This is a genomic window from Microbacterium phyllosphaerae (assembly GCF_017876435.1).
GTDB classification, from domain to species: domain Bacteria; phylum Actinomycetota; class Actinomycetes; order Actinomycetales; family Microbacteriaceae; genus Microbacterium; species Microbacterium phyllosphaerae.
The window spans coordinates 2051168-2275365 of sequence record NZ_JAGIOA010000001.1 but is presented as its reverse complement, the minus strand read 5'-3'; the positions used below and the strand labels follow the sequence as shown (position 1 = coordinate 2275365).

The following is a 224198-nucleotide window of genomic DNA, read 5'->3' as shown; positions in this document are numbered from 1 at the left end:
GTTCCACCGACGGGTCTGGTGTCCGAAGTGCACGCCGCTGTCGAGCAGCTGGCGGATGGTGACCACAGCCATGGTCGTCTCCTGGTTCCGGCGCGATTCTGCGCCATTGAGGTTGTCGAGTCGATCGGACGATCGAACTCCCTGGTGCCCGGCGCACACCCACCTGTTCGGTAACAGGACCTGTGGGAGTGGATGCCACGACTGAAGTCGCTCTGGGCACGCGTAGTCACCCCGAGATCGAGGTGCTCCTTCAGCATACAGGATGCTGCGGCGTCACTCACCCTGCACTGAGCAGTGGGTCCGGGGATTCCGCACATCCAGGGCGATGGTCGGAGCCGGACCGAGCGCAGCGGGGCTGCCACCGCCGATCATGATCCGATGCACGCGCGTCCTCTCCCCTTCCTCGCACTTCTGCTGCTCTGCGCACTGCCGATCGGACCCGAGATCCGGGCGGATGCGTCGGCCCCCGCCGCCGCACCTCCGCACACAACGATCGCGGCGACGTGGGTATGGCCGATCGACGGCGCGCGTTCGGTCGCCAATCCGTTTCGCGCACCCGCTCACGAGTACGGATCAGGGCACCGGGGCATCGACATCGTGACGAGCCAGGGGCGGGCCGTTCGCGCGCCTGCTGATGGCATCGTCGCGTTCCGGGGAACCGTCGTCGACCGACCGCTTCTCACGATCGAGCACGCCGGAGGATACGTGTCGACTTTCGAGCCGTTGACCTCGGACCTCTCCCCCGGAGACGTCGTGTCAGCGGGAGAGACGATCGGCACCGTGGCCGCCGGCGGGCACGCGGAGTCAGGGACCCTGCACCTCGGCGTACGTCTCGGCGGGGAGTACATCAACCCGATGACGCTGTTCGGAGAGGTGCCCCGGGCAGTGCTCCTCCCCTGCTGCGATCCATTGTGACGCTCGGCACTGCAGGCGTGTCACGCCCGTGGATGCGCCAGCCGGTATGTCGCAGTCAGCCGTTCAGCCGAGACATGAGTGTAGATCTGTGTCGTGCCGAGACTCGCGTGCCCCAGGATCTCCTGCACCGCCCGCAGGTCGGCTCCACCGTCGAGGAGGTGGGTAGCCGCCGTGTGCCTGAGGGCATGCGGACCGACGGTGTCGGCACCGACGAACGGTGCGAGCACGCGTGCGACGAGGGAGTACACGGCACGGGGACCGATCCTCCCTCCCCGTGCGCCGAGGAGAAGCGCGGGAGACGGACGAGACCCACGGGCCATGTGCACGGGGCGACCTCGGGTGAGGTACGCGCCGACGGCGTCGCGCGCCGGCACCCCGAACGGGACCACCCGCTCTTTCGATCCCTTGCCGAGCACGCGGGCTGTTCCGCGGGTGAGATCGAGATCATCGACATCGAGTCCGCAGAGCTCGGAGACGCGGATGCCGGCCCCGTAGAGCAACTCGAGGACGGCATGGTCTCGCAGTGCGTCAGGCTCCCCCGTCGCCGCGGCAGATCGCTGTGCATCGAGGAGCGCCGTCATCGCGTCCTGAGAGGCGATCGTCGGCAGCGTACGTCCGCGCTTCGGCGCAACGAGGCGCAGGCTCGGATCGTGCGCGATGATCTCCTCTTCCTGAGCCCAGCTGAAGAACGAGCGCGCCGCCGCAGCGCGCCTCGCGAGAGTCGAGCGCGCGTCACCGCGCTGCGTCGCCCGCCAGAGCCAATCGCGTAGCGTCTCGAGCGACACCTCTTCCACACCGAGCTCCCCGACTGTCTGCGCCAGATCGCGTAGGTCTGATCGATAGGCCCGAACCGTCGCCGGCGACAGCCTCCGCACCTTCTCGAGGTGATCGGTGAAGGCCTGTGCCGCGGCCGCGAACTCCATGGAGCAAGCTTGCAGGAGCGGGCTCCGGCATCGCGTCAGCCGCGCCGCCCGACTCCGCCTGCCCTCTGCCAGCCGCCCTCGACGCGCTTGACCATGCCGTCCAGCTCGAGAACACCGAGCATCGCGCTCACCTTCTCTGGAGCGACCCCCGAACGGCGACAGATCTCGCGCACAGTCAGCGCCGAGCGGCCGGTGATCGCATCGAGGAGGCGCACCTGATCGGGGTCGGATCGCATCGCCACCTCGGGAGCATCCGTCCGGCCTCCCCAGAGCTCCCGGATCTCCGCAGGGGTCGTCACGCACCGCGCGTCGTACTCACGCAGAAGTCGATGACATCCGGCGGATGCCGCTGACGTGACCGGCCCCGGCACCGCGCCGAGAGGGCGCCCCAGCGCTGCCGCGTGACCGGCGGTGTTCAGCGAACCGCTGCGCCACCCTGCCTCGACGACGACGGTCGCATGACTCACCGCCGCGATGAGCCTGTTCCGTGACAGGAAGCGCCACTTGGTGGGCGCCGTGCCGCAGGGCACCTCACTCACCACAGCGCCCGTTTCGACGATACGGCGCAGGAGCTGCTGATGCCCCTGCGGATAGGCGCGATCCACCCCGCCGGCCAGGAACGCGACCGTCCTGCCCTCGACCCCGAGTGCTGCTCGGTGAGCCGCACCGTCGATGCCGTATGCACCGCCCGACACGACGACCGCACCGCCCGCTGCCAGCTCACCCGCGAAATCGCCGGCGAGCATCTCGCCGTAGGCGCTGGCCGCACGTGCGCCCACAATGGCGACCCGCGGCTCCGCGCACAGGATCTCCGGATCGCCTCGCACCCACAGCACGGTCGGCGCATGCACGCCGAGGTCGTCGAGCGTGACCGGCCACATCGGGTCGCCCGGGAGAATGAGACGCGCATCGACATCCCCCGCACCGCTCATCGCATCCGCGACCGCCCGCGGATCTGCACGTGGCTTCCACCGCGCCTGCCCCTCCAGGAGTGTTCTCCCCCTGGTCCCGGGCCGAACCCGGCTTCCCGCTCCCACCGCGAGGTCCAGCGCGTCCCGCGCGCCCATCTCCGCGATCAATGCCCCGGCGACGCCGTCACCCGGCTCGGCGAGAACCGACCAGGCGACCCGTGCGAGCGCCTCTTCGGGATCACCGTGAGCTCGGAGCCGCTCGAGCGCGATTCGCACCTCGGGATCCTCCACGAGCGATTCGATCATGACGTGTATCCCCTCTTCAGAAACAGCGCGCGACCGACCTCGTCGCGCCCGGGCCGGTCAGCCCCTCCCAGATCCGCCATGGTCCAGGCCAGCCTCAGCACCCGGTCGTAGCCGCGAAGCGTGAGCGCACCGCGTTCGAGGGCGCGGTCGAGGGGCGCTCGCGCGTCCGCGGCCACCCGCAGGTCGGGCTGGCGCAGTCGCGCACCCGGGACCTCGGCGTTCCGCCGCCATGGCGTGCCCTGCCAGCGGGCGCACGCGCGCTCTCGAGCCTCGACCACGCGAGCGCGGGCGCGCTCACTCGTCATCGCGGAACGATCCGCGCTCATCGCACGTACTGCGGAGACCCGAGCGACGTGCAGTTCGATGTCGACCCTGTCGCGCAGCGGACCGGAGAGCCGCGTCGCGTACCGACGGATCGCGATCGACGGGCACACGCACTCCGAGCCCCGCGCTCCGTAGTTGCCGCACGGGCAGGGATTCATCGCCATGATGAGCTGGAATCTGGCGGGGAACAGAGCGGTGAGGCCGGAGCGGATCACCTCGATCGATCCCGATTCGAGCGGCTGCCGCAGGGCGTCCAGCGCGACGCGCGAGAACTCCGCGGCCTCGTCGAGAAACAGCACACCGCGGTGCGCCCGTGAGATGGCTCCGGGACGGACCACCCGTGATCCCCCACCGACGAGCGCCGCGACCGACGCACTGTGGTGCGGCGATTCGAGCGGCGGCGTCGAATCGAGGCGTCGCACCGCCTCACCGGCGAGGGAACGGATCGACGCGACCTCCAGCGCCTCATCCTCGGTGAGGCGCGGCAGGATGCCGGGCAGGCGCCGCGCGAGCATCGTCTTGCCTGCTCCCGGCGGACCGCTGAGGAGAAGGTGGTGGCCGCCGGCAGCCGCGACGATCAATGCCTCGACCGCGTCCTCCTGGCCCGCGACGTCGGCGAGGTCCAGCTCGTCGATCGGCTCAGACAGCGGACCGGCCAGCATGACAGGGTCCGACTCCATCACTTCGACGTCAGCGCCGTGCCAGACAGCCACCTGAGAGAGCGTCGCGGCCGGGCGCACCTCGATGTCGGGGACGAGCCGGGCCTCGGCTTCGTTGCCCGAGGGAACGATCACGGTCTCGAATCCCGCCCGTGCCGCCGCGAACACGGCCGGCAGGACTCCAGGAACGGGACGGAGCCTTCCGTCGAGCCCCAGTTCGCCGAGGTGCACGGTGCGCGCGACCGAGCGCTGCGAGAGTGCGCCTCCGGCGGCCAGCGACGCCACGGCGATGCTCAGATCGAATCCGGAGCCCTGCTTGGGGAGGCTCGCCGGTGAGAGGTTGACAGTGAGACGGCGACGCGGGAGATCGAGCGAACTGTTCTTGCAGGCGTTGTGCACCCGCTGAACGGCTTCTGCCAGCGACTTGTCGGGCAACCCGATGATCTTGAAGTCGGGAGTCTGGTTCGACAGGTCGGCCTCGACCTCGACCAGGTGTCCGTCGACGCCGGTCAGCGCGACCGCCCACGTGCGCGCCGTCGTCACGACAGCCCCACCAGATGCTCGAGCGTGCCCTTCGCCGGGTCCGGACCGATGATCCCGACCGCATCGATCCGGATCGTCATCCCGCGCATGAGCTGAGGGTGATCGGCGGCCCATGCGTGGGCAAGCTGCCACAGGCGGCGCAGCTTGCGGGTATCCACAGCTTCGAACGGGTGCCCGTAGGACTCGCTCCGTCGGGTCTTCACCTCGATCACCGCGATGTGCGATCCGTGAGCCGCGACGATGTCGATCTCGCCCTGAGTGCACCGCCAGTTGCGGTCGAGAACTGCATACCCGAGGTTCGTCAGGTACCGAACCGCCTGCTCTTCACCGGCTCTGCCGAGATCGTCTTTCGCTGCCATGTCGACAGCCTGTCGACCGGATGCGACCGTCGTCGTCGTGAATCCTCCGCATCCCCGACGGGCGGGGACAACCCGTCAGAAACACCGGGTGTGCAGGAGCGGTCACTCTCCGTCGAGCGACAGCTCCTGTGGCAGCTCGAACTCTCGGCGCTGGAGCTCTTCGACGTTGACGTCCTTGAAGGTGAGCACGCGCACGGCCTTCACGAAGCGGTCGGCGCGGTAGATGTCCCACACCCACACGTCCGTCATCGAGATCTCGAAGTAGAAGTCGTGCTCGGTGTCGCGACGCACGACGTTGACCTCGTTGGCCAGGTAGAACCGTCGTTCCGTCTCGACCACGTACTGGAACTGAGCGACGACGTCGCGGTACTCGCGGAACAACGCGAGCTCGAGCTCGCGGTCGTAGTCGTCGAAGGCTTCCTCATCCATGATGACTCCATCCTAGAGTCGGCGACACGTCAATGCCGCACGGAGCGTCAGAACAGGGTCGGGGCATCGGCGATCGCCCAGGAGGAGCGATGATGCGGCGAGAGACCGAGTGCCCGGATCGCATCCCGGTGCTCTAGGCTCGCGTAGCCCTTGTTCCTGTCCCACTGATAGGCCGGGTGCCCCACGTGGAGTTCCGCCATGTACGTGTCGCGCGCGACCTTCGCGATCACCGAGGCCGCAGAGACCGACGCACAGTCCCTGTCGGCCTTGATCACCGGACGAACACGAAGCGGCACCGGGTGCACGGCCGAGACGTAGTCGTGGTTGCCGTCCAGGAGCACGAGCGCATTGTCGATCGCGACGCCCTGGTCGACGATGGCCTGCACCGCGCGGGACGCGGCGAGCCCCAGTGCACGCATGATCCCGACTTCGTCGACCTCGGCCGAGCTCGCCCACCCGACGGCGGACGCCGGCACCCAGGCGGCCGCTCTCGCAGCGACCTCGGGGCGTCGTCTCTCCGTCACCAGCTTCGAGTCTCTGAGGCCGTCAGGCACACGGCGGCGCGCTCCGGCGGCATCCATCGCGGCGGCTCCGACAGCCACGGGACCGGCCAGCGCACCGCGGCCGACCTCATCGAGGGAGATGAGGAGATCGCACTCCTTCAAGAGCCGACGCTCGAGGCTGAGCGTGGGGGCGACGACGGTCATTCCGAGTCCGGAACCCCGTTGAAGCTGTCGTGATGACCGTCGATGGTGCCGATGCGATCCAGCGGCCAGGTGGTGAGGAACGCCTTGCCGACCAGATTCTCGAGCGGCACGAACCCTCCGCTCGGAAGGTCCTGGTGCGCCCGCGAGTCACGCGAACGATCACGATTGTCGCCGAGCAGCCAGAGCGAATCCTCGGGTACCACGACGTCGAACGGCTCGTTCGACGCCGCCGTGTCTCCGTCGGGAAGATTGAGGTAGTTGAGTTCGTCGATCGGTGCCCCGTTGATGGTGATCTGACCGAGTGCATTGCAGCAGACGACATGATCGCCGGGAAGCCCGATCACACGCTTCACGAGGTGATCCTGCGAGTCCGTCGCAGAGATGCCGACGACATTGAGGACCCAATCGAACGCCTGGATGAGCGGCGGCTGCGCAGGTGTCTGCGGCTGCGGGTCGAGCCAACCGCCCGGATCCTTGAAGACGACGACATCACCCCGCTCGTATCCCGTCCACCGCGGCGTGAGTTCGTCGACGAGGATGCGGTCCTTGACGATGAGCGTGCGCTCCATCGACGCCGAGGGGATGTAGAACGAGCGCACCACGAACGTCTTGACCACGAAGGAGACGAGCGCAGCGATGACGATGATCACGAGGACGTCCCGCAGGAACACGACGAGCCCGCGACGCCGTTTGATCGGGGGCGTGGACGCAGGCGCGGAATCGGTCGTCATCAAGGTTCCTTCACAGTCTCGCACCGTTCTGAGACGGCACCATCTAGGGTCGCACACGCCGGGGAAAACACAGCACCCCGAGACATCGTGTCCCGGGGTGCTGTGGAGAACCTGCGCGTCAGTTGTCGCGCTTCTCCTTGATCTTCGCCTTCTTGCCCCGCAGCTGGCGGAGGTAGTAGAGCTTCGCGCGACGCACGTCACCGCGGGTGACGACCTCGATGTGGTCGATCACCGGGGAGTGAACCGGGAAGGTACGCTCGACGCCCACCTGGAAGCTGATCTTGCGAACGGTGAAGGTCTCGCGCACGCCGTCGCCCTGGCGGCCGATGACGACGCCCTTGAAGACCTGGATACGCGAGCGGGTGCCCTCGGTGATGTTCACGTGTACGTTGACCGTGTCACCGGGGTTGAAGACGGGAACGTCGGAACGCAGCGAAGCTGCGTCGACGGCGTCGAGGATCTGCATGATCGTCTCTCTCTGCACTCGCCTCAGGTCGGATGCATGATGCTGGAAGGAACAAGAATGGGTGTGTGCTGAACGGCGCCGAAGCATCCGCGGGTTCCCCTGAGGCAGAACCGGTCACGGCACAACCACCTATTCTGCCACGGATGCCGCACATGGCCAAAACGTCGGTCGGGCCGACATCACTCCCTGGCGTCGTGCTCGCGGATGACGATGACCTCGTGTGCGCGGGTCGCGGGCGCCGGCTCGTCGACGCCGGGGACGGTCGACCACGCGATGGTCTCGCGGAAGCGCGCACCACTCCCCTTCGCCTCGCTCCACAGCTGCCAGAGCTGTAGCCAGACCAGTCCTATGCCGACGACGATCGCGGCTGTGAGAAGCCATCCGAACGCGCCGTCGATGAAGCATCCGACGGCGATCGTCAGACCGTGCCAGAGGGTGAACCCGCCGACGTCCCACCAGGACACGGCTCGATCGGCGCGCACCGACGGACGAGACCGCGTGAGGAGCGTGAGCAGGAGCTGCCCCACGAACACCGAGGGTATGGCGATGAACAGAACCCAGAGAATCGCCCAGCCGCCCTGGAACACTCCCCAGCCGACGAGAAGCCAGAGCGGCAGCAGGAACGCAGCCGGAACGAGCCACCGGAAGAACGCCTGACGCAACCACATGTCACAGATCGTACGACGCGGCGTCGGTCGTTGTCGTGGTGTTCGCTGTGAGCGCGCGGGCGTCCGGAGGCGCGCTCATCGGCGAGAATGGAAGCGACGAGAGGACACCCGATGATCGAACTGCGCACCCCTGCCGAGATCGACGAGATGCGCGCCGCCGGTCGCTTCGTGGCCGAGACCCTGGCGACGCTGCGCGACGAGACGAAGGTCGGCACCAACCTGCTGTCGATCGATCGCCGCGCGCACGAGATGATCCGGAAGGCCGGAGCCGAGTCCTGCTACATCGACTACCACCCCTCGTTCGGCGCCAGCCCCTTCGGCAAGGTGATCTGCACGTCGATCAATGACGCTGTGCTGCACGGCCTCCCCCACGACTACACGCTCCGCGACGGAGATCTGGTCTCCCTCGACTTCGCCGTGTCGGTGGACGGCTGGGTCGCCGACTCCGCCGTCTCGTTCGTCGTCGGAACACCGCGCGACGAAGACCTCCGCATCATCGAGACGACCGAGCGAGCGCTCGACGCGGCTATCGCGGCCGCCGTCGTCGGCAACCGGATCGGCGACATCTCCGCGGCCATCGCGGCAGTGTCACACGGCGAGGGATACTCGATCAACACCGACTTCGGCGGCCACGGTGTCGGCCGGATCATGCATGGCGACCCCCACGTCCCCAACGACGGACGAGCCGGTCGTGGCTTCCCGCTGCGCGAGGGTCTCGTCTTCGCGCTCGAGCCGTGGCTGCTCGAGACCACCGACGAGCTCGTCACAGACCCTGACGGCTGGACGCTGCGCAGTGTCGACGGATCGAGGGGCGCACACTCCGAGCACACGGTCGCTGTGACCGACGACGGACCCATCATCCTCACCGATCGGACGTTCCTCGGCGTCGACTGAGCCGTCGACTCGGGTCAGTCGCGTCTGTAGACGAACACGTCCGTCACGATGGGCAGGTCGAACTCGTCACGCCCACGGGTGTCGGGATCGGCGTCCAGGACGGTCTCGATGGCAGTGAACATCCGCGCACGTTCGTCGTCATCAGCGACCAGGAAGCTGCTCACCGTCGACCATCGCTTGAGGTAGTCCTCCCGACGGATTCGCTCCGCCCAGTGGATCTGCTCGTTCCGGACGTGCTCGAAACCGGGCAGCACCGCGGCTGCTGAGCTCGTCGTGCCGTCCTCGTCCGCCACCGCGGGATGAGCGATGCGATGAGCTGCCCTGTCCCAGGTGCTCGCAGGGTCGGAGTGGTTCCAGATCAGGCCGAGAGTCCCGCCGGGTGCGAGCACTCTCGCGATCTCCGCGCACGCGGGGTCCCGGTCGAACCAGTGGAAGGCCTGGGCGACGGTGACGACATCGACGGATCCGTCCGCCGCCGGAATCAGCTCGGCACTCCCCTGCATAGCCTCCACGCCCGGCAGCTTGGCCTTCAGGACGTCCAGCATCGCCGACGAGGGTTCGACCGCGACGACCTGTTCGGCCCGCTCCGGGAGCAGCTCCGTGAACTTCCCGGTGCCGGCTCCGAGATCGAGTGCTGCACGCACACGCTCGGGCAGGATCAGATCGGCCGCCGCCGCGGGAAACCCGGGCCGGTAGCGATCGTAGTCCGCACCGATGCGCTCGAACGACTTCGCAAGTACCTCGTCGACCATGCCCCGACGCTACCAGGCGACACCCGATTCGCCCCTCGCAGCACGGCTCGGCTGTGCCATTCTGGGTGCATGATTCCGCAGGATCGTCATGTGCCGCAGCGCCTCTTCCTCGTGCGACACGGGCAGACGCGATGGAATCTCGAGCACCGACTGCAGGGGCAGCTGGACTCGCCCCTCACGGATGACGGGATCCGTCAGGCGAAGAGCGTCGCCGAACGGCTCGACGGCCACGGGATCACGACAGTCTGCTCGAGCCCGCTCGGGCGGGCGCTCCGCACCGCGGTGATCATCGCCGACCGGATCGGCGCGGATCTGGTGGAGGTTCCCGAACTCGCCGAGGTGCATCACGGCGACATGGCTGGTCTGACCTGGGATGACGTCGACCAGCGATTCCCCTCTGCGCGAGCAGACAGGGCCGCCAACCGATACGGATGGGCTTTCCCTGGCGGCGAGAGCTACGCGCAGGCGAGAGCACGGGCTCGCCGGGCGCTGTCGGCGTGCGGCTGGGCCTCCGGCGGGGTCCCCGTGCTCGTGACACACGAGATGCTCGGACGGATGCTCAGAGCGGACCTACGGCGTCTCGACCCCACAGCGGCTCTGTCTCTCCGACATCCTCATGATGTCGTCTTCGAGATCGACCGAGGTGTGGAGCGGATGCTCTAGGACTCGTCGTCCGGCAGGAGGTCAGGGCGGCGGCGGCGCGTGCGCTCGAGCTGCTGGTCACGTCGCCACGAGGCGATGAGCGCGTGATTGCCGCTCAGCAGGACATCGGGAACCGATCGTTCACGCCAGACGGACGGCTTCGTGTACGAGGGGTACTCCAGCAGCCCGTCCTCATGGGACTCTTCGACCAGACTCTCCGGATTGCCGACGACGCCGGGGATCAGACGACCGATCGCCTCGATCATCGCCATCGTCGCGACCTCGCCGCCGTTGAGGACATAGTCTCCGAGGCTGATCAGCCGAACCTCGCCGAGGGACGCCGCATACTCGAACACCCGCTCGTCGATTCCCTCGTACCTGCCGCAGCCGAAGACGAGATGCTCGCGAGTGCTCAGATCACGAGCCGTCGCCTGTGTGAAGACCTCGCCCGCGGGCGACGGGAAGATGATCGTCGGTCGCTGCTCGGTCGAGGAAGGAGTCGACGATGCGAGCTCGTCGAGCGCCAGCCCCCAGGGCTCTGGCTTCATGACCATCCCGGCACCGCCCCCGTACGGGGTGTCGTCGACGGTGCGGTGACGATCGGAGGTCCAGTCGCGCAGATCACGCACCCGCAGATCGAGGATGCCGGCGCTCTGCGCCTTCCCGAGAAGGGAGAGCGTCAGTCCGTCGAAGTACGACGGGAAGATGGAGAGGACGTCGATACGCACGGAGGAACCGTACCAGCGGTCACTCGGAGGCGTCGGAGTCCGAGGACTCCTCCGCAGCCGACGACTCGGAGGAGTCGGGAAGCTCTTCGAAGAGACCTGCGGGCGGCGTCACGATGACGCGTCCTGCGCTCACATCGACCGTGGGGACGATCGCCTGGACGAAGGGAACCATGATGTCCTGATCGCCCGATCGGACGATGAGCAGATCCTGCGCGGGGAAGTGCTCCACGCGAGCCACCTTGCCGACCACGACGTCATCGCGGACGACATCGAGTCCGACGAGCTGGTGGTCGAACCAGGCGTTGTCCTCGACCTCGTCGGCATCCTGATCGATCCAGAGGATGGCGCGTACCAGACCCTCTGCAGCCTCACGGTCGTCGACATCGTTGAGGAAGACGACCGGGTTGCCGTTCATCACGCGATATTCGCGGACGACGACGGTCTTGCCGTGCCACGGAGATGCCTCGGGCACCTGCAACGTGAACTCGGCTCCCGGAGTGAAACGGCGCTCCGGATTGTCTGTGTAGAGCTCCAGCTTGAGCGCACCTTTGAGGCCATGGGCCTTCACGAGGCGCCCTACGCGCAGCTGGTTCTTGCCCTGGTTGCGATCTTTCGACACCACGTCAGTCGTCCGCGACGTCGACGCGGACGCGTCGCCCATCGGCCAGCGCGGAGATGAGCGTACGCAGTGCCTTCGCGGTGCGGCCGCCGCGCCCGATCACGCGTCCACGATCATCGGGGTGCACACGCACCTCGAGGAGATCGCCTCGCGGCGAGGTGGACGAGTTGATACGCACATCGTCCGGGTGATCGACGATCCCCTTGACGATGTGTTCGAGCGCGGCGGCGAGCACGACGGATTACTCCGAGTCGGCGGCGGGAGCCTCAGCGGCCTCCGCGTCGGCCTTGGCGGGAGCCTCCTCTGCGGGAGCCTCCACCTTCTTCTCGGCCTTGGGCTTGACGACGGACTTCTTGGACGCGTCGATCTCGAACGGAACCTTGGGCTCCTTGACCTTGAGCGTGGACTTCGCGTCCTTGTCGCCCTTGAACTTGCCCCAGTCGCCCGTGATCTTGAGGAGGGCGGCGACCTGCTCGGTCGGCTGCGCGCCGACGGAGAGCCAGTACTGCGCACGCTCGGAGTCGATCTCGATGAACGAGGGCTCCTCGGTGGGGTGGTACTTGCCGATCTCCTCGATCACGCGACCATCGCGCTTGGTCTTCGAGTCGGCGACGACGATGCGGTAGTACGGCGCACGGATCTTGCCCAGGCGCTTGAGACGAATCTTGACAGCCACGATTCTCCTGAATTGTGTGGAAGTTGACGAACCGATCGCCTGGAGAGTGGGGTGCACACCCGGCGGAAGCTCAAAGAGGGAGGACGAATGCTGGATAGAGGGTCGAGCACGTCGTCCGACCTTCTATTCTGCCAGATGAGCGGCCCAGGAGCGAAACGCGGCGACACGGCGGTTGCCGTGTCGCCGAGGCCGCGTGTCAGACTGTGCTCGTGAAGCTCGATTTCGCGCCCTCGGCGCGGTCCACCGTCGGCCTGGAGTGGGAGATCATGCTCGCCGATCCGGTGAGCGGTGATCTGGTCGGTCGTGCGCCGGAGCTCCTCTCTGCACTCGAGGCCGAGAGCGAGGACGAGCGGCACACGGTCACCGGCGAGCTGCTCACCAACACGATCGAGGTCACGAGCGGCATCGGCGATTCCGTCGCACATGCGGTGGATGACATCGCCAACGCGATCGCGGCCGTGCGATCCGCGACGGACCCCGCGGGAATCGAGCTGCTCTCCGCCGGCAGCCACCCCTTCGCCCAGTGGTACGACCAGGAGGTGACCGACAAGACCCGGTATCACACCCTGATCGAGCGGACGCAGTGGTGGGGACGCAACATGATGATCTGGGGCATCCACGTGCACATCGGGGTCGAGGATCAACGCAAGGTCATCCCGATCATCAACGCACTGTCGGGCTACCTCCCCCATCTGCAGGCGCTGGCGGCGTCGAGCCCGTTCTGGGCAGGAGAGCGCACCGGGTACGCGTCGAACCGTGCCCTCGTGTTCCAGCAGCTGCCCACCGCCGGACTCCCCTGGCCCCTGCAGGACTGGTCGGAGTACGAGTCCTACCTCGATGACATGGTCCGCACCGGTGTCATGGCCGACGCCACGGAGGTGCGGTGGGACATCCGGCCCGCGCCCCGATGGGGCACCATCGAGATCCGCGCGTGCGACGGACTGTCCACCCTTCCCGAACTCGCCGCTGTCGCCGCACTGGTGCAGGTGCTCGTCGAGCATCTTTCTCGCGAGCTGGACGAAGGCCGCACCCTTCCGCAGATGCCGGCCTGGTATCACCGCGAGAACAAGTGGCGCGCGGCGCGGTACGGCCTCGATGCGCGCGTGATCGTGGACGCGGCCGGCTCGCAGCGACCTGTGCGCGACCATCTCGCGCAGATCGTCGAAGACCTGGCCCCGGTGGCCGTCGAGCTCGGCTGCGTGCGCGAGTTCGGCAGCATCGGAACGATCCTGAACGACGGGGCGAGCTACGAACGGCAGCTGACGATCGCGAATGCGACCGGCGGAGACCTCGCGGCCGTCGTCCAGCATCTGATCCGCGAATTCCGGTCAGGACCTGAAGCGTCCACCGACGAGCCGTAGTCGCTCAGTCGTCGACGAGTCGGCGTGCGAGCCCTTCGTCAAGGACCACGTCTGTGACGAGATCGGCCGCGAACGCCGCGCGCAGGCTCACGAGCTTGGGGATGCCGGAGACGACGCACACACGTCGTGGAACGCGGCGCAGCCTGTCGAGTCCTGGTCCGGTCGCGCGCGCATTGACACGGATGTCCTTCCATGAGCCGTCCGCGCGGAAGAAGACGGTCGCGACGTCACCGATCGCGTGATCCTCACGCAGACTGCGATAGTCGTCGCGGCTGAGGTAGCCGCCGACGTAGACCCGGCTGGGCACCTCCGCCGCGGGAGAGCCGAGGCTGAACACGGCGATGTCCATCTTCGACTGCAGATCGAGCACCCGCCGCGTGCTGCGCTCGCGCCACATCGCCTCCCGTGTCGAAGGATCATCGAAGAATGCGGGCACCGGGAACTGCTGTACCTGGGCCCCGAACGCGCTGCCGAAGCGCTGCAGGATGTCGCTCGAATACTCGACGCCACTCGTCTGCGTGTTGCCCGCCCCGTTCAGCTGCACGAACGTCGTGTTGTGCGTCTCCTTCTGCGTGAGACCGCGACTGACCGCGCTGATGGTCGACCCCCAGGCGACCCCGACGATCATGTTCGAGTCGACGAACTGCGAGAGCAGTCGTCCCGCTGTCAGCGCGACACGCTCCAGCCGCTCGACCTCGCTGACGATCTCGGGGATGGGAACGACATGAGCGACGACTCGGTATCTGTCTCGGATGTGCTGCTCGAGCATCCCCAGCCGTTCGAGCGGTGAGTTGATGCGGATGTCGACGAGCCCGCTCTCCCGCGCGAAGCTCAGCAGCCGCGACACAGATGACCTGGAGGTCTTCAGCTCCTGCGCGATGACCTCCATGGTCTTGTCCTGCATGTAGTAGAGCTGCGCTGCGGTGAGCGCGGCGATCAGCTTGGAGTCGCGGGATCCCGCGTCGGACTGGCCCATGACGACCTCCTCACCCCGATCTTTGCACATATGTGCAGCGGGCTTGCGCGCCCTGGCCACATGGGTCGAAGCTGGGGGCAAGCACAGAGAAGGGTCGAAGATGATCGAGTCGACACACTCATCACCGGAACGCGCCGAAGTCCGCGCGGTCCGTGAATCCGGACGCACGAGCGTCCTCGTCATCGGAGCGGGGATCAACGGCATCTCCACGTTCCGTGACCTCGCATTGCAGGGCGTGGACGTCCTGCTCGTCGAACGCGGAGACTTCGCCTCCGGCGCGTCGGCGGCGTCGAGCCACATGATCCACGGCGGCATACGCTACCTCGAGAACGGCGAATTCCGTCTGGTCCGCGAGTCTGTCGAGGAGCGCAACGGCCTGCTCAAGATCGCGCCCCACTACGTGAAGCCGCTCGAGACGACCATCCCGATCTACTCGACCTTCTCGGGCATCCTGTCCGCTCCCCTGCGCTTCCTCACGCACAAGAGCGGCAAGCCCCAGGAGCGCGGCGCGTTCCTGATCAAGGTCGGCCTCACGATCTACGACACGTTCTCGCGCGACGGCGGCATGGTCCCCCGTCACCGGTTCCTCGGTCGCAAGCGCTCGCTCGCCGAGCTCCCCTCGCTCGACCCGAACATCAAGTACACGGCGACGTACTACGACGCGTCCATGCACGACCCCGAGCGCCTCGCACTCGACGTCCTGCAGGACGGTCGCGCCGCGCACCCGGGTGGCGCCATCGCGCTGAACTACGTCGAGGCCGTCGCCCGCGACGGTGCGAACGTCGTGCTCCGCGACCGCGAGAGCGGCACCGAGTTCACCGTCACCGCCGATGTGGTCGTCAACGCCTCCGGACCCTGGACGGACCTCACGAACGACGCTCTCGGCACCGACACGCGCTTCATGGGCGGCACCAAGGGCTCGCACATCGTCCTCGACCACCCCGAGCTCCTCGAGGCGACGCGCGGACGCGAGATCTTCTTCGAGCACTCCGACGGCCGCATCGTGCTGATCTACCCGCTCAAGGGACGCGTCCTCGTCGGTACGACCGACATCGACGCCGACCCGCGTGAGTCCCCGGTGTGCACGGAGGAGGAGATCGACTACTTCTTCGACCTCATCCACCACGTCTTCCCGCAGATCGACGTGACGCGAGAGCAGATCGTCTACAACTTCTCCGGCATCCGCCCGCTTCCCCGCCACGAGGACACGGCGCCCGGCTTCGTGTCTCGCGACTACCGCATCGAGGTCGACGAGAAGGGTGCAGCGCCTCTCGTGAGCCTGGTCGGCGGCAAGTGGACGACGTTCCGCGCACTCGGCGAGTCCCTCTCCGACGTCGTGCTCGGACTGCTCGGCCGCACCCGCACGGTCTCGACGGCAGGACGAGCGATCGGTGGAGGCCGCGACTTCCCGCGCACCGAGAAGGCCCGTCGTATCTGGATCCAGGAGAACCTCTCCGGAGCCGGTGAGCGCGCCGAGAGCCTGCTCGCCCGCTACGGAACCCGCGCAGCGCAGGTCTGGGAGTACATCGAGCAGGGCGACGACGCTCCCCTCGCCGGTGGCGACCTCTCGACGCGCGAGCTCGCCTGGATGGTGGAGAACGAGATGGTCGCGCGCCTCCAGGACGTGATCCTGCGCCGAACCAGCATCGCGTTCACCGGACACGCCGACGCGGATGTGCTCGAAGAGCTTGCCGATGCACTGGCTCCTCTGCTCGACTGGGACCGCGCACGCCACGATGCCGAACTGGATCAGACGCGCACGCTGCTGAACGAACGACATGGACTGAAGATCTCGTCCCGCGCACGCGGCTGACGAGACATCCGAACACCGCCCTCCACGCGGTGTAAATCCCAACAAGTGCCAGGGCTAAGGGGCCCTGGCACTCAAGAAAGGTCAATGAAGACATGACTGATGTGAATCTCGGTCTCTACTTCCTCTCGGAGTTCGTCGGCACCGCGATGCTGATCCTCCTCGGATGTGGTGTGGTCGCCAACGTCGCCCTCGCGAAGAACAAGGGCTTCGGCGGCGGCTTCCTGATGGTCAACTGGGGATGGGGTCTCGCGGTCTTCGTGGGTGTCCTCGCCTCGGCATACTCCGGCGCGATCCTGAACCCCGCGGTCGGTATCGGCCTCCTGGTCGCCGGCAAGATCGACTTCTCGCAGTTCGCCGTCGCAACCGGTGCCGAGCTCCTCGGCGCGATCGTCGGTGCCATCCTCACGTGGCTCGCCTACAAGCAGCACTTCGATGAGGAGCCGGAGGCCGCCAACAAGCTCGGCGTGTTCTCGACCGGCCCTGCGATCCGCTCCTACGGCTGGAACCTCGTCACCGAGGTCATCGGAACCTTCGTCCTGGTGTTCGCGGTCTTCGCGTTCGCAGACTACGGCGTCGCAGACATCGGTACCCCCGGAGGCCTCGGACCGCTCAGCGCGCTCCCGGTCGCACTCGTCGTGGTCGCCATCGGCGCGTCGCTCGGTGGACCGACCGGCTACGCCATCAACCCCGCACGTGACCTCGGACCGCGTATCGCTCACGCCATCCTGCCGATCAAGGGCAAGGGTTCCAGCGACTGGTCGTACTCCTGGGTCCCGGTCGTCGGTCCGCTCATCGGTGGTGTCCTCGCCGCCGTCGCAGCACCCGCACTGCTCAACCTCGCCTGAACCCGAACCTGACTTCAAAGGAGAACACAATGGCCGACTACATCATCGCCATAGATCAGGGCACCACCTCCAGCCGCGCGATCATCTTCGACAAGAAGGGGAGCATCATCGCGACCGGCCAGAAGGAGCACGAGCAGATCCTTCCGAAGGCCGGTTGGGTCGAGCACGACCCCGCCGAGATCTGGCGCAACGTCCAGGAGGTCATCGGTCTCGCTCTGAGCCGTGCCGACCTGACGCGTCACGACATCGCGGCCGTCGGCATCACCAACCAGCGTGAGACTGCCGTGGTCTGGGACAAGACGACGGGCAAGGCCGTCTACAACGCCATCGTCTGGCAGGACACCCGCACGCAGGAGATCGTCGACCGCCTCGCGGCCGACGGTGGCGTCGAGCGGTTCAAGCCGGTCGTGGGCCTTCCCCTCGCCACCTACTTCTCGGGCACCAAGATCGCCTGGATCCTCGAGAACGTCGAGGGTGCGCGCGAGAAGGCCGAGGCAGGAGACCTCGTCTTCGGCACGACCGACAGCTGGGTGCTGTGGAACCTCACCGGTGGCGTCGACGGCGGCGTGCACGTGACCGACGTCACCAACGCCTCGCGCACGATGTTCATGGATCTCGAGACGCTCGAGTGGCGTGACGACATCCTCGAGGCGTTCGGCGTCCCTCGCTCGATGATGCCGGAGATCCGCTCCTCCTCCGAGGTGTACGGTGCCGCAGAGGACTCGTCGCTGCTGCGCGAGACCCCGATCGCCGGCATCCTGGGCGACCAGCAGGCGGCGACGTTCGGCCAGGCAGCGTTCAACACGGGCGAGAGCAAGAACACCTACGGCACCGGCTGCTTCCTCATCTTCAACACGGGCGAAGAGATCGTCCACTCGAAGAACGGGCTGCTCACGACGGTCGGCTACAAGCTGGGCGACGGACCGACCCACTACGCGCTCGAGGGATCGATCGCCGTCACCGGATCGCTGATCCAGTGGCTCCGCGACCAGCTCGGCATCATCAGCTCGGCTCCCGAGGTCGAAGAGCTCGCCAAGCAGGTCGATGACAACGGCGGGGTCTACATCGTCCCGGCGTTCTCCGGCCTGTTCGCGCCGTACTGGCGTCCGGACGCACGTGGTGCGATCGTGGGTCTCACCCGCTACGCGAACAAGAACCACATCGCGCGCGCAGCGCTCGAGGCAGTCGCCTTCCAGACGCGCGACGTGCTCGATGCGGTCAACGCCGACGCAGGTGTCGACCTCACCGAGCTCAAGGTCGACGGCGGCATGGTTGCGAACGACGCGCTCATGCAGTTCCAGGCCGACGTACTGGGCGTTCCGGTCGTTCGACCGGTCGTCGCGGAGACCACGGCGCTCGGCGCCGCGTACGCCGCCGGACTCGCCGTCGGATTCTGGAACGGTCTGGACGACCTGTCCGCCAACTGGCAGGAAGACCGCCGCTGGGAGCCGTCGATGGAGGACGCAGAGCGCGACCGCCAGCTTCGCCTGTGGCGCAAGGCCGTCAGCAAGTCGATGGACTGGGTCGACGAGGACGTGAAGTGACCTCAGAGTTCTGAGGAGGCGGGCCCGGAGGATTCCTCCGGGCCCGTTTCGTCTTCCGTGACATCGATCATCGAGTCGATCACTTCGAGGAAGGCGATCGCGACGCCCCGCGGCGCACGGTCGTCCCACGCGACGTACTGCACGCGCGTCGGGCCGTCGGCGAGTTCGACCGCGACGGCACCCGTGGATGAGCCGACGATGACCGCGGGAGCGAGCAACGCGATCGCCAGCCCCTCCGAGACGAGTCCGAGGATCAACTCGGACGAGTCGGCTTCGAAGGCCACATCGCGGGCGACACCGGATGACGCGAACGCCGCGTCGCCCTGAGCACGCCCCGACGTGCCGGCAGGAAAGTCAGCGAACACCTCGTCGACGAGATCGACGATCCGGACGCCGGTCCGTCCGGACAGCCTGTGCGTCGGGGCGACCGCTGCCACCAGACGTTCACGGGCGAGCACCCGCACGGCGACACCCTTCGGCACGCTCCCTTCGCGCAAGCCGAGGAGCGCGATGTCGAGATCCCCCCGTCGCACCGCGTCGGCGAGCGTACCGCTGTTGCCGACGGTGAGCTCGACGCGAGCGTCGGGATGCGCCTCTCGAAAGCGGGAAACCACCCGCGGCACCGACACCGCACTTGCCGTGGGGATCACGCCGAGACGGAGCGTGCCCACGATCCGGCCGGACGCAGCAGCCGCGGCATCTCGGGCATCGTCGGCAGCGATCACGGCCTTCTTCGCGTGGACGAGGAAGGCCTCCCCCGCATCCGTCGTCCGGACGCTGCGACTCGAGCGGATGAAGAGACGTTGTCCGAGTTCGCGCTCAAGGGCGGCGATCTGGTGACTCAGTGCCGATTGCGTGACGAAGCACCGCTCCGCGGCACGGGTGAAACTCGAGGTGGATGCGACCTCGACGACGTATCGCAGCTGTTGGAGATCCACCCATCCATGATTCATCATCATGATTCGTGTGACAAGTATGTGTTGGACTCATTGGTTCGATCCGATCAGGCTGGAGACATGAACCGCGTCACCCTTCTGCTGCTCACGGCGCTCGCTCCTCTCTCGTGGGGAACGACGTACCTCGTGACGACCGAGCTGCTGCCCTCCGGTCACCCGCTCCTGGCCGGGCTCCTCCGTGCACTCCCTGCGGGGATCATCGCGCTGGTGATCGGCAGGCGCCTGCCGTCCGGGGGATGGTGGCTGAAGTCGCTGGCTCTCGGAGCCCTCAACATCGGAGCGTTCTTCCCGCTGCTGTTCCTCGCCGCCGAGCGGCTGCCGGGAGGCGTCGCCGCAGCGGTCGCGGGGGTGCAACCGATGATCATCCTCGGCATGAGCGCGCTCGTCCTGCGAGACCGGATACGACCACTCACCGCCGCCGCTGCCGTCGTGGGCGCGGGAGGCGTCGCCCTCGTCGTGCTGGGGCCCGCGGCACATCTCGATGCCCTCGGAGTCCTGGCGGCACTCGGAGGCGTGACGGCGACGGCGCTCGGCATGATCCTCACGAAGCGGTGGGGCCGCCCTGCCGGCGTCGGACCGGTCTCGTATGCGGGATGGCAGCTGACGGCGGGCGGTCTCGTCCTCCTGCCGCTCACCCTGCTGTTCGAAGGCATCCCTGCCTCGATCGACGGCGGAGCCGTGCTCGGCTACCTGTGGCTGGGCTCAGTCGGAGGGCTGCTCGCGTATACGCTCTGGTTCCGCGGCATCCAGCTGCTGCCGGTCATCGCTCCGGGGCTGCTCGCTCTGCTCTCCCCCGTGGTCGCGACGCTGCTGGGCACGCTCGTGGCCGGCGAGACCTTCACACCGCTCCAGGCACTCGGAATCGCACTGGTACTCGTCGCGCTGGTCGTGGGCCAGCTGACGGCGCTCAGGACGACGCGTCGCTCATCGACTCCGGCCCGCGAGCAGGAGTTGCAGGCGTCCCGCCCCTGACTCGCGTCAGTTCTTGCCGAAGAGCTTCTGGATCTCAGCGAGATCGGCCTCGCTGGGCGCCTTGGCGCCACCCAGACCGAAACCGGAACCGGTCGGGGTGGATGCGCTGGCGAGCCCTGCGTTCTCGGCTGCGCGCTTCGCCGGGTTGCCCGAACGGGACCCGCCCGAGGACTTGGCCTTCTTCCCACGCTTCGAGGACGCTCCCGGCTTGCCCATCCCGGGCATCGATCCCATCCCCGGGATGTTCGGGGTGCCACCACGGGCGACGGTCTTCATCATCTTCGCGGCCTGATCGAAGCGCTGCACGAGCTGGTTGACGTCGGTGACGGTCATGCCGGAGCCACGAGCGATGCGCAGACGACGTGATCCGTTGAGGACCTTGGGGTTGCGGCGCTCACCAGGGGTCATCGAGCGGATGATCGCCTCCGTGCGATCGATCTCGCGCTCGTCGAAGTCCTCGAGCTGCTGCTTCATCTGCCCCATGCCGGGGAGCATCCCCAGCATCTTCTTCATCGACCCCATCTTCTTCATCTGCTGAAGCTGGTCGAGGAAGTCCTCGAGCGTGAACTGCTCGGTGGCGAGCTTCTCGGCCATCTTGATGGCCTCTTCCTCGTCGAAGGCCTGCTGGGCCTGCTCGATGAGGGTCAGGATGTCGCCGAGGTCGAGGATGCGACTCGCCATGCGGTCGGGGTGGAACGGCTCGAGATCCTCGAGTCGCTCTCCGGTCGACGCGAAGATGATCGGGCGGCCGGTGATCGACGCCACCGAGAGTGCGGCTCCACCGCGCGCGTCGCCGTCGAGCTTCGAGAGGACGACACCGGTGAAGTCGACGCCCTCCTGGAAGGCACGGGCGGTGTTGACCGCATCCTGACCGATCATCGCGTCGATGACGAACAGGACCTCGTCGGGATCGGTCGCCTTGCGGATGTCGGACGCCTGCTTCATGAGCTCGGCGTCGACGCCGAGACGGCCGGCGGTGTCGATGATGACCACGTCGTGCTGATGGCGGCGCGCGTGCTCGACGCCGTCACGGGAGACCTTGACCGGGTCGCCCACGCCGTTGCCCGGCTGCGGGGCGTAGACGGTGGCACCGGCCTGCTCCGCCACGACCTGGAGCTGATTCACGGCGTTGGGACGCTGGAGGTCGGCGGCGACGAGGAGGGGCGTGTGCCCTTCGCCCTCGAGCTGCTTCGCGAGCTTGCCCGCGAACGTGGTCTTTCCCGAACCCTGGAGGCCGGCGAGCATGATCACCGTCGGCGCCGTCTTGGCGAACTGCAGACGACGCTGCTCGCCGCCGAGGATCTGGACCAGCTCCTCGTTGACGATCTGCACGACCTGCTGCGCCGGGTTGAGCGCCTTGTTGACCTCGTCGCCGAGGGCACGCTCGCGCACCTTGGCGGTGAACTCCTTCACGACGGAGAGCGCGACGTCGGCGTCGAGGAGTGCGCGACGGATCTCGCGTACAGTGCCGTCGACGTCGGCCGCGGTGAGCTTTCCCTTCGTGCGCAGATTGCGGAAGGTCTCGGTGAGCCGATCGGAGAGCGTGCCAAAGGTAGCCATGGTGTCACCGAGTTTACGCGAATCCCGCCCCGTTCTCCGCGCTCGGAACGGCACCGACCGCGAGTTCGGCTCTGAGCAGTTCTCTCGCGCGGGCGTACCGGCCACGCACGGTGGATGAGGGGATGCCGAGGAGCTCAGCCGCCTGCACGAGCGACAGCCGCTCCCAGTGCACCAGCCGGACGATCTCCGCGAGATCCGGATCGAGCCGCGCGATGGCGTCACGGACCTCGATCCCCTCGTCCGCGGCGGGCGCGTGGGAGGCTTCCCGCAGGTGCAGACGCAGTCGATCCGCGAGGGCCCACTTCCTGCGCTGCCCGCGCGCGTGGTTCGCCAGCGTGCCGCGAGCGACGCCGAAGAGCCACATCCGCGCACGTTCCGGCTCGTCGGGAAGGTCCGCTGATCGTCGCCAGGCGACGACCATCGTCTCGCCGAGGAGGTCGGCCGCGTCATCGGGTCCCACTCGACGCGCCAGGTAGGCGAGCAGGTCGGGCGCACTCGCCTCGAGAACCCTCGTCAGGTCACGCTCACGGCTCATTCCCCGGACCCCCAGTCCTCGCCGTCGCAGTGCACCTGACTGTGCGTGTTCGCCCCGGCGAGGGCGGCACTGTCGAAGCCGTTCTCTCTCAGCTCGGCGTAGATCAGTTCACTGACGGCCTGTTCGTGTGCGGTCCACGCGTTCAGGTCCGCCCGCCGGGGATCCGTATCCGCAGACGGGTCGGAGGCGTCGGCGGCTTCCATCGTCGCGAGGTATTTGGGGATGAGCGGTGCCGCCGCTGCTTCGACATCCGTGGTCGCGAACCAGTCATCGACGATGCCGTTGACCTGAGCGTCGGTGATCGGGTTGTGCGTGTCCATGGCGCTGAAGCGGAGCTCGCACTCACCCCAGGTCGGAGACGTGTAGGTGTACACCCGATCCGGGTCGTCCAGGCCAGGGCTCCACAGCCAGTCCGATGACGCCACCGCGACGCCGGTTCCTCCGATGAAGAGCAGCGCGAGGGCACCACTCAGGAGAGCGGTCCGACGACGGCGCCGCCGCCGCGGCAGCGTCTCGTCTCGGGCGGCGACGATCATCGCCCTGATGTCGGCCTGCGCGGGAACGACGCGTGCGGGCGCGGAACGGTCGAGCATCTCGTCGAGCGGATCGGCGGTCATGGTGTCTCCTCGGTCGGAACGGCTGTCACTACCGACCTGTCCGGCTCACGCCTTTTCGTCCGCGCGCTCACACATCCGATCGTTCGCCACTCCAGGGCAGGCGGTCGATCGCACGGACCGCCTCGGTGAACGTGTCTCCGACCGAGCCGCGTCCCGCACCGCTCTCCGCCCACGCGCGCACGGCCGCGAGCACGGCGGCGGCCCACGTCGCCGCCGCGATGTCCGCGGTGAGTGCCGCGACACCGGATCGACGGGCGAGATCCGCCAGAGCGGCCGACAGCCGCGCCTGACGCAGCGCGGCATCCTGCTCGAGCTCATCGTCGAGGCCCATCGCCGAGGAATTGGTCATGGCGAGGGCGAGACTGTCCGGTGCGAACCCTGCGACGAGGGCGGAGAGGATGCGCCTCACCTCGACACCGTCGCGGTCTTCCGGAACCGTGATGAGGTCGCCGACCGCACTCGAGATGCGATCGTCCAACCCGGACCAGAGCACGTCGCTCTTCGACGAGAAGTAGTTGAAGAAACTCGAGCGGCTCACGCCCGCCCGCTGGGTGATGTCCGCGACGGACGTGGCGTCATATCCGCGCTCGAGGAAGAGCTCGCAGGCCGCCTCGGCGAGGGTCTCGCGCGAAGACGCCTTCGGGCGCCCCGCTCGGCTCGTGCTGCTCATGGTCACACGCTACCGCGCGTCGCTCCCGCGCGCCGCGGATGCCGGAGAGGAGTATTCTTAGACGCAATCCATTTATTGAGTGAGAGCGACCTGATCATGCTCGACATCCTGACTCCCGGACTCGCCCCGAACTTCGTCGCCTACGGCGAGGGGTGGGATCTCCAGCGCCGCATCCACGCCGACGTGGTCGATGGGACCAGACCGGACACCCTGATCCTTCTCGAGCACGAAGCCGTGTACACCGCGGGCAAGCGCACCGACCCCCAGGAGAGACCGCAGGACGGCACACCGGTGATCGATGTCGATCGCGGTGGCAAAATCACGTGGCACGGACCCGGCCAGCTCGTCGGCTACCCGATCGTCCGTCTGCCCGAGCCCATGGACGTCGTCGCGCACGTCCGCCACCTCGAGCGCCTTCTGATCGACGTGCTCCGCCCCATCGGCGTCGAGGGCCACCAGGTCGAGGGCCGCAGCGGAGTGTGGGTACGCCGGCCGCTCTCGGAAGACAAGGTCGCGGCGATCGGAGTGCGGGTGCAGCAGGGAGTCACCATGCACGGCTTCGCCATCAACTGCGACAACAGCCTGTCCGGGTTCCAGGACATCATCCCCTGCGGCATCACCGATGCGGGTGTCACGACCGTGAGCGAGGTCGTGGGCGCCGACGTCTCGCCCGTAGACATCGTCGACTCGATCGTCGCCGCCTTCCTCGCCGAATACTCACCCGCCGACCACGCTGGAGTCACCGCATGACCGCCGCACCCGAGGGGCGCAAGCTCCTTCGTCTCGAGATCCGCAACGCCGAGACCCCGATCGAGCGCAAGCCCGAATGGATCAAGACGAAGGCGAAGATGGGCCCCGAGTACACCGCGCTCCACTCGCTGGTGAAGAGCGAGGATCTCCACACGGTCTGCCAGGAGGCCGGATGCCCCAACATCTTCGAGTGCTGGGAGGACAGGGAGGCGACATTCCTGATCGGCGGCTCGCAGTGCACGCGGCGCTGCGACTTCTGCCAGATCGACACCGGGAAGCCGGACGCGTATGACACGGACGAACCCCGTCGTGTCGCCGAGAGCGTCGTGCGCATGAACCTGCGCTACGCCACGGTCACGAGTGTCGCCCGAGACGACCTCCCCGACACGGGGGCCTGGCTCAACGCCGAGACCGTCCGCAAGATCCACGAGCTCAACCCGAACACGGGTGTCGAACTGCTCGCGAACGAGCACAACGCCGATCCTGCGTTCCTCGGGCAGATCTTCGACGCCCGCCCCGAGGTGTTCGCCCACAACGTCGAGACCGTGCCCCGCATCTTCAAACGCATCCGGCCGGCCTTCCGCTACGAGCGCTCGCTCGACGTGATCACGCAGGGACGCAACGCCGGACTCATCACCAAGTCGAACCTGATCCTGGGGATGGGAGAGGAGCCCGAGGAGGTCGTCCAGGCGCTGAACGACCTGCACGACGCAGGATGCGACATCATCACGATCACGCAGTACCTGCGCCCCTCGCCCCGCCATCTGCCGGTCGCGCGCTGGGTCAAGCCGGCAGAGTTCGTCGAATTCAAGGAGGAGGCGGAGCGCATCGGCTTCCTCGGCGTGCTCGCGGGGCCCCTCGTGCGCTCGTCGTACCGGGCAGGGCGGCTCTGGGCGCAGTCGATGGTGTCGAAGGGTCGCGAGATCCCGCCGCACCTGGCGCACATCGCTGAGAGCGCAGACCTCGGCTTCGCGCAGGCGGTCTGACCGGAGTCCGAGAGGACCCGCGGCGTCAGTCGGCGCTCATCACCGACTGCACGCTGCCGTCGGAACCCAGATTGACGAGCAGCACGTCGTCGGTGGTCGAGGCGTCGAGCGCGTACTCGAGCACGGCGAAGGGCTCGGATCCCCCGTGCTCGTCAGCGAGGATCGTCATGCTCATCAGTCGGAGCGAGCGGATGATGTCGACAGCGGCGTCACCGCTCACATCGACGAGGACGTCTTCGAGCTCGTCGCCGTAGGCCTCCTGCTGCTGCAGGATGTACTCGGTCACCTCGCTCGTGCGGTCGTCGACCTCCGAGAGCATCCCCCGTCGGGATGTGGCGTCGACGTTCTCGAGTCCTGCGATCAGCGATGCGGCGATGTCCAGCGCGTCTGCGGAGACGTCGTCCTGGTCGGGCGCCGTGAGGTCGACGGTGACACTCTGGTCACCGAGCTCCACCGTCTCAGACCAGAAGATCGATCCGTCCGGTCCGGAGGACAGGAGGCCGAAGTAGTCGTGTTCGATCGCCATAACGCTATGAAACCAGCCTCGTGCTCGCGGCGGTAGTCCCGTCGTCAGCCGACAAGCGACTGGACGAAGACATGGGGGGTGAAACCGGTCAGATCGTCGATGCCCTCACCCTGGCCGAGGAGCTTGACCGGGATGCCTGTGCGCTCCTGCACAGCCAGGACGAAGCCGCCCTTGGCCGAGCCGTCGAGCTTCGTCAGGACGAGGCCGGTGACGCCCGCATGCTCGAGGAACGCCTCAGCCTGCATGACGCCGTTCTGGCCGGTCGTGGCGTCGAGGACCAGCAGGACCTCGCTGATCGGCGCCTGCTTCTCGATGACCCTGCGGATCTTCGTGAGCTCGTCCATCAGACCGCCCTTGGTGTGCAGACGACCCGCGGTGTCGATGATCGCGATCTCGATGCCTTCGCGCTGCGCGTACTCGATGGTCTGGTACGCGACGGATGCCGGATCCTGACCCTCCTGCTGGGGACGGACGATGGCCGCTCCCCCGCGCTGCGCCCACGTGGCGAGCTGGTCCACGGCTGCCGCGCGGAACGTGTCCGCGGCCCCGACGACCACGCTGCGCTGGAAGCCGCGCAGGAACTTGGTGAACTTGCCGATCGTGGTGGTCTTGCCGACCCCGTTCACACCGACCACCAGCACGACGGCGGGGCGCTCTGTGAGCTTCAGCGTCGTGTCGAACTTCGCGAAGTGCTCCTCGAGGGTCTCGCGCAGCATGCGCTGGAGATCCTGCGGGTCGGTGGTCCGATAGCGATCCACCTTCTCTCGCAGTTCCTCGACGACTCGCTCGCTGATGTCGGGACCGAAGTCGGCGGTGATGAGCGCGGTCTCGAGGTCCTCCCACGTCGTCTCGTCGATCGTGGGCTTGACGAACATCCCGCGCAGCGCACGGGTGAGGGACCAGGACTTCTCCGCCATGACTCCAGCCTACGGGTAGCGCCGCGGCGGCCTGCGGCCCACGCCTACGCTCTGAGCACAACTTCCGAGCTCTGCCGACATTCGCCCCCTGCTCGGGTCAGCCGGCGACCGCGGCGCGGTCACCGACGCGCTGACCGACGACAGCGGATACGCCGTCCTGTCGCATCGAGACACCGTAGAGGGCGTCGGCGATCTCCATCGTGCGCTTCTGGTGCGTGATCACGAGAAGTTGCGAGCTCTCTCGAAGCTGCTCGAACACCGTCAGGAGTCGGCCGAGGTTGGCGTCATCGAGGGCCGCCTCGACCTCGTCGAGGATGTAGAACGGGCTCGGACGGGCCTTGAAGATGGCGACCAGCAGGGCGACGGCGGCGAGGGAACGCTCGCCGCCGGAGAGGAGAGACAGCCGCTCGATCTTCTTGCCGACGGGACGAACCGACACCTCGATGCCCGTGGTGAGCATGTTCTCGGGATCCGTCAGGGAGATGCTTCCCGCGCCGCCCGGGAAGAGCAGCGGGAAGACCTCGCCGAACGCCACCCTCGTATCCTCGAAGGCGCTCGCGAAGATCGTCTGCATCCGCTCGTCGAGGTCGGCGATGATCGTCAGCAGATCTTGGCGGGTCTGGGTCAGATCGGCCAGCTGTTCAGTGAGGAAGGCATGGCGTTGCTCGAGCGCCGCGAACTCCTCCAACGCGAGCGGGTTGACGCGGCCGAGCTGTGCGAGCTTGCGCTCCGCGTCGGCCAGTCGGCGCTGCTGGATGCGTCGATCGAAGGGGATCGCGGTGGCCTCTGCGAGATCGTCTTCGGCGTGCTCCACGCCAGGATCACGGGGAACCAGCTGGTCGGGACCATATTCCGCAACGAGAATATCTTCATCGAGCGCGAGTTCCGACGCGACGCGCTCGAGCAGGCTGTGAAGGTGGAGCTTCTTCTCATGGATCTGCAGCTCGAGTCCGTGCACACTCTCGGTGAGCCCCGCCAACCGTTCGCGGAGGGACGTCTCCTGCGCCCGCAGAGCGGTGAGCTCCTGGTTCTGTGCGGACCTCGCGGCCTCGGCCTCGGCCAGGGCGACCCGGGCCTCGGTGACCGAGCGGTCGATCGAATCCAGGATGCGCGGAAGCTCGTCGGCGACACCTGATGCCGCTTCGCGCTGCGCACGTCGGATCACCGCGCGGCGGGCGGCCTCCGCAGCAGCATCGCGCTCCTGCTCGCGCTGGCGTTCGAGGCTCGCGACCCGTGCCTGCGCCGCTCGGACCCGCTCGCGGAGAGTCTCGATCTCGAGCCGCGCGCGCACTTCACCCTCACGAGCGACTTCGAGCGACTCGAGCAGACCGTCTCGCGCTGAGGCATCCAGTACCGGTCGCGGCGCCGACACCGCAGCTTCGAGTTCCGCCTTCGCCGCCCCGGCCTTCGCCTCGGCCTCCTCGACCGCCGACTGCGCCTGCGCGAGGCCTGCTTCCAGTCGCTCGCACTCGGCGACAGCGGACTCGTGCGTCACCGTGATGCGATTGACCTGCTCGGCGTGGCTCGCGAGAGCAGCGTCGTGTTCGCGGAGCGATCGAAGAGCATCCTTCGCGTGGCGGCGGGTGCTCTCGACGACCTCGTTCGCATCCTCGCGCGCTTCTCGCAGTGAATCGACGATGACCTGCACCTCTGCGAGACGATCGTCAGCGGCATCGCGCTCGGCCGCGAGCTCGAGACGCGAACGCTCCCCTCCGGAGCCGGTGCGCAGCGTCTGGGCGGTGATCACATCGCCCCCGGTCGTGACGATGGTCGTCGTGGTGTCGCCGGTCGCGTCGAGCGCCGCACGTGCAGAGCGTGCAGCGTCAAGACTCTCGGCGATCAGGACGTGCGACAGGATCCCCAGCACTCCGTCCGGAGCGGTGACCGAATCGACCGCGGGAGTCACCCCTGCGAGCGAAGGCAGATCGACCGTGGGTCGCAGGGCATCGGCGACGACGAAGTCGACGACGCCCCTGCGCTGCTCCGCGGCCTCTTCCGCGAGAGTGAACGCGTCGGATGCCCCGTCCACGAGCACCCCCTCGGCGAGGGACCCGAGCACGGCCGCGACCGCCGCTTCGAAACCGGCTCTGACCTGGACCGCGTCGCCGACCAGACCCCGGATGCCTGCGCCTCCGGCCTTCACGATCTCTGCAGCGCCGCCCGAGATCGCGAGCGCGCTTCCGAGTGCCGCGGACTTCGCCGTGAGCGAATCGACCTCGCGTTCGGCCGCGTGCAGCCGCTCCCGCAGCGTCTCGCGCTCGGTCTCCGCTGCCGTGGCCGCCCGCTGCGCGGTCTCGTATGCGGCCGAATGCTCCGCCGCCGTGCCCTCAGGGGCCTCGGCGTCGTCGATCGACTCGAGTGCCTCAGCGGCCTCGCGGCGGCGCGCGTTAGCGGCCTCGAGAGCGTTCTCCTGACGCAGCACGGCACCGCGCACCGCGGCGAGGGCCGACGCTGCGGCATCAGCCGTGCCACGCAGTGAGCTGAGGCGCATGTCGTACTCCGAGACCAGGGCGCTCTGCTCGGCGATGTCCACATCGAGCGTGTCGAGTTCGGCCCTCGCGAGCACGACCTCTCGGCTCGCGACGGTCGCCGCCTCCTGCGCGTCACCGAGTCCCGCGGATATCTCCGTGATCTCGTCCTTGGCCTCGTCGATGGTGGCCTGCGTCACCGTCACCGCGGTCACCGCGGCGTCGTCCTCGTCGGATCCGAGGAGCGCGAGGCGCTGATTCGCGAGGGTGTAGAGCCCGCGCATCCGCTCCTGCACCTGCTCCAGGCCGAACGCGACTCCCCTCGCCTGGTCGACGGCGACCGAGTTCTGGTCCTGCTCGAGTCGGGCGATGCTTCCGCGCACCGCCTCGGCCTGGTCCGAGAGCACGAGACGCTCGGTGTGCCGCTCATGCTCGGTGCGGGTGTGATCCGCGAGCGCGGTGCGAAGCGCGACCACATCGTCGGCGAAGATCCGGGCCTTGGCATCGCGGACGACTGCCGCGATGGTCTGCGCCTCGCGTGCGATCTCGGCCTGACGTCCGAGCGGCTTGAGCTGTCGACGGATCTCCCCGGCCAGGTCGCTCAGGCGTGTGAGGTTCGTCTCCATCGCATCGAGCTTGCGGAGGGTCTTCTCCTTGCGCCGTCGGTGCTTGAGGATTCCGGCAGCCTCCTCGATGAAGCCACGACGATCCTCCGGGGATGCCTGAAGCACGGTGTCCAGACGCCCCTGGCCGACGATGACGTGCATCTCGCGGCCGAGTCCGGAGTCGCTGAGCAGCTCCTGCAGGTCGAGCAGTCGGCAGTTCTCACCGTTGATGGCGTATTCGCTGGCTCCGTTGCGGAACAGCGTCCTGCTGATGGTCACCTCGGAGAACTCGATGGGCAGCGCCCCGTCGCTGTTGTCGATCGTGAGCAGCACCTCTGCACGACCCAGGGGTCCCCTGGTCGAGGTGCCGGCGAAGATGACGTCTTCCATCTTGCCGCCGCGGAGCGTTTTGGCGCCCTGCTCGCCCATGACCCACGCCAGGGCGTCGACGACATTGGACTTACCCGAGCCGTTGGGTCCCACGATGCAGGTGACACCCGGTTCGAACACGAAACTCGTCGGCTGCGCGAAGGACTTGAACCCCTTGAGGGTCAGGCTCTTCAGATGCATGCGCGGGCCGCGCTTCCGGGGTGAATCACGCCCACACGTTACCGGAATGACGGCGCAGAACCGGCATCCCGCGCGGGTACCGAGGGAACCCGGAACGGGGTGCGACACGCCGACCCACGCCGAAGGTGCTTGACGGACACGCCCGGGCTTCGCTACCGTAACCTCCGGATCGCCACACGAAAGGAGGTTACCGATGATGATCACACTCAACGCTCAGGCCACAGGCCTCGCCGCGCCATTCGCGCCGCGTCTTGCGCACTCGGTAGCCGCCGGCGTCCGCACCACTGCGCTCTCGTAGAACCGCAGCCCGAGGACTCTGCCCTGCGTCACCCGCAGGTCGCCGCCCCGTGAGGGGCTTTCCTCAGACGCGTGTCACCGCGCCCACCCTCTGATCCGCCCTCGGATCACGGATTCCCGCCGATCCCGGCGATCGCCTTCTCGCGACCCCCGGGCTCTCGACTCCTCGCACCCGCCAGGACACCTCTCGGTGTTCTGCACAGGTGCTCGCCTCACCCATCCACATCACTCTTCTCGAAGGATCATCGTGAACACCACGCTGTACCGCAGCATCACCCACCCTCCGGATACCGAGGACCAGCTGGTCCTCCACATCCCCGCACCCGACGAACTCCAGCGCCTCGCGCTCGCTGACCGTCTCTCCCTCCGGATCGGCCTCTGGCTGCTCCAGAGGGCTCAGCGTCCTCGCCGGGAACGCCGCACCGCGTCTCCCGTGTACTCGGACGGCTCGACTCTCGAACGACGAGACCGCGCAGCCGGCGAAACGCTCGCACTGCTCACGTACGACCTGCAGCGTCAGCTGCGCTGACCTGGAGATCACGATGAGCATCCCACTCACCGATGAGGCATCGCTGCATCCGCTCGTGCTGCCGGCACGGGCGGATGCAGCGGACGCGGGCGAGTTCCGCGAACTCGCCCGCGTCCGCAACGCCGTCTACCGCGAACTCACCGGCCGCACCGAGCAGGACCTCACGCCTGAGGCACTGCTTCCTCTGCTGCGTTCCCGCAAGGAGCGCACCACCGTGGTGTGGGCCGTCAGAGTCGGCGACGAGATGGTCGGCCGCGCCGTCGTCGACATCCCCCATGAAGAGGGATCGCGCGTGGCGATCGCGTCGATCGAGATCCATCCGCGGGTCTGGGGTCGCGGGATCGGCACGGCCGCCCTGCCGCACCTCGAGGCCGTCGCGCGGGAGTACGGTCGCACCGTCATCCAGAACTGGACGGAACAGCCGGCCAGCGACGCGCCGCGCCGTGAGGCGCGCACCGGATTCGGCAGTGTGCCGGACGACCACGTCGCCCGATTCCTGACGCGTCACGGCTTCACCCTCGAGCAGGTGTACCGCGTGAGCCGTCTCGAGGTCACAGCGTCGACTCTCGATCGCGCGCGAGCGCTGCACGAGGAGGCCCGCTCGTGGTCGACGGACTACCGGGTGCTCCAGTGGATGCTCCCCACCCCGTCTGAGCACGTCGACGGCTATGCGTGGCTGAAGTCCCGCATGTCGACGGACGCCCCGTCGGGGGATCTCGAGACGGATGAGGAGTCCTGGGACGCCGAGCGCCTGATCGACGGCGAGAAGCGCATCGAGGAGATGGGCCAGACCATGCAGGTCACGGTCGCGCAGCACATCCCTACCGGTGAGCTGACCGCCTTCACCGAACTCGGGATCGGCCCGGACCTCACCGCGACCACACACCAGCACGACACCCTCGTGCTGGTCGAGCATCGGGGGCACCGCCTCGGACAGCTCGTGAAGTGCGCCGCGCTGCTCTCCTGGGGCGACGTCGCTCCGGAATCGCGCGAGGTCATCACCTACAACGCCGAGGAGAACCGTCCCATGCTCTCGATCAACGAAGCCATGGGCTTCACCGCCATCGCCTACGAAGGCGCCTGGAAGAAGGAACTGACATGACGACCGTCGCACTGACGATCTCCGCGCTGACCGTCCCGAAGTCTCTGGATGACGTCGACGGCGCGGACTTCCGCGCGTATGGGGACCTCAACCGCCAGATCTGCGACGAACTCGTCGGCCTGCCCGACATCGCGCCCGACGCCGCACAGCTTCTCGCAGGGTGGCAGGACGGCACCGACACTCTGCACACGGGGTTCGTCGCACGTCTCGGCGACGAGATCGCGGGGTTGCTCACGATCGACTACGCGCAGGAGCAGGACGCCCACGCGGCGGAGATCGACCTGATGGTGCCGGAGCGTCACTGGGGACGCGGCATCGAGGACGCCCTCCTCGACCTCGCAGAGACGGAGACACGCGCGCACGGTCGCTCGCTCATCCAAACCTGGACGCTCCACCGCCCGGTCGAGGCCGAGCGCATGATCGTTCCGCGAACCGGATGGGGACGTATCCCCGCGATTCCGCTGTCGGACGTGCTCGAAGCCCGGGGCTATGAGTTCGAGCAGGTCGAGCGCAACAGCGAGTTCGATCTGCACTCGGATCCTGCTCCACTGCGCGCGGCGCTCGAGGCGGCCCAGACTGCTGCGGGACCCGACTACCGGGTGCTGCAGTGGCTGGCACCGACACCGCCCGAACACCGCGAGGGCTTCGCGGCGATCCTGGCGCGCCTCTCGACAGATGCGCCGAGCGGCGAGATGGACTTCGTCGCCGAGGTCTGGGATGCCGAGCGCGTCGTCCGCCGAGAGAAGCGCCTGACCGGCGCCGGTCAGGCACTGTCGGTCGTCGCCGTGCAGCATGTTCCGAGCGGTGACCTCGTCGCCTACAACGAGCTGCTGATCGCGTCGGACCGCACGGGTGTGACGCATCAGCTCGGCACGCTCGTCTCGAGCGCGCACCGGGGGCACCGTCTCGGTGCGCTCGTCAAATGTGCCAACCTGCTGCACTGGCGCGAACTGATGCCCCTCTCCCCCGTGGTCTCCACTTTCAACGCGGAGGAGAACCGTCCGATGCTCGGCATCAACGAGGCGATCGGGTTCACCGCGGTCTCCTACGCGGGAGCGTGGCAGAAGCGGATCTGACCGAGATCATCCGATCGGTGTATGCGGTTCGACGCGGATCATCCGCCGGGCCGATGCACCGATCGGATCCTCTCGCGAGGCTGGAAGCATGAACGCATCCGTCCTCGACGCCCGATCCCTCACGAAGTCCTACGGCACCACTCGCGCACTCGCCGGAGTGGATCTCACCATCCATCGTGGCGAGTCCGTGGCGATCATGGGCGCATCCGGATCAGGCAAGACCACGCTGCTCCATGTGCTCGCCGGGATCATCACCCCGGATTCGGGCAGCGTGAGCTTCCACCCCTCGACCGGGAGCCCGGTCGAGCTGGCGGGACTCGGCGAATCGGCGCGCTCGCGGCTGCGACGAGAGCGGTTCGGGTTCGTCTTCCAGCAGGGCCTGCTGATCCCCGAGCTCACCGCCGTCGAGAACGTCGCGCTCGCCTCGATGATCAACGGTGTGAAGAGAGCGGATGCCGTGGCGCACGCGGCGTCGTGGCTCGCCGCACTCGGCCTCGCGGGGATGGAAGACCGCCGGATCGGTGAGCTGTCGGGCGGGCAGGCACAGCGCGTCGCGATCGCACGCGCCCAGGCCACCGGCGCCGACCTCGTGTTCGCCGACGAGCCGACCGGCGCGTTGGATTCGCACACCTCGCAGGAGGTGATGAACGCGCTGCTCTGGTCGACGACCGGGCAGGGCCGGACACTGCTCGTCGTCACCCACGATCCGGAGGTCGCCGCGCGCTGCTCGCGGATCGTGTCGGTCCGTGACGGCCGGGTCACGGCCACGGCGGTGCAGGCATGAACGCGCGCGTCCTCGCGCTCCTTCTCCGCCCCGCCAAGGGGCAGACAGCGGTGATCGCCCTCCCGACCATCGCCTTCGCCCTCGTCACGGCGCTCGTTCTCACCGTCGTGGGCGGCGCGCAGTCGTTCTGGACCTGGAACGACGGATATGGCCCGCTCTATCAAGCCCTTGCAGCGATCGCACTGGTGCTCCTCGTCGTTCCGCTCGCGAACCTCGGCGGGGCAGCGGCTCGTCTTTCGGCGAGAAGACGCGACGAGCGACTCTCGACCCTGCGCCTTCTCGGCGTCACGCCCCTGGGCGTCGGCGTCGCCACCGTCATCGAATCCATGCTGGTGGCGGCCGCAGGCGCGCTCGTCGGGATCAGCGGATACCTCGCGATCTCTCCCCTCATCGGACTCATCCCGTTCCGTGGAGCGGCACTCGGTCTCGATGCCGTGCTGCTGCCACCCGCCGGTGTCGTCGCGGTCGTCGGCGGTATCCTCGTCGTCGCCGTCGGCAGCGCTGCGCTCGGCCTCAGGAAGGTGATCATCTCGCCGCTCGGTGTGCGACTCAGGACGACCGCGTCACCCGTGCACTGGTTTCGGGCGATCATCGGCGTCTGCGTGATCGCCGTCGCCTTCGTCCTCGTGAAGATCATCCCCTCGATCGCGGGCTTGGCGACGACGATCACCGTGTTGGCGGTGCTGTTCGCGATCGCGCTGGCGATCCTCAACGTCGTCGGCCCCTGGGTGCTCAAGGTCGCCGCGTCCCGCGCGCTGCGTCGCGCCGACAGTGCTGATCGGCTGCTCGCGGCTCGGATGGTGCTCGACTCCCCCAAGGCCGCGTGGCGCCAGGTCAGCGGAATCGCGATGGCCAGTTTCATGGCGGTGTTCGCGGGTACCGGGGTCTCCCTGATGAACGTCATGGGCGGCGAAGCGGTCGACGGCGCCGACGCGGCTCTCGCGGCCGACATGCGCACCGGCCTCATCATCACGCTGGTCGGTTCATTCCTCATGGTCGCAGCATCGGTCGGGGTGAACCAGGCCGCATCCGTCCTGGATCAGGGCGAGCTCCACCGCAGTCTGCACCATCTCGGCATGCCGATGGACACGGTGGACGGCGCCCGCCGACGAGCGATCATGTCGCCACTGCTGGTCACCGCGCTCGGGTCCGCACTGTGCGCAGCCGTGCTGATCTTCCCGCTCATCGGAATCGCGCTCATCACTGCACCTGAATCGCTGCTCACCATCGCGACGGTCGTCGCCGTGGGGATCGCGCTCGTCTGGACCAGCACCCGCATCACCAGGCCGCTCCTCGCGCGGTCCTTCCACGCGGTATGAGCATGCTGTCAGCGTCGGCGCTGGCAGCGTGGACAGTAGTGGCTCGAACGGTTCATGAACGCCTCGCGGCGGATCGGCGTGCCGCACCGCGGACACGGCTGCCCGCCGCGTCCGTACGCATTGAGCGAGTGTGCGAAGTAGCCGGCCTGGCCGTTCACGTTCACGTATTGGGCGTCGAAGCTGGTGCCGCCCTCGGCCAGGGCCTTGGCCAGGACCGTCCGCACCTCGGCGAGGAGACGACTCACGGACTGTGTGGAGAGCGAGCTCGCAGGCGTCTCCGGGTGGATCCTTGCGGCCCAGAGCGATTCGTCCGCGTAGATGTTGCCCACGCCGCTGATGACCTGCTGATCGAGCAGCACCCGCTTGATCGCGCTGCTGCGCCTGCGCAGGGCGACGCGGAACCCGGCGTCGTCGAAGTGGGGATCCATCGGATCCCGTGCGATGTGCGCGACCTGCGTCGGGACGGCCGTCGGCCCGTCGACCACCAGATGGTCGACAGCGAGCGAACCGAACGTCCGCTGGTCGGCGAAGACGATCGCGAGCTCTCCGTGCAGCGGATGCTCGATGCTGATGCGGATCCGTTCGTGCCGCTCCGTGACGGCGTCCGGAGACCGCAGGAGCATCTGTCCGCTCATCCCGAGGTGCGCGATCAGCGCGGAGTCGTCGGAGTCGAGCGGGAGCCAGAGGAACTTTCCTCGGCGCGCGGCGTCGGTGAACGTGCGCCCTTCGAGACGCGCGACGAAATCGGCGGGCCCTGGGGTGTGCCGGGTGAGAGCCCGTTCATCCAGCACGCTGACGGCCGTGATGAGGGATCCGACCGCCGCAGGAGCGAGTCCCGCCCTGACGACCTCGACCTCGGGGAGCTCAGGCACGCTCGTCGAGGAAGCGCCATGCGCTGAGCGCCGCCGCCATCTCGGCCGTCTTCTTGCTGCTGCCCTTGCCTGTCATCGCGACGTCGCCGACCGTCACGGTGGCGACGAAACGGCGATCGTGGTCAGGTCCACTGGCCTCGACGGTGTACACGGGCGGGGTCGCGCCGAGACGCGCGGCGAGCTCCTGCAGACTCGTCTTCGGATCCATCGCTGCGCCGTACCGCTCGGGGTCGGCGAGCAAAGGCTCGGTGAGGCGCAGCACGAGCTCGGTCGCCGCTTCCGGACCTGCCGACAGATATGTCGCGCCGATCACGGCTTCCATGGTGTCTGCAAGGATCGAGTCCTTGTTGCGTCCGCCGGTCTGCTCCTCGCCGCGCCCGAGCAGCAGATGACTGCCCAGGTCGATGGCACGCGCCACCTCTGCGAGAGCAACGGTCGACACGACGCTCGCGCGTCGCTTAGCCAGCTCGCCCTCGTCGAGGCCGGGATGGGTCGTGAAGAGCATCACGGTCACAGCCTGACCGAGCACCGAATCGCCGAGGAACTCGAGACGTTCGTTATGCGGGATCCCGCCGTGCTCGTACGCGTAGGAGCGATGGGTGAGTGCCAACTCCAGAAGCTCCGCGTCGATATCGACGCGGAGCTTCTCTGGGAGAGGTCTCGTCCCCCCAGGGACCTTCGTCACAGTCGTGAAGTCGCGACTCAGACGTCTGCGACCTTGCGGCCCTTGTACTCGAGGAACAGCTCGGTGCCCTGCGAGTCGGTGACGACCTTCGCCTGGTGCGGGCGGCTGTAGACGACCTGGCCGTTCTCGATGGTCTTGACGAGCGCGACGGGCGCCGCCTTCCACTGCGCGCGGCGCGAGCGGGTGTTCGAACGGGATACCTTGCGCTTCGGGGGGTTACCAGCCATGACTAGCTCTCTTCTTTCTCGACGGCATGAGATTCTTCCGTGCCGTCTTGGTCTGTGATGTTCTGGAGCGCACTCCACCGAGGATCGATGGGAGCGGCCTGCTCCGTTCCGGTGCTCTCGGTCAGCCTCTCGCCCGTTTCCGGGTCGAGCCCGGGGCAATCCGGCTGACACACCGGCTGAAATGGAAGCGACAACACGGCCGCATCCCTGACTAGAGTTTCAAGATCCACGTGGTCGTCTTGAACCTCGAAGTCAGTTTCTTCCTCACCAGGATACGCGAAAAGCTCCTGGAACTCGACTTCGACGGGCCGAGCGATGTCGATCAGGCATCTTCCGCATACTCCGGAGTACTCCGCATCGGCCGTTCCGGAGACGAGAATGCCCTCGTGCACCGACTCCAGGCGCACATCCAGGTCGAGATCGGATCCTGCCTCGTACGCGACGATCCCCTCACCCCACGCCTCGCGGAGGGTCACGGAGAACTCGTGTTCGCGCATCTCGCCCGGCCTGCGGACGATGTCGCGGACGGGGAGGACGAAGGGACCATTCATTCGGGAACGCACCCCGCAATGGTACCGGCTCTGCGTCGCACCGGGCTGGTTCCGCGCTGTGCGCGACGCCTCGGCCCGGCTGCTCAGATGCCGCGCGAGCCCGTATCGAGGAACGCTGCGACCGCACGAGGGACGAACGGCGACACATCGCCCCCGAGGCCCGCGACCTGACGGACGAGAGAGCTGGACACCAGAGCGTGTGCGGGGTCGGGAAGGAGGAAGACCGTCTCGATGTCGGCGAGGTGCCGGTTGACGATCGCCATCGGCGACTCGTACGCCACGTCGATCTGCGAACGGATGCCCTTGACCAGAACCCCGGCACCGACATCGCGCGCGTAGTCGACGAGAAGACCCATGCTCCAGGAGCCCACGACGACGTTGTCACCGATGCCCTCCTCGGCGATCGACTGCTCGATCAGCGACATCCGCTGCGCGATCGGCAGCATGGCCTCTTTGCCGGGGTTGTGCACGACGAGAACATGAAGCTCGTCATACAGCTTCGCCGCGCGGCGGATCACGTCGAGGTGACCCAGGGTCGGCGGATCGAACGAACCCGGGACGACGGCGATCCGACTGCTCATGCCACCCAGCCTAGGGCACGTCGTCGGCAGCTCAGTTCTTCGCGAGAGCCGCGCGATCGTCGTCGCTCACCCGTCGCTCGATCGCCGAACGCAACCCAGCGTTCTTCTCGAGATCGGGGTCGGCGGCCAGGATGACCTCCGCGAGTTCCCGGGCCCTGACGATCAGGCCGGAGTCCTTGACGACGCGGAGCAGCTTGAGCGAGGAACGGACGCCGGCCTGTGCCGCACCGAGCACGTCGCCTTCTCCGCGCAGATCGAGGTCGACTTCGGCCAGCGCGAACCCGTCGAGCGTGGCTGCGACAGCATCGACCCTCTCGCGCGCCACGGACCCGGCTTCGGCCTCCGTGACCAGCAGGCACAGGCCGGGGACACCGCCTCTGCCGACACGCCCTCGCAGCTGGTGCAGCTGCGAGACGCCGAAGCGATCGGCATCCAGGACGATCATCGTCGAGGCGTTGGGAACGTCGACGCCGACCTCGATCACGGTCGTCGCGACGAGCAGGTCGATCTCCCCCCTGGCGAAGGCCTGCATGATCGCGTCCTTCTCGTCGGACGGCATGCGGCCATGCAGCACCGCTCGTCGCACGCCACCGAGCTTCGGGTGCGTCTCGAGGGCCTCATCGAGCTGCACCACACCCCAACGCGGACCGGATGCTCCATCCGGCGGGACGATCAGCTGCTCCCCCGCCTCCGCGGTCTTCTTCGTCGTGTCGATCGCGGCGCACACTGCGAACACCTGGCGCCCCTGGGCGATCTCCTCGGCCGCGCGCTCCCACACGCGATTGAACCACCCGGGGTGCTCGGCCAGAGGGGCGACGAACGACTCGATACCCGCTCTGCCCTTCGGCATCGTGCGGATGACTGACGTGTCGAGGTCTCCGAACACGGTCATGGCCACCGTGCGAGGGATGGGGGTGGCCGTGAGAACGAGCGCGTGCGGGCTCGAGCCCTTGGCGCGCAATGCCTCGCGCTGCTCCACGCCGAACCGGTGCTGCTCGTCGACGACCACGAGCCCGAGGTCGGCGAACGTCGTCTTCTCGCCGAGCAGCGCGTGGGTGCCGACGACGATCAGAGCCTGCCCGGAGGCCACTCGGAGTGCGGCCTTGCGACGCTCCGCAGCAGGCATCTGCCCCGTCAGCAGGGTCGGCATCACCAGCGGCCCCAGCTGAGGACCGAGCATCTTGGCGATGGATCGCAGGTGCTGCCCGGCGAGCACCTCGGTCGGGGCGATGAGCGCGGCCTGTCCCCCGGACTCGGCGACCTGCAGCATGGCCCGCAGCGCGACCAGAGTCTTACCCGAGCCCACCTCACCCTGCACGAGTCGGTTCATCGGCCAGGATCCGACCAGATCGGCGGCGACCTGCACCCCGACCGTCTGCTGATCGGGAGTGAGGTCATACGGCAGCGAGGCGTCGAAACGCTCGACCAGCCCGCCGGGCTTCGCCGGACGAGCCGTGGCCGAGAGCGCCCGGACGGCATCGCGCTGCTGCAGGAGAGCGGTCTGCAGCGTCAGCGCCTCATGCATCCGCAGCGTACGGACGGCCGGGTCGATGTCGTTCCGGGTCTGCGGACGATGGATCTGCTCGAGAGCCTCGCGCGCGGTCAGCAGCTCCTCCCGCGTGCGGACCTCCGCGGCCAGCGGCTCGGGCACCTCGCCGAGTCCGTCGAGCACACGCGCGATGAACTTCGCGATCTGCCAGGTCTGCAGACTCGATGTCGCGGGGTAGATCGGTATCAGCACGGCCGCCCGCGCGTCCGCCCGGCGTCGTGCGGCATCCTCATCGTCGAAGAGCTCATACTCCGGATGCGCGAACTGCGTCATGCCGTTGAACTCGCCGACCTTGCCCGAGAAGACACCTCGACGACCGACCGCGAGGTCTTCGGAACGCCACTTCGCCGCACCGAGATTCTTCGCGAAGAAGGTGAGGGACATCTTGCCGATGCCGTCGCCGATCACCACGTCGACCATGGCTCCGCGCCGATTCCGCATGGCCCTGGCACTGGAGGACAGCACCTCGGCGACGATCGTCACCGTCTCACCGAGGGGGAGCTCGCGGATCGGGGTGAGCTCACCCGGATCGGCGTACCGCCGCGGATAGTGAGAGAGCAGGTCGCCGACCGTCTTCATGCTGAAGGCTCGATCGAGGGTCTTCGCCGGGGTGGCGCCGAGCGCGTCCTCCAGCGACGAATCGAGCGTGAGCGACATGCTCCGAGTCTAGGAGGCCGCACCGACACGGCATGCGCCTCAGCTGTCGTATCGTGAACGGGTGACGAGGATCATCGCCGGAAAGGCACGCGGAGCTCGACTGGATGTGCCGCACGCAGGCACACGACCGACCAGCGACCGCGTGCGGGAGTCGCTGTTCGGAGCGCTGGAGTCGGCGGATGCGATCGCCGGCGCGCGCGTCCTCGACCTCTACGCCGGATCAGGCGCGCTCGGCCTCGAGACCCTCAGCCGCGGAGCGGCCAGCGCCGATCTCGTCGAGATGGGCCGAGAGGCGGCAGCCGTGGTCCGCCGCAACGTCGCCGTCCTCACCAAAGCCGGGCTGCCCACCGCCCGCGTGCATCAGAGTGCGGTGCGGGCTTTTCTGCAGCGCACGGCGGGCCCGTACGACCTCGTGTTCTCGGACCCGCCCTACGACCTCCAGGACGAGGCGATGACCGCCGATCTCGTCGCCCTCGCGCCTCTGCTCTCCCCGGACGCGCTCGTGATCATCGAGCGCGCGCGCCGTTCCACGCCGCCCGACCTCGCCGAGGCAGGGCTCGACCTGATCCGGGAGAAGACCTACGGCGACACGACGCTGTGGTGGGCTGAGCCCGCAGCGCCTGCTGGCGCGCGTCAGCCCGACGTCGAGTCCCAGTCTCGATAGGGATCCCAACCCGACACATCGGCGGGAGCGCCGTCGACGAGCAGATCGTGCTCTCCGCGCGGGGCGACTGCACCGATGACACGGAACCCCGGAGGCAGGATTCCGGCCGGGAACGTCGCCAGCAGAGCGTGGTCCTCTCCCCCGGCGAGGGCGCGCAGCGGGTCCTCACCGAGAGAGGCCGAGTCCAGGGCGATCGTCACCTCGGATGCCGCAGCCATCCGCCGTGCGTCGAGCGCGAGCCCGTCGGAGATGTCCATCATCGCCGTGGCGCCGGCCGTGGCGGCGAACGGACCGAGACCGATGGGCGGCGACGGGCGCAGCTGTGCGGCCAGAGCAGCACTCTCGCCGGCGGCCAGCGCTGCGGCATCCACCGGAACAGGCTGATCGCCCTCGCGGAACCTGCCGAAGAGCACCGCGAGGCCCTGCGCGGCGTGGCCGAGTTCGCCGGCCACCGCCACGACGTCGCCGATGCGGGCACCCGAACGGGTGACGGGAGCACGGCCTTCGAGGTCACCCAACGCGGTCACGGCGACGGTGAGCACGTCGGAGACCGTCAGATCGCCGCCGACCACCGCGCACCCCGGAGCGAGTGCGGCGCATGCCTCACGGAAGCCGTCGGCGAGCCGCTCGACGAACGAGAGTCGAAGATCACGAGGAACCGCCAGCGCCACCAGCAGAGCGGTCGGACGAGCGCCCATGGCCGCGACGTCGGCGAGATTCACCGCGGCGGCCTTCCAGCCGAGGTCGTACCCCGACGACCACGCGAGCCGGAAGTCCGGTCCGTGCACGAGGGTGTCGGTCGTGGCCACCACCGACCCGGAGGGCGCCGCGATCACCGCCGCGTCGTCGCCCGGTCCGATCAGCGCGTGCGTGGCCTGCGCGGTGCGCGCGAGGATCGCTCGCAGGATCTCCCCCTCGGACAGCTCGCCGAGGGTCGGATCGTCGTCGCGGGGTCGGGAGGGCATGCAGTCAAAGGTAGCCTGGAAGCATGCCCCGCTTTCGCCTTCTCGCCGTCATCGCGGGCTCGCTGGCCCTCGTCACGGCCCTCTCGGGATGCTCGACCACCGTCCATCTGGAACCCGCCGAGGACGCGAACGATCCCGCGTGCGCGGAGGTGTCCGTGCTGCTCCCCGATGCGGTCGGCGACCTGGACCGCGTCTGGACGGATGCTCAGGCGACCGGCGCCTGGGGAGACCCGACCCTGGTGCTCCGCTGCGGCGTCGAGCCCCCGGCGCCTTCCACCGACGTGTGCACGACGATCGGGAGCGTCGACTGGCTCGTCCTCGATCAGGAGGAAGAACGCCAGCGCCTCGTGACCTACGGCCGCGACCCCGCGGTCGAGGTGATCATCCGACGCGGCGAGGAGATCGACTTCCGCACCGTGGTGGAGAGCCTGTCGACGAGCATCCAGTCGGGTCTCGCCCCGGCCACCGCACGCTGCACCGACCGCGTACCCACGGAGGACGGCTCCGACAAGGGCTGAGCGCATCCGCTCACGGAACCGCCGACGCGCGGAGCCGGCCCCGCCGACGCCTCGAGGCATCCGCCTAGACTCGCGGCATGAATCCCAACCCTGCCGGCAGAGCATCCGTCATCGCAGCGATCATGGTCGGAGTGGGGGCGCTTCTCAGCGGCTTCGTCGGATTCCTGTTCGTGATCTGGGGCGTACCGAACCTCCCGCGCACGATGATCCTGCAGGATCCGATCGGCTTCGCCCTGCGACCCCGGCCGATCCCTCTCGCGGTCGTCGCCATGTTCCTGGCGCTCATCGTGATCGTCGCGCTCACGTGGTTCTTCGTCCGGCTCGTGGTGCGGAGTGCCCTCCCGAAACGAGGCTCCGCGGTGTTCTTCGGCACCTGGGGCGCGGTCATCATCGCATCGTGGATCGCCGGCATGGTGCGCGCGCCGTTGGCGATCTCGGCGCTCGGCATCCCGTCGGAGCAGTCCGAGATCCTGATGGTGCAGGGGTTCCAGGTCGTCACCGCTGGTGCCGCCTGGGGCCTGACCTGGGGCTGGATCACAGCGATCGTGGTCACCCTGATCCATCGGTCGGCGCCCGTCCCTGAGCACGTCGAACGGGAAGCATCGAGCAGCCACCCGGCGACGACGGCCTACCCGTACCCGCCTCAGGCAGGCCAGGCGACGCAGACGAGCACGTCGTACCCGCCCCAGCCGCCGCACGCGGGCTAGCCGTCACCCGGTCAGCGGCGGAGACCTGCCTCGATGAGCTCGGAGATGAGGTCGCCGTAGCTGAGCCCTGAAGCGACCCAGCACTTGGGGAACATCGAGATCGGCGTGAAGCCGGGCATCGTGTTCAGCTCGTTGACGACGAGTTCGCCGGAAGGGGTCAGGAACATATCGACCCGGGCGAGGCCACGCCCGTCCACGGCCTCGAACGCGCGGATCGCGGCGTCCTGGATCGCGGCGATCTCGGACTCCTCGAGCGCGGCGGGGCACACGACGTCGACACCGTCGCCGCCGAGGTACTTGCCCTCGAAGTCGTAGAAGCCGCGGGACGTGAGCACGATCTCACCGGGAAGCGACGCGCGTACGCCGTCGGCGCCCTCGAGCACAGCGACCTCGATCTCGCGACCGACCACGCCGGTCTCGATGAGGACCTTGTCGTCCTCGGCGAAGGCGATCGCCAGCGCCGCATCGAGCTCGTCCGGCTGCTCGACCTTCGACACGCCGACGCTGGATCCGGCTCTCGCGGGCTTCACGAACAGCGGCAGCCCGAGCTCCGAGGCAGCAGCCCGAACGGCAGCGGCGTCCTGCGCCCATTGCCGCGCGCGAACCGTCAGCCCCGCGGCCACGGAGAGCCCCGCGGCACGCAGCGCGATCTTCATGAAGTGCTTGTCCATGCACAGAGCGGAGTCGAGCACGCCGCCGCCGGCGTACGGGACCTCGAGCGTGTCGAAGTACCCCTGGATCGTGCCGTCCTCGCCGTGCGGGCCGTGGAGGATCGGCAGCACGATGTCGATCTCGCCGAAGCTCTCCGTACCGCCGTCGGGGCGCACGACACGCAGGGTCCGGTCGCCGCCCGGCTCTGGCCAGAGCACGCGGCTTCCGTTGTCGGCGACCTCGGGAAGATGCGCGGCATCCAGCGGGAACTTCGCCGGGTCGTCGTCTTCGAGGACGAACGCACCCTCGCGGGTGATCCCCACGGGGATCACCGCATAGCGGTCGCGATCAATCGCGCCCAGCACTCCGCCCGCCGTTGCGGAACTGATCGAATGCTCGCTGGAGCGCCCTCCGAAGAGCACCACCACCGTCTGCTTGTCCATGGTTGGTCCTCTCACCCTGAGGGGTGTCGTCGTCCGTCGTCAGGTGGGGTGCGATGTCGCGCGGGTTCATCTTCCCGTCGAGCACCATCTTCACCTGTTCGACGATGGGCATGTCCACCTCGGACTCGCGGGCGAGCTGCAGCACCGGCGCGACGGACGCGAGGCCCTCAGCGGTCTGCTGCATCTGCTTCACGACATCCTGGAAGCTGTATCCCTGACCGAGCAGGCGCCCGGCCGTGTTGTTGCGGCTGAGCGGCGACTGGCAGGTCGCGATGAGGTCGCCGAGCCCGGCGAGACCCTGCAGGGTCTCTGGCTGTGCGCCGTTGGCGACCGCGAAGTCGGTCATCTCGACGAGTCCGCGCGTGATGATCGACGCCTTCGTGTTCTCGCCGTACCCGACGCCGTCGACGATTCCGATCGCGACGGCGATGAGGTTCTTCAGCACTCCTCCGAACTCCGTGCCGATCACATCGGTGTTCACGAAGGTGCGAAAGTAGCTGTTGCGCGCGGCCCTGGCGACCTCTTCGGCCGTCTCCTGGCTGCGAGACGAGATCACTGCGGCGGTCGGCTGCTCGCGGGCGATCTCGAGCGCGAGGTTCGGGCCTGAGGCGACCGCGATGCGGTCGGGGTCGCAGCGCAGCTCCTGCTCGATGACCTGGCTCATACGGAGCCCGGTGGTGCGTTCGACGCCCTTCATCAGGCTGACGATCTTGGTGTCGCTGTCGGCGAGCAGCGGCCGCAGAGCCTTCAGATTCTCTCGCAACGACTGGCTCGGCACCGACAGGTAGACCTGATCGACGTCGCGCATCGCGATGGCCAGCTCGTGCGTGGCCGCCATCGTGCGAGGGAGGTTGATCCCCGGCAGGTAGCGCGAGTTGCGCTTCGCCTCGTCGATCTCGTGGGCGAGCTCGGCGCGGCGGGCCCACATCGTGACCTGCGCGCCTCCGTCCGCGAGGATCTTGCCGAAGGTCGTACCCCAGCTGCCTGCGCCGATGACGGCGACCCGCGGGCCTGCGGCGACGTTGCGTTTAGGAGTCAAGGCGACCCGTCTCCTTCTGTCCGTGCGACGCCGGATTCCAGCGCTCGGCCGGAGCCTTCTCGTCGCGCAGCTCCTCGAGCAGCGCGGTGATCGCGTTCATCAGACGGGTCGTGGCCTCGTTCAGCGCCGAGGCCTCTCCTGCGCGCCCGCGCAGATCGGAGACATCGATCGGGTCCCCGACCACGACATCGACCCGCTTGCGCAGCGGCCAGAGGCTCAGGCCCTTCTGATAGCGCCCCATGATCTCCTGCGTGCCCCAGTGGGCCATCGGGATCAGCGGGATGCCGTCGGCCAGCGCGAGCCGCACTGCCCCGGATTTTCCCCTCATCGGCCACATGTCAGGGTCGCGCGTGAGCGTCCCTTCGGGGTACACGATGACTCCCCGACCGTGCTCAACCAGCTCGGCGGACTGCTTGAGCGTCTGCTTGGCCGCGGATGCCGATGACGAGCGCGCCACCGGGATCATCCCGGTACGGCGAAGCACCCAGCCCAGCACGGGGACCTTGAACAGGCTCTCCTTCGCCATGAACCGAGGTGCACGCCCGATGCGCCAGACCGCGAGAGCCACGATCAGCGGATCGAACTCCGAGTAGTGGTTCGGTGCGAGAACGAAGGCCCCCTCACGCGGAAGCTTCTCCCCCCCGGTGACCCGGACCTTCGCGAGCAGCGACACCGCGGGGATGACGATCGCCGCGACGGGCCAGAAAAGGCTCGGGCGCGTGGTCTCCGTCGAACGGGAACCCATCGGCGTCACCGGATGACGTCGAAGTCGGCGCCCACGGCGTCGAGCTTTGCGAGGAACTTCTCGTACCCACGGCTGAGGATGTCGACTCCCGAGACCTTCGACTCGCCCTCGGCCGTCAGCGCCGCGATGACGTGGCTGTACCCGCCGCGCAGGTCGGGAACGACGATGTCGGCGGCGTGCAGCGGGGTCGGCCCGGTGATGACGGCCGCCTGCTCGAGGTCACGGCGCGGCACGCGACGGGGTCCGTCCTGCAGCCCGCGCGGGTGCACGACGATGTCTGCGCCCATCTTGACGAGCGCATCCGTGAACCCGAGACGGTTCTCGTACACCGTCTCGTGCACCACAGAGCGTCCCTTGGCCTGGGTGAGTGCGACGACGAGAGGCTGCTGCCAGTCGGTCATGAAGCCGGGGTGCACATCGGTCTCGACGACGACGGGCTTGAGCTCTCCGTCGCGGCGGAAGAGGATCCCGTCCTCCTGGATGTCGAACCATCCGCCTGCCTTGCGGAACACGTTGAGGAACGTGAGCATCTCCTGCTGCTTCGCTCCGCCGACGAAGATCTCGCCGTCGGTCGCGAGCGCGGCGGAGGCCCAGGATGCCGCCTCGTTGCGGTCGAAGATCGACCGGTGGTCGTAGCCGCGGAGCTTCTCGACGCCCTCGATGAGGATGACGCGGTTCGGCTCGTACGAGATGATCGCGCCCATCTTCTGCAGCACGGCGATCAGGTCCATGATCTCGGGCTCGATGGCCGCGTTGCGCAGCTCGGTGGTGCCTTCGGCCCGGACGGCCGTCAGCAGCACCTGCTCGGTCGCGCCGACGCTCGGGTACGGCAGGTGGATGTTCGCTCCGTGCAGACGAGCGCCGCCGGTCGAGAGGCGGATGCCGCTCGGCAGCTTCTCGACGATCGCGCCGAACTTGCGCAGTGCGTCGAGGTGGAAGTCGATGGGCCGGTCGCCGATGCGGCATCCGCCGAGGTCGGGGATGAATGCCTGACCGAGACGGTGCAGCAGCGGGCCGCAGAAGAGGATCGGGATGCGCGATGCACCGGCGTGGGCATCGATCTCCTCGAAGTGCGCGGACTCGACGTCGCTCGGATCGAAGACGAGAGCACCGGGCTCATCGCCGTCGGAGACGCGGACACCGTGCACCTCGAGCAGCGAGCGGACGACCGCGACGTCGCTGATGGCGGGAACGTCGCGCAGGACGCTGACGGTGTCTCCGAGCAGCGAGGCCACCATCGCCTTGGTCGCGAGGTTCTTCGCTCCCTTGACGTCGACGCGGCCGCGCAACGGGCGCCCTCCGCGAATGGCGAGGACGTCTCCGGTGAGTGGGGGGACTCCGTCCGGAAGAGCGTCGCGCACAGGTGTCGTCATTCGGAGCCTCACTTCATTCAACGGAATTCGGGGCGGGGTCGCCCTCGGCTCCCCCGCCCCGCCGTTCACTGCTGAACGGGAAGGGTCCGGGGCCGCCACGACTCGCGACGGGCCTCGAACTGCGCGATCTTGTCTTCGTTGCGCAGCGTGAGCCCGATGTCATCGAGCCCTTCGAGGAGCCGCCATCTAGTGTAATCGTCGATCCCGAGGTCAGCCTGGATCTCACCGATCGAGGCGGTTCGCGCCTCGAGGTCGACCGTGATGGATACCCCGGGATTCCGGTCGATCTCGGCCCAGATCCGCTCGAGATCCTCTTCCGAGATCGTCGCGGCGAGGAGTCCCTGCTTGCCCGAGTTGCCCCGGAAGATGTCCGCGAAACGCGGGCTGAGGACCACCGAGAAGCCGAAGTCGCGCAGTGCCCACACGGCGTGCTCGCGACTGGATCCGGTGCCGAAGTCGGGGCCCGCGACAAGGACGGATGCGCCCTGGAAGGCAGGCTGGTTGAGCACGAACTCAGGATCCTGACGCCAGCCGTGGAACAGCGCGTCCTCGAATCCGGTCTTCGTGACCCGCTTGAGGAACACGGCCGGGATGATCTGGTCGGTGTCGACGTTCGAGCGCTTCAGCGGAGCGGCGATGCCCGTGTGAGTGGTGAACTTCTCCATCAGAGTGCTCCGTTCGTTCCGGCTGCTGCGGAGGCCGTCGCAGGCACCGCATCCAGGTCGCTGGGGCTCGACAGCGTGCCGCGGATCGCGGTGGCTGCGGCGACGAGCGGCGACACCAGGTGCGTGCGTCCGCCCTTGCCCTGTCGACCCTCGAAGTTGCGGTTGGAGGTCGATGCGCATCGCTCCCCCGGTGCGAGCTGATCGGGGTTCATCCCGAGGCACATCGAGCATCCGGCGAATCGCCACTCCGCGCCGAAGTCCGTGATGATCTTGTCGAGACCCTCGGCCTCTGCCTCCAGCCGCACCCGGGCGGAGCCGGGGACGACCATGACGCGCACGCCGTCGGCCTTCTTCTTGCCTTCGACGATCGATGCGAACGCGCGGAGGTCCTCGATGCGGCTGTTCGTGCACGAGCCCATGAAGACGGCGTCGACCGGCACCTCTTTGAGGGGCGTGCCGGGCGTCAGATCCATGTACTCGAGCGCCCGCTCGGCGGCCGCGCGCTCGTTGGCGTCGGCGATCTCGGCGGGGTCGGGCACTGCGGCCGACAGGGAGCTGCCCTGGCCCGGGTTCGTGCCCCAGGTCACGAACGGCTCGAGCTCGTCGGCGTCGATGAAGACCTCGGCGTCGAACGTCGCGCCCTCGTCGGTGGGGAGCGTGCGCCAGTAGGCGACCGCGTCGTCCCAATCCTGACCCTTGGGGGCGTGCGGGCGTCCCTTCAGATACTCGAACGTCGTCTCGTCGGGGGCGACCATGCCCGCGCGGGCACCGGCCTCGATCGACATGTTGCAGATCGTCATCCGCCCCTCCATCGACAGCGCACGGATCGCGCTGCCTCGGAACTCGAGGACGTAGCCCTGGCCGCCACCGGTGGTGATCTTCGCGATCACGGCGAGGATGATGTCCTTCGCCGTGACGCCGGGACGCAGCGTGCCCTCGACGTTGATCGCCATCGTCTTGAACGGCTTCAGCGGCAGCGTCTGGGTCGCCATCACGTGTTCGACCTCGCTCGTGCCGATGCCGAACGCCATGGCCCCGAAAGCGCCGTGGGTCGAGGTGTGGGAATCACCGCAGACCACCGTGATGCCCGGCATCGTCAATCCGAGCTGCGGGCCGACGACGTGCACGATGCCCTGCTCGGCGTCACCGAGCGAGTGCAGGCGCACGCCGAACTCGGAGGCGTTGCGGCGCAGCGTCTCGATCTGCGTGCGGCTCGTCAGATCGGCGATCGGCTTGTCGATGTCCCACGTCGGAGTGTTGTGGTCCTCGGTCGCGATGGTGAGGTCGAGTCGGCGCAGTGGACGCCCCTCGGCACGCAGGCCGTCGAACGCCTGGGGGCTGGTCACCTCGTGGACCAGGTGCAGGTCGATGTAGATGAGGTCCGGCTCGCCGTTCTCGCCCTTGACGACGAGGTGGTCGTCCCAGACCTTCTCGGCGAGGGTCCGGCGGCGTGCGGGAGCAGAGTCTGCTGCGGGCATGTTCATTGCGTTTCTCCTGAAGCTGGCGGGTCGGCCCATGTTGGACTCCGCGACGAGGAGGGGCTCAGAACGAGGTCTCGTCGCGGCCGCTAAGAAGGAGCACGATCCGCATGACGTCAGATTACCACCGCTTCAGCGGACGGAGTCGCCGCGTGACACGCTACTGTCACCCGCACCTTCGAGAGGCACGCGCATGACCGACGACACCACCGGCTTCGCCACCAAGGCGGTCCACGCCGCCCGGAATCAGGGTGCGGCGTCGTCCAGGGCGACTCCGATCTATCTGACCGCCGGCTTCGAGTTCGACGACTTCGACCACGCCGCGCACCACTTCGGCACGGGCGCGGGTTTCGGCTACACACGCACCGGCAACCCGACAGTGCACGCGGTCGAGCGGCAACTCGCCGCGCTCGAGTCCGGTGCGGATGCGGTTCTCGTCGCCAGCGGCCAGGCGGCTGTCGTCACCGCCCTCCTGACGGTGGCGGGAGCCGGGGACCACATCGTCTCCTCGACGCACATCTACGAGGGCACCCGCGGGCTTCTCCTCGACAACCTCGCACGACTCGGCATCGAGGCGACCTTCATCGACGACATCGGCGACCCTGAGGCGTGGCGCCGGGAGATCCGTCCGAACACGAGGGCTCTGTTCGCCGAGTCGATCGCGAACGCCCGCAATGACATCCTCGACATCGCGGCCGTGAGCGCCGTGGCCGATGACGCCGCGATCCCGCTCATCGTCGACAACACGCTCGCCACCCCGTTCCTCGTCCGTCCGATCGAGCACGGCGCCGCGATGGTCGTGCATTCCGCATCGAAGTTCCTCGCCGGCCACGGCTCGGTCCTGGGCGGGGTCCTCATCGACGACGGTCGCTTCGACGCGGCGAAGGCGGGGCATAACGCACCGCATCTGGTGCTCCCCGGCCGCGGCGGCTTCTCCAGCGTCGCTGCGCGGCACGGCGGGAAGGCACGCATCGCGTACGCCCGCGAATCCGTCGCGCCCCGCTTCGGTGCATCGCCGTCTCCGCTCAACGCCTTCCTGATCGGCCAGGGAGCGGAGACGCTCGGTCTTCGCGTCGAGCGGCAGTCCCGCAACGCCCTCGAGGTGGCACGCTGGCTGGCCGCGCAGGATGCGGTCGAGAGCGTCGACCACGTCGGCCTCGAGACTCACCCCGATCACGCGCTCGCTCAGAGGTACCTGCACGGCGGCTACGGATCCATCTTCACGTTCACCCTCCGCGGAGGGCTCGACGCGGCACGCGACTTCGTCGAGAGCGTCGAGGTGTTCACCCACATGACGCACATCGGAGATGTCCGCTCGCTCGTGCTCCACCCGGGGACGACCAGCCATTCCCACCGCACGCAGGAGGAACGCGACGTCCTCGGCGTGCAGCCGGGAACCCTGCGTCTCTCGATCGGGATCGAAGACGTCGCGGATCTCCTCGCGGATCTCGCGCGCGTGCTCGAGCCCGCGCGAGAGGCCGTCGCGTGAGCAGGCCCCAGCACTTCGGATGGTTCCTGGCCCGCGGCTTCGGTCCGCAGGGCTGGGGATACCCGTCACTCGACTGGGACTACGACTGGACCCGCCCCGAGATCTACCAGGAGGCGGCTCGCACTCTGGAACAGGCCGGGTTCGACCTCGTCATCATCGAGGACGCGCCCTCGCTCGGCTCCCCCGAGACGCTCGATCTGCGCGTCCGCCACGCGTTCGGCGGCCCCAAGCACGATCCGCTGCTCCTTGCGCCCTACCTCTTCCAGGCCACCCGTCATCTCGGAGTCGTGCCGACCGTCAACCCCGCTGCCTACCTGCCGTACACGGCGGCGCGGCAGTTCGCGACCCTGCAGCACCTCAGCGCACACCGCCTCGGCCTCAACGTCGTCACCGACACCGGCAGCGCCCGCCACTTCTCGGCTGCCGAGCAGCTGGGTCACGACGCCGCGTACGACCGCGCCGAGGAGTGGCTCGCAGGCATCCGTGCGCTGTGGCGGAGCTGGGACGACGGCGCGCTGGTGCAGGACCGCGAGACCGACGTGTTCGCCGACGGATCGAGGCTGCGTCCCGTGCGCCATCGTGGCGAGCACTTCGCGTTCGACGGCCCGTTGAACGCGGTGCCCTTCACAGACGGCGAACCCGCGATCATCTCCCCCGGCGGATCCGGCAGAGGACTCGGCTTCGCCGGCGCGAACTCCGACGTGCAGCTCGCTCTGGCCCCTCTGGATGAGGCATCCGTGCGGGCCTATCGGGCGAAGATCCACGACGCGGCGATCGCGGCGGGCCGTTCGGCCGCCGACATCACCATCCTGTTCGCGATCCAGCCGGTCATCACATCGTCGCCGGAGGAGGCGGATCGCATCGTCGCCGCATCCGCCCATCCCGACGACGCGGCCCTGGTGCAGATCGCTCGCAAGCAGTCGAGCGATCTCGAAACCGATCTGACCACGCTCGACCTGGACCGCCCGCTCGATCTGTCGGTCTTCGGGGAGCACGTCTCGCGCGGGAGCATCCAGCGCCTGATCGGAGACCGAGGCGAGGATGCTCCGCTGCGCGCCCACCTCACGGCGCTCGCCCGCACAGGCCGGATCACCGACCGCTCGGGATTCGTCGGGACCGCCGACGAGTTCGCCGATCTCATCGAAGAGCTCGGCGACTGGGGCAACGACGGCGTGCTGCTGTGGGGCGACTTCCACCCGGTCACGCTGCATCGCACGCTCGGTGAGCTCGTGCCCGTGCTCCGACGCCGCGGCATCCTGCGCCGCGAGTACGTCGAAGGCGGCCTCCAGGCCAACCTGCGGGCGTTCTGAGCGAGCGCCCAGGGCTCACCAGCCCATCGAGCCCGGCACTCCCTTGAACGGCCCGACGACGGTCGACGTCACCCAGCCGCCGTAGAAGCCACCCGGCTGAGGGACGACGACTTCTCCACCGACCGTGCACTCGTCCATCGGTCCGGCATATACCGCGACCCGGTCGGACAGAGCCTCGAATCCGCGCGTCGGATGCGGGTAGTTCCATGCGGCGCCGGCGGCCACCACGGCGCCGCCGCGCACATCGAGATAGCGTGCCTCACCTTTGAACTCGCAGAACGACGAACCGGGGGCATCCGAGAGCGCTCCGTCGACGAAGTCGGCGATCGGCAGGTAAAACACAGGAGGATGACTCGTCTCGAGCACCCGCACCGCATCGGTCGTGTCGGCGACGAGTTCACCGCCGAGACGAATGGTGACGCGCTCGGCCACCCGCTCGACCCGCGGTGGCCGCGGATAGTCCCACACGGACTCCTGGCCGGGGGCAGGTGTGATGACGTCTGGTCTGCGCATCTGTTCACTGTACGTCTCGCGGTGTTGACTGGGGTCATGGCCGCACGACCGATGTTCCCGCTTGGCTCGGTGCTGTTCCCGCACACCCCGCTTCTGCTCCGCGTGTTCGAGCCGCGATACCTCACGATGATCGGGCAACTTCTCGACGCAGACGACCCGCAGTTCGGGGTCGTGCTCATCGAACGCGGTCACGAGGTCGGCGGTGGCGACCGGCGCAGCCAGGTCGGCACGCTCGCCCGGCTGGTGAGCGTCTCGGCCGATGCGGACGTGCTCCACATCATCGCGGTCGGCACCACTCGGTTCACGGCCGAGCAGTGGACGGACGACGCGCCCTACCCTCGGGCCGAGATCTCGCCGCTTGCCGAGCCGACGTGGAACGACGCGCTCACCCCGCTGCGCACCGAAGCGGAGGCGATCGTACGACGCGTCCTCGCGCGCGTCGACGGGCCCTGGGACCCCGACACCGAGCTCTCCGACGACCCGCTCGAAGCGGCCTGGCAGCTCGCCGCGATCGCACCGCTCGGAGAGTACGACCGATACACGCTCCTGCAGTCGACCACCGTCGGTGCCCTGCTGCGTCAGGTGATCGATCTCACGCTCGACGCCGAGCTGCTGTGGTCGGCGGGCTGAGACGACCCGCCCCTACTCGACGATCGCCGCCTTCTTCGCTGCGGACTTCTCGCGCGACGCCGCGATGAGGCTCGCGACGGTCGCGACGGTCATCGAGACGACGATGACACCGAGCGAGACGAGGTTGTCGATGTCCGGCACCCATTCGACATGCTCACCGCCGTTGATGAACGGCAGCTCGTTCTCGTGCAGCGCGTGCAGGATCAGCTTGACTCCGATGAACCCGAGGATCACCGCGATGCCGTAGTGCAGGTAGCGCAGACGATCGAGCAGGTCTCCCAGCAGGAAGTAGAGCTGTCGCAGGCCCATCAGGGCGAAGATGTTGGCCGCGAAGACCAGGAATCCGTTCGTCGTGATCTCGAAGATCGCCGGGATGGAGTCGATCGCGAAGATCAGGTCTGTCACGCCGATCGTGATGAACACGATGACCATCGGCGTCCACATCCGCTTGCCGTCGACCGTGGTGCGCAGCTTCGAGCCGTCGTAGGTCTCGCTGATGTCTATGCGGCGACGCAGCAGCCGGACGATGAAGTTCTCGCGCTTGACGTCGTCGTCGTGCTCGCCCTCGGGCATGGCCTGTTTGATCGCGGTGTAGATGAGGAACGCGCCGAAGACGTAGAAGATCGGCGAGAAGTGCTCGATGACGGCCACGCCGACGAGGATGAATGCGCCGCGCAGCACGAGCGCGATGATGATGCCGACCATCAGCACCTGCTGCTGGAGGCGTCGCGGCACCGCGAACTGCGCCATGATCAGCACGAAGACGAAGAGGTTGTCGATCGAGAGGCTGTACTCCAGCGCCCATCCGGTGATGAAATCGCCCGCATTGCGCCATCCGGCCACGTTTCCGAGGAGAACCGCGAACAACAGGGCGAGCCCGACGTAGAAGACGACCCAGAGCGTCGACTCCCTGGTCGAGGGGATGTGCGGACGAAGACGGATCAGGAGCAGGTCGCCGATCAGGATGATCGTGAGGACGATCATCGAGGTGATCTCGAACCAGACGGGGATGTCCACGGGCGCTGTGCACCTTTCGGGAGGGGTCGGAAGAACGCCGAAAGTCTCTCCCACGCACAGAGTGCGTCGCACGACCGGAGCAGCGATGTCGGTGCTCGTGATGACGGTGGATGCGCTTGCGGGATACTCCCTCTCGCATCACCGATTCTAGCGGAGCGCAGACGGACGATGGATGGCCGCATCAGCGGCATCCCATCGACGGCACCGATCTGAGACGATGGTGCATCCTTCGACACTTCCCTGGTGAGAGACACCGAACGGAAACCGGATACCGTGCAGACGACAGATCAGAGATGGGTGGCGCAGGCCGCGGCAGGCGACGAGAGCGCCTTCCGCGAGCTGTACCGCTCGCACGTCCGACCGGTCTACTGGATCGCCCATGGCCTTCTCGGCTCCCCCGCCGACGCCGAGGACGTGACCCAGGAGACCTTCGTCACCGCGTGGCGCAAGCTGCCGGGGCTCGAGCTGCAGGGAGAGTCCCTGCTCCCGTGGCTCGCGACGATCTGTCGCTTCCAGGCAGCGAACCGGCTCCGACAGCGCCTGCGCGACCGGGCGCACACCACGGATGCCGTCGACGACAGCATCCCTTCGACGATCAGCGTCGAGGAGCAGGTGATCACCGCTGCTCTGGCCGCGCGGATCGCCGCCGAGGTGGGGACCCTGAACGATCTCGACCGAGAGATCTTCAGGCTCTGCGCCACGGAAGGCTATGCCTACCAGGCCGCGGCGGAACAGCTCGGTGTGAGCCATGCCATCGTCCGGAACCGTCTCTCCCGAGTCCGCACCCGCCTGCGTGGTGCCGTGAAGGAAGCGAGCGACGCATGAACGACAACGCACCCATCGATGGCCTGCCCGAGCTCTCGGATGCCGCGGTGGCGCGCATCGAGGCCTCCGTGTTCGAGGAGATCGCGGAAGGGCGTCGGCCGGAGACGCCGACCGCGGTCCGAGCGCGAGCGCGCCGTCGCCGCTGGCTGACGGGCGCCGGCATCGCCGCCGCCTTCGTGGTGGGCGTGCTCGTGACTCCCCCGATCCTGGGCGTCATGGGCGGCAGCGCCATGAGCACGGCCGGAGGTGGCGACACGTCCTCCGGGGTCGTGATGGAGGACTCGTCCTCCGGATCCGCCGACCAGAGCGTGCCCGGGGCCGCGTCCGACTCGGCGGAGTCGTCGAGCGTGGCGCCCGGTGCCGTCGACGGCACCGATCGCGAGATCATCGCCACCGCGAACGCCACCCTCGAGGTGAAGGACATCGCAGACGCCGCAGCGGCGATCGGCGCACTCGCCGAGAAGTACGACGGCTACGTCGAGAGCACCGAGATCGGGAAGAGCATCGCCGTCGACGGCACATCCGAGTCCGCCCCCGCGGACGACGGATACGGCTGGATCAGCATCCGCGTGCCCTCCGCCGACCTCGCCACCGTGATCGAAGGACTCTCGGACTCCGGTGATCTGCTCTCCTCGTCGATCTCGAAGCAGGATGTGACCTCGACGGCGATCGATCTGCGGGCTCGGGTCGACGCCACGAAGGCCTCGGTGAAGCGACTCACCGAGTTGATGTCGCAGACCGGCACGGTCGCGGAACTGATCGAGGCCGAGGTCGCCCTGACGGATCGCCAGGCGCAGCTCGAGTCCTACGAGCAGCAGCTCGCCTCACTCGACGATCAGGTCGCCATGTCGAACCTCCAGGTCGAGCTCACCCGCACGACCCCGCCCACGACGGCCGACCCCGCCGGATTCGCCGACGGTCTCTTCGCCGGATGGAACGGCCTCGTCGTCTCGCTGAACGCGCTGGTGGTCGCGGTCGGCTTCGTGCTGCCGTGGCTCGCCCTCGCCGGCGCGGTCGTGTTGGTCGTCTGGCTCATCCGTCGAGCTCGACGCACTCGCCGCACGACCGGCGAGGCATCCACCGAGGACTGAAGAACCGCGCCGAAAGAGCCGCTTCTCCCCGCGAGAGACGGCTCTTTCGTTGATTTTCCGCGATATACAAGAAGCCTTGTGCGAATGTGGGGCCAGATCTACCGTTGCGTCCATGGAAGACATCTCGGTGATCACCGCCGTGCATCACCCCCTCCGTCGTCGCATCTACGACTACCTGCTGCTCTACGGCACATCCCAGGTCACGACGCTCGCGCGGTCGCTCGAGAGCCAGGTCGGCAGCATCAGCCACCACTTGCGCATGCTCGAGCGAGCGGGGCTCGTGGAGCGAGTTGAGGACCCCTCCGGAGACCGGCGTACCAGCTGGTGGAAGCTCGCTCGCCGGGGCTTCACCTGGTCGGCAGACGATTTCGTCGATTCTCCCGCCGACGCTCTCCTCGCCCGCGAGGCGCAGCGTCAGGGCATCCGGATGCAGATCGACCGCCTGCAGAGGTGGCAGCGGCGACACGATGACCCTGCATACGCCGCGTACGACGCGTCGAACACCGAGACGACCGCGTGGGCGTCTCCCGATGAACTCCGCGACCTGAGCGCCCGCATCCTGCGCACCCTGGAGGAATGGCGCGAGTCCGTCGATCTCGACGACGGGCAGCAGCGCACGCCGATCTTCGTCTTCGCGCACGCCTTCCCCACGACGCCATGATGTCCACGGCCGAACCCCTGCAGCTGGCGGAGCCGCCCGCGTTCCGACGCGACCGTCGTGTGCACGCCTGGATCGGTGTCAAAGCACTCTCGGATGCCGGCGACACGCTCTGGACGATCGCACTCGCCTGGACAGCCGTGCAGACCGCCTCCCCGGCGATGGCCGGTCTCATCGTCGCCGCAGGTACCGTCCCCCGCGCGATCGTCCTGCTGTTCGGTGGTGTGATCGCCGACAGGTCCGACGCGCGCAGGGTCATGATGCTGTTCACCGTGCTTCGGGTCGGTGTGCTCGTCGCCGTGGCGCTGTGGGTGCTCGCGACCCCGCCCACGGTCGGCATCCTGCTGTTCGCGGCGATCGCCTTCGGGATCTGCGACGCGTTCTACGAACCGTCCGCCGGAACCGTCGCCCGACAGCTCGTGCGAACGAGCGATCTTCCGTCCTACGGAGCACTCGCGCAGACGGCTTCGCGCCTCGGCACCATGGCGGGCGCTGCGATCGGCGGGGTCCTCGTGGCGTACGCGGGGCTCGCGGGCAGCGCAGCCGTCAACGCCTTCACATTCAGTGTCGTCGTCGCCTTCATCGCCGTCTGGCTCCGGCCGAGGTTCGTGCTGGCACGGGCCGCGAGGGAATCCGCGCTGCACGGCATCGCCCGCGGATTCGCCCACCTCGGCGCCCACCCGACGACCCGCACCCTCGTCATCGCGCTGTCAGGACTCAACCTCGCCGTCGGCCCGGCGGTGGGGATCGGGCTCGCATTGCGTGCGCACGACGCGGGATGGGGCGCCCAGGCTGTGGGGCTGTTCGAGGCGCTGCTCGGACTGGGCGCGGCGCTCGGCGCGGTCTCGGTCGTGAAGTGGCGACCGCGAAGAGAGGCGTTCGCGGGTTTCTGGGCGCTCGTCGTCCAGGGTGCCGGGATCATCGCACTCGGGTGGGGGCCGGCCTGGACGGTCGCGATCGCAGCCTTCGTCATCGGCGTGACCGCGGGCTACGCCTCGGTGCTCCTGAGCGCCACATTCTCCGCCACGGTCGACACCGCCTACCTCGGCCGGATGGGTTCGATCACCCGTCTCGGCGACGACTGCCTCATGCCACTCGCCATGGCCGGGTTCGGTCTGCTCGCCTCGAGCACGGCGGTCTGGGTGCCGTTCGCCCTCTTCGGCGGCACGATGATGGCACTCATGGCTCTGCCGTTGAGCACCGCCACGTTCCGGCGCCTCACTCTCGCACCCGGCGCCTGACACCGCGCCCGCTGCGGTTCCCCTCGCGCGGCACGGGCCGCCGCTAGAGTCGTCGGCATGAGCAGCGCCGCCACCGACTCGACGACCCGCACCGTACCTGCAGGTCGTGATCTCACCCTCGATCTGGCGCGAGTCGTGTGCGTCGTCCTGGTGGTCTTCGTGCACATCCTGTTCACGGGGGTCGGTCGCGCACCGGACGGGTCATTGCTGATCGAGCGCACCGTCGAGGCGCAGTCCTGGTTCACGGCGGCGTCGTGGATCGCGAACATCATGCCGCTGTTCTTCGTGGTCGGCGGATACGCGGCCCGCGCGGGGTGGCGATCGGCATCGGCCCGTGGAGATTCGGCGGTGGACTTCGTCCGGGTGCGTCTGCTGCGGCTCTCCCGCCCCGCGCTGCCGTTGTTCATCTTCTTCACCGTGGTCCTCGGCGCCACCCGGTTGGTCGGGATCGATCCCGACCTCGTCGACACCATCGCGATCGGCGTCGGCTCCCCGCTGTGGTTCCTCGCCGCGTACATGATCGTCCAGGCTCTCGCCCCGGCGATGATGCGGCTGCACGAGCGCTACGGCGCCTGGGTGCTCGTGGGCCTCCTCGCGGGCGCAGTGCTCGTCGACACGTTCCGGTTCACGGTCATCGGCGGGTTCCTCGGCATCCAGCCCGTCGCGGGATCGGGCTACGGACTCGGCCAGGAGCTGTTCGGCATCCCCAATATCGTCTTCGTCTGGCTGTTCGCCCAGCAGATCGGTTTCTTCCTCTTCGACGGCTGGTTCGGCGCACGCCGCTGGTGGCAGCTGCTGCTGCTCATCGCAGCGGGCTATGCGGCGCTCTGGGGGCTGGTATCGCTCGGAGGCTACTCGTGGAACATGCTCGGCAATCAATGGCCTCCCACCACAGCGATGGTCATGCTCGCGGTGATCCAGGCCGCCGCCCTGACTCTGCTGCACAGGCCCCTGACCGCCCTCATGAGGCAGAGAGCGGCTCAGGGCGTGGTCTTCCTGATCGGCTCACGTCTCATGACCGTCTATCTGTGGCATCTGCCCATGATCATGGTGCTGATCGGCATCCAGCTCGTACTCCCGATTCCGCTCCCTGCACCGGGGAGCGCGATCTGGTGGTGTACGCGGCCGCTGTTCCTCGCCGTGGTGCTCGCCGCGGTATGGGTGCTGTCGCTCTGGTTGATCCGGTTCGAGAAGGTGCCGGTCGGCGGCACGGCACGGTTCCCCTCGACCGGCGCCGTCGTCGCCGCTGTGCTGGTCTTCATCGCGCCGATCATCGCGATCACCGCGTACGGCCTCGACTTCCCGCTCGCCGCGATCGCGCTCGGATGCACCGCTCTCGCGCTGTGGCTGGCGGGCACGCGGCGGAGATCGGCCACCTGAGCGGTAGGAATCGCCCGCGGATACGACGAAAGCCCTCGGAGAACCGAGGGCTTTCGTGTGTTGTGTGACCCCAGCGGGATTCGAACCCGCGTTACCGCCGTGAGAGGGCAGCGTACTAGGCCGCTATACGATGGGGCCGTCTGGCGGAACGTTTCCGTGCCGCGACAACTGTTCAAGTATGCCACGACGATTCTCGCGCCGCCAAATCGAGCCGCGCCCTCCTCGATTCCCGGGCGTGGCGCACCGGCCAGCGGTTTGCCAGTGAGGCTCGGAAGGAGTTGACTCATCCCATGCGCGTCACGAAATTCGAACATGCGGCTCTTCGCCTCCAGCAGGGCGATGACGTCCTCCTCATCGACCCGGGTTCGTTCACGGCTCCCCTGAACGATCTCGCCGGCCTCGTCGCCGTGGTCATCACCCACGAGCACCCCGACCACTGGACCCCTGAGCACCTCGATCGCATCCTGCGCGCCGCCCCCGGCACGCCGATCTATGCGCCTGCCGGCGTCGCGAGTGCCGCCGACGGTTACGAGATCTCGGTCGTGGCGCCCGGTGACGCGGTGGACGCCGGAGCGTTCTCGCTGCGCTTCTTCGGAGGAACGCATGAGGTGATCCACTCGTCCCTCCCGACCGTCGAGAACGTCGGCGTGCTCGTGAACGGCGACTTCTACTACCCCGGAGACTCCTATGCCGTGCCGGAAGGCATCGAGGTCGGCACCCTCGCCGCTCCCCTCGGCGCTCCGTGGCTGAAGATCGGCGAGGCGATGGATTACGTGCTCGCCGTGAAGCCGCGTCGCGCGTTCGGGACGCACGACATGACGCTCTCGGTGGCCGGCAAGACCATGCATCGCCAGCGCCTGCAGTGGGCGACAGAGCAGGGCGGCGGTGAGTTCTCGGTGCTCGAGCCGGGCGACTCGCTCGACATCTGAGCATGGCGGACTCCCCCTCGGCCGAGTGGTCGCTCGACGAGGGCGGTGTACGCACTCTGCTTCGCGCCGCTGCCCCGGAACTGGCCGACCTTCCCCTGACGCTGTTCGCCGACGGGTGGGACAACTCGATGTGGCGGCTGGGATCAGAGCTCGTCGTCCGCCTCCCCCGCCGCGCCCTCGCCGTCCCGCTCATCGCGAACGAGCAGCGAGCCCTCCCCGAGATCGGTCCGGCGCTCGCGGTGCTCGGCATCCGGACTCCGATCCCCGTGATCGCGGGCGAACCGGGCGACGTCTTCCCGTGGCCGTGGTCAGTCACCCCCTGGATCGAAGGCACGAACGCCCTCCGCGCGCCGCGAGCCGAGAACGCCGCCTGGGCACCGCGACTCGCAGCGGCGCTCCAGGCCCTTCATGCCCCCGCCCCCGTCGACGCACCACTCAACCCCGTGCGCGGTCGAGCCCTGATCACTCGAGACGACGTGATGCGTCCTCGACTCGACACCCTTCCCGCACGGTCGGCCCTGCGCGGCGCCTGGGTCGACGGCCTCGCAGCACGACCGTGTGTCGAACAGGTCTGGATCCACGGGGATCTGCACCCGGGAAACCTGCTCGTGCACGAGGGACGGCTCGCCGCACTCATCGACTTCGGCGACGTCACCGTCGGCGACCCCGCCTACGATCTCGCATCGGCATGGATGCTCTTCGATGCTCCGGGGCTGGGTGCGTTCCGGGACGCCACGGATTCGCGGTACGACGATGCGACCTGGGTGCGGGCGCGAGCGTGGGCTGCCTACATCGCCCTCATCCTGCTGACGCAGAGCGACGATCGACCCGAGTACCTCGCCGTCGGGCAGTCGACCGCCGAGGCGCTGGACACCTACTGAGCCTGGGCCGCTCGCACGCGGAGGTCTCGAGCGAGATGGTCACGCTGCTCGACCACGACGCGGCGCAGGGCGGCAGGTGCCGATCCGTTCTCGGCGATCCAGGCATCCACCAGAGCGAGACTCGGCGTCGCCGGGAAGAGGCCGACGACGAGACGCCGCGCCAGTTCGATGCTCCGCCCCGCCCAGGCATCGCCGATCCGGGCGAAGTACTGCTCATCGAAGCCCGCGATCAGGTCGCGGCGCCCGCCGGCGCGGACGCCCGCGATCACCGCGTCGAGGTGGTCGTTGCTGAGCGATTCGTCGCCCCACGCCGCGGCCCACGCCTCGGCACGGACCGCTTCGTCCGGGCGCGACGCGAGAGCCCGGCGCGTGGCGGTGCGACCGCTTCCGGTGTCATCACGGTGCTGTTCGCCCGCGATCTCGTCGGTCCCGGCATGGCCGGTCGTCACGAGAGCCGTCAGCAGCTGCCATCGCAGGTCGGGATCGACGATCAACCCCTCAGGGGCGTCGCCGTCGAGGATCGCCCGGAGGTCTCCGGCACGTGCATCGTCGAAGGCCGACGCCGCCGCGAGAGCACGGGCCCACGAGAGCTGCGCGTCGCTCCCGGCATCCGCTGCGTGCAGAGCGCTCCACGCGGTCTCCACCCACCGTCGCTGCTCGTCACGCGTGACATCATCCGCGACATAGTGTCGGATCGCGAACAGCGCGTTCGCCAGAACACCGGCCAGGAGTCCGATGTTCGACTCCCGCGGCGCATGTGCTCGCACGATCGAGGTGTACCGGGTCGCCGGCAGTTCGCCGTCCCGCGTCGCGTTCCACAGGGACGACCAGATGACCGCCCGCGCGAGAGGGTCCTCGACGGCCGACAGCGAGTCCTGCACGGTCGCCAGCGAAGCCTCGTCGAGGCGCACCTTGGCGTACGTGAGATCGTCGTCGTTGAGCAGAACGAGATCGGCGTCGGGCAGGTCCACCGGAGTGCGCTCGTCGTGGATGTCGATCGCCATCTGCTCGCGGCGGATGACGCGACCTTCGACGCGGTCGTAGAACCCGACGCGCAGGCGGTGAGGGCGAGGATCGCTCTGGACGAGCACGGTCGCCCCCTCGGCATCCGTCTCGACCTCGAGCGTCGAGACACCCGTCGTCTGCAACCAGGCCCTTGACCACGCGGACATGTCGCGACCCGACACCGCGCTCAGCTCGACGAGGAAGTCGTCGAGCGTCGTGTTGCCGAACGCGTTCGCGGCGAAGTACCGCCGAGCGCCCTCGAAGAACGCGTCGTCCCCGACGAAGGCGACCAGCTGCTTGAGGACGGCTGCGCCCTTGGCATAGGTGATCCCGTCGAAATTGAGCTTGGCCGCCTCGAGATCCGTGATGTCCGCGACGATCGGATGAGTCGTCGGAAGCTGATCCTGCTGGTAGGCCCAGGCCTTGCGATTGGCGGCGAACTTCACCCACGCATCATGGAAACGTGTTGCGACCGCAGACGCGTGCGAGCCCATGTAGTCGGCGAAGGACTCCTTGAGCCACAGGTCATCCCACCACTTCATGGTCACGAGGTCGCCGAACCACATGTGGGCCATCTCATGCAGGATCGTGTTCGCGCGAGCCGCCCGCTGGGCGTCCGTCGCGGCGCCTCGCGAGAGGTACGCCTCGGTGAAGGTGACGAGCCCCGGGTTCTCCATCGCGCCGAGGTTGTACTCGGGCACGAAGATCTGGTCGTACTTGCCCCAGGGGTACGGGTAGTCGAAAGCATCCGTGAAGAAATCGAGGCCCTGACGCGTGACGTCGAGGATCTCGTGCGACTCCAGATACTGCGCCAGCGACTGTCGCACGAGCACTCCCAGCGCGATGTGCTGCTCGTCGCGCCGCCAGTCGCCGTCGACGCGGGCGTAGGGACCCGCGGCGATCGAGGTGATGTAGCTCGAGATCGGCAGCGTCGGGGCGAACTCGACGCGCTGCACGCCGACACCGACGTCGACGGCTGCTGCGGACTGGTTCGAGAGGACCTCCCACCCCGCCGGCGCATCAATCACGAACGTATAGGACGCCTTGATGTCCGGCTGCTCGAAGCACGCCATGACGCGCCGGGAGTCGGCGGGCTCGTACTGCGTGTACAGGTACGTGCGGTCGTCGACCGGATCGTGGAAGCGGTGCAGCCCCTCACCCGAACGGCTGTAGGCGCCGACGGCCTCGACGCGGACGATGTTGGCGTCCACGAGACCGTGTACAGCGATGCGGGCACCGTCGTGGACGACCTCCTGCTCGGCACCGTTGACGATGACGCGCTCCACGCTCTCGCCGATGAAGTCCAGCCAGGTCGATTCGACCGTCGAGCTGAACTCGAGCGTCGTCACCGTCGGGAACCCCGTGCGCGCCCGCTCGGGCGCTCCGGTGAGATCGAGTTCGACGCGGATGCTGCGCACGGAGATCGCGGCGGATCGCGCGGCGGTCTCCTCTCGCGTGAGGTTGGCTGTGTGCATTCCTCCATCCTGTCATCCGGGCCCGATGTCCGCGCTTCGTCACGACGCGTGAGTTGCACTATGCAACAGTGAGTTCTAGAGTTGCAGTATGCAACAGATCGAGGATGCGGACGCACGAGGGCAGGACAGCGCCACGGTGCTGAGATCCCTCCTGGCGATCACGCGACGCGGTCTGGTCGACGCCCGCTCCGGCGAGACGCACCTGTCGATCACCGACCAGTCGATCGTGATGGCCATCGCCGATGAGCCGGGGATCCGCTCGACCGACATCGCGCAGATGTTCCGCCTCAACCGCTCGACGGTGTCCCGCCAGCTCTCCTCCCTCATCGCGCTGGGACTCGTTCAGGAGATGCCCTCGACGGCAGGACGCGGACGCCCTCTCGCACTCACGCCGGACGGTGAAGACGCCTTCCGCAGGACACTCGACACGCTGCGGCACGTGATCGACACCCATCTCGCGCAGTGGTCGGACGCGGAGGTCTCGCGCTTCGCGCATGACCTCCTGCGCTTCGACCGCGGCGACGCCGCATCGTGACCACGGCCCACAAGGCCACCACAGAAGGAAGAGAAATGAAGAACATCACCGTTCTCGGCACCGGCGTCCTCGGATCGCAGATCGCGTTCCAGACCGCTTTCCACGGATTCGACGTCGTGGCCTACGACATCGATCAGGCGGCGCTCGACCGCGCAGCCGAGCGCTTCGAGGGACTCGCCGCGCGCTACGTCGCGGACGGTGTGGAGAACGCCGCCGACGGAGGCGCGCAGAGCGCGATCGGACGCATCCGGTTGACCTCGGATCTCGCGGATGCAGCTTCTGACGCAGACCTCATCATCGAAGCGGTGCCGGAGAGCCTGGAGCTCAAGCAGAGCATCTACCGGACGCTCGCCGGAGTGGCGCCGGCGACGACGATCTTCGCGACCAACTCCTCGACCCTCCTTCCCAGCGCGCTGGCCGAATCGACCGGCCGCCCCGATCGCTTCCTCGCGCTGCACTTCGCGAACGAGATCTGGTCGCACAACACCGCCGAGGTGATGGGCACACCCGACACCGCTCCCGGTGTCTACGACCAGGTCGTCGACTTCGCCGCGCAGATCGGCATGGTCCCGATCGAGATCAAGAAGGAGAAGGCGGGATACCTCCTGAACTCACTTCTCGTGCCATTCCTGGAGGCGGGCGCCGAGTTGCTCGTCGACGGGATCGCGGAACCGGAGGCGATCGACGCGACCTGGCGCATCGGCACCGGGGCACCGGCCGGGCCCTTCGAGATCTACGACATCGTGGGGCTGACGACGGCCTACAACATCTCTCGCATGGGTGGCGAGAAGCAGCAGCGCTTCGCCGAGCTGCTCAAGGAGCAGTACATCGACAAGGGCAAGCTCGGCGTCGCCACCGGGGAAGGCTTCTACACCTACCCGCGCGCGAACTGACGCGCGGTCAGCGCCCGAGCAGCCTGCGGATCGCCGTCTCGGGCGACACGGTCAGATCGAGGGTGCGGCCGCGCGCGTAGAGCCGGAAGACGCGCGGGTCGATGTAGCTCCCCCGAGCCACCGCGAGGGTGTTGCCGAGCGCCGAGGCCGTGGCCTGCACGGCCAGACGCTCGGCACGCCGTCGCTCGTTCTTCGTCTCGAGCCGACCGATCCGCGCGAGCGCATCCGCCGCGAGGATCGTGCCGTGCAGCGTGCGGAAGTCCTTCGCCGTGAACGCAGCCCCCGCGACCTCCCGCAGGTAGTCGTTCACCTCCCCCGAGGTCAGACGCACCCTGCGGCGACCCTTTCGATAGGCGAGCAGCGCGGCGCGCGGGGATCCGACCGCGAACTCCGACAGCGCTTCGGCCAGGGCGGCATCCGAGATCTCGATCGAGGCCAGCTGCTTGCTCTTGGCAGGGAAGCTCAGGGAGACGGTGCTTCCGTCGATACGCACATCGCGGCGTCGAAGCGTCGAGAGCCCTCGGCTGCCGTGCTTCACGAGGTACCGTTCCGAGCCGATCCGAAGGGCCGCATCGTCGAGGAGCCGGAACGCCACCGCGAGCGCCCGCTCGCGTGTCAGGCCGGATTCCCCGATCGCGCGCGTCACCTTCGCCCTGGCCGCGGGCAATGCCTCTGCCAGTCGCAGTGCCCGGGCGAACTTGCGCTGGTCCCGTCCCGTCCGCCACAGCGGGTGATAGAGGTACTGGCGTCGACCGGCGTCATCCGTGCCGACGGCCTGGATATGCGCGAGAGGATCGGCGGCGATCCAGACGTCCTTCCACGCCGGCGGGATCGCGAGGTCGTGGATCCGCTCACGGTCGGCCTCGGAGACGGGGTCGCCGCCCGCATCGAGGTACCTGAATCCGGAACCGGATCGACGACGCCGGATTCCCGGTTCCTCCCCCGGAACGACTCGTCTGAGCGCCATCCTCGACCTTCCTGTCCGCCAGCGTGCTGAATCGCTCGCAACGATGCCGCGGCGGCGCACGGACGTGAAGGGCATGGCGCGGGCGGGATCCGACTGGTAGGGCACGCTCTCTCGGATTGTCTGCGAACGCTCAGGTCTGCCATTCTCTTCACTATGACGATGTCACTCGAGGAGTTCCGTGAGTCCCTGACGAGACCGGATCTGCGCGGTTCCCTCGGCTTACAGCTCACCGAGGTCGAAGCGCAGCAGGTCGCCGCAGATCCGGGCTCCACGCAGAGCTGGTACGCGTACTGGCTCTCGCTCCGGCCGGCCGCGCAGACGCCTCCGCCGCCCGCATCGGATGCGCCCGCTTACGATGCGCCGCCGCCCGCTTTCGATGCGCCTCCGCCCGCCTACGAGGCGCAGCCGACCTTCGACGCGCAGCCGACCGCTCCTCTCGTCGACCCGTACGGCGCGCCGACCGCCGCACCCGTGGATCCGGCGTACGCCGCGACGGCCGCGTACCCGGGGTACGACGGCGCCGCCACCGGAAACCCGGCGTATCCCGGGTACGGACCTGTTGCAGACGGCGAGCCGGCCAAGAAGAGGAGGGTCGGCCTCTGGGTCGCCCTCTCGATCATCGGGGCACTGCTGCTGATCGCCGCGATCGTCGTCGTCGTTGCCTTCACCACAGCCCGGCACTGGACCAAGGTCGATTCCCCGGAGAAGCCCGAGACCTTCCACAGCGAAGAGTATGAGACCGGACGCTACGACGTCAGCATGGACGACGTGAACCCGTGCACGGTCAACCAGGACTGGACCGACTGCACGAACCAGATGTCCGCCACCTACACCGCGGCGTGCGCCGATGTCGAGCTCACCGAGACGGCGACACTGCTCTGCACCGAGTACAAGAGCGCGATCGACGAGATGAAGGCCCAGGACGGCGACGGGTACTACGTGGCCACGCTGGGCTCCTACGGCAACCTGCACCGCAGCGCCGAGATCGACACCCGACAGGTCTCGAACGACGACTACGAGCCAGCAGTGACCCATGAGGCCGTCTGCTACCTCGGGTTCATCGGAGAGTGCGAGTAGACACCACCGGATACGACAAAACCCCCGCTCTCGCGGGGGTTTTTGTCTTGCTGGGGTACCTGGACTCGAACCAAGAACAACGGAACCAGAAACCGCCGTGTTGCCAATTACACCATACCCCAAGGGCGAAACCTGAGCCTCGCACCGAGAGTCAAGCCTACCCGAGCCTCGCCCCGAATGCCAAAACGCCCCGGGTCGTCCGGGCGAGTCGCACTCCGATGACGAAGGCGAAGAGGGAGAGCATCCGTCGGATGCCCTCCCTCGTGCCACGCTCGGAACGACTCAGTTCGAGACGAACTCCGAGAGTGCGCGAAGGCGTCGCAGCGACTCGTCCTTGCCGAGCAGTTCCATCGACTCGAAAAGAGGGGGCGAGATCCGGCGGCCGGTGATCGCGACACGCGGCGGCCCGTAGGCGATCCGAGGCTTGAGCTCGAGCTTCTCGACCAGGGCCTCGGCGAGAGCCTCCTGGACCTTCTCCGGGGTGAACTCGGTCACCGGTTCGAGAGCAGCGACACACGCGTCGAGCACCTCTGCGGCGTTCGCGGGGAGACCCTTGAGCGCGTCGGCGTCGTAGGACACGTCGTCGGTGAACAGGAAGCCCACCATCCCGGGCACCTCGCCCAGCAGCTGCACCCTCTCCTGCACCAGCGGTGCGACGCGGAACGCCATCACGAGCTGCTCGTGCGTGGGCTCGTCGAAGAGCCCTGCAGCCGCGAGGTAGGGGATCGTGCGCTCGGCGAAGTCCTTCTCCCCCAGGGTGCGGATGTGGTCGCCGTTGATCGACTCGGCCTTCTTCTGGTCGAAGCGGGCCGGGTTCGGGTTGACGTTCACGATGTCGAACGCGTCGGTGAACTCCTCGAGGGAGAACACGTCGCGGTCGGGACCGATCGACCAGCCGAGAAGGGCCAGGTAGTTGAGCAGACCCTCGTGGATGAAGCCGCGATCGCGGTGCAGGAAGAGGTCGGCCTGCGGGTCGCGCTTGGAGAGCTTCTTGTTGCCGGTCTCCCCCAGCACCAGCGGCATGTGCGCGAAGCGCGGCACGAAGGTCGTGACGCCGGCCTCGATCAACGCCGCGTAGAGGGCGAGCTGGCGAGCCGTCGAGGGCATCAGGTCTTCGCCACGGAGCACGTGGGTGATGCCCATGAGAGCGTCGTCGACCGGGTTCACGAAGGTGTACAGCGGGATGCCGTTGGGTCGCACGACCACGAAGTCGGGGAACGATCCGGCCGGGAAGGTCACCTCGTCACGGATCAGGTCGACGTAGGTGAGGTCTTCCTCGGGCACTCGGAGACGCAGTGCGGGCTGACGTCCCTCAGCGCGGAACGCCGCTTTCTGCTCGTCGGTCAGAGTGCGATCGAAGTTGTCGTATCCGAGCTGCTTCGCACGCCCGGCCGCTTCGTTGCGGGCGTCGATCTCGTCTGCGGTCGAGTAGCTCTCGTAGAGCGCACCCGTCGCCAGCAGCTTGTCGATCACGCCGCGGTAGATGTCGTGGCGCTCGGACTGGCGATAGGGAGCGTGCGGGCCACCGACCTCGACGCCCTCGTCCCAGTCGATCTTGAGCCACGTGAGCGCATCGACGAGCTGACGGAAGCTCTCCTCGCTGTCACGGGCGGCGTCGGTGTCCTCGATGCGGAACACCATCTTCCCGCCCGTGTGACGGGCGTAGGCCCAGTTGAAGAGCGCGGTGCGGACCATGCCGACGTGCGGCAGTCCGGTCGGCGAAGGGCAGAAGCGGACGCGGACGTCGGCGCCACTGGCGGTCGTGGTGAGGGGGTGCGGAGTAGCCATATCCCTCCGATTCTAGTTGCCGGCGCGGCACGCCACAGGGGCTCACGGCGGGGCGACCAGGGACGAGACCCGGGGTCACCGTGGGTAACAGTCACTCACCCGGGGAAACAACCCGCGTTCGGCGCCGACCTGCTCCTATCGTTGCCGCAACGTAACACCGAACCCACAGACGGAAGGGCAAGAACGTGACACTCACGAATGCAGTGACGACGGGTCTCGAGGACCGATGGCAGGACGCCGCAAGACCACAGACCAGCGCAGGCTGGCTCGCCCGCGCACAGGAGGTGGCAGACATCCTCGCGGCGGATGCCGTCGAGCGCGATCGGGCGAACGCGACGCCACACGCCGAAGTCCGGCAGTTGAAGGAATCCGGACTGGTGACGCTGCTGGGCCCCCGTATCCACGGCGGCGCGGGCGAGAGCTGGGACACGGCGTACAAGGTGATCCGCACCGTCGCCAGGGGCGACGGATCGATCGGCCAGCTGCTCGGCTACCACTACCTCTGGGCGTGGGCCGCGCGGCTCGTCGCCACCGACGATCAGATCGCCTCCGTCGAGGAGCTCTACACGACGAACGACTTCCTCTTCGGAGGGGCTGTCAACCCCCGGGACTCCGACCTCGTCATCCGAGAAGACGGCGACGATCTGATCTTCTCAGGGCGTAAATCCTTCTCCACCGGCGGGCAGGTCTCGGACCTCACCGTTCTCGAAGGCATCCTCGAGGGCACTGACACACACGTCTTCGCAATCGTCCCGACCGCGCAGGAGGGGATCGTCTTCGCAGACGACTGGGACAACCTGGGGCAGCGACTCACAGAGTCCGGCTCCGTCGAGATCCGAGACGTACGCGTTCCCTGGGCCTCCGCTGCGGGATTCGTCGACAAGGAGTTCCAGCCGCTCACCTACAACACGCTGAACGTCCCGGCGATCCAGCTCGTGTTCGCAAACTTCTATCTCGGCATCGCGCAGGGTGCGCTCGAGACGGCGTCCGCGTACACGCGCACCACGACCCGCCCCTGGCCGTACGGCGGAGACGACAAGCATCACGCCACGGACGAGTGGTACCTGCTCGAGGGCTACGGCGAGCTCGCGTCGAAGCTGTGGGCCGACGAGGCCCTGCTGGATGCCGTGGGTGCGGAGATCAGTGGCGTGCTGCATGCACCCCGAGAGGATCTCACGGCGCGCCGTCGCGGTGAGATCGCTGTCCGGATCGCGGCGGGGAAGCTCCGGATCGTCGACGACGGTCTGGAGGTCGCCACGAAGGTCTACGAGCTCACTGGAGCACGTGCGTCTGCGAACACGGTCGGACTGGACATCTTCTGGCGCAATCTGCGAACGCACAGCCTCCATGATCCGATCGCGTACAAGAAGCGCGAGGTCGGGACGTTCGTGTTGAAGAACGAAGTGCCCGAGCCGACCTGGTACACCTGAGCGCTGCGACTCCCACGCCTCGGTGTCGCGCCGTCCCAGGCGGACGCGGCACCGAGGGCCGCAGGCCGCACTGCGGTGCTCCGGTGGATGCCCCTCGCGACGCGCGGATCTCAGCGGCGCGAGCGGATCGCCATCGCCGCAGAGTGCTCCAGCGGAACACGACCGTCGACGGTCCGCTGGGAGCACACCGCGTCGAAGGCCGCGCGGAAAGCACCGCGTTCCGAGCTGTCCAGCGCACGGTAGAACTGCCCGGCTCCCCCGATCCCCCCTTCTGCGGACGCCCACAGCGCGGCGACTCCGGCAGACCAGGTCCAGGTGACCTCCGACACCCGAGAGCCCGTCCAGCCCGCGTCGTCCAGCATCCGCGCGAAGCCGTCGACCGTCCGCTCGAAGTCCTTCTCCGGGGGCAGCCGGTCCCCCGCCGACGGCGTGAGCCCCGCGCGGTCGCAGACTTCGCGCCACAGCCACGTCGGCGAGTTCGTCCAGACGGTCGCCGCGACCAGGTCGGCCGACACTCGCGAGAGATCCCGTGCCGCGATCCGCGGATCGGCGACGTGGTTCAGCACGAAGTTGGCGACGACCGCATCGAAGGCCCTTTCCTGGAAAGGCAGCTGCGGCAGTGCCCCGTCGACCACGGGGATCCCGGCGTGCTCTCGCGACGCGATCTCCCTCATCGTCGACTCCGGCTCGCATCCGGTGACGCTCCAGCCGGCGCCGGCGAACGCCGCGGAGAGCGATCCGGTGCCCGAGCCCACATCGAGCAGGGTGCGCCCACGCGCTTCCCCGAGCTCGTCGAGCAGGAAGGCAGCGGTCCCGACGCACAGCGAGGCGTACGAATCGGCGTACGCGCGGCCCGTACCCGCCCAGTCCTTCATCGTGTCGCGGAACGTCCGAGGGGCGAGAGCACGACGATCGCGATCACGAGCACGGATGCGGCGATGCCGAGCCCCGCGTACTGGAAGTTCGAGAGGATCACCCCGGCCATCACAGCCCCGGCCGCAGCCGACAGGCTCATCAGCGAATCGCTCCTGCCCTGCCGTCGAGTGCGGACCTCGGGTGCACTCGATTCGGTGAGCAATGCCGCCCCGGCGACCGTCGCGGCGCTCCAGCCGAGCCCGAGCAGGATGAGCGCGACCATCACACCCCACTCCTGATCGTTCACGAACACGGCGAAGGCGAGCGCCCCGCCCAGCAGCACCTGACCGAGCAGCACCACCCGAAGCCGTCCCCAGCGATCGGCCAGGATGCCGAAGAGCGGCGACAGCGCGTACATCCCACCGACGTGCAGCGCGATCGTGATTCCGACCAGGGCGGAGACATCGGCAGGCGTCGGTGCCATGCCTTCGCTGCCGTGCGCCATGTGGGCGAGGTGCACGGGCGTCATCGCCATGACGGATGCCATCACGACGTGTGACCCTGCGATCGCGAAGATCGCGTATCGGGCGACGACCGGACGATCGGCCGCCACCCGCCCGGGCACCGCCGCCGCAGCCTTGGCGAGTCCCTGGGCCGCGAGCAGAGGATCGGGTCGCAGCGCGACGAGGTACAGAGCGAGCGCCGCGCACTGGGCGACGAAGGAGAACGCGTACGAGCCGGTCTGCGGGGGCATGCCGATGGCCTCGCCGACGATCTCTCCCGGCCCGAGCAGGAGCGGACCGGCCACGCCGCCGATCGTGGTCGCCCACACGACGATCGAGAGATCGCGCCCGCGGTGCTGCGGGGCGGCGAGATCGGTGGCGGCGAACCGCGACTGGAGGTTGCCGGCATTGCCCGCACCGATCATGAGGATACCGACGAGCAACAGGGGGAACACCCGCAGCGACGCGGCCAGGATCACCACGGCGATGCCGACGAGTGCGAACAGATTGCCCAGAGTCAGTGCACGACGCCTGCCGACCCTCGAGGCCAGGCGAGCGAGCGGGATCGCGCACAACGCGGCCCCCAGGGTGACCGATGCCGTGGCGAGACCGGAGAGCGCGTCGCTCCCCGAGAGATCGGCGGCGAGCAGAGCGCCGAGTGACACCGTCGCTCCGAAGGCGATCCCACCGAGCACCTGTCCGAGTGACAGCACCAGCACCGTGCGTCGCTGAACGGCTGCCTGCTGGGTCGCCGTCAGAGCGACGACGGTCATGATGCGCGCACGGCGTCGCGCACGGTGTTGCGCAGGATCCCCAGTCCGGTGATCTCGACCTCGACTGTGTCGCCGGCGTCGAACGTGCCGACACCCGCCGGGGTGCCCGTCAGGATGACGTCACCGGGAAGCAGGGTGAACACGGCCGACGCGTGCTCGATGATCGCCTCGACGGAGTGGATCATGTCGGTCAGCGGCGCCTTCTGGCGGACCTCCCCGTTCACGCGGGTCTCGATGGTCGCGACCGACGGGTCGAAATCCGTGCTGATGGTGGGCCCGAGGGGGCAGAACGTGTCGAACCCCTTCGCGCGTGACCACTGTCCGTCCTTGCGCTGGAGGTCGCGAGCGGTGACGTCGTTGGCGATGGTGTAGCCGAGTACATGGTCGAGCGCATCCGCCTGGGTGACGTTCTTGGCGACCTTGCCGATGACGACGGCGAGCTCACCCTCGTACTCGGTCTGGTCCGAGATCGACGGGCGCACGATCGCATCTCCGGGGCCGATCACGGCGGTGTTCGGCTTGAGGAACAGCAGCGGCTCCTCAGGAGCCACTCCCCCCATCTCGGCCGCGTGGTCGTGGTAGTTCTTACCGACGCACACGATCTTCGAGCGCGGGATCACCGGCGCGAGGATCACCGCGTCCGCGATCGGCACACGATCGCCCGTCGGCTCGTATCCGGCGAAGAGCGGATCGCCCGAGAGGACGACGAGGTCGGTGTCATCGACGATCCCGAAGAGGATGGCGTCGTCATGGCTGAATCGGGCGATCTTCATGCCACCAGCCTAGCCAGGGTGCAGAAAGACGAGACCCCGCTCTGCGCAGTGCGCACAGCGGGGTCTCGGGGCCGTTCAGCTCAGGCGTCGAGGCGCAGGAGCCAACCGTGCCTGTCTTCGCGACGTCCGTACTGGATGTCCGTCAGCTCCTCGCGCAGAGAGAGGGCGAGTTCGCCGAGGGGCTGCGCCTCGTCGAAGCCCTCACCGACGAGGGCACCGATCGGAGTCACGACGGCGGCGGTGCCGCAGGCGAACACCTCGACGATGTCGCCGGATGCCACACCCTGGCGCCACTCGTCGATCGAGATCGGTCGCTTCTCGACCGTGTAGCCGCGATCCTCGGCGAGCTGCAGCAGGGAGTCGCGCGTGATGCCCTCGAGGATGCTGTCGGACTCGGGAGTCACGACGCGGCCGTCCTTGAACACGAAGACGACGTTCATGCCGCCGAGCTCCTCGACGTTGCGCTCCTCGTTGAGGAACACGACCTGGTCGCATCCCTTCGACGAGGCCTCGCTCTGCGCCAACAGGCTCGACGCGTAGTTGCCGCCGGTCTTGGCCTTGCCGGTGCCGCCCTTGCCCGCACGCGCGTAGTCCTCGGAGAGCCAGATCCGCACGGGCTTCACGCCACCGCTGAAGTAGGCGCCCGCAGGGCTCGCGATCACGTAGTACGCGACCTTCTGGGCCGCACGCACACCGAGGAAGGCCTCCTTGGCGAACATGAAGGGGCGCAGGTACAGGCTCTGGTCCTCGCCGGACGGGACCCAGCGGCCATCGACGGCGATGATCTCGCGCAGCGACTGGATGAAGTACTCCGTCGGCAGCTCGGGCAGTGCGAGTCGGCGGGCGCTGGCCTGCAGACGCGCCGCGTTGCGGTCGGGACGGAAGGTGTGGATCGAGCCGTCGGCGTGGCGGTAGGCCTTGATGCCTTCGAAGATCTCCTGGGCGTAGTGCAGAACGGATGCGGCAGGGTCGAGCGGGATCGGTCCGTACGGCTGCACGCGAGGACGGTGCCATCCGCCCTTCGTGGACCAGCAGATGTCCACCATGTGGTCGGTGAAGACAACGCCGAATCCGGGGTTCTCGTGCACCTCGGCGACCCGACCGGGTGTCGCGGCGGTCAGGTTCTTGGTCACCGCGAACTCCAGCGGAGCCACGGCGGTCTCGGCGTCGATGGTCGTCATCTCGTCATCCATTCCTCGTGCGGCGCGCGTCCTCGCGCCTTTCCAGCCTACGCCTGTCGCTCAGAGCAGAGCGGTGATCGCGGAGCCGACCTCCGCGGTGCTGCGCGCCCCTGTGCGGGACGCGATGTCGGACTCGACGGCGGCGCTCACGCGAGCGGCCTCTCCGGTGAGTCCGAGGTGGTCGAGCAGCAGCGCGACCGAGAGGATCGCGGCGGTGGGGTCGGCCTTCTGCTGTCCCGCGATGTCGGGCGCGGATCCATGGACCGGCTCGAACATCGAGGGGAACGCGCCGTCGGGGTTGATGTTCCCCGAGGCCGCGAGTCCGATGCCGCCGGTGACCGCGCCCGCGAGGTCGGTGAGGATGTCGCCGAAGAGGTTGTCGGTGACGATCACGTCGAAACGGGAGGGGTCGGTGACCAGGAAGATCGTCGCGGCATCGACGTGCAGGTAGTCCACGGCGACGTCCGGGTGCTCGGCAGAGACCTCGTTCACGATGCGCTGCCAGATCGCGCCGGCGTGCACCAGCACGTTGGTCTTGTGCACGAGCGTGACCTTCTTGCTGCGACGCTCGGCCAGGTCGAAGGCGTAGCGCACGACGCGCTCGACGCCGAACGCCGTATTCACCGAGGTCTCGTTCGCGACCTCATGCGGTGTGCCCTTGCGGATCGCACCGCCGTTGCCGACATAAGGCCCCTCCGTGCCCTCGCGGACGACCACGAAGTCGATGTCGCCCGGGTCGGACAGAGGACCCGCGGCACCGGCGAAGAGCTTCGACGGACGCAGGTTCACGTAGTGGTCGAGCATGAAGCGGAGCTTGAGCAGCAGCCCGCGCTCGATGTTCGCGTCCTTGAGACGGGGGTCCCCAGGGGTCCCGCCCACGGCACCGAGCAGGATCGCGTCGTGGTCGGAGATCGCCTTCAGGTCGTCATCCGTCAGCGTGTCGCCCGTCTCGAGGTACCGCGCGGCACCGAGCGAGAAGCGGGTCTTGTCGAACGTCACGTCGCTCGACGCGGTGACCGCATCCAGGACCTTCTCCGCTTCGGCGACGACCTCGGGGCCGATTCCGTCACCGGGGATGACGGCCAGCTTCACGACACGCGACATGACACTCCTTGCATCGGGATGAACCGGCCAGCGCTCGGACGGATGCCGAGCGGGCCGGTTCTCCCAGCGTACTGGTCAGTGCGAGGGGGTCTTGCGCAGTGTGACGGCCGCGATGAGTCCGGCCAGCACGACCAGGCCCGCACCGATGAGCGAGGTCACCAGGACGCCCGAGCCGAAGGCCGCGGAAGCCGCATCCCACAGTGCATCGCCGAGCTGTGCCGGCAGCTCCTGCGCTGCGGTGTAGGCACCGGCGAGGGTCTCCTTCGCCGCGTGCGCCGCATCCGCGGGAATACCCGCCGGAATCACCAGGGCCCCGCGATAGAAGGCCGTGATCAGGCCACCGAGCACCGCGGTGCCGAGGACGGCGCCGAGTTCGTAGGCCGTTTCGGACACCGCGCTCGCGGCTCCCGCCTTCTCGGCGGGCGCGCTCGAGAGGATCAGCTCGTTCGAGATGGTCTCGGCCGCACCGATGCCGATTCCGAGCACCACGAAGGCGATGATCAGTGGCGCGACACCGTGATCGGAGGTCGTGAACGCGACGAGCAGGTATCCGGCGAGGGAGAAGACGAGTCCTGCCGGCACCAGGATGTGCGGGCGCACCCGACGCGAGATCGGGACGACCGAGAGTCCCGCCACGATCATCGCGATCATCCCGGGCACGAGCGCCGCCCCCGCGGTCATCGGCGAGAGGCCGAGGACCAGTTGGAGGTGCTGCGACACGAAGTAGAGGAAGCCCACGAGCGCGACGACGCTCAGAAGGTTCACCAGGATCGCACCGGAGAAGGAGCCCCGGCGGAACAGCGCCATGTCGAGCATCGGCACCTCGGCATGCAGCTGACGCCGCACGAACAGGTAGCCCATCACGATGCCGAGCAGCGCCCAGCCGCCGGCGGTGAGGCTCGGTCCTTCGACGGCGAGCGACTTGATCGCGTACACCACGGGGATCATCGCGGCCATCGACAGCACGATGCTGACGATGTCGATGCGACCGGGGTTCGGGTCACGGCTCTCGGGCACAAGCAGCGGCGCGGCGATGAGCAGCGGGATGAGCACGGGGACGGCGATCAGGAACACCGAGCCCCAGTCGAAGTGTTCGAGCAGGAATCCGCCCACGATCGGCCCGAGAGCGGATCCGGCCGAGAATGCGGACGCCCACACGGCGATCGCGAGACGACGCTGATCCCGGTTCTGGAAGATCGAACGCAGGAGGGACAGGGTCGACGGCATCAGCATCGCGCCGAAGAAGCCGAGGAGGGCACGGGCGGCGATCAGCAGGCCGGCGGTCGGCGCGAAGGCAGCCAGGGCCGACACCGCCGCGAAGCCCGTCGCGCCGATCAGCAGCATCCGCCGACGTCCGAAGCGGTCGCCGAGGGTGCCCATGGTCACGAGGAGTCCGGCCAGCACGAGCGGGTAGACGTCGATGATCCACAGCTGCTCGGCGCCGGTGGGCGCGAGCGCGATGGAGATCTCGGGGAGCGCGAAACTCAGCACCGTGTTGTCCACCGACACCAGGAGCACCGGCAGCATGAGGACGACGAGCGCCGCCCAGCCTCGGGCTCCGACGCGGGGAGCATCCGTCTCTGTCGTCGGGATCGACGCAGTACGGGTCATGGAACACCTCTCAGAGTCACGACGGCATCGTTACTAAACCGTCCAGATGGTATAGTAACAGAATCGTCACACTGCCGCGGTACTGTGATGCGAGACGAACAGAGGATCCCGATGCCCCGACCTCCCCTGGCGCGAGAACGCGTTCTCGACGCCTTCGAAGCGATCGTCATCGAAGACGGTGAACGCGCAGCCACGCTCGATGCGACGGCCAAGGTCGCCGGCGTCTCGAAGGGCGGGCTTCTGTACCACTTCGGCTCGAAAGAGGATCTGGCCGCCGGGCTGATCGAACGCCTCGACGCGCTCACGACCCTGGATCTCGACCGGATGACGACGGCCGAAGAAGGACCGGTGGCGTACTACGTGCGTACCTCCGTCATGGAGGACGATGCGTTGGATCGCGTTCTGATCGCCGCGACGCGACTCGCGCAGGGCGGCTCGGCGCCGGCAGCCGACGCGCTGCGCAGGAACCGGGACCGATGGGAGGCCACGATCCGCCCCCATGTGCGGGACACCGCGAGCCTGGACCTCGTGATGCTGCTGAGCGACGGGCTCTACTTCAACAACTCCCTCGACGTGCACGGGCCGGAACGACTGGTCCCCCGCAGCGACGAGCTCTCGGATCTGATCGCGCTGGTGCTGCGCGCGACCGCACCCTGACACCGGCCCCGAATGCAGAGAGCGGGAGGGCCGCCTTTCGGCCGCCCTCCCGCTCTGCTGACCGGGGTGTCCCCCGCTCAGACCTCGGTGATCTCGATCTGACGGAAGAGGTCCGCGTCGATGGAGCCGCGCAGGTCGTCGAGCAGGTCGTCCGGCACTGGCGAATCCAGCGTGAGCACGCTGAGCGCCTGGTCTCCTGCGCCGAGACGCGAGATCTGCATGCCGGCGATGTTGATGCCCGCTTCTCCGAACTTCTGACCGTAGACGGCGACGATTCCGGGGCGGTCGGTGTAGAGCATCACGACGTGGTGCTTCTCGATCGGCAGCTCGAGCGCGTGGTCGTTGATGGCGACCAGCTTCTCGGACTGCTTCGGGCCGGTGAGTGTTCCGGAGACCGAGAGCTGCGAGCCGTCGGAGAGAGCGCCGCTGAGGGTGATCACGTTGCGGTACTCGTCGCTCACGTCATCCTTCAGCAGGCGGACCGCGATCCCGCGCTGATCGGCGAGCAGCGGCGCGTTGACGTACGAGACCGTCTCGCTGACGATGTTCGTGAAGACGCCCTTGAGGGCAGCGAGCTTGAGCACGCTGACGTCGTAGTCGTTCAGCTCGCCGTGCACCTCGACATCGAGGCTCGTGAGCGGCGACGTCGCGAGAGCGGCGAAGATCTGGCCGAGCTTCTCGACGAGCGAGATGCCGGGGCGAACGTAGGGATCGATCACGCCTCCGGCGACGTTCACGGCATCCGGCACGAGGTCTCCGCCGAGAGCGAGGCGCACCGAGCGCGCGACCGACACGCCGGCCTTCTCCTGGGCCTCCTCGGTGCTGGCTCCGAGGTGCGGGGTGACGACGACGTTCGGAAGGTCGAGCAGCGGACGCGCCGTGCCGCCCTCTGCCGGGGGCTCGGAGGTGAAGACGTCGAGACCCGCACCGGCGATCTCGCCGGCGACGAGTGCGGCGTGAAGCGCCTCCTCATCGATGAGTCCGCCACGAGCGACGTTGACGACGAACGCCGTCGGCTTCATGGCCTTGAACTGCTCGGCGCCGATCATCCCCGTGGTCTCGGGCGTCTTCGGCATGTGGATCGTGAGGAAGTCGGACTCGGCGACGAGCTCGTCGAGAGTCAGGAGCTGGACGCCCAGCTGCTGGGCGCGGGCCGAGGTGACGTAGGGGTCATACGCGACGACACGCATGTCGAACGCGGCGAGGCGAGCGGCGACGAGCGCGCCGATCCGGCCGAGGCCCACGATTCCGACCGTCTTCTCGAAGAGCTCGGCCCCCGTGAAGGAGCTGCGCTTCCACTGACCCGCCGAGAGCGATGCGTGCGCGGCGGGGATGCGACGGGCGAGGCTGAGGATGTGCCCGACCGTGAGCTCCGCGGCGGAGACGATGTTCGACGTCGGCGCGTTGACCACCATGACACCGGCCGTCGTGGCGGCCTTGATGTCGACGTTGTCGAGTCCGACGCCCGCGCGGGCGACGACCTTCAGCTTCGGAGCGTGGGTGAGCGCCTCCTCGTCGATCTGCGTCGCGGAGCGGATGAGCACCGCGTCAGCATCGGCGAGCGATGCGAACAGCGCCTCGCGATCGGTGCCATCGACGTTGCGGACGTCGAAGTCGGGGCCGAGGGCCTCGATCGTGGCGGGTGAGAGAACTTCGGCGAGGAGCACGACGGGCTTCGGCACAGGGATCCTTCGGGGCAGCGCGACAGGGGGCCGATGCGCCGCACACCGTGGGGGCGCGATCACTCCAACTGTACCCGAGCAGCCCTGCTGCTCCGTGCCGTGTGACGCCCGAGCGTCCGTCGGACCGACTAGGACGCCGCGAGCGTCAGGCTGTATGCGAGCAGACTCAGCCAGAAGACCGCGACGATGCCGAGGCCCGCCAGGAGCACGAGAGCGAGCTCGCCCGCGGACCTCCGCCTGCCGATGAGAGAGGCGAACACGAAGACGATCGCGGGAAAGACGACACCGAAGAGCAGGGTGGCCCACCCGATACCGCTCAATCCGACCTGAGACATGGTGATCAGATGCGCGACGGCATTCCAGATCGCATACGCGTAGAAGAGCCCGGCGAGGCCGAGCACGAGCCCGGACAGCCAGCGGGGCGACGCCGCCGGAGCCGGCTGTGAGATCTGTGTTCCGGTCATAGTCCGACGGCTCCCATCGTCACGAAGGGCCAGGGCACGAGAAGCACGACACCGAGGAGCAGCGCACCCACCCGCATCCATCCCGCCTTGCCGCGAGTGAGCACCAAGCTCGCGACGAACCACAGCAAGGGCGCAGCCACGGCCAGGACGAACCACGGCAGGAACATCGCGTCGATGACGAAGAAGTTCGCGAGCGGCTTGAGCCGCAGCCCTCCGACGACCCAGCCGACGCTGTAGAGAAGATAGATGCCTCCGACGACGCCGAGGATCAGGAGCATCGCCGTGCTCAGCGGCTGCCGATCCTCTTCCGTCTCGAGATGACCGACCGTGTCGCTCCCCTTGCCCACCGCGTTCCACCCGTCGGGCAGCGAGGGGTCGCTCGTCGGGTGTTCGGCGGGCGCGGCCTGCGGCTCGGACCGCTTCGGAGCGGGCGCCTTCGAGGCCTGCTCTGCGGCGCCGACGCCCTCATCGCCGTCCCAGCTCAGGGCGTCGTCGGAATCGGAAGTCATGTCTCCAGCGTAGGACACGGCGTCCACTATGCTCGGGGGCATCTGGGCCGCAGGTGCCCGGTCTGGAGAGGATCACCGTGGCAGAGCAGAACAAGAACGTCGAGCAGAGCGCACCGAGTGGCTCCGTCGACGAGCCCGCCGCAGGGTGGAAGCCGACCGCCGCGGCGAAATCGAAAGCGACCACCTTCCGCTGGATCGCTGTCGCGCTGTGGGTCGTCGCGATCGCCGCCGAGGCCGTCGGCATCTTCTGGCTGCTCCGTCAGCGCGTGTACGTCGGAGAGGACGGCACGCTCCTGCGAGACCCCGACACCGGTCTTCTCGAGGAGCATGGGGTCACCCCGCAGTTCCCGCAGTGGGCGTTCGTCACGCTGCTCGTGCTGCTCGTCGTCATCGCCGCGCTCGCGATCACCGGCTCGATCCTGTGGAAGAAGGCCAACCGCCTGGATCCTGCGCGGAAGTCCGAGACGCTGCGGTTCTTCGTGCAGAACCAGCTCGGTGCGATCATCGCGATCGTCGCGTTCCTCCCCCTGATCATCCTCATCTTCCTCAACAAGGACATGGACAAGGGCCAGAAGGCCACCGCCGGCATCGTCGGCATCGTCCTCGCCGTGCTCGCGACGGTCATCGGCGTCGACTTCACCCCGCCCTCCGTCGAGCAGTACACCGCCGATCAGTCCGCGGTGATCCAGCTGCTCGGCAAGGACGAGGTCGTCTGGGTCGACGGCGGAGCGGTGTATCACGTGTGCGACGAGGTCTCCGACATCCAGACCGGCAGCGAGAAGCGCACCGGAACCACCGCAGAGGCCGTCGAGGCGGGCAAGAGCCGACTCACCCTCAAGTTCGCATCGGAGCTGAACACGTGCGGTCTCGCCGTACCGCTCAACGCGGACGACATCGAGGCGGCACTGCGTGAGATCCAGGGCGGCCAGGTCGACACCGTGCTGCCCGCACCCGTATGGGCGAACGGGGACGACGCCCCCGCCGTGGTGGAGGATGCTCCCGCCGCGGAGTGACTCCCCCGCTGCACGACGAAGGGCCCGGTGCGGATCGCACCGGGCCCTTCGTGTCGGATCAGCGTCAGCGAGCGGCGCTGCCGTCGACGTAGTCCTCATCCTGCTGCTTCCATGCGAAGAGCGAACGCAGCTCCTTGCCGGTGGCCTCGATGGGGTGCGTCTCCTCCTTGGCGCGCAGCGCGAGGAACTCCTCGGCGCCGTTGTCCTGGTCGTCGATGAAACGCTTCGCGAAGGCGCCGTTCTGGATGTCGGCGAGGATCGCCTTCATCGACTCCTTGACCTCGGGGGTGACGACGCGGGGGCCCGAGACGTAGTCGCCGTACTCAGCGGTATCGGAGACGGACCAACGCTGCTTGGCGATGCCACCCTCCCACATGAGGTCCACGATGAGCTTGAGCTCGTGCAGAACCTCGAAGTAGGCGATCTGCGGCTGGTAGCCCGCCTCGGTGAGCGTCTCGAAGCCGGCCTGCACGAGGTGGCTGACGCCACCGCAGAGCACTGCCTGCTCGCCGAACAGGTCGGTCTCGGTCTCTTCGGTGAACGTGGTCTTGATGACGCCGGCGCGGGTGCCACCGATGGCCTTCGCGTATGAGAGCGCGGTCGCCCAGGCGTTGCCCGATGCATCGCGCTCGACGGCGATGATGTCGGGGATGCCGCGGCCGGCGACGAACTCACGGCGCACGGTGTGACCCGGTGCCTTCGGTGCGACGAGGATGACGTCGACGCCCTCGGGAGCGTCGATGTAGCCGAAGCGGATGTTGAAGCCGTGTGCGAAGGCGAGCGTCTTGCCCTCGGTCAGGTTCGGAGCGATCGACTCGCTGTAGATCGTGCGCTGGTGCTGATCCGGCGCGAGGATCATGATGAGGTCGGCCCACTGCGTCGCCTCGGCGACGGTCTTGACCGCGAAGCCGGCCTCCTCCGCCTTCGGTGCCGACTTCGAGCCCTCCTTGAGGGCGATCGCGACCTCGACGCCCGAGTCGCGAAGGTTCTGCGCGTGCGCGTGACCCTGCGAGCCGTAGCCGACGATCGCGACCTTCTTGCCCTGGATGATCGACAGATCGGCGTCTGCGTCGTAGAAGATCTCGGTGCTCACTGGTTTCTCTCCTTGATTGGTGTTCGTGTACGTGTGTGAAGACTGGTCAGCCGCGCAGGACGCGCTCCGTGATGCTCTTGCCGCCGCGGCCGATGGCCAGCAGACCCGACTGCGCGATCTCCTTGATGCCGAAGGGCTCGAGGGCGCGAAGCAGAGCGTCGACCTTGCCCCGGTCCCCCGTGACCTCGATCACGAGGGCGTCCGACGCGTAGTCGACGACGGAGGCGCGGAACAGGTTCGCGACCTCGATCACGTTCGAGCGCGTCGCGTTGTCAGTGCGCACCTTGACGAGCATGTGCTCGCGCTGCACCGACGTCGGGAAGTCCAGCTCGACGATCTTGATGACGTTGATCAGCTTGTTGAGCTGCTTCGTCACCTGCTCGAGGGGAAGGTCCTCGAGGTCGACGACCACGGTGATGCGCGAGATGCCGGGCACCTCGGTCACGCCCACCGCGAGCGAGTCGATGTTGAAGCCGCGGCGGGCGAAGAGCCCTGCGACGCGGGTCAGCAGACCCGGGGTGTTCTCCACGAGGAGGCTCAGCACGTGAGTCGACATGGTCAGTCCTCCTCGTCGAATGCGGGCGCGTGCTCGCGGGCGTACTGGACGTAGCTGTTGCTCACGCCCTGGGGAACCATCGGCCAGACCATGGAGTCCGCGCTGACGACGAAGTCGATGACCACGGGGCGGTCGTTCGTCTCGAGAGCGAGCTTGATCGCGGCATCCACCTCCTCTTCCTTCTCCACGCGGATGGCGAGGCAGCCGTAGGCCTCCGCCAGCTTCACGAAGTCCGGGATGCGCACGGTTCCGTGCCCCGTGTTGAGGTCGGTGTTCGAGTGGCGTCCGTCATAGAACAGCGTCTGCCACTGACGCACCATGCCGAGCGAGGAGTTGTTGATGATCGCGACCTTGATCGGGATGTTGTTGATCGAGCAGGTCGCGAGCTCCTGATTCGTCATCTGGAAGCATCCGTCGCCGTCGATCGCCCACACCACACGGTCGGGCTCGGCGACCTTCGCACCCATCGCGGCGGGGACGGAGTAACCCATCGTGCCCGCTCCCCCGGAGTTCAGCCAGGCATTGGGGCGCTCGTACTTGATGAACTGCGCGGCCCACATCTGGTGCTGCCCGACACCGGCGGCGTAGATGCCCTCCGGGCCCGTCAGCTCGCCGATCCGCTGGATCACGTACTGCGGCGCGAGCAGACCGTCGGTCGTCGGAGCGTAGCCGAGGGGGAACTCGTTGCGGAGTCCGTCGAGGTACGACCACCATTCTTCGGTGTCGGGAGTGGTCGTCTCGGTCGCACTGCGGAACGCCGACTCGAGGTCGACGAGCACATCGCGCACATCGCCCACGATCGGCACGTCCGCCGTGCGGATCTTGGAGATCTCGGCGGGGTCGATGTCGACGTGCACCACCTTCGCGTTCGGGGCGAACAGCGCGGCCTTGCCGGTCACGCGGTCGTCGAAGCGGGCTCCGAGAGACACGATGAGGTCGGCCTCCTGCAGCGCGAGCACCGCAGGAACGGTGCCGTGCATACCCGGCATGCCGAGGTGCTGCTGGTGCGAGTCGGGGAACGCGCCACGGGCCATCAGCGTCGTGACCACCGGTGCATTGGTGGTCTCGGCCAGGGCGAGCAGCTCGGCCGATGCACGACCGCGGATGACGCCACCGCCGACGTACAGCACCGGCTTCTTGGCCTCGGCCAGAAGCGCGGCGGCCGCCTGGATCTGCTTGCCGTGGGCCTTGGTCACCGGACGGTAGCCGGGCAGATCGATCTTGGCCGGCCAGATGAACGGCGCCATCGCCTGCTGGGCGTCCTTGGTGATGTCCACGAGAACAGGACCCGGGCGACCCGTCGAGGCGATCTCGTAGGCGGCCGCGAGGGCGCCGGGGATCTCGGACGCGTCCTTGACGAGGAAGGAGTGCTTCGTGACCGGCATCGTGATGCCCACGATGTCGGCCTCCTGGAACGCGTCCGTGCCCATGAGCGTCGAGAACACCTGGCCGGTGATCGCGAGCAGCGGCACCGAGTCCATGTAGGCATCCGCGATCGCGGTCACGAGGTTGGTCGCGCCGGGACCGGACGTCGCGATGCAGACTCCGACCTTGCCGGACGAGGAGGCGTACCCCTCGGCGGCGTGGCCGGCGCCCTGCTCGTGACGCACCAGGATGTGCCGGAGTTCCGACGCATCCATGAGCGGGTCGTAGACGGGGAGGATGGCGCCGCCGGGCAGGCCGAAGACATCCTTCACGCCGAGGAGCTCGAGTGTGCGGACCACGGCCTCGGCCCCGGAGATCTCAGGGGCGGCGGACTTGGGCGCGGGCGGCCTCGGCACAGCCGAGACGGTGTCAGCAGTCATGACATTCCTTCTGATGGTCTGTTGGCGACGTCGGAGGCCGGGGCCGGAGCCGACGCTGATCAGCCGGTCGTCGCGCCCTCGGCGGCGGACCGCACGAGACGCGAGTACTTGGCAAGAACGCCACGGGTATAGCGCGGGGGTAGCGGCTCCCAGCCAGAGCGGCGGGAGGCGAGCTCCGCCTCGTCGACGAGTAGGTCGAGAGAGCGAGCTGCGATATCGACCCGTATCAGATCACCATCGCGCACGAAGGCGATAGGACCTGCGTCCACCGCTTCGGGTGCTATGTGGCCGATGCACAGGCCGGTTGTGCCGCCTGAGAATCGTCCGTCAGTCAAGAGTAGTACATCTTTTCCGAGCCCCGCGCCCTTGATGGCCGCGGTGATGGCGAGCATCTCGCGCATACCGGGTCCGCCCTTCGGGCCCTCGTAGCGGATGACGATGACCGTGCCGGCCTCGATCTCGCCGTTGGCGACCGCATCCATGGCCGCGCGCTCGCGCTCGAACACACGGGCAGGGCCCTCGAAGACAGCGGCGTCGAACCCCGCGGTCTTCACGACGGCGCCCTCGGGGGCGAGCGATCCGTGCAGGATCGTCAGGCCGCCGGTGGCGTGGATCGGGTTGTCGAACGTGTGGATGACCTCGCCGTCGATCGGCTGCGGGTCGAGGTCAGCGAGGTTCTCGGCGAGCGTCTTGCCGGTCACGGTGAGCGCGTCTCCGTGCAGCAGGCCCTCGTCGAGCATCGCCTTCATGATGACCGGGATGCCGCCGTGGCGGTCGACGTCGTTCATCACGTACTTGCCGAAGGGCTTCATGTCCGCGACGTGCGGGACCTTGTCGCCGATGCGGTTGAAGTCGTGCAGGCTCAGCTCGACATCGGCCTCACGGGCGATGGCGAGGAGGTGCAGCACGACGTTCGTCGAGCCGCCGAGCGCCATCGCGAGCGCGATCGCGTTCTCGAACGCCTCCTTGGTCAGGATGTCGCGCGTCGTGATGCCCTGACGGAGCAGGTTGACGACGGCCTCACCCGAACGGTGCGCGAAGTAGTCGCGACGACGATCCGCTGCGGGCGGAGCGGCCGAGCCCGGAAGACTCAGACCGAGCGCCTCGGCGACGGACGCCATGGTGTTCGCGGTGTACATGCCGCCACAGGCGCCCTCGCCCGGAGCGATCGCGCACTCGATGCGCTTGAGGTCCTCTTCGCTCATGAGGCCGGCGCGGCACGCGCCGACCGCCTCGAACGAGTCGATGATCGTGACGTCCTTCTCGGTGCCGTCCGACAGCTTGACCCACCCCGGCGCGATGGAGCCGGCGTAGAGGAACACGCTCGACAGGTCGAGTCGCGCGCTGGCCATCAGCATTCCGGGGATCGACTTGTCGCACCCGGCGAGCAGCACGGATCCGTCGAGGCGCTCAGCCATCATCACGGTCTCGACCGAGTCGGCGATGACCTCGCGCGACACGAGAGAGAAGTGCATCCCCTCGTGACCCATCGAGATGCCGTCGGAGACGGAGATCGTGCCGAACTGCAGCGGATAGCCGCCACCCGAGTGCACGCCCTCCTTGGCGCCCTGCGCCAGGCGGTCGAGGCTCAGGTTGCAGGGCGTGATCTCGTTCCAGCTGGACGCGATACCGATCTGGGGCTTGTCCCAGTCTGCGTCGCCCATGCCGACGGCACGGAGCATGCCTCGGGAGGTCGTAGCCTCGATGCCGTCGGTGACGACGCGGCTGCGGGGCTTGATGTCGATGGGCGCGCTGCTGGAGGGATCATGCGAGGACATGACGGAAGTCTATTCCCGCTGAGAGGTGCGCTCGTCCGCGAGCGCCTCCAGAAGCTGAGCCATCTCTTGTGGATTCTCCACACGGAGTACGGCGGCGCTCTCCCCCGGGCCCACTCGGACCCCGAGATCGTCGTCGCCGAGAACACGCATCGCGTCCTCATCCGTGACGTCGTCGCCGGCGAACAGGATGCCGGTCGCATCGAAGTGCTCGCGAAGAGCAGCCATAGCCGCATCCTTGCCTTCGTTCCTCGATGAGAACTCGAGAACGCGGTGCCCTGCGCGGCGGCGCCAATGCGGGAAGCGCTCGGCCACGAGAGCGTCGATCTCGGCGAAGACCTCCTTCTCGACCTCGCGCGTGGCCGTGCGGGTGTGCACGCCCATTCCGAAGGTCTTCGGCTCGAACTCCGCACCCTCGTGACGATCGATGATCGGGCGTGCCGCCGCCCACAGTTCTTCGCGGTCGCCCTCGGCCGTGTCGGCTCCGGTGGCGTCCGCATCCCCGATTCCGGGGTACCAGTACTGGGCCCCGTGCGAACCGGCCAGGGCGATGGGCGAGTCGTCGGTGTGCTCGGTGATCTCGCGGAGATCGTGCATGCTCCGACCTGAGACGTACGCGACGACCGTGTCGGGAAGAGCCGCGAGGCGGGCGACCTGAGCCGCGACCTCGGGAAGGGCGCGCGCGGCCATGGGGTCCGGAACGAGCGGCGACGCCGTGCCGTCGAAGTCGAGGGCGACGACAAGTCTCGGGGTCGCGGCGATGGCGCTCAGCGCCGCGTCAGCGGTTCCGGGGGTCCAGGTGCGGGTCACAGGGTCTCCAATCGAGGCGGGTTCCCTCCCAGTATGACCGCCGTGATCAGCGCTTGCGGACCTCGTCGAGGGCACGGAGGAACGACGACGACCACGCGTTCACGTCGTTCTCGAGCACGCGGCGTCGGAGCGACCGCATCCGCTTCCCCTGCTCCGAAGGCGTCATCGACACGGCCGTCATGATGGCGTCCTTCAGGCCGGCGATGTCGTGCGGATTCACCCTCACGGCCTGGCGCAGCTCGTCCGCCGCGCCGGTGAACTCGCTCAGCACGAGCACTCCACGGTTGTCGGCGCGAGTGGCGACGTACTCCTTCGCGACGAGATTCATGCCGTCGCGAAGCGCGGTGACGAGCATGACGTCGGCGGCGAGGTACAGCGCGACCATCTCCTCGCGCGGGTATCCCTGGTGCAGGTATCGGATCGCCGTGTGGCCCATCGTGTCGTGGTCGCCGTTGATGCGCCCGACGGCGAGTTCGATCTCGTCACGGAGGTGCACATACGCGTCGACGCGCTCACGGCTGGGGCTCGCGACCTGGACGAACGTGACGTCCTCGACGCTGAGCTGACCGTCCTCGAGCAGCTCGCCGTACGCCTTGATCCGATGCCGGATCCCCTTGGTGTAGTCGAGTCGGTCGACCCCGAGCAGGATCTTCTTCGGGTTGCCGAGGCTCTCTCTGATCTCGGCCGCCCGCGCGCGCACATCGGGGCGGGCAGCGAGCTCGAGGTACGGCGCCGTGTCGATCGAGATCGGGAAGGCGCGCGCCACCGCGGTGCGGGTGCCGCCGTCGTCGGTCGGGATCGTGACCGCCGAGCCCTTGACGTCATGACGCAGCCGACGGCGCACGGCGGTCAGGAAGTACGTGGCATCCTGCGCGCGCTGGAATCCGATGACGTCGGCGCCCAGGAGTCCTCGGAGCACCTGATCGCGCCACGGCAGCTGCGCGTACAGTCCGTGTGCGGGGAACGGGATGTGGTGGAAGTAACCGATCGTCACATCCGACCGCAGCTCGCGGATCATCTGAGGAACCAGCTGCAGCTGGTAGTCGTGCACCCACACCGTGCCGTTCGGCGCCGCGACCGCCGCGGCGGCCTCGGCGAAGCGTCGGTTCACCTTGACGTACGCCTCCCACCACTCGCGGTGGTACTGCGGCGGCGCGATCACGTCGTGGTACAGCGGCCAGATCGTGTCGTTGGCGAAGCCCTCGTAGTAGTCGGCCACCTCTTCGGCGCTGAGCGGCACCGGAACGAGATCGATGCCGTTGATCTCGAACGGGTCGAGTTCGACATCCGGCTGCCCGGGCCACCCGACCCAGGCACCGCGCGCGCTGCGCATCATGGGCTCGAGGGCGGCGACCAGACCGCCGGGCGACGTGCGCCACTCCTCGCCGCCATCGGGTCCCACGACGCGGTCGACGGGAAGTCGATTGGCGACGACGACGAAATCTGCGTCTGACATGGGTGGGGGCTCCTGACGCTGCAGTGGTGGTGCTCCTCAGGCTACAGAGGCTCAGTTCGAGGCTACGCGACGTCCGGGGATGCTCAGTCGCCAGTTGACAAGCCCCGCGGCGAACGCTACTGCCGCGGCGATGATCGGAAGGATCAGAGCGCTGCCCGTCCCGACGTTCTCGGCGAGCTCTCCGGCGACGGCCGCGCCGAGCGACTGTCCCACGACGATGCCCGAGCCGAGCATCGTCATCACTGTCGCCGAGCGCCCGAGCGGGCTGCGCGCCGCGCCGAAGCTGTACTGGGTGACGAGGGTCGGCCCGATGCCGATGCCCATGATCGCCAGCGCCACCATCATCATGGCCGGCGAGTCGACGAACAGGAGCAGCACGCTGCCGGAGAGCAGGATGCCGGAGAACACCAGCCACCGCGCCCGCAGCGAGAACCTCGCCGGAAGCCACGCGACGCCGAGCGCGAGGATCGCAGATCCGACGCCCATCACCCCGTACAGCAGGCCTGCCTGCTCGGGGGCGCCGCGGTCGGCCATGAACGACGTCAGCGAGGTCAGCATCGTGCCGAAGAAGATCCCCACACCGAGGATGCCGACGACGACGATCAGGACCTTCGGCGTGAACAGCTCGGAGACCGACGACGGTGCGCGACCGTCTCCGTCTCGGTGTACGGAGACGACCCGCGCGCTCGGATGCAGCGCGAACGCGCCGACGAACACGACGGTGAGCACGGCTGCGCCCACGAGAGGAGCCCACGGTGACAGGGCGGAGGCCAGGATGCCCACGATGAAGGGTCCGAAGACGAACACGGTCTCATCGGCCGCGGATTCGTAGGCCATCGTTCCCGACAGCGTGCGGCTGCGCACGGCCTCGGGCATCCGATCGGTGATCATCGTCACGAGCCGGGAGCGCGACATGGGTGCGACCTGAGGCGCGGTGGCCCCGATGCCGAAGGCGGAGATGAGGACGAGCGCATCAGCGGCACCCGCGTAGACGACGACGGTGAACAGCACGAGCATCGCGCCGTTCGCGATCGCGAGGATCAGGAGGACGGTGCGCTGTCCGAAGCGGTCGGCCGCCGCACCGAGCAGGGGCCCGAAGCAGGCTGTTCCGAGGCCGACGGCTGCGGAGGTGAGTCCTCCGAGCGAGAGGGAGCCTCGCGCCGAGACGACCACCGTGAGGACGCCGACGACCATCATCGCGAACGGGAGCCGGGCGACGAAGGCGATGAGGAAGTAGGGCAGACCCGCGATGCGGAGGAGACCTGGCCCCTCCGGCGTCGGACTCTGGGGATGGTGCTGAGGTGCGGGTGTCGTTGCGTGCGTCATGGCTCTCGCGCGCCCAGAGGACGCCGGGTCGGGTGCCGCCGCTGTCCGCCGGAAAGCCGGCGGCCGGTAGATACACGGATTGCGGCCGCGGACCAGCCGCGACACCCCCATGATACCGCGCCGGCTCAGGCGACGCCTGGGCATCTGCGGAACCGTCGTGCGTGACGCGGTCTGACGGGCGTGCGCGGCGCGTGACTCTCACCATGTCTGCGCCTGACAGAACCCGCACCGGGTTGTCAAGGCTGGGCGCGGCACGGCCGATGCCGGGTAGCGTGAAGGCATGAACTACCTCTCGGGTACCGGACTCATCGGCGCGATCATGACCGGGGTCACCCTGCTCCGCGGTTCCCGCGAGACGAAGATCACCTGGCGATCCGCCCTCGCGTGGCTGAGCTGGGGCATCAGCCTCGCCCTCGCCATCGGCGCCGTCATCGACACTCGGCGCGCCAGACAAGGACGCCCGGTGTCGCCCGACTCCCCCGTTTATGCGAAGCAGCAGAAGGCCTTCGAGAAAGAAGCGAAGAAGAACCCCCGGGACTTCACGCCCTCGAAGCGCTGACGCCGACGCGGCGATCAGCGGGTGAGAATCAGCGCCTCGCCCTGGCCGCCACCACCGCACAGCCCGACCGCCGCCGTGCCCCCGCCCCGGCGCGCGAGTTCGTGTGCCATGTGGACCACGAGACGGGTGCCGGATGCTCCGATCGGGTGACCGATCGCGATGCCACCGCCATGGATGTTGACGATCTCGCTCGACAACCCCAGTTCGACCTGCGACCGCGCCACCACTGCACCGAATGCCTCGTTGATCTCGACGAGGTCCAGATCTGCAAGGGTGATCCCCTGTTTCTCGCACGCGCGTTCGATGGCTCGCGCGGGCTGCGCCTGCAACGAGTTGTCCGGCCCCGCCGTCTGACCGCTCGCCCCGATGGTCACCAGCACCGGCCAGCCTTTGGTCTCGGCGACCTCGCGGGTCGTGACGACGACCGCCGAGGCGCCGTCCGAGATCTGCGACGAGTTCCCCGCGGTGATCGATCCTCCCTCGGCGAACGCCGCGCGAAGCCCACCCAGTGATTCCACCGTCGTGTCAGGTCGGATCCCCTCGTCGGCCGTCACCCTGAGGTCTTCGCCCCTGCGCTGGGGCACCGAGACCGCAACGATCTCGTCGTCGAACACCCCGGCCGTCTGCGCGGCAGCCGCCCGCTGGTGAGACAGCGCCGCCACGGCATCCTGCGCCTCTCTGGTCAGCTCGTACCGAGCGTTGTGGCGCTCCGTGGACGCACCCATGCTCTCCCGGTCGTACGCGTCGGTGAGGCCGTCGTAGGCCATGTGGTCGATCACCTCGACGGATCCGTAGGTCCAGCCGTCGCGAGAGCCCATCAGCAGGTGAGGGGCGCGGGTCATGGACTCCATCCCTGCGGCGACGACGACCTCCGCGTCGCCCGTGCGGATCATCCTTGCGGCGTCGATGATCGCTGTGAGCCCCGAGAGGCAGACCTTGTTCACTGAGTGAGCGGGCACCTCCCAGCCGATCCCCGCACCGATCGCCGCCTGGCGTGCGGCGTTCTGCCCCGAGCCCGCGGCGAGGACCTGACCGACGATCACCGCGTCGACATCGGCCGGGTCGACGCCCCCCTGCTCGAGGGCGCCGCGGATCGCGAACGCGCCCAGCTGCGGCGCCGTGAAGCTCGCGAGCTGTCCCTTCAGCCGCCCCTGCGGAGTGCGGGCGGCGGCGACGATGACGACATCCTCGCGGTCGTTGTGATCGTGTGCGGTCATGTCTGTTCCTGTCCTGTCGTTCAGCTCTGATGCAGCGCGTCGGCGATGATGAGCGGCGGTTCGGTGGCTGCCACGACCTGCTCCACGGTCACGCCCGGTGCGAGCTCGACGAGCACCAGCCCTTCCGGCGTGACGTCGATCACCGCGATGTCGGTGATGATCCGATCCACCACTCCTCTCCCGGTGAGCGGAAGGGAGCACTCATCGACGATCTTCGCCGAGCCGTCCTTGGCCACGTGCTCCATGAGCACGATCACGCGGGCCGCGCCGTGCACGAGGTCCATCGCGCCTCCGGGACCTTTCACCATCTTCCCCGGGATCATCCAGTTCGCGAGGTCGCCCGCCGCCGACACCTGCATGGCCCCGAGGATCGCGGCGTCGATCTTGCCGCCGCGGATCATCCCGAAGCTCAGCGCCGAATCGAAGAACGCCGCTCCGGGAAGGACGGTGACGGTCTCCTTGCCCGCGTTGATGAGGTCGGGGTCCACGGCATCCTCGTGAGGATACGGCCCCACACCCAGGATCCCGTTCTCCGACTGGAGCACCACCGTCACACCGGGCGGCACGTGATTCGGCACGAGCGTCGGCAGTCCGATCCCGAGGTTGACGTACAACCCGTCCTGCAGTTCGGCGGCCGCACGGGCCGCCATCTCGTCACGTGTGAGTGCCATCTCAGGCTCCTTCCGCTGCGACCGTGCGCCGCTCGATGCGCTTCGGGATGTCGCCACCCACCTCGACGATCCGGTGCACGAAGACGCCCGGAAGGTGCACGCGATCCGGGTCCAGCTCGCCGGGTTCGACCATCTGCTCGACCTGCGCGATGCAGATCCGTCCGGCCATGGCGGCCAGAGGGTTGAAGTTCCTGGCGGCCTTGTTGAAGATGAGGTTGCCGTGCCTGTCACCGGCCAGAGCGTGCACGAGCGCGAAATCGGTCGTGATCGCCTCTTCGAGCACGTAGTCACGCGGCTCTCCGTCGGTCTCGAAGGTCCGCACGTCTTTCGGAGGGGATGCCACGGCGATCGTGCCGTCCGGGTTGTAGCGTCGGGGAAGCCCGCCCTCGGCGACCTGCGTGCCCACTCCGGTCTGCGTGAAGAAGGCGGCGATCCCCGATCCGCCGGCTCGGAGCTTCTCGGCCAGCGTCCCCTGGGGCGTGAGCTCCAGCTCGAGCTCCCCCGACAGGAACTGACGTTCGAACTCCTTGTTCTCGCCGACGTACGACGACGTCATCTTCCGGATGCGGCGGGCAGCGAGCAGAACCCCCAGCCCCCAGTCATCCACTCCGCAGTTGTTGCTCACGATGCTGAGGTCGCGCGTCCCCTGCGCAAGGAGTGCCTCGATCAGGGCGATCGGGTTGCCGGAGAGCCCGAACCCGCCCACAGCCAGGGACGATCCGTCCGCGATGTCCGCGACAGCCTCAGCTGCCGATGCCCACTGTTTGTCGATCACGAGTGCCCCTTCGAAGACGTGCCTGGCTCCAGCATCCGCCCGCACGGACCCTCATCGGAAGGCAACTCTTGCGATGTGGACGCTTCACGACATAGCGTCCACATTATGGAATCCGCCCCCCGTAGCATCCCCGGCGCCCAGGCCATCGCGCGGGCCGCCTCGCTCCTGAGGCTGGTGACCGCGAGCGGCCCCGACGGCGCCTCGCTGCAAGACCTCGCCCGTTCTGCGGATCTGTCACGATCGACGGCCCATCGACTCCTGTCGGCACTGCGAGCGGAGGGCCTCGTCGACCGCGACGCCGAGAGCACGAAGTGGATGCCGGGGCCGGAACTCTTCCTGATGGGCACCGTGGCAGCCGCGCGATACGACGTGACAGCACTGGCCCGCGATCTCGTGCGCTCACTCGCGGTCAAGACCGAGGAGAGTGCGTTCCTCTCCGTGCGACGCGCGGATGAGACCGTCTGCCTGCTGCGCGAAGAGGGCTCGTTCCCCATACGCTCTTTCGTCCTGAGTGAGGGGGTGCGGTTCCCTCTCGGAGTCGCGAGCGCCGGCCTCGCGATCCTCTCCTTCCTTCCTGACCACGATGTGGACGCCTATCTGGAGAGACATCCGGACCTCGAGGCCACCTGGGGTCGCCCCCACGGGGAGCGACCGCTGCGCGCCCGCCTCGCCGAGACCAAAGAGCGAGGGTACGCCGTCAACCCCGGCCTCATCGTCGAAGGCAGCTGGGGACTGGGGGCGGCGGTGTTCGACCGGTCGGGCCGCCCCGAGTGGGCGCTGAGCCTGACGGGCGTCGGCTTCCGATTCGGCCCCGACCGGATCGCGGACCTCGGGAGGACTCTCCTGGCCCACGCGCACCAGCTCTCCGCACGGATCGCCGGCGCCCGGCGCTGACGACGACACTACATACCAACAGGTATATACTTGATGGTATGCAACGTCAGGATGTCATCCCCTCACTCGTACTCTCCGGGTACGCCCTGGGGCGGATAGCCGCCCAGGATGCCGGAAACGACGCACCCGCCGCGCAGTGGCGGGTGTTGAATCTGCTCGAGCAGTCGGGTCCGAAGAGAGTGGGCGAGCTCGCCGCCGCCGCGCGCACCACGCAGCCGGGCATGACCCGGTTGATCGGCAACCTGGAGCGCGAGAGCCTCGTGCTCCGCTCCCCCGTCGCGGAGGATTCGCGAGCGATCGCCGTGGCGATCACCGCAGACGGCTCCGCAGCGCTCAAGGCCTGGCGCGCGGAGTTCCGCGACATCCTGACTCCCCGCTTCGCCGGCCTCGACGATGACGAGTGGAGCATCCTCACCCGCGCTGCGGAGATCCTCGCAGCGCACACAGAAAACGACTCGACAGGAGCATCAGAGTGAGCACCCCCACCACCACAGTGTGGAAACAGCCGGCACAAGTGTGGGCCGTCGCCTTCGCGTGCGTCGTCGCCTTCATGGGCATCGGTCTGGTCGATCCGATCCTTCCCGCCATCGCCGAGTCGCTCCAGGCGAGCCCGTTCGAGACGGAACTGCTGTTCACGAGCTACCTCGCGGTCACCGGACTCGCCATGCTCGTCACCAGCTGGATCTCATCGCGCATCGGGGCGAAGAAGACGCTGTTGATCGGGCTCGCGCTCATCGTGGTGTTCGCTCTGTTCTGCGCGCTCAGCGGCAGCGTCGATGCCGTGATCGGATTCCGCGCCGGCTGGGGGCTCGGCAACGCCCTGTTCATCTCCACAGCCCTCGCCACCATCGTCGGGGCAGCGTCGGGCGGCAGCTCTGCCGCGATCATCCTCTATGAGGCCGCCCTCGGCCTCGGCATCGCCATCGGTCCGCTCCTCGGCGGTCTCCTCGGCGAGCAGAGCTGGCGTGCGCCCTTCTTCGGCGTGGTGGTACTGATGGCGATCGCCTTCCTCGCGGTCCTCGTGCTTCTGCGCGGTCCGGGTGAGAAGCGCTCCCCCGTGCCGTTCTCGGCTCCCTTCAAGGCTCTCGGTCGCCCCGCGCTGGCGATCCTCGCGATCGCCGCGTTCTTCTACAACATCGGGTTCTTCATCCTCCTGGCCTTCTCTCCGTTCCCGCTCGGCTTCGGCGCGATGGGCATCGGATTCACGTTCTTCGGATGGGGCCTGGCTCTCGCCATCACCAGCGTGTGGATCGCTCCGCTGCTGATGCGTCGGATGTCGCGTACGAGCGTCATCCTCGCCGTGCTGCCGTTGCTCGCGGTCGATCTGATCGTCGCCGGGTTCCTGGTCGAATCCGCGACCGCCCTCGTCGTCTGCATCGTCATCGGCGGGCTGCTCCTCGGCATCATGAACACCGTCCTCACGGAAGCGGTCATGGAAGCCACCGACCTGCCTCGCTCGGTCGCATCGTCGGCATACTCCTCGGTGCGATTCCTCGGCGGCGCGATCGCTCCGCCCCTCGCCGCAGCCCTCTGGCACGCATTCAACGCCACGATCCCCTACGTCGTCGCGGCGGTCGCCGTCCTCATCGCGGCCCTCACGGTCTTCCTCGGCCGGAAGGTCCTCTCGCACATCGACGATGAGCCCGAGGATGCCGCGATCAAAGACGCCGAAGCGATCCTGCTCGGCGACGCCGCCTGATCCGCGAGTCTGCTGCGTTCGGTACCGTGGGGCCATGAGCGACCTCCCCGAACGCAGCAGACTCGTCCAGCGGCACCTTGCGGACTCGGGCGTCGAGGCAGAGATCCGCGTCCTCCCCGACTCCGCCCGCACGGCTCCCGAAGCCGCAGCCGCGATCGGATGCGACGTCGCAGCGATCGCGAACAGTCTCGTCTTCGTGGCCGACGGGTCACCGGTACTCGTCATGACAAGCGGAGGCCACAGAGCGGATCTCGGGGCTCTCGCCCGAAGCATCGGCGCAGCCACTGTCGCCATGGCCCCGGCATCCGTCGTCCGCGAGGCAACGGGACAGGCGATCGGCGGTGTCGCGCCGGTGGGCCACCCGTCGCGATTGCGCACCTACATCGACGAAGACCTCAGGGAGCACGACGTCATCTGGGCCGCCGCAGGCCACCCGCACACGGTCATGCCGCTGACGTTCGACAGCCTGAGACTGCTCACCGGCGGCGAGGTCATCCCCGTCGCCTGAATCGGCTACTTCACGGTGACGGTGATCTCCGCGGTCTCCCGATCATTCACGTCCTCAGGCACCGAGCCTCGGAACTCGTATTCGAACCGGATCACCGTCGTGCCGGTGCCGACGGGAGCGAAGCGATACGAAAGCTCGCTCGGAGCGCCCGCTTCGCCATCCTCTCCGAGGTAGCGGGAGCGCTCGTCTCCCGGCCCCAGGACGGACGGGTCGGGCTCCTGGGTGATCACCCATTCGTCACCGACCGTGTGATTCACCTCGCCGAAGTCGACCACGAGAGATTCGCCGGGCGCGAGGCTCACGGACGACGTCGTGTAATCGACGGTCTTCTCTGCGGCCGCAGAACAGCCGCTGAGCCCCATCCCGACGGCGGCCGCGACCGCCACGACGACGAACCTCGCCACCAGTATCCGCATCGCCATCCCCTTAGCGTTTGCATCAAGCTAGCGCACGGATACCGATCTCGGCGGCATCGCCGCGGATGCGAAAAAGCCCCGATGACTGGCGAGAGTCGTCGAGGCTGATCCGTGCACCCCCTCGGACTTGAACCGAGAACCCACTGATTAAGAGTCAGTTGCTCTGCCGATTGAGCTAGAGGTGCGTGGCCCGGGAAACCCCCGGCCGAGGAATTACATTACCAGCCGATGGCGCCGGTGCGAAATCGAGGCGGACACATCGCGTCCGCCGCGCGTGTCGCCCCGTGTCCGCCCTTCTCTGAGGCCTCATCGCGGGCGGTTATCCTAAGAGCGTGACCGCCTCCCCCAGCGCCGAAGAACTCGCTCGCGACCTCGAACTGGCCCTTCGACTCGCCGATGCCGCAGATGCGCAGTCGTTGCCCCGTTTCGACAGCCCCGATCTCGAGGTCTCGACCAAGGCCGACCACTCGCACGTCACCGACGCCGACCTCGCCACCGAGCGGGCGATCCGCGAGATCCTCGCCTCGGAGCGCCCAGACGACGGGATCTCCGGCGAGGAGTTCGGCGCACAGGGCAGCACCCATCGCCAGTGGATCATCGACCCCATCGACGGCACGGCGAACTTCCTCCGCGGGGTGCCCCTGTGGGGCACCATGATCGCACTCGCCATCGACGGCGTCCCGCAGGTCGGGGTCGTCAGCATGCCGGCGCTCGGCCGTCGCTGGTGGGCGGCTGCAGGGGCAGGGGCGTGGACGGCGACGGATGCCGAGCCCCGCCGCATCCGGGCATCCGCCGTGTCGTCGCTCGACGACGCCAGCGTGAGCTTCCAGAGCATCACCCAGTGGGCCGAGTCCGGCCACCTCGAGCAGCTCCTGAAGCTCGCCGACCGCGTGTGGCGTGATCGAGCATACGGCGACATCTACGCATACATGCTGCTCGCCGAGGGGCGCATCGACATGGTCGCCGAGTTCGGCGTCAAGGAATACGACGTCGCAGCCGCCGTGCCGATCGTGCGTGAAGCCGGAGGCCGCTTCACCGGTTTCGACGGCACCGAGACGATCTCGGACCGCTCGACACTCGCGAGCAACGGCGTGCTCCACAGCGCACTGCTCGAGCTGCTCCACGGCTGAGGAAGGCCCCGATCATGAACCGCAGATCCTCCGCCGCATTCGCGGCCCTGCTGCTGACCGCAGCGCTGACGTCCTGCGCGGGCGCCCCGGAGACGGAGTCGAGCCCGACGCCGGCCGCACCGAAGCCGTCCCCCACGGCGACCGCTGAGCCCGTTGCGACGCAGCCTCCCGCGACACCGGTGGCACCGACGTGCGACACCATCGTGTCGGCGGGCACGGTGAAGGTCCTCACGGACGAGGGGTGGACCTTCGAGGAGAAGGAGTTCGTCATCGGTGATGTGACCCTCACCGACGGACTGCTCTGCTTCTGGGCCGACTACACCGTCGCCTCCGATCACGGGCAGCTCTACGGGTGGTCCGAGATCTCCGCTGAGGATGCGAGCAGCGCGCAGTCCTCGCTGCTGAAAGAGGGGTGGACGCGTGAAGACGGCCCTGACGGCATCTACATCACCGAGAACCCCCAGTACTCGATGGGTACCGATGACGACGGGTACGGCATGACCTACCTCTTCGGCGACGGCTGGGTGAAGTTCGCCGACACCCGGCAGGGATTGATCCTGATCGAATGGGCCGGCTGAGCAGGACCCGCCCGATCTCCGGCGAACCGCTGCTGATCGCGTCGCCGCGCGATCATGGCGTGGGCGCGTCGATGACCTCGTCGATCAGCTGGATTCCGCCCGTGGAGTTGACCGACTGCATGAGGTCTTCGATCCATCTCGCGTTCAGCTGAGGCTGCTCCGGCTCATCGAAGGTGAACCGGAGCGGGATGGACGGGTGGATCCAGATCGTGGATCGGCCGCCGGGCTCACCGTCGGGGTGACGCCAGGAGAGGGTGAAGCTCTCCTGCCTGCGGAGCTTCGTCGCGATGACGATCTTCAGGTGCGCGAGCGCACGGTCGTCGATATGGATCGGAACATCGGATGCTCCGTAGAACAGCGTCGCCATCCGCCCAGAATACTGGCTGACGCCGCGGGCGAGGAGGACACGCGAGCGCTCCGGTGCACGTATCCGACGCGGTGTATCGTCGCTCGCATGGAGCCCTCCCTCGCTGACATCGCGGTGGAGCTCTACGCCGCACCTCCGGCGGACTTCGTGTCGGGACGCAACGCTCACGCCGCCCGGGCCGCAGACCCTGCCGTGGCCGCTCAGATCCGGGCCCTGAAGAAACCCTCGACGGCGGCCTGGGTCGTCAACGTCTTCGCGCAGGAGCGCGCCGAGCAGCTCAGTGAGGCGCTGCAACTCGCCGAAGAGCTCCGCGAGGCGCAAGCGGATCTCGACGCGAAGGCGCTCTCGCAACTCGGACGAGACCGACGCGCCCTCACGAGCCGACTTGCGGCCGGCGCAGTCGAGCTGGCTCAAGCAGGCGGTGCCCGGGTCACGTCCTCGACCCGTGACGCAGTCGAACTGACGATCACTGCGGCCTTCTTCGACCCGGCTGCGGCTGCGGCCGTCGCTTCCGGGCGACTCATCCGTGAGCTGGAGCCCTCAGGAGACTTCGCTGACATCGCGGACAGCCTCGTCGGCGGCGGGCAGCCGTCCACGCCGAAGACCACGACCACGCCTCCCGATGAGGTCAAGGCACGCCGTGAACGTCGCGACGCCGAGCGCGCGCTGCGAGAGGCAGACACGGCGCACGAACGCGCAGTGCGGGAGGCCGCCTCGGCGGATCGCGCTCTGCGGGGCGCATCGCTGCGGGTCGAAGAACTCGATCGGCGCGAGCGCGACCTGCAAGCCGAATTGGCGGCGGTCCGGAGCGACGCGAAGCGGGCTCACGTTGACGTGCAGCGCGCGGAGAGCGAGCAGCACGGACTCGCGACGCGGGTGCGCGAGACCGAGAACGAATTGCGGACAGCGCAGAAGGCCCTCGACGACCTCGCCCGCCGCTGACGCTTTCGACGTATCAGGGCTGCGCCGGACATGAGAGAACCCCGAGGTCGGCGCGTGTGCGCCCACCTCGGGGTTCTCTCTCGTGACAGCGACCTGGTGGAGCTGGGGGGAATCGAACCCCCGTCCAACGCTGAGTCTCCACGCCTTCTCCGGGCGCAGTCTGTGCAGACGTTCTGCTCGGCTCCGACCTTTGTCACAGACACCTAAGTCGACGAGCCCAGCCTGGGAAGAGTCCCACGTGACGTCCAGACGCCATCACGCAGCAAGATTCCTAAATGACGCCAGGATCCGTATCGGAATCACATACGGCCTGACGGACTATCGGGCTCGCTTATGCAGCGAGGGCGAAGTCGTTGCGCTTGGTTTCGGCAACTATTTTTTTGCAGAGAGCGTTTACGAGATAACTCTGCATCCTCGGCCCGCTTCTCGTGGATTCACAGGCGCTGTCGAAACCGATCAGCCCCGTGGTCCTTCTCTCGAAGGAGCCGCTGTCACACTGTGGAATTTCCAACTCGGGAACCGGAGTACCCGAGCATCACAGACTACAACGTTCGCACCGTCTCCGCCATTCCTCGCCTGTCCATGCGGCTGGCGTAGAGTCGCCCCATGAGCGAAGTCACCGTCACCGTCCGCGGCGAGCACGAAGCGCGCGTCGCGCCCGAGCGCGCCACCATCCGCGTGAGCGTGCGTGCAGAGGGGCCGGAGCGTTCCTCCGTGGTCGACCAGGTGATGCGCCTCACCGAGCCGGTTCGCGACACCATCACCGCGCGCAAGGACTCGGGCACCGTGATCGACTGGACGAGCACCCGGCTCTCGGTGCGAGCCGAGCGTCCGTGGAACAACGAGGGCAAGCGACTCGCTCCGGTCTACTACGCGAGCATCGATCTGACCGCGACATTCGCCGACACATCCGAGCTGTCGCTCTGGGTGTCGGACGTCTCTCCCTGGGACGGTGTCGAGGTCGGCTGGGTGAATTGGCATCTCACGCCTGAGACGAACGCGCGCCTCGAGCGCGAGGTCGCAGCGGAGGCGGTCGGCGTGGCCGTGGCACGCGCACAGGCCTACGCCACAGCCCTCGGGCTGGGCGAGGTCGTTCCCGTCGAGATCGCCGACGTCGGACTGATCGCTCCGACACCCGCTCAGCCGTTCTCCGGCATGGCGAAGGCCCGCGGGGCCGCACTCGCGTCCGCCGACGCCGGGGGTTCGTCGATGGAGTACGAACCCGACGAGATCGTCATCTCCGCCACGGTCGAAGCGCGGTTCCTCGCGCGCTGAATCCGTCGTCAGGCGTCGGCTGCGAAGGGCGCGAGGTCGGCAGCGAGTCGCTCGGACACGCGCGCATGCACGGCCGTGCCCTCCTCGCGGTGGTCGACCGACAGAAGCATTCCGGTCTCGTGGATCGCGGCGACAAGGTCTCCCCGGTCGTACGGGACGACCGCGTGCACCTCGACCGCGGGCTTGGGCAGGGCCTCCTCGATGGCCGCTCGCAGTTCGTCGACCCCCTCGCCTGACCGCGACGAGACGAAATGAGCCTTGGGCTCGAGCCCCCGAAGCACGAGCCGCTCGCTGTCATCGATGAGATCGGCCTTGTTGAACACGACGATCTCAGGCATGTCTCGCACGCCCACGTCGCCCATCACGTCGCGCACGGTCTGCAGCTGACCCGCGGGATCGGGGTGCGCGCCGTCGACCACGTGCAGCACGACATCCGCATCGCCGACCTCTTCGAGCGTCGACCGGAACGCCTCGACGAGCTGATGCGGCAGATTGCGCACGAAGCCGACCGTGTCGGTGAGGGTGTAGACGCGACCGTCGGAGGTCTCCGAACGCCGCACCGTCGCATCCAGCGTCGCGAACAGAGCGTTCTCGACGAGCACACCGGCGCTGGTGAGCGCGTTGAGCAGACTCGACTTGCCCGCGTTGGTGTACCCCGCGATCGCGACGGACGGGATCGTGTTGCGCTTGCGTTCAGCGCGCTTCGCCTCACGCGCCGGACCGAAGTCACGGATCTGGCGGCGAAGCAGCGCCATCTTCGTGCGGATCCGACGTCGATCGATTTCGATCTTCGTCTCACCGGGGCCACGTGAGCCCATACCTGCACCGCCGGCACCGACCTGACCACCCGCCTGACGGCTCATCGAGTCACCCCAGCCGCGCAGACGCGGCAACAGGTACTCGAGCTGCGCGAGCTCGACCTGCGCCTTGCCCTCACGGCTCTTGGCGTGCTGGCTGAAGATGTCGAGGATCACGGTGGTCCGGTCGATGACCTTGACCTTGACGACGTCTTCGAGCGCACGCCGTTGGCTGGGCGCGAGTTCGGTGTCGGCGATCACCGTGTCGGCGCCGGTGGCGGCGACGATGTCCTTGAGCTCCTGGGCCTTGCCGCGTCCGATATAGGTCGCGGCGTCCGGGTGCGGGCGGCGCTGCAGCACGCCGTCGAGCACGACCGCACCTGCGGTCTCGGCGAGGGCTGCGAGCTCGCGGAGCGAGTTCTCGGCATCCTCCTGCGCACCCTGCGGGTAGACGCCCACGAGCACCACGTTCTCGAGCCGCAGCTGCCGGTACTCGACCTCTGTGACGTCTTCGAGCTCGGTGGAGAGGCCGCCGACGCGCCGCAGCGCATGACGGTCCTCGAGATCCCACTGGTCGCCGTCCGATGAGGCGTGCGACGCCGTGGCGCGGTCCTGCAGCGCCTGTGCAGCGCCGAACACGCGCGCCTCTGTGCGCTTCTCCGCATTCGCGAGCACGCGATCGACTGCTTCGTCACCTGTGGAGTGTGTCGTGGTCTCCGTCATCCGTCCCTGATCTCTGGGTTTTGTTGCGAGCCTTAACCTTAGCCCGCGCTGTCCGCTACGCTCACGGTATGGGGTCCGACCATTACTTCACCGCGGCCCCGGCAAGCCCCGAGAACCTGCGATCGATCCGTGTGACGCTCGCAGGCCGTGAGCTGGACCTCACCACCGCTGGTGGCGTCTTCAGCCCGGATCGGCTGGATGCCGGTACTGCCGTCCTTCTCTCGAACATGCCTCCCGTTCCGCCGGGAGGCCATCTTCTCGACCTCGGAAGCGGGTGGGGCCCGATCACCCTCTCGATGGCTATCGCCGCGCCGCACGCGACCGTGTGGGCCGTGGACGTGAACGAACGAGCCCTCGACCTGGTTCGGCGCAACGCAGCAGCTCTCCGTCTCAAGAATGTCAACGCATCCCTGCCCCAGGATGTTCCCTCCGACGTGACGTTCCGCTCCATCCGCTCCAACCCGCCGATCCGCGTGGGCAAGAACGAGCTGCACGGGCTCCTCGAGAAGTGGATTCCCCGCCTCGATGAGCGCAGCGACGCCTGGCTCGTCGTGCAGCGCAATCTGGGCGCGGATTCGCTGCAGCGCTGGATCGGCGCGACGTTCCAGCCCGGCTTCAGCGTCTACCGCACGACGACCGCCAAGGGATACCGGGTGCTGAAGGTCCGCAAGCACGGCACCCCTCCGACCGAGCCCATCACACTCGTCTGAGATCGGATCCCGCGCTGCTCACCACCCCAGCAGGGAGGGCAGTCCGCGCATGTCCGTGAATACGGTCGCTCCTTCGCGTTCCAGCCACTCAGCCGGAGTGAGGCCCCCGGCGTAGCCGAATACCCGCATCCCGGCAGCACGAGCCGCCTGGACTCCGAAGCGGCTGTCCTCGACCACCGCGCAGCGATCCGGCACGATTCCGAGACGGTCGGCCGCATGCAGGAAGAGATCCGGGGCCGGCTTGCCGTTCTCGACGTCATCGGCGCTGAATATCCGCCCCGCGAAACGTGGGAGCAGTCCGGTCAACCCCAGTGTCCGTCGGATCTTCGAATGCGCCCCGCTCGATGCGACGCACGTCGTCACCGAGAGCTCATCGAGCGCAGCCTCGATACCGGGCACTGGCGTGAGTTCGCGCTCGAACGCGTCGACGTACCAGGGCTGGTAGGGCGTCTCCCAGTCATCCGCGAGCGACCGCCCGAGATGCGCTTCGATCTCGGAGCGGAAGTGCGCGGAGGAACGGCCGACGAAGCGATGCAGGATCTCTTCCCGCGAGAGAGTCCACCCGAGGTCGGCGAGGACCCGGCGATCCACCTCGATCGAGAGGCGCTCGCTGTCGACGAGAACGCCGTCGCAGTCGAAGATGACCAGGTCGACGGGCTCGATCGAACGCATCAGATCAGGTCGACCTCGCCGCTGAACACCAGCTGAGCGGGTCCGGACAGAGCGACGTGCTCACCGTCCTCCGCAGGGAACATACGCACGCCGAGAGTGCCGCCCGGCACCTCGACGCGCCAGTTGTGGGGAGCCTTCTCGCCTGCCCAGTGACGGACGGCCAGAGCCGTGGCTGCCACACCGGTGCCGCAGCTGAGCGTCTCGCCGACTCCACGCTCGGACACGCGCATGGTGACGTGACCGATTCCGTCACGCACGAGCGGCTCCCCCGGGACGACGAACTCGACGTTGGCTCCCGCCGGAAGCACCGGATCGAGCGCGGGGGCACGGTGGAGTTCCAACGAGGCGAGTTCGGCCTCGGATGCGAGAGCGACCACCACGTGGGGATTCCCGACGTCGATTCCGAGTCCGGGCCGCGTCACCGCAAGGCCGTCGGTAGTGACGAGCGGATCGTCGCCCGAGAGCTTCCAGAGGCCGAGATCGACCTGGTACCCGGTCTCGCTCCGCGTGACGTCGCGGACGCCTGCGCGGGTTCCGATCGGCAGTGTGGATCCCGGTTCGATGGTCGCGAGGCCGGAGCGCACGAGGTAGTGCGCGAACACCCGGATCCCGTTGCCGCACATCTCGGCGATCGACCCGTCGGCGTTCCGGTAGTCCATGAACCACTCGGCATCGGGTTCCTCAGCGAGCGCGGCCTGTCCCTCGGCGATCGCGGCGGAGCGCACGACACGAAGGATGCCGTCGGCGCCGATGCCGAAGTGTCGGTCGCACAGCACGGCGACCTGCTCGGCACTCAGATCGAGAGCCCCGTCGGGATCGGCGATGATGACGAAATCGTTGCCGGTGCCGTGACCTTTGGTGAATGCGACCATTCGACCAGTCTAGAGATCTCCGCTATGCGTCGACGATCAGACGCTTGCCCGTGTTCGACACGGAGAACCGCTCATAACCGAGCGCGTCGTAGAAGCCCAGCACCGCGTCGTTCCCCTCTCTGACCATGAGCTGCACCTTCGGGCATCCCATCGCGAGAAGTCGACGCTCAGCCTCTCGGACGAGCGATCGGGCGACCCCACGCTGGCGATGCGATGCCGCTGTGGCCAGATAGTAGAGCCACCCGCGGTGGCCGTCATACCCGGCCATGACGGAGCCGACGATCAGCCGCTCGTCGGACTCTCGCTCCGAGCCCCTTCCCTCCGACTCCTCGACGACGAGGAAGAGCTCGGGCTGCACCGTGAGCTTGCGTTCGATGTCGAGCCGAGGGTCGTTCCACGGTCGGGTCAGGCCCGCTTCATCCCAAAGCGCGACCACCGATTCCGTGTCGGCGCGCTCGAACGCCCGTACTGCCCACTCCATGCCCCCAGTCTAGAATCGGCGCCGGATCAGTCACGAACCACCCGATACCGACCGCACATGAAGTTGCGGTTGCGCGCGACGTCGAGGAGTTCGAGGTCGAGAGACCTCGGCAGCAGCGGCGCCCCGGATCCCAGCGTCACCGGTGCGTACTGCACCCACACCTCGTCGAGCAGGCCTGCATCTGCGAACTGCCCTGCCAGGTCTCCCCCACCGACGACCCACAGATCCTTGCCGGCCGCCGCATCGAGCATGTCGGAGTGGACGTCGGCCACGTTGCCCTGGGTCACGCGGATGTCCGCCCCCTCGGGGACCTCGAGTGTCCGGTGCGAGAACACCCACGTCGGCTGGGCATACCCCCAACGCCCCTCTTCATGCCGCATGACCCACTCGTACGTCGATGCTCCCATCGCGAGCGCGCCGATCGTCTTCTCGAAGGCGGCGTACGACATCGGACCGTCTTGGTCGATGTCCTGCTTCAGGAGCCAGTCGAGAGAATGCTCATCAGTCGCGATGAATCCGTCGAGGCTGCTTGCGGTGTAGAAGTGGGTGGCCATGTACTCAGCTTCCCATCGACCACCGACATCAGGTCGCGACGCACATCCGCATCACGGTTCGAGGAGCGAGGCGGCGTCGACAGGCGGTTCATGCCAGGTCAGTTCCGGGTACCGCTTGAACCAGGAGACCTGACGACGGGCGTATCGACGGGTGAGCGCCTGCGTCTCGGCGATCGCTTCGGCGCGGGAGAGCCGTCCGTCGAGCTCGCCGAGCGCCTGAGCGTAGCCGATCGCTCGCTGGGCCGTCACGCCCCGTTCGAGTCCGTGCTCGCGGAGCCCCCGCACCTCGTCGACGAGCCCGGCCTCCCACATGCGGTCGACTCTCGCGTCGAGCCTGTCGACCAGCGTCCCACGGTCGACGTGCAGACCGATCAGGCGTGTGTCGGGCTGCCAGAGCGAGGGCTTCTCGGGGAGCGCCGCACCGTGCGTGGTGCTCCCCTGCTCGAGGACCTCCAGCGCACGGATGACGCGCCGACTGTTCTTGGGGTCGACTTTCGACGCCGTCGCCGGATCGAGGTAGCGCAGCCGCTCGAGCAGCGCACCGACTCCATCAGCGGCGAGCTCGCTCTCGAGACGCTCGCGGATCACCGGGTCGCGCGGGGGGAAGGCGAAGTCGAAGACGACGCTCGACACATACAAGCCGGAGCCGCCGACGAGGATCGCATCGCCGCCGCGCCCCTGGATGTCGGTCACGGCCGCGCGCGCAAGAGACTGGTACCAGGCGACCGCGGCCTCTTCGTCGAGTTCTCGGACGTCGAAGAGGTGGTGCGGGATACCTCGACGCTCGCCCGGAGCGAGCTTCGCCGTTCCGATGTCCATACCCCGGTAGAGCTGCATGGCATCCGCGTTGACGATCTCGGCGAGGTTGCCGCGCTGGCGGAGGGTCTCGGCGAGGTCGAGAGCGAGGTCGCTCTTACCCGTGCCTGTGGCTCCGACGATCGCCCACAGCCGCGGTGAGTGCGCCCCGCCATGCGGGACCGGAACGGTCATGTGCCGGGGAAGGGTCACACGCCGACGCGAAGCGTCGGCACGCCGAGTGAGACTGCGCGGGGTCCGTCACCCGTGGTCGCCGCCGGAACAGCGCACGAGTCCGCCTGCGCGCGATCCCATGCGTCTCCGCCGCGGGTGCGACGGATGCGCAGCGGTGCCCCGGTGGGATCGTCGGCGAGCAGATGGAACGGCGCTGCATGGGTGATCGTCACCGAGACGACGTCACCGGGCCGCGGCACAGCGGATCCGGGCGTGACCTCGAAGTGCACGAGGCGGTTGTCCTCGCCTCGTCCGGTGAGGCGGTGCGTCTCGGCATCCTTCTTTCCCTCGCCCGTGGAGACGAGCACCTCGACCTCGCGGCCCACCTGCCTCTGGTTCTCTTCCAGGGAGATGCGCTCCTGCAGCGCGATCAGGCGGTTGTAGCGCTCCTGCACCACGGCCTTGGGAATCTGGTCTTCCATGGTCGCCGCGGGCGTGCCCTCTCGGATCGAGTACTGGAAGGTGAATGCGCTCGAGAAGCGGGCCTGCTCGACCACGCGCATCGTGTCTTCGAAGTCCTCGTCGGTCTCACCGGGGAATCCGACGATGATGTCGGTGGTGATCGCCGCGTTCGGAATGCGGTCCCGCACCCGGTCGAGGATCCCGAGGAACCTCTCGCTCCGGTACGAACGCCGCATCGCCTTGAGGATCCTGTCGCTGCCGGACTGCAGCGGCATGTGCAGCTGCGGCATGACGTTCGCTGTCTCGGCCATCGCATCGATCACGTCGTCCGTGAAGGCGGCGGGGTGGGGGCTCGTGAAGCGGATGCGCTCGAGTCCTTGGATCTCTCCCGCGGCGCGCAGCAGCTTGCCGAACGCCTGACGGTCTCCGAACTCGACTCCGTAGGAGTTGACGTTCTGTCCGAGCAGGGTCACCTCGATCGCGCCGTCTTCGACCAGGAGCCGGATCTCGTTCAGGATGTCTCCCGGCCGCCGGTCCTTCTCCTTGCCGCGGAGGCTCGGAACGATGCAGAAAGTGCACGTGTTATTGCACCCGACGGAGATCGAGACCCAGCCGCTGTGAGCGGAGTCACGCTTGGTGGGGAGGGTGGACGGGAAGACTTCGAGCGATTCCAGGATCTCGAGCTCGGCGTCGCCGTTGTGGCGCGCGCGCTCGAGGAGTGCGGGGAGGGAACCCATGTTGTGTGTGCCGAAGACGACATCGACCCAGGGCGCCTTGTCGAGCACTGCCTGCTTGTCCATCTGCGCGAGGCATCCGCCGACAGCGATCTGCATGCCGTCCTTGCGACGTTTGACCGCCGCCAGCTGGCCCAGGGTGCCGTAGAGCTTCCCTGCAGCGTTGTCGCGGACCGCGCACGTGTTGATGATCACCACGTCGGCCTCAGTGCCGTCGGAGGCGCGGACGTATCCTGCGCTCTCCAGAGACCCCGAGAGTCGCTCGGAGTCGTGGACGTTCATCTGGCACCCGAAGGTGCGCACCTCGTACGAGCGGGTGCGACCGTCGGAGTCGATTGCTGCCGACGACGAGCTGATGATCGTCGGTTCACTGCGCGGGATAGTCATGATTCCCCCATTGTACGAGCGCTTCCCGAGCGGACGCCCGAGCGGTACCGACCCGGAACCCGACACCCTCGAGGCCAGACTCGTCAGTCGGAGTCGACGAAACGGACCCCGGATGTCGACCCGCCGAAAGAGGCCTCGGCGAGAGCCCTCTTCGCAGCGGTCATCGCGACCGAGCCGTTGTACCCGCGGCGGGAGAGCTGACCGACCAGGCGCCGCAACGCGGTGTCGCCGTCGAGACGAGACAGGCCCCGTGCCTTGGTGCGCGCGTACTCGAGCGCCCGCTCGGCATCGTCGTCGGGCAGCTCGTCGAGCGCCGCGTCGACCACATCACGAGGAATCCCGCGCTGGGCCAGAGCTCTCGAGAGCGCCACGCGGCCCTGACCCTTTCGCTCGACCCCCGAGGTGACGAGTTGACCGGCGAGGAGAGCATCGTCGAGATACCCCCGTCGACAGAAGTCGTCGAGGACGTCGTCGATCGCGCCCGAGTCGAGCCGCGCTCCGTCTTGCTCGTACCCTTTGAGCACCATGCGCGCTTCGGAGATCGAGAGCGATCGAGAGCGCAACTTGCGCACGAGAATCTCTTCCGCGGCTTCACGCACGCGTGCAGGATCCACGCCTCCGACCTCGCCGCCGAGATCGTCCGACGGCTGCAGTGCACGCAAGCGCGGTGCGGACCGTGCCGCGGCACCGCGAGCGGGGTGCCGGTCGCTCGGATCTCGGGAATCGGGCGTCGAGGCTTTCGTCGAGCCGAGATCACTCCACGTGGAGTTCCACGTGGAGACATCGGCTCGAGAATTCTCAGCCAGCTCCGACCCGGATCGCGCACCTGCGTCAGATGATCCGGTGACTTCGGCCAGCCCGTCGGTTCCGGCTCCGGCTCGACCAGACCCGGTGCGGTCGTCACGAGCCGGCCCACCGGCCCCTGAACCGTCGCCGGTGGAGCCCGAGCGCGCGGCAGTCCGTCCGAACAGCGGGATGACGGGGGCGAGCTGATCCCGCTCGCCCCCGCCCTCACTCATGGTTCGCTCCGGTTGCCACACACCCCAGAACCATCACGATCACGCCGGACGACGCTCAGCGAGCTCGTCAGCCGGTGCTTCGACGGCGCCGCCGATACCGAGCTTCTGCTTGATCTGCGTCTCGATCGCCAGTGCGATGTCTGGGTTCTTGAGCAGGAACGTACGCGCGTTCTCCTTGCCCTGCCCGAGCTGATCACCGTCGTAGGTGTACCAGGAACCCGACTTCTTGACGATGCCGTGCTCGACACCGAAGTCGATCAGGCTGCCCTCGCGTGAGATGCCGACACCATAGAGGATGTCGAACTCCGCCTGCTTGAAGGGCGGAGCCATCTTGTTCTTCACAACCTTGACCCTGGTGCGGTTTCCGACCGCATCGGTGCCGTCCTTGAGCGTCTCGATTCGGCGGATGTCCATGCGAACCGACGCGTAGAACTTCAGCGCCTTTCCACCCGCGGTGGTCTCGGGCGATCCGAAGAAGACACCGATCTTCTCGCGCAGCTGGTTGATGAAGATCATCGTCGTGTTCGTCTGGTTGAGTCCACCCGTGAGCTTTCGCAGCGCCTGGGACATCAGTCGAGCCTGGAGACCGACGTGCGAGTCGCCCATCTCACCCTCGATCTCGGCGCGCGGCACGAGAGCCGCCACGGAGTCGATGACGATGAGGTCGATGGCCCCGGAACGCACGAGCATGTCCGCGATCTCCAGAGCCTGCTCACCCGTGTCAGGCTGCGAGACGAGAAGGGCATCGATGTCGACGCCGAGCTTCGCCGCGTAGTCGGGGTCGAGCGCGTGCTCAGCATCGATGAAGGCCGCGATTCCGCCGGCACGCTGAGCATTAGCGATCGCGTGCAGCGTGAGCGTCGTCTTACCGGACGACTCCGGACCGTAGATCTCTACGATTCGACCACGCGGGAGGCCTCCGACGCCGAGAGCGACGTCGAGGGCGATGGAGCCGGTCGGGATCACGGCGACGGGGGCACGCTCGTCGCTGCCCAGCCGCATGACCGAGCCCTTTCCGAACTGGCGATCGATCTGTGCGAGTGCGGTCTCGAGGGACTTCTCGCGGTCAGCGGGTGATGGCATGACGGGCTCCTTATGCTCGCGTGGTGCCGCCTGTAGGCTGTCGCGGTCCTCCCGGCTGGGCGGAACTCTCCGACAAGGCGTATGGCTCTTCGGCTTGCTTCTCACCGTACGAGGGGCCTCGGACATTGAGTCGCCGGCACCGGGAAACAGGGAGAACAAGATCTCTGAACCACTTGTGCAGAAGACTACGCCGGTTTCGAACACATATTCGACAACACGCCGCTATGGCGTGTCGCGACGTCAGGCGTCGAACACGTCGAGCGGGCCGAGGGCTCACCTCTTGCGCGGCTCCAGGCGCCCGGCACCATGACGGCGTTCGGCGGGCACATCCGTCTCTGCGCAGAGGGCGAGCCAGATATCGCGAGGAGGAACTCCGTCGTCCAACGCCTGATCGGCGGTGCGTCCGGAGAGCTGTGTCAGGACGAGGTCGCTGACGAGAGACGGCCCACGGCCACCGAACTCCGCGTCGACGGCGCGGAGGAATTCACTGCGTCTCATGGAGAGGAAGCGCCCGGAGGGTTCAGTGGAGCGAGAGCTCGGGCTCGATCGAGGCGACCAGGTCGTCAGGGACGACGTCCGGGAACACCTGAATGCCCTCGAGCACGGAGATGCGGTCTCCGACCTCGCGCATGATGATCGAGATGGGAACGTCGAGCGCATCGGCCACCGAGGCGAGGATCTCGCTCGATGCCTCTTTCTGACCTCGTTCCACCTCGCTGAGGTAGCCGAGGGCGACGGATGCCTTGCTTGCAACCTGCCGGAGCGTACGCCCCTTCTGCAGGCGGAAGTCCCTCAGCACATCGCCGATTTCCTGTCGTACAAGAATCATCGGAACCTCCTCCCAGATCGTCTTCTCGAGGTCTCCCCCGATGAGATCGCCAGTCTAGTCCTACCGACCTTCACAAAATCTACCTTCGCACGCTGTGCTTTCGGTGTGAGCACATTGATGACAACGGAACTCATGCCGCGCCTATTCCCGCACGATTCGACGCAGCAGAGCGACCGCGGCATCGACGGTCTGCGCGCGGATCTCCGCGCGATCGCCGGGGAAGATGTGGGACTCGCTCACGGCTGAGGTCGGCGTCACGACCGCGATGTGCACCGTGCCGACGGGCTGACCGTCGGGGGACGCGGGCCCGGCGATGCCGGTGGTCGATACCCCCACGTCCGCAGCGCGCCCGTCCACGCTCACCGCGCGTCGCACCCCGTCTGCCATCTGCCGCGCGACCTCGGGGTGCACGGGGCCGTATGCGGCCAGTAGGTCGGCGTCCACTCCGAGAAGCGTGCGCTTCACCGGCGTCGCGTAGGCGACGACGGCGCCCAGCAGCGCGAGCGACGCCCCGGGGACGGACACGATCTCCGCCGCGAGGGCGCCACCTGTCAGAGACTCCGCGACGCCCAGCGTCCACCCGCGTTCGACGAGAGCGTCCAGTGCCCCCGATGCCGTCGTCACGACGACTGCCGAGACCCTCGGACCTGCGCGACGATGTAGTCGATGCCGCTCACCACCGTGAGGATCAGGACCACGATCATCAGGATCGCCGTCACGAGAACCCACGGCTCGAGCCCGATCACCACGTGGAGAGGGAGCAGCGCCCAGGACAGGGCGACGGCCTGCACCGCTGTCTTGATCTTGCCCATCCACGCCGCAGCGACGACGTGCTCCTTCGCGACGATCAGGCGATGGATCGTGATGCCCCACTCGCGGATCAGGATGATGATGACGAGCCACCAGCTCAGTTCGCCCAGCAGTGCGAGACCGATGAAGCCCGCCCCCGTGAGGAGCTTGTCTGCGATCGGATCCCAGAGCTTGCCGAAGTCGCTGACGATCTCGTACTTGCGCGCGAGGTAGCCGTCGACCCAGTCCGTCGAGATCGCCACGATGAAGAGGACAGCCGCGATCCAGCGCACAGTGATGTCACCGATGCCGTAGGTTCCCCCGATCAGGAGCAGGACGAGGAAGACGACCGCGAGAGGTATGCGAGCGATGGTGATCGCGTTGGGAAGCTGCCGAGGGATGGCCATCAGTCGCGTCCCGTCAATCCCCAGGCGTCTTCATCGCCATCGTCATCGGCTTCGACGACCGGAAGCCCCTGGAACTGGGCCTCGACCGGGTCATGCGGCAGGCCCGCGGCCGTCGCCGGGGCCACTGTGGGTGCTGCGGTCGGCGCGTCGTCGCCTCGGAGCTTCGCCATGACCTGCGGCAGCTGCTCGGCGGTAGCCAGCACGTCCCTTGCCTTAGACCCTTCGGAGGGCCCGACGATCTCGCGCGACTCCAGAAGGTCCATCAGGCGACCGGCCTTCGCGAAGCCCACGCGCAGCTTGCGCTGGAGCATCGACGTCGATCCGAACTGCGAAGACACGATGAGCTCGGCCGCCGCGAGCAGCAGCTCGAGATCGTCTCCGATGTCCTCGTCGACCTCCTTCTTCTTGGTCGGCTCCATCGCCTCCTGGACGTCGGCACGGTAGTCCGGCCGAGCCTGGCGGGTGACGTGCTTCACGACCGCGTCGATCTCCTTCTCGTCGACCCACGCACCCTGCAGACGGAACGGCTTCGACGAGCCCATCGGTGAGAAGAGCGCGTCACCCTGCCCGATCAGCTTGTCTGCACCTGGGCTGTCGAGGATCACTCGGCTGTCGGTGACGCTGGTCACGGCGAATGCGAGTCGGGAGGGCACATTGGCCTTGATCAGACCTGTGACGACGTCGACGCTCGGTCGCTGCGTCGCGAGCACCAGGTGGATCCCGGAGGCTCGAGCGAGCTGGGTGATGCGGACGATCGAGTCCTCGACGTCACGGGGAGCGACCATCATCAGGTCGGCGAGCTCGTCGACGACCACGAGGAGATACGGGTACGGCTTGAGCACCCGCTCGCTGCCCACGGGCAGCTCGACCTCGCCTGCACGCACTGCGCGGTTGAAATCGTCGATGTGGCGGAATCCGAACGACGCGAGGTCGTCGTACCGCATGTCCATCTCCTTCACGACCCACTGGAGTGCCTCGGCGGCCTTCTTGGGGTTCGTGATGATCGGCGTGATCAGGTGCGGAACACCCGCATAGCTCGTGAGCTCGACGCGCTTCGGGTCGATGAGGACCATCCGCACGTCCGAGGGCCGCGCGCGCATCAGCAGGCTCGTGATCATGGAGTTCACGAAGCTCGACTTACCGGAACCCGTGGAACCGGCGACGAGGAGGTGAGGCATCTTCGCGAGGTTCGCGATGACGATGTTGCCGCCGACGTCTTTTCCGACGCCGATGGTCATCGGATGCGTGCTCTTGTGCGCGGCCGGGGACCGCAGCACGTCGCCGAGCGCGACCATCTCCTTGTCGGCGTTGGGGATCTCGATGCCGATGGCGCTCTTGCCCGGGATCGGCGACAGGATGCGCACGTCGTTGGAAGCGACGGCGTACGCGAAGTTGTTGCTCAGCTGGAGGATCTTCTCGACCTTGACGCCGTGACCGACCTCGACCTCGTACTGCGTGACCGTCGGGCCCCGCGAGAAGCCGGTCACCTTCGCATCGACCTTGAACTGGCTCAGCACGCTCGTGATCTGCTCGATCACCTTGTCGGTCGCCTCGGAACGGACGACCGGGGGCGGCCCTTCGACGAGCAGCCCCGGGGACGGCAGGATGTACGGAGCGACGGGCGCCTGGGGGCCCCGCTCCCCCGGCCCGGAGGTTCCGAAGCCGTCGAGACCCGGCAGCTCGGGAACCTCGCCCGTGTCGGACCCGTCATCGAGCAGCGCAGTGGTCTGCTGACCGGCCAACGACTCCGTCACGGAGCGCACATCGGACAGCACTTCGGTCGCGGCATCGTACGGGTCTTCGACCACGACGGCCTGGTCGTAGGCGGGCGTCGGCTCGGAGGTGGTGAGGAGAGCGGTGATGTCGTCGGATCCGAGAGTCCCCTCGTCGGGGTCCTCTTCACGACCCGTCTTGTTCCGCCGCCACCAGGGCAGGACATCCGGGTCGTCGACCTTGTCGGCGTCGTCGATCGCGACCGCGTCCTTCGACGGCTTCTCGGTGCGCTCGGCATCGAACATCCACGCGTACAGGTCGCCGAGTCGCTGACCGATGCGGTTCGGCGGCGTCTTGGTGAGGATCAGCACGCTGAGCCCCGCGAGGAGCGTCAGCACGATGTAGGCGCCGACGGGCGTGAGGTACGAGAGGGGCTCGCCAACCATCCATCCGAAGAGACCGCCGGCCTCGCTCAGTGCCGGCATGCCGTCTTTCGGCTGGGCACGCACCAGCAGTCCTGCCGAGTCGGCTCGGCCGGCGGCGATGTGGCAGAAGCCCGCGAGGGTGAGCACGAAGAGGCCGAACCCGATGCCGATGCGCCCGTTGTCGTGGACGGAGGACGGATGACGGAACAGCCAACCGGCCAGCAGCAGAAGCAGCACCGGCATCACGAAGGCGACGCGGCCGACCAGCAGACCGACCGAGTAGGCGCTGATGTTCGAGGCGACCTCGTTGCCGATGAAGAACCACTCGTTGACTGCGCCGGCGATCGCGAGCAGCACGAGCAGGAACGGGAAGCCGTCACGCCGGTCGTCCTTCTCGAGGGTCTCAGGACCGAACGCACGGAAGAGTCCGCCGACGCCGTGGGCAAGACCGGCCCACGCGCGCACGGCGACGGGAGGCTTGTCGAGTTCGTCGATGTATTTCTTCGGCGCAGCCTGAGCCTTCGGAGCGGCCTGCCTCTTGGGGCGAGGCGTGGCGCTCTCGGACGCGCGCGCTGACTTCGTGGTACTCCTGGCCATGCTCTCACGTTACGACCAGAGGCCGACATTTCCCGTAATGACGCGGCATTCCGGCGTCTTCGCGCGGGTGCGGCGGCCCCCTTCAGGACGCGCGGTGCACCATGGTGTCGCGGGCATCCCCGATGTCCGTGACGACGAACCCCTCCGACCGATAGAGGGTGCGTGCGAAGTTGTCGCGTTCCACGCTCAGGCTGATCCTCGGGTGGCCCTGCTCCCCCGCGTGTGCCACCAACCGGCGCAGCAGCGTCCGGCCGACGCCGTGGGCACGCCAGATCGGCTGAACTCCGATGATGAGTTCAGGCACCGCCGTTCCCACGAAGCCGAAGCCGGGGTCATCCTGCGACAGCATCCGGTACCAGGCAGCACCGATGGGCTGCCCCTCGGTGTCGATCGCCACGAAACCCGCGTCCGCCGGCCGCATCCACCCTGCGATGTAACGTCGGTGCTCGGTCGCGGTCAGGATCTCATGGCGCGCCCGCGCTCCGCCCGAGCGCCAGTTCGCCGCCTCGACGACCATGTCGCCGAGAAAGCTCCCGTCCGCCTGCGCGGCGGGTCTGATCGAGAAGGAGTCCGACATGCACAGAGCCTACGGTGCGCGCGTTACAGCCGGGTGTCGTCCCACTGTGAACGCGCGACCGCGTGATCAGGCTTCGATGACGAGGGGGACGATCATCGGACGACGGCGGAGCTTCTGGTTGACCCAGCGTCCGATCGTGCGGCGGATGACCTGAGAGAGCGCATGCGTGTCGCGGACGCCGTTGCCGGACGCCTCCTTGAGCGCGGCGATGATCTTCGGCGTGACGTCGTCGAACACGGAGTCGTCTTCCGCGATACCTCGTGCATGGATCTCCGGGCCCGAGATGATCCGCCCGGTCTGGGCATCCACCACGACGATCACCGAGACGAAGCCCTCTTCGGCCAGGATGCGGCGGTCCTTGAGGTCGGCGTCGGTGATGGCGCCCACCGTCGAGCCGTCGACGTAGACGAAACCGAGGTCGAGCTGACCGACCACGCGGGCGTCACCGTCCTTCAGATCGATCACCGTGCCGTTCGAGGCGATGATCGTCCGTTCGGCCTCGACGCCGGTGTCCTGAGCGAGCTTCGCGTTCGCGATCAGGTGACGGTACTCGCCGTGCACGGGGAGGACGTTCTTCGGCTTGAGGATGTTGTAGCAGTAGATCAGCTCGCCTGCGGCCGCGTGCCCCGAGACATGGACCTTCGCGTTGGCCTTGTGGACCACGTTCGCGCCGAGCTTGGTCAGGCCGTCGATCACGCGGTACACGGCGTTCTCGTTGCCGGGGATCAGACTGGACGCCAGGATGACGGTGTCGCCGGGGCCGGGCTCGATCGCGTGGTCGAGGTTCGCCATGCGGCTGAGCACGGCCATCGGCTCACCCTGCGACCCCGTGGACATGTAGACGATCTTGTCGTCGGGAAGATCGCGCGCCTTCTTGTAGTCGATCAGCAGACCGCTCGGCACCTTCAGATAGCCGAGGTCCTCGGCGATCGTCATGTTGCGCAGCATGCTCCGCCCGAGCAGCGCGACGCGGCGTCCGTGCGCGTGGGCCGCGTCGAGGACCTGCTGCACTCGGTGCACGTGACTGGAGAAGCTCGCGACGATCACGCGGCGCGGAGCCTTGCCGATCACCTGGTCGAGCACCGGTCCGATCGAGCGCTCGGTCGGCGTGAAGCCGGGCACGTCCGCGTTCGTGGAGTCGACCAGGAACAGGTCGACGCCCTCCTCGCCGAGGCGCGCGAACGCACGGAGGTCGGTGATGCGGCCGTCGAGCGGCAGCTGGTCCATCTTGAAGTCACCGGTCGCCAGCACGAGGCCCGCGGGCGTGCGGATCGCGACCGCGAGCGCATCGGGGATCGAGTGGTTGACCGCGACGAACTCGAGATCGAACGGGCCGACCTGCTCGCGCTGCCCTTCCTTCACCGTGAGGGTGAAGGCCTTGATGCGGTGTTCCTTGAGCTTGGCCTCGACGAGGGCGAGCGTGAGACCCGATCCGATGACGGGGATGTCGCTCTTGAGGCGGAGCAGGTAGGGAACCGCGCCGATGTGGTCCTCGTGACCGTGCGTGAGGACCACTCCGACGATGTCGTCGAGGCGTCCCTTGATCGGCTCGAAGTCCGGCAGGATCAGATCGACGCCCGGCTGGTGCTCTTCGGGGAAGAGCACGCCGCAGTCGACGATCAGGATCTTGCCGTCGAACTCGAAGATCGTCATGTTGCGGCCGATCTCGCCGAGGCCGCCGAGCGGGGTGACCCGCAGCGTCCCCTCGTCGAGTGCTGCGGGTTCTGCGATCGGGGTGGACATGCTGTCTCCTCAGTCGGACACTCCACGCGTCCGTTCGTTCGTTGTGACGCGGCTCACCGCGCCCGGTGTCAGCGGGTCGTGCCGTGCACCTTCGGCAGGGCACCGCCCGCGGCCGCGTTGCGGTCGGGGCGGAAGTTGGAGAAGTCTGCGCCTGGAACGTCCTTCACGAGATCGAGCTCGTCCTCGATGAGGGCGGCCTCCCACTCTTCGGGACCGACGAGCGGCAGACGGACGCGCGGGCTCGAGATACGGCCGAGTCCGTGCAGGATGTACTTCGCCGCGACCGTGCCCGGCACGTGCGTCATGACGGCGCGCACCAGCGGCTCCAGGCGCTTGTGCTCCGCGGTCGCGGTCGTGAGGTCGCCGCGGTTCACCGCGTCGATGATGGTGCGGTACGGAGTCGCGGCGATGTTCGCGGTCACGCCGATCAGACCGGTCGCGCCGATCGCGAGGTGCGGAAGCACGTTCGCGTCGTCGCCCGAGAAGTACATGAGGTCGGTCTGGTTGAGCACGCGGCTCACTTCGGAGAAGTCGCCCTTGGCGTCCTTCACGGCGAGGATGTTCGGGTGCTTCGCGAGTCGCAGGATGGTCTCGTACTTGATCGGCACGCCCGTGCGTCCCGGGATGTCGTAGAGGATCACCGGGAGGTCGGTGGCGTCGGCCACCAGGCGGAAGTGGGTCAGGATGCCGGCCTGCGTGGGCTTGTTGTAGTACGGCGTGACGATCATGATGCCGTCGGCGCCGGCCTTCTCGCTGGCCTTGTACAGCTCGATCGCGTGGGCGGTCTCGTTGGATCCGCCACCCGTGATGATCTTGGCGCGACCGGCGGAGACCGACTTGCCGATCTCGACCAGCTTGAGCTTCTCGGGGTCCGTGAGGGTCGAGGTCTCGCCGGTCGTTCCCGTCACGACGATTCCGTCAGCACCTGCGGTGATGACATCATCGATGTGCTTCTCGACGGCGGGCCAATCGACTTCACCGTCGGCCGTCATCGGAGTGACGAGCGCGACGAGAACCTGTCCGAAAGGGTTGCCCGAGTGCGTCATGCCCCCAAGCGTATCGGTTCGCGTGACGCTCACGCAGACCGGGCAGCGCGGATGACATCGCCGCGGGCGATGGCGACCTTGTCCCGGAGCACCAGCCCGACGAGCTCGCCCGCCTTGGCTTCGTTCGCGCGCTTGCGGAACATCTCGATCTCGACGATCCGCGTCTGCGCCTGCACAGCACCGTCACGCAGCACCGCGATGTCGTCGTCGACCCGGAGCACGCCCGACGTCACGCTGCCCGTCGCGACCACTCCGCGACCCGTGATGGTGAAAACGTCCTCGACGGTGAATTCCGTCGAGGAGGTGTTCACAGACAGAGGGTCCGATGCCGGAAACCGAGCAGTCTGCCCGGTCGTCGTCGCAGCGGAGCCCCCGGCTGTCATGACTGCGAGGCGCGCGGCCTCGGCCTCGTTGTAGCGCCGCAGAACCTCGTTCGCGTCGTCGGAGTCCCGCTTCCTGCCGAACAGCCATCCCATACTGTCGATCCTAGGGAGACCGAGGCGTCGACGCACGGAAGGCTCAGGTCAGACGCGACCCCGTCGCGCGACGCCGGAGGTCACCGAGCTCGGGAGCAGACTCGCGAGCGCGACGATCGCTTTGTAGCGCAGCGACGGGATCGAGACGGCCTTGCCTCGCGCCGCATCTCGGAGGCCTTCGCGCACGACATCACGTGCATCCAGCCACATGAACGCCGGGACGCCCTCGTGCCCGGGCGCGAGCCCCATCCGCTCGTGGAAGGTCGTGTGCGTGAACCCGGGGCAGACCGCGGTCACACTGACCCTGTCGGCGGCGTACTCGGCGTTCGCCCAGCGGCTGAAGCCGATGAGCCAGCTCTTGCAGGCCGAGTACGTCGAGCGGGAGATGAAACCGGCGACGGATGCGACGTTGATGATGCGTCCACCGCGGCCGCGCATCGACCCGAGCGCCGCGTGCATGAGGCGCATCGACGCCTCGACGTGGACGCGGAGGTGCCGCACCTCGTCATCGATGTCGTTGTCGGCGAACTGCAGAGGCAGGCCGAAGCCGGCGTTGTTGATCAGCAGATCCACCGGATCGGAGGCGTCACGGAGACGGTCGGCGACCCTGTCGACATCGGCGGCGACGGAGAGATCCGCGACGATGATCTCGACCGCGATGCCGTACTCGCTGCGCAGTTCGGCCGCGACGCTCTCGAGAGCATCCGCCGAGCGGGCCACCAGCACGAGATCGGCACGACGACGGGCAAGCTGACGGGCGAACTCGACGCCGAGCCCGGCGCTCGCTCCCGTGATCAGTGCGGTGGGCATCAGCGCTCGTATCCCAGGAAGCGGAAGCGGACTCCCGAGCGCGAGGTCTGCCACTCCCCCTCGTCGACCAGACGCCATCCGGCCTTCGACGGGGCGTACGCGTCGCCCGCGACGGCGAGATCGAGTTCGGTGACCTCGAGCCGGTCGGCGTCGGCGATCACGAGTCGGAAGATCTCGGCTCCACCGATGATCCAGACCTTCTCGTGTCCGCGCACCGCAGCGGTGACGGTGGCTGCGCGGGTCACGCCCTCTTCGGCCCAGTCCTGTCGGCGGGTGATGACGATGTTCTCGCGTCCGGGGAGAGGGCGGAACCGTTCAGGCAGGGAGTCCCAGGTCTTTCGCCCCATGATCACGGGCGCCCCGAGGGTCTTCTCCTTGAAGTGCGCGAGATCTTCGGGGACGTTCCACGGCATTCCGCCTTCGGCTCCGATGACACCGCCCTGCGCTTCGGCCCAGATCAGGCCGACCCACGTCACACCGCCACCGCCGCCCTGATCGGGGCGTGGTGCTGGTAGTCCTCGACGACGAAGTCGTCGTAGGCGTAGTCGAAGATCGACTCCGGCTTCCGGGCGAAGCGCAGCGACGGGTAGGGATACGCCTCGCGACTCAGCTGCTCGCGCACCTGCTCGAGGTGGTTGTCGTAGATGTGGCAGTCACCACCGGTCCAGACGAAGTCGCCCGGTTCCAGGCCGACCTGCTGCGCCACCATCAGCGTCAGCAGCGCGTACGAGGCGATGTTGAACGGGACGCCGAGGAACAGATCGGCACTGCGCTGGTAGAGCTGGCAGGAGAGTTTGCCGTCGGCGACATAGAACTGGAAGAGCGCGTGGCACGGCGCGAGGGCCATGTCGGGGATGTCCGCCGGATTCCACGCCGAGACGATCAGTCGGCGGGAATCGGGAGCCTTGCGGATCTGATCGATCACGTCGCTCAACTGATCGATGCTCTGTCCGTCGGGCGTGGGCCAGGACCGCCACTGAACGCCGTAGACGGGGCCGAGATCGCCCGAGGCATCCGCCCACTCGTCCCAGATGGTGACGCCGTTCTCCTGCAGCCATTTGACGTTGGAGTCACCCCTGAGGAACCAGAGGAGCTCGTAGGCGATCGACTTGAAGTGAACGCGCTTCGTCGTGATCAGCGGGAATCCCTGCGAGAGGTCGAACCGGATCTGCCTGCCGAAGACGCTCGTGGTCCCCGTGCCGGTGCGATCCGACTTGTGCGTGCCGGACTCCAGCACGTCGCGGAGCAGGTCTTCATACGGCGTCGGGACGGCTGCGCTCATGTCTGCCAGACTACCCGCCCGCCGGGGCAGCGAGCTCGTTCGTCACGATGCGACACATCGGCCCCTGCGTGTTCGAGTGGCACTTATTCTCTATCCATGTCGCCCGGAATCGCCCTCACCGTGATCGGAGCGCTCCTCGTGGTCGCCGCCGTCGTCGGGATCGTGCTGCGGCTGCTCGACGGACGACGTCGAGGAGGCGGGCACCTCCTGTTCGATCCGGCCGATGCGGACGCCGGTCGGCTCGGTGCGCACGCCACGCTCGTGCAGTTCAGCACCGAGATGTGCGCACGCTGCCCGCAGGTGCGCAGGATGCTGTCGAGCTACGTCGCAGACACCGACGGCCTGCACCACCTCGAGGTCGACCTCACGCATCGACCCGATCTCTCGGCACGATACAAGGTGCTGCAGACCCCGACGACGTTCATCGTCGACGGCTCCGGCGCCGTCCGCGCACGGTTCCACGGCGTCCCGCATCGCCACGCACTCACCGAAGCACTCGCCGCCGTCTGAGGCGGGAACGACTGGAGCAGAGATGACCACTCCCGCAGGTATCGACCCTCGTGGACCGCGCTTCGCCGCGACGATCACGACCGTGCTGCTGCTCGCCGCGACCTTCCTCGGCCTCATCGGCATCTCGACGGCGCGGACGGCCGGCGGCATCGCGGCCATCAAGGCTGCCACGCTGCTCCAGCGGGCGATCGATCCCGGGTTCCTCCTCACGGCCGTCATCGCCCTGCTCTTCCTCTGGAGCGTGCTCTCCCCGGCGACGGCACCCTGGGGCGTCGTGTTCCGCCGATTCGTGCGCCCGCGGCTCGCGCCGCCCACCGAGCTCGAGGACCCTCGCCCTCCGCGCTTCGCGCAGGGCGTCGGGCTCTTCGTCGTCACGATCGGCCTCGTCCTGCACCTCGTCGGTGTGCCGTGGGCGCTGCCGATCGCGACGGCTGCCGCGTTCATCGCCGCCTTCCTCAACGCCGCGTTCTCGTTCTGCCTCGGATGCCAGATCTACCTGCTGCTGCAGCGAGCCGGCATCCTCGGTCGGGCGCCCTCCGCCGCCTGAGCACGGTTCCGCCGGGCGCACCCGGTCGATAGGCTGGCCCCACACGCGAGCGCACATCCCGCGGCGCGAGAACCGGAGGAATCATGCCCGTTACCAGCGAAGCCACCACCACCTGGACCGGATCCCTCGCGGAGGGCTCGGGCACCGTCGCCTTCTCGTCGTCGAAGCTCGGCACCTTCCCGATCAACTGGAAGGCCCGCAGCGAGGGCAGCGACACCACCACCACTCCTGAGGAACTGATCGCCGCGGCTCATGCCTCCTGCTTCAGCATGGCGCTCTCCCACGCCCTGTCGGAGAACGGCACCCCACCGGAGCGCGTCAACACCAGCGCGTCGGTCACTTTCAAGCCGGGGGTCGGCATCACCGGCAGCCACCTCAACGTCAACGCCGTCGTGCCTGGACTCACTCCCGAGGCGTTCCAGACGATCGCAGCCGAGGCCAAGGTGGGTTGCCCCGTGTCTCAGGCTCTCGCCGGCATCGAGATCACGCTCGAGGCCACACTCGCCTGAATCGGGTCAGACCCGGGCGAGGCGGATCGCCTCACGGATGCTGGCGCGGGCGTCTTTTCGACGCCCCGCCGCATCCTGCACCACACCCAGGCGATAGCGGGCCCGCCAGTCCCCCGGTGCCGCGTCCGCGTCCGCGACGTACCGCTGGATCAGCGGGTCGGCATCGGCGCGGGCGATCCGTCCGCTGGGGGTGAGTTCAGTCTCCGCCTCAGGCATGCCGCCCTCGGCGTCCAGCTGCCGGCCGAGACGGTCGGCACCGAAGCCGAACTGCATCTCTCGCACGAGCGCCCAGGCTCCGATCGGGGCGAGCACGATGAGCGCGATCCCCATTCCGATCGACACGGGTGTCCCCACGGCGAAGAACATCACCGCGAGCCAGACGGCGACCGCGAGATAGACGAGCAGGGCCGCACCCATGAGACCCACGCCGATCCGCGACATCACGAGCGGATGCCGATGTCGATCATGCTCTCGAGGCCGATGAACACACCGGTCGCCTGAGCCGCGAAGGGGACGGCGAGACGGATCCCGGGAGCGTAGGCGAGAGCGGGGTCGACGGTGTCATGGGTGAACGTCAACGACTCTCCGGGCCCGGAGAGGATGACCTCCTGCTTGGCGATGACGCCGGGACGACGCAGCGAATGGATCGGCACGCTGCCGACCTGCTGCCCCCGTGCACGCTGATCGGCATGCGGAGCGCTGACGGGGCCCTGCTCGACGCGTGCGGCCGCGATCAGCTCGGCGGTGCGGATCGCGGTCCCGCTCGGAGAATCGACCTTGGCCTCGTGATGCGCCTCGATGATCTCTGCCGATCCGAAGAACGGGGCCGCAGCCGCCGCGAGAGCCGACCCGAGCACGGACCCGAGCGAGAAGTTCGGGATGAAGACGACGCCGGTGCCGGCGTTCTCGACGAGCGGTCGTACGAGCGCGATGCGCTCGCTCGACCAGCCCGACGTCGCGACGAGGACGTTGATCTGTCGCTCGACCGCTGCTCGGACGACGTCGACGCTCACCTGAGGCGTGGTCGCATCAATCACCAGTCCGGCGCCCTCGAGATCGGCGAGATCGCTCCGAGACGTGAGCACGCGACTCACCTCGAAACCCTCGAGCTCGTCGATCACCGCGTGGATGATCGAGCCGAGCTTTCCGGTGCCGCCGACGAGTGCTACCTGCGTGGTCATGCGTTCAGTCTATTTCTCGGGTGCTCCCCGACCGCCCAGGCGGGCCGGAGCACGGCGAATCAGACCGGCATCGTGTCGGGGATCCCCGTCCGCAGCTCCACGGGGAGGTGCCCTGTGTCGTTGTGGGTGAGCAGCGTCCACGGACGCCCCTGCTTCTGAGCGATCACGGTCAGCCCGCAGTGCGCCTGGTTGAGGGTCATCCAGCGCCACTCGGGCGCGCCGAGGACCTCGCGCACGAACCACGAGATCACGAAGTTGTGCGTGATGAGCACCTCGTGCACGTCGCCCGGCTTGCGCACCAGGAACTCGTTCACCGCGTCGAACATCTGGGCCCGGCCGGCCTCGAGCTCGGCCTCGGTGATCGAGCCGAAGAACGGTTCGTAGGCTGCAGGCGTCTCTTCGGTCATGCCGGTGGGCACGCAGTCGAACAGCAGAGCGGTCGGCTCGGGGTCGACGGACGGCAGGCGGGCTGCGATCGCCCGAGCCGTCTCATTGGCTCGCAGCAGCGGCGAATGCCAGACGGCATCGAGCGGCAGACCCGAGAGCCGGTCTGCGATCAGCTCCGCCTGACGCTGGCCTCGTGGCGACAGGGGTCCGTCGGCGAGACCGTGCTCGGCGTCCTGATGTTCACCATGTCTGACCAGATATATGTAATGCGTCACAAACTCGCTCGCTTCATCGACAGCGCTTGCCGGGATTCACTCCACCCTATGCCAGGTCTGTGACAGGGCGTTACGACGCTCAGTTGCCGGCGCGGGTGAGCTCAGCGACCTGGGCACGCGACAGCGTGACCCCTGCGCCCTGCATCAGCTCGTCGACGTGATCGGTCGCGAAGGTGTTGACGATCGGCGCCGCGATCGTTCGCTGCGCGAGCAACCAGGCGATCGAGACGGCGGCGACCGGCACCTCGAGCTCGGTGGCCACCTGGTCGAGGGCCCGCAGGATCTTGGTCCCCCGACGGTTGAGATGACCGCGGAGCTGCTCGCCACGCACTCCTCTCGAGGTCAGCGCCTTGCTGCGATGCCTCCCGGAGAGGAACCCGTGCTCCAGGGCGTGCGACGGTGTCACCGCGAGGCCCTGCGCACCCGCCACGAGGCGCAGATCACCCTCGAACGGCTGTCGGCGGACGAGGTTGTAGGGCGAGTCGATGACCTCGATGCGCGGGTACCCCGCCGAGGCGAGGATGCGAGCCTCGACGAGTCGCTCCGGCGCGAATCCGAAGGCGCCGAGGGCACCGATCTTGCCCGCATCGACCATCCACTCGACGGTCGCGAGCGTGTCCTCGAGGTTCGTGGTCTTGTCGAGGGTCGCGTCGAGGTAGAGCACGTCGATGCGCTCGACTCCCAGCCGTGTGAGCGAGCCTTCGACCGCTCGGACCAGGTTGACGGATCCGAGACCGGGATTGTCAGCGTGCGCGCCGATCCTCACGCTGAGCACCGCGCGCTCGCGCTGTCCACGCGACTGCAGCCACTGGCCGATGATGTGCTCGCTGCGCCCGCCTGAGAAGCCGTCAGCGGTGTGGATCGCGTTGCCGCCGAACTCGACGTAGCGGTCGAGGATCCCGTGGCTCGTCTCGAGATCGACGTTCCAGCCGAACTCCGCCGCGCCGAGCATCAGGGGGAAGGTGTCGAGGCCGGTCTCGCCGAGTGGGACGCGGATGCTCTCCCCTATCCCGGGTCCGACGATCGGGATGGGTGCGGACGGGTGCTCTGCCGCGCCCTGCTGCGCGCGTTCGGGCGACGTGCCTGCGCCTACGCTGAACAACCGCATATCCTCACCCCCGCGTCAGTCGGTGCGTACCGACCTGCGTCACTGCCTGTAATGCACCCCCCGGTGCGTACTTCGAGAGTAAGCGACATCCGCGAACTCGCCGACCAATCCGGGGAACGGCGCAAGAACTTCCCATAACGGTTTGGTCACATCGGATACGACGAAGCCCGGGCCGTCCGCAAGGACGGGCCCGGGCCTCGTATCGAAGCGCTCCGATTACTCGGCTGCGGCCTCTTCAGCAGGAGCGGCGTCCGCTGCGGGAGCGTCGTCGAGCACGGGCTCGAGCGACAGCTTGCCGCGGTCGTCGATCTTCGTGATCTTCACGAGGATCTTCTGACCGACCGACAGCACGTCGTCGACGTTCTCGACACGCTTGCCACCGGCGAGCTTGCGCACCTCGGTGACGTGCAGCAGTCCGTCCTTGCCCGGGAGCAGCGAGACGAACGCACCGAACGTCGCGATCTTGACGACGGTTCCGAGGAACTGCTCGCCCACCTCGGGGTTGGTCGGGTTGGCGATCGCGTTGACCTGGGCACGGGCTGCCTCGGCCGAGGGGCCGTCGGTCGCGCCGATGTAGACGGTGCCGTCCTCCTCGATGGAGATCTGCGCGCCGGTCTCGTCCTGGATCGCGTTGATCGTCTTGCCCTTCGGGCCGATCAGCTCGCCGATCTTGTCGACCGGGATCTGCACGCTGATGACGCGCGGCGCGGTCGGCGCCATCTCGTCGGGAGCGTCGATCGCGGCGTTCAGGACGTTGAGGATCGTCAGACGTGCGTCGCGGGCCTGGGTCAGCGCGCCGGCGAGCACCGACGACGGGATGCCGTCGAGCTTCGTGTCGAGCTGGATGGCCGTGACGAACTCGCTGGTACCGGCGACCTTGAAGTCCATGTCGCCGAGCGCGTCCTCCGCACCGAGGATGTCGGTGAGTGCGGCGTAGCGCGTCTCACCGTTGACCTCGTCGGAGACGAGACCCATCGCGATACCGGCGACGGCTGCGCGCAGCGGCACACCCGCGTTCAGGAGCGACAGGGTCGACGCGCAGACGGAGCCCATCGACGTCGAGCCGTTGGAGCTCAGCGCCTCGGAGACCTGACGGATCGCGTAGGGGAACTCCTCGCGGCTCGGCAGCACCGGCACGAGTGCGCGCTCGGCGAGGAAGCCGTGCCCGATCTCGCGACGCTTCGGCGAACCGACCCGGCCGGTCTCACCGGTCGAGTAGGGCGGGAAGTTGTAGTGGTGCATGTAGCGCTTGCTCGTCGTGGGCGACAGCGAGTCGATCTGCTGCTCCATCTTGAGCATGTTCAGCGTGGTGATGCCCATGATCTGGGTCTCGCCGCGCTGGAAGATCGCCGAGCCGTGGACGCGCGGGATGACCTGCACCTCGGCGTCGAGCGGACGGATGTCCGCCAGGCCACGGCCGTCCATGCGCACGCTCTCCGTGAGGATGCGACCGCGGACGATCTTCTTCGTGACCGACTTGTACGCCGCGGAGAACTCGAGCGGAGCGCCCGCAGGCAGGTTGCCGGCCTCGACCGCTTCGATGAGCTGCGCCTTGACGCGGTCCTTGACCTCGTCGTCCTTGCCCTGACGCTCCTGCTTGTCGGCGATCTGGTAGACGTTCACCAGGTCGTCGTAGGAGCGCTCGGCCACGAAGTCGTAGACCTCGCTGGAGTACGGCGGGAAGACCGGGTACACGCCCGGCTCCTTCGCCGCGGTGGCGGCGAGCTCGGCCTGAGCCTTGACGAGCTGGGCGATGAACGGCTTGGACGCCTCGAGACCCTGCGCGACGACGGCCTCGTCGGGCTTGGTGGCCCCGGCCTTGATCAGGTTCCAGCTGCCCTCGGTGGCCTCAGCCTCGACCATCATGATCGCGACGTCCTCGGTGCCGTCGGACTTGGTGACGACACGACCGGCGACGATCAGGTCGAACACTGCCTCGCTGACCTGCTCGGCGGTGGGGAACGCGACCCACTGGTCGGCGTGCTCGCCCTGGCCCGGGATGAACGCGAGGCGCACACCGGCGACGGGGCCCGAGAACGGGAGACCCGAGATCTGCGTCGACGCGGAGGCCGCGTTGATCGCGAGAGCGTCGTAGAACTCGCCGGGAGCGATCGAGAGCACGGTGATGACGATCTGGACCTCGTTGCGGAGACCGTCGACGAACGACGGACGCAGCGGGCGGTCGATCAGACGGCAGACGAGGATCGCCTCGGTCGAGGGGCGACCCTCACGACGGAAGAACGAGCCGGGGATCTTGCCGGCTGCGTACGAACGCTCTTCGACGTCGACCGTCAGCGGGAAGAAGTCGAAGCCTTCGCGCGGGTGCTTTCCTGCGCTCGTGGCCGAGAGGAGCATGGTCTCGCCGTCGAGGTAGGCGGCGACTGCGCCCTGAGCCTGCTGCGCGAGGCGGCCGGTCTCGAAGCGGATGGTGCGGGTGCCGAAGCGGCCGTTGTCGAGAACGGCCTCGGTGGCGGTGATTTCAGGACCTTCCAAGAGGTCTCTCCTTCTTTGTTTAGACTCGCGAATCCGTATGACGCGCGAGCGTGTGTCATGAAGGAGCGGATGCAGCCGGATACGGGCGCGCGGGCAATCCCGCGAATGTCACCTGCGCTGGCCACCAGTAGAAAGCCACCCGACGACCCGCCGAGGAACCCACCACAGGGGACCAGCTCTCCGCCGATCGCTCCATGAGTCGATATGAAGTTGTGCGGCCGACAGACGTCGACCTCGTCCAGCCTATCAGCGGCGCCCCGGAAACCCCCGCGACTGCGCCATCCGGATGTTCGGACACGCGACGGCCACGCGGCGTTCACCGATCGGATGCCGGCGCGTGAGGGGCATCCGCTGTCCTGACATCATGCGCATGTCAGTGATCGGATGCGGGTACCTCGGTGCCGTGCACGCCGCAGCGATGGCCTCTCTCGGACACGACGTCGTCGGCATCGACGTCGACGCGCAGAAGGTCGCGGTGCTGACGAGCGGCGCCGCGCCGTTCTTCGAGCCACAGCTCGCTGAGCTCCTGCAGGAGGGCCTCGCCTCAGGTCGATTGCGATTCAGCACCGAGATGTCGGAGGCATCCGGGGCAGCCGTCCACTTCATCGCTGTCGGCACTCCACAGATCTCGGGCGGGCACGCGGCAGACCTTCGTTTCGTCGACGCCGCCGTGGACGCGCTGCTCCCCCATCTGCGCCGCGGTGACGTGGTGGCCGGCAAGTCGACGGTGCCGGTGGGCACGGCCGAGCGCCTGAGCACCGCGGTCGCCGACTCCGGCGCGACCCTGGTGTGGAACCCCGAGTTCCTCCGCGAGGGCTGGGCGGTACACGACACGATCTCGCCCGACCGCCTCGTGGTGGGTGTTCCCTCCGGGGACGATGGCGAACGAGCCGCCGACCTCCTCCGCGAGGCGTATCGCCCCGCGGTCGAGGCGGGGACGCCGTTCCTCGTGACCGATCTGGCGACGGCCGAACTCGTCAAGGGCGCCGCGAACGCCTTCCTCGCGACCAAGATCTCGTTCATCAACGCGATGGCCGAGATCGCGGAGGCCGCGGGTGCAGATGTCGCCCTCCTCGCGGACGCGCTCGGGCATGACACCCGGATCGGACGGAGATATCTGGGCTCGGGCATCGGGTTCGGCGGCGGCTGTCTTCCGAAGGACATCCGCGCCTTCGCCGCACGGGCCGAGGAGCTGGGGCGAGCCGAGGCCGTCGGATTCCTGCGCGAGGTCGACTCGATCAACCTCCGGCGACGTGACAGAGCCGTCCAGCTCGTCGTCGACGCCCTGGGTGGGCTCGTGTTCGGACGGCGGATCGCGGTGCTCGGAGCCGCGTTCAAGCCCTTCAGCGATGACATCCGCGACTCCCCCGCCCTCGATGTGGCGGTGCGACTGCGCGGTCTCGGCGCGGACGTGATCGTCACGGACCCTGCCGCTCTCGACAATGCGATGGCCGCGCACCCGCAGCTCGGCTACGCCGCCGAGCGCGACGAGGCGCTGCGAGACGCGGATGCCGTCGTGATCGTCACGGAGTGGGACCTCTACCGCCGCGAGATGACCCCCGAGCACGCCGGGTCCCTCGTCGCGGGACGAGTCATGATCGACGGCCGGAACTGTCTCGACGCGGCCGCCTGGCGCGCCGCCGGATGGACGTATCACGGCATGGGGCGCCGCTGATCGCACGCGGGTCCACGCGTCACGGCCCCGACCCGGCCACTCGAGCGACAGGCGCGCTCGCCTCGGGCCCGTCAGCTCACCCGCACTCCGCTGGGCGAGTTCGACCTGCCCAGATACACGTAATCGTCGTGCTTCGCCGTGCGCCCGTCGCCGGCGGTACGACCGTGCATCCGGCGCCACACCCAGGGCAGCGCGTGTCTGCGCCACCACAGCCCCGCACCGATCGACTCGTGCTCGTGCAGTGCAGCGTCGAGAGCGCCCAGAGCGTCGGCGTGCGGGACGGCCAGCACCTCGCCCACTCGGTACGCGAGGAAGCGGTGACCGCGGCTGCTGAGGTGCACGAGGTCCTCGCCCCAGTTCGGCCGATCCGGAAGGGTCGGGTGCAGGTCAGTGTCGATCAGGACCGCCCCTGTGCGGGCGGCGATGCCCGCGAGCGCTGTCGCGAAGGCCGCGAAGCGCCGGGAGTAGATCGCCGCAGCCCGTCGACGAGGGAGGAACGGCGTGACCAGCACGACATCCGCTCCGATGCCCCGGAGCCGCCTCACCGCCCGCTCGACCTCTGCGGCGAGCGCAGGGATGTCGACGGTCGGCTTCACCAGGTCGTTCGCGCCGATGAGGATCGACACGAGGTCCGGTTCGAGCTCGAGGGCACGGGGGAGCTGGATCTCGCAGACGTCCCGGACGCGTTTCGACCTGATCGCGAGGTTCGCGTAGTGCAGGCCGCCCCGGGCGGCGAGCAGGAGTGCGAGGCGGTCCGCCCATCCGCGCAGGGCGCCGTCGGGCGCCGGGTCGCAGAGGCCTTCGGTGAGCGAGTCCCCCATCGCGACGTAGCGCTGCCAGCGACGGGCCTCGACGGGGGCGGTGATCTCCGGGCGGGTCAGACGACGTGCACGGAGCCCTGAGTCCACGGCGCGGAGCATCCTCGCTTCGTCGAAGTGCCCCAGTAGCTGGTCGCACACGCTCGCCCAGCTGCGCCCCTGCACGGCCTCATGTCCGGCCGCGCCGAATGCTCTGCGCTTACGCTCGTCTCCGGCGAGGTCGGCGACCCTCATGCGCAGGTCGTCGAGGTCACCCGGGCGGTAGAGCCATCCGTCGATCCCCATCCTGACGAGGTCCAGGGGGCCGCCTCGTCCGGTGGCGACGACGGGTACCCCGCTCGCATGCGCCTCCTGCAGCGTCTGTCCGAAGGTCTCGCTCTCTCCCGGGTGCACGAACACGTCGAACGAGGCCATCGCGGCGGCGAGCGCTCCCCCGTCGAGGTGGCCGAGGAAGATCGCGTGCGGCATCAGCGACTCGAGCCTCGCTCGGCTGGGTCCGTCCCCGACGATCACGAGTCTGGCCCCGGGGATGCTCTGCAGTGCGACCAGGTCCTCGACCTGCTTCTCGGGCGCGAGGCGGCCGACGTATCCGATGACGACATCACCACCCCACTGCGCTCGCAGCTCGACGCTGCGGCGAGAGGGCTGGAACCGCTCGGCGTCCACCCCTCTGCCCCACCGGCGTACCCGATCGACCCCGAGGGAGGCGAGCCGCTCGGCGGAGTCTGCCGACGGCGCGAGCGTGAGGGTCGCCCGACGGTGGAGCCGCGCGATGTGCGAATGTGCGATGCCGGTCGTCGCGGGGACCCGGTATCGCTCCGTGTACGCGGCGACATCGGTCTGGTAGGCGGCGACCGCGGCGACGTCGAGACGCTCTGCGGCGAGCGCTCCTCGCCAGCCCAGCGCGAAGGGCGACGCGAGGTGCACGACGTCGGGTCGGAAGTGACGAAGGGACGCCGCGACCCGGTGGGCGGGTGAGGTCCCCACCCGCACATTGCGGTACCCGGGGAGCGCGAGACTCGGGATGGGTTCGATCGCCGCGCCGCTGATCTCGGTGGGGATGCCGACGGCATCGGGTGCGATCACGTGCGCCTCATGGCCCGTGCGCTCGAGGTGCTTCAGGATCTGCAGGACGGATCCGGTGACACCGTTCATGTGCGGAAGGAAGGACTCTGTGACGATCGCGACTCTCACATGCTCAGGATGCCGTCGACGACGCCTGCCGAAGACACGAAGTGCCCTGAATCACCAGAAGTTCACCGGATGCTGGATCGCGCGTCACCGGCTATCCGGACGTTGGTTCCCGTTCACCTGCGCCGAGCACTCTGGAGCCGTGTCCGATCTGCTCACCGGTCCCTGGGCCCTCGCCATCATGAGCCTCCTCGTACTCGGTGACGCGTTCTTCGTCGTCGTGCCGGGCGAGATCGCCGTCACCGCGCTCGGCGCCGTCTCCTCGTCGTCGGGTGTGCCTCCCCTGTGGGCGGTGATCGTCTGCGCGGGAGTCGCAGCCGCGGCAGGCGACGGCGCCTGCTATCTGATCGGTCGCACGGTCGGGACGGAACGCTGGCGGTGGATGCGGACGCCTCGCGTTCGTCAGGCTCTCGCCTGGGCGCGACGCCGACTCGACGGCGGAACGGCCACGGTGCTGTTCACGGCCCGCTTCGTTCCTTTCGCGCGTCTGGCCATCAACCTCGTCGCCGGCGCGTCGCGCATACATCCCGGTCGGTATCTGTGTCTGGTGACCGTGGCGGCGTTCGGGTGGGCGACGTATCAGGCATCCGTGGGCGCCGTCGTCGCCGCTCTCGTTCCCGGTGGCCCGGTGGTGGCCGTCGGGGTGTCCGTGGCGGTCGCACTCGGTCTCGGTGCGGTGATCGATCTCGCCTCCCGCAGAGCACGGCGGTAATCCTCCCCGCCCATCAGAGGCGTGCCCTAGGCTGGCGAACATGAGCACCGAAGAAGGCGCCTCCTCCAGCGAGGAGATGAAGCGCAAGTTCAAGGAAGCGCTCGAGAAGAAGAACGCGCACCACCGGCAGGGCGAGGCCCACCTGGACGGCGACTCCGCTGTCCACGGCGCGCCGGCCCCGCAGACGCGGCGCGAGTTCCGACGCAAGAGCGGTTGACCATACGGATGCGGGAGCCGACGACACGTCGACCCCCGCATCCCTCTTTTCCGCTGAAGGTCAGTTCCGCGTGGCGCGAAGCCGAGCCCGCTCCTCCTTCGCCGCCATCTCGTCGAGGGCGGACTCTTTGAGGCCCTGGACGTCGACGGCATCCCGCTCGTCGGCCATCCCGTGCTCGTCCACGCCGTCGAGCTGCGACTCCTCGAAGGGCAGCGCACCGCTGAGCACCTGCTGCACGCGGTCGCGATCGATCTGACGAGTCCACGTGCCGATCAGGAGGGTGGCGACCGCGTTGCCGGTGAAGTTGGTGAGCGCGCGCCCCTCGGACATGAAACGGTCGATGCCCACGATCACGCCGACGCCGTCGACCAGATCGGGACGGTAGGCCTGCAGACCACCGGCGAGCGTCGCGAGCCCCGCACCGGTGACACCGGCGGCTCCCTTGCTGGCGATGATCATGAACACCAGGAGTCCGATCTGCTCACCGATCGACATCGGCTGTCCCATTCCTGTGGCGATGAAGAGCGACGCCATGGTCAGGTAGATCGCGGTTCCGTCGAGGTTGAACGAGTACCCCGTCGGCACGGTGATGCCGACGACCGGCTTAGAGACGCCGATGTGCTCCATCTTCGCGATGAGGCGCGGAAGCGCGGACTCCGACGACGAGGTACCGACGATCAACAGGTACTCACGTGCGAGGTACTTGACCAGGCTGAAGATGTTGACGCGGGTGACCGCGTACAGCAGGGTTCCCAGCACCACCACGATGAAGAGGATGCACGTGATGTAGAACGCGATCATGAGCACGCCGAGGCTCCAGATGGCTGCGATGCCGGTCTTGCCGACCACCGCCGCGATCGCTCCGAAGGCGCCGAGGGGCGCGAGCCACAGGATCATGCCGAGGATGCGGAACACGAGCTTCTGCAGGTTCTTGACGGCATCCATGATCGGGGCGCCCTTCTCCCCGAGTCCCTGGAGCGCGAAGCCCACCAGCAGGGCGATGAAGAGCACCTGCAGGACGCTCTCGCCCGTGAACGCCGAGAAGAAGGTCGTGGGGATGATCCCGAGGATGAACTCCGTGGTGGTCTTGGCCTCGGTGTCGGTCGCGTCGTAGCTCGAGTTCGCCATGTCGAGGCCGGCACCCGGGTGGATGATGTTGCCGACGACCAGGCCGATCGCGAGCGCGAACGTGGACATGACCATGAAGTACAGCAGCGCCAGGCCGCCGATCTTGCCGACCGTCGCCGCTTTCGCGATCGAGCCGACGCCGACCACGATCGTGCAGAAGATGATCGGCGCGATCATCATCTTGATGAGCGACACGAAGCCCTTGCCGATCGGCTCGAGGCTCTGGCCCACCTCCGGCCAGATCAGGCCGACCGCCGCACCGAGCACGACGGCGATGATCACCGACACGTACAGCCAGGTGTGCCTGTCCCAGGCCTGCTTGCCCCGCCGCCAGTGGAAACCGGGAAGCGAGAACCCTGTCGTGATGGCCATGTTTTCCTCCTTGATCATGAACGTCGTCGTCTCATGCCCGCAGGCGCCCTCGCCTTCGGTAAGCTCACCGTCGCGGACTTCCCTCGGCAGCACCATTTGTGGTCGTATTGGTCACCACCGGTATCCCGGACTCCGCGATCACCGACGATCGGAAGGACGCGATGAGCCACGCCCGCGACACGAGGAGCATCGCTTCCCGGGTCTTCCTCGTGCTGTTGGCAGCAGCGGTCGTGGTGGGCGCCCTGGTGGCCGTCTTCCTCGTCGTGGATGCGCAGCGCGCCACCCATGCGGAAGCGGAGCGCGTGACCGCTGCCACAGCGGCGACGCTCGCCTCATCCCCACTCGTGATCGACGCGCTCGCGTCCGATGAGCCGGGCGACGCGACCCGAGTGCTCGAGCCGTACACGCTCGAGGTGATCGCGGACGCCGGTCTCGACTTCGTGACGATCATGACGCCCGACGGAACACGACTCACACACCCCGATCTCGATCAGATCGGCGGAGACTATCTCGGCACGATCCCCGACGCGCCGCGCACGCTCACCGAGGTCTTCACCGGCACCCTGGGCCCCTCGGTGCGGACCATCGTGCCCGTGGTCGCGTCCGGAGGCGAACTGCACGGCTGGGTGTCGTCCGGGGTCACGATCGAATCCATCTCCGAGACCCTGATCCGCCGCCTGCCGCTCTCGATCGGCATCACGGTCGGACTGGTCGCCCTGGGCGCTCTCGGTGCCTGGATCGCGCGTCGATTCACCCGGGGGATCGCCGGGGACCTGCCACCGGGGAAGGTACGTGACGCCGTGTCGTCGTACGAATCGCTGCGCACGCTCGGAGACGCGCTGCGCGCCCAGACGCACGAGCACGGCAATCGGATGCACACCGCCGTCGCGCTCCTCGAGCTGGGGCGCACCGACGAGGCGATCGAGATCCTGACCGCGACCTCGCGCCAGAGCCAGTCCCTCGTCGATCAGGTGACCGCACGGCAGGCCCGCGACCCTGCAGTGGGCGCGCTGTTGCTCGGCAAGGCGTCACAGGCCAGGGAGCGCGGAATCGACTGGCGGGTCCGCATCGACCCGGACACCCCCGCGTCACCCCTCTCCCCCGTCGACAGCGTCGCCGTGCTCGGCAACCTGATCGACAACGCCATGGATGCCGCAGCGGCGGGCACCGAGCGCTGGGTCGAGGTGGTGCTGCGGCCCTCGACGGGGGGCGGAATCATCCTGGAGGTGTCGGACGGCGGTGACGGCATCCCCTCCGAACTGCGCCAGCGCGTCTTCGCCCACGGGTACTCGACGAAACCGGCGGGCGCGCAGGGGCGAGGCGTCGGACTCGCCCTCGTGGAGGCGGTCGTCGTCGGGGCGGGCGGCTCCGTGGAGCTCACCGCTCATCCGACCACCTTCACCGTCGTCCTCCCACCGGCGAGAGGACGGAGGACACCGTGATCCGCACCCTGATCGTCGACGACGACGCTCTGACGCTCGAACTCCATCGCTCGTACCTCGAGAGGATCGACGGCTTCGTCGTCGGCGGCGAGTGCACCGGAGCCCGTGCCGCGCTCAGGGCGGTGCTCGAACAGCCACCCGAGGAGCCTTTCGATCTCGTCCTCCTCGACATCACGATGCCCGACGGCTCGGGCATCGACGTGCTCCGCGGGCTCCGTTCCCGCGCGGCGGCTGTGGACGTGGTCGCGATCACCGGTGTGCGCGATGCCGAGACCGTGCGGCAGATGGCCGCTCTCGGGGTGTACCAGTACCTCGTGAAGCCGTTCCCGTTCGCGGTGTTCCACGAGCGCCTGACCGCCTATCGAACGTATCGGGAGCAGGCGCGGTCGACGGCCGGCGAGGCGACCCAGGCGGAGATCGATGCGCTTCTCGGACGCACGACCGGGACGATCCCGATTCCCAAGGGACTGTCGGCGGCCACGCTGCAGAAGGTGACGTCCGAGCTGCGTTCCTCCGGCGCCGCGGTGTCGGCGAGCGAGGCGGCCGCGCGGCTCGGGATGTCGCGGGTGTCCGTGCGGAGGTACCTGGAGCATCTCACCGATTCGGGCATCATCACACGCAGCGCCCGGTACGGCGCACGTGGACGCCCCGAAACGGAGTACAGCTGGATCCGACGCGCTGGTGGAGACGACTGACGCCCGTGCGTCCCAGCGCCGGCCCCATCTGTTCGGACGGCGCAGGTACTGCCCTGTGGTCGACGTCCGCAGTCAGCGCGGGAGCCGACCCTCGTGGATCAGCGATTCCGGATCTGCAGCAGCCCTGACCTCGCGGAGACGACCGATCGACTCTGGGTCACCGCACCGCTCGAGAGTCTCTCCCGGACCGAGGAAGGTCGGGACCGTCTGCGGTGCGGCGGCCCGGGCCAACACGTCTCGGAAACCCGACATGCTCGCGTCACCCGGTTCGCTCGGCACTCCCGGAAAGACGGGCACGAGCGCGTGGAGCAGCCAATCGACACCCTGGAGCGTCGCGAATCCCGATCGCCTCGGGTCATCCACCGCGCCACCCAGCATCCGGATCTCGATGCCCATGATCGGCCACTGCTCCGGCAGCCCGCGGAAGCGGAAGAGGTCGTCGATCGTCGTGTCGTCGAGCGACGAGAGCGCGGCAGACACTCCCTTGCCCGGCGTCGGCTCGGTGGGTTCGCCGCTCGCTGCGGCGACGGACTTCGGTGACGTCGCCCCTGAGACCTCACGCCGAACGGTACCGGCTCGCCGAACGCGGTCGATCAGGTCGTCAGCGGCCCCGACCGTGGACAGCGCCTGCACGGTGAGGAAGCTGCGTCCGCGTATCTCCTCGGGCAGCTGCGGGGTGTCGGGCATGCGCATCGAGTTCACGAACACGTTGAGCGACGTCGGGGCGTCCGCGGACAGGTCTCGGACAGCCCGCATCACCGACCCGGCGTCTGCGGCGTCGAAAGCGAGCTCGGTGCCCCACAGCGTCGGCGCGGGCACGAGGTCGATCTCGAGTGCCGTCACGATTCCGACGATGCCGCCCGCGCCGCGAAGCGCCCACATCAGCTCCGGGTCGCTCTCGTCATCGATCCGCTCGTGGGTTCCGTCGCCGCGCGGCACCCACGCGGCCCTGAGGTTGTCGGACCCCAGTCCCGCCGTGCGGCTGAACCAGGAGTGGCCGCCGCCCAGGGTGTACCCCGCGACGGCGACGACCGGGCTCGTACCGGCAGGAGCCACCCAGCCGGTTCCTTCGAGCGCCTCGACGACGGCACCCCACCGGACTCCGCTGCCGACCCGGACGACACCGGATCCGAGGTCGACCGAGAGCTCGTCGAAGGCGGCCATGCGGACGATGACGGCCTCGGCGAGGTCTCCGTCGGCTCCGTGACCGGTGGGCTGCACCGCGAGCCTCACTCCCGCGTCGCGCGCGGTGTGGAGAAGCGTGCGCAGATCGCGCAGATCAGCCGGCACCGCAACGCCCGCCGGATGCTGTTCGATCGCCAGGTTCCACGGACGGCGAGCAGCTTCGAAGGATTCGTCGCCGGGGAGGATGAGGTCGCCGCGCAGGGCATCCCGCGCGGATTCGAGCACAGAACGAAGGGCCATGAGGTCACCGTACGACGCCCTTCGGACATCGTCTACGGCCTCATGGCCCTGCATATGTCCCGGTCGAGCCGGGGCATCGTTCATTCTCCGGCGAGGCCGCCGAGCATGTGCCCGAACGAGCGTCCTTCACCGAGATAGGTGGCCGGGTCGTAGGGATCCGCGACCGCAGCCGTCTCGCGACGCGCGATCGCCTCAGCGAGCTCACGGGCGCCCTTCTCGACACGCTTCGCGAGGGGTGCCACATCGTCACCGGCTCCGCCCCAATCGCTGGACGCCGCGAACACACCCGTCGAGACGGCCTCGGCGTGCAGGTAGGCGAACAGCGGACGGATCGCGTAGTCGATCGCGAGCGAGTGCCGGGCAGTGCCGGCGTTCGCTCCGATCAGCACCGGTTTGCCGGTGAGCGCGTCCGGGTCGAGCACGTCGATGAACGACTTGAACAGTCCGTTGTAGCTCGTGGAGAAGATCGGCGTGACGGCGATCAGCGCATCCGCCGACACGACGGTGTTGATCGCGGTCTCCAGCGCCGGCGGCGCGAACCCCGTGAGCAGGTTGTTCGTGATGTCGTGCGCGTAATCGCGCAGCTCGATCACGTCGACGCTGGCGTCGAGGTCGTGAGCGGCGAGCGCCTTCACGGTCTCGGCCGCGAGACGATCCGCGAGCATCCGCGTCGACGAGGGGTTCGAGAGCCCCGCCGAGACGACGGCGATCCGACGAGTGGCCATCTCAGGCCTCCTTCCGACTGAGTCCGAAGGCGGCACCGGCCGGAGCCGGGGTGTCCTGGTACGGAGAGTCCGCGGTCAGGTTGTCGCCGCGGTTCGCACCCGGGCGCGCCTGACGGGTGGGCCCGTCGCCGAACTCCGCCTTCACTCGGGCCGCGTGCGTCGGGGCGTCCGGCACGGTCGCCGGTCGATCCTTGGCCAGCTCCTTGCGGAGCACCGGCACGACCTCGGAGCCGAGGATGTCGAGCTGCTCGAGGACCGTCTTCAGGGGCAGACCCGCGTGATCGATCAGGAACAGCTGGCGCTGGTAGTCCCCGTAGTGCTCGCGCATCGCGGCGTAGCGGTCGATGACCTGCTGAGGCGACCCGACCGTGAGCGGGGTCATCTCGGTGAAGTCCTCCATGCTCGGCCCATGTCCGTAGACCGGGGCGTTGTCGAAGTACGGGCGGAACCGATTCACCGCATCCTGCGACTTCGCCGCCATGAACACCTGCCCGCCGAGACCGACGATCGCCTGCTCCGGCGTGCCGTGTCCGTAGTGGGCGTAGCGCTGGCGGTACAGCTCGATCAGACGCTGGTAGTGCTCCTTCGGCCAGAAGATGTTGTTCGCGAAGAAGCCGTCGCCGTAGTAGGCGGCCTGTTCGGCGATCTCGGGCGTACGGATGGAGCCGTGCCAGACGAACGGAGCGACGCCGTCGAGCGGACGGGGAGTCGAGGTGAAGCCCTGCAGCGGGGTGCGGAACTTGCCCTCCCAGTCGACGACATCCTCACGCCACAGCTTGTGCAGCAGGGCGTAGTTCTCGATCGCGAGCGGGAGGCCCTGACGGATGTCCTTGCCGAACCACGGGTAGACCGGTCCGGTGTTGCCGCGGCCGAGCATGAGGTCCATTCGGCCGTCGGACACGTGCTGCAGCATCGCGTACTCCTCGGCGATGCGCACAGGGTCGTTGGTCGTGATGAGCGTCGTCGACGTCGACACGATGAGCCGCTCGGTCTGGGCGGCGAGTGCGGCGAGGAACGTCGTGGGGCTCGAGGACCAGAACGGAGGGTTGTGGTGCTCGCCGATCGCGAAGACGTCGAGACCGACCTCTTCACTGTGCTTGGCGATCGCCAGGGTGGCCTTGATCCGCTCCTGCTCACTCGGCGTGACACCGGTGGTGGGGTCGCGGGTGATGTCGCTGACCGACATGATGCCGAACTGCACCGGGACGCCTGCCTGCTCACTCATGATTGCTCCGTCTTCTCCGAACCGGATGCCCTGCACCCGCTTCTATTCATTTGAATGTATCTGAGTCAACGCGATGCGAGCAACATTATTCCCCGAGTAGCCTCGGAGGATGCACAGTGCCGGAGCCGATACGACGAACCCCGCCACCGGATCCGTCCAGAAGCCCCGCAGACGCGTCCCGTTCTGGGACAACGCGCGGTACGCCTGCATCGTCCTCGTCGTCCTCGGACACGCGATTCAACGCCTCACCTACGACTCCGACATCGCACTCGCGGCGTATCTCGCGCTGTACGCCTTCCACATGCCTGCGTTCGCGATCATCTCGGGGTACTTCTCGAAGTCGGGCTCGCCGACCCGCGTGCAGATGGCTCGCGTGATCACCGACATCCTTCTCCCGTATTTCATCTTCGAATTCCTCTGGACCCTGACGAAGTTCCTCGTCGAGGGACACGCAGATCCGAACTTCACCAAGCCGTCCTGGACGCTGTGGTTCCTCCTGGCTCTCGGCATCTTCCGTCTCGTGCTCCCCTACCTCGCCCTGCTGCGATGGCCGTTGCTGTGGACCGTCATCATCTCCATCGGCGTCGGCTACCTCCCCAACGTCGACAGCACGTTCTCCCTGTCCCGCACGCTCGGCCTGCTGCCGTTCTTCACTCTGGGCTGGTGGCTGCGCGAGCGCGACATCGTGTCTCGCCTGCGCCTTCTGGACGTCCGCCCCTGGTGGATCCGTCTCGCGAGCGTCGTGGTCCTCGCAGTCGCTGGCTTCGCCGCCTGGAACTGGATCGACGTGTGGAAGGAGATCGATCTCGGCCACTGGCTGTTCTACGAGGACGCCTACGCCGATCTCGGCGGAGAGCAGTGGTGGGCCGGCGGCGTGCGCATCGCACTGATGCTGCTCGCCGTGGTGCTGAGTGCGGCGTTCTTCACGCTGATCCCCCGAGGGACATACTGGTGGACGCGGTTCGGCCAGTACACGATGTACGTGTTCCTCCTGCACTCGTTCGTCCTGTACCCCTTCCGCGAGTCCGGCGTCCTGCGCGATCTCGACCCGACCTGGCTGTGGTTGCCTCTGGTGACACTGCTCTCGGTCGCACTGGCACTCGCACTCGCGACGAAACCGGTGCGGTGGGTGTTCCGACCGCTCGTCGAACCGCGCCCCCGCTGGCTCTTCAGAGACCCTGATCTCGCCGGCCGCGAGGGGCACCGCAGCGATCCCACCGGATCCCGCAGGCCTCGCCCTCCGCACGCACCGGTCGAACCGCGCCGATGACGCGAGCCCAGCAGATCCGCGACCGCATCGTGGAGCACGTCGACGAATCGGGATTCGGCGCCCACGGACTCCACGTCCGTGTCGGCGGCGATGTCGCCGAACATCGGTGGACGCCCGACGTCCGCGAGGAGATCCACTCGGTCGCGAAGGGCATCTGCGTGCTCGCCGTCGGGCTCGCCGCCGACGAAGGCCTGATCGAACCGGACGCACCGGTGACGCAGTACCTGCCGGAGTTCACGGTCGGCGACGGCGTCGATCAGGTCACGCTCCGGCACCTGCTGTCCATGTCGAGCGGCATCGACCTCCCCTGGTCCGAGACCCTGATGACGGATTGGCCCGATCTGGCGAGGGAGTTCCTCTCACGCCCGTCGCGCGGGCGGGTGTTCCAGTACTCCAACGCCAGCACCTACACGGCGATGACCGTGCTCGCGGCGAGGGTCGGCGACGTCGTCGAGTTCCTCCGCCCGCGGCTGCTCGGCCCGCTCGGCATCGACGACATCGAGTGGGAGCGCTGCCCCCGGGGACGCATCGTCGCCGGGAGCGGCATCGCCCTGCGCACGGAGGAGCTCGCACGCCTCGGACACCTCATCCGCGACCGCGGCGAGTGGGAGGGACGACACCTCGTGCCGGCCTCAGTGATCGACGCGATGCACTCCGACTGGGTGGTGGCGGGCGCGAATCCCGGCTATGAGCGCTACGCGATGTCGGGCTGGGACGGCCCCGGCCCGAGCTGGCGTCTGCACGGCGCCTATGGGCAGCTGCTGATCTTCCGTGACGACGCGGTCGTGACCATCACGGCTGACGACCATTTCGGCGCGGACGCCGTGGCCGCATTCGCGGTCGACACCCTCGACACCTGAGCGAGGACTCGCGTCAGGCGAAGAGACCGACCCCGACGTATGACCCCGGTGTCGCACCTGCGGGGATCGCCCAGATCCCCGAGCCGACATGCCTGATGTACTCGTTCATGCGATCGGTGGACAGCCGTCGCTGCAGGGTGATGAACTGCGCGGGATCGCGCTGATACGAGAGGAAGAAGAGCCCGGCGTCGAGACGTCCGAGGTCGTTGTTGCCGTTGACGTAGTTGAACCCGCGGCGGAGGATGCGGATGCCGTCGTTCTGGCTCGGGTGCGCCAACCGCACGTGCGCGTCGGCGTCGATGGCCGAGGTGCCGAAGTCGGGTGCGGCGAACTCGTCACCGCCCGACAACGGGGCGCCCTCGCCCTTGTCGCGCCCGATGATCGCATCCTGTTCGGAGAGCCGCACGCGATCCCACGTCTCGATCAGCATCGCGATCTTGCGGGCAACCAGGTACGAGCCGCCCGCCATCCATGCGGGCTCGTCGGATGGCGCCACCCAGACGTTCTCGTCGAGAGCGGCGGAGTCGTCGGCGAGGATGTTCGCGGTGCCGTCCTTGAATCCGAAGAGGTTCCGCGGGGTCGCCTGACCGGATGTCGTGCGGGAGGTCTTGCCGAAGCCGAGCTGCGACCAGCGCAGCTTCGCGCGCCCGAAGGCGATTCGGCTGAGATTGCGGATCGCATGAACGGCGACCTGAGGGTCATCCGCGCAGGCTTGGATGCAGAGATCACCGTGGGACGTCTGCGGGTCGAGGTCGTCACCGAGGAAGGCGGGAAGGCGCACGAGGGCGGCCGGGCGTCGCTCCGCGATGCCGTACCGGTCGCCGTCCTCGTTCTCGAACAGGGTCGGACCGAAGCCGATCGTGATCGTGAGACCCGCCGCAGGAAGCCCGAGCGCCTCTCCGGTGTCATCCGGCGGGACCTCCGCATCGCCGCCGACCGCGCCGGTCGCGCTCACCTCGAGCCCCTGGGACATCCGAGAGGCGGCGTAGGTCCAATCCTGCAGCAGGCTGACCAGGTCGTCGCGGTCGGTGCGGGGCATCATGTCGAACGAGGCGAAGTGCAGGTGCTCCTGGACGGGGGTGGTGATCCCGGCCTGATGCGCACCGAAGAAGTCGTAGGCGTGCTCGGCCTCGGCGTGAGCCCTGGTCCGGCCGAGTGCGACCCCGCCGGCGAGGCCTGCGCCCATGCCGACCGCGAGCGAAGCCACTCCCCCGCCGATCGCGAGACCGAGGAGTCCTCGCCGGCTGAGACCAGCGGCAGGGTTCGCCGCGGCCGCCTCCCCCGTCACGGAGTCGGCGACCATGGCATCCTTCGAGCTTTCTTCCACCTGCGAGATCGTACCCGTCGAATCAGTCGAGGACGGTGCCCGTGAGCTGCGACAGCGGCTCCGCGAGCGCGTTGATGAGGTCGGTGAACTCCCGCTTGTCGGCGTCGGTCAGCTCGGAGTACCCGACGAATCCGTCCGCCAGGGAACCGTGAGCCGCGAGCGACTCCTCGAGAGCGGTGTATCCGTCCTCGATCTCGGTCACCAGCGCCGCGCCGTCGTCGCCCTGAGCGGTGGCGAAGTCCTGCACGAGCGAGAACGCCATCTTGGAACCCTCGACGTTCGCCGCGAAGTCGTAGAGGTCGGTACCCGACCACCAGTCCTCCTCGCCCGAGATCTTGCCGGTCGCGACCTCGTCGAGAAGCGCGATCGCGCCGTTCGAGATTCCGCCGATGCCCTGGTCGTCCAGCGCGGTGGTGAAGTCGTCCGAGTGCACGTAGTCGTAGAGCTCCTGCACGTCGGCGAGCAGCTGGTCGCCGTAGTCGGCACGCTCGTCGGTCGTGGACGGTGCCCAATCCTGCCAGGCCGGCGTCTCACCGTCGGCGTTCAGAGCGTCCTGCGCAGGAACCCAGAGGTCCTTCTCGATGCGGTGGAAGCCCGTCCAGTCGAGTCCCTCGGCGACGGCGTCGACCTCGCGGTAGTCGATCCGCGGGTCGAGCGTGCCGAGGGCCTCGGCGACGGGCTCGATGCGCTCGTAGAACGCCCGCGTCTGCGGGAAGAGGGCGCGGGCGGTCTCGTCGTCGCCCGACTCGTAGGCGGCGACGAGCTCGTCCACCGCAGGCACGAGTTGTCCGACCTGGTCCTTCACGAACGCGGCGTACAGATCGACGGCCTGCTGCTTCTGCTCGGCGTCCTCGCCCTCGACGGCGACCCGGTCCCCTGTCACGGTGAACTCGGACTTGCCGACGCCGTCGCCGATCATGCCCGGCTTGCACAGCGTGAAGTACTTCCCGGGCTGGGCGACGACCGTCAGCGTGCGCGATGCGGAGGGTGCGATGTTCTCGACCTCGCCGACGATACGGAGCCCGTCATCCGCGAGCAGGTAGAACTCCGAGGTCTGTCCGCTGTCGTTCGTCACGTCGAAGGTGAGCGTTCCGCTCTTCGCGGTCGTGCCGGACACGGCGCACTCCGAGTCGGTCGACGAGACGTCGAACGCCGCGCCGGCGGCGACGTCGCTCTTGGCGACGCAGCCGCTCAGGACGAGGGCTGCAGCGCCCGCGGCGGCGACGACACCGAGGATTCGGCGAGAGGTGGTCATGCTGCTCCTTGCTGGGTGAGTGCGGATGCCGACCGGTCCTGTTCTTCGGAGGTCGGGGTTCGAGGTTCGGAGGGGCGGCGGGCGCACAGCCCGCGGACGAAGAAGAATCCGACGACGACCAGATACAGCACCCACGCGGCGACCTGGAGCCAGGTCATGCGCGGCATGAATCCGACGGTCGCCTGCAGGATCGTGGCCCAGGCACTGTCAGGGGCGATGACGTTCGTCACGTCGAGCGCCCAGCCGAAGGGGAAGGCCGCCCAGCCGAGGGCGACGGCACCGGTCGCGGCGTCGATCGGAGCGGCGGCGGTGAACGGGCCCGGAAGCGCACCGGCCTCCTGGAGGTCCATGATCGCGTAGGCGAGCACCCCGGCGGCGACGATGACGAGGAATCCGCTCGTCCAGGTGAAGAATCGACGGAGGTCGAGTCGCATGGCGCCACGCGCGAGAAGCCAGCCGATCACCACAGCCGTGAGCAGGCCGAGCACCGCTCCGATCAGTGCGGACGGCGCGCCTCCGAAGGACTGGACCATCGACCACAGCAGAAGAGTGGTCTCGATCCCCTCTCGAGCCACCGAGACGAAACCGATCGCGACCAGCGCCCAGATACCTCCCTGGGTCAGCGCGCGGTCGAGTCCGCCCTCGAGCGTCGCCTTCATCGTGCGACCGGCCTTCTGCATCCAGAAGATCATCCAGGTCACCATGGCGACCGCGAGCAGTGACAGCAGCCCTCCGATCAGCTCCTGCGCCTCGAACGTCAGAGCGTACGCTCCGAAGGTCAGGACGGCTCCGATGCCGAGGGCGAGCGCGACCGCGAGTCCCACGCCGGCCCAGAGCCTCGGCAGAGCATCGCTGCGTCCGAGTCGTCGAAGATAGGCGACGAGGATGCCGACGACGAGCGCGGCCTCGAGGCCTTCACGAAGACCGATGAGGAAGGTGGCGAGCACGGAGGGAGACACGGAGGGAGACTCTCTGGGAGAAGACCAAGGTAAGGCATCCCTTACCTAAAGGAGGTTAGCACCAGATCCCCGCCCGCTCGAAATCGGCGTTCGGGATGAGGTCGGTAATCCGACGCAACACACGGCCGCACACCCTCGGGACCGATCTACGCTCGGTGAATGGCTGATCTCTCGCTCCCCATCCTCGACCTGTCCCAGCTCGATGCCGGCCCCGAGGCCGCCGCGCGATTCCGAGACGACCTCAGGGCCGCGACCCACGATGTGGGCTTCTTCTACCTCACGGGCACCGGGATCTCCCCCGAGCTGGAAGCGCGCCTGCATCGAGCGGCGCTGGATTTCTTCGCGCTGCCGGACGACGACAAGCTCGCGATCGAGAACGTCAACAGCCCGCACTTCCGGGGGTACACCCGCATCGGCGGAGAACGGACCCAGGGCAAGGTCGACTGGCGCGAGCAGATCGACATCGGCCCGGAGCGCGAGCCCGTCGAGGGCGGGCCGGCCTTCAACCGCCTGGTGGGCCCGAACCTGTGGCCCGCTGCGCAGCCCGAGCTCAAAGCGGTCGTCACGGAATGGCACGACACACTGACCGAGATCGCGCACAAGCTGCTACGAGCCTGGGCCACCACCCTCGGGGCGGAGGAGACGTACTTCGACGAACCCTTCCGTGACCCGTCGACCCTCATCAAGATCGTCCGCTACCCGGGCACCCATGAGCCGGAGCCCCAGCAGGGTGTCGGCGCGCACAAGGACTCCGGCGTCCTCACCCTGCTCTGGGTGGAGCCGGGCAAGGGCGGGCTGCAGGTGGAGCGCGACGGCGAGTGGGTGTCTGCTCCCCCGGTCCCCGGAGCGTTCGTCGTCAACATCGGAGAACTGCTCGAGTACGCGACCGGCGGCTACCTCAAGGCGACCAACCATCGCGTGATCTCGCCGAAGGCGCCCGAGGAGCGCATCTCGATCCCGTTCTTCTTCAACCCCGCCCTCGACCAGCAGCTGCCGCTCCTCGAACTGCCGGCAGACCTCGCCGCCGAGGCGACCGGCATCACCGAGGACCCGAGCAACCCCATCCACGCCACCTACGGCGAGAACGCCATGAAGTCACGACTGCGCGCCCACCCCGACGTGGCGGCGATCCATCATCCAGACCTGGTCGGGACGAGCGCCTGACGTGACCTACAGCGCCGAGCCGCCTCCGAGCGCGACGATCTCGCGCAACGCCTGGAGGTGTCCGGCGAAGGCCGCGCGGCCCGCTGCCGTCGAATAGACCCACGTGCGAGGGCGGCTGCCGAGGCTGCCCTTGCGCGCCACGACGTACCCTGCGGCCTGCAGATGCGAAATGGCCTTGCTCAACGGCGAGTCACCGCACTGGAGGATCTCGCGCAGCGTCGCGAAGTCCAGCTCGATGCCGTCCCCGAGCGAGGCCAGGACCGAGAAGCGGATCGGCGATGCGAAGTTGTCGTCGAGTCGCGTCCGCGGGTGAGGCACCGACGGGATGTCAGTCACGCAGATCACGCCCGGGGATGAAGGACACGGCGATGAACAGCGCGATGATGCCCAGGCCGCCGACGAATCCGAGGCCGATCGGAACGCCGTCGAGCAGCACGAGCAGCGTCAGCGCGCCTGCGGCGACAGCGAAAGCGACGAGGTGCGGCCAGCGCCACGACGCGCCGATCGCCGGGAGGCCCATCTCGCTGCGCGCCGCGACGAGCCATGCGAAGGTCATCAGCAGGACGAGCAGGAGAAGCGTGCTCGCCAACAACCCGTCGGGCGCCGAGCCCAGCATCGCCATCACTCCGAGAGCGACTCCGACGCAGATGGTTCCCCATCGGATGCCGCGAGGAAGCGGCTTCGGCGTCGACCGCGGTGGCCGTGGGTCGCCGGATGCACGAGCGAGCTGCACCGCACCGTACCCACCGAACCCGACCAGTATGAGGATGGCCGGGATCCACACGCCGATGGCCGGGAACCCCGGATCGAAGATCGCGAAGCCGAAGACGACGAGAGCCGCGATCGTCAGCGCCCCGCCAGCCACCAGCGCGGGCCAGCGCGACCACGTCAGGCGCAGCTGCATCCCGCTGCGCTGAGCCATGCCCGTGGAGAGCTGCCCCCACATGAGAAAGCTGAAGACGAAGACCTGCGGCGTCACACCGCCGTGACCGCGTATCGCCGCAGCCAGAGCGACGAGGTACACCGACGTGGTCACCGCGTTCACGAGCTGCAGCCACGCCAACGACCGCCGGTCCACTGCGCGGGCGCGCCGGTTCACCGCGGCGTCCGCCTCATCGAGATACTGTCGGGCGATGTCCGCACTGGGAGGCGGGAGCGCTTCGTGTCCTTGGACCGGCTTCTGCTCCATCGCGTGACCCCCTTCGCTTTCCATCTGGAAAGCTCACTACTTTCCTAATGGAAAGCTTGTAGGAGGTCAACCCCGACAATGACGAAGGCCGCCCCACACCAGGGACGGCCTTCTCAAGAATGTTCTGCGCGATTGTACGCTGGCTCGCTGCGCCTTATCGGCGGAGACCCAGGCGTGCGATCAGCGAGCGGTAACGCTCGATGTCGACGCTCTGGAGGTAGCCGAGCAGACGACGGCGCTGACCCACGAGCAGGAACAGGCCACGACGCGAGTGGTGGTCGTGCTTGTGCTCCTTCAGGTGCTCGGTGAGGTCCTTGATGCGCTGCGTCAGCATCGCGGCCTGCACCTCGGGGGATCCGGTGTCACCGGGGTGCGTCGCGTACTCTTCGATGATCGCCTTCTTGACGTCTGCTTCCAGTGCCATAGATTCGATCCCCTCTCTGCTTGTTGCGCGGTGCCCGACGCCTGATGCGTGAGCTCTCTTTATCCGCGGCCGATCGAACGGCAACCTGAAGAGTCTACCAGGACTCGATGGCGGTGCGTGACCTCCGTCGGCTGCACCTTCCGCGTCTCGGATACGCTCGGGTCATGCACGACAGGCACGCGGCGTGAGCACGGCTCGCAGTCATCTGATCGACCTCAGCCCTCTGAAGGCCAGCCCGGCGTTCGCGCGGATGTGGATCGGCTCCGTGCTCGCGGGCATCGGCGGCCAGCTCACGATCGTCACCGTGATGCTGCACGTGTTCGCGCTCACCGGGAGCACCTTCGCCGTCTCGATGATCGCCGTGGCGGGGCTCGTGCCGATGATCCTCGCCGGCCTCTACGGCGGGATGCTCGCCGACGCATTCGATCGTCGGCGCGTCGCGCTGATCGCCGCGACCGTGACGTTCGCGTCGACCGGCCTGCTGGCCGCGCTCACCTGGACCGGGGCGGAGACGATCTGGTGGCTGTACGTCCTGAGCATCATCAACTCCGCCGCGAACTCCGTGGGAATGGCGACCCGCACCGCGATCGTCCCCCGCCTGATCCCCCGCGATCTGCTGGCTGCGGCCTCCGCGCTCAACGGCGTCGCGTTCGGCCTCACCGTCATGGCGGGGCCGGCCCTCGCCGGCATACTCGTCGCCCTGACCGGATACGGGTGGACGTACACGATCGACGTCGTCCTGATGCTGTCGATGTTCCTCGGACTGTGGACCCTGCCGTCTCTGCGCCCCGAGGGCGAAGTCGTGCGCCCCGGCCTCGCGTCGCTGGTGGACGGGTGGCGTTTCCTCCGGCGGGCGAGCAACATCCGCACGCAGTACGTCATGGACATCATCGCGATGACCTTCGGCCAGCCCCTCGTGCTGTTCCCCGCCCTCGGCACCGTGCTGCTCGGCGGCGGCGCCGTCACGACCGGCATCCTCACGGCGGCCGTCGCCGTCGGCACGTTCACCTCGAGCCTCTTCTCGGGGCGAGTCGTGCAGTACCGATGGCACGGCCGCGGGATCGAGCGGGCGGTCGAGGCGTACGGCGCCTCGATCATGGGATTCGGCGTGGTCCTGCTGATCGGCGCCTTCTCCGCGCCCGCGACCGAAAAGCTCCCGAACGTCGGCCTGATCGTCGCCGCCTGCATCCTGCTCGCCGCCTCCGGGGCTTCCGACAACGTCAGTTCGATCTATCGGAACACGATGATGCAGGCATCGGTCCCCGACTCCATGCGAGGGCGCCTTCAGGGTGTGTTCATCATCGTCGTCGCCGGCGGGCCGCGTGTCGGCGCGCTGTACGCGGGCACCCTCGCCTCGCTCACGACACTGTGGTTCCCACCCCTTCTCGGAGGATTCCTGGTGATCGCCCTCGTCGCTCTGCTCGCGCGTCGCAGCACCCGGTTCCGCGCGTACGACGCAGAGAACCCCGAGCCCTGAGGGGCCCGGGGTTCTCGCGATCTGCTGGTGATCAGTCCTGCTGCAGAGCACCCTGCAGGTCGAGGCTGATCGTGACGTCCTTGCCGACGAGCACGCCACCGGTCTCAAGCGCCGCGTTCCAGGTCAGACCGAAATCCTCACGGTTGATGACGGTCTTCGCCGAGGCGCCGGCCTTGTAGTTGCCCCACGGGTCGGAGCCGAACCCGCCGAAGTCGAGCTCGAAGCTGACCGGCTTGGTGATGCCGCGGATGGTCAGGTCGCCGTCGACGAAGAGCTCGCCGCCCTCGGCGCGCGCACCCGTCGAGACGAACTCCATGGTCGGGAAGTTCTCGGTGTCGAAGAAGTCGCCCGAGCGCAGGTGCGTGTCGCGCCCCTCGTCCTTCGTGTCGATCGACGTGACGTCGACGCTCGCCTCGACGCGAGCCTCGAGGGGGTTCTCGGGGGCGATGAGCGTGGCGCTCTTGACGCCGAAGGTGCCGCGCACCTTGGAGATCATCATGTGGCGGACACTGAAGGTGACCTCGCTGTGCGACGGGTCGAGCACCCAGGTGCCTGCGCGGTAGCCGGGAATGTCGATGGTGGTCATGGTTTCTCCTCGGGAGACATCAGCCGCACTGTGCGGCAACGGATGAGGGGCCGTGTTCACGGCGTCACGGATAACAACTTACATGCAGATGCATATATTCCCCTGTGTGCGAAGAACTTTTCGGGAATGAGAAAGGCGCCGAGCCCCGAGGGACACGGCGCCTTCCGGCATCTGTCGGGATCAGCCGACGGCGACGAGGTCGATGATAAAGATGAGGGTCTTGCCGGAGAGGAAGTGTCCGCCTCCGACGGGCCCGTAGGCGAGATGCGGCGGGATGACCAGCTCACGGCGTCCGCCGACCTTCATACCGGGGATGCCGTCCTGCCAACCCTGGATCAGACCGCGGAGCGGGAACTGGATGGTCTCGCCACGACCCCACGACGAGTCGAACTCCTCGCCGGACTCGAACTCGACACCGGCGTAGTGCACGGTCACGGTGTCGCCGGGCTTCGCCTCGGCGCCGTCTCCTTCGATGAGGTCGCGGATCACGAGCTCCGCGGGAGCGGGGCCGGTGGGGGCGTCGAACTCAGGCTTTGTGCGATCAGTCATGGTTCCATCCAACCCGAGCGCCCCGGTACGGGTCAACGCGGTGACGCCTGCTCAGAGCGAACACGGCGCCGGGACGCTGATACGAGGGAATCCGACCCGGTTCGCTCGAAGCTCTTGACACCCGTGCACACCGGGTGCACCCTGTTTACAGATCAACTCAGCGCCCGGTAGACATGCAGGCATCGCCGCAGCACCGGGCGCTGAGTCTGTCACCGGACATCGAGTCCGGCGCTCAGTAGGCCAGGAGAGCCGCCCTCGTGGCCCGTGTACGAGCGAGCAGAGCCTGCTCGTCCGCCGGAGCCATCGGGTCGCGGCCCGTGATGGCGCGCTGGCGAACGGATGCGAGCGTCGTGGCGTCCTTGATGAACTCGCGCATGAGCGGGCGGCGGTCTCCGCGCAGTTGCGCGGCCCAGCCCAGCCCGGTCTTGCGACCGGCCGGCGTGGCCAGCATGGTGACCTCTTCGGGCGTGAACCATCCGGCGGCGGCGTAGTCGCCGAGGCGCGCCTTGGTCAGTCGGGATTCCTCCCGCCGAAGCGCGATGATACCGAAGATGAAACCGACGAACAGAGGGACCTGCAGCACGAAGTAGAGCAGGAAGAAGTTCGCGAACGACGACCCGTTCCAGAGCCCGTGCAGGAACATCGCGCCGAGCATCCCGAGAAGACCGAACCCGAGCGCCGCACCTGCCGAGGCGTGGCGCCGAGCGGCCAGCCCGATCGCGAGGCCGGTGAGCGAGGTGAACATCGCATGCGCGAACGGCGACATGATCGCCCGCAGGATGAACGTCACGGTGAGCTGCTCGCCACCGCCCTCGATGAGACTGATCGCGAAGTACTGGATGTTCTCGGTGAAGGCGAAGCCCGCACCCACCAGGGCGCCGTAGACGACGCCGTCGACCGGGCCGTCGAACGAACGGCGGGCGATCAGGAAGATCAGGAAGACACCGAAGCCCTTCCAGAACTCCTCGACGATGGGCGCCTGGATCACCGCTCCGGCGACCTCTCCCCTCATGCCGAGGACGGCGGTGAGACCGAGATCGACGAGGAGCGTCAGCCCGACGGCCGCGATGGCACCCCAGGCGATCGCGAAGAACACGAGAGACTTGGGCTCGGGCTCCCATCGATCGATCATCCGTACGACGAAGAAGACGATCGCGAGCGGAACCAGTGCGAGTACGAGGCCGATGACCGATGCCAGCGGGCCCAGGGCCAGACCGAAGTAGGCGATCAGCGCCAGAAGCAGCAGGCCGAGGAACCCGAACAGGCAATAGAGGGCGATGCGTCCGCCGCGACGGGCAGCGGGCAGCGCGGGCAGCCCCTGTGCAGGAGACGGAGCCGCGGGCGCAGGCGGAGAGTAGGGAGTCGGCTGAGCGAGAACGGACGCGTACGCGGGACGCTGCGAGAAAGGGGCGGGCATGTAGCTCGACTGCGCGTACTGCTGAGCGGAGTACTGCTGCGGGGCCGGCGGCTGGTTCGCGGGGTACGCCTGCGGCTGCTGCGGGTATCCGGGCTGCTGCGGATACCCGGGCTGCTGCGAGTACCCGGGCTGCTGCGGAGCGGGCTGCTGCTGCTGCGGATACCCCTGCGGCTGGGGCGGAGCCGGAGGTTGCTGGGCCGGAGGCTGCTGCGGCGCGGGCGGCGGCGTGTATGGCGATGGCTGGGACGGTCCTCCGGAACTCATAGGCAAAAGCATATGGGGAACAACCAAGTTCCCCTCGGTCTGGCGACTTCCTCCAGCATTTCCCGCGCCTCACCGGATAGCGTAGAAGCATGCGGTTCGCTCATCTGCGTCGTGCCGACTCTCCCGCTGCGCATCTCGCAGTGGTGGAGGGTGCCGACGCCATCCTCGTCTCCGATCTCCTTCCCGACCCCCCTGCCTCGCTGCAGCAGCTGATCGAGGGCGGCGCGCAGATGCTCGCCGCACTCCGATCCGCTGTAGCGGGCAGCGACGCACCGCGGCATCCGCTCGACGCCTGGGAGTTCGCCTCCGCGGTGATCGCTCCCCCCGCGGTTCTCGCGGTCGGACTCAACTACGCGGCCCACTCCAGTGAGCTCGGGCTGAAGACCGACGCGGCACCGACCGTGTTCACTCTGTGGCCCAATTCGCTCACCGGACACGAGCAGACGACTTCCTGGCCGCGCGCGCTGAGCGAGGCGGTGGACTACGAGGCCGAGCTCGGTGTGCTGATCGGCACTCCTGCGAAGGATGTCGCCGAAGCCGACGCGCTCTCCCACGTCTGGGGGTACACGGTGGTCAACGACATCACCGCTCGGAACGTCCAGTTCTCCGAGGCGCAGTGGTCTCGCTGCAAGTCGTTCGACGGATTCACGCCGACAGGCCCCTTCGCCGTCACGGCCGACGAGATCGCCGACCCGCAGGACCTCCACATCTGGGCCGTCGTCGACGGACAGACCGTGCAGGATGCCAGCACCGACCAGATGGTCCGGTCGGTCGCGAAGCTCATCGCGCACCTCTCGCAGTCGCTGACGCTGCTGCCCGGCACCCTGATCTCGACGGGAAGCCCGGGCGGTGCAGGATACTCGCGCGATCCGCAGATCTTCCTGCGTGACCGCTCCACGGTGACCGTCGGCATCGACGGCATCGGCGAGCTCACCACGCACTGCCGCGTTCTCGACTGAGTACCCGCGCATACGTGACGAAGGCCCCGGCGGACATCGCCGGGGCCTTCGTCGTGTCCGGTCAGATCTCGATGAGATCCTCGGGGGCGATCACCGGGATCGCCGCGGTGATCGCCTCGAGGCCCGACAGACGCGCCGGCGACAGCTGCTTGATGACCTCGTCACGCGACATCAGACCGGCCTCGACGACCAGATCGGCGACGTTGCGGTTCGTGAGGAGTGCGGTCTTGGCCAGCGCGGCCGCGGCCGCGTAGCCGATGAACGGGGTGAGCGCGGTGATGACGCCGACCGATGCTCCGACCATCGCCCCGAGACGGTCGCGGTTCGCGGTGATGCCGTCGATGCAGTTCACGCGGAGCGTCCACATCGCCTGACGCATCCAGGTGATCGACTGGAAGATCGAGTGCGCGATCACGGGCTCGAAGGCGTTGAGCTGCAGCTGCCCCGCCTCGGCCGCCATCGTCACGGTCATGTCGGCGCCGGCGACAGCGAAGGCGACCTGGTTGACGACCTCGGGGATCACGGGGTTGACCTTGCCGGGCATGATGCTCGAACCCGCCTGCATCGCGGGCAGGTTGATCTCGCCGAAGCCGGCCTGCGGCCCCGACGACAGCAGACGCAGGTCGTTGCAGATCTTCGAGAGCTTCATCGCGTTGCGCTTGAGCGTCGACGAGAACGACATGAAGGAGCCCGTGTCACTGGTGGCCTCGACGAGGTCGGCCGAGGTGACCAGGTCGAGCGACGTGATCTCGCGCAGGTGCTTCAGCACAGCGGGCGCATAGTCGACGTGGGTCGTGATGCCGGTGCCGATCGCCGTGGCGCCCATGTTGATCTCGAACATGAGAGACGCGTTCTCGGTGAGGCGCGTGTGGTCGTAGCCGAGTGTCGACGCGAAGCCGTGGAACTCCTGACCGAGTGTCATCGGCACGGCATCCTGGAGCTGCGTGCGTCCGACCTTCAGGACGTCGTGGAACTCGTGCGACTTGTTGAGGAACGACACGCGCAGCAGATCGAGTTCCTCGAGCAGCGAGCGCAGCGTCAGCGACAGGCCGATCTTGACCGCGGTCGGGTACACGTCGTTGGTGGACTGGCTGCGGTTGGTGTGGTCGATCGGCGACAGGAACGCGTAATCGCCCTTCTCGTGGCCGGCGAGCTCGAGAGCGATGTTGGTGATGACCTCGTTCGCGTTCATGTTCGTCGAGGTCCCGGCGCCGCCCTGGATGACGCCGACCGTGAACTGGTCGTGGAACTCCCCGTCGATGACACGCTGTGCGGCGCGGTCGATCAGGTCGGCGCGTTCTGCATCGAGCACGCCGATCTCGCGGTTGGCGCGGGCACTCGCCTGCTTGACCATCGCGAGGGCGACGATCAGGTCGGGGTAGACCGAGATCGGACGCTTGGTGATCGGGAAGTTCGCGTCGGCACGGGCGGTGTGGATCCCCCAGTACGCGTCGGCGGGAATCTCCATGCTCCCGAGCGAATCGGTCTCGGTACGGGTGAGGGCAGGCGCGGCAGAAGCCATGTCACATCCTTGTGGGTAGTGGCGAGTGTGTGATGCGGGGGATGCATCCAGTCTACGCCCGAGCGCATGCGCCGACAGGGATACGACGGCGCGTCAGCGTTTGCGCGAGAAGGCCTCGAGACGCTCCGCGGGGCTGAGCTTCGCCATCCTCTCGAGCCAGGCGGGCGAGAAGTGGTCGCCGGTCGGGGCGTCGGTCACCGGAACGACGGTGTGCGTGATCGTGTCGGGCCGCACATGCACGAGCTGGAACGCCTGAGCGGCATCCATGCCGTTCACATCGGCAGCGGGCCGGGCGACGTTCATCGTGTAGCAGGTGGCCGAGGACACGCTCACCGGGACGCCGGCGAACGTCCCGTGCGCCGAGTAGTGCAGGTGACCGGCGAGGATGCCGCGCACGTCGCTCCCCCGGATGACGTCGGCGAGCTCGTCCTGATGCCGCAGCTCCAGGATGTCGAACAGAGGCACATGACTCGGGAGAGGTGGATGATGCATCGCGAGCAGCGTGCCGTGCGGTGCAGGTTCGCGAAGGATGTCGGCCAACCAGGCGAGCTGATCGTCGCCGAGATCGCCGTGATGCCAGCCGGGCACGCTGGTGTCGAGGGCGATCAATCGGAGCCCGTCGAGATCCCACACGCCGGTGATCGGCTCCTGTGTCGGCTCGAGGTCGAGCAGCCCCTCCCGCAGTGCCGGGCGTTCGTCATGGTTGCCGGCGACCCAGATCACGGGAGCTCCGAGCTCCTCGGCCACCGGCTCGACGGCAGCGCGCAGACGCCGGTAGGCGTCGGGCTCCCCCAGATCGGTGAGATCGCCCGTGATCACGATCGCCGCGGGGTGCGGGTGCACGGTCCTGATCGCGCCCAGCGTGCGAGCGAAGTTCGACTCCACGTCGTAGCGACCGCCGAGCCTGACACCACCGGCGAGGAAATGCGGATCGCTCACGTGGATGATCACGTGCGACGCCGGCTCATGACGGCCGAAGACGAACGCGGACTCGGAGTGCGCTGACATGATCTCAGCCTAAGCGCGACGACGACACCGGTACGAGGAGCGCCACCACATCAGGTGTAGTAGTCGAGATAGGGTTCCTGCATGGCGAAGAACGAGACCAGACGACGACTGATCGCGGATGCCGGGCTCACTGTCCTCGCGACGGAGGGGTCACGCGGACTCACGCATCGCGCCGTCGACCTCGTCGCCGGCGTCCCCGTCGGCACGACATCGAACTACTTCCGGAGTCGCGATGCCCTGGTCGAAGGGCTCGTCGAGCGCATCGGGGAACGGCTCGCCCCGAGCGAGGACGATCTCGTTCGCCGGTCGTCGGAGGCGCCGAGCAGAGAGTTGTTCGCGGACTACATCCGCGACATCGTCCGACGCCTCACGGATGATCGCGATGTGACGCTGGCCCTCTTCGAGCTGCGGCTCGAGAGCAGCCGCCGCCCCGAGGTCGCCGCCCTTCTCGGTGCATGGCAGCGGGCCGGGTTCGACGGAGACGTCGAGTTCAACTCGTCTGCGGGACTGCCGGGCGGCCGGCGCGAGATCGCGCTGTTCCACTACGCGATCGACGGGCTGATGCTCGATCGACTCACCACTCCGATCGATCCCGAAACCTCGACGGATGACATCGTCGACGACCTCGTCGCAGGGCTGCTGCCCTGAGATCGCCCGATCCTCGGCGCCCGATCAGTGCCCGACGACGATGATGAGGATACCGGCGACGACCGCCGCGGCGCACAGCGCGAAGCATCCGTAGGCGCCGAAGAGCGCCAGGCGGCGCTGCCCGTCGGTCAGGGGGTTCTTCTTCGCAGCCTTGGCGGCCTGCTTCGCGGCGCGCTTGAGCTCCTTCTCGGTGATCACGGTGATCGCGTCGGTGAACTCGGCAGGGCTCACCACGGGCGCGTGCCCACTGCGGACCAGCAGTCGGAGGCCGAGCGCGTAGAACGTCACGACGGCGCACGCGCCGACGAGGGCCGCGAGGAACACCTGGACGAACGCACTCCAGTCGATGTCGACGCTCACTTCGAGTCCTCGCTGTTCGCCGTCTCGGCATCGTCGATCTTGGTGGCGGGTGCCCCGCTCTTCGCCGCCTTCTTCGCGGCTTTGGCCTTCGCATCGGCCTTCGCGTCAGCCTTGGCCTTCGCATCGGCCTTCGCCTGGACCTTGAGCTGCTCCCGCGCCTCCGCACGAGCCTTCGCCTCGGCCTTGGCATCGGCGATGCGCTGCTGACGGCGGGTGAGCGGCGTGGTGTCGGGGTGCTCGATCGCGAGCCCCGACTCCGCCACATCACTCATCGCATTCGCGGGGGTCACGGCATCCTTGCGCGAACGCAGGAAGAGCCCGATGATGACCGCGAGAGCCAGCACGGTGTCGATCGCGATACCCCAGTTGCCGAGCCACGTGATCAGGAGCGCGGCGAGAGCACCGACGGCACCGGCGGCCGGAAGGGTGAGCAGCCAGCCGATCGCGATGCGGCCGGCAGTGCGCCAGCGCACGGTCGAACCACGACGGCCGAGACCGGATCCGATCACGGACCCCGATGCGACCTGCGTCGTCGAGAGGGCGAATCCGAAGGCGCTGGATGCGAGGATCGTCGCGGCCGTCGAGCTCTCCGCCGAGAAGCCCTGTGCGGGCTTCACCTCGGTCAGCCCCTTTCCGAGGGTGCGGATGATGCGCCAGCCGCCGAGGTAGGTGCCGAGCGCGATCGTGACGGCGCAGGCGATGATGACCCAGAGGTGCGGGTCGGCCTGCGAGCTGCTCTGCCATCCGACCGTGATCAGCGCCAGGGTGATGACACCCATCGTCTTCTGCGCGTCGTTCGTGCCGTGCGCGAGCGCGACCAGCGAGGAGGTGAAGATCTGCCCCCAGCGGAAGCCGTCGCGGCCGTCGGGCTTGCCGTCGTAGCGTCGAGTGATCGAGTACGCCAGCTTGGTGGCGGCGAACGCGATGATGCCGGCGGTGAGCGGGGCGATGAGCGCCGGGAGGATGATCTTCGAGAGCACCATGCCGAAGTCGATACCGCCGACCCCGACGCCGACCAGAGTCGCGCCGATGAGTCCGCCGAACAGCGCGTGGGAGGAGCTCGACGGCAGACCGAGCAGCCACGTGAGCATGTTCCAGGTGATCGCGCCGATGAGTCCGGCGAAGATCATCGGCAGGAACACATCGCCTTGGATGGTGTCCTCGCGGATGATCCCGTGCGACACGGTCTTGGAGACCTCGGTCGAGAGGAACGCACCGACCAGGTTCAGGACCGCTGCGAGCAGGACCGCGGTCTTGGGCTTGAGAGCACCGGTCGCGATGGGCGTCGCCATCGCGTTCGCGGTGTCATGGAACCCGTTGGTGAAATCGAAGAAGAGTGCCAGCAGGATAACCAGCACGACGATGAGGGCTGCGGTTTCCACCGTTCGCTTTCGGTCGTTGAGGAAGAGGGAGGTGTCGACGAGATCGACGTGACGAACGAAGAGTTCACCGTGGGTTTGACTTCCGTTAACCGGCCCCGCGCAATCCTCCCACCCTGTCGGGTGCCGGTCAACTCGACCTGGGCTAGCGTGGATGCCGTGACTGATGCCCCGACCGCAGACCGCCGCTCGACTCTCCGCACTCACCACGGCGACACCTTCGACGACCCGTACGAATGGCTGCGTGAGAAGGACTCCCCCGAGGTGATCGCGCACCTCGAAGCCGAGAACGCACACACCGAGGCCGAACTCTCCCACCTCTCCGAGCTGCGCGAGACGCTGTTCCAGGAGATCAAGGGGCGCGTGCAGGAGACCGACCTCTCCGTGCCGACTCGGCGCGGAGACTGGTGGTATTACAGCCGCACGGAGGAAGGCGCCCAGTACGGAATCCATTGCCGCACCGCGGCCGCCGAGGACGACTGGACTCCCCCGGTCCTCGAACCCGGCGTCGCCGTCCCCGGAGAGACGGTTCTGCTCGACGGCAACGTCGAGGCCGAGGGCCACGAGTTCTTCTCGCTCGGCGCGTTCGACACCTCTGACGACGCGACGAAGCTGCTCTGGGCGACGGATTTCGAGGGCGACGAGCTCTACACGGTCCACGTCCGAGACCTCGCCACCGGAGAGACCCTCGCCGACGAGATCCCCGACACGGGCGGCGCGTTCTTCACGCCGGACGGCACCGGCGTCCTCTACACGACCAGGGACGACGCCTGGCGCCCCGACACGCTCTGGCTGCATCGCCTCGGCACTCCCGTGTCTGACGATGTGAAGCTCTTCCACGAGCCCGACGAGAAGTACTGGCTCGGGGCCGGGATCACCCGGAGCCGCAAGTACCTCGTGATCGCCGTGGGGTCGAGCATCACCAGCGAGGAGTACCTCGTCGACCTCTCGGGCGACCTGACCGCAGCCCCCGAGATCGTGTGGCCTCGGCGCGAGGGTGTCGAGTACTCGCTCGAGCACGCCGTGGTCGACGGAGAGGACCGCCTCTACATCCTCCACAACGACGACGCGCTGGACTTCGAGCTCGTCTCGGTCGCGGCATCCGCGCCCCAGGGGGATCGACGGGTCGTCCTCGCGCACGAGCCGGGGCGGCGATTGCTCGGCGTCGACGCGTTCCGGGATTTCGCCACGGTCGAGTACCGCAGCGAGGGGCTCGAGCGCGTCGGGCTCCTCGACTATGCGACGGATGCCGTGGAGGACATCGTCTTCGATGAGCCTCTCTATTCGGCAGGCGTCAGCGGCAATCCCGAGTGGCACTCGCCGTTCCTCCGCCTCGGCTACACCTCGTTCTTGACGCCGGGAACGGTGTTCGAGCTCGACCTCGCGACGCGCGAGCTCGAACTCCGCAAGCAGGTCGCGGTGCTGGGCGGCTACGACCCGCTCGACTACGGTCAGCAGCGCGCCTGGGCGACCGCATCCGACGGCACCCGGGTGCCGATCTCGCTGGTCTGGAAGCGATCCTTCGGTGAGCCCGGCTCCGAGGTCCGCCCTGTGCACCTGTACGGGTACGGATCGTACGAGCACTCGATCGACCCGGGTTTCTCGGTCGCTCGCCTGTCGGAGCTCGACCGCGGAATCATCTTCGCGGTCGCCCACGTGCGCGGAGGCGGCGAGATGGGACGCCAGTGGTACGAGGACGGCAAGCTCCTGAACAAGCGCAACACGTTCACGGACTTCGTCGCCTGCGCCGAACATCTCGTCGAGCAGGGCATCACGACACCCGAGAGGCTGGTCGCAGAAGGCGGCAGCGCCGGCGGCCTGCTCATGGGAGCCGTCACAAACCTCGCTCCCGAGCTCTTCGCCGGCATCCTGGCCGCAGTGCCTTTCGTCGACGCACTCACGACGATCCTGGATCCCTCGCTCCCCCTGACGGTGATCGAATGGGACGAGTGGGGCGACCCTCTGCACGGCGCAGACGTCTACGAGTACATGAAGTCCTACTCGCCGTACGAGAACGTGCGCGAGGGCGTCCGGTATCCCCGCATCCTCGCGGTCACGTCGCTGAACGACACCCGCGTGCTCTATGTGGAGCCGGCCAAGTGGATCGCGGCGCTGCGCGTCGCAGGGGCCTCGGACGCACTGCTCAAGTGCGAGATGGTCGCCGGGCACGGTGGTGTGAGCGGGCGGTACAACTCGTGGAAGGAACGCGCCTTCGAGCTGGCGTGGATCCTCGACACGGTCGGGCTCGCCTCGCGCTGACCCCCGCTGTCGCTACGCCCCCTGTCTCCCACCCGGATTCAGGACGACCGGCTGAGATCAGGAGACTTCGCTCAGAAGTCTCCTGATCTCAGCCCGTTCTCCTGACCTCGCGCCAGCCGATCTCTCCTCCACAGATCGGCGATGGACGCAGATCCCTGCACAATCTCCCTGCGGCGGGCCATGGAGAAGCGAAAACCCGCAGAGTGGAGACATGAGTCTCGAGGACTGGCTTCGAACGCACGACGGAGCGGCCCACACGACGGAGATCTACGCCGCGGGCTTCAGCCGATATGTCGTCGCCACTGCGGTCGATTCCGGGCGGATGCTCCGGCTCCGCCGCTCCTGGATCGCATCGAAGAGTGCGATCCGGAGGTTCTCGCCGCTGTCGGAGTCAGCGGTCGTCTCACCTGCGTGACCGCCGCGCGGAGACTCGGGCTGTGGACGCCCGCCCATGAGCGGGTGCATGTCGCCGTCGCGCCGACCGCGGCACGATTCGATTCCGCCGGTCTGCGGGTGCACTGGTCGTCGGGACCGGCGCCGACGGGGCAGCACTGCGTCGTCGATCCGCTGATCAACGTGCTCCACGAGGTCGCACGATGCCAGGAACCGGCCGCAGCCCTGGCGGTCTGGGAGTCCGCGCTCAACCAGCGGCTCATCGCACCTGAGCTCCTGGGCCGCGTCGAGTGGCGGAGTACCAGGGGATCACGCATCGCCGCCGTCGCCGGCCTCCTGTCCGATTCCGGACTCGAAACCCACTTCGTCGTCCTGATGCGCGCGATCGGCGTGGACGTCGTTCAGCAGGTGTGGATCGACGGGCACCCACTCGATGCACTGATCGGCACGCGGCTCGCGGTGCAGCTGGACGGATTCGCCCATCACAGCAACGCGTCCGATCGGCGCCGCGACATCGAAGCAGATGCACGACTCAGCCTGCGGGGCTACACCGTGCTCCGTTTCGACTACCACCAGATCCTGTTCCGACCGGAATTCGTGCAGAGCGTCGTACGCGCGGCGGTCGCTCAGAATCTGCATCGGCCGGGCTGAGTCTGCGACCGGCCCACCTCAGGAGAAGCGTCCGAGAACAGGAAAGACCGACGCGGATGCTCCTGATCCGCGTCGGTCCTCCTGTTCTCAGTACCTGGCGGCTCAGCCGAACAGGGCGGCGGCCTCGTCGTACCGGCTGCGGGGAACCGTGTTCAGCTCGCCGAGCGCCTCGGCGAAGGGGACGCGGACGATATCGGTGCCCTGCATGGCCACCATCTGGCCCCATGCCTGATCGACGATCGCATCGGCGGCGTGCAACCCGAGGCGCGTCGCCAGCACACGGTCGAACGCGGACGGAGAGCCGCCTCGCTGGATGTGGCCGAGGATCGTCGCACGCGTCTCGATTCCGGTGATCCGCTCGATCGCCGGTGCGAGCTGGTCGCCGATGCCGCCCAGACGGGGGCGGTTGAACGCATCCAGCCCCTTGTCGCTGTAGGCCTCGTCCATGCCGAGCAGCTTGAACCCCTCGGAGACCACGACGAGCGGCGCGCGACCGCGATCGTGGGCGCTCGAGACGAGCTCGGTGATGTCGTCGATCGACATCGGCACCTCAGGGATGCAGATGGCGTGGGCGCCCGCCGCCATACCGGCGTGCAACGCGATCCAGCCGACGTGGCGTCCCATGACCTCGGCCACCATGCAGCGCTGATGCGAGTCGCCGGTGGTACGCAGACGGTCCATCGCATCGGTGGCGATGTTCACCGCCGTGTCGAAGCCGAACGAGTAGTCGGTGGCACGCAGGTCGTTGTCGATCGTCTTCGGCACGCCGATGACGTTGATGCCGTCCTTCGCGAGACGGTCGGCGGCGGCCAGGGTTCCCTCGCCGCCGATCGCGATGATGCCGTCGATCTTGTGCCCGTAGAGCGTCTTGGCGATGTTCTCCGCCCCGCCGCGCACACCCTCGTAGGGGTTGGTGCGGCTGGTGCCGAGGATCGTTCCGCCGACCTTCGACAGGCCCTTCACCTCGTGGCGGGTGAGGGGGAAGAAGTCTCCGTCGACCACACCGCGCCATCCGTCGCGGATGCCGACGAACTCGAGGTCGTAGGTCGTGGTGCCCTTGAGCACGATTCCGCGGATTACCGCGTTGAGTCCGGGGCAGTCGCCACCGCTCGTCAGAATGCCGATCTTCATGCTTGCCTCAGACGGGTTCAGGGAAAGGGGGAAAAGGCGACGCTGCCTGCGATCGACACTAGCGCCCTGATGCGCGCAGGCGCCATTCGAGGCGTCGAAAACCGAAGATCTTGCGGTCGTTTCGGGACGATTTGCAAGAAATGCCTCGCGTCGGCGATGAGAGCGAGAAATCGGCGCCAAGAACCGTGATTCTTAACGCCGATCTTTCGAGAGCTTGTCCCGTCAGGCGGCTCCGAGCGCTTCGCGCAGGAGGTGCATGAGCGCACCGAGCTGCACGGGTTCCGCAGCCGCGTCATCGATGGCCTCGCCATCGAGCGCCCGCGCCGCGAGTCCCTGCTTCTGATCGATGAGCTCGGCGATCTTCGCGTCGACGGTGTGCGCCGCGATGATCCGCCATGCCGTGACCGGCTCGTCCTGCCCGATGCGGTGCACCCGGTCGATCGCCTGAGTCTGCTCCGCGGCGGTCCAGGACAGCTCTGCGAGCACGACGTTCGACGCCGCCTGCATGTTGACGCCCACGCCCGCCGCCGTGAGCGAGCAGACCGCGATGCCGACGTCCGGATCGCTGTTGAAGTCGTCGATCGCCTGCTGACGCGCCGTCGAGGTCTGGTCGCCACGGATGGACACTGACCGGATGCCGGCGGAGGCGAAGTGGGCTTCGGCCTGGTCCATCACGTCGATGTGCTTGGCGAAGAACACCACCTTGCCCACCGAGCGCTGAAGCTGTGCCGCATAGTCGGCCGCCAGGTGCGCCTTCGCCTGTCCGATGCGACGCACCATGGTGAAGACGTTGTCGCCCCCCGTGCCGGCGGCCTTCGACTCCTCGAGCTCGTTCTGGGCCACGAGACGGACGATGTCCTCGTCGATCTCACCCGGCGCGAGCCCGCGGTCGCCGCGCGCCTCGATGATCCGACGGTAGCGGGCGGCAAGGCGCTCGCCGAGCTCGCGCTCTGCCTGGCGGATGCTGCGCCCGAACTCGTCGTCGAGCTGCACCGGCAGATCGGCGATGAGCTTGTCGGGGAGATCGGCTGCGACGTCCTTCTTCTTGCGACGGACGATGCCCATCGAGATCACGGCTTCCCGCGCCTCCGGGTAGAACGACTTGTCGGCCGGCGTGAAGCCTGTCGCGTCGAGCTTCTCCATCAGCTCGGGGCCGGGCTTCTCTCCCGTCGTCCAGCCGAGGAAGCGCCAGATCGCGTCGAAGTCCTCGACGTCGTTGATCAGGGGCGTTCCGGTGAGGGCCAGCATCAGCGGGTTGCCGCCAGGCGTGCGCTCGCGCACGCGGTTGGCGAGCGACAGCACGTTCTGGGAGCGCTGCGAGCTGAGGTTCTTGATGAAATGCGCCTCGTCGACGACCATTCCACGCAGACCGATCGATGCGAGCCACGACATGTGACGATCGAGGATCTCGTAGTTCACGATGAAGATGTCGGCGAACGCGTCGATGTCGGCGCCGTCGCCCTGGATGACGGTCGCTCGGCGCTGCGGTGTCCAGCGCTCGACCTCACGCGCCCAGTTCATCTTGACGACGTTGGGCACGACGACGAGCAGCGGATAGGCACCCGCGACCGACGCGGCGAGAACGGACTGAGCGGTCTTTCCGAGACCGGGCTCATCGGCGAGGAGGAAGCTGCGGTGACCTTCGCGCACAGCCTCGAGGAAGCGCGACTGGTGCACCATGACCTCGAGCCCCTTGGGCGAGAGGTGGTCGTACTCGGGAGCGGGCGGCAGATCCATGCTCGCCGCGCCTCCCCCGGCGCCCGTCTCGAACGCCTTGTAGAGCGGCCCCATGAGCTCCCAGCCGTCGAGACGACGGCGCGGGGTGGTGCTGGCTCGAGGAGTCAGATCCGGGGCGAGGAACGGGTTCGCGAGCTGGCGCGCCTCGACCGACGGCGGCGTCACCTGACGCTCGGCGATCGCTGCCGAGACCACCGAGGTCTGCACCGGAGCGACATCCGCGATGATGAGCTCTTCCGGCGCGAGTTCCGCGCCCGACTCGAGCAGCCAGTCTCGACGCATGCGCTTCGCCACCGGCGAGGTTGCCTGATCGGCCTCGAGCAGCTGGATCAGCGACGTGTCGCGCGCAGCGGTCTTGGCGAGGATCGTCGCGACACCGTCGAGCCGCTTGAGCAGCTCGGCGCGGGCGGCATCGGCGATCTCGGCATCCGCCTTCACTCTGGCGCGCTCTTCGCGCACCAGGAAGGCGATCACCTGGAACTTCACCCGATTCGTCGGGCCCAGTTTTCCCCGCTGCGACTTCGCCTCGATCTCGCGCACCTTGCGCGCGAGGATCGGGATGAGGGGCGCCTCATCGTCGCGACGAGACGTCTTCTTGCGCCGCGATGCGGCAGTCGCCGTGGTCGGCATGCTCCTCCTGAGCGTGAAGGCCGAGCATCCACAGGATGCGGCAGCCGTTCTCGATGTCCGCGTGTGGCGTGAGCCAGGACCGTACGAACAGTAGTTCCGGTGGCCATCGACGCGCGAATCACTCGCGAGATTCGTCAACCACCGAGGACCATTCTACGCCATGCCGACCATCGGGCCGAGATCACGTCACGGAGAGTTGGGGCGGCGTTCAGCTTCTCGGCGCCGCGAGCACCCGTTCGGCGTCGGTGACGTCGGCCGTCATCTGCGACTTGAGCTTCTCGATGCCCTCGAATGCGACCATGCCGCGCAGACGCTCGACGAACTCCACCGTCACGTCGTGGCCGTACAGATCCAGATCGGTCTCGCCGATCACGTGCGCCTCGACCTGCCGCTCGAGCACGTCGTCGAACGTCGGATTCGTGCCGACGGAGATCGCCGCCCGGTGACGTATCCCGGTCTCGTGGTCGACGAGCCATCCGGCGTACACACCGTCACCCGGCACGAACGAGTCGACCGAGGCCGAGAGGTTCGCGGTCGGGAATCCGAGTTCCCTGCCGCGCTTGAGACCGTGCACGACCTCGCCACGCACATCGACATTGCGGTCGAGCACACGTGCGGCCGTCGTGACATCGCCGTCCATCAGCAGTTCGCGGATCCAGGTCGACGAGACGCGCCGCTCGGAATCGTCGAGGAACACGTCATCGACGACCTCCACGGTGAATCCGAGCCGCGGCCCCAGCTCGCGCAGCAGCGCAGGGGTTCCCGCCCCGCCACGTCCGAACCGGAAGTCCTCGCCGACGAGCACCGTCGACACGCGCAGCGCGCCGACGAGGATGCTGCTCACGAAGTCCTCGGCGCTGCGCGCGGCGAGTTCGGCATCGAACGTGAGAAGCAGCGTCGCATCGAGCTCAAGCTCGCCCAGAAGCTCGATCTTGCGGTCGACGGTGACGACGTTCTCAGGGCACCGGTCGGGGCGCAGGACGGCCAGGGGATTGCGGTCGAACGTCACCGCGACGGTCTTCAGGTCGGAGGATGCCGCGATCTCCTTGAGGCGTCGGATGACCGCTCGATGCCCCGCATGCACTCCGTCGAACTTGCCGATCGCGACGGCGGAGGGGCCGAAGTCGTCCGGAACCTCCTGAGGGTCGCGGAAGACGATCATGCGGACACCTCGGCGGAGGGAGCCTCCTGTGCATCGAGCGCCGGGCGATGCGTGCGCAGCCACCAGATACCGAAGATCGGGAGCACGAGAGGGATGAACACGTAGCCGCGCCCGAACATCGACCACACGGTGTCGTGCGGGAAGAGGTCGGGGAAGAAGATGCTGAGCGCGCCGATCACCAGAACCCCGGTGAGCTCGAACACGATCGCGACCCACGCCACGGCGTACCAGCCGCGGCGGTTCGCCAGCACGAGCGCCAGGGTCGCGAGGATGTACACGACGGCAGCGAGCGCCGAGAGCGAATACGCCAGCGGCGCCTCGTCGAACTGTCGGAAGATCTGCACGAAGCTTCGACCGGTCGCCGCGAGTGCCATGACGGCGTAGACGATCACGAGGACACGGCCGATGCCGGTCATCCGGGAGGTGGGGACGGTGGTGCTCATAGCTCCACCCATTCTAGGTCCGGGCCGAGGATCCCGGATGCGCACGGAGACGCTCAGGCGACCTGCACGGTCCAGATGACATGCATGCGCCACACCATGATCGCGACGGCGAACGCCGCGACTCCGAGGATGACCGTGCTCCATCTGCTTCGCTCCATCAGCGCCCAGAGCACGGCGCCGATCGGCAGCAGCACGGCGGAGACCAGATACACCCAGTACTCGAGAAGGTCGCCGGTGGGCGGGTTGCCGGTGAGGGGCGAGACGACCGCGGTGATCACCTGCACGATCAGGAGCAGTTCGACGAGCGCGAGCGCGCCGACCGACCAGTCGCTCGGTCGCCGACCGATCAGCCCGAGAGCCACGCAGAAGAGACCTGCGGCCGCCGCCGCGACCACCTGGACGATCGTCAGCCACAGGATCATCGGGACACCTCCGGCATGTTCATCGCGCTCTTCAGATCGGCGCCGCGCTTCTCGACGACGCCGACGAGCACACCGTCTTCGTCGATCGCTGCCGCCAGGGCGCCGCTCAGCCGAGAAGCCTGGTCCGTCAGCCGTTTGCCATGTCGGAGGTCCCGAGCATCAGCATTCGAGACGGGGAGCGGATCGAGCACTCGAACAGCTGCGGCGGCCGGGGTCAGCAACACGGCTTCCGCGAGATCATCCACCACCACGGCGTCGGCGACGTCGAAGTCGCCGACCCTGGTGCGCCGCAGCGCGGTGAGATGCCCGCCGAGTCCGAGTCCCGCGCCGAGGTCGCGCGCGAGCGAGCGGATGTAGGTGCCGGACGAGCAGTCGACCACGACGTCGAGATCCAGGAACCCTTCGCCGGCGCGCTCGGCGAGGACGTCGAAGCGGGACACCGTGACGTCACGGGCGGCGAGCACGACCTCCTCCCCCGCGCGAACCCGGTCGTAGGCACGGCGGCCGTCGACCTTGATCGCCGACACCGAGCTCGGCACCTGCGAGATCGCTCCCGTCAGGGCGGCGATGCCCGCCGTCACGCGCTCGGGGGTCACGGAGTCCCACGCCTCTGCGGGCGCGTGGGTCAGGATGTCGCCGTCGGCATCGTCCGTGCTCGTCGTCTGCCCGAGTCGGATCGTCGCCTCGTAGGTCTTGTTCGCCCCGACGATGTAGGTGAGCAGGCGCGTCGCGCCCTCGACCCCGATCACCAGCAGGCCCGTGGCCATCGGATCGAGCGTGCCCGCGTGGCCGACCTTGCGGGTGCCGAGCGCACGGCGAGTGCGTGCGACGACGTCATGGCTGGTCAGTCCAGCGGGCTTGTCGACGAGAAGGATGCCGGGCGAGACCATCCATCAAGCCTACGGTGCGCTTAGGCTGTCGAAGTGCCCTCGACACCGCATCCGATCGCTGCGACGACGCTGCCTCTCGCGGAATGGTATCGAGGTGCCGCACGCGATCTGCCGTGGCGCCGCCGCGAATTCCACGACGAGTATGCAGCCTGGGGCACGCTGGTCAGCGAGTTCATGCTGCAGCAGACACCCGTCAACAGGGTGATCCCGCACCTGGAGGCGTGGCTCGCTCGCTGGCCCACACCCCGCGCTCTGGCCGCCGCGTCGCCGGCGGACGTCGTGCACCAGTGGGCCAACCTCGGCTACCCCCGCCGTGCACTGTGGCTGCACAGGGCAGCCATCGAGATCACCGACCGCCATGACGGTGTGGTGCCGCGAGATGTGGACGCTCTGCTGAAGCTCTCGGGAATCGGCGACTACACCGCCAGGGCCGTCGCTGTCTTCGCCTACGGCGATCGTCACCCCGTCGTCGACACCAACACGCGCCGAGTGCTCGCTCGCGCCGTACTCGGCCAGGCACAGCCGGGATCTCCTTCCCGCCGCGACCTCGACCTCATGGACGCGATGCTCCCCGTCGACGATGCCGACGCCGCTGTGTTCAACGCTGCAGCCATGGAGCTCGGAGCGACGGTGTGCATCGCTCGCGCGCCACGATGCGAGGCCTGCCCTCTGATCGAGACCTGCGCCTGGGTCGCGGCCGGACGCCCTGACACCGGCGACACCCGCCGGCGCCAGGCGGCCTTCGAGGGCTCGGACCGGCAGGCCCGCGGCGCCGTGCTGCGCCTTCTGCGTGACGCCGCACCGCGCGCGGTGCTCCTTGAGACCGTGCTTCCCGAGTGGCCGGATCCGCTTCAGCGCGACAGGGCCATCGACTCGCTGATCGCCGATGGCCTGGCCGAGGCCGACGGCGAGATGCTGTCCCTCCCCCGCTGACCCCGTCGCTCAGACGTACTGACCGATCCGATGCGCCAGTACGGTGAGTTCGACCCGCGTGCGCACCTCGAGCTTCGCGAACACGCGGCCGAGATGCACCTCCACCGTCCGGACCGAGACGTGGAGCGAATCGGCGATGTCACGGTTCGATGCCCCTTCGACGACGAGCATCGCCACGTCGAACTCTCGGGCGGTCAGCACGGACCGCCAGACTCGCCGACAGGATGCGAGTGGGTCCCCGACCACGACCGTCGGGCGTTCCTGCGTCCCGAGCCGACGCAGCCGAACCTCGACGGCGCGCGCCCACGCGTCGGCACCGGACAGCTCGAGCAGCTTGACCGCGGTGGCCAGGTGCTCACGCCCGAGCTCGACGTCGCCGCGAATGAGCGACCGCGTGCCGATCATCGCTTCGACACGTCCGCGTGAGAACGGAGAGGTGAGAGTCCTCGTCTCGGCGACCACGCGGTCGCGTTCCATGCGCCAGTCCTCATCGGAGCAGCCCGTGATGCGAAGACGCAGCTGCTGTGCGAGTGCGATCTCCGGCGGTTCGATCCGGTGCCGATGACGCAGCGCAGGCTCGGTGACCACGATCGCCTCTTCGAGCCCGGGCACGGACAGGGTCGTCTGCGGTGCCCCGCGATCCCGCCAGACTCGCATGCATGACGCCGCCTCCTCCGATGCGCCGTCGAGGAATGCTTCGATCCCGCGATCGACGAGCTGGTCGATGCGCACGGGAGCGGGCAACGCTGCGGTGAGGGATCGGGCGAACGGCCCGAGCCTGCCGAGCACCGCGAGATCGAGGCGACGAGCGATGACGACTCCGAGACCGGCGAACGGGATCGCGACGGGAAGCTCGAGTGATGCGCGGATCATCCTGTCGCGCGCGGCACCCATGTCTCCTCGCCACATCAGCAGAAGCACCTCGACCACCGCGCGGTAGGCGCCCACCAGAGGGCTGGCCTCGAAACCGGCGACGAACGGATCGACCTCGACACCGATGCCCGAATCGCCGACGGCGAGAATACGCAGACCGTGGTCGACATCTCCGTCGATCGCAGCATGCAGCGCCTGGAGCATTCCCCCGGTGAGAGGCCCGGCTCCACGCACGTCGTCGACGTCATGGTCGCCCAGGACGAGCCAGGCGAGGGCCACCACCGGATCGCGGAGCTCGTGTTCCGCGCCGGTGCGCGCTGTACCCTCGCGCAGAGCCTCGAGCCACGAGCGCATCCCCAGCCGGTCACCTCGTTCCGCGCAGAGGACCGCCGCGAATGCTGCGGCACGCGCCCAGGAATACCAATGCTCCGGATCGTCGCCTCGCGGCCTGAGAGCATCGAGATCGACCTCGGGCACCGCACCTCGCAGGTGCGCCTGCGCGACGAAGAGCCCGCCGAGCCCCTGCAGTCGATATCGTTCCTCCCCGCCGGGGAAGAGTCCGGCGAGTCGTCTGGCGGCTTCGACCGCGTACCCGGCGGCGATCGCCGCGACGCCGGCGACGAGCGTGGCCTCGTCGCGATCGGTGCCCACCGTGTGGGCAGCAGCCTCCGCCGCGAGATGGAAGGCCCGCTCGCTCAGCCCGGCCTCCGAATGCTCGCGTGCGATGCGCGTGAGTTCGTTCGCCGTGGTGGGATCCAGGCCGGTCGATGCACGAGCGCGATGCCAGTCCGCATCCACCCTCTCGCCTCGGCGATGGAAGACCCGGTGCAGTCGTCTGTGCACCCGGGCCGCCGACGTCGTCGACGTGGTCGCCCGCAGCCAGATGGCGAGGCGCGGATCAGAGAGCTGCACCCGACCCGCGTGCATGTGGATCAGAGGCCCGATCGGCCCCGCTGCGATGTCGGCAGCCGTCCGACCGTCGAAATCGAGGAGCGGATCCAGCCTGTCGTCGAGCCGCAACGAGATCGCCACCAGCAGATCGTGATCGCGCGGATCGACATCGAGGCCCGAATACAGCGCGTCGATGCCCCCGACCATCGGCAACGGCATCGGGAGCGGCCTCAGACCCGCTCTCTGAGCGGGGTCGAGTCTGGCTGCGACCTCTCTCACCGACGATCGGTCGGCCGTGACCTCTGCGACGATCCTGGCGACGACGTGCGGCGCGCAGCTCAAGTCGTTCTCGAGAAGGTCCTCGAGGATGCCTTCCATCACCGCGGACGCGACCGAAGCCGCCCCGTGCGCACTCAGAACGTCGATGCCGAACCCCCCAGCCCGTACGAGCATCCACTCGCTCAGCAGAGGTTAGCAACGACGGCACGCCCTCACTGGAGCGTGCCGATATTCAGGATTGCGTGTCGTCGTCGTCCTGGCGGATGTACGGGTCTGCGTCGCCTGCGTGGGATGCGGAGGAAGCGAGCTTCGCCACATCGGCGTCGCGCTGCTGAGCCTCGCGGAGGAGCGCCGAGATGTGATCGGCGTTCTCCGGCAGCGCGTCGGGGATGAACTCGAGAGTCGGCACCAGGCGAGTGCTCAGCTGCTTGCCGACCTCGCTGCGCAGCATCCCGGTGGCCGAGGTCAGTGCCGCTCCGCTGGAGAGTCGCTCCTCCTCAGTACCGAGCACCGTGTAGAACACCGAGGCATGCTGCAGGTCGCCGCTCACACGGACATCGGTGATCGTCACGAAGCCGAGGCGCGGATCGCGCAGACCCTTCTCGAGTCGCTCAGCGAGGATCACACGAATGCGATCGGCCAGACGGGCCTGTCGTTCTCCAGCCATTGTTCTCTCCCTCTACGTACCCTTCGGGCGAGGATGCATGATGCACCCTCGCCCGAAGATATCGAACTCGATCAGCCGCGAGGCTTCTCGATCAGTTCTGTCGTCTCGATCTCGTCACCGATCTGGATGTCGTTGTACTTGCCGAGGCCGATACCGGCCTCGTAGTCCGTACGCACCTCGGTGACGTCGTCCTTGAAGCGACGCAGCGACTCGATGGCGAGGCCATCGGCGAGCACCACACCGTCGCGGATGACGCGAGCCTTGGCGTTTCGCGTGATCGTTCCCGACCGCACGATGACACCGGCGATGTTGCCGAACTTCGAGGAGCGGAACACCTCGCGGATCTCGGCGACACCCGACTGGATCTCTTCGTACTCCGGCTTGAGCATGCCCTTGAGCGAGCTCTCGATCTCGTCGATCGCGTTGTAGATCACCGAGTAGAACCGGATGTCCACGCCCTCACGCTGAGCACGCTCGCGCGCCTTCGTGTCGGGGCGGACGTTGAAGCCCACGATGATCGCGTTGTCGATCGTCGCCAGGTTCACGTCCGACTCGGTGATCGCACCGACACCGCGGTGGATGATGCGCAGCTGCACCGAATCATCGACCTCGATCTTGAGGAGCGACTCCTCCAGCGCCTCGACGGCACCGGAGACGTCACCCTTGATGATGAGGTTGAGGGACTCGACCTTGCCGTCTTCGAGAGCACGGGTGAAGTCCTCGAGCGAGATGCGCTTGCGGGCCTTGGCCAGCTGGGCGTTGCGCTCGACCGCTTCACGCTTCTCAGCGATCTGACGAGCCATGCGGTCCTCTTCGGTGACGATGAACACGTCGCCGGCGCGGGGCACGGAGTTGAGTCCCTGCACCTGGACCGGGCGCGACGGGTAGGCCTCGAGGACCTGCTCGCCGTTCTCGTCAGCCATGGCACGCACGCGGCCATAGGCGGTGCCGGCCACGATCGCGTCACCGATCCGGAGCGTTCCGGACTGGATCAGCACCGTGGCGACCGCACCGCGGCCCTTGTCGAGCTTCGCCTCGATCGCGACACCACGGGCACCCTTGTTCGGGTTGGCCGTCAGGTCGAGACCCGCGTCAGCCGTGAGCAGCACGGCGTCCAGAAGGTCCTGGATGCCGGTGTTGGCACGTGCCGACACGTCGACGAACATGACGTCTCCGCCGTACTCCTCGGCGACCAGACCGTACTCGGTGAGCTGCTGACGGACCTTGGCCGGGTTGGCGTCGGGCTTGTCGACCTTGTTGACCGCGACCACGATCGGCACGTTCGCCGCCTGGGCGTGGTTCAGCGCCTCGACCGTCTGGGGCATGATGCCGTCGTCGGCTGCGACCACGAGGATCGCGAGGTCGGTGACCTGCGCTCCACGCGCACGCATGGCGGTGAACGCCTCGTGACCCGGGGTGTCGATGAAGGTGATGGCACGCTCGATGCCCTCGTGCTCCGTCCACACCTGGTACGCACCGATGTGCTGCGTGATGCCGCCGGCCTCACCATCGATGACGTTGGTCTGACGGATCGCGTCGAGGAGTCGGGTCTTACCGTGATCGACGTGACCCATGACGGTGACCACCGGAGGACGGATCTCGAGGTCGTCCTCGCTCTCCTCCTCGAGCTCCTGCTCGAGGTTGAGACCGAAGCCCTCGAGGAGCTCCTTGTCCTCATCCTCGGGCGAGACCATCTGGATCTTGTAGCCGAGCTCGGCACCCAGGACCTCGAACGTCGCCTCGTCCAGCGACTCGGTGGCCGTGGCCATCTCGCCGAGGTTGAAGAGGATCGTCACGAGGGTTCCCGGCTGAACCGTGTAGCCGGTCAGCGTCTCGATCTTGTCGGCGAAGTCCGCGATGGACGCACCACGGCGCATGCGGATGACTTCTCCGTTACCGCGGGTGACGTTGACGCCACCGACGACCGGAGCGCTCCGCATCTCGAATTCCTGCCGCTTCGCCCGCCGCGACTTGCGCTGCTTGCTCTTGCCGCCACCCTTGCCGAAGGCACCTGCGGTACCTCCACCGGGACCACGACCGCGACCGCCGCCGCCACCGGGGCGACCTGCGAAACCGCCACCGGGACGAGCGCCGGGGCCTGCACCGGGTCCACCGGCACCGCCGGGACGACCGGGTCCACCCGGACGCTGCTGGAACGGAGCACCACCGGGACGACCACCCTGGCCTCCGCGCGGAGCGCCGGGACGAGGGGAACCGGGACGAGGTGCACCCGGACGCGGGGCGCCGGGACGAGGAGCCTGCGGACGCGGGATGTTACCCGGCGTCGGGCGCTGGCCCATGCCCTGCGCCGAGGCGAAGGGGTTGTTCCCCGGCCGCGGGCCGGTGGGACGCTGTCCCATGCCCTGCGCGGACGAGAACGGATTGTTGCCGGGGCGCGGGGCTCCGGGCTTCGGCGCGCCACCGTCGTTCGACTTCGGCGCAGCGGGTCCGGGGGTCGCCGCTGCCGGAGCAGCAGGCTCTGCCGGAGCCTCGGCAGCCGGTGCAGCGACGGGCGCCTCCGGTGCGGGAGCCTGCTTGGGGCCGGGCTTGGGACCGGGGGTCGGCGCGCCGGGCTTGGCTGCGCCGGGCTTCGCGGCACCGGACGCAGCTGCGCCGGGCTTCGCGGATCCGGGCTTCGCTGCAGCGGGCTTCGCTGCAGCCGGAGCCACATCGGCCGATGCCTTCAACGAGGCGTCGGACTCGATCGCGGCGCGCAACTTGCGCGCCACCGGCGGTTCGATGGTCGAAGAGGGGCTCTTGACGAACTCTCCGAGTTCCTTGAGCTTTGCAAGTGCGATCTTGCTGTCGACGCCGAGTTCAGCGGCGATCTCATGTACGCGTGGTTTACCAGCCACAATTCTCCTGTCTGGGGTCGGTCCACCCAGACAGGGCAGACCACTAGTCGCGGACGGGTCTCATTTCGAGCCGTTCACTTTGTTTCCATAGCCGTTCAGCCTTTGTTTCTTGGTGGGTGCTGTTCGATGATCCGCGTGTCCAGATCGCTGGAGACGCGCAGTGCTCGTCCGAAAGCCCGACGCCGCAGAGCGGCATCCATGCATTCCGGTGTCGGATGAACCCACGCGCCTCGCCCCGGCAGGACGGCGCGCTCATCGATGATGAGCGTTTCGTTCTGGGACACCACTCTGAGAAGAGCGGCGCGGGGAGCACGCGTGCGACAGCCGACGCACATTCGTACGGGTTCCATCTTACACCTGAGTTCCCGTCCGACTCGCGCGACCGGCGCGAGTCGGACGTGACGAGCGGTCAGTCCAGGACGCTGTCCGGCTGGATGTCGATCTTCGCGCCGGTGAGCTTGGCGGCGAGACGGGCGTTCTGCCCCTCCTTGCCGATCGCGAGCGAGAGCTGGTAATCGGGCACCAGAGCGCGCACCGCCTTGGTGTTCGCATCGAGGATGAATGCGCTCGTGACCTTGGCGGGCGAGAGGGCGTTCGCGACGAAGGGCGCGAGTTCCGGGTCGAAGTCGACGATGTCGATCTTCTCGCCCGCAAGCTCCTCGGTGACGGCTCGGACTCGACGGCCCATCTCGCCGATGCAGGCGCCCTTGGCATTGATCGCCGGATCGTTCGCCCTGACGGCGATCTTGGTGCGGTGACCGGCCTCGCGAGCCAGCGCGACGATCTCGACCAGACCGGCAGCGATCTCGGGCACCTCGAGCGCGAACAGCTTGCGCACGAGTCCGGGATGCGTACGCGAGACGGTGATCTGCGGACCCTTCATCCCCTTGGCGACGCTGGTGACGTAGACGCGCAGACGCGAGCCGTGGGTGTACTCCTCGCCGGGCACCTGCTCCTCGGGAGGCAGGATCGCCTCGACAGACCCCAGGTCGACGTGGATCATCCGGGGGTTCGGTCCCTGCTGGATCACGCCGGCGACGATGTCGCCTTCCTTGTCCTTGAAGTCTCCGAGGACCACGTCGTCCGCGATGTCGCGAAGACGCTGGCTGATGACCTGCTTGGCTGCGAAGGCCGCGATGCGTCCGAAGTCGTCCGGAGTCGCGTCCTCCTCGCCGATGATCGCGCCCTCTTCGTCCTTGACGACCTGCAGCACGGCGACGTGCCCGGTGCGGCGGTCGAGTTCGACGCGAACGCCTTCGGGGGTGGCACCGTCCGCGGACACGTGCTTGGAGTAGGCCGTCAGGATGGCCTGTTCGATGATCGAGACGAGTTCATCGAAGGGAATCGCCTTCTCCTTCTCGATCCCACGCAGCAGACTCAGTTCGATATCCATGACAACTCCCTATTCAGCTCTCGTCGCGCGGGTGTGCACGCGCGACATCCGTACCACGATACCCTGTGCCCACAGCCCCGTGCCACGGCGGCGGCCGCACCGCAGCGGTGCGAGAGGCGCAGGAGGATCCCAGTGACCACATACGACACCATCGTCATCGGAGCAGGGATGTCCGGAGTGACCGCCGCGCGCATGCTCGCCGATGAGGGCGCGAGCGTCCTGGTCCTGGAGGCACGCGATCGGGTCGGCGGCAGGATGAACACCGACCGGACCGCCGGTTTCCCCGTCGATCTCGGGGCGTCCTGGGTGCACGGGATCGCGGGGTCACGCCTGTGGGACCTCGTGCAGGCTCTTGACATCCCCACGATCGAGTACACGGTCGGCAGCTTCCAGGCAGGGGGACGCCCGATCGAGAACTTCGACGGCGAGGGCCGGCCGATGGATGCTGCGAGCACGACGCAGTGGGTCGATGACGTCGCATCGGCCGACCGCCTGCTGGTCGAGGAGATCGCGGCGTCCTCCCCCGGTGACACCTACCTCGACGTGACCGAGCGGGCACTCGACCGCTCGGGCTTCGCTCCGGAGCGCATCGACGAGATCCGCGAGTTCTTCCGACACCGTGTCGAGGAGCAGTGCGGAGCATGGATCGGCGACCTCGATGCGCACGGACTCGACGAGGACGCCATCGACGGCGATGAGGTGATCTTCCCTCGGGGATACGACGAACTCCCCCGTCGCATCGGCCACGGACTCGACATCCGCGTGAACAGCGTCGTGACCCGAGTCGCGCGCGCGGACGACGGGATCGTCGTCTCGACCGAGAACGGCGAGTTCTCGGCCCGCAGCGCGCTGGTCACGGTGCCGCTCGGCGTGCTCAAGGCCGGTTCGATCGATTTCGTCCCGCCTCTGCCCGACACCGTCGCCGCGCCCGTCTCACGCCTGGGCATGGGCGTCTTCAACAAGATCTTCATCCAGTTCCCCGAGCGGTTCTGGAACGAGAGCAGCTATGTGCTGCGTGCGCTCGGCGAGGCGGGCGAGCACTGGCATTCCTGGTACGACGTGTCAGCCGTCAGCGGACTGCCGACACTTCTGACCTTCGCGGCCGGCCCGTTCGGACGGCGGATGCAGGACCTGCCCGACGACGAGATCGTCGCCGACGTGGTCGCCGCGCTGCGCGCGCTGTACGGAGACTCCGTGGGGGCGCCGACAGCACACTGGATCACCCGCTGGGGACACGACCCGTTCTCGAACGGGTCATACTCGCACCTGGCCGCCGGTTCGTCGCATCACGATCACGACGAGGCGGCCGGCCCCGTCGACGGCGTCCTGCACTTCGCGGGAGAAGCCACGTGGGGAGACGAACCCGCCACAGTGGGGGCCGCGTACTATTCAGGGCACCGCGCCGCCGAGCGCATACTCGGGCACGAGGTCGACCTCGCAGCCTTCGCGGCGGGCATCAGAGCGCGGGAGCAGAATCCAGAGAATTGATCGCGCCGATCAGACGGAACAGGTTGCCGACCTGGCGCTGGTCGAGGTGCAGGGCGAGGCGCGGCAGGTGCAGCACGTCGTCATCGGCGACCTCGGGTGATCGAGGCGCGGTGCGCTCGATCCGGCCCCCTGCCAGCATCCCCGCGAATCGCTCGTTGAGCCCTTCGATCTCGGAATCGGTCGGTTCCGCGCGAAGGCGGAGCACGAGTGTGTCACCCACCCAGCGCAGCGAGTCGTAATTGCGCCAGAAGCCGGCGATCACGGCTGCCGCGGATTCGACCGAGTCCGTGATGACGACGCGGTCGAAGTCGCCCTCGGAGATCACACCGGTCGGTGCGAGGTCCTCGTCGATGAAGCGCTTGAGACCGTTCCAGAACGTGCCTCCGGGCTCGTCGAGGAGAACGATCGGTGTGGGCTCGGCCTTGCCCGTCTGCTGCAGCGTGAGGAGTTCGAACATCTCGTCGAGCGTGCCGAATCCCCCGGGAAGACAGATGAAGCCGATGGATTCCTTGATGAGCATGAGCTTGCGGGTGAAGAAATACTTCATCGCGACGACGTGATCGCTTCCCGCGACGAGGCTGTTCGCCTTCTCCTCGAAGGGCAGTCGGATCGAGACGCCCAACGAGAGCGCGGGGCCTGCCCCCTCCGCCGCCGCCTGCATGATCCCGGGTCCGGCACCGGTCACCACCATCCAGCCGTCCGCAGCGAGGGCCTCCGCGACCTTGCGTGCCTGGATGTAGAGAGGGTCGTCCTGACGCGTGCGTGCGGATCCGAAGACGGTGACCTTGGGGACTCCTTCGAACGGCGCGAACAGCCGGAAGGCATCGCGCATCTCGGCCAGCGCCGCGGATGCGATCTTGAGGTCGAGCCTGTCGGTGCCGTCCTCGCCCAGCAGCACCGCCGTGCGCATCATGCGCATCACCAGACGACGGTCGGTCTTGATCCCGGCTTCATCCAGCACGGCGTTGATCTCGGTGCTCAGCGATTCCGGCAGCGGTTCCTCTGTCATGAAGCCAGCCTGTCACGCGTCGCCAGACGCGTGGGGCGCAACGCCGCTCGCGATCATGTGGCCGCCTCCCTGTCAATCCCCGTGCCCGCGCGCGGCTCCCGCGCGATGCTGTCGGCATGACAGAGATCACTGGACCCGAAGCACTGGCTCGCGTCGCCGAGCTCGTGGAGGACATCGACTTCACGATGCTGACGACGACCGACGATGACGGCAACCTCGTGAGCCGACCGATGTCGACGAGACAGATGGACGACGCCGGAGACATCTGGTTCTTCACCGCGGAAGACACCGAGAAGGTCGACGAAGCACGCAAGCACCACGACGTCGGGCTCTCCTACTGCGACGCGAAGGGGATGCGGTACGTCTCGGTCGCCGGCAAAGCCACGCTCGTGCACGATCGGGCCAAGATGGAGGAGCTCTACTCGCCGTCGCTCGAGATCTGGTTCGCGGACGGTCTCGACACCCCGGGCATCGCGCTCCTGAAGGTGACGCCGACCGTGACCGAGTTCTGGGAGCCGGCGAAGGGCAAGATCGCGATGGCCGCGGGAGCGCTCAAGGCGCTCGTCACCAAGGACACGCCCGACGACGACATCATGAACCACGGTCGCATCGTCTGCTGACGGTCCCGTTCATGACAACGCCGCGCATCCCGTCCCGGGATGCGCGGCGTTGTCGCTGAGTCTGCGTCAGCGGCGGCTGAGACTGTCGACGGCGTCGACGATCGACACCGAGGTGCGGTCACCGGTGCTGCGATCCCACAGCTCGACCTGACCGTCGGCAGCGCCACGTCCGACGATGACGATCTTCGGAACACCCACCAGCTCGGCGTCGCCGAACTTGACTCCGGGCGAGACCTTGGGACGATCGTCGTAGAGCACGTCGAGCCCGGCCGACTCGAGCTGCGCCGAGAGGTCGGCGGCCACGTCGAAAGCGACCTGATCGCGACCGGCGGCGACGACCTGCACGTCGAACGGAGCGACGGATGCGGGCCAGATGAGGCCCTTCTCGTCGTTGTTCAGCTCAGCGATGATCGCCAGGATACGAGTGACGCCGATACCGTACGAGCCCATCGTGACGGTGACGAGCTTGCCGTTCTCGTTCAGCACCTTGAGGCCGAGCGCCTCTGCGTACTTGCGCCCCAACTGGAACACGTGGCCGATCTCCATGCCGCGTGCGAGCTCGACCGGACCGGAGCCGTCCGGAGCGGGATCTCCCGCGCGGACGTTCGCGATCTCGACGATGCCGTCCGCGAAGAAGTCACGCCCTGCGACGACCGAGTGCGCGTGCTTCTCATCGAGATTCGCACCCGTGATCCAGCTCGTTCCCTCGCTCACACGGGGGTCGACGAGATAGCGGATGCCCGTCGCCGATTCCTCGCCGAGCACCGCACCGGTGGGCGACCAGGGGCCGATGTAGCCCTTGACGAGCAGCGGGTTCTTCTCGAAGTCGTCTGCCGTGGCGGTCTCGACCTCGGCGGGCGCGAATGCCACCTCGGCGCGCTTCTCGTCGACCTCGCGGTCGCCCGGGATTCCGACGACGACGAGCTCACGGGTGCCGTCGAGGTGCGTGAGCGCGAGCACGACGTTCTTCAGCGTGTCGGCCGCCGTATAGTCGCCGTCCAGGTGCGCGTTCGAGTGAGTGACGAGTGTCTCGATCGTGGGCGTGTTCGGCGAGTCGAAGACCACCGGCGCAGCGTCCGCGTCGAACGCGATCGCGTCGGGGACGGCGGTCGTGAAGGCTTCGACGTTGGCGGCATATCCGCCGGCGCTGCGGACGAACGTGTCCTCACCGACGGGGGTCGGGTGGAGGAACTCCTCGCTTCGCGAACCGCCCATCGCGCCGGCATCCGCCTGGACGATCACGTACTCGAGACCCAGGCGCTGGAAGATGCGCTCGTACGCATCGCGCTGAGCCTGGTAGCTGACGTCGAGGCCCTCGTCGGACGCGTCGAACGAGTACGCATCCTTCATCGTGAACTCGCGTCCGCGGAGCAGGCCTGCACGCGGGCGGGCCTCATCGCGGTACTTGTCCTGGATCTGATAGATCGTGAGGGGCAGATCCTTGTACGACGAGTACAGGTCCTTCACGAGCAGGGTGAACGCCTCTTCGTGCGTCGGAGCCAGCAGGTAGTCGCCGCCCTTGCGATCCTGGAGTCGGAACAGCAAGTCGCCGTACTCGTCCCAGCGCCCGGTCGCCTCGTACGACTCGCGGGGCATCAGAGCCGGGAAGTGCACTTCCTGTGCGCCTGCGGCAGCCATCTCCTCGCGGACGACGGTCTCGATCTTCGCCTTGACTCGCAGACCGAGCGGGAGCCACGCGAAGATGCCGGCTGCCTGCGGTCGGATGTACCCGGCGCGGATCAGCAGCTTGTGGCTCGCGACCTCTGCGCCTGCAGGGTCTTCACGGAGCGTGCGGAGGAAGAATTTCGATAGACGAGTGACCACCGGGCAAGTCTACTGACCGGTGGTCACTCGTTTTCGCGATGCGTCAGTTGAGTGCGGGAAGTCCGTTGGGGATCACGCCGCCCGCGTAAAGGCTCGCGGCGAGCTCCTGGACGGCGGTGAGCGCCACGCGCTGAGGGAGGGGGCCGTACGAGATGCGCGCGACGCCGAGCTTCTCGTACTCCGACGCCGCGAGCGTTCCGGGCAGGCCGATCACGCTGAGCTTGCCCTCTCCGAGACCCTCGACGAGCTGACGCGTGATGTTCGCGTCGAGCATGCCCGGCACGAAGACAGCGGTGGCTCCGGCGTCGAGGAACGCACGTCCGCGCTGGATCGCGTCGGCGATGCTCTCGGCCACGGGTCGGTGGCCTGCACGTACGAACGCGTCGGTGCGGGCGTTGAGCGCGAAGGGAACACCCTCGGCCTCGGCGGCCTTGACGATGGCCTCCACCACGGCGACGGACTCGTCGAAGGGCTTGAGGCGGTCCTCGACGTTGGCGCCGACGACGCCGGCGCCGATCGCGAGACGGGTCGTCTCCCCCGCATCGTCGTATCCGTCGTCGAGGTCGGCGGTCACGGGCACGGAGACGGATGCCGCGATGCGTCCGACCATGTCGATCATGATGTCGCGGGTGATGGTGCCGTCCTCGAATCCGAACGACGCGGCGATGCCGTGTCCTGCGGTGGCGATCGCCTTGGTCTCCGGGAGCTTCGCGACCGCTCGGGCGGACACGACATCCCACACGTTGACGACACGGAGGATCTCCGGGGCTTCGTAGAGTCCGATCAGGGTCTGGGCTTTCGCAGCAGTGGTCATGCCCCCACGCTAACGCCCAGTATTCCGGTGCGGGCCGGACAGACACGGGAATCACAGGTTTCGGATGGTGCGCCGATCGGGTCCGACGCTCATCCCTGATCCTCTCTGCACCGTCATATCTGGGATCCGCGGTCATGATCCGGCACGCCCCGACGCCTAGTGTGGGGGCATGCCTCAGCGCCGATCCCACGTTGCTCCCTCCGCCGCGCAGACCGAACTCGCTGCGGCGCTCGCGGCGCTCCGGGAATCGCTCGAGGCTCCCACCGAGTTCCCTGCCGAGGTGCTGGCCGAAGCCGCGGCCTCGGAAGCGACGTCTCCCACACTCGACCTGCGCGACATCCCCTTCGCCACGCTCGACCCGCGCGGATCCCGCGACCTCGACCAGGCGTTCCACCTCGAGAGGCGGGAATCGGGATACACCGTTCGGTATGCGATCGCCGATGTGCCCGGCTTCGTGGCGCCCGGCGGGGCTGTGGATGCCGAGGCCCGCCGGCGAGGTCAGACGCTGTACGCCGCTGACGGCACGATCCCCCTGCATCCGAAGGTGCTGAGCGAGGATCGTGCGTCCCTTCTCGCCGACGTCGATCGCCCCGCTCTCGTCTGGACGTTCACGCTCGATGTGGCCGGAGTGGTCGAGGGGTTCCGACTCGAGAGGGCTCTGATCCGGTCACGCGCCCAGTTGGACTATGTCAGCACACAGGCCGCGCTCGACCGGGGCGAGGACAGCCCGGCGGCGCTGCTGCCCGAGATCGGCGCGCTGCGGATCGAGCAGGAGAAGCTCCGCGGCGGTGCGAGCCTGAACCTCCCCGACGAGGAGGTCGTGCGTGGCGTCGACGGAACCTACGCGATCGAGCGCCGGAATCCACTGCCGGTCGAGGAATGGAACGCCCAGCTGTCCCTGATGACGGGTATGGCGGCGGCATCCCTGATGATCGAAGCCGGCATCGGGATCCTGCGCACCATGCCCCAGCCCGACGAGAAGTCCTTCGACGCGTTCCGTCATCAGACCGAGGCGCTCGGCCGTCCGTGGGCGACGGGTCGCTACGGCGACTACCTTCGCGAACTGGATCGCGCGGATCCGATGACTCTCCCGATTCTCGAGGCTGCGGCTTCGCTCTTCCGCGGAGCGGGCTACGTGACGTTCGACGGCTCTGTGCCGCCCGACACCGAGCAGGCGGCGATCGCCGCGCCGTACGCGCACGCGACAGCACCTCTGCGTCGTCTCGTCGACCGGTGGGCGCTCGAGATCTGTCTCGCCGTCTCCGAGAAGCGCAGGGTGCCGGGCTGGGTCCGCGAGTCCCTCGCCGATCTCCCGGCGCTGATGCAGGAGTCCGGTCAGCGCGCGTCCAGGCTCGATTCGGCGACGATCAACTGCGTCGAGGCCGCGCTTCTGACGCCTCTGGTGGGTTCCACGGTCGATGCGACCGTGATCGAGATCCGTGGCGAGCGAGCGACTGTCCAGCTCGCCGAGCCCGCCGTCACCGCTTCCGCCCCGGTCCCTGGTGACGCGGTCCCTGGCGCAGTGGTGCGGCTCCGCGTCGTGCGCGTCGACATCGCTCGAGGCGAGATCGAGTTCACCCTCTGACGTCCTAGGCTCTGGAGCATGCCGATCTCGCCGTACCTGAGCGACCTTCGCACACGAGTGGGTCATGACCTTCTGCTGCTGCCCGCCGTCACCGCAGTCATCCGGCGAGGCGATCGGTTTCTGATGTGCAGGCAGGCGCACTCTCCCGAGTGGGGCCTGCTCGGCGGCGGCATCGAACCGCTCGAGAAGCCGGAAGAGGCGGTCCTCCGGGAAGTGCGTGAAGAGATCGGCGTTCCCGCCACCGTTCACGGGATCGTGGGAGCGTACGGAGGCGAAGACCTGCACGTGCGGTACCCGAACGGCGATCGCGTCAGCTACACCACGATCGCATTCTCGTGCACGATCCCGGAGGCAATGGACCTTGCCTACGTCGACGGTGAGCTCGTCGAGACAGGGTGGTTCACGGTCGATGAGATCGAGCGGCTCCAGCGCGACCGAGGGGTGGATCGGATCATCGACGATGCCTGCCGCGTCCCCGAGGCGCAGAGTGCCCTTCCACCCGACGTCGTGGAGAAGGCCGTGTGCTACGTGATCGCCGAAGACCGGTTGCTCGTCTTCACCCACGACGACACCGACATACAGGTCACCGGCGTGCAGGTGCCCGCAGGAACAGTGCGAGACGACGAGACTCCCGCCCAGGCGGCTGAGCGTGAGCTGTTCGAGGAGACGGGACTCCGAGGAACGGTGCAGCGCAGCCTGGGCACAGAGCTGTATGACCTGTCGCCCGCCCGGGACGAACGCGCCCTCCGTCATTTCTTCCGCATGGACGTCACCGACCCCGACACCACGGCTGTCTGGCGGGCCGGCGAGCCGGATCCCGCCGACGGTGGCTCCCCTGTGTCGTGGACGTGCCGATGGATCCCGCTCAGCCAAGCGCATGTGCTCGCGGGCGGACTCGGCGCTCGGCTCGGCGCAGCGACCCGCTGAGAGACCCGATGACGAAGCCCGGCGCCCCCGCCGACGGACGCTACGCTGTCGCCGTGGACCACCTCGCCGTCGCAGAACGATTCGTCGCCGCTCGCTACCCCCGCGCAGACGTCGCCATCGTGGCGGGGAGCACCGCACGCGGCGAACGCACCCCGACGAGCGACATCGACCTGTTGCTCATCGGAGGCGAGCTCTTCGAGGCCGAAGACCAGACGAGCGAAGCCTCGACGCACGAGTTCGAGGGAGAGGTGTTCGAGGTCTTCGCGTACACACCGGCCGGTTTCGACGAATGGGCCGAACGAGGAGTCGCGCAGCACAGGCCGGTCACGGTGCACATGCTCGTCGAAGGAACCGTGATCCGAGACGACGGCCGGATGCCCTCCCTCCGCCTGCATTGGCAGCGCGTCCTCGACGCGGGCCCCGCACTGAGTGAGCACGAATCCGCCTTTCGGCGCTACGTCATCACCGATGTCCTCGACGACCTCAGAGATGCGAGAGACCCCCTCGAGCAGCACCTCGAGGCGTCCATCCTGTTCGAGAGGACGGCGGAGCTCATGCTTCTCGGAGACGGGCGCTGGATCGCCACGGGCAAATGGCTCCCCCGGCGCCTCCGGAACCTCAGCAGCGAGCGCGCCGAACGATTGACCGTCCCCCTGCTCGACCGCGACTACGCGACGTTCGCGGCGCGCGTCGAAGACGAGCTCGTTCGTGCCGGCGGCCGCGTGCAGAGCGGATTCGTGCGCTGACCGGCTTCACTCGCTGAGCGGGGCTCAGGACGCGGGTACGGCCCTCGTCGTCATGACCAGCAACTGGGGGTCGGACAGGTCGAGCGTCACTGAGATCGAGACGAACTCGGCAAGGGATGCCACGTGTGTGCCGCCGCAGAGGATCTCTGCCGTGCCGTCGGGAAGCTCGCAGTGCCAGCTCCGACGATCCACGATCGTCGATCCTTCGGGTACCACCCGGCTCGTCGCCCCTGACGCGACCCATTCGGCCAGTCGCTCGTTGATGGACGATTCACGATCCGCGAGTGTCGACGCGAAGGTCTCGGTGTCGAATCCGGCCCGGCGCAGGCTCTTGCCCAGCCGGTACTCGTCGACTGCCCCGTCCGCATGGATGCGGCTCGACTGGTTGGCCTTGCGCTCGAAGTCGGGGGCGCCCAGAGCATCCGTTCCGGGATCCTTGCGCCACAGATCCGCGAGCGCGAGATCGAGAGCCAACGACGCGAGGTGGCAGGCGGTGTGTCCTCGGCTGAGGCCGGCCCGCCGCGGCGAGTCGACCGACAGTTCGACGCGGACGCCTTCGACCAGCCACGAGGGCACCTCGCCCTCGAGCGGATGCCCGACGAGCCAGGTCCATCCCTCCGCGCCGCGCTTGACCGGGATGTCGGAGCCGACGGCGAACTCGCCGTCGTCGGACACCGCCGCCATCACAGCCTCGGAGACCCGGACGGCAGACCCGTCGAGCGCGATCTCGCCGCTGTCCCCCGGCTGATCCGGCCACGTGTGGTCGACAGGGTGGAACGGGGTCGCGTCCACGACGACGACGGCACCCGCAGCGGTGGGCTCGACCCGGGTGACAGTGCTCGATCCCGAGACATCGCCGCCGGCGAAGGACACGACAGTGGACGAGGGCATGGGACTCCTTGAGATTTTCATGACGATCACCGTCCCTCACCGCGAGGAACGCGCGATCGCACCGCGTCAGAGGCGCGCCGCGAGGTCAGGCCGTGACGACCTGTGCGGTCCCGAGAGGCGCCTCGGGCCCCATCTCGACCGCGATTCGGTTGGCCTCTTCGATCAGCGTCGCGACGATGTCCGCCTCGGGCACGGTCTTGATGACCTCGCCCTTGACGAAGATCTGGCCCTTGCCGTTACCGGAGGCGACCCCGAGATCTGCCTCGCGAGCCTCGCCAGGTCCGTTCACGACGCAGCCCATGACCGCGACGCGCAGCGGCACCGTCATGTCCTTGAGCCCCTCGGTCACGTTCTCGGCGAGCGTGTACACGTCGACCTGAGCGCGGCCGCACGACGGGCACGAGACGATCTCGAGCTTGCGCTCGCGGAGGTTCAGCGACTGCAGGATCTGGTGACCGACCTTGACCTCTTCGGCGGGCGGTGCCGAGAGAGACACGCGGATCGTGTCGCCGATGCCTTCGCCGAGGAGGATGCCGAACGCCGTGGCGCTCTTGATCGTGCCCTGGAACGCCGGTCCGGCCTCGGTCACACCGAGGTGCAGCGGCCAATCGCCTCGCTCGGCGAGAAGGCGGTACGCCTTGACCATGACGATGGGGTCGTTGTGCTTGACCGAGATCTTGAAGTCGTGGAAGTCGTGCTCCTCGAACAGCGAGGCCTCCCAGACGGCGCTCTCGACGAGAGCCTCCGCGGTCGCCTTGCCGTACTTGGTGAGGATGCGGCGATCGAGCGATCCGGCATTCACGCCGATGCGCAGCGAGACTCCGGCGGCCTTGGCCGCTTCGGCGATCTTGCCGACGTTGCCGTCGAACTCGCGGATGTTGCCGGGGTTCACTCGCACGGCACCGCAGCCTGCATCGATCGCGGTGTAGATGTACCGCGGCTGGAAGTGGATGTCTGCGATGACCGGGATCTGGCTCTTCATCGCGATGATCTTCAGCGCGTCGGCGTCATCCTGGTGGGGCACGGCGACACGGACGATCTCGCATCCCGACGCGGTCAGCTCGGCGATCTGCTGGAGCGTCGCGTTGATGTCCGTCGTCTTCGTCGTCGTCATGGACTGCACGGTGACGGGGGCGTCGCCACCCACGAGCACCTTGCCCACCTTGATCTGGCGAGACTTGCGGCGCGGGGCGAGGACTTCGGGGATCTTCGGCATCCCAAGATTCACTGCTGGCACAACCCCCAGCCTACGCCGCCTGGATGCACGCGGGCTGGATGCCGGGCGGCGCGCATCGCGCGTCATGCGGCCGATCCGGAACGCGTCGGTGTGATAGTTTTCAGCCCATGCTCGCGAACTTCACCTGGTGGCCCGCCTCTTAGGCGGTGTGTTCGCGTTCCCACGAATCCAGACCGCCTCCGGGGCGGTCTTTTCGTTGAGCCGAGCCGGAGCCACGCACAGGAGACACCGATGACCCTCTCACGTCTTGCCGAGCTCACCGCAGATCCCTCTGCGTCGTTCGTTCTGATCGCGCGCGATGGCGCCGACACCGTCGAGCTGCTCACGGGCGAGGTCGTCGACGTCGACCTGCTCGCTGACATCCCGCTCACGATCGATGGGGTCGCCCGCGAGATCTTCACGATGGTCCCGTACCGTCAGGTGCGCGAGCGTGGGTTCGTCGCCCAGGACGACGGCGCGCCGCTGCGCTGCATCGTGGTCGACGAGCACCTCCATCTCCCGGCTCCCGACCTCGTCGCCGAGCTGCCGTCCGCCGCGGTCCCCCTCCGCGACGGCGGTTTCGACATCGCCGACGAGGACTACGCCGCGATCGTCCAGACCGTGATCGCCGACGAGATCGGCCGCGGCGAGGGTGCGAACTTCGTGATCCGCCGCGACTTCACCGCCGAGATCGATGTCGACGACCGCACGGCGGCGCTCACCTGGTTCCGCGCGCTGCTCACGCACGAGCGCGGTGCGTACTGGACCTTCGCCGTCGTCACCCCCGGCCACATCGCCGTCGGCGCCAGCCCCGAGGCGCACGTCGTGGCCAGAGGAGGGGTCGTCACGATGAACCCCATCTCGGGCACCTTCCGGCACCCGGCCGGTGGCGCCACGAAGGAGACGCTCGTCGACTTCCTCTCCTCCACCAAGGAGACGGAGGAGCTGTTCATGGTCGTCGACGAAGAGCTCAAGATGATGAGCGCGGTGTGCTCGGACGGCGGGCGGATCACCGGTCCGCACCTGAAGGAGATGTCGCGCCTGACGCACACGGAGTACATGCTCCGAGGGCGCAGCGCGCTGGACCCCCGCGACATCCTCCGCGAGACCATGTTCGCCCCGACCGTCACGGGCTCGCCGATGCAGAACGCGTGCGCGGTCATCCGTCGTCACGAGAGGAAGCCGCGCGGGTACTACTCCGGTGTCGCCGCGCTCTTCACCCCGAACGCCGACGGCGGACACGATCTCGATGCCCCGATCCTGATCCGCACCGTCTACCTGCAGGACGGCTCGCTGAGCGTGCCTGTGGGCGCGACGCTCGTGCGCCACTCCGACCCGCACGGCGAGGTCTCCGAGACCCACGGCAAGGCCGCAGGGGTGCTCGGCGCGATCGGCGCGATCGATCGAGACACGGCCGCTGAGTCCCGTGAGGACGCTGACGAACCCGGCGCGCCTCTGTCCCTCGCGGCAGATCCCACGGTCGCCGCTCTGCTCTCCTCACGCAACGCGCGCCTCGCGGACTTCTGGCTGAACCCCCAGGGCGATGACCTCACCGGCCCGTTCGCCGGTCGGACGGCGATCGTCGTCGACGCGGAGGACCGCTTCACGACCATGCTCGCCCACCAGCTGCGCCATCTGGGGCTGGATGTCACCATCAGAGCGTGGAGCGAGGTCGACAGCGCGGAGCTCGACTCCGCGGACCTCGTCGTCGCGGGCCCCGGTCCCGGCGACCCCCGCGACACCGCCAGCGATCGCATCGCCCGCATGCGGCAGGTCGTCTCGCGTCGCGTCGATGAGGGCGCACCGCTGCTCGCCGTCTGCCTGAGCCACCAGATCCTCAGCGACAGTCTCGGCATCGATCTCGCTCCCCTCGACGCGCCACATCAGGGGCTGCAGAAGGCGGTGCCCGTCTTCGGCGAGGATGCGTCGATCGGCTTCTACAACACCTTCACCGCCAGGGTCGCGCCGGGGACCTCTTCCGTCGGCGCCGCCGAAGTGTCCGCAGATCTCGTGTCCGGCGACGTCTACGCCCTGCGCGGGGAGCACTTCGCGTCGATCCAGGGACACCTGGAGTCGATCCTGTCGCGCGATGGGATCCGCACGCTGGAGCGCCTGGTCTCGCACGCACTCGCCTGATCCCCGGGTCTCGCGTCGCCCCGCGGGGCGAACTCGCGCGGGCTCAGCCTCCGAAGATGTTCACGGGGTTGAACAGATCGGCGAGCAGCAGCACGGCGCCCATCGCGATGAGCAGCGTGGCGACGACGACCGTCAGCGGCACGAGCCTGGTCGCGTCGACCGGCGCGGGCGGCGGACGACGGAACAGCGTCGCCCACGCGCGTCGGATGCCGTCCCACAGCGCGACGACGACGTGACCGCCGTCGAGAGGCAGCAGCGGGATCAGGTTGAAGACGAACAGCGCGACATTCAACGAGCCGAGAAGACCGAGCAGCACCGAGAATCTGTTCAGGACCGGGGCATCCGTGGCCGCGACCTCTCCGGCGATGCGTCCGACGCCCACGACGCTGAGCGGCCCGTTCGGATCACGCTCGCTCCCCGTCACGAGGGACACACCCGTGTCCCAGATGCGCACCGGGAGCGTCAGGATCATCGATCCGACGCGCGCGACCGTGTCAGCGGCCATCTGCGGCCCCGCCGACAGCGGCTGCTGCACGAAGCCCATCTGCGCACCCATCCCGACGTAGCCGACGTCTTTGACGACCGGCTGACCGTCGTCTCCGATGACCGGCCGGCCGCTCGCATCCGTGATGGTGCGCTCCGCCTCGACCGGGGTGATGCTCAACGTCTTCTCGGCGCCGTCGCGGAGGACGACGAGCTCGAGCGTCTCACCCGGTGCCGCCTGCACGATCGCGGTCGCCTCCGCGAACGTCGACACCGGCTGACCGCCGACGGACACCAGCACGTCGCCGGGTCTGATCCCGGCCTCCGCCGCGGGCGTCGCAGGGTCGTCGGCCGAGCACTCCGTCGCCGCGGACCCGGCCGGAAGCACGCACTCACTCACGGATGCGATCGTGGTGGTCCCCTGCTGCACGCCGATGCCCGACACCAGGACGGTGAAGATCACGATCGCGAGGAGGAGGTTCATCAGTGGGCCGCCGAGCATCACGATGACGCGCTTCCACACGGGCAGACGGTAGAAGACACGATCCTCGGCGCCCTCCGCGATCGTCTCGTCGTTGGCCGAGCGAGCATCCTGCACGAGCGCCCGGAAGACGCCCTTGGCGGGACCGGAGGTCGTGGATGCCGGATACATGCCCGACATCGAGATGAAGCCGCCCAGAGGAAGCAGCTTGAAGCCATATTCGGTCTCGCCGATGCGCTTCGACCACAGCCTCGGTCCGAACCCGATCATGTACTGGCCCACGCGCACGCCGAACAGCTTCGCGGGCAGGAGGTGACCGACCTCGTGCAGGCCGATCGACAGGCCGAGGCCGATCAGCATGAACACGATGCCACCCAGATAGAGCAGTGCTTCCACTCCCCCAAGCTAGTGCTCGCAGTCTAGGAATACGCCCCACGCCGCGACGAGGCTCACCGCGCACTCCCGTTAGGCTTGTCGGGTGACCTCCCGCCAGCTGCGACTCCTGCGCGCGGCTTCGGCGTCGGCTGTGGCCACGGTCATCGCAGCGACGTCGCACACGATCGCGGGCGGAGCCGCACCGCATCCTCTGCTCGTGCTCGCTGTCGCGGCGCTGGTGGTGCCGATCACCGCTCTGATCATCGGGGCGCGCGTCTCCCGAATCCGCGTCGCGGCGACAGTGCTCGTCAGCCAGGCCGCCTTCCACGTCGTGTTCCAGCTCCTGGGCGCCCCGACCGGCACGACCGTGATCTCCGGGCACCAGCATCACGTCGATCTCTCCGCGCTCGGCCCGGTCAGCGCAGCCACCGCTCCTGACCTGCTCATGCTGATCGGCCACATCGTCGCCGCCGTCGCCACCACCGCGCTGCTGTGGCACGGCGAGTCGATGGTGCGTGCGATCGCCGGGTGGGTGCAGGCGCAGTGGCGTCGCGCCGTCACGCTGTTCCGCGCGGGTCATGCGCGCCCCGCAGCTCCGATCTTCGCCCTCCCCCTGCTGGTCGACACTGCTCTCTCCACCTCCCTTTCGCGTCGAGGACCCCCGGCGCGCGCCTGATCACCGCATCGCCTCATCGAGGCGCCCCTTTCCTCACCTCGCGGATGCCGCGCTCATCTCGGCGCGCCCGCACCACAGCAATCAGGAGTTCCCTCATGCGTTCCACCACCACCCGCACCCGCCGCAACCTCACTGTCGGATTGATCGGCGGCGCTGTCCTCGCTCTCGCGATCCCCGCGATGGCCAGCGCCCACGTCAGCGTCAGCCCCGACGAGCTCGTCGCCGGAGACCACGGCGTGCTGACGTTCTCGTTCGCCCACGGCTGCGACAACTCCCCCACCACCTCGTTGAAGGTCACGATGCCCGAGGGCCTCGCCTCGGTCGCACCCACCATGGACAGCGACTGGACGATCGACATCGAGAAGGGTGATGACGGCCTCGTCAGCGCAGTCACTTACACCGCGGTCGCACCGGTGCCGACCGACCTGCGCGGCGCCGTCAGCATGTCGGTCGGCCTCGACGAGGACACGCCCGAGACCCTCGCGTTCCCCGTGATCCAGACCTGCGTCGAGGGAAGCACCGAATGGACCCAGCTGGCGGAGGACGGCGAGGACCCGCACAGCCTCGACGCTCCGGCTCCCGTGGTGTCCGTGGCAGCCGCTGCCGCAGACGGCCACGGCGAGCACGACTCGAGCACGACGCCGGAGACCGCCGCTGACGAGACGGACACGCCGGATGCTCTCGGCACGGCGCTGGGTGCAGGTGGTCTCGTCGCCGGCATCGCCGCGCTCATCGTCTCCGTGCTGGCGTACCGCCGCAAGGTGTGACGCCTCGCACGTCTCCTCGGCCTGCCGTGGTCGAGGAGACGTGCCGCACCCCGTGATCTCTCCGGAGCCGTGAGATCATGGATGCGACATGTCGATTGAACAACAACCGAGCCTGCCTCCCGTGCTCCGCCCCGCGAACCCGCCCCGGCGCGAGCTGTCCGAACTCGCCTCTCGATTCGCACGAGACGTCCGCGGGGAGGTGAGCGGTGTCACCCTGTCGGGGATCACCCTCGCCACCGCAGATCTCCGCCCCGGCGAGGCCTTCGTCGCGATCCGGGGCGTGAACCGCCACGGCGCCGAGTTCGCGGTCACCGCCGCCGAGAAGGGCGCCGTCGCGGTCATCACCGATGAGGCGGGTGCTGAGATCGCCGAATCCGCGGGCCTCCCCGTGCTCGTGGTCGACGACCCGCGGGCCGTGCTCGGTGCGCTGAGCGCCTGGGTCTACGGCACCGGAGCAGGCGAGCCGCTGCCTCTGCTGTTCGCGACGACGGGGACGAACGGCAAGACGAGCGTGTCACACCTGCTCGAGGGCATCCTCGACCAGCTCGGCGTGGTCACCGGCCTCTCCTCCACCGCCGAGCGGCACATCGCCGGCGAGGTCATCGTCTCCAGGCTCACGACCCCCGAGGCCTCCGAGATGCATGCGCTGCTCGCGCTGATGCGCGAGCGTGACGTCGAGGCCGTGGCCGTCGAGGTCAGCGCGCAGGCGCTCTCGCGTCACCGTGTCGACGGCATCCGCTTCGACGTCGCCGGATTCACCAACCTCAGCCATGACCACCTCGACGACTACGCCGACATGGAGGAGTACTTCGAGGCCAAGCTCCCGCTCTTCCGACCCGACCGCGCGACGCGTGGTGTGGTGTGCCTCGACTCCCCCAACGGGGCGATCGTGGTGCAGCGAGCGGAGATCCCCGTCGTCACCGTCGGAACGCCGTCCATCGCGGCCGATCCCGACGCCGCGGCGCGTGCCGACTGGGTCGTCGTGATCGACGACGAACGCGCGTCGGGAACCACCTTCACGATGTCCGGCCCTGCGGGATCCCACACGACCACCGTCCCGGTGATCGGACCTCACATGGCCGCGAACGCTGCCCTGGCGATCGTGATGCTGCTCGAAGGCGGCTACGAGTGGGATCGGATCGTCGCGGCCCTCGACCGCGACGGCGGCATCGACGCCCACCTCCCCGGTCGCACCCAGCTCGTGTCCGGCGACACTGGGCCTGTGGTGTTCGTGGACTTCGGGCACTCCCCCGACGCCTTCGAGAAGACCCTCGCCGCCGTGCGCCGCGTCACGCCCGGCAAGGTGCTGATGCTCTTCGGTGCAGACGGCGACCGCGACGCCAGCAAGCGATACGACATGGCTCGCACGGCTGTCGAAGGCAGTGACATCCTCGTCGTGACAGACCACCATCCTCGTTTCGAGGACCCGGATTCGATCAGGGCCACCCTCGTCGCCGGAGCCCGCAAGGCACGACCCGACGCCGAGATCTTCGAGTACTCGCCGCCCGAGACCGCCATCGTGGCCGCCGTCGGGATGGTGGGCGAGGGCGACTCGATCCTGTGGGCGGGTCCTGGACACCAGGACTACCGCGACATCCGCGGTGTGCGCACCCCGTACTCTGCGCGTGAGCTGGCTCGACGGGCGCTGCGGGCCGCGGGATGGCCGGTGCCCGACTCGCACTGGCCCGTTCCCTACGCGGACGAGGACTGAACCCGATCAGCGGCCGCAGCGATCCGTTGCGGCCGCTGTCGAGTCAGGCTTTCGCGATCAGCTGGTCGGCCTTGCGTCGTGCCCACTCCTCGGCGGCCGCCAGGGACTCGACCGTCAGAGCCTGAGGCGGCTCGTGCGCGTCGACCACTCGGGAGATCGTGTCGACGATGCCGAGGAACGACAGGCGTCCCTCGTGGAACGCGTCGACGGCCTGCTCGTTCGCCGCGTTGTAGACGGCGGGGAACGTGGCGCCCGCGCGCCCCACAGCCTTGGCGAGAGCGACGGACGGGAACGCCTTGTCGTCGAGAGGCTCGAACGTCCAGGACGTTGCCCTGGTCCAGTCGAGCGGGCTTCCCACACCACCGACGCGATTCGGCCAGTCGAGACCGAGCGAGATGGGCAGACGCATGTCTGGAGGGGATGCCTGGGCGATCGTGGATCCGTCGATGAACTCCACCATCGAGTGCACGACCGACTGCGGATGCACGACGACATCGATGTCGTCGTAGGCGATGTCGAACAGCAGGTGCGCCTCGATCACCTCGAGGCCCTTGTTCACCAGCGTCGCGGAGTTCGTGGTGACCATGCGTCCCATGTCCCACGTCGGGTGCGCGAGCGCCTCCTGCGGAGTGACCTGGAGCATCTCGTCGCGTGAACGCCCGCGGAACGGTCCTCCGGACGCCGTGACGACCAGCCGTCGCACCTCCGCGTGCGTGCCGCTGCGCAGAGCCTGGGCGATGGCCGAGTGCTCGGAATCCACCGGGACGATCTGGTCGGGGGCCGCAGCCGCGAGCACCAGCTGACCGCCGACGATGAGCGACTCCTTGTTCGCGAGCGCGAGCGTACGTCCGGCCTCGAGCGCGGCGAGCGTGGAGCCGAGACCGATCGATCCGGTGATGGCGTTGAGCACCACATCGGCGTCTACGTCTCGCACCAGCTGCTCGGCCTCGGCGGCGCCGAGGGCTGTGCTCTCGACCTGGAACTGCTGCGCCTGCTCGGCCAGCATCTCGGCGTTGGACCCCGCAGCGAGGCCGACGAGTTCGAATCGCCGCGGATTGGCGCGGATGACGTCGAGCGCCTGAGTGCCGATGGAGCCGGTGGAGCCGAGGACGATGATGCGACGCATGCCGCCAGCCTAGGCCACCCCCTGCACCCCGCCGTGCTTACTCGGCCTGCTCGATCGGCGTGGTCGCGAGGATGTCGACGACGAACGTCAGGGTCTCGCCGACGAGATCGTTCTCGTTGATCTCGCCCTCGCCGTAGCCGTCCTTCGGAGGCATGGTGACGATGACCTGGGAGCCGACCTTCTGGCCTTCGAGAGCCATCTTGAAGCCGGTCACGACCCCGCTCGTCTGGAACTGCGACGGCGCGGCGTCTCGGCTCCAGCTGGAGTCGAACTCGCTGCCGTCCGACCACTTCACGCCGCGGTACTGCACCGTGACCAGGTCGCCGGCACCGACGACGGCACCGTCGCCCTGCTTGAGGACGGCGACCTCCGTCTCGGTGGGAGCGTCGGAGTCCGGGAGGGTGATCGTCGGCGAGCCGGCGTCGTCGAGCTCCACGGTCGGCATGCCCTCGGTCGCGTCGACGTCGGAGCCGGACGCGATGGTCGGCAGCTCCTCGATGGTCTCGACGTAGAGCACGCTCGGGTTCATGCCCTCCTGCGCTGCAGGAAGAGTCAGGACGACGCTCGAGCCGATCGGAAGGCACTCCGCGGCGACGGTGAAGACGGTCGACTGGGTCGGATCCACGATCTGCTGCGGCTGCTGCACCGCGAGAAGGGCCGACAGTACGCCGTCAGGGCCCCGCTCAGACGTGCTGAGCACCTCGTTGGTCGTGGCGTCGACGAGCTGATAGCGCAGGGAGACGAGATCGCCGGGCATGACGTCGTCGCCGTCGCCCTCGACCACGACGGACCTCTGGGCTTCGGTGAGATCGGCATCCGCGGGGACGGTCACCTTCGCATCGGCACCGGTTCCGTCGACCGTGACGGCATCGGACCCCGCCCCCGACTGGAGATCGGCGAGGCAGGAGGTCTGCGCAGAGGCGTCAGGGGTCTCCGTCGCATCGGGGGTCGAGCCGCCGGCACAACCGGCCAGGAGCAGGGTCGCCGCAGCGACGGTGGACAGGACGATGAGCGGACGCTTGCGCACAGTGAGACCTCGGGATCGCGGGCGGGACACCCCATCATCCCCCATACCCCTTTGTCGATGCTGGGAGGCGCGCCTGAAGCTTCATTCCCACCGAGGCATGGATCCGGGGGTAATCTGCTCTGATGACGTCAGAGCAGTCCGTGGAGCCCGAAGCATCGCCCGCAGAGACTGAGAAGCCTCGTCACGCCGGCTTCGCCTACGCGCTGGGCCGCAGCCTCATCACCCCGCTCGCTCGAACCATCTATCGACCGCGCATCGAAGGCCGCGAGAACGTGCCGCACGACGGCCCCGTGATCTTCGCGAGCAATCACCTGTCGTTCATCGACTCGATCGCGATCCCGGTCGCGGCGCCGAGGCCCGTGCACTTCCTCGCCAAGTCCACGTACTTCGAGGGGACAGGCGTGAAGGGCTGGCTCAGCAAGACCTTCTTCGAGTCCATCGGCGCCATCTCCGTGCGCCGCGGCGCAGGGAAGGCCGCTCTGGATGCACTCGACGTCCAGCGCCAGCTGCTCGACGAGGGCCTCGCGGTCGCTCTCTACCCCGAAGGCACGCGGTCCACCGACGGCCGCCTCTACAAGGGCCGCACGGGAGTCGCGTTCCTCGCCCTGCAGACGGGAGCGCCTGTCGTCCCCGTGGGGCTGATCGGCACTGACACCGTGATGCCGGTCGGCGCCAAGGTTCCGACGCTGAAGGAACGCATCACCGTGAGGTTCGGCGAGCCGCTCGACCTGTCTCCGCACGGCCCCGCCACCAGCGGGCGCGCGCGCAGACTCGCGACCGACGAGATCATGGCTGCGATCCACGCACTCTCCGGGCAGGAGCTCGCGGACGCGTACAACGAAGCCCCCGCCCAGGGCACGATCGAGAAGATCAAGCAGGCACTGCCGCACGAGCGCCGCTGACGCTGTTCGGTCGCGTGATCGCTGCCCTCTCGGGTACGCTCTACCTCACGGTGTCGGGCTGCGACCGTCCGGACGGAAGTCGCGGATGGACCCTCAGCCCTGCTGCGCGCGCACCGTGGCCTCGTGCCGCACCGGGAAGTTCATCGAGTTCGCGATGAAGCACCATTCGTTCGCCTGAGCGTGCGCGCGCTCGGCCGCATCGATCATGGATGCGTCGGCGACGACGACCTCGGGACGCAGCATGACCTCGACGAACGCACCTCCGCCTGCACCGTTCTCCCGCATCATGCCCGAGGCGGTGTCTCGATACGAGACGACCACGACGCCCGCCGTGACGCAGGCATGCAGGTACGAGAGCAGATGGCACTCGGACAGCGAGGCGAGGAGGAGATCTTCGGGGTTCCAGCGCGACGGATCGCCACGGAAGGGCTTGTCCGCGGAGGCCAGGATCTCGGGCTTGCCCTCGACCTCCAGCGTGACGTCGCGCCGATAATCCCGATAGCCGCTCGTGCCTGTCCCGGAGTTACCGGTCCAGGTCGAGGTGAGTGAGTAGCGGTGCTCGCCGAGGGGCGTGGGACGATCTGCCATGCCGACAGTCTGCCAGCCGCATCCGACGTCGGGAACCGCGGTGCTCTGTCGCAGCGGCGGCAGCATCCGACGATATCCTTGGGAGGTGTTGGAGACTCTCACCGTTCAGGATGCTGTGGAACTTGCCGTCGTCGAGCGGAGCGGGTTCGTCGAATCCCGCCATGCGGGGGCGGCGGTGGTGCTCTCCCCCGACGGCGAGGTCATCGCCCGGCACGGCAACGCCGATGCCCTGATCCTGCCTCGGTCGAGCCTCAAGCCTCTGCAGGCCGTGGCATGCATCACGGCAGGCGCCTCCCTCGAGGGAGAGCAGCTCGCCATGTCGACCGCGAGCCACAGCGGCACGGACCGTCATGCATCGGTGGTCCGTGACGTGCTGACCGCAGGCGGACTCACCGAAGATGCCCTGGGCTGCCCACCCGCGTGGCCGAGCGACACGGCAGCTCGTGACGAACTCGTGCGCGAGCACGGCGCACAGACCCGCATCCGCATGAACTGCTCGGGCAAGCATGCGGCGATGCTGCGTGCCTGCGTCGCGACCGGCTGGCCCGTAGACGGATACCTCGACGCCGCTCACCCCCTGCAGGTGCACATCCGCGACGTCATCGAACGCCTCACCGGCGAGAAGATCGCGCACACGGCGATCGACGGCTGCGGAGCCCCGGTGTATGCCATCACGCTCACGGGGCTGGCACGATCGATCCACCGGATCGGGACCGCCTCGGACCGTTCCCCGTTCGCACTCCACCGCGTGGCCGGATCGCTGGTGCGCGCTGTTCGCGAGCACCCCTGGACGATCGACGGCCCCGGACGCCCCGACACCATCGCGATCGAGAAGCTCGGCGTCTTCGCCAAGGGCGGCGCCGAGGGAGTCATGGTGATGGTCGCCCCGAACGGGACCACCGTCGCACTGAAGATGCTCGACGGCGGCGCCCGCGCGTCGACGATCGTGGCGGCGACTCTGCTGGCACGTGCGGGTGCACTCGCCGAAGCCGATGTCGAGTCCCTCGGCGCGGCCCTCTCGCTCGACGTGCTGGGGGGCGGCGAGCCCGTCGGAAAGATCCGCGCGGGCAACGGCATCTGATCCACGTCCCTCGATTCGGGCACGCCGGCCTGGTCGGGAATCCGGAGCAGGAGTGTCGGGCGAGACGCTCGCAGGAGTCCGGTGCAACACTCAGTCGCCATCCGCCCATCCGCGCCTGGGCCTCAGCGCCCACGCCTCAGTGCCCGGGGATGAGCGCGGGGATGACGACGCGGCGTGGGCCCGAGTCCCCGATGAGGGACCACGCGCGTCCGGCGTGGGATCGCGCGTAGGGAGGCAGTTGGCGCACGCCGGCCAGCTGCCGGAGTTCCGAGATGTGCTCCGCCCTGACGAGCACTTCACCCTCACGACGTACCCGCTGCCAGAGGGTCCAGTGGCGCTGCCAGGCGTCGGGCTCCCCCAGCAGGATCACCGATCGCCCGGACTGCTCCGGAACCTGCAGGAGGTCAGCGGACAAGGGGATGACGTCGCACCCGGGATAGGCATCGGCAACCGCGACGGCGACCGTCGAGACTCCCGGTGTGATCAGTGCTGTCATGGCGGCGCGCGGTGACCACGCCTGCTGGCCACCGCCCGGCGACATCGCGCGATGGGGGTGGGCTGACCTGAGACGGTCCTCAGGCACCCACGCCAGTTGGACCTCACGGTCGTCGATCCTCATCCGCCCCGGGGGCCGATCGCGCTCGAACCCGCCGGAGTCTCCGCCCGCTGCCAGGTGATCGACGCGACTCTGCATCCGCAGAAGGCCACGTCTCGGGAGCGCATCGAGAAGGCGCCCCACGGCGCCCGCGGAGCGTGTGGCGGTGAGGACGAAGGTGGTGCCCCCGGCTCCCCGGATGATCTGCTCCCACAGGTGGGCGAGATGCTGCGCGTACTCCACCGGCAGATCGTTGATCTGCGCGTCGATGTCGTCGCAGAGCACCAATGCGGGTCGAGTCCGACCGTCGGCCAGTTCTGTGACGGCATCCCAGGCCAGCTCCGAGTCCGCCGGAAGCAGAAGTGCGTCCGGGTGCTGCTTCATGAGGGACCGGAGCGCGGATGTGCGCCCGGATCCGGACGCTCCCAGCAACGCGATGCCGCGCTCCTCGCCGATCGACAGGGTGACGAGAGGCTGTCGCTGACGTTCCGGTTCGTCGGCGCGGCCGAGAACGACCTCACCGTGGTTCGCGTCGTTGCGAAGAGCCGTGAGCGGTAGGACGCGAGGCAATGCGGGCAGCCACGGGCTCTGCGGAACGTCGACATGCTCCCACTGCACAGCGATGGCTCGCAGGTCTGCGGCACTCGTCAGAGCGACCCTCATCGCAACCGGCTCCGAATCCTGGGGGCGTCGCGCGAGTGCCAGCCCTCGCGCCTCGACACCACCCGGGAGATCAGCCGCCGCATCCGTTCCTATCACGACGCGGCTGTCGGATGCTTCCCCGACCCGCAGGCTGATCCGCAGCGGACAGTTGGCCGCGAGGGCATCACGGATCACGCCGGAGGCACGCTGGGTGCCCAGAATGAGGTGCATTCCGAGGGCTCTCCCCCGTGCGGCGATGTCGGTGAAGACGGCCCCGAGGTCGGAGTGCTCCTGCAGCAGCGCCGCGAACTCGTCGACGACGATGATGAGGCGCGGCATCTCGCTCTCGCTCACGTCGCGCACGCCCGCCGCAGCCAGCACGGACTCGCGGCGGCGCAGCTCGGCCGTGAGGCTGGAGACGCCACGCCGCGCCCCCTCGTCATCGAGATCAGTGATGACGGCCACCACATGGGGAAGCATCCGGAGAGGCTCGAACGCCGTGCCGCCCTTGAAGTCGGCCAGGACGAACAGGACGCGGTCAGGGCTGTGGCTGCTCGAGATCGCGGTCACCCACGACACCAGAAGCTCGCTCTTGCCGGTCCCCGTGGTGCCCGTCACGACGGCATGCGGTCCGTCGTCGACGATGTCCAGAACGATCTCATCACGTTCGCCTCGCCCGATCGCGGCAGCCAGGCCCGACCCCGATCCCGGCTGCGTGAGGTCGCTGAGCGCCACGCCTGAGGGAAGCGACTCCAACGCTTCTGCATCTCCTGCTCGCGCCAGCGCCACGGCGACCGTCTGCGCATGCGACATGCACTCGGCTTCCATCTCGACGATCCCCTGCGGGGTGCGCAGAGTCGCGCGTCTCGGCTCGATGATGTCGATGACCGTCGTGATGCCCTCGGGCACCTCCTCGTCACGCGCGAGAAGCGCGATCACTGCATCTGCGACCGGTCGGGATTCTCCGGCCTGGCTCACACCGAGCCGGAACGCACCTCGTCGCGCCGCGCGAGCCTGGGGAAGCCCCGCCACACCCCAGTGCTCCAGTCGACCTCCCACGACCGTGAGCTGCGACGCGGAGAACCGCAGGCACATCTGCACGATGAGCGCCCGGGCAGCCGACGCGACGACCGGGTGGGCACCGCGCAACGCCACGCCCCCGCCGATCGGCACCGTGAGCGGCACCCCCTCGAGCGCCGAGCATCGTTCCCGGAATTCACGCTCGCGCTCGCCCTCACCCCCGGACGCTCTGACAGCGCTGACGCCGCGGCCCGTGCCGACCACGATCTCGGTGCGGGAATCAGGGAGATCGGGGCCCCGAAGCGGCGGCTGCGCCAGGCAGGCGGCCGCATCCGGGTGCCGGTGCCACCGGATCCTGCGTTCTTCGTCGTGGAGTCGGGAGAGCTGCGACTCGGCCTGCGACCATGCCTCCGCCGCATGCGCCTCAGCCTCTCGTTGCGCTTTGCGCCGAGAGCGCGCACCGTCGATCAGGGACGCCACGACCATCAACGGGCCGAGGGCAGCGAAGCACAGCGAGAACAGCGAACCGGTCACGAGCCAGAGAACCACGCCGCCGACGACCGGGACGAGGGCTGCCACGAACGGAATCGGCGGACGGCGTGCAGCCGCAGGGGCCACGGGGATGGCGATGGGCAGGGAATCCATGCCCATCAGTCGATCTCATCCGCGGGTCGCGGGGGTGACCTCCACAGAGAACGGGACGTTACTCCGCTGCGGACTCCGTTGTGGAGGAGGACTCGTCGGCGATCTGGACGATGACGAGCGTCACGTTGTCGCGGCCGCCGTTCTCCAATGCGGCGGCGAGCATGGCATCGACCGCGGCACCGGGGTCGGCGTTCTCGCGGAGGAAGTGCTGGATGCCGTAGTCCGTCAGTTCCTTCGTCAGTCCATCGGAGCAGATCACGAAGCGGTCACCCGCTCTCACGTCGAGCGTGACGTAGTCGGGAGCGGTGAGCTCGCTCGCCCCGACCGCGCGGGTGATCACGTTGCTGTACGGATGCCCTTCGGCCTCCTCCGGGCTGATCTTGCCCGCGGCGATGAGCTCCTGGACCACCGAATGGTCGGTCGTCACCTGCACGAGGCGGTCGTCACGGAGGAGATACACGCGCGAGTCGCCGATGTTCAGCGCCACCCAGTGGGGCTCGTCGTTCTCGAATTCGAGGAAGACACCGGTGAGGGTCGTGCCGGTGCCTTCGTCGGTCGTCTCCGGATGATCGGCGATGTCGCCGACCGCGAGCTGCAACGCACCCTCGATGGCGTCTCGCTCGACCGCACCGGAGGCGACGACGGCTTCGAGGCGGGTCACGGTGCTCTGACTCGCGATCTCACCGCCGGCATGACCTCCCATGCCGTCAGCGACGATGAACAGAGGGTATTCAGCGAAGAACGCGTCCTGATTGTTCTCGCGTCGCCGACCGACGTCGGTCACGCCCGCCCAGGACAGCAGCAGCGGGCGCTGCGCAACCATGACGCTTCGCGTCTTCGTCGTCGTGTCAGACACTCGTCGCCTCCGAAATTCCTGCGGGCCGGGCCGCCCCAGGATACTCACACATCGTAGTGGAAACCGAGTCGCTCACACTCGCGCCCCCGGGTCGTCGGGCAGAGGGAACAGGTCATCGATGAGAGCCAGTTCGTCGGCATCCGGTCGCCACGCCTCTCCTGCCTCGGCATTCGCCTCGATCTGCTCGACCGACGTGGCTCCCGCGATCACGCTCGAGACCACGGGGTTCGCCAGCAGCCAACCGAATGCCGCCTGGAGCATGGTGATGCCGCGCTCGGAGCAGAAATCGCGGAACGCATCGATGGCGTCCCACTGTGCGTTCTCCCACACATGGCGACGAGCGGACATGATCCGGCTCGACGCGGGGCCTCCCTCGCGGGTGAACTTGCCCGTGAGCAATCCGTTGTGCAGCGGGAAATACGGGAAGAATCCGAGCCCGTAGCGTTCGACGGCCGGGAGCACCTCGCGCTCCGCCGCCCGAGCGAGCAGCGAATAGTGGTTCTGAGCGGACACGAAGCGCCCGGTGTGGCGCTCACGAGAGACGAACTCCGCCTCGGCGACCTGCCAGCCGGAGAAGTTCGAATGCCCGTAGTAGCGGATCTTGCCCTCTGCGACGAGTCCGTCGAGTGCGTCGATCGTCTCGGCGATGGGTGTTCCCGCGTCTGGAAGGTGCAGCTGATAGAGGTCGATCCAGTCCGTCTGGAGGCGACGCAGCGACTCCTCGACGGCACGACGGACGTAGCGGCGGGAACCACGTGCCGCGGGGAAGGCGTATCCCATGTCGCGCTCGTGCCCGAATTTGGTGGCCAGAACGACGCGGTCCCGGCGCCCGGCGAGGGCCTCCCCCATGAGCGTCTCGCTCGCGCCGGCGGTCGCTCCGTACATGTCGGCGGTGTCGAGCAGCGTGATGCCGTTCGATATCGCGGCGTCGATCACCGCTCTGGTGCCCTCGAGCGACTCGGTGGCGGTGCCGGCGCGACCGAAGTTGTTGCATCCGAGGCCCGTCGACGAGACGAGGAGTCCTGAGGCACCGACCCGGCGCTGCGACATGAGCATGTCTCCACGCTATCGCCTCGCGCCGACACCCTCGGCATCGAAGGCAGACCGCCCCGAGACAGCACAGAGCCCCCGACCGGAGTCGAGGGCTCTGTGTCACATCATCAGGCCGGAGGCTGCGTGGGATCCGTCGGCGGGACCTGCGGAGCAGCAGGAGGCGCTGCAGGCGGTGCCGGCGGGACCTGCGGAGCAGCAGGAGGCGCTGCCGGAGCTGCCGGCGGGACACCGGGTGCGCCCGGAGCGGACGGCGCGGCCGGAGGCGTGTACCCGGGCTGGGCGGGCGGCGCGTATCCCGGCTGAGCCGGAGGTGCATAGCCGGGCTGAGCCGGAGGTGCGTACCCCTGCGGTACCGGCGGCGCGTACCCCTGCTGGGGTGCACCGTAGCCCTGCGGAGCGCCGTATCCCGGGCCTGCGGCCGGTCGCGGCTGCACGGGAATGCCCTGCCACACGGTCGTGTCTGCCAGGAATCCGTTCGCAGCCCACGGAGCCGGCGCGATGTTCGGGTTCCAGCGCGACTTGTCGAACGCGTTGATGCCGTACCAGACGATGGACAGCAGCACGTAGAGAACGACCCAGACGGCGTCCTTCTGCAGCTTGAGCCCGATCCGCCATGCGGCGAGAGCCAGCACGACCGCAAGCGCGATGCTGGTCAGGAAGTTGAGGTACGGAATGCACGAGAGACCGATGCCGATGAGGACCACCCACGGCGAGACGTCTCCGAGCTTGGCGAAGACCATCATGTTGTACACGGGCACCCATGCGCGCCACTTGCCCTGCACGCCGGCCTTTTCGAAGATCTTCATCAGGAAGATCGACGCGATCACGTAGAACGCCGCTGCGAACAGCAGACCGATCAGGAGCGCAGCGAAGAAGCCTGCCAGGGCCGCCCCGCTGTCGTAATAGTCGTTGTACATGAATCCCTCCGGATCCGATGGAGCAGACGCCGTGCGCGCCGCGTCACCCACCATAGCGGGGCGGCAATATATGAGGCAACGACACACGCAGGAGTCCGCGCCCGTGTGACGCTGCGTCACTCGGCGACGACGAACTCCAGGATTCCGGGTTCCGCGGCGACGCGAAGTACGAGACCACGTGAGTCGGCCCAGGTGCGCAGAGTGCGCACGGAACGCACGCGGGGACGGTCCTCGGAGAGAGCGCGTACGAGCAGGCCCTTCGACTTCTTGTTGAAGTGGTTGAGCGCCCGCCCGTGCTCGGTGACCACCCTCACGTACGCGGAGGTGACGGATGCAGGCACCGGCCCGAGTGCGACGTACGCCTCGCTGCGCAGATCGAGGACGAATGCCGGGTCTTCCCCCGCGATCGCCTCTGAGGTCGCATCCGCCCAATGACGGCGCAGCGCCGGCACACCGGGAAGCGATGTTCCGGCTGCCAGGCGATAGGACGGGATGCCGTCGAGCGCACCGATCGGGCCGAAGGGCGCCGAATGGATCCATGCGTGGGAGCCGAGCCAACGCCGCGACGCCGCCGACAGGGTCTGCGCGTCGAGCGCGTCGTACAGCACCCCGGTATAGCGGTCCACAGCGGGCATCGTCGCCGCGGAGCGCAACATCCGATTGTGAGCGACGTCACCCGACTGCTTCGGACTCAGCTTCAGCACCTTGCGCGCGGCATCCTCGTCGGCAGCGAGATCGACGAGCGCGTCGATCACCGCCTGACGTGCGCTGTGCAGTCCGGGAAGCGCCAAAGCGTGCACGTCGAGCGGCGCGCCGTCGCCGCCGGGTCGCTTGGTCTCTGACGGGGGCAGCAGGATCTTCATGGGACCTCGGGGATACAGACGCGTCCGCCCCGGCACCCACTGGGGGCGCCGAGGCGGACGCGATGAACTGAACTGATCAGGCGATGAGAGCCGCGTTGCCTGCCACGATCGTCAGGACGTCGCTCTCCATCGAGAGGAAGCCGTCCTGTGCGTTGGCGAGCACCTTGGTGCCATCCGTCTGCGTGATCCGGACCTCGCCCTGGGCGAGGATCGCCAGAACCGGCTCATGGCCGGTCATGAAGCCGATCTCGCCCTCGACGGTCTTGGCGACCACGAGGCTCGCCTCTCCCGTCCAGACCTCCGCATCCGCGGAGACGAGGCTGACATGCAGTGCCATGGTCAGCCGTTCTCCTTCTGGATCTTCGCCCACTGCTCTTCGACGTCGGAGATGCCACCGACGTTGAAGAAGGCCTGCTCGGCGACGTGGTCGAAGTCACCGCGCGTGATCGCATCGAAGGACTCGATGGTCTCCTTGAGCGGGACGGTCGAACCCTCGACACCCGTGAACTTCTTGGCCATGTAGGTGTTCTGCGAGAGGAACTGCTGGATGCGACGTGCACGAGACACGACGATCTTGTCCTCTTCCGAGAGCTCGTCGACACCGAGGATGGCGATGATCTCTTGCAGTTCCTTGTTCTTCTGGAGGATCTGCTTGACCGTGGTGGCGACGCGGTAGTGGTCCTCGCCCAAGTAGCGGGGGTCCATGATGCGCGACGTCGAGGTCAGCGGGTCGATGGCCGGGTACAGACCCTTCGACGCGATCTCACGCGAGAGCTCCGTGGTGGCGTCGAGGTGGGCGAACGTGGTCGCCGGAGCCGGGTCGGTGTAGTCGTCGGCGGGCACGTAGATCGCCTGCAGCGAGGTGATCGAGTGGCCGCGCGTCGAGGTGATGCGCTCCTGCAGGAGACCCATCTCGTCGGCGAGGTTCGGCTGGTAACCCACGGCGGAGGGCATGCGGCCCAGCAGCGTGGAGACCTCGGAACCGGCCTGCGTGAAGCGGAAAATGTTGTCGATGAAGAGCAACACGTCCTGCTTCTGCACGTCACGGAAGTACTCCGCCATCGTCAGAGCCGAGAGGGCGACGCGCAGACGCGTTCCCGGCGGCTCGTCCATCTGGCCGAACACGAGGGCCGTCTTGTCGAAGACACCCGCCTCTTCCATCTCGTGGATCAGGTCGTTGCCCTCACGGGTGCGCTCACCGACACCGGCGAACACCGACACACCACCGTGGTCCTGCGCGACGCGCTGGATCATCTCCTGGATGAGGACGGTCTTTCCGACACCGGCGCCACCGAACAGACCGATCTTTCCACCCAGCACGTACGGCGTCAGGAGGTCGATCGACTTGATGCCGGTCTCGAACATGGTGGTCTTCGACTCGAGCTGGTCGAAGTTCGGAGCCTTGCGGTGGATCGGCCAGCGCTCGGTGACTTCGATCGTCTCGCCGGGCTCGAGGTTCAGGACCTCGCCGATCACGTTGAAGACCTTGCCCTTGGTGACGTCGCCGACGGGGACCGAGATGGCCTCACCGGAGTCGCGCACCTCCTGGCCGCGGACGATGCCGTCGGTCGGCTTCAGGGCGATGGCGCGAACGAGGTCGTCGCCAAGGTGCTGAGCGACCTCGAGCGTGATCTCGACGGACTCGTCGCCGATCGTGATCGTGGTCTTCAGTGCGTTGTAGATGTCGGGGATCGAGTCGTGCGGGAACTCGATGTCGACAACCGGACCGTTGACGCGTGCGACGCGCCCGACGACCGCGGTCGCCGGCTGGTCAGCCGTGGCGGTGGTGGTCATTTTCGTCTCTTTCCTGATGGTCTATTTGCTCGACGAGAGTGCGTCGGCGCCGCCGACGATCTCCGCGATCTGCTGCGTGATCTCCGCCTGACGCGCGTTGTTGCGCAGACGGGTGTAGTCGGTGATGAGCTTGTCGGCGTTGTCGCTGGCCGACTTCATCGCCTTCTGCGTCGCAGCCTGCTTGGCAGCAGACGACTGCAGGAGAGCGTTGAAGACGCGGCTCTGGATGTACACCGGCAGGATCGCGTCGAGGACTGTCTCGGCATCCGGCTCGAACTCGTACAGCGGGTAGACGGCGCTTCCCGCATCAGAGTCATCGGCTTCCGCGATCTCCAGCGGAAGCAGACGCACGGATTCCGGCGACTGCGTCATCATGCTGACGAAGCGGTTGTACACGAGGTGGATCTCGTCGACGCCGCCCTCGTCCGCACCGCGCGAGAAGTCCTCGAGCAGCGTGGCCGAGATCTCCTCCGCCGTGTGGAACGACGGGGTGTCGGTGTCGCCGGTCCACTCCGCGGCCGCCGCGATGCGACGGAACTGGAAGTAACCGACGGCCTTGCGACCGACGAGGTAGAACACCGGCTCCTTGCCCTGACTGCGCAGGAGCTCCGCCACCTCGAGACCCTCTCGGAGGATCTGCGAGTTGAAGGCTCCGGCAAGGCCCCGATCCGACGAGAAGATCACGACCGCGGAGCGGCGGATCGTCTCGGGCTCGCGGGTGAGCGGGTGGTCGACGTTCGAGTGCGTCGCGACGGCGGACACGGCCCTCGTCACGGCACGCGCGAAGGGACTGGACGCTTTGACGCGTCCCATCGCCTTCTGAATGCGCGAAGCCGCGATGAGTTCCATCGCCTTCGTGATCTTCTTGGTCGTCTGAGCAGAAGAGATCTTCTGCTTGTAGACCCTGAGTTGAGCGCCCATGAAATCAGTTCCTCACGCGATTACGCGCGACGACCCTTGACGATCTTCTCCTGGTTGACGTCGTCGGCCTCGGCCGCACCGTGCTCCTCGTGACCGGGAGCGCCGATGGCCTGCCCCTTGCCACCCTGGAACTCCAGGAGGAAAGCGTCGGTGTGCTTCTCGAGTTCAGCCACCGTGTCGTCATCGAGGACATTGGTCTCACGCAGGGTGTCGAGCACCTTGGTGTTGCGTCGGAGGTAGTCCAGGAGCTCGCGCTCGAAGCGGAGGACATCCGCGACCTCGATCGTGTCGAGCTTTCCCTTGGTTCCGGCCCAGATCGAGACGACCTGCTCCTCGACGGGGTACGGCGAGTACTGCGGCTGCTTGAGCAGCTCGGTCAGACGCGCACCACGCGAGAGCTGACGACGCGACGCCTGGTCGAGGTCGGACGCGAACATCGCGAAGGCCTCGAGCGAGCGGTACTGCGCGAGCTCGAGCTTCAACGTTCCGGAGACCTTCTTGATCGACTTCACCTGAGCGTCACCACCGACTCGCGACACCGAGATACCCACGTCGACCGCAGGACGCTGGTTGGCGTTGAAGAGGTCGGACTGCAGGAAGATCTGGCCGTCGGTGATCGAGATCACGTTGGTCGGGATGTACGCCGAGACGTCGTTGGCCTTGGTCTCGATGATCGGGAGACCGGTCATCGAGCCTGCGCCGAGCTCGTCGGACAGCTTCGCGCAACGCTCCAGCAGACGGGAGTGCAGGTAGAAGACGTCACCCGGGTATGCCTCGCGGCCCGGCGGACGACGCAGGAGCAGCGACACGGCACGGTAGGCCTCGGCCTGCTTCGACAGGTCGTCGAAGATGATCAGGACGTGCTTGCCGCCGTACATCCAGTGCTGACCGATGGCCGAACCGGTGTAAGGGGCGAGGTACTTGAAGCCGGCGGGGTCGGATGCCGGAGCTGCCACGATCGTGGTGTACTCCAGGGCGCCGGCCTCTTCGAGCGCGCCCTTCACCGAGGCGATGGTCGAGCCCTTCTGGCCGATGGCGACGTAGATGCAGCGCACCTGCTTGTTGACGTCGCCCGACTCCCAGTTGTCCTTCTGGTTGATGATCGTGTCGATCGCGATCGCGGTCTTGCCGGTCTGGCGGTCGCCGATGATCAGCTGACGCTGGCCGCGGCCGACGGGGATCATGGCGTCGATGGCCTTGATGCCGGTCTGCATCGGCTCGTGCACCGACTTGCGCTGCATGACGCCGGGCGCCTGCAGCTCGAGCTCACGCGAGCCCTCGGTGGCGATCGAGCCGAGGCCGTCGATCGGGTTTCCGAGCGGGTCGACGACGCGACCCAGGTAGCCGTCGCCCACGGGCACGGAGAGGACCTCACCCGTGCGGGTGACTTCCTGGCCTGCTTCGACACCGGTGAAGTCGCCGAGGACGACCACACCGATCTGGTCCTGGTCGAGGCTCAGCGCGAGGCCCTTGGTGCCGTTCGCGAAGGCCACGAGCTCGTTGGCCATGACGCCGGGCAGGCCCTCGACGTGCGCGATTCCATCCGCTGCATCGATGACGGTGCCGACCTCGGTCGCCGCTGCCCCGGTGGGCTCGTAGGCGGCGGCGAAGTCCTTCAGCGCGTCACGGATGACGTCGGGGCTGATCGATAGTTCTGCCATTGTCTTCCCTTTGTATCTGGGTGCGCGGTTCCCCGCGCGAAGTCGTGTTAGCCCGCGAGCTTCTGGCGAAGGTCGGCGAGTCGAGCGGAGATGCTGCCGTCGATGACGTCATCGGCGATCTGCACGCGCAGGCCTCCGACGACGGCGGGGTCGAAGACCTCGTTGAGGGATACGTTGCCGTCGTAACGGTGCGAGAGTGCGGCGCTCAGGCGCGTGCGCTGTGCGTCGGTCAGCGGCTTCGCGGTGTGCACCGTCGCCACCACCCGATCGCCCTGGTCCGCGACGATTCGCGTCGCACGCGACAGCATCTGCCGGATACGACGCTCACGCGGCTGGCGGACCAGCGATGAGACGATCAGCGCGGCGGCGTCGCTGACGCCCCCGGCCAGAAGCCTCTCGACGAGTGCACCCTTGGCGTCCTCTCCCCCGAGGCGGGTTCCGAGCGCGAGCTCGAGATCCGCGTTCGCGGCGATGACCCGGGAGAAGCCGAACAGCTCTCCCCCGATGTCGGCCTGGGGAGTGGAGATCGCCGCCGCACGGATGGCCAGCTCCTCGACGCCGTCGACGAGCTGCGACGAGGAGGACCAGCGCTGGGCCACGACGGTCTTCAGGATGTTCTGCACGTCCTGAGAGAATCCGGCGAAGACCGCCGACACGACGTTCTGTCGTGCCTCGGCCGGAGCCGAGGGATCGGTGAGCGCGCCGCTCAGCTGAGACGACTCCGCCACGGTCCTGGCAGCTGCGAACAGCTCCCTGGCCGAGTCGAGAGTGACGTCCTTCGCTGCGGCAAGCGCCTGAGTGGATGCCGCGAGTGCCTGAGTGGTCGCGCTGCCCATTACTGAGCCGCCTTCTCGGATGCCTCGAGGTCGGCGAGGAAGCGGTCGACGACCGCCGTCGCGCGAGCATCGTCAGAGAGCGTCTCGCCGACCACGCCACCGGCGAGGTCGATCGCGAGCGAGCCCACCTCACTGCGCAGCGAGACGAGAGCAGCCTGACGCTCGGCCTCGATCTGCGTGTGCGCGGTCGCGGTGATGCGAGCGGCCTCGGTCGATGCGCTGTCCTTGGCCTCGGCGACGATCTTCTTGCCGTCCTCGCGGGCGGCCTCACGGATCTCACCGGCCTCGGTGCGTGCCTCGGCGAGCTGCCGGGTGTACTCCTCGAGAGCGGCCTCAGCCTGCTTCTGCGCCTCGTCGGCCTTGGCGATGTTGCCCTCGATCGCGGCGGACCGCTTGTCGAGCATCGCCGTGAACTTCGGAAGGGCGACCTTCCACACGACGACGAGGATGACGAGGAACCACAGACCCGACCAGATGATGTCGTACCACGCAGGGATCAGCGGGTTGTGCGCTTCACCCTCTGCTGCGAGGTTCGTGACAAGAGCGTTCAGCATCCTGTCTCCTTCAGAAGTCGGTAGAGATTACGGGAAGGGGATGAATCCGACGGCGATGCCGACGAATGCAAGCGCCTCGGTGAAGGCGATACCGATCCACATGAGGACCTGGAGGCGGCCGGCCAGCTCGGGCTGACGAGCAACACCCTCGATGGTCTTGCCGACGACGATGCCCACACCGATGGCCGGGCCGATTGCTGCGAGGCCGTAGCCGACCGAAGCGAGGTGACCGTTGATGTCTGCGAGAACCGTAGTAGCGTCCACGGGTTTTTCCTTTCGTTGGGTGGGGCGGCAGTTGCCGACCCGCTCAGTGCTCTTCTGCGACCGCGAGCTGGATGTAGACCGCGGTGAGGACGGTGAAGACGTATGCCTGGAGGACGGCGACCAGAATCTCGAAGAGAGTGAAGGCACCGCCGAAGGCGAGGGTTCCGACACCGAGAGCGGCCCAGCCGCCACCTGCGGTGAAGAAGAAGAACTGGGTGGCCGCGAAGCACAGCACCAGGAGCATGTGACCGACGACCATGTTCATCAGGAGTCGGAGCATCAGCGTGACCGGACGGATGATGAACGTCGAGAGGAACTCGATCGGCGTCACGATGATGTAGACCGGCCACGGCACGCCGGCAGGGAACAGCGCGTTCTTGAAGAAGCCGACGGGGCTCTTCTTGATACCCGCGTAGATGAACGTGATGTAGCTCACGAGTGCGAGCGTCAGCGGCACGGCCGCGATGCTCGTTCCGGCGATGTTCAGGAACGGGATGATTCCCGTGATGTTCATGAACAGCACCATGAAGAAGATCGTGGTGAGGATCGGCAGGAATCGGTTGCCGTCCTTGCGTCCGAGCAGATCGTGCGCGATGTTGGAGCGGACGAAGTCCAGCCCCATCTCGACGACGCTCTGGAATCGACCGGGGACGATCTTCATCCGGCGGGTTCCGAGAACCAGGATCAGCACGACCGCGACGACGGCGAGGAACTGAACCAGGTGGATCCGGTGGACGGGAATACCCGCCACGTTGAAGAGGATCTCCGGGAAGAATTCGTCGATCGAAGGTCCGTGGAACTCGCCGTCAGAGGCGAGTTTGGGCATCAGGGTCGCAGCAAGATTGAACAGCGCGGGCTCCAGCTTCGGGGCACCGGTCAGAACCGGGGCGACGATGGTCGGTGTGCTTCAAGCGCAAGCGCTCGCGGGCGAGCGGCGGGCACTTGTCAACACTATCAGAATAAGAGGGTTACCTAAGACCGCGGGGCGGCTTCAGCCGGCCCGTCCTGGTCGCCGGGCTCCGGCACGATGTGATGACGACCGGGGGCACGATCCTCCGGCACGACCGTGGGCAGCTGCACGCCCGGGGCGCGATCGTCAGGCGCTTCGGTGGGCAGGGACGCGTCGCTCACGTTCGGAAGCCGCATCCGCGTGATGACGATCACATCGATGACCAGGGTCGCCACGACGCCCGTCACGATCGAGAGGAAGAACACCATCGGGTGTATCCACGGCTGACCGCTCAGCACGATCATGATCACGACGAAGAGGCCGAGCTTGAGCAGCCAACCACCCAGCACGATCGCGAAGAACAGCTGCACGTACAGCGGGTCGCCGAACCAGCGGTTGGCGATGAGGATGCTGAGTGCGGTGATCCCGAGGAACAGCATCGCGAGCACGACGCCGAGCAGGCCGCTCACGAGCCCCTCTCCCCCGCCGACGAGGAGACCGATCAGGCCCGCGACGATCGCGAGCACGACCATCGACAGGGCTGACCAGAGCAGCGTCTTCCGCAGGATCGGATTGCTGGAAACAGGGCTCGGGCTCACGGGGACTCCACGGGTGTCGGGTCGGATGCAGACGCCGCGGACTTCCGCCGGCGAGTGGGGCTGAGGGTGATGATGAGGCAGGCCACGATGCCGACGACACCGAAGACGACGCCCGGGACGTACTGGCCCGGCCAGTCCTCGCGGGCTCCCACGTACATCAGGAGGACGGCGAGCGAGATGACGGCGGTCCAGGCGTAGAAGATCAGCACCGCGTCACGATCGCGGTGTCCGAGGTCGAGCATGCGGTGGTGCAGGTGCTTGCGGTCGGGCGAGAACGGCGACTTGCCGGCGTTCATGCGGCGCAGCACCGCGAGTCCGAAGTCGAGGAGCGGCAGGAGCACGACGAGCAGCGGAAGCAGGATCGGGATGAACGCGCCGAGGAGCTGGGAGCGACCCAGGCGCTCCGGGTCGAGGGCCGAGGGCTCGAGCTGTCCTGTCACGGCGATCGCCGACGTCGCCATGAGAAGACCGAGCACCAGAGCACCCGAATCGCCCATGAAGAGCTTCGCCGGACTCCAGTTGAACGGCAGGAATCCGAGGCAGGCGCCGATCAACACGGCAGCGAGGAACGATGCGAGGTTGAAGTAGCTCGATGCGCCGGTGTCACGCGTCAGGATGTAGGAGTACGCGAAGAAGACGCCGTTCGCGATCAGGCAGACACCGGCGACGAGGCCGTCGAGGCCGTCGATGAAGTTGACCGCGTTCATCACGATGACGATCGCGAACATCGTGATGGTGATGCTCAACCAGCTCGAGAACACGATCAGGTCGCCGAACGGCAGCGACAGGATCTGCAGGCCGCCGCCCACGGTGATGATCGCTGCGGCGAGGAACTGCGCACCGAGCTTGATCATCCAGTCGAGATCCCAGAGATCGTCGACGACACCGATGATCGCGATCAGCAGCGATGCGGCGAGGATCGACCACATCGTCTGCGGGGGCATCCACATCGTGGCGAAGAACGGATTCGCGGCCGAGACGCCGATCGCCGCGGCGATGCCGAGGAAGATCGCGACTCCCCCGAGGCGGGGGGTCGGCGTCGTGTGCACGTCCCGCTCACGGATCCCCGGGTACAGCTTGAAACGCAGACTCAGTCTCCAGACCGCCCAGGTCAGTGCGAAGGTGATCGCGGCGGTGAGGATGATCGTGAAGAGGTACTGCTTCACGAATCCCCGTCGGCTTCCGTCGGCTGCTCGGCGGGCTCGAGCAGGTCGCCGAGCACCTCCTCCAGCCGCTCACGACTCACCGCTCCCGCACGGAGGATTCGCACGCCGCCGGTCGTCGGCTCCGCACCACGCGGGACGAGAGAGGTCGCGTCGACGATCGTCGACGCGATGCCGTCACGGCTGAGGCCGTCAGCGAGGTAGACGGCGACGCTGTCGCCCAGCATTCGCTCGGCATCCGAGGCGGAGATCGCCGCATCGCGACCCGTGAGGTTCGCACTCGACACGGCGAGCGGGCCCGTCTCCGCCAGCAGCTCGAGGGCGACGCGCCCCTCGGGCATCCGCACGGCCACCGTGCCCTGGGTGTCACCCAGATCCCAGACGAGAGACGGCTGTGCGGGGAGGACGACGGTCAGTCCGCCGGGCCAGAAGGCGTCGACGAGCCTCTGCACGGGCTCGGGGACCGACTCGGCGAGGGCGTGCAGAGTCTCCTTCGTACCGACGAGGACGGGCGGCGGCTGATCGCGGCCACGCCCTTTCGCATCGAGGAGGCGCTGCACCGCAGCGGGCGAGAATGCGTCGGCGGCGACACCGTAGACCGTGTCGGTGGGCATCACGATGAGTTCGCCGCGGGCGATGGCCTGGCGGGCGTGACGCATACCGGCGAGGAGCTGGGCCTCGTCGCCGCAATCGAAGATGGAGGACATGACGATCCGATTCTACGTGGGGATGCCTGAGCGGCGCGTGTCCGCCCTCACGGACGCAGCGCGGTCGTCGCCCGATCGCGCAGCGTCAGGTCGCGGTGGGTGGATGCCGCACGCCATCCGTCCTGTGTGAGGATGCTGCGGATCTCCTCGCCCTGGAGCTCACCGTGCTCGATGACCAGAAGACCTCCCGGGTGCAGCAGCTCGAGAGCCCGCACGCTGAGGACGCGCACGATGTCGAGCCCGTCCTCTCCCCCGTACAGCGCCATCGACGGGTCGTACAGCCGAACCTCGGGGTCACGGGGGATCGCCGCATCCGGAACGTAGGGAGGGTTGGAGATGACGACGGATGCCGTGCCGTCGAGCTCTCCGAACGCCTGGGCGAGGTCCTCGTTGACGAGCGTGAGGTTGGCGATGCCCTGCGTGTTCCGCACTGCCCACGGGTACGCATCCGGCGACAGCTCGGTGGCGAAGATCTTCGAATGAGGGACTTCCGTGGCCATGGCGAGGGCGATCGCCCCGCTGCCCGTGCCGAGGTCGATGCCGATCGGCTCCGGATGCGCCGAGCCGAGCAGGGCATCGATCGCGTACTGCACGACGGTCTCGGTCTCGGGCCTGGGGACGAAGACGCCCGGGCCGACCGCGAGTTCCAGGTGGCGGAAGGGCGCGGTCCCGGTGATGTGCTGCAGCGGCTCCCTGGCGGCGCGGCGCGTGACGAGCGCATCGAGGGCCGCGGCCGAATCCTCGGCGATCGCGTCGCCCCTGATCACGGCCGCCTGCACCTCGCCTCGCCGCGAGCCGAGGACGTGACCCGCGAGGAGCTCCGCATCGACGACAGGATCCGAGACGCCGGCCTCCGCGAGTCGCCGAGCGGCGGCATGCACAGCGGATGCGAGGGAGATGTCAGGCATGACCACCAGCGTAGGGCGCTGGCAGGTGTCATATTGCCCGACCCCCCGGGGCGCTCGCCTAGGCTGGAGCCGCAGTCACCCCGCACAGGAAGGCTCTCCCCATGCCCGGTATCCACTCCGACATCACCACCGCTTTCGGCAACACCCCTCTGGTTCGTCTGAACCGGGTCACCGAGGGCCTCGGCGCGACGGTGCTCGCCAAGCTCGAGTTCTACAACCCGGCGTCGAGCGTCAAGGACCGGCTCGGCATCGCGATCGTCGACGCCGCAGAGGCGTCCGGCGAGCTGAAGCCGGGGGGAACGATCGTCGAGGCGACGAGCGGCAACACCGGTATCGCCCTGGCGATGGTCGGCGCAGCGCGCGGCTACAACGTGATCCTCACGATGCCCGCGTCGATGTCGAAGGAGCGGCGCATGCTCCTCAAGGCGTTCGGCGCCGAGCTCGTCCTCACCGACCCCACCAAGGGCATGACGCACGCGGTCGCCGAGGCGGAGGCCATCGCCGCCCGGACGCCGGGTGCCGTGCTGGCGAAGCAGTTCGCCAACGAGGCGAACCCCGCGATCCACCGCCGGACCACGGCCGAGGAGATCCTCCGGGACACGGAGGGCGCCGTCGACTACCTCGTCGCCGGCATCGGCACCGGAGGCACCATCACCGGGGTCGGCCAGGTGCTGAAGGAGCGCGTGCCCGGCGTGCAGATCGTCGCCGTCGAGCCCAAGGACTCGCCGATCCTCACCGAGGGCCACCCCGGACCGCACAAGATCCAGGGCATCGGACCGAACTTCGTGCCGCCCATCCTCGACCGGGACATCCTCGACGAGGTCATCGACGTCACGTTCGACGATGCCATCGAGGTCGCGCGCGAGACAGCGCGCAGAGAGGGCATCCTCGTCGGCATGTCGAGCGGTGCCGCCATCTGGGCCGCCCTGCAGGTCGCGAAGCGCCCGGAGGCCGCAGGCAAGACCATCGTCGTCATCATCCCCTCGTTCGGCGAGCGCTACCTCTCGACCGCCCTGTACGAGCACCTGCGCGAATCCTGATCCGTCCGATGGGCATGATCGGCCGAATGCGCGAGGACATCGCGGCAGCCCGACTTCGCGACCCCGCGGCCCGCAGCGCGGCAGAGGTCGCGCTCCTGTACCCCGGGCTGCACGCGATCTGGGCGCATCGCGTCTCACATGCGCTCTGGCGCAGACGGCTTCGACTGCTGGCGCGCGGGACCTCTCAGGTCTCGCGCTGGCTCACGGGCATCGAAATCCATCCCGGCGCGCAGATCGGACGGCGATTCTTCATCGATCACGGCATGGGGGTCGTCATCGGCGAGACCGCCGAGGTCGGCGACGATGTGATGCTGTACCACGGCGTCACGCTCGGCGGCCGCACCAGGGACTCGGGTAAACGGCACCCCACGCTCGGCGACGGCGTCGCCGTGGGGGCGGGAGCGAAGATCCTCGGACCGATCACGATCGGCGAGGGATCGGTGGTCGGCGCGAACGCGGTGGTCACGCGCGACGCTCCCGCCGACAGCATCCTGGTCGGCATCCCGGCGAAGGCACGGGCACGCATCCTCGGCGAAGACACCAAGGCGATGCTCACCGCACCCGACTACTCGATCTGAGACTCTCCGGCGACCGCCGGGCGCCTCAACGGCCGCGCGCCTTGTCGACCTTCTTGCGCAGGAAGATCAGCGGCAGCAGCACGCTTCCCAGCGCCGTGACCAGCCAGACGATCACTGCGCCGAGCAGCCAGCCCGCGAGGTCGACGATGCGCAGACCGCCGATCGGCAGCAGCACGACGACCACCAGCGCGATGAGTGTGGACACGATCCCGATGCCTCCCATCAGCACCGGCGCGTAGCGATCGGCGATCTTGCTGACCCACGGGGCGAGGATGCTCTGCACGATCGCGAAGATCAGGATGCAGATGACGAAGCCCCACCACTTGTCCCACTGGATCTGGAATCCGTCTAGCAGGAGGTCGGCGACGATGAGGCCGAGCCCGGCGGACACGACGTACAGAAGCGCGCGGAAGAGGAACGTGATCACGCGCTGAGCATATCGCTCCGGCACCGAGCCGCGGGGAACCGGCGCATCCGGGTCCCCGCGGCGGATGCGGTCACGCGGCGACGAAGAAGGGGATCGCTCCGGACAGGATGCCGATCCCGAGCATCACGAGCGACACGATCGTGGCACGCCAGAGCACCTTCCTGTGGTGATCGCCGAGGTTCACTCCCGCGAGGGAGACGAGAAGCAGGATCGCCGGCACCAGCGGGCTCTGCAGATGCACGGGCTGCCCGATGATCGAGGCCCGCGCCATCTCGACAGGGTCGATGCCGAACGTCGCGGCGCTCTGCGAGAGGACCGGGAGGATGCCGAAGTAGAACGCGTCATTCGACATGAAGAACGTGAACGGGATCGACAGCACACCCGTGATCGGTGCGAGGAACGGGCCGAGCGCCGGGGGCAGGACGTCGGTGATCCACGTCGCCATCGCATCGACCATGCCGGTCCCCGACAGGACGCCGACCAGCACCCCCGCGGCGATCACCATCGACACCACGCCGACGATGCTCGGCGCATGCGCCACGATCTCGGACGCCTGATCCTTGATCCCCCGGAAGTTGACCAGAAGGGCGACGGCGGCACCGACCATGAAGACGTAGGGCAGCGGCATGATGTCGAGGACGAGGAGGACCATCACGGCGAGCGTGAGAGCGAGGTTGAACCAGATCAGCGTCGGACGCAGCGTGGGGCGAGCCGGGTCGAGCATGGTGTCGGCCATCGCGGTGTCCGCCGGGTCGACGCTCGCGGCGGCCACCGGTGCCCGTCCGCCGGCGACGACGACGATGTTGCCGGTGCGCAGCGCGGCGCGTGCTCCGGGCTTCGCGTCGGATCCGCGGAAGATCTTCGGCACGGTCGACAGCGCACCGCCCCCGGACCCGGCGAGGAGGCCCTCCGAATCGAGGCGACCGAGCCTGCGCCGCTCCCCCAGCCCGAGCATCCACGCGAAGCCGAGCGTGACGACGATGCCGACACCGAGTGCCGGGAGCATCGGGACGAAGATGTCCGTCGGCTGGAGCCCGAGGGCCGTCGCCGCGCGCACAGTGGGGCCGCCCCACGGCACGATGTTCAACGTGCCGTTCATGAGACCCGCGACGCAGGTGAGCACCACGGGGCTCATGCCGAGCCGCAGGTAGATCGGCAGCATGGCCGACGTCGTGATGATGAACGTGGTCGAGCCGTCGCCGTCGAGGGAGACCGCGCCGGCGAGGATCGCGGTGCCGAGTACGACCTTCGCGGGGTCGTCACCGAGCACTCGGGTGATCACGCGGATGAGCGGGTCGAACAGCCCCACGTCGATCATGATCCCGAAGAACATGATCGCGAACATCAGGAGAGCGGCCGTCGGGGCCATCGTCGCGATCGAGTCCAGGATCATGTCGCCGAGACCGAGACCGGCGCCTGCGAACAGACCGAACGCGGTCGGGACGAGGATCAGCGCGACCATCGGGGTCAGACGCTTGGTCATGATGAGCGTCATGAAGGCGAGCACCATCGTGAATCCGAGAAGGACGAGCACCCACTCCGGTGGTACGAACGCCACGTCATACGTGGGCGCCTCTTCTGCGGCCGCGGGCAGGCCGGTGAGCAGGTCGGGCATACGGTGACTCCTTCGTCGTCGCTCCGTCGTCTGTGACGGATCCTGACGAGACTAGGCAATCCGCTCGGCACTGGCGCGTTAAGACGCATTCCCTGTCGTTGTGCGCGTAGCGTGGGTTCTGCGCATATTGCGCGAAGGGAGCGCCCGTGGCGATGACGACGAAGAACCGGCCGCGATTCGCGACCCGCGCGCTGCTCCTGCACCTCGCCACCGTCGCACTCGTGGTCGGCCTCTGCACAGGCATCTACCTGGCACTCGCCGTCCAACAGTTGCGCGCGGAGGCCGAGTCCACCGCTCTCGGCATCGCGAGGACGCTGGCTGAGGACCCGCAGGTCCGCGCCGAGGTCGCACGCATCTCCTCCGCCGAGGTCAGACCGGATGCCGAGTCGCTCAGAGTCGGCGAGCTCCAGCGCACCGCGACGGACGTCGCCGAACGCACCGGCGCGCTCTTCGTCGTGATCGCGGATGACGAGGGCATCCGTCTCGCCCACCCCACGCCCTCGCGCATCGGCGAAGAGGTGAGCACCCCGTTCGAGGAGGTGCTCGCGGGCAACGAGGTGGTCGACTGGCAGACCGGAACCCTCGGCGAGTCCGCGCGTGCGAAGGTGCCGGTGCGCGACAAGACCGGCACCCCCGTCGGCGAGGTCAGCGTGGGGTTCGAGCGGACGGGCGTCTTCGACGACCTGCCGCCGCTGCTCGCCGTTATCGGTGTCACCGCCGTGGGGGCACTCACCCTCGCTGTCCTCACCTTCCTCCTTCTGCGCCGTCGCTGGGAGCGCCTCACGCTCGGCGTGCAGCCTGAAGAGCTCGTCGCGCTCGTGCAGAACCAGACCGCCGTCCTCAACGGCGTGGACGACGGAGTGCTCGCCGTCGACACCGCGGGCATCGTGAGGGTGAGCAACGACGCCGCTGATCGGATGCTGGGTCTCACCGCACCGATCGGTCGCCCCCTCACCGCCCTCGGTCTCCCCCCGACCGCGCTCGAGACCGTGACCGGCGACCGTGAGCGATCGACTGCCGTCGTGGACGAGCGAGTGCTGTACCTCGAGGCGAGGCCTGTCGTACGCGACGGACGCTCTCTCGGCGACGTGTTGATCATCCGCGACCGCACCGACCTGATCGCGCTCACCGAGAGGCTCGACACGGTGCGCACGATGACCGCAGCGCTGCGTGTGCAGCGACACGAGTTCGCCAATCGCATGCACGTCGCCGCAGGGCTGATCGATGCCGAGCGGGTCTCGGACGCGCGGGCTTTCCTCGGCGAGCTCGTCGAGCGCGGGTCCGTGGCGTTCCCCGTCGCCGGCCTCGGCCTCCTCCGCGACCCCTTCCTGACCTCGTTCCTGGGCGCGAAGGGTGTCGAGGCGGGCGAGCGTGGCGTCTCCCTCCGCATCGCGGACGACAGCCAGCTGCTGGGCAGTGTGGCGGAACCGGAAGACGTCGCCGCCGTGCTGGGCAATCTCGTGGACAACGCCGTGACCGCCGCCGTCGCCGGGGAGCGCACGCCTCGCTGGGTCGAGGTCGCCGTACTGGGCGACGGAGACGCGCTCGTGCTCACAGTGGCGGACTCGGGCGCGGGACTCGGGAGCGTCGATCCGATGTCACCGAAGCCCTCGGACGACGTCGGCTCCGACCGCATCCACGGGCACGGCCTCGGCCTCCCGCTCGCGCGCGAGATCGCACGGCGCAGGAACGGCGACCTCTGGATCATCGACCCCGGCGGCACGGAGTGCGGCGCCGTGTTCGCCGCGCGCCTCGACGGCGCCCTCACAGACATCACGACAGCTCACGAGGAGCACCCATGACCGATCCCCTCCGCGTTCTCATCCTCGACGACGACTTCCGAGTCGGAGAGCTGCATCGCGCGATCATCGACGAGCAACCCGGTTTCATCGCACTGGAGCCCGTGCGCTCGATCGCCGAGGCACGGGAAGCCATCCGCACCGCGCACCCGGATCTGCTGTTGGCCGATGTCTTCCTGCCCGACGGCGACGGCATCGCCCTCGTGCAAGACGCCAGCGTCGATGCGGTCCTCATCTCCGCCGCGGACGACGCCCCGACCGTGCGGAGGGCACTGAGGTCGGGAGCGCTGGGCTATCTGCTGAAGCCCTTCGAGCGCCGGGCGCTGACCGGCCTCCTCGATCGGTACTCGCGGTACCGGAACATCCTCGCCGGCGACCGCCCCGTGCGCCAGGACGACACGGATCGCGCACTGGCCATCCTGCACGGTTCCGGAGAACCGGTCTCCGTCTCACGATCGGCGACCGAGCAGCTGGTGTTGGCCGCACTCGGCGACGGCGAGGCATCGGCGGCCGAAGTCGGAGAGCGCGTCGGGATCTCACGGGCCACCGCACAGCGTCACCTCGCCTCGCTCGCGGCGCGGACGGTCGTCGAAGTGCGACTCCGATACGGAGCCACCGGACGTCCGGAACACCGCTACGCCGCCCGCACCTGATCGGTCACCGGGCGCCAGGGCGCACGTGGGGCGCGCGGTTCAGGACTCGGAGCCCACAGCCGCGAGTCGCGCCTCTTCGTCGGCCTGGATCGCGGATTCGATGATCGGCTCGAGCGCGCCGTCCATCACCTGATCGAGGTTGTAGGCCTTGAATCCGGTCCGGTGGTCGGCGATGCGGTTCTCGGGGAAGTTGTAGGTGCGGATGCGCTCGGAGCGGTCCATGCCGCGGATCTGCGACTTCCGCGCGTCGGATGCCGCAGCATCCAGCTCCTCCTGCTGCTTGGCGAGCAGCCGGGCCCTCAGCACGCGCATGGCGGCCTCACGGTTCTGCAGCTGGGACTTCTCGTTCTGCATCGACACGACGATGCCGCTGGGAAGGTGCGTGATGCGCACAGCGGAGTCCGTGGTGTTGACCGACTGGCCGCCCGGGCCGGACGAGCGGAACACGTCGATCTTCAGATCGTTCTGGTTGATCGCGATCTCGTCGGGTTCGTCGACCTCGGGGAACACCAGCACGCCGGTGGTCGACGTGTGGATGCGCCCCTGCGACTCGGTCGCGGGCACGCGCTGCACCCGGTGCACGCCGCCCTCGTACTTGAGATGAGCCCAGACGCCCTGCGCGGGGTCTGTGGATGAGCCCTTGATCGCGACCTGGACGTCTTTGTAGCCGCCGAGGTCGGACTCATTGCGCTCGAGGAGCTCGGTCTTCCACCCCTTGGATGCCGCGTACTGGATGTACATGCGCAGCAGATCGGCGGCGAAGAGAGCCGACTCGGCACCGCCCTCCCCCGCCTTGATCTCCATGATCACGTCGCGCGCATCGTCGGGGTCGCGCGGGATGAGGAGGCGCCGAAGCTTCTCCTGCGCCGCCTCGACGCCCTCTTCGAGTGACGGAACCTCTGCGGCGAACGCCTCATCCTCGCGGGCGAGTTCGCGCGCCGCTTCCAGATCGTCGGATGCCGCCACCCACGCGTCGTGGGCGGCGACGATCCTGGACAGCTCCGCGTAGCGGCGGTTGACGCGCTTCGCACGAGCAGCGTCGGCGTGCACCGCCGGGTCGGAGAGTTCCTCCTGCACCCGGCGATGCTCGTCGATCAGAGTCTGGACGGACTCGAACACAGTGGCTCCGCTCAGCGG

At 67.9% G+C, this 224198-nt stretch carries 224 protein-coding genes, 3 tRNA genes, 1 other RNA gene and 1 pseudogene (2 of these 229 running past the window's edge); 77 read left to right on the top strand and 152 right to left on the bottom strand.

Annotated features, from left to right (window positions below):
• Window positions 1-72, bottom strand: partial view of a 30S ribosomal protein S2 gene (rpsB, locus tag JOF42_RS10640; RefSeq protein WP_210097833.1) — the 5' portion only. It extends 849 nt beyond the left edge of the window; the window shows 72 of its 921 coding nt (coding positions 1-72); the start codon lies at window positions 70-72; its stop codon lies off the left edge, out of view.
• 306 nt (window positions 73-378) lie between these two features.
• On the opposite strand from rpsB, the gene JOF42_RS10635 reads away from it, so the two are divergent.
• Window positions 379-915: a murein hydrolase activator EnvC family protein gene (locus tag JOF42_RS10635; RefSeq protein ID WP_210097832.1), complete on the top strand. Its 537-nt coding sequence runs from the start codon at window positions 379-381 to the stop codon at window positions 913-915.
• Window positions 916-935: 20 nt separating this feature from the next.
• On the opposite strand, the gene JOF42_RS10630 is transcribed toward JOF42_RS10635, so the two are convergent.
• The 9 genes from JOF42_RS10630 to JOF42_RS10590 form a co-directional block, all read right to left on the bottom strand.
• On the bottom strand, window positions 936-1838 hold the full coding sequence (locus JOF42_RS10630) for a tyrosine recombinase XerC (protein ID WP_210097831.1): 903 nt from the start codon (window positions 1836-1838) through the stop codon (window positions 936-938).
• Window positions 1839-1873: 35 nt separating this feature from the next.
• Entirely contained in the window at window positions 1874-3055 is a 1182-nt protein-coding gene (dprA, locus tag JOF42_RS10625) for a DNA-processing protein DprA (protein ID WP_210097830.1), read from the bottom strand.
• Window positions 3052-4581 carry a YifB family Mg chelatase-like AAA ATPase gene (locus tag JOF42_RS10620; RefSeq protein ID WP_210097829.1) on the bottom strand — a complete coding sequence of 510 codons (1530 nt, stop codon included), beginning with the start codon at window positions 4579-4581 and terminating at the stop codon, window positions 3052-3054. The genes dprA and JOF42_RS10620 overlap by 4 nt, the downstream gene beginning before the upstream one ends.
• On the bottom strand, window positions 4578-4940 hold the full coding sequence (locus JOF42_RS10615; RefSeq protein WP_210097828.1) for a YraN family protein: 363 nt from the start codon (window positions 4938-4940) through the stop codon (window positions 4578-4580). Before JOF42_RS10615 ends, JOF42_RS10620 begins: the two co-directional genes overlap by 4 nt.
• A 102-nt stretch (window positions 4941-5042) precedes the next feature.
• Window positions 5043-5369, bottom strand: a complete 327-nt coding sequence (locus JOF42_RS10610) for a DUF2469 family protein (protein WP_056509743.1) — start codon at window positions 5367-5369, stop codon at window positions 5043-5045.
• A gap of 47 nt (window positions 5370-5416) precedes the next feature.
• Window positions 5417-6076 (bottom strand): ribonuclease HII, encoded by a 660-nt coding sequence (gene rnhB, locus JOF42_RS10605; protein WP_210097827.1) that lies wholly within the window; start codon window positions 6074-6076, stop codon window positions 5417-5419.
• Window positions 6073-6807 (bottom strand): signal peptidase I, encoded by a 735-nt coding sequence (gene lepB, locus JOF42_RS10600; RefSeq protein ID WP_210097826.1) that lies wholly within the window; start codon window positions 6805-6807, stop codon window positions 6073-6075. The genes rnhB and lepB overlap by 4 nt, the downstream gene beginning before the upstream one ends.
• Window positions 6808-6925: 118 nt before the next feature.
• Window positions 6926-7273, bottom strand: a complete 348-nt coding sequence (gene rplS / locus JOF42_RS10595) for a 50S ribosomal protein L19 (RefSeq protein ID WP_042542128.1) — start codon at window positions 7271-7273, stop codon at window positions 6926-6928.
• Window positions 7274-7452: 179 nt separating this feature from the next.
• Window positions 7453-7941, bottom strand: a complete 489-nt coding sequence (locus tag JOF42_RS10590) for an MFS transporter permease (RefSeq protein WP_210097825.1) — start codon at window positions 7939-7941, stop codon at window positions 7453-7455.
• A 111-nt stretch (window positions 7942-8052) separates the two neighbouring features.
• Between JOF42_RS10590 and map the strand changes: the two genes are divergently transcribed.
• A complete protein-coding gene (map, locus tag JOF42_RS10585; protein WP_210097824.1) occupies window positions 8053-8835 on the top strand; it encodes a type I methionyl aminopeptidase in 783 nt (260 codons plus the stop codon).
• 14 nt (window positions 8836-8849) lie between these two features.
• Here the strand turns inward: map and JOF42_RS10580 are convergent, their stop codons facing one another.
• Complete coding sequence (locus JOF42_RS10580; RefSeq protein ID WP_210097823.1) at window positions 8850-9587, bottom strand: class I SAM-dependent methyltransferase; 738 nt, start codon at window positions 9585-9587, stop codon at window positions 8850-8852.
• 69 nt (window positions 9588-9656) lie between these two features.
• Here JOF42_RS10580 and JOF42_RS10575 point away from each other — a divergent pair, with 69 nt between their 5' ends.
• Window positions 9657-10250, top strand: coding sequence for a histidine phosphatase family protein (locus tag JOF42_RS10575; RefSeq protein ID WP_245340782.1), 594 nt, complete (start codon window positions 9657-9659; stop codon window positions 10248-10250).
• On the opposite strand, the gene trmD is transcribed toward JOF42_RS10575, so the two are convergent.
• Genes trmD through rpsP form a run of 4 tightly spaced genes read right to left on the bottom strand, consistent with a single transcriptional unit; the run spans window position 10247 to window position 12252 of the window.
• Window positions 10247-10957, bottom strand: coding sequence for a tRNA (guanosine(37)-N1)-methyltransferase TrmD (gene trmD / locus JOF42_RS10570; RefSeq protein ID WP_210097822.1), 711 nt, complete (start codon window positions 10955-10957; stop codon window positions 10247-10249). The genes JOF42_RS10575 and trmD overlap by 4 nt on opposite strands.
• 19 nt (window positions 10958-10976) lie before the next feature.
• Window positions 10977-11579 (bottom strand): ribosome maturation factor RimM, encoded by a 603-nt coding sequence (rimM, locus tag JOF42_RS10565; protein ID WP_307803582.1) that lies wholly within the window; start codon window positions 11577-11579, stop codon window positions 10977-10979.
• Between the two features lies 1 nt (window position 11580).
• Complete coding sequence (locus tag JOF42_RS10560; RefSeq protein WP_210097820.1) at window positions 11581-11811, bottom strand: RNA-binding protein; 231 nt, start codon at window positions 11809-11811, stop codon at window positions 11581-11583.
• 6 nt (window positions 11812-11817) lie between these two features.
• Window positions 11818-12252, bottom strand: a complete 435-nt coding sequence (gene rpsP / locus JOF42_RS10555) for a 30S ribosomal protein S16 (protein WP_056307932.1) — start codon at window positions 12250-12252, stop codon at window positions 11818-11820.
• Between the two features lie 209 nt (window positions 12253-12461).
• Here rpsP and JOF42_RS10550 point away from each other — a divergent pair, with 209 nt between their 5' ends.
• The gene (locus JOF42_RS10550) at window positions 12462-13613 is read left to right on the top strand and encodes a glutamate--cysteine ligase (protein ID WP_210097819.1); all 1152 of its coding nucleotides are present in this window, start codon (window positions 12462-12464) and stop codon (window positions 13611-13613) included.
• Between the two features lie 4 nt (window positions 13614-13617).
• On the opposite strand, the gene JOF42_RS10545 is transcribed toward JOF42_RS10550, so the two are convergent.
• On the bottom strand, window positions 13618-14589 hold the full coding sequence (locus JOF42_RS10545; protein WP_210097818.1) for a sugar-binding transcriptional regulator: 972 nt from the start codon (window positions 14587-14589) through the stop codon (window positions 13618-13620).
• A gap of 100 nt (window positions 14590-14689) precedes the next feature.
• Here JOF42_RS10545 and JOF42_RS10540 point away from each other — a divergent pair, with 100 nt between their 5' ends.
• The 3 genes from JOF42_RS10540 to glpK all read left to right on the top strand — a co-directional run bounded on the left by JOF42_RS10540 (window position 14690) and on the right by glpK (window position 18791).
• Window positions 14690-16402 (top strand): glycerol-3-phosphate dehydrogenase/oxidase, encoded by a 1713-nt coding sequence (locus JOF42_RS10540; protein WP_210097817.1) that lies wholly within the window; start codon window positions 14690-14692, stop codon window positions 16400-16402.
• 92 nt (window positions 16403-16494) lie between these two features.
• Window positions 16495-17247, top strand: coding sequence for an MIP/aquaporin family protein (locus tag JOF42_RS10535; RefSeq protein ID WP_210097816.1), 753 nt, complete (start codon window positions 16495-16497; stop codon window positions 17245-17247).
• Between the two features lie 29 nt (window positions 17248-17276).
• Complete coding sequence (gene glpK / locus JOF42_RS10530; RefSeq protein ID WP_210097815.1) at window positions 17277-18791, top strand: glycerol kinase GlpK; 1515 nt, start codon at window positions 17277-17279, stop codon at window positions 18789-18791.
• Between the two features lie 2 nt (window positions 18792-18793).
• Here the strand turns inward: glpK and JOF42_RS10525 are convergent, their stop codons facing one another.
• A complete protein-coding gene (locus JOF42_RS10525) occupies window positions 18794-19729 on the bottom strand; it encodes a LysR family transcriptional regulator (protein ID WP_210097814.1) in 936 nt (311 codons plus the stop codon).
• Window positions 19730-19807: 78 nt separating this feature from the next.
• Here JOF42_RS10525 and JOF42_RS10520 point away from each other — a divergent pair, with 78 nt between their 5' ends.
• Window positions 19808-20719, top strand: coding sequence for an EamA family transporter (locus JOF42_RS10520; RefSeq protein ID WP_210097813.1), 912 nt, complete (start codon window positions 19808-19810; stop codon window positions 20717-20719).
• Window positions 20720-20725: 6 nt separating this feature from the next.
• On the opposite strand, the gene ffh is transcribed toward JOF42_RS10520, so the two are convergent.
• The 4 genes from ffh to JOF42_RS10500 all read right to left on the bottom strand — a co-directional run bounded on the left by ffh (window position 20726) and on the right by JOF42_RS10500 (window position 24101).
• Window positions 20726-22279, bottom strand: coding sequence for a signal recognition particle protein (ffh, locus tag JOF42_RS10515; protein ID WP_210097812.1), 1554 nt, complete (start codon window positions 22277-22279; stop codon window positions 20726-20728).
• A gap of 13 nt (window positions 22280-22292) precedes the next feature.
• Complete coding sequence (locus JOF42_RS10510) at window positions 22293-22814, bottom strand: RNA polymerase sigma factor (protein WP_210097811.1); 522 nt, start codon at window positions 22812-22814, stop codon at window positions 22293-22295.
• Window positions 22811-23431, bottom strand: coding sequence for a hypothetical protein (locus tag JOF42_RS10505; protein ID WP_210097810.1), 621 nt, complete (start codon window positions 23429-23431; stop codon window positions 22811-22813). Before JOF42_RS10505 ends, JOF42_RS10510 begins: the two co-directional genes overlap by 4 nt.
• A 67-nt stretch (window positions 23432-23498) precedes the next feature.
• Complete coding sequence (locus tag JOF42_RS10500) at window positions 23499-24101, bottom strand: TetR/AcrR family transcriptional regulator (RefSeq protein WP_210097809.1); 603 nt, start codon at window positions 24099-24101, stop codon at window positions 23499-23501.
• A 96-nt stretch (window positions 24102-24197) separates the two neighbouring features.
• Between JOF42_RS10500 and lipB the strand changes: the two genes are divergently transcribed.
• Both lipB and lipA read left to right on the top strand, forming a co-directional pair.
• Window positions 24198-24851, top strand: coding sequence for a lipoyl(octanoyl) transferase LipB (gene lipB / locus JOF42_RS10495; RefSeq protein WP_210097808.1), 654 nt, complete (start codon window positions 24198-24200; stop codon window positions 24849-24851).
• Complete coding sequence (gene lipA / locus JOF42_RS10490) at window positions 24848-25837, top strand: lipoyl synthase (RefSeq protein WP_210097807.1); 990 nt, start codon at window positions 24848-24850, stop codon at window positions 25835-25837. The genes lipB and lipA overlap by 4 nt, the downstream gene beginning before the upstream one ends.
• A gap of 25 nt (window positions 25838-25862) precedes the next feature.
• Here the strand turns inward: lipA and JOF42_RS10485 are convergent, their stop codons facing one another.
• The 3 genes from JOF42_RS10485 to smc all read right to left on the bottom strand — a co-directional run bounded on the left by JOF42_RS10485 (window position 25863) and on the right by smc (window position 30923).
• Complete coding sequence (locus tag JOF42_RS10485) at window positions 25863-26363, bottom strand: DUF2004 domain-containing protein (protein ID WP_210097806.1); 501 nt, start codon at window positions 26361-26363, stop codon at window positions 25863-25865.
• Between the two features lie 44 nt (window positions 26364-26407).
• Window positions 26408-27280, bottom strand: coding sequence for a signal recognition particle-docking protein FtsY (ftsY, locus tag JOF42_RS10480; protein ID WP_210097805.1), 873 nt, complete (start codon window positions 27278-27280; stop codon window positions 26408-26410).
• 97 nt (window positions 27281-27377) lie between these two features.
• Window positions 27378-30923: a chromosome segregation protein SMC gene (gene smc / locus JOF42_RS10475; protein WP_210097804.1), complete on the bottom strand. Its 3546-nt coding sequence runs from the start codon at window positions 30921-30923 to the stop codon at window positions 27378-27380.
• A 544-nt stretch (window positions 30924-31467) separates the two neighbouring features.
• Between smc and JOF42_RS10470 the strand changes: the two genes are divergently transcribed.
• The 5 genes from JOF42_RS10470 (at window position 31468) to JOF42_RS10450 (ending at window position 36030) form a co-directional block, all read left to right on the top strand.
• On the top strand, window positions 31468-31749 hold the full coding sequence (locus tag JOF42_RS10470) for a hypothetical protein (protein ID WP_210097803.1): 282 nt from the start codon (window positions 31468-31470) through the stop codon (window positions 31747-31749).
• Window positions 31750-31762: 13 nt separating this feature from the next.
• Window positions 31763-32851: a GNAT family N-acetyltransferase gene (locus JOF42_RS10465; RefSeq protein WP_210097802.1), complete on the top strand. Its 1089-nt coding sequence runs from the start codon at window positions 31763-31765 to the stop codon at window positions 32849-32851.
• Window positions 32848-33927, top strand: a complete 1080-nt coding sequence (locus JOF42_RS10460; protein WP_210097801.1) for a GNAT family N-acetyltransferase — start codon at window positions 32848-32850, stop codon at window positions 33925-33927. Before JOF42_RS10465 ends, JOF42_RS10460 begins: the two co-directional genes overlap by 4 nt.
• Window positions 33928-34015: 88 nt before the next feature.
• A complete protein-coding gene (locus JOF42_RS10455) occupies window positions 34016-34711 on the top strand; it encodes an ABC transporter ATP-binding protein (RefSeq protein WP_210097800.1) in 696 nt (231 codons plus the stop codon).
• On the top strand, window positions 34708-36030 hold the full coding sequence (locus tag JOF42_RS10450; RefSeq protein WP_210097799.1) for a permease: 1323 nt from the start codon (window positions 34708-34710) through the stop codon (window positions 36028-36030). The genes JOF42_RS10455 and JOF42_RS10450 overlap by 4 nt, the downstream gene beginning before the upstream one ends.
• A gap of 8 nt (window positions 36031-36038) precedes the next feature.
• On the opposite strand, the gene mutM is transcribed toward JOF42_RS10450, so the two are convergent.
• The 6 genes from mutM to JOF42_RS10420 form a co-directional block, all read right to left on the bottom strand.
• Window positions 36039-36902, bottom strand: coding sequence for a bifunctional DNA-formamidopyrimidine glycosylase/DNA-(apurinic or apyrimidinic site) lyase (gene mutM, locus JOF42_RS10445; protein WP_210097798.1), 864 nt, complete (start codon window positions 36900-36902; stop codon window positions 36039-36041).
• On the bottom strand, window positions 36895-37587 hold the full coding sequence (gene rnc, locus JOF42_RS10440; protein ID WP_210097797.1) for a ribonuclease III: 693 nt from the start codon (window positions 37585-37587) through the stop codon (window positions 36895-36897). The genes mutM and rnc overlap by 8 nt, the downstream gene beginning before the upstream one ends.
• Window positions 37588-37604: 17 nt before the next feature.
• Window positions 37605-37814, bottom strand: coding sequence for a 50S ribosomal protein L32 (gene rpmF / locus JOF42_RS10435; RefSeq protein ID WP_017830754.1), 210 nt, complete (start codon window positions 37812-37814; stop codon window positions 37605-37607).
• A gap of 2 nt (window positions 37815-37816) precedes the next feature.
• Window positions 37817-38365: a YceD family protein gene (locus JOF42_RS10430; protein WP_210099164.1), complete on the bottom strand. Its 549-nt coding sequence runs from the start codon at window positions 38363-38365 to the stop codon at window positions 37817-37819.
• Window positions 38366-38448: 83 nt separating this feature from the next.
• Complete coding sequence (coaD, locus tag JOF42_RS10425; protein ID WP_210097796.1) at window positions 38449-38946, bottom strand: pantetheine-phosphate adenylyltransferase; 498 nt, start codon at window positions 38944-38946, stop codon at window positions 38449-38451.
• Window positions 38947-38977: 31 nt separating this feature from the next.
• Window positions 38978-41152: an ATP-dependent DNA helicase RecG gene (locus JOF42_RS10420; RefSeq protein WP_210097795.1), complete on the bottom strand. Its 2175-nt coding sequence runs from the start codon at window positions 41150-41152 to the stop codon at window positions 38978-38980.
• Between the two features lie 61 nt (window positions 41153-41213).
• Between JOF42_RS10420 and rsmD the strand changes: the two genes are divergently transcribed.
• On the top strand, window positions 41214-41816 hold the full coding sequence (gene rsmD / locus JOF42_RS10415) for a 16S rRNA (guanine(966)-N(2))-methyltransferase RsmD (RefSeq protein WP_210097794.1): 603 nt from the start codon (window positions 41214-41216) through the stop codon (window positions 41814-41816).
• Here the strand turns inward: rsmD and thiL are convergent.
• Window positions 41786-42781, bottom strand: coding sequence for a thiamine-phosphate kinase (gene thiL, locus JOF42_RS10410; RefSeq protein WP_210097793.1), 996 nt, complete (start codon window positions 42779-42781; stop codon window positions 41786-41788). The two genes, rsmD and thiL, sit on opposite strands and share 31 nt — an antisense overlap.
• Before the next feature lie 23 nt (window positions 42782-42804).
• Between thiL and JOF42_RS10405 the strand changes: the two genes are divergently transcribed.
• Both JOF42_RS10405 and JOF42_RS10400 read left to right on the top strand, forming a co-directional pair.
• On the top strand, window positions 42805-43299 hold the full coding sequence (locus tag JOF42_RS10405) for a DUF3515 family protein (RefSeq protein ID WP_210097792.1): 495 nt from the start codon (window positions 42805-42807) through the stop codon (window positions 43297-43299).
• 77 nt (window positions 43300-43376) lie between these two features.
• Window positions 43377-44006 (top strand): hypothetical protein, encoded by a 630-nt coding sequence (locus JOF42_RS10400; RefSeq protein WP_210097791.1) that lies wholly within the window; start codon window positions 43377-43379, stop codon window positions 44004-44006.
• An 11-nt stretch (window positions 44007-44017) separates the two neighbouring features.
• Here the strand turns inward: JOF42_RS10400 and JOF42_RS10395 are convergent, their stop codons facing one another.
• From JOF42_RS10395 to leuC, 6 genes are all read right to left on the bottom strand, one after another.
• Window positions 44018-45100, bottom strand: coding sequence for a D-alanine--D-alanine ligase family protein (locus JOF42_RS10395; protein ID WP_210097790.1), 1083 nt, complete (start codon window positions 45098-45100; stop codon window positions 44018-44020).
• Entirely contained in the window at window positions 45006-46139 is a 1134-nt protein-coding gene (locus tag JOF42_RS10390) for an NAD(P)H-dependent glycerol-3-phosphate dehydrogenase (RefSeq protein WP_210097789.1), read from the bottom strand. The genes JOF42_RS10395 and JOF42_RS10390 overlap by 95 nt, the downstream gene beginning before the upstream one ends.
• Complete coding sequence (locus JOF42_RS10385; RefSeq protein ID WP_210097788.1) at window positions 46129-46884, bottom strand: lysophospholipid acyltransferase family protein; 756 nt, start codon at window positions 46882-46884, stop codon at window positions 46129-46131. Before JOF42_RS10385 ends, JOF42_RS10390 begins: the two co-directional genes overlap by 11 nt.
• A 5-nt stretch (window positions 46885-46889) precedes the next feature.
• The gene (murA, locus tag JOF42_RS10380) at window positions 46890-48257 is read right to left on the bottom strand and encodes a UDP-N-acetylglucosamine 1-carboxyvinyltransferase (RefSeq protein WP_210097787.1); all 1368 of its coding nucleotides are present in this window, start codon (window positions 48255-48257) and stop codon (window positions 46890-46892) included.
• A gap of 65 nt (window positions 48258-48322) precedes the next feature.
• Window positions 48323-48922: a 3-isopropylmalate dehydratase small subunit gene (gene leuD / locus JOF42_RS10375; RefSeq protein ID WP_210097786.1), complete on the bottom strand. Its 600-nt coding sequence runs from the start codon at window positions 48920-48922 to the stop codon at window positions 48323-48325.
• Window positions 48922-50406, bottom strand: coding sequence for a 3-isopropylmalate dehydratase large subunit (gene leuC / locus JOF42_RS10370; protein WP_245340781.1), 1485 nt, complete (start codon window positions 50404-50406; stop codon window positions 48922-48924). The genes leuD and leuC overlap by 1 nt, the downstream gene beginning before the upstream one ends.
• 187 nt (window positions 50407-50593) lie before the next feature.
• Between leuC and JOF42_RS10365 the strand changes: the two genes are divergently transcribed.
• Both JOF42_RS10365 and JOF42_RS10360 read left to right on the top strand, forming a co-directional pair.
• Window positions 50594-51889 (top strand): O-acetylhomoserine aminocarboxypropyltransferase/cysteine synthase family protein, encoded by a 1296-nt coding sequence (locus JOF42_RS10365; RefSeq protein ID WP_210097785.1) that lies wholly within the window; start codon window positions 50594-50596, stop codon window positions 51887-51889.
• Window positions 51886-53199 carry an LLM class flavin-dependent oxidoreductase gene (locus JOF42_RS10360; RefSeq protein WP_210097784.1) on the top strand — a complete coding sequence of 438 codons (1314 nt, stop codon included), beginning with the start codon at window positions 51886-51888 and terminating at the stop codon, window positions 53197-53199. The genes JOF42_RS10365 and JOF42_RS10360 overlap by 4 nt, the downstream gene beginning before the upstream one ends.
• A 15-nt stretch (window positions 53200-53214) precedes the next feature.
• On the opposite strand, the gene JOF42_RS10355 is transcribed toward JOF42_RS10360, so the two are convergent.
• Window positions 53215-53712, bottom strand: a complete 498-nt coding sequence (locus JOF42_RS10355; RefSeq protein ID WP_210097783.1) for a DUF427 domain-containing protein — start codon at window positions 53710-53712, stop codon at window positions 53215-53217.
• Between the two features lie 36 nt (window positions 53713-53748).
• Between JOF42_RS10355 and JOF42_RS10350 the strand changes: the two genes are divergently transcribed.
• Window positions 53749-54342 carry an LON peptidase substrate-binding domain-containing protein gene (locus JOF42_RS10350; RefSeq protein WP_210097782.1) on the top strand — a complete coding sequence of 198 codons (594 nt, stop codon included), beginning with the start codon at window positions 53749-53751 and terminating at the stop codon, window positions 54340-54342.
• A 12-nt stretch (window positions 54343-54354) separates the two neighbouring features.
• On the opposite strand, the gene JOF42_RS10345 is transcribed toward JOF42_RS10350, so the two are convergent.
• A complete protein-coding gene (locus tag JOF42_RS10345; protein WP_210097781.1) occupies window positions 54355-55359 on the bottom strand; it encodes a TerC/Alx family metal homeostasis membrane protein in 1005 nt (334 codons plus the stop codon).
• A gap of 243 nt (window positions 55360-55602) precedes the next feature.
• Between JOF42_RS10345 and JOF42_RS10340 the strand changes: the two genes are divergently transcribed.
• The 5 genes from JOF42_RS10340 to JOF42_RS10320 all read left to right on the top strand — a co-directional run bounded on the left by JOF42_RS10340 (window position 55603) and on the right by JOF42_RS10320 (window position 60554).
• On the top strand, window positions 55603-56184 hold the full coding sequence (locus JOF42_RS10340) for an RNA polymerase sigma factor (RefSeq protein WP_259159330.1): 582 nt from the start codon (window positions 55603-55605) through the stop codon (window positions 56182-56184).
• Window positions 56181-57275 (top strand): DUF4349 domain-containing protein, encoded by a 1095-nt coding sequence (locus JOF42_RS10335; RefSeq protein ID WP_210097780.1) that lies wholly within the window; start codon window positions 56181-56183, stop codon window positions 57273-57275. Before JOF42_RS10340 ends, JOF42_RS10335 begins: the two co-directional genes overlap by 4 nt.
• Window positions 57276-57387: 112 nt before the next feature.
• Window positions 57388-57936 carry an ArsR/SmtB family transcription factor gene (locus tag JOF42_RS10330; protein ID WP_210097779.1) on the top strand — a complete coding sequence of 183 codons (549 nt, stop codon included), beginning with the start codon at window positions 57388-57390 and terminating at the stop codon, window positions 57934-57936.
• Window positions 57936-59174: an MFS transporter gene (locus JOF42_RS10325; RefSeq protein ID WP_245340780.1), complete on the top strand. Its 1239-nt coding sequence runs from the start codon at window positions 57936-57938 to the stop codon at window positions 59172-59174. Before JOF42_RS10330 ends, JOF42_RS10325 begins: the two co-directional genes overlap by 1 nt.
• Before the next feature lie 57 nt (window positions 59175-59231).
• Window positions 59232-60554, top strand: a complete 1323-nt coding sequence (locus tag JOF42_RS10320; RefSeq protein ID WP_210097777.1) for an acyltransferase family protein — start codon at window positions 59232-59234, stop codon at window positions 60552-60554.
• 65 nt (window positions 60555-60619) lie between these two features.
• Here the strand turns inward: JOF42_RS10320 and JOF42_RS10315 are convergent.
• Window positions 60620-60692: transfer RNA gene (locus tag JOF42_RS10315), tRNA-Glu, on the bottom strand.
• Between the two features lie 152 nt (window positions 60693-60844).
• Here JOF42_RS10315 and JOF42_RS10310 point away from each other — a divergent pair.
• Both JOF42_RS10310 and JOF42_RS10305 read left to right on the top strand, forming a co-directional pair.
• A complete protein-coding gene (locus tag JOF42_RS10310) occupies window positions 60845-61483 on the top strand; it encodes an MBL fold metallo-hydrolase (protein ID WP_210097776.1) in 639 nt (212 codons plus the stop codon).
• 2 nt (window positions 61484-61485) lie between these two features.
• Window positions 61486-62364, top strand: a complete 879-nt coding sequence (locus JOF42_RS10305) for an aminoglycoside phosphotransferase family protein (RefSeq protein ID WP_210097775.1) — start codon at window positions 61486-61488, stop codon at window positions 62362-62364.
• Here the strand turns inward: JOF42_RS10305 and pepN are convergent.
• Window positions 62358-64844, bottom strand: coding sequence for an aminopeptidase N (gene pepN, locus JOF42_RS10300; RefSeq protein ID WP_210097774.1), 2487 nt, complete (start codon window positions 64842-64844; stop codon window positions 62358-62360). The two genes, JOF42_RS10305 and pepN, sit on opposite strands and share 7 nt — an antisense overlap.
• Window positions 64845-64932: 88 nt before the next feature.
• On the opposite strand from pepN, the gene JOF42_RS10295 reads away from it, so the two are divergent.
• Both JOF42_RS10295 and JOF42_RS10290 read left to right on the top strand, forming a co-directional pair.
• Window positions 64933-65379 carry a MarR family winged helix-turn-helix transcriptional regulator gene (locus JOF42_RS10295; protein ID WP_210097773.1) on the top strand — a complete coding sequence of 149 codons (447 nt, stop codon included), beginning with the start codon at window positions 64933-64935 and terminating at the stop codon, window positions 65377-65379.
• 35 nt (window positions 65380-65414) lie between these two features.
• Window positions 65415-66272: a 3-hydroxyacyl-CoA dehydrogenase gene (locus JOF42_RS10290; RefSeq protein WP_210097772.1), complete on the top strand. Its 858-nt coding sequence runs from the start codon at window positions 65415-65417 to the stop codon at window positions 66270-66272.
• Window positions 66273-66279: 7 nt separating this feature from the next.
• On the opposite strand, the gene JOF42_RS10285 is transcribed toward JOF42_RS10290, so the two are convergent.
• Window positions 66280-67239 carry a DNA topoisomerase IB gene (locus JOF42_RS10285; RefSeq protein ID WP_210097771.1) on the bottom strand — a complete coding sequence of 320 codons (960 nt, stop codon included), beginning with the start codon at window positions 67237-67239 and terminating at the stop codon, window positions 66280-66282.
• Window positions 67240-67392: 153 nt separating this feature from the next.
• Between JOF42_RS10285 and JOF42_RS10280 the strand changes: the two genes are divergently transcribed.
• Window positions 67393-68316 (top strand): hypothetical protein, encoded by a 924-nt coding sequence (locus JOF42_RS10280; protein WP_210097770.1) that lies wholly within the window; start codon window positions 67393-67395, stop codon window positions 68314-68316.
• A 50-nt stretch (window positions 68317-68366) separates the two neighbouring features.
• Here JOF42_RS10280 and JOF42_RS10275 read toward each other — a convergent pair.
• Together JOF42_RS10275 and gltX are read right to left on the bottom strand one after the other, a co-directional pair.
• Window positions 68367-68438, bottom strand: a tRNA-Gln gene (locus tag JOF42_RS10275).
• 160 nt (window positions 68439-68598) lie between these two features.
• Window positions 68599-70104: a glutamate--tRNA ligase gene (gene gltX, locus JOF42_RS10270; protein WP_210097769.1), complete on the bottom strand. Its 1506-nt coding sequence runs from the start codon at window positions 70102-70104 to the stop codon at window positions 68599-68601.
• A 185-nt stretch (window positions 70105-70289) separates the two neighbouring features.
• Here gltX and JOF42_RS10265 point away from each other — a divergent pair, with 185 nt between their 5' ends.
• On the top strand, window positions 70290-71534 hold the full coding sequence (locus JOF42_RS10265; protein WP_210097768.1) for an acyl-CoA dehydrogenase family protein: 1245 nt from the start codon (window positions 70290-70292) through the stop codon (window positions 71532-71534).
• Between the two features lie 110 nt (window positions 71535-71644).
• Here JOF42_RS10265 and JOF42_RS10260 read toward each other — a convergent pair whose 3' ends face one another.
• The 6 genes from JOF42_RS10260 to JOF42_RS10235 form a co-directional block, all read right to left on the bottom strand.
• A complete protein-coding gene (locus JOF42_RS10260) occupies window positions 71645-72409 on the bottom strand; it encodes a class I SAM-dependent methyltransferase (RefSeq protein WP_210097767.1) in 765 nt (254 codons plus the stop codon).
• The gene (locus tag JOF42_RS10255) at window positions 72406-73665 is read right to left on the bottom strand and encodes an MFS transporter (protein WP_210097766.1); all 1260 of its coding nucleotides are present in this window, start codon (window positions 73663-73665) and stop codon (window positions 72406-72408) included. The genes JOF42_RS10260 and JOF42_RS10255 overlap by 4 nt, the downstream gene beginning before the upstream one ends.
• Entirely contained in the window at window positions 73662-74438 is a 777-nt protein-coding gene (locus JOF42_RS10250) for a fumarylacetoacetate hydrolase family protein (RefSeq protein WP_210097765.1), read from the bottom strand. Before JOF42_RS10250 ends, JOF42_RS10255 begins: the two co-directional genes overlap by 4 nt.
• An 80-nt stretch (window positions 74439-74518) precedes the next feature.
• The gene (locus JOF42_RS10245) at window positions 74519-75619 is read right to left on the bottom strand and encodes a branched-chain amino acid aminotransferase (RefSeq protein ID WP_210097764.1); all 1101 of its coding nucleotides are present in this window, start codon (window positions 75617-75619) and stop codon (window positions 74519-74521) included.
• Window positions 75620-75679: 60 nt separating this feature from the next.
• Window positions 75680-76723, bottom strand: coding sequence for a 3-isopropylmalate dehydrogenase (locus JOF42_RS10240; RefSeq protein ID WP_210097763.1), 1044 nt, complete (start codon window positions 76721-76723; stop codon window positions 75680-75682).
• Window positions 76724-76798: 75 nt separating this feature from the next.
• Complete coding sequence (locus JOF42_RS10235) at window positions 76799-78334, bottom strand: MFS transporter (RefSeq protein ID WP_210097762.1); 1536 nt, start codon at window positions 78332-78334, stop codon at window positions 76799-76801.
• A 111-nt stretch (window positions 78335-78445) separates the two neighbouring features.
• Between JOF42_RS10235 and JOF42_RS10230 the strand changes: the two genes are divergently transcribed.
• Window positions 78446-78991, top strand: coding sequence for a TetR/AcrR family transcriptional regulator (locus JOF42_RS10230; protein WP_210097761.1), 546 nt, complete (start codon window positions 78446-78448; stop codon window positions 78989-78991).
• A 77-nt stretch (window positions 78992-79068) separates the two neighbouring features.
• Here JOF42_RS10230 and serA read toward each other — a convergent pair whose 3' ends face one another.
• The 3 genes from serA to JOF42_RS10215 form a co-directional block, all read right to left on the bottom strand.
• Window positions 79069-80673 carry a phosphoglycerate dehydrogenase gene (serA, locus tag JOF42_RS10225; protein WP_210097760.1) on the bottom strand — a complete coding sequence of 535 codons (1605 nt, stop codon included), beginning with the start codon at window positions 80671-80673 and terminating at the stop codon, window positions 79069-79071.
• Window positions 80674-80801: 128 nt separating this feature from the next.
• Complete coding sequence (locus tag JOF42_RS10220) at window positions 80802-81137, bottom strand: hypothetical protein (protein ID WP_210097759.1); 336 nt, start codon at window positions 81135-81137, stop codon at window positions 80802-80804.
• Window positions 81134-81646 carry a hypothetical protein gene (locus tag JOF42_RS10215; protein WP_210097758.1) on the bottom strand — a complete coding sequence of 171 codons (513 nt, stop codon included), beginning with the start codon at window positions 81644-81646 and terminating at the stop codon, window positions 81134-81136. Before JOF42_RS10215 ends, JOF42_RS10220 begins: the two co-directional genes overlap by 4 nt.
• 77 nt (window positions 81647-81723) lie before the next feature.
• Between JOF42_RS10215 and JOF42_RS10210 the strand changes: the two genes are divergently transcribed.
• Window positions 81724-82659 (top strand): hypothetical protein, encoded by a 936-nt coding sequence (locus JOF42_RS10210; RefSeq protein WP_210097757.1) that lies wholly within the window; start codon window positions 81724-81726, stop codon window positions 82657-82659.
• Window positions 82660-82723: 64 nt separating this feature from the next.
• Here the strand turns inward: JOF42_RS10210 and ilvC are convergent.
• The 7 genes and pseudogenes from ilvC to JOF42_RS10175 form a co-directional block, all read right to left on the bottom strand.
• Window positions 82724-83824, bottom strand: a pseudogene (gene ilvC / locus JOF42_RS10205) (ketol-acid reductoisomerase); the annotation flags it as partial.
• Entirely contained in the window at window positions 83799-84308 is a 510-nt protein-coding gene (gene ilvN, locus JOF42_RS10200) for an acetolactate synthase small subunit (protein ID WP_210097756.1), read from the bottom strand. The pseudogene ilvC and the gene ilvN, both read right to left, overlap by 26 nt.
• Before the next feature lie 2 nt (window positions 84309-84310).
• On the bottom strand, window positions 84311-86113 hold the full coding sequence (locus JOF42_RS10195; protein WP_210097755.1) for an acetolactate synthase large subunit: 1803 nt from the start codon (window positions 86111-86113) through the stop codon (window positions 84311-84313).
• A 59-nt stretch (window positions 86114-86172) separates the two neighbouring features.
• Window positions 86173-87891 (bottom strand): dihydroxy-acid dehydratase, encoded by a 1719-nt coding sequence (gene ilvD, locus JOF42_RS10190; RefSeq protein ID WP_210097754.1) that lies wholly within the window; start codon window positions 87889-87891, stop codon window positions 86173-86175.
• Window positions 87892-87900: 9 nt separating this feature from the next.
• Window positions 87901-88698, bottom strand: a complete 798-nt coding sequence (gene otsB / locus JOF42_RS10185; RefSeq protein ID WP_210097753.1) for a trehalose-phosphatase — start codon at window positions 88696-88698, stop codon at window positions 87901-87903.
• A gap of 46 nt (window positions 88699-88744) precedes the next feature.
• The gene (locus JOF42_RS10180; RefSeq protein ID WP_210097752.1) at window positions 88745-90154 is read right to left on the bottom strand and encodes an alpha,alpha-trehalose-phosphate synthase (UDP-forming); all 1410 of its coding nucleotides are present in this window, start codon (window positions 90152-90154) and stop codon (window positions 88745-88747) included.
• A 51-nt stretch (window positions 90155-90205) separates the two neighbouring features.
• Entirely contained in the window at window positions 90206-91480 is a 1275-nt protein-coding gene (locus JOF42_RS10175; protein WP_210097751.1) for an MFS transporter, read from the bottom strand.
• 280 nt (window positions 91481-91760) lie between these two features.
• Here JOF42_RS10175 and JOF42_RS10170 point away from each other — a divergent pair, with 280 nt between their 5' ends.
• The gene (locus JOF42_RS10170; protein ID WP_210097750.1) at window positions 91761-92039 is read left to right on the top strand and encodes a hypothetical protein; all 279 of its coding nucleotides are present in this window, start codon (window positions 91761-91763) and stop codon (window positions 92037-92039) included.
• A 14-nt stretch (window positions 92040-92053) separates the two neighbouring features.
• Here the strand turns inward: JOF42_RS10170 and JOF42_RS10165 are convergent, their stop codons facing one another.
• From JOF42_RS10165 to JOF42_RS10155, 3 genes are read right to left on the bottom strand one after another with little or no spacing between them, the layout of a single operon-like run.
• Window positions 92054-93256, bottom strand: coding sequence for an acetyl-CoA C-acetyltransferase (locus tag JOF42_RS10165; protein WP_210097749.1), 1203 nt, complete (start codon window positions 93254-93256; stop codon window positions 92054-92056).
• A gap of 20 nt (window positions 93257-93276) precedes the next feature.
• Window positions 93277-93927 carry a CoA transferase subunit B gene (locus JOF42_RS10160; protein WP_210097748.1) on the bottom strand — a complete coding sequence of 217 codons (651 nt, stop codon included), beginning with the start codon at window positions 93925-93927 and terminating at the stop codon, window positions 93277-93279.
• A 1-nt stretch (window position 93928) separates the two neighbouring features.
• A complete protein-coding gene (locus JOF42_RS10155; RefSeq protein WP_210097747.1) occupies window positions 93929-94702 on the bottom strand; it encodes a CoA transferase subunit A in 774 nt (257 codons plus the stop codon).
• A 105-nt stretch (window positions 94703-94807) separates the two neighbouring features.
• Here JOF42_RS10155 and JOF42_RS10150 point away from each other — a divergent pair, with 105 nt between their 5' ends.
• From JOF42_RS10150 to JOF42_RS10135, 4 genes are read left to right on the top strand one after another with little or no spacing between them, the layout of a single operon-like run.
• A complete protein-coding gene (locus tag JOF42_RS10150; protein WP_210097746.1) occupies window positions 94808-95596 on the top strand; it encodes an IclR family transcriptional regulator in 789 nt (262 codons plus the stop codon).
• Window positions 95597-95634: 38 nt separating this feature from the next.
• Complete coding sequence (locus JOF42_RS10145) at window positions 95635-96072, top strand: MarR family winged helix-turn-helix transcriptional regulator (RefSeq protein WP_210097745.1); 438 nt, start codon at window positions 95635-95637, stop codon at window positions 96070-96072.
• Entirely contained in the window at window positions 96069-97295 is a 1227-nt protein-coding gene (locus JOF42_RS10140) for an MFS transporter (RefSeq protein ID WP_210097744.1), read from the top strand. Before JOF42_RS10145 ends, JOF42_RS10140 begins: the two co-directional genes overlap by 4 nt.
• 34 nt (window positions 97296-97329) lie before the next feature.
• A complete protein-coding gene (locus tag JOF42_RS10135) occupies window positions 97330-97803 on the top strand; it encodes a YbaK/EbsC family protein (protein WP_210097743.1) in 474 nt (157 codons plus the stop codon).
• Window positions 97804-97808: 5 nt separating this feature from the next.
• Here the strand turns inward: JOF42_RS10135 and JOF42_RS10130 are convergent, their stop codons facing one another.
• The gene (locus JOF42_RS10130; RefSeq protein ID WP_210097742.1) at window positions 97809-98225 is read right to left on the bottom strand and encodes a hypothetical protein; all 417 of its coding nucleotides are present in this window, start codon (window positions 98223-98225) and stop codon (window positions 97809-97811) included.
• Between the two features lie 106 nt (window positions 98226-98331).
• A tRNA-Lys gene (locus tag JOF42_RS10125) sits at window positions 98332-98404 on the bottom strand.
• A gap of 147 nt (window positions 98405-98551) precedes the next feature.
• Between JOF42_RS10125 and hisN the strand changes: the two genes are divergently transcribed.
• The gene (gene hisN, locus JOF42_RS10120; protein WP_210097741.1) at window positions 98552-99349 is read left to right on the top strand and encodes a histidinol-phosphatase; all 798 of its coding nucleotides are present in this window, start codon (window positions 98552-98554) and stop codon (window positions 99347-99349) included.
• Between the two features lie 14 nt (window positions 99350-99363).
• The gene (locus JOF42_RS10115) at window positions 99364-99927 is read left to right on the top strand and encodes a hypothetical protein (protein ID WP_210097740.1); all 564 of its coding nucleotides are present in this window, start codon (window positions 99364-99366) and stop codon (window positions 99925-99927) included.
• A 52-nt stretch (window positions 99928-99979) separates the two neighbouring features.
• Here JOF42_RS10115 and JOF42_RS10110 read toward each other — a convergent pair whose 3' ends face one another.
• Window positions 99980-100294, bottom strand: a complete 315-nt coding sequence (locus JOF42_RS10110; RefSeq protein ID WP_210097739.1) for a DUF7882 family protein — start codon at window positions 100292-100294, stop codon at window positions 99980-99982.
• A gap of 87 nt (window positions 100295-100381) precedes the next feature.
• On the opposite strand from JOF42_RS10110, the gene JOF42_RS10105 reads away from it, so the two are divergent.
• Window positions 100382-101236 (top strand): transposase, encoded by an 855-nt coding sequence (locus tag JOF42_RS10105; RefSeq protein ID WP_210097738.1) that lies wholly within the window; start codon window positions 100382-100384, stop codon window positions 101234-101236.
• Between the two features lie 94 nt (window positions 101237-101330).
• On the opposite strand, the gene ssrA is transcribed toward JOF42_RS10105, so the two are convergent.
• Window positions 101331-101700: a transfer-messenger RNA gene (gene ssrA, locus JOF42_RS10100) on the bottom strand.
• Window positions 101701-101842: 142 nt separating this feature from the next.
• Here ssrA and JOF42_RS10095 point away from each other — a divergent pair.
• Window positions 101843-102511: an SIMPL domain-containing protein gene (locus JOF42_RS10095; protein ID WP_210097737.1), complete on the top strand. Its 669-nt coding sequence runs from the start codon at window positions 101843-101845 to the stop codon at window positions 102509-102511.
• Window positions 102512-102519: 8 nt separating this feature from the next.
• On the opposite strand, the gene hflX is transcribed toward JOF42_RS10095, so the two are convergent.
• A complete protein-coding gene (gene hflX / locus JOF42_RS10090; RefSeq protein WP_210097736.1) occupies window positions 102520-104031 on the bottom strand; it encodes a GTPase HflX in 1512 nt (503 codons plus the stop codon).
• Window positions 104032-104099: 68 nt separating this feature from the next.
• Between hflX and JOF42_RS10085 the strand changes: the two genes are divergently transcribed.
• A complete protein-coding gene (locus JOF42_RS10085) occupies window positions 104100-104741 on the top strand; it encodes a class I SAM-dependent methyltransferase (RefSeq protein WP_210097735.1) in 642 nt (213 codons plus the stop codon).
• A gap of 18 nt (window positions 104742-104759) precedes the next feature.
• Here the strand turns inward: JOF42_RS10085 and JOF42_RS10080 are convergent, their stop codons facing one another.
• The 20 genes from JOF42_RS10080 to JOF42_RS09985 all read right to left on the bottom strand — a co-directional run bounded on the left by JOF42_RS10080 (window position 104760) and on the right by JOF42_RS09985 (window position 122668).
• Window positions 104760-105413 carry an HAD family hydrolase gene (locus JOF42_RS10080; RefSeq protein ID WP_210097734.1) on the bottom strand — a complete coding sequence of 218 codons (654 nt, stop codon included), beginning with the start codon at window positions 105411-105413 and terminating at the stop codon, window positions 104760-104762.
• The gene (dapF, locus tag JOF42_RS10075; protein ID WP_210097733.1) at window positions 105413-106285 is read right to left on the bottom strand and encodes a diaminopimelate epimerase; all 873 of its coding nucleotides are present in this window, start codon (window positions 106283-106285) and stop codon (window positions 105413-105415) included. Before dapF ends, JOF42_RS10080 begins: the two co-directional genes overlap by 1 nt.
• Before the next feature lie 22 nt (window positions 106286-106307).
• The gene (locus JOF42_RS10070; RefSeq protein WP_210097732.1) at window positions 106308-106766 is read right to left on the bottom strand and encodes a GNAT family acetyltransferase; all 459 of its coding nucleotides are present in this window, start codon (window positions 106764-106766) and stop codon (window positions 106308-106310) included.
• 26 nt (window positions 106767-106792) lie between these two features.
• Window positions 106793-107320: a dihydrofolate reductase family protein gene (locus tag JOF42_RS10065; RefSeq protein WP_210097731.1), complete on the bottom strand. Its 528-nt coding sequence runs from the start codon at window positions 107318-107320 to the stop codon at window positions 106793-106795.
• Between the two features lie 51 nt (window positions 107321-107371).
• Complete coding sequence (gene miaA, locus JOF42_RS10060; RefSeq protein WP_210097730.1) at window positions 107372-108310, bottom strand: tRNA (adenosine(37)-N6)-dimethylallyltransferase MiaA; 939 nt, start codon at window positions 108308-108310, stop codon at window positions 107372-107374.
• A gap of 14 nt (window positions 108311-108324) precedes the next feature.
• A complete protein-coding gene (gene miaB, locus JOF42_RS10055) occupies window positions 108325-109872 on the bottom strand; it encodes a tRNA (N6-isopentenyl adenosine(37)-C2)-methylthiotransferase MiaB (protein ID WP_210097729.1) in 1548 nt (515 codons plus the stop codon).
• Between the two features lie 83 nt (window positions 109873-109955).
• Window positions 109956-110891, bottom strand: coding sequence for a regulatory protein RecX (locus tag JOF42_RS17935; RefSeq protein ID WP_245340779.1), 936 nt, complete (start codon window positions 110889-110891; stop codon window positions 109956-109958).
• Window positions 110892-110930: 39 nt separating this feature from the next.
• Complete coding sequence (recA, locus tag JOF42_RS10045; RefSeq protein WP_056509487.1) at window positions 110931-111974, bottom strand: recombinase RecA; 1044 nt, start codon at window positions 111972-111974, stop codon at window positions 110931-110933.
• A 273-nt stretch (window positions 111975-112247) separates the two neighbouring features.
• A complete protein-coding gene (locus JOF42_RS10040; protein ID WP_210097728.1) occupies window positions 112248-112472 on the bottom strand; it encodes a DUF3046 domain-containing protein in 225 nt (74 codons plus the stop codon).
• 22 nt (window positions 112473-112494) lie between these two features.
• Complete coding sequence (locus JOF42_RS10035; RefSeq protein ID WP_056509484.1) at window positions 112495-112803, bottom strand: helix-turn-helix domain-containing protein; 309 nt, start codon at window positions 112801-112803, stop codon at window positions 112495-112497.
• Between the two features lie 141 nt (window positions 112804-112944).
• Complete coding sequence (locus JOF42_RS10030; protein WP_210097727.1) at window positions 112945-113427, bottom strand: CinA family protein; 483 nt, start codon at window positions 113425-113427, stop codon at window positions 112945-112947.
• Complete coding sequence (pgsA, locus tag JOF42_RS10025; protein WP_210097726.1) at window positions 113424-113999, bottom strand: CDP-diacylglycerol--glycerol-3-phosphate 3-phosphatidyltransferase; 576 nt, start codon at window positions 113997-113999, stop codon at window positions 113424-113426. Before pgsA ends, JOF42_RS10030 begins: the two co-directional genes overlap by 4 nt.
• Window positions 113999-116734 carry an FtsK/SpoIIIE family DNA translocase gene (locus JOF42_RS10020; RefSeq protein WP_210097725.1) on the bottom strand — a complete coding sequence of 912 codons (2736 nt, stop codon included), beginning with the start codon at window positions 116732-116734 and terminating at the stop codon, window positions 113999-114001. Before JOF42_RS10020 ends, pgsA begins: the two co-directional genes overlap by 1 nt.
• Before the next feature lie 82 nt (window positions 116735-116816).
• On the bottom strand, window positions 116817-117311 hold the full coding sequence (locus JOF42_RS10015; RefSeq protein WP_210097724.1) for a GNAT family N-acetyltransferase: 495 nt from the start codon (window positions 117309-117311) through the stop codon (window positions 116817-116819).
• A gap of 66 nt (window positions 117312-117377) precedes the next feature.
• Entirely contained in the window at window positions 117378-119054 is a 1677-nt protein-coding gene (locus JOF42_RS10010; RefSeq protein ID WP_210097723.1) for a ribonuclease J, read from the bottom strand.
• Between the two features lie 68 nt (window positions 119055-119122).
• On the bottom strand, window positions 119123-120100 hold the full coding sequence (gene dapA / locus JOF42_RS10005; protein ID WP_056308113.1) for a 4-hydroxy-tetrahydrodipicolinate synthase: 978 nt from the start codon (window positions 120098-120100) through the stop codon (window positions 119123-119125).
• Window positions 120101-120129: 29 nt separating this feature from the next.
• Window positions 120130-120576 (bottom strand): EF-Tu/IF-2/RF-3 family GTPase, encoded by a 447-nt coding sequence (locus JOF42_RS10000; RefSeq protein WP_210097722.1) that lies wholly within the window; start codon window positions 120574-120576, stop codon window positions 120130-120132.
• A 48-nt stretch (window positions 120577-120624) separates the two neighbouring features.
• Complete coding sequence (locus JOF42_RS09995) at window positions 120625-121386, bottom strand: SDR family NAD(P)-dependent oxidoreductase (protein ID WP_210097721.1); 762 nt, start codon at window positions 121384-121386, stop codon at window positions 120625-120627.
• Window positions 121386-121862 carry a dihydrofolate reductase gene (locus tag JOF42_RS09990; protein ID WP_210097720.1) on the bottom strand — a complete coding sequence of 159 codons (477 nt, stop codon included), beginning with the start codon at window positions 121860-121862 and terminating at the stop codon, window positions 121386-121388. Before JOF42_RS09990 ends, JOF42_RS09995 begins: the two co-directional genes overlap by 1 nt.
• Window positions 121859-122668 (bottom strand): thymidylate synthase, encoded by an 810-nt coding sequence (locus JOF42_RS09985; RefSeq protein ID WP_210097719.1) that lies wholly within the window; start codon window positions 122666-122668, stop codon window positions 121859-121861. Before JOF42_RS09985 ends, JOF42_RS09990 begins: the two co-directional genes overlap by 4 nt.
• A gap of 96 nt (window positions 122669-122764) precedes the next feature.
• Here JOF42_RS09985 and JOF42_RS09980 point away from each other — a divergent pair, with 96 nt between their 5' ends.
• The 3 genes from JOF42_RS09980 (at window position 122765) to JOF42_RS09970 (ending at window position 124234) form a co-directional block, all read left to right on the top strand.
• Complete coding sequence (locus JOF42_RS09980; protein ID WP_210097718.1) at window positions 122765-123178, top strand: thioredoxin family protein; 414 nt, start codon at window positions 122765-122767, stop codon at window positions 123176-123178.
• Window positions 123179-123200: 22 nt separating this feature from the next.
• The gene (locus JOF42_RS09975; protein ID WP_210097717.1) at window positions 123201-123725 is read left to right on the top strand and encodes a DUF4395 domain-containing protein; all 525 of its coding nucleotides are present in this window, start codon (window positions 123201-123203) and stop codon (window positions 123723-123725) included.
• An 83-nt stretch (window positions 123726-123808) separates the two neighbouring features.
• Window positions 123809-124234: an OsmC family peroxiredoxin gene (locus tag JOF42_RS09970; RefSeq protein ID WP_056509444.1), complete on the top strand. Its 426-nt coding sequence runs from the start codon at window positions 123809-123811 to the stop codon at window positions 124232-124234.
• A gap of 6 nt (window positions 124235-124240) precedes the next feature.
• Here JOF42_RS09970 and JOF42_RS09965 read toward each other — a convergent pair whose 3' ends face one another.
• From JOF42_RS09965 to JOF42_RS09945, 5 genes are all read right to left on the bottom strand, one after another.
• On the bottom strand, window positions 124241-124675 hold the full coding sequence (locus tag JOF42_RS09965; RefSeq protein WP_210097716.1) for a hypothetical protein: 435 nt from the start codon (window positions 124673-124675) through the stop codon (window positions 124241-124243).
• Entirely contained in the window at window positions 124675-125415 is a 741-nt protein-coding gene (gene dapB, locus JOF42_RS09960; protein ID WP_210097715.1) for a 4-hydroxy-tetrahydrodipicolinate reductase, read from the bottom strand. Before dapB ends, JOF42_RS09965 begins: the two co-directional genes overlap by 1 nt.
• A 59-nt stretch (window positions 125416-125474) precedes the next feature.
• Window positions 125475-126077: a histidine phosphatase family protein gene (locus JOF42_RS09955; protein ID WP_210097714.1), complete on the bottom strand. Its 603-nt coding sequence runs from the start codon at window positions 126075-126077 to the stop codon at window positions 125475-125477.
• A gap of 79 nt (window positions 126078-126156) precedes the next feature.
• Entirely contained in the window at window positions 126157-127185 is a 1029-nt protein-coding gene (locus JOF42_RS09950) for an aldo/keto reductase (protein WP_210097713.1), read from the bottom strand.
• A gap of 216 nt (window positions 127186-127401) precedes the next feature.
• Window positions 127402-129678: a polyribonucleotide nucleotidyltransferase gene (locus tag JOF42_RS09945; protein WP_210097712.1), complete on the bottom strand. Its 2277-nt coding sequence runs from the start codon at window positions 129676-129678 to the stop codon at window positions 127402-127404.
• A 364-nt stretch (window positions 129679-130042) separates the two neighbouring features.
• Between JOF42_RS09945 and JOF42_RS09940 the strand changes: the two genes are divergently transcribed.
• Window positions 130043-131353 carry a UDP-glucose dehydrogenase family protein gene (locus tag JOF42_RS09940; protein WP_210097711.1) on the top strand — a complete coding sequence of 437 codons (1311 nt, stop codon included), beginning with the start codon at window positions 130043-130045 and terminating at the stop codon, window positions 131351-131353.
• Window positions 131354-131424: 71 nt separating this feature from the next.
• Here the strand turns inward: JOF42_RS09940 and JOF42_RS09935 are convergent, their stop codons facing one another.
• Window positions 131425-133326 carry a GDSL-type esterase/lipase family protein gene (locus JOF42_RS09935; RefSeq protein ID WP_245340778.1) on the bottom strand — a complete coding sequence of 634 codons (1902 nt, stop codon included), beginning with the start codon at window positions 133324-133326 and terminating at the stop codon, window positions 131425-131427.
• 178 nt (window positions 133327-133504) lie between these two features.
• Here JOF42_RS09935 and JOF42_RS09930 point away from each other — a divergent pair, with 178 nt between their 5' ends.
• Together JOF42_RS09930 and JOF42_RS09925 are read left to right on the top strand one after the other, a co-directional pair.
• Window positions 133505-134074: a DedA family protein gene (locus tag JOF42_RS09930; protein ID WP_307803580.1), complete on the top strand. Its 570-nt coding sequence runs from the start codon at window positions 133505-133507 to the stop codon at window positions 134072-134074.
• Window positions 134075-134114: 40 nt separating this feature from the next.
• Window positions 134115-134291: a DUF5302 domain-containing protein gene (locus JOF42_RS09925; protein WP_091232420.1), complete on the top strand. Its 177-nt coding sequence runs from the start codon at window positions 134115-134117 to the stop codon at window positions 134289-134291.
• 60 nt (window positions 134292-134351) lie between these two features.
• Here the strand turns inward: JOF42_RS09925 and JOF42_RS09920 are convergent, their stop codons facing one another.
• Window positions 134352-135791 (bottom strand): cation:dicarboxylate symporter family transporter, encoded by a 1440-nt coding sequence (locus JOF42_RS09920; protein WP_210097709.1) that lies wholly within the window; start codon window positions 135789-135791, stop codon window positions 134352-134354.
• Window positions 135792-135952: 161 nt separating this feature from the next.
• Between JOF42_RS09920 and JOF42_RS09915 the strand changes: the two genes are divergently transcribed.
• Window positions 135953-137233: a sensor histidine kinase gene (locus JOF42_RS09915; RefSeq protein ID WP_210097708.1), complete on the top strand. Its 1281-nt coding sequence runs from the start codon at window positions 135953-135955 to the stop codon at window positions 137231-137233.
• Window positions 137230-137928, top strand: a complete 699-nt coding sequence (locus JOF42_RS09910) for a response regulator (RefSeq protein ID WP_210097707.1) — start codon at window positions 137230-137232, stop codon at window positions 137926-137928. Before JOF42_RS09915 ends, JOF42_RS09910 begins: the two co-directional genes overlap by 4 nt.
• A 72-nt stretch (window positions 137929-138000) precedes the next feature.
• Here JOF42_RS09910 and JOF42_RS09905 read toward each other — a convergent pair whose 3' ends face one another.
• The 3 genes from JOF42_RS09905 to JOF42_RS09895 all read right to left on the bottom strand — a co-directional run bounded on the left by JOF42_RS09905 (window position 138001) and on the right by JOF42_RS09895 (window position 141303).
• Window positions 138001-139353, bottom strand: coding sequence for an FAD-binding oxidoreductase (locus tag JOF42_RS09905; protein WP_210097706.1), 1353 nt, complete (start codon window positions 139351-139353; stop codon window positions 138001-138003).
• A gap of 80 nt (window positions 139354-139433) precedes the next feature.
• Window positions 139434-140078 (bottom strand): FMN reductase, encoded by a 645-nt coding sequence (locus tag JOF42_RS09900; RefSeq protein WP_210097705.1) that lies wholly within the window; start codon window positions 140076-140078, stop codon window positions 139434-139436.
• 1 nt (window position 140079) lies between these two features.
• Complete coding sequence (locus JOF42_RS09895; RefSeq protein ID WP_210097704.1) at window positions 140080-141303, bottom strand: LLM class flavin-dependent oxidoreductase; 1224 nt, start codon at window positions 141301-141303, stop codon at window positions 140080-140082.
• A gap of 109 nt (window positions 141304-141412) precedes the next feature.
• On the opposite strand from JOF42_RS09895, the gene JOF42_RS09890 reads away from it, so the two are divergent.
• Both JOF42_RS09890 and JOF42_RS09885 read left to right on the top strand, forming a co-directional pair.
• Window positions 141413-142573 (top strand): acyltransferase family protein, encoded by a 1161-nt coding sequence (locus JOF42_RS09890; RefSeq protein ID WP_210097703.1) that lies wholly within the window; start codon window positions 141413-141415, stop codon window positions 142571-142573.
• A complete protein-coding gene (locus JOF42_RS09885) occupies window positions 142570-143433 on the top strand; it encodes a serine hydrolase domain-containing protein (RefSeq protein ID WP_210097702.1) in 864 nt (287 codons plus the stop codon). The genes JOF42_RS09890 and JOF42_RS09885 overlap by 4 nt, the downstream gene beginning before the upstream one ends.
• A gap of 13 nt (window positions 143434-143446) precedes the next feature.
• On the opposite strand, the gene efeB is transcribed toward JOF42_RS09885, so the two are convergent.
• From efeB to efeU, 3 genes are read right to left on the bottom strand one after another with little or no spacing between them, the layout of a single operon-like run.
• The gene (efeB, locus tag JOF42_RS09880) at window positions 143447-144736 is read right to left on the bottom strand and encodes an iron uptake transporter deferrochelatase/peroxidase subunit (protein WP_210099159.1); all 1290 of its coding nucleotides are present in this window, start codon (window positions 144734-144736) and stop codon (window positions 143447-143449) included.
• A 46-nt stretch (window positions 144737-144782) separates the two neighbouring features.
• Entirely contained in the window at window positions 144783-146015 is a 1233-nt protein-coding gene (efeO, locus tag JOF42_RS09875) for an iron uptake system protein EfeO (protein ID WP_210097701.1), read from the bottom strand.
• Window positions 146012-146962 (bottom strand): iron uptake transporter permease EfeU, encoded by a 951-nt coding sequence (gene efeU / locus JOF42_RS09870; RefSeq protein ID WP_210099158.1) that lies wholly within the window; start codon window positions 146960-146962, stop codon window positions 146012-146014. Before efeU ends, efeO begins: the two co-directional genes overlap by 4 nt.
• Before the next feature lie 171 nt (window positions 146963-147133).
• On the opposite strand from efeU, the gene JOF42_RS09865 reads away from it, so the two are divergent.
• Window positions 147134-148138 (top strand): isopenicillin N synthase family dioxygenase, encoded by a 1005-nt coding sequence (locus JOF42_RS09865; RefSeq protein WP_210097700.1) that lies wholly within the window; start codon window positions 147134-147136, stop codon window positions 148136-148138.
• Window positions 148139-148144: 6 nt separating this feature from the next.
• On the opposite strand, the gene JOF42_RS09860 is transcribed toward JOF42_RS09865, so the two are convergent.
• The 3 genes from JOF42_RS09860 to rpsO form a co-directional block, all read right to left on the bottom strand.
• Entirely contained in the window at window positions 148145-148474 is a 330-nt protein-coding gene (locus JOF42_RS09860) for a transcriptional regulator (RefSeq protein WP_259159494.1), read from the bottom strand.
• On the bottom strand, window positions 148467-149327 hold the full coding sequence (locus tag JOF42_RS09855; protein WP_210097699.1) for a hypothetical protein: 861 nt from the start codon (window positions 149325-149327) through the stop codon (window positions 148467-148469). The genes JOF42_RS09860 and JOF42_RS09855 overlap by 8 nt, the downstream gene beginning before the upstream one ends.
• A 154-nt stretch (window positions 149328-149481) precedes the next feature.
• Complete coding sequence (gene rpsO, locus JOF42_RS09850) at window positions 149482-149751, bottom strand: 30S ribosomal protein S15 (protein ID WP_017203073.1); 270 nt, start codon at window positions 149749-149751, stop codon at window positions 149482-149484.
• Between the two features lie 184 nt (window positions 149752-149935).
• Here rpsO and JOF42_RS09845 point away from each other — a divergent pair, with 184 nt between their 5' ends.
• Window positions 149936-151228 carry an MFS transporter gene (locus JOF42_RS09845; RefSeq protein WP_210097698.1) on the top strand — a complete coding sequence of 431 codons (1293 nt, stop codon included), beginning with the start codon at window positions 149936-149938 and terminating at the stop codon, window positions 151226-151228.
• Between the two features lie 31 nt (window positions 151229-151259).
• Here JOF42_RS09845 and JOF42_RS09840 read toward each other — a convergent pair whose 3' ends face one another.
• From JOF42_RS09840 to JOF42_RS09830, 3 genes are all read right to left on the bottom strand, one after another.
• Window positions 151260-151814, bottom strand: a complete 555-nt coding sequence (locus tag JOF42_RS09840; RefSeq protein WP_045280511.1) for a YceI family protein — start codon at window positions 151812-151814, stop codon at window positions 151260-151262.
• A gap of 180 nt (window positions 151815-151994) precedes the next feature.
• Window positions 151995-152363, bottom strand: a complete 369-nt coding sequence (locus tag JOF42_RS09835) for an FKBP-type peptidyl-prolyl cis-trans isomerase (RefSeq protein ID WP_210097697.1) — start codon at window positions 152361-152363, stop codon at window positions 151995-151997.
• Window positions 152364-152595: 232 nt separating this feature from the next.
• Window positions 152596-154044: a PrsW family intramembrane metalloprotease gene (locus JOF42_RS09830; protein WP_245340777.1), complete on the bottom strand. Its 1449-nt coding sequence runs from the start codon at window positions 154042-154044 to the stop codon at window positions 152596-152598.
• A gap of 89 nt (window positions 154045-154133) precedes the next feature.
• On the opposite strand from JOF42_RS09830, the gene JOF42_RS09825 reads away from it, so the two are divergent.
• Entirely contained in the window at window positions 154134-155003 is an 870-nt protein-coding gene (locus JOF42_RS09825; protein WP_210097696.1) for a fumarylacetoacetate hydrolase family protein, read from the top strand.
• Between the two features lie 61 nt (window positions 155004-155064).
• On the opposite strand, the gene JOF42_RS09820 is transcribed toward JOF42_RS09825, so the two are convergent.
• Together JOF42_RS09820 and JOF42_RS09815 are read right to left on the bottom strand one after the other, a co-directional pair.
• Window positions 155065-156525: an aspartate ammonia-lyase gene (locus JOF42_RS09820; RefSeq protein WP_210097695.1), complete on the bottom strand. Its 1461-nt coding sequence runs from the start codon at window positions 156523-156525 to the stop codon at window positions 155065-155067.
• Between the two features lie 93 nt (window positions 156526-156618).
• The gene (locus JOF42_RS09815; protein ID WP_210097694.1) at window positions 156619-157533 is read right to left on the bottom strand and encodes a metallophosphoesterase; all 915 of its coding nucleotides are present in this window, start codon (window positions 157531-157533) and stop codon (window positions 156619-156621) included.
• 81 nt (window positions 157534-157614) lie between these two features.
• On the opposite strand from JOF42_RS09815, the gene JOF42_RS09810 reads away from it, so the two are divergent.
• Window positions 157615-158181 (top strand): TetR/AcrR family transcriptional regulator, encoded by a 567-nt coding sequence (locus tag JOF42_RS09810; RefSeq protein WP_210097693.1) that lies wholly within the window; start codon window positions 157615-157617, stop codon window positions 158179-158181.
• Between the two features lie 24 nt (window positions 158182-158205).
• On the opposite strand, the gene JOF42_RS09805 is transcribed toward JOF42_RS09810, so the two are convergent.
• Together JOF42_RS09805 and JOF42_RS09800 are read right to left on the bottom strand one after the other, a co-directional pair.
• The gene (locus JOF42_RS09805) at window positions 158206-158541 is read right to left on the bottom strand and encodes a peptidase (protein ID WP_210097692.1); all 336 of its coding nucleotides are present in this window, start codon (window positions 158539-158541) and stop codon (window positions 158206-158208) included.
• Window positions 158538-159923: an inorganic phosphate transporter gene (locus JOF42_RS09800; protein WP_210097691.1), complete on the bottom strand. Its 1386-nt coding sequence runs from the start codon at window positions 159921-159923 to the stop codon at window positions 158538-158540. The genes JOF42_RS09805 and JOF42_RS09800 overlap by 4 nt, the downstream gene beginning before the upstream one ends.
• Before the next feature lie 156 nt (window positions 159924-160079).
• On the opposite strand from JOF42_RS09800, the gene JOF42_RS09795 reads away from it, so the two are divergent.
• The 3 genes from JOF42_RS09795 (at window position 160080) to JOF42_RS18215 (ending at window position 163223) form a co-directional block, all read left to right on the top strand.
• Window positions 160080-162179 (top strand): S9 family peptidase, encoded by a 2100-nt coding sequence (locus tag JOF42_RS09795; protein WP_210097690.1) that lies wholly within the window; start codon window positions 160080-160082, stop codon window positions 162177-162179.
• A 211-nt stretch (window positions 162180-162390) separates the two neighbouring features.
• Complete coding sequence (locus JOF42_RS17930) at window positions 162391-162594, top strand: type IV toxin-antitoxin system AbiEi family antitoxin domain-containing protein (RefSeq protein ID WP_245340776.1); 204 nt, start codon at window positions 162391-162393, stop codon at window positions 162592-162594.
• Window positions 162591-163223 carry an endonuclease domain-containing protein gene (locus JOF42_RS18215; RefSeq protein ID WP_307803579.1) on the top strand — a complete coding sequence of 211 codons (633 nt, stop codon included), beginning with the start codon at window positions 162591-162593 and terminating at the stop codon, window positions 163221-163223. Before JOF42_RS17930 ends, JOF42_RS18215 begins: the two co-directional genes overlap by 4 nt.
• Window positions 163224-163325: 102 nt before the next feature.
• Here the strand turns inward: JOF42_RS18215 and JOF42_RS09785 are convergent, their stop codons facing one another.
• The 6 genes from JOF42_RS09785 to truB form a co-directional block, all read right to left on the bottom strand.
• Window positions 163326-164354, bottom strand: a complete 1029-nt coding sequence (locus JOF42_RS09785) for an ATP-dependent 6-phosphofructokinase (protein WP_210097689.1) — start codon at window positions 164352-164354, stop codon at window positions 163326-163328.
• Window positions 164355-164576: 222 nt separating this feature from the next.
• On the bottom strand, window positions 164577-166721 hold the full coding sequence (locus JOF42_RS09780; RefSeq protein ID WP_210097688.1) for a DEAD/DEAH box helicase: 2145 nt from the start codon (window positions 166719-166721) through the stop codon (window positions 164577-164579).
• A 208-nt stretch (window positions 166722-166929) separates the two neighbouring features.
• The gene (locus JOF42_RS09775; protein WP_210097687.1) at window positions 166930-167883 is read right to left on the bottom strand and encodes a bifunctional riboflavin kinase/FAD synthetase; all 954 of its coding nucleotides are present in this window, start codon (window positions 167881-167883) and stop codon (window positions 166930-166932) included.
• The gene (locus JOF42_RS09770; protein ID WP_245340775.1) at window positions 167880-168326 is read right to left on the bottom strand and encodes a hypothetical protein; all 447 of its coding nucleotides are present in this window, start codon (window positions 168324-168326) and stop codon (window positions 167880-167882) included. Before JOF42_RS09770 ends, JOF42_RS09775 begins: the two co-directional genes overlap by 4 nt.
• A gap of 53 nt (window positions 168327-168379) precedes the next feature.
• Window positions 168380-168748 (bottom strand): hypothetical protein, encoded by a 369-nt coding sequence (locus tag JOF42_RS09765; protein ID WP_210097686.1) that lies wholly within the window; start codon window positions 168746-168748, stop codon window positions 168380-168382.
• A complete protein-coding gene (gene truB / locus JOF42_RS09760) occupies window positions 168745-169638 on the bottom strand; it encodes a tRNA pseudouridine(55) synthase TruB (protein WP_210097685.1) in 894 nt (297 codons plus the stop codon). Before truB ends, JOF42_RS09765 begins: the two co-directional genes overlap by 4 nt.
• A 33-nt stretch (window positions 169639-169671) precedes the next feature.
• Between truB and JOF42_RS09755 the strand changes: the two genes are divergently transcribed.
• Window positions 169672-170571 (top strand): HhH-GPD family protein, encoded by a 900-nt coding sequence (locus JOF42_RS09755; RefSeq protein ID WP_372443553.1) that lies wholly within the window; start codon window positions 169672-169674, stop codon window positions 170569-170571.
• Between the two features lie 9 nt (window positions 170572-170580).
• Here the strand turns inward: JOF42_RS09755 and JOF42_RS09750 are convergent, their stop codons facing one another.
• The 5 genes from JOF42_RS09750 to nusA form a co-directional block, all read right to left on the bottom strand.
• Complete coding sequence (locus JOF42_RS09750) at window positions 170581-172713, bottom strand: helix-turn-helix transcriptional regulator (RefSeq protein ID WP_210097684.1); 2133 nt, start codon at window positions 172711-172713, stop codon at window positions 170581-170583.
• Window positions 172714-172846: 133 nt separating this feature from the next.
• Window positions 172847-173281, bottom strand: a complete 435-nt coding sequence (gene rbfA / locus JOF42_RS09745; protein ID WP_056308204.1) for a 30S ribosome-binding factor RbfA — start codon at window positions 173279-173281, stop codon at window positions 172847-172849.
• A 71-nt stretch (window positions 173282-173352) separates the two neighbouring features.
• Window positions 173353-176136, bottom strand: a complete 2784-nt coding sequence (gene infB / locus JOF42_RS09740) for a translation initiation factor IF-2 (RefSeq protein ID WP_210097683.1) — start codon at window positions 176134-176136, stop codon at window positions 173353-173355.
• Window positions 176137-176231: 95 nt separating this feature from the next.
• Entirely contained in the window at window positions 176232-176471 is a 240-nt protein-coding gene (locus JOF42_RS09735; RefSeq protein ID WP_245341141.1) for a YlxR family protein, read from the bottom strand.
• A gap of 74 nt (window positions 176472-176545) precedes the next feature.
• Window positions 176546-177529, bottom strand: a complete 984-nt coding sequence (gene nusA, locus JOF42_RS09730) for a transcription termination factor NusA (protein ID WP_210097681.1) — start codon at window positions 177527-177529, stop codon at window positions 176546-176548.
• A gap of 132 nt (window positions 177530-177661) precedes the next feature.
• On the opposite strand from nusA, the gene JOF42_RS09725 reads away from it, so the two are divergent.
• On the top strand, window positions 177662-179017 hold the full coding sequence (locus JOF42_RS09725) for a flavin monoamine oxidase family protein (protein WP_210097680.1): 1356 nt from the start codon (window positions 177662-177664) through the stop codon (window positions 179015-179017).
• On the opposite strand, the gene JOF42_RS09720 is transcribed toward JOF42_RS09725, so the two are convergent.
• Window positions 178986-180026, bottom strand: a complete 1041-nt coding sequence (locus JOF42_RS09720) for an LOG family protein (RefSeq protein ID WP_210097679.1) — start codon at window positions 180024-180026, stop codon at window positions 178986-178988. The genes JOF42_RS09725 and JOF42_RS09720 overlap by 32 nt on opposite strands.
• A gap of 116 nt (window positions 180027-180142) precedes the next feature.
• Between JOF42_RS09720 and JOF42_RS09715 the strand changes: the two genes are divergently transcribed.
• Window positions 180143-180646: a pyridoxamine 5'-phosphate oxidase family protein gene (locus JOF42_RS09715; RefSeq protein WP_210097678.1), complete on the top strand. Its 504-nt coding sequence runs from the start codon at window positions 180143-180145 to the stop codon at window positions 180644-180646.
• A gap of 66 nt (window positions 180647-180712) precedes the next feature.
• Here the strand turns inward: JOF42_RS09715 and JOF42_RS09710 are convergent, their stop codons facing one another.
• Window positions 180713-182470 carry a proline--tRNA ligase gene (locus JOF42_RS09710; protein ID WP_210097677.1) on the bottom strand — a complete coding sequence of 586 codons (1758 nt, stop codon included), beginning with the start codon at window positions 182468-182470 and terminating at the stop codon, window positions 180713-180715.
• A 43-nt stretch (window positions 182471-182513) separates the two neighbouring features.
• Complete coding sequence (locus JOF42_RS09705; RefSeq protein WP_210097676.1) at window positions 182514-183284, bottom strand: isocitrate lyase/PEP mutase family protein; 771 nt, start codon at window positions 183282-183284, stop codon at window positions 182514-182516.
• Between the two features lie 169 nt (window positions 183285-183453).
• Between JOF42_RS09705 and JOF42_RS09700 the strand changes: the two genes are divergently transcribed.
• Genes JOF42_RS09700 through JOF42_RS09690 form a run of 3 tightly spaced genes read left to right on the top strand, consistent with a single transcriptional unit; the run spans window position 183454 to window position 186542 of the window.
• A complete protein-coding gene (locus tag JOF42_RS09700) occupies window positions 183454-184869 on the top strand; it encodes an RNB domain-containing ribonuclease (protein ID WP_210097675.1) in 1416 nt (471 codons plus the stop codon).
• Window positions 184870-184887: 18 nt separating this feature from the next.
• Window positions 184888-185796 (top strand): NUDIX domain-containing protein, encoded by a 909-nt coding sequence (locus tag JOF42_RS17920; protein ID WP_245340774.1) that lies wholly within the window; start codon window positions 184888-184890, stop codon window positions 185794-185796.
• A gap of 8 nt (window positions 185797-185804) precedes the next feature.
• A complete protein-coding gene (locus JOF42_RS09690; RefSeq protein ID WP_210097674.1) occupies window positions 185805-186542 on the top strand; it encodes a nucleotidyltransferase domain-containing protein in 738 nt (245 codons plus the stop codon).
• Window positions 186543-186566: 24 nt separating this feature from the next.
• On the opposite strand, the gene JOF42_RS09685 is transcribed toward JOF42_RS09690, so the two are convergent.
• Together JOF42_RS09685 and ispG are read right to left on the bottom strand one after the other, a co-directional pair.
• Window positions 186567-187433 (bottom strand): alanyl-tRNA editing protein, encoded by an 867-nt coding sequence (locus JOF42_RS09685; RefSeq protein ID WP_210097673.1) that lies wholly within the window; start codon window positions 187431-187433, stop codon window positions 186567-186569.
• A gap of 85 nt (window positions 187434-187518) precedes the next feature.
• Complete coding sequence (ispG, locus tag JOF42_RS09680; protein ID WP_210097672.1) at window positions 187519-188649, bottom strand: flavodoxin-dependent (E)-4-hydroxy-3-methylbut-2-enyl-diphosphate synthase; 1131 nt, start codon at window positions 188647-188649, stop codon at window positions 187519-187521.
• 252 nt (window positions 188650-188901) lie between these two features.
• On the opposite strand from ispG, the gene JOF42_RS09675 reads away from it, so the two are divergent.
• Window positions 188902-190785, top strand: coding sequence for a chorismate-binding protein (locus tag JOF42_RS09675; protein WP_210097671.1), 1884 nt, complete (start codon window positions 188902-188904; stop codon window positions 190783-190785).
• A gap of 43 nt (window positions 190786-190828) precedes the next feature.
• Here JOF42_RS09675 and JOF42_RS09670 read toward each other — a convergent pair whose 3' ends face one another.
• On the bottom strand, window positions 190829-192145 hold the full coding sequence (locus JOF42_RS09670; RefSeq protein WP_210097670.1) for a M50 family metallopeptidase: 1317 nt from the start codon (window positions 192143-192145) through the stop codon (window positions 190829-190831).
• A gap of 82 nt (window positions 192146-192227) precedes the next feature.
• Between JOF42_RS09670 and JOF42_RS09665 the strand changes: the two genes are divergently transcribed.
• From JOF42_RS09665 to JOF42_RS09655, 3 genes are all read left to right on the top strand, one after another.
• On the top strand, window positions 192228-192800 hold the full coding sequence (locus JOF42_RS09665; RefSeq protein ID WP_210097669.1) for a hypothetical protein: 573 nt from the start codon (window positions 192228-192230) through the stop codon (window positions 192798-192800).
• A gap of 95 nt (window positions 192801-192895) precedes the next feature.
• Entirely contained in the window at window positions 192896-193567 is a 672-nt protein-coding gene (locus JOF42_RS09660) for a YcnI family copper-binding membrane protein (RefSeq protein ID WP_210097668.1), read from the top strand.
• 88 nt (window positions 193568-193655) lie between these two features.
• On the top strand, window positions 193656-195278 hold the full coding sequence (locus JOF42_RS09655; protein WP_210097667.1) for a Mur ligase family protein: 1623 nt from the start codon (window positions 193656-193658) through the stop codon (window positions 195276-195278).
• 43 nt (window positions 195279-195321) lie between these two features.
• Here JOF42_RS09655 and dxr read toward each other — a convergent pair whose 3' ends face one another.
• Window positions 195322-196404, bottom strand: coding sequence for a 1-deoxy-D-xylulose-5-phosphate reductoisomerase (gene dxr / locus JOF42_RS09650; RefSeq protein WP_210097666.1), 1083 nt, complete (start codon window positions 196402-196404; stop codon window positions 195322-195324).
• A 37-nt stretch (window positions 196405-196441) separates the two neighbouring features.
• Window positions 196442-197461, bottom strand: coding sequence for an FKBP-type peptidyl-prolyl cis-trans isomerase (locus JOF42_RS09645; RefSeq protein WP_307803578.1), 1020 nt, complete (start codon window positions 197459-197461; stop codon window positions 196442-196444).
• A gap of 92 nt (window positions 197462-197553) precedes the next feature.
• Here JOF42_RS09645 and JOF42_RS09640 point away from each other — a divergent pair, with 92 nt between their 5' ends.
• The gene (locus JOF42_RS09640) at window positions 197554-198333 is read left to right on the top strand and encodes a lysophospholipid acyltransferase family protein (protein ID WP_210097665.1); all 780 of its coding nucleotides are present in this window, start codon (window positions 197554-197556) and stop codon (window positions 198331-198333) included.
• 93 nt (window positions 198334-198426) lie between these two features.
• Here JOF42_RS09640 and JOF42_RS09635 read toward each other — a convergent pair whose 3' ends face one another.
• A complete protein-coding gene (locus tag JOF42_RS09635) occupies window positions 198427-198921 on the bottom strand; it encodes an OsmC family protein (protein ID WP_210097664.1) in 495 nt (164 codons plus the stop codon).
• Between the two features lie 85 nt (window positions 198922-199006).
• Between JOF42_RS09635 and JOF42_RS09630 the strand changes: the two genes are divergently transcribed.
• Window positions 199007-200002 carry an asparaginase gene (locus JOF42_RS09630; RefSeq protein WP_307803577.1) on the top strand — a complete coding sequence of 332 codons (996 nt, stop codon included), beginning with the start codon at window positions 199007-199009 and terminating at the stop codon, window positions 200000-200002.
• 136 nt (window positions 200003-200138) lie between these two features.
• Here JOF42_RS09630 and JOF42_RS09625 read toward each other — a convergent pair whose 3' ends face one another.
• From JOF42_RS09625 to prmC, 17 genes are all read right to left on the bottom strand, one after another.
• Entirely contained in the window at window positions 200139-202904 is a 2766-nt protein-coding gene (locus JOF42_RS09625) for an FtsK/SpoIIIE domain-containing protein (RefSeq protein ID WP_210097662.1), read from the bottom strand.
• Window positions 202905-202962: 58 nt separating this feature from the next.
• Entirely contained in the window at window positions 202963-203727 is a 765-nt protein-coding gene (locus tag JOF42_RS09620) for a PP2C family protein-serine/threonine phosphatase (protein WP_210097661.1), read from the bottom strand.
• Window positions 203728-203832: 105 nt separating this feature from the next.
• Window positions 203833-204816 (bottom strand): aldo/keto reductase, encoded by a 984-nt coding sequence (locus tag JOF42_RS09615; protein WP_210097660.1) that lies wholly within the window; start codon window positions 204814-204816, stop codon window positions 203833-203835.
• A 104-nt stretch (window positions 204817-204920) separates the two neighbouring features.
• The gene (locus JOF42_RS09610) at window positions 204921-205730 is read right to left on the bottom strand and encodes a DUF5684 domain-containing protein (RefSeq protein ID WP_210097659.1); all 810 of its coding nucleotides are present in this window, start codon (window positions 205728-205730) and stop codon (window positions 204921-204923) included.
• Window positions 205731-205846: 116 nt separating this feature from the next.
• Window positions 205847-206593, bottom strand: coding sequence for a YaaA family protein (locus JOF42_RS09605; protein WP_210097658.1), 747 nt, complete (start codon window positions 206591-206593; stop codon window positions 205847-205849).
• Between the two features lie 76 nt (window positions 206594-206669).
• On the bottom strand, window positions 206670-206930 hold the full coding sequence (locus JOF42_RS09600; RefSeq protein ID WP_056308253.1) for a F0F1 ATP synthase subunit epsilon: 261 nt from the start codon (window positions 206928-206930) through the stop codon (window positions 206670-206672).
• Window positions 206931-206932: 2 nt separating this feature from the next.
• Window positions 206933-208387, bottom strand: coding sequence for a F0F1 ATP synthase subunit beta (atpD, locus tag JOF42_RS09595; protein WP_045255375.1), 1455 nt, complete (start codon window positions 208385-208387; stop codon window positions 206933-206935).
• A gap of 21 nt (window positions 208388-208408) precedes the next feature.
• Window positions 208409-209308, bottom strand: coding sequence for a F0F1 ATP synthase subunit gamma (locus JOF42_RS09590; protein ID WP_210097657.1), 900 nt, complete (start codon window positions 209306-209308; stop codon window positions 208409-208411).
• A gap of 20 nt (window positions 209309-209328) precedes the next feature.
• Window positions 209329-210969, bottom strand: a complete 1641-nt coding sequence (gene atpA, locus JOF42_RS09585; protein ID WP_045255377.1) for a F0F1 ATP synthase subunit alpha — start codon at window positions 210967-210969, stop codon at window positions 209329-209331.
• Window positions 210970-211016: 47 nt separating this feature from the next.
• Window positions 211017-211805 (bottom strand): F0F1 ATP synthase subunit delta, encoded by a 789-nt coding sequence (locus JOF42_RS09580; RefSeq protein ID WP_210097656.1) that lies wholly within the window; start codon window positions 211803-211805, stop codon window positions 211017-211019.
• Window positions 211805-212359: a F0F1 ATP synthase subunit B gene (locus JOF42_RS09575; RefSeq protein ID WP_210097655.1), complete on the bottom strand. Its 555-nt coding sequence runs from the start codon at window positions 212357-212359 to the stop codon at window positions 211805-211807. Before JOF42_RS09575 ends, JOF42_RS09580 begins: the two co-directional genes overlap by 1 nt.
• 27 nt (window positions 212360-212386) lie before the next feature.
• Window positions 212387-212623 (bottom strand): ATP synthase F0 subunit C, encoded by a 237-nt coding sequence (atpE, locus tag JOF42_RS09570; RefSeq protein WP_042541851.1) that lies wholly within the window; start codon window positions 212621-212623, stop codon window positions 212387-212389.
• 43 nt (window positions 212624-212666) lie between these two features.
• Complete coding sequence (gene atpB / locus JOF42_RS09565) at window positions 212667-213449, bottom strand: F0F1 ATP synthase subunit A (RefSeq protein ID WP_210097654.1); 783 nt, start codon at window positions 213447-213449, stop codon at window positions 212667-212669.
• A gap of 146 nt (window positions 213450-213595) precedes the next feature.
• The gene (locus tag JOF42_RS09560; RefSeq protein WP_307803576.1) at window positions 213596-214171 is read right to left on the bottom strand and encodes a Cg1360 family ATP-synthase-associated protein; all 576 of its coding nucleotides are present in this window, start codon (window positions 214169-214171) and stop codon (window positions 213596-213598) included.
• Entirely contained in the window at window positions 214168-215337 is a 1170-nt protein-coding gene (locus JOF42_RS09555) for an MraY family glycosyltransferase (RefSeq protein WP_210097653.1), read from the bottom strand. Before JOF42_RS09555 ends, JOF42_RS09560 begins: the two co-directional genes overlap by 4 nt.
• Complete coding sequence (locus JOF42_RS09550) at window positions 215334-216041, bottom strand: L-threonylcarbamoyladenylate synthase (RefSeq protein ID WP_210097652.1); 708 nt, start codon at window positions 216039-216041, stop codon at window positions 215334-215336. The genes JOF42_RS09555 and JOF42_RS09550 overlap by 4 nt, the downstream gene beginning before the upstream one ends.
• Before the next feature lie 47 nt (window positions 216042-216088).
• Window positions 216089-216949 (bottom strand): peptide chain release factor N(5)-glutamine methyltransferase, encoded by an 861-nt coding sequence (gene prmC, locus JOF42_RS09545; protein ID WP_210097651.1) that lies wholly within the window; start codon window positions 216947-216949, stop codon window positions 216089-216091.
• 101 nt (window positions 216950-217050) lie between these two features.
• On the opposite strand from prmC, the gene cysK reads away from it, so the two are divergent.
• Window positions 217051-217989 (top strand): cysteine synthase A, encoded by a 939-nt coding sequence (gene cysK, locus JOF42_RS09540; RefSeq protein WP_210097650.1) that lies wholly within the window; start codon window positions 217051-217053, stop codon window positions 217987-217989.
• 8 nt (window positions 217990-217997) lie between these two features.
• Window positions 217998-218567 (top strand): serine O-acetyltransferase EpsC, encoded by a 570-nt coding sequence (gene epsC / locus JOF42_RS09535; RefSeq protein ID WP_210097649.1) that lies wholly within the window; start codon window positions 217998-218000, stop codon window positions 218565-218567.
• A gap of 25 nt (window positions 218568-218592) precedes the next feature.
• Here epsC and JOF42_RS09530 read toward each other — a convergent pair whose 3' ends face one another.
• A complete protein-coding gene (locus JOF42_RS09530; protein WP_210097648.1) occupies window positions 218593-218994 on the bottom strand; it encodes a phage holin family protein in 402 nt (133 codons plus the stop codon).
• 70 nt (window positions 218995-219064) lie between these two features.
• Window positions 219065-220609 (bottom strand): CitMHS family transporter, encoded by a 1545-nt coding sequence (locus JOF42_RS09525; protein WP_210097647.1) that lies wholly within the window; start codon window positions 220607-220609, stop codon window positions 219065-219067.
• 152 nt (window positions 220610-220761) lie between these two features.
• Between JOF42_RS09525 and JOF42_RS09520 the strand changes: the two genes are divergently transcribed.
• Both JOF42_RS09520 and JOF42_RS09515 read left to right on the top strand, forming a co-directional pair.
• Window positions 220762-222411 carry a sensor histidine kinase gene (locus tag JOF42_RS09520; RefSeq protein ID WP_210097646.1) on the top strand — a complete coding sequence of 550 codons (1650 nt, stop codon included), beginning with the start codon at window positions 220762-220764 and terminating at the stop codon, window positions 222409-222411.
• The gene (locus JOF42_RS09515; protein ID WP_210097645.1) at window positions 222408-223061 is read left to right on the top strand and encodes a response regulator; all 654 of its coding nucleotides are present in this window, start codon (window positions 222408-222410) and stop codon (window positions 223059-223061) included. The genes JOF42_RS09520 and JOF42_RS09515 overlap by 4 nt, the downstream gene beginning before the upstream one ends.
• A gap of 39 nt (window positions 223062-223100) precedes the next feature.
• On the opposite strand, the gene prfA is transcribed toward JOF42_RS09515, so the two are convergent.
• Window positions 223101-224180, bottom strand: coding sequence for a peptide chain release factor 1 (gene prfA, locus JOF42_RS09510; protein ID WP_210097644.1), 1080 nt, complete (start codon window positions 224178-224180; stop codon window positions 223101-223103).
• A gap of 11 nt (window positions 224181-224191) precedes the next feature.
• Window positions 224192-224198 carry the final stretch of a transcription termination factor Rho gene (rho, locus tag JOF42_RS09505; protein WP_210097643.1) on the bottom strand. Its footprint extends 1949 nt past the window's final position, so only the last 7 of its 1956 coding nucleotides appear in the window; its start codon lies beyond the right edge, outside the window; its stop codon occupies window positions 224192-224194.

Excerpts from the sequence above, each read along its gene's own strand:
- JOF42_RS10635 (WP_210097832.1), top strand. The coding sequence starts at position 379 with ATGCACGCGCGTCCTCTCCCCTTCCTCGCACTTCTGCTGCTCTGCGCA.
- JOF42_RS10630 (WP_210097831.1), bottom strand. The coding sequence starts at position 1,838 with ATGGAGTTCGCGGCCGCGGCACAGGCCTTCACCGATCACCTCGAGAAG.
- dprA (WP_210097830.1), bottom strand. The coding sequence starts at position 3,055 with ATGATCGAATCGCTCGTGGAGGATCCCGAGGTGCGAATCGCGCTCGAG.
- JOF42_RS10615 (WP_210097828.1), bottom strand. The coding sequence starts at position 4,940 with ATGGCAGCGAAAGACGATCTCGGCAGAGCCGGTGAAGAGCAGGCGGTT.
- JOF42_RS10610 (WP_056509743.1), bottom strand. The coding sequence starts at position 5,369 with ATGGATGAGGAAGCCTTCGACGACTACGACCGCGAGCTCGAGCTCGCG.
- rnhB (WP_210097827.1), bottom strand. The coding sequence starts at position 6,076 with ATGACCGTCGTCGCCCCCACGCTCAGCCTCGAGCGTCGGCTCTTGAAG.
- lepB (WP_210097826.1), bottom strand. The coding sequence starts at position 6,807 with ATGACGACCGATTCCGCGCCTGCGTCCACGCCCCCGATCAAACGGCGT.
- rplS (WP_042542128.1), bottom strand. The coding sequence starts at position 7,273 with ATGCAGATCCTCGACGCCGTCGACGCAGCTTCGCTGCGTTCCGACGTT.
- JOF42_RS10590 (WP_210097825.1), bottom strand. The coding sequence starts at position 7,941 with ATGTGGTTGCGTCAGGCGTTCTTCCGGTGGCTCGTTCCGGCTGCGTTC.
- map (WP_210097824.1), top strand. The coding sequence starts at position 8,053 with ATGATCGAACTGCGCACCCCTGCCGAGATCGACGAGATGCGCGCCGCC.
- JOF42_RS10580 (WP_210097823.1), bottom strand. The coding sequence starts at position 9,587 with ATGGTCGACGAGGTACTTGCGAAGTCGTTCGAGCGCATCGGTGCGGAC.
- JOF42_RS10575 (WP_245340782.1), top strand. The coding sequence starts at position 9,657 with ATGATTCCGCAGGATCGTCATGTGCCGCAGCGCCTCTTCCTCGTGCGA.
- JOF42_RS10545 (WP_210097818.1), bottom strand. The coding sequence starts at position 14,589 with ATGGGCCAGTCCGACGCGGGATCCCGCGACTCCAAGCTGATCGCCGCG.
- JOF42_RS10540 (WP_210097817.1), top strand. The coding sequence starts at position 14,690 with ATGATCGAGTCGACACACTCATCACCGGAACGCGCCGAAGTCCGCGCG.
- JOF42_RS10535 (WP_210097816.1), top strand. The coding sequence starts at position 16,495 with ATGACTGATGTGAATCTCGGTCTCTACTTCCTCTCGGAGTTCGTCGGC.
- glpK (WP_210097815.1), top strand. The coding sequence starts at position 17,277 with ATGGCCGACTACATCATCGCCATAGATCAGGGCACCACCTCCAGCCGC.
- JOF42_RS10520 (WP_210097813.1), top strand. The coding sequence starts at position 19,808 with ATGAACCGCGTCACCCTTCTGCTGCTCACGGCGCTCGCTCCTCTCTCG.
- ffh (WP_210097812.1), bottom strand. The coding sequence starts at position 22,279 with ATGGCTACCTTTGGCACGCTCTCCGATCGGCTCACCGAGACCTTCCGC.
- JOF42_RS10510 (WP_210097811.1), bottom strand. The coding sequence starts at position 22,814 with ATGAGCCGTGAGCGTGACCTGACGAGGGTTCTCGAGGCGAGTGCGCCC.
- JOF42_RS10505 (WP_210097810.1), bottom strand. The coding sequence starts at position 23,431 with ATGACCGCCGATCCGCTCGACGAGATGCTCGACCGTTCCGCGCCCGCA.
- JOF42_RS10500 (WP_210097809.1), bottom strand. The coding sequence starts at position 24,101 with ATGAGCAGCACGAGCCGAGCGGGGCGCCCGAAGGCGTCTTCGCGCGAG.
- lipB (WP_210097808.1), top strand. The coding sequence starts at position 24,198 with ATGCTCGACATCCTGACTCCCGGACTCGCCCCGAACTTCGTCGCCTAC.
- lipA (WP_210097807.1), top strand. The coding sequence starts at position 24,848 with ATGACCGCCGCACCCGAGGGGCGCAAGCTCCTTCGTCTCGAGATCCGC.
- JOF42_RS10485 (WP_210097806.1), bottom strand. The coding sequence starts at position 26,363 with ATGGCGATCGAACACGACTACTTCGGCCTCCTGTCCTCCGGACCGGAC.
- ftsY (WP_210097805.1), bottom strand. The coding sequence starts at position 27,280 with ATGGCGGAGAAGTCCTGGTCCCTCACCCGTGCGCTGCGCGGGATGTTC.
- smc (WP_210097804.1), bottom strand. The coding sequence starts at position 30,923 with ATGCATCTGAAGAGCCTGACCCTCAAGGGGTTCAAGTCCTTCGCGCAG.
- JOF42_RS10465 (WP_210097802.1), top strand. The coding sequence starts at position 31,763 with ATGAGCATCCCACTCACCGATGAGGCATCGCTGCATCCGCTCGTGCTG.
- JOF42_RS10460 (WP_210097801.1), top strand. The coding sequence starts at position 32,848 with ATGACGACCGTCGCACTGACGATCTCCGCGCTGACCGTCCCGAAGTCT.
- JOF42_RS10455 (WP_210097800.1), top strand. The coding sequence starts at position 34,016 with ATGAACGCATCCGTCCTCGACGCCCGATCCCTCACGAAGTCCTACGGC.
- JOF42_RS10450 (WP_210097799.1), top strand. The coding sequence starts at position 34,708 with ATGAACGCGCGCGTCCTCGCGCTCCTTCTCCGCCCCGCCAAGGGGCAG.
- rpmF (WP_017830754.1), bottom strand. The coding sequence starts at position 37,814 with ATGGCTGGTAACCCCCCGAAGCGCAAGGTATCCCGTTCGAACACCCGC.
- JOF42_RS10430 (WP_210099164.1), bottom strand. The coding sequence starts at position 38,365 with ATGAATGGTCCCTTCGTCCTCCCCGTCCGCGACATCGTCCGCAGGCCG.
- coaD (WP_210097796.1), bottom strand. The coding sequence starts at position 38,946 with ATGAGCAGTCGGATCGCCGTCGTCCCGGGTTCGTTCGATCCGCCGACC.
- JOF42_RS10420 (WP_210097795.1), bottom strand. The coding sequence starts at position 41,152 with ATGTCGCTCACGCTCGATTCGTCGCTGGAGGACGCGCTCGGCGCCACC.
- thiL (WP_210097793.1), bottom strand. The coding sequence starts at position 42,781 with ATGCCCTCCCGACCCCGCGACGACGATCCGACCCTCGGCGAGCTGTCC.
- JOF42_RS10405 (WP_210097792.1), top strand. The coding sequence starts at position 42,805 with ATGCCCCGCTTTCGCCTTCTCGCCGTCATCGCGGGCTCGCTGGCCCTC.
- JOF42_RS10400 (WP_210097791.1), top strand. The coding sequence starts at position 43,377 with ATGAATCCCAACCCTGCCGGCAGAGCATCCGTCATCGCAGCGATCATG.
- JOF42_RS10395 (WP_210097790.1), bottom strand. The coding sequence starts at position 45,100 with ATGGACAAGCAGACGGTGGTGGTGCTCTTCGGAGGGCGCTCCAGCGAG.
- JOF42_RS10385 (WP_210097788.1), bottom strand. The coding sequence starts at position 46,884 with ATGGGTTCCCGTTCGACGGAGACCACGCGCCCGAGCCTTTTCTGGCCC.
- murA (WP_210097787.1), bottom strand. The coding sequence starts at position 48,257 with ATGACGACACCTGTGCGCGACGCTCTTCCGGACGGAGTCCCCCCACTC.
- leuD (WP_210097786.1), bottom strand. The coding sequence starts at position 48,922 with ATGGAGAAGTTCACCACTCACACGGGCATCGCCGCTCCGCTGAAGCGC.
- leuC (WP_245340781.1), bottom strand. The coding sequence starts at position 50,406 with ATGAACATGCCCGCAGCAGACTCTGCTCCCGCACGCCGCCGGACCCTC.
- JOF42_RS10365 (WP_210097785.1), top strand. The coding sequence starts at position 50,594 with ATGACCGACGACACCACCGGCTTCGCCACCAAGGCGGTCCACGCCGCC.
- JOF42_RS10355 (WP_210097783.1), bottom strand. The coding sequence starts at position 53,712 with ATGCGCAGACCAGACGTCATCACACCTGCCCCCGGCCAGGAGTCCGTG.
- JOF42_RS10350 (WP_210097782.1), top strand. The coding sequence starts at position 53,749 with ATGGCCGCACGACCGATGTTCCCGCTTGGCTCGGTGCTGTTCCCGCAC.
- JOF42_RS10335 (WP_210097780.1), top strand. The coding sequence starts at position 56,181 with ATGAACGACAACGCACCCATCGATGGCCTGCCCGAGCTCTCGGATGCC.
- JOF42_RS10330 (WP_210097779.1), top strand. The coding sequence starts at position 57,388 with ATGGAAGACATCTCGGTGATCACCGCCGTGCATCACCCCCTCCGTCGT.
- JOF42_RS10325 (WP_245340780.1), top strand. The coding sequence starts at position 57,936 with ATGTCCACGGCCGAACCCCTGCAGCTGGCGGAGCCGCCCGCGTTCCGA.
- JOF42_RS10320 (WP_210097777.1), top strand. The coding sequence starts at position 59,232 with ATGAGCAGCGCCGCCACCGACTCGACGACCCGCACCGTACCTGCAGGT.
- JOF42_RS10310 (WP_210097776.1), top strand. The coding sequence starts at position 60,845 with ATGCGCGTCACGAAATTCGAACATGCGGCTCTTCGCCTCCAGCAGGGC.
- JOF42_RS10305 (WP_210097775.1), top strand. The coding sequence starts at position 61,486 with ATGGCGGACTCCCCCTCGGCCGAGTGGTCGCTCGACGAGGGCGGTGTA.
- pepN (WP_210097774.1), bottom strand. The coding sequence starts at position 64,844 with ATGCACACAGCCAACCTCACGCGAGAGGAGACCGCCGCGCGATCCGCC.
- JOF42_RS10295 (WP_210097773.1), top strand. The coding sequence starts at position 64,933 with ATGCAACAGATCGAGGATGCGGACGCACGAGGGCAGGACAGCGCCACG.
- JOF42_RS10290 (WP_210097772.1), top strand. The coding sequence starts at position 65,415 with ATGAAGAACATCACCGTTCTCGGCACCGGCGTCCTCGGATCGCAGATC.
- JOF42_RS10285 (WP_210097771.1), bottom strand. The coding sequence starts at position 67,239 with ATGGCGCTCAGACGAGTCGTTCCGGGGGAGGAACCGGGAATCCGGCGT.
- JOF42_RS10280 (WP_210097770.1), top strand. The coding sequence starts at position 67,393 with ATGACGATGTCACTCGAGGAGTTCCGTGAGTCCCTGACGAGACCGGAT.
- gltX (WP_210097769.1), bottom strand. The coding sequence starts at position 70,104 with ATGGCTACTCCGCACCCCCTCACCACGACCGCCAGTGGCGCCGACGTC.
- JOF42_RS10260 (WP_210097767.1), bottom strand. The coding sequence starts at position 72,409 with ATGAAGGACTGGGCGGGTACGGGCCGCGCGTACGCCGATTCGTACGCC.
- JOF42_RS10255 (WP_210097766.1), bottom strand. The coding sequence starts at position 73,665 with ATGACCGTCGTCGCTCTGACGGCGACCCAGCAGGCAGCCGTTCAGCGA.
- JOF42_RS10250 (WP_210097765.1), bottom strand. The coding sequence starts at position 74,438 with ATGAAGATCGCCCGATTCAGCCATGACGACGCCATCCTCTTCGGGATC.
- JOF42_RS10245 (WP_210097764.1), bottom strand. The coding sequence starts at position 75,619 with ATGACGACCATCGACGCCGAGACCGCCGTGGCTCCGCTGGAGTTCGCG.
- JOF42_RS10240 (WP_210097763.1), bottom strand. The coding sequence starts at position 76,723 with ATGTCGCGTGTCGTGAAGCTGGCCGTCATCCCCGGTGACGGAATCGGC.
- JOF42_RS10235 (WP_210097762.1), bottom strand. The coding sequence starts at position 78,334 with ATGACCCGTACTGCGTCGATCCCGACGACAGAGACGGATGCTCCCCGC.
- JOF42_RS10230 (WP_210097761.1), top strand. The coding sequence starts at position 78,446 with ATGCCCCGACCTCCCCTGGCGCGAGAACGCGTTCTCGACGCCTTCGAA.
- JOF42_RS10220 (WP_210097759.1), bottom strand. The coding sequence starts at position 81,137 with ATGACCGGAACACAGATCTCACAGCCGGCTCCGGCGGCGTCGCCCCGC.
- JOF42_RS10215 (WP_210097758.1), bottom strand. The coding sequence starts at position 81,646 with ATGACTTCCGATTCCGACGACGCCCTGAGCTGGGACGGCGATGAGGGC.
- ilvN (WP_210097756.1), bottom strand. The coding sequence starts at position 84,308 with ATGTCGACTCACGTGCTGAGCCTCCTCGTGGAGAACACCCCGGGTCTG.
- JOF42_RS10195 (WP_210097755.1), bottom strand. The coding sequence starts at position 86,113 with ATGACTGCTGACACCGTCTCGGCTGTGCCGAGGCCGCCCGCGCCCAAG.
- ilvD (WP_210097754.1), bottom strand. The coding sequence starts at position 87,891 with ATGTCCTCGCATGATCCCTCCAGCAGCGCGCCCATCGACATCAAGCCC.
- JOF42_RS10180 (WP_210097752.1), bottom strand. The coding sequence starts at position 90,154 with ATGTCAGACGCAGATTTCGTCGTCGTCGCCAATCGACTTCCCGTCGAC.
- JOF42_RS10175 (WP_210097751.1), bottom strand. The coding sequence starts at position 91,480 with ATGACGCACGCAACGACACCCGCACCTCAGCACCATCCCCAGAGTCCG.
- JOF42_RS10170 (WP_210097750.1), top strand. The coding sequence starts at position 91,761 with ATGAACTACCTCTCGGGTACCGGACTCATCGGCGCGATCATGACCGGG.
- JOF42_RS10165 (WP_210097749.1), bottom strand. The coding sequence starts at position 93,256 with ATGACCGCACACGATCACAACGACCGCGAGGATGTCGTCATCGTCGCC.
- JOF42_RS10160 (WP_210097748.1), bottom strand. The coding sequence starts at position 93,927 with ATGGCACTCACACGTGACGAGATGGCGGCCCGTGCGGCCGCCGAACTG.
- JOF42_RS10150 (WP_210097746.1), top strand. The coding sequence starts at position 94,808 with ATGGAATCCGCCCCCCGTAGCATCCCCGGCGCCCAGGCCATCGCGCGG.
- JOF42_RS10145 (WP_210097745.1), top strand. The coding sequence starts at position 95,635 with ATGCAACGTCAGGATGTCATCCCCTCACTCGTACTCTCCGGGTACGCC.
- JOF42_RS10135 (WP_210097743.1), top strand. The coding sequence starts at position 97,330 with ATGAGCGACCTCCCCGAACGCAGCAGACTCGTCCAGCGGCACCTTGCG.
- JOF42_RS10130 (WP_210097742.1), bottom strand. The coding sequence starts at position 98,225 with ATGGCGATGCGGATACTGGTGGCGAGGTTCGTCGTCGTGGCGGTCGCG.
- JOF42_RS10115 (WP_210097740.1), top strand. The coding sequence starts at position 99,364 with ATGAACCGCAGATCCTCCGCCGCATTCGCGGCCCTGCTGCTGACCGCA.
- JOF42_RS10110 (WP_210097739.1), bottom strand. The coding sequence starts at position 100,294 with ATGGCGACGCTGTTCTACGGAGCATCCGATGTTCCGATCCATATCGAC.
- JOF42_RS10105 (WP_210097738.1), top strand. The coding sequence starts at position 100,382 with ATGGAGCCCTCCCTCGCTGACATCGCGGTGGAGCTCTACGCCGCACCT.
- JOF42_RS10095 (WP_210097737.1), top strand. The coding sequence starts at position 101,843 with ATGAGCGAAGTCACCGTCACCGTCCGCGGCGAGCACGAAGCGCGCGTC.
- hflX (WP_210097736.1), bottom strand. The coding sequence starts at position 104,031 with ATGACGGAGACCACGACACACTCCACAGGTGACGAAGCAGTCGATCGC.
- JOF42_RS10085 (WP_210097735.1), top strand. The coding sequence starts at position 104,100 with ATGGGGTCCGACCATTACTTCACCGCGGCCCCGGCAAGCCCCGAGAAC.
- JOF42_RS10080 (WP_210097734.1), bottom strand. The coding sequence starts at position 105,413 with ATGCGTTCGATCGAGCCCGTCGACCTGGTCATCTTCGACTGCGACGGC.
- dapF (WP_210097733.1), bottom strand. The coding sequence starts at position 106,285 with ATGGTCGCATTCACCAAAGGTCACGGCACCGGCAACGATTTCGTCATC.
- JOF42_RS10070 (WP_210097732.1), bottom strand. The coding sequence starts at position 106,766 with ATGGAGTGGGCAGTACGGGCGTTCGAGCGCGCCGACACGGAATCGGTG.
- JOF42_RS10065 (WP_210097731.1), bottom strand. The coding sequence starts at position 107,320 with ATGGCCACCCACTTCTACACCGCAAGCAGCCTCGACGGATTCATCGCG.
- miaA (WP_210097730.1), bottom strand. The coding sequence starts at position 108,310 with ATGACCGTTCCGGTCCCGCATGGCGGGGCGCACTCACCGCGGCTGTGG.
- miaB (WP_210097729.1), bottom strand. The coding sequence starts at position 109,872 with ATGACTATCCCGCGCAGTGAACCGACGATCATCAGCTCGTCGTCGGCA.
- JOF42_RS17935 (WP_245340779.1), bottom strand. The coding sequence starts at position 110,891 with ATGAGTGAGGGCGGGGGCGAGCGGGATCAGCTCGCCCCCGTCATCCCG.
- recA (WP_056509487.1), bottom strand. The coding sequence starts at position 111,974 with ATGCCATCACCCGCTGACCGCGAGAAGTCCCTCGAGACCGCACTCGCA.
- JOF42_RS10040 (WP_210097728.1), bottom strand. The coding sequence starts at position 112,472 with ATGAGACGCAGTGAATTCCTCCGCGCCGTCGACGCGGAGTTCGGTGGC.
- JOF42_RS10035 (WP_056509484.1), bottom strand. The coding sequence starts at position 112,803 with ATGATTCTTGTACGACAGGAAATCGGCGATGTGCTGAGGGACTTCCGC.
- pgsA (WP_210097726.1), bottom strand. The coding sequence starts at position 113,999 with ATGGCCATCCCTCGGCAGCTTCCCAACGCGATCACCATCGCTCGCATA.
- JOF42_RS10020 (WP_210097725.1), bottom strand. The coding sequence starts at position 116,734 with ATGGCCAGGAGTACCACGAAGTCAGCGCGCGCGTCCGAGAGCGCCACG.
- JOF42_RS10015 (WP_210097724.1), bottom strand. The coding sequence starts at position 117,311 with ATGTCGGACTCCTTCTCGATCAGACCCGCCGCGCAGGCGGACGGGAGC.
- JOF42_RS10010 (WP_210097723.1), bottom strand. The coding sequence starts at position 119,054 with ATGTCCACCCCGATCGCAGAACCCGCAGCACTCGACGAGGGGACGCTG.
- dapA (WP_056308113.1), bottom strand. The coding sequence starts at position 120,100 with ATGACGCACTCGGGCAACCCTTTCGGACAGGTTCTCGTCGCGCTCGTC.
- JOF42_RS10000 (WP_210097722.1), bottom strand. The coding sequence starts at position 120,576 with ATGGGATGGCTGTTCGGCAGGAAGCGGGACTCCGACGACGCGAACGAG.
- JOF42_RS09995 (WP_210097721.1), bottom strand. The coding sequence starts at position 121,386 with ATGCCCACCGCACTGATCACGGGAGCGAGCGCCGGGCTCGGCGTCGAG.
- JOF42_RS09985 (WP_210097719.1), bottom strand. The coding sequence starts at position 122,668 with ATGAGCGCAGCCGTCCCGACGCCGTATGAAGACCTGCTCCGCGACGTG.
- JOF42_RS09980 (WP_210097718.1), top strand. The coding sequence starts at position 122,765 with ATGTCGCCCGGAATCGCCCTCACCGTGATCGGAGCGCTCCTCGTGGTC.
- JOF42_RS09975 (WP_210097717.1), top strand. The coding sequence starts at position 123,201 with ATGACCACTCCCGCAGGTATCGACCCTCGTGGACCGCGCTTCGCCGCG.
- JOF42_RS09970 (WP_056509444.1), top strand. The coding sequence starts at position 123,809 with ATGCCCGTTACCAGCGAAGCCACCACCACCTGGACCGGATCCCTCGCG.
- JOF42_RS09965 (WP_210097716.1), bottom strand. The coding sequence starts at position 124,675 with ATGTCGCGGATCGGCGTGGGTCTCATGGGTGCGGCCCTGCTCGTCTAT.
- dapB (WP_210097715.1), bottom strand. The coding sequence starts at position 125,415 with ATGACCACGCAGGTAGCACTCGTCGGCGGCACCGGAAAGCTCGGCTCG.
- JOF42_RS09950 (WP_210097713.1), bottom strand. The coding sequence starts at position 127,185 with ATGCGGTTGTTCAGCGTAGGCGCAGGCACGTCGCCCGAACGCGCGCAG.
- JOF42_RS09940 (WP_210097711.1), top strand. The coding sequence starts at position 130,043 with ATGCGCATGTCAGTGATCGGATGCGGGTACCTCGGTGCCGTGCACGCC.
- JOF42_RS09935 (WP_245340778.1), bottom strand. The coding sequence starts at position 133,326 with ATGAACGGTGTCACCGGATCCGTCCTGCAGATCCTGAAGCACCTCGAG.
- JOF42_RS09925 (WP_091232420.1), top strand. The coding sequence starts at position 134,115 with ATGAGCACCGAAGAAGGCGCCTCCTCCAGCGAGGAGATGAAGCGCAAG.
- JOF42_RS09920 (WP_210097709.1), bottom strand. The coding sequence starts at position 135,791 with ATGGCCATCACGACAGGGTTCTCGCTTCCCGGTTTCCACTGGCGGCGG.
- JOF42_RS09915 (WP_210097708.1), top strand. The coding sequence starts at position 135,953 with ATGAGCCACGCCCGCGACACGAGGAGCATCGCTTCCCGGGTCTTCCTC.
- JOF42_RS09905 (WP_210097706.1), bottom strand. The coding sequence starts at position 139,353 with ATGGCCCTTCGTTCTGTGCTCGAATCCGCGCGGGATGCCCTGCGCGGC.
- JOF42_RS09900 (WP_210097705.1), bottom strand. The coding sequence starts at position 140,078 with ATGGCCACTCGTCGGATCGCCGTCGTCTCGGCGGGGCTCTCGAACCCC.
- JOF42_RS09895 (WP_210097704.1), bottom strand. The coding sequence starts at position 141,303 with ATGAGTGAGCAGGCAGGCGTCCCGGTGCAGTTCGGCATCATGTCGGTC.
- JOF42_RS09890 (WP_210097703.1), top strand. The coding sequence starts at position 141,413 with ATGCACAGTGCCGGAGCCGATACGACGAACCCCGCCACCGGATCCGTC.
- JOF42_RS09885 (WP_210097702.1), top strand. The coding sequence starts at position 142,570 with ATGACGCGAGCCCAGCAGATCCGCGACCGCATCGTGGAGCACGTCGAC.
- efeB (WP_210099159.1), bottom strand. The coding sequence starts at position 144,736 with ATGGTCGCCGACTCCGTGACGGGGGAGGCGGCCGCGGCGAACCCTGCC.
- efeO (WP_210097701.1), bottom strand. The coding sequence starts at position 146,015 with ATGACCACCTCTCGCCGAATCCTCGGTGTCGTCGCCGCCGCGGGCGCT.
- JOF42_RS09865 (WP_210097700.1), top strand. The coding sequence starts at position 147,134 with ATGGCTGATCTCTCGCTCCCCATCCTCGACCTGTCCCAGCTCGATGCC.
- JOF42_RS09855 (WP_210097699.1), bottom strand. The coding sequence starts at position 149,327 with ATGGAGCAGAAGCCGGTCCAAGGACACGAAGCGCTCCCGCCTCCCAGT.
- rpsO (WP_017203073.1), bottom strand. The coding sequence starts at position 149,751 with ATGGCACTGGAAGCAGACGTCAAGAAGGCGATCATCGAAGAGTACGCG.
- JOF42_RS09840 (WP_045280511.1), bottom strand. The coding sequence starts at position 151,814 with ATGACCACCATCGACATTCCCGGCTACCGCGCAGGCACCTGGGTGCTC.
- JOF42_RS09835 (WP_210097697.1), bottom strand. The coding sequence starts at position 152,363 with ATGACTGATCGCACAAAGCCTGAGTTCGACGCCCCCACCGGCCCCGCT.
- JOF42_RS09830 (WP_245340777.1), bottom strand. The coding sequence starts at position 154,044 with ATGAGTTCCGGAGGACCGTCCCAGCCATCGCCATACACGCCGCCGCCC.
- JOF42_RS09825 (WP_210097696.1), top strand. The coding sequence starts at position 154,134 with ATGCGGTTCGCTCATCTGCGTCGTGCCGACTCTCCCGCTGCGCATCTC.
- JOF42_RS09820 (WP_210097695.1), bottom strand. The coding sequence starts at position 156,525 with ATGGCTTCTGCCGCGCCTGCCCTCACCCGTACCGAGACCGATTCGCTC.
- JOF42_RS09815 (WP_210097694.1), bottom strand. The coding sequence starts at position 157,533 with ATGTCAGCGCACTCCGAGTCCGCGTTCGTCTTCGGCCGTCATGAGCCG.
- JOF42_RS09810 (WP_210097693.1), top strand. The coding sequence starts at position 157,615 with ATGGCGAAGAACGAGACCAGACGACGACTGATCGCGGATGCCGGGCTC.
- JOF42_RS17930 (WP_245340776.1), top strand. The coding sequence starts at position 162,391 with ATGAGTCTCGAGGACTGGCTTCGAACGCACGACGGAGCGGCCCACACG.
- JOF42_RS09785 (WP_210097689.1), bottom strand. The coding sequence starts at position 164,354 with ATGAAGATCGGCATTCTGACGAGCGGTGGCGACTGCCCCGGACTCAAC.
- JOF42_RS09780 (WP_210097688.1), bottom strand. The coding sequence starts at position 166,721 with ATGCCGACCACGGCGACTGCCGCATCGCGGCGCAAGAAGACGTCTCGT.
- JOF42_RS09775 (WP_210097687.1), bottom strand. The coding sequence starts at position 167,883 with ATGATCGTCTTCCGCGACCCTCAGGAGGTTCCGGACGACTTCGGCCCC.
- JOF42_RS09770 (WP_245340775.1), bottom strand. The coding sequence starts at position 168,326 with ATGAGCACCACCGTCCCCACCTCCCGGATGACCGGCATCGGCCGTGTC.
- JOF42_RS09765 (WP_210097686.1), bottom strand. The coding sequence starts at position 168,748 with ATGATCCTGTGGCTGACGATCGTCCAGGTGGTCGCGGCGGCGGCCGCA.
- truB (WP_210097685.1), bottom strand. The coding sequence starts at position 169,638 with ATGGTCTCGCCCGGCATCCTTCTCGTCGACAAGCCCGCTGGACTGACC.
- JOF42_RS09750 (WP_210097684.1), bottom strand. The coding sequence starts at position 172,713 with ATGGAAGGCATCCTCGAGGACCTTCTCGAGAACGACTTGAGCTGCGCG.
- rbfA (WP_056308204.1), bottom strand. The coding sequence starts at position 173,281 with ATGGCTGGAGAACGACAGGCCCGTCTGGCCGATCGCATTCGTGTGATC.
- JOF42_RS09735 (WP_245341141.1), bottom strand. The coding sequence starts at position 176,471 with ATGTGCGTCGGCTGTCGCACGCGTGCTCCCCGCGCCGCTCTTCTCAGA.
- nusA (WP_210097681.1), bottom strand. The coding sequence starts at position 177,529 with ATGGATATCGAACTGAGTCTGCTGCGTGGGATCGAGAAGGAGAAGGCG.
- JOF42_RS09720 (WP_210097679.1), bottom strand. The coding sequence starts at position 180,026 with ATGACAGAGGAACCGCTGCCGGAATCGCTGAGCACCGAGATCAACGCC.
- JOF42_RS09715 (WP_210097678.1), top strand. The coding sequence starts at position 180,143 with ATGACAGAGATCACTGGACCCGAAGCACTGGCTCGCGTCGCCGAGCTC.
- JOF42_RS09705 (WP_210097676.1), bottom strand. The coding sequence starts at position 183,284 with ATGACCACTGCTGCGAAAGCCCAGACCCTGATCGGACTCTACGAAGCC.
- JOF42_RS09700 (WP_210097675.1), top strand. The coding sequence starts at position 183,454 with ATGCCTCAGCGCCGATCCCACGTTGCTCCCTCCGCCGCGCAGACCGAA.
- JOF42_RS17920 (WP_245340774.1), top strand. The coding sequence starts at position 184,888 with ATGCCGATCTCGCCGTACCTGAGCGACCTTCGCACACGAGTGGGTCAT.
- JOF42_RS09690 (WP_210097674.1), top strand. The coding sequence starts at position 185,805 with ATGACGAAGCCCGGCGCCCCCGCCGACGGACGCTACGCTGTCGCCGTG.
- JOF42_RS09685 (WP_210097673.1), bottom strand. The coding sequence starts at position 187,433 with ATGCCCTCGTCCACTGTCGTGTCCTTCGCCGGCGGCGATGTCTCGGGA.
- ispG (WP_210097672.1), bottom strand. The coding sequence starts at position 188,649 with ATGCCGAAGATCCCCGAAGTCCTCGCCCCGCGCCGCAAGTCTCGCCAG.
- JOF42_RS09675 (WP_210097671.1), top strand. The coding sequence starts at position 188,902 with ATGACCCTCTCACGTCTTGCCGAGCTCACCGCAGATCCCTCTGCGTCG.
- JOF42_RS09660 (WP_210097668.1), top strand. The coding sequence starts at position 192,896 with ATGCGTTCCACCACCACCCGCACCCGCCGCAACCTCACTGTCGGATTG.
- JOF42_RS09655 (WP_210097667.1), top strand. The coding sequence starts at position 193,656 with ATGTCGATTGAACAACAACCGAGCCTGCCTCCCGTGCTCCGCCCCGCG.
- dxr (WP_210097666.1), bottom strand. The coding sequence starts at position 196,404 with ATGCGTCGCATCATCGTCCTCGGCTCCACCGGCTCCATCGGCACTCAG.
- JOF42_RS09640 (WP_210097665.1), top strand. The coding sequence starts at position 197,554 with ATGACGTCAGAGCAGTCCGTGGAGCCCGAAGCATCGCCCGCAGAGACT.
- JOF42_RS09635 (WP_210097664.1), bottom strand. The coding sequence starts at position 198,921 with ATGGCAGATCGTCCCACGCCCCTCGGCGAGCACCGCTACTCACTCACC.
- JOF42_RS09625 (WP_210097662.1), bottom strand. The coding sequence starts at position 202,904 with ATGGATTCCCTGCCCATCGCCATCCCCGTGGCCCCTGCGGCTGCACGC.
- JOF42_RS09620 (WP_210097661.1), bottom strand. The coding sequence starts at position 203,727 with ATGGTTGCGCAGCGCCCGCTGCTGCTGTCCTGGGCGGGCGTGACCGAC.
- JOF42_RS09615 (WP_210097660.1), bottom strand. The coding sequence starts at position 204,816 with ATGCTCATGTCGCAGCGCCGGGTCGGTGCCTCAGGACTCCTCGTCTCG.
- JOF42_RS09610 (WP_210097659.1), bottom strand. The coding sequence starts at position 205,730 with ATGTACAACGACTATTACGACAGCGGGGCGGCCCTGGCAGGCTTCTTC.
- JOF42_RS09605 (WP_210097658.1), bottom strand. The coding sequence starts at position 206,593 with ATGAAGATCCTGCTGCCCCCGTCAGAGACCAAGCGACCCGGCGGCGAC.
- JOF42_RS09600 (WP_056308253.1), bottom strand. The coding sequence starts at position 206,930 with ATGGCACTGCATGTCAGCCTCGTCTCCGCGGATGCGGAGGTCTGGACG.
- atpD (WP_045255375.1), bottom strand. The coding sequence starts at position 208,387 with ATGACCACCACCGCCACGGCTGACCAGCCGGCGACCGCGGTCGTCGGG.
- JOF42_RS09590 (WP_210097657.1), bottom strand. The coding sequence starts at position 209,308 with ATGGGCGCTCAACTCAGGGTCTACAAGCAGAAGATCTCTTCTGCTCAG.
- atpA (WP_045255377.1), bottom strand. The coding sequence starts at position 210,969 with ATGGCAGAACTATCGATCAGCCCCGACGTCATCCGTGACGCGCTGAAG.
- JOF42_RS09580 (WP_210097656.1), bottom strand. The coding sequence starts at position 211,805 with ATGGGCAGCGCGACCACTCAGGCACTCGCGGCATCCACTCAGGCGCTT.
- JOF42_RS09575 (WP_210097655.1), bottom strand. The coding sequence starts at position 212,359 with ATGCTGAACGCTCTTGTCACGAACCTCGCAGCAGAGGGTGAAGCGCAC.
- atpB (WP_210097654.1), bottom strand. The coding sequence starts at position 213,449 with ATGCCCAAACTCGCCTCTGACGGCGAGTTCCACGGACCTTCGATCGAC.
- JOF42_RS09550 (WP_210097652.1), bottom strand. The coding sequence starts at position 216,041 with ATGTCCTCCATCTTCGATTGCGGCGACGAGGCCCAGCTCCTCGCCGGT.
- prmC (WP_210097651.1), bottom strand. The coding sequence starts at position 216,949 with ATGCCTGACATCTCCCTCGCATCCGCTGTGCATGCCGCCGCTCGGCGA.
- cysK (WP_210097650.1), top strand. The coding sequence starts at position 217,051 with ATGCCCGGTATCCACTCCGACATCACCACCGCTTTCGGCAACACCCCT.
- epsC (WP_210097649.1), top strand. The coding sequence starts at position 217,998 with ATGGGCATGATCGGCCGAATGCGCGAGGACATCGCGGCAGCCCGACTT.
- JOF42_RS09525 (WP_210097647.1), bottom strand. The coding sequence starts at position 220,609 with ATGCCCGACCTGCTCACCGGCCTGCCCGCGGCCGCAGAAGAGGCGCCC.
- JOF42_RS09520 (WP_210097646.1), top strand. The coding sequence starts at position 220,762 with ATGACGACGAAGAACCGGCCGCGATTCGCGACCCGCGCGCTGCTCCTG.
- JOF42_RS09515 (WP_210097645.1), top strand. The coding sequence starts at position 222,408 with ATGACCGATCCCCTCCGCGTTCTCATCCTCGACGACGACTTCCGAGTC.